Below are 219,939 nucleotides of genomic sequence, written 5' to 3' on the forward strand. Positions count from 1 at the left end.
GCTGGCGCTTGCGCCGTGGCGACTGGCTGGGTCGGGGCCAACGGCTGAACCGGCTCCGGCGCTGGGTTGGGGTTGGCGGGTGGCAGCAAAGCAGCTGGGCGCAACGGTTCGGAAGGGCGCAACGGCGCTGCAGGAGCGGGTGGTTCGGGGCGGGTGGCGCGCTCGGGCAAGGCGCGTGCAGCGGGCGCGGCGGGCGCGCTGGCCCGGGGGGGTGCGGATGTCACGGGGGCGGGTGCTGCAGGGCGCGCGCTGGGCGCCTGGGCGCGCAGTTCAACCACCACCTGCACCTGCGCCGGCGCACCGGAGGCGGGTGTTGCCCAGCCGCTGTGCAGCGCCCACAGCACCCCGGCGTGCGCCAACACCACGGCGGCGGTCACGCTGACGGGGCGTGCAAAGGTTCGCCAAGGCGGGCGGGGCAAGGGCATGGAGGCTGGGAGCAAGCAGGAAGCAAGAAAGTTGCCCGCTGGTGCGCAGGGCAAGCCGAGCAGCATAGCAAACTGTAGCTGGCAATGCTCAATTATAAATGAGAATCATGCGCAACTGGCCGCAGTTGCCAGTCCCGCAGTGCGGCATAAATGAGGCCATCGTTTTACCCGTTTTGTGCCTCCCCGGCCGGACAGTCGGCAAAATGGTGCAACAAAGCGCTGGCGCTGGCGGGGTTGGCCAGCCGCTGCAGCCACCATTGCAGCGCCGGGCCGGGGGCGCTGGCGGCGCTGCTGCGCCAGGCGTAGCCGATGCGGTGCACCCGGGCTGGCAGGGTGGTGCGTTTGCGCAGCAGGGCGCCGCTGTGCAGGTGCCCTTGCACCAGCGGCAGCGGCAGCGCGCCGCAGCCCAAGCCCCGCAACTGCGCCGCCAGCTTGTGCTGCATGGTCGGCACGGTGAACACCTCTTGCCCAGGCAGCAGGCCCACGCTCTGGCCGCGCCCCGCTGGCGCCGTGTCGGCCACCGCCACCACGCGGTGCGGCTGGATGACCGCCGGCGTGAGCGGCTCGGGGGCGCTGGCCAGCGCGTGCTGCTGCGCCACCACAAACACAAACTCCACCTCGCCCAAAAAAACGCTGTGCAAGCCCGGCAGCCCGCTGCCATCGAGCGCCACACCCAAGGCCAGATCGGCCTGCCCGCTCAGCAGCGCCTCCAGCGTGCCCGACAGCGTTTCGGTGCGCAGGCGCAGCCGCGTCGGGGCTTGCAGCGCGTAAAAATCGTGGCACAGATCAAACAGCGGCGCGCTGGCGATGACCGCGTCGGCGGCCAGCGTGAGCTCAGGCTCCCAGCCGGTGGCGATGCGGCGCACGCGCAAGGCCACCGCGTCGAGCTCGCGCAGCAGGTGCTCGCTGGCGCGCAGCAGCTCTTGGCCGGCGCGGGTCAGGGTGGCGCGGCGCGAACGGCGGTCAAACAGCAGCACGTCGAGCGCATCTTCCACCTGGCGCACGCGGTAGGTGAGCGCGCTGGGCACCATGCCCAGCTCGCGCGCCGCCGCCGCCAGGCTGCCGCAGCGCGCCACGGTGCCGATCAGGTGCAGGTTGTCGGGGGATAAGGCGTGGCGCGGATGGGGCATGGTGAGGCCTGTGTGTTCAAAAGTTTTGAATGATGCCAGCAAATCTCTGCGGCCACCAGTCCCGCTGCAGCGCCTACATTCACACCATCGCCCAAGCAGACAGCCAAGCAGCGGCCGGCCCCCTCTAGGCCGGGGTGCCACCGCGCTGCTGCCAAAGCCTACAAACCTTGACCAAGGAGCGCCCCATGCACATCCGCCGCAGCGCCGACCGTGGCCACGCCGATCATGGCTGGTTGCAAAGCCACCACTCGTTTTCTTTTGCCGACTACTACGACCCGGCGCACATGGGCTGGGGCAATCTGCGCGTGATCAACGAAGACTGGATCGCGCCCGGCACCGGCTTTGGCACCCACGGCCACCGCGACATGGAGATCGTCACCTACGTGCTGCAAGGTCGGCTGGCGCACCGCGACAGCATGGGCAACGTCGAAACCATCAGCCCCGGCGAGGTGCAGCGCATGAGCGCTGGCACCGGCGTGCGCCACAGCGAGTTCAACCACGAGCCCGGCGCGCAAACGCATTTGCTGCAAATCTGGATCGAGCCCAGCCTCAAGGGGGTTGAACCCGGTTACGAGCAAAAAACCTTTGACGGCGCCCTCAAGCGCGGCCGCCTGTGTCTGGTGGCCAGCAACGGCGGGGCCGATGGCTCGGTGCACATCAACGCCGACGCCGCGCTGTATGCTGGACTGTTCGACGGCGCCGAGAGCGCCGAGCTCAAGCTCGACCCCAAGCGCAAAGCCTACGTGCACGTAGTGCGCGGCGCCATCAGCGTCAACGGCAGCGCGCTGCAAGGCGGCGACGCGGCCCTGCTGGCGGCTGAGAGCACACTTAAACTCAGCCACGGGCACGATGCCGAGGTGCTGGTGTTCGACCTGGCGGCCTGATTCCATTTTTTCCCAACCCGCGCGCGGCCACAGGTCGGCGCATTTTTTGAAAGCCCTTCCATGAGCAAAATCGTCGTTGTTTACCATTCTGGCTACGGCCACACGCAACGCATGGCGCAAGCCGTGGCCGACGGGGCTGGCGCGCAGCTGCTGGCCATCGACGCCGACGGCAACCTGCCCGCAGGCGGCTGGGAGGCGCTCGACGCCGCCGACGCCATCGTCATGGGCAGCCCAACTTACATGGGCAGCGTGAGCTGGCAGTTCAAAAAGTTTGCCGACGCCTCTAGCAAAGCGTGGTTTGCGCAAACTTGGAAAGACAAGCTCTTTGCCGGCTTCACCAACAGCGCCACCATGAACGGCGACAAGCTCTCGACCCTGCACTACCTCTACACGCTGGCCATGCAGCACGGCGGCCTCTGGGTGGGTACCGGCCTCATGCCCAGCAACAGCAAAGCGGCGCAGCGCAACGACGTGAACTACGTCGGCTCCTCGAGCGGTGCCATGGCGCAAACGCCCTCAGATGCCGGCGCGCACGAAATGCTGCCCGGCGACCTCGAAACCGCGCGCCTGTTCGGCCAGCGCGTGGCCGCCACCGCGCAGCGCTGGGTCAAGGGGGCGTAAGAGCGCACTACTCCACGGGCCCACCGCCCGTTGCAGCATAGGCAAATCAGCCCTGAGCCACCATGGCCAAGGCTTTTTTGATTATTGCGTTTGTCGTTTGTTTCGGTTAGCATCTGCGGTCGGTCCAAGATGGCCGCCACCTAGGAGCGCACGATGACCACGACCCAACTGCCACAAGCGCTGCCCACAGCCGAAGAGGTGGCGCTGGCGCGCGAGAGCGGGCGCGCGCTGTCAGCCTACCTGCAGATGCGCGCACAAACGCAGCAGATCGAGATTTTTGACGACCAAGGCGCGGCGCATCCCGTGCGCGTCCCGATGTCGGCGCTGCGCCTGCTGGTGGATGTGCTGACCGAGATCGGTGAGGGCAACGCGGTCAGCATCATCCCGGTGCATGCCGAGCTGACCACCCAAGAGGCGGCGGATGTGCTCAACGTATCGCGCCCGCACCTAGTCAAACTGCTGGAAAGCCGGGCGATCCCGTTTCACAAAACCGGCACCCATCGGCGCGTGCGCTACCAAGACGTGGTCGCCTACAAAGAGCGCATCGATGCCCAGCGCCGCCAAGCCCTAGACGCGCTGGCCGAGCAAGCGCAGGAACTGGGCCTAGGTTACGAATGAGCTCGCACTTCACGGTCATTTACGACGCGTGCGTGCTCTACCCAGCGCCGCTGCGCGATCTGCTCATGCGGCTGGCGCTCACCGACCGCTTTCGTGCGCGCTGGTCCAATGTCATCCACGACGAGTGGATGCGCAACCTGCACAAGCAACGCCCCGAGCTCGACCCTGCCGCCCTAGAAAAAACACGCGCCCTGATGAACGCGAGCGTGCGCGACAGCCTAGTCGAAGGATTTGAGCACCTGATCCCGGCCATCGACTTGCCCGATCCCGATGACCGGCATGTGGTGGCAGCGGCCATCCACAGCGGCGCTGAAACCATCGTCACCTTCAACCTGAAGGACTTTCCGCTGGGGGTGCTGCAACGCCACAACCTAGACGCCCAGCACCCAGACGACTTCATCGTCGATCTGTTTGACCTTCACCCCGCATCGGTGTTGCAGGCCTTGGCCGAACAGCGCGCCGCCCTCAAAAAACCACCCAAGAGCGCCGACGAGTTGCTCGACATCCTGCTCAAGCAGGGGCTGACGCAAACCGTGTCGATTCTCAAGGGTTGGAAGGGAGCTTTTTGAAGCTTTAAAGCACTAGGCTGGGCTTCAGCGCGCCGGAGCAGCAGCCGGTGCTGCTGCTGCAGCCGGGGCCGCCGGTGCTGCGGCAGGGGCGGCTGCAGCCGGAGCCGGAGCCGGAGCCGGAGCCGGGGTAGCCGGCGCCGTGGCGGTGGGCGGGGTGGCGCAAGCGGCCAGGGTGACAACGGCCACAGCGGCCAAAAGCAGATGACGCATCGGAAAAACCTCCAGTGATTGACACAAACCAGGAACAAGGCAAGCCCCTGCATTCTTGCCCCCAGATGTTGCAGTTTTGTGGCAGTGGGTAGGCAATAGGGACGCAGGGGGGCTCGGGTCGGGCATCCCTACAATCGTGCCCATGTTCGTACACCTGCGCCTGCACACCGAGTTTTCCGTCGTCGATGGCACCACGCGCATCGACGCCGTCACCGCCGCCGCCGCCGCCGACGGCCAGCCCGCGCTGGCCATCACCGACCTCAACAACCTGTTTGGGGCCATCAAGTTCTACCAAGCGGCGCGCAGCGTCGGGGTGCAGCCCATCCTCGGGGCCGAGGTGCTGTTGCAGGGGCTGGGCGCCGCGCCCTCGGGTACCGCCGCGCAGGCTGGGCCTACCACCTGGCCGCGCCTGCTGCTGCTGGCGCAAAACCAGGCCGGCTACCTGAACCTGTGCGAGCTGCTGTCGCTGGCTTGGGGCAGCCCGGTGCAGCGCGACCAAGCCGTGCTGCGCTGGGACTGGTTGCGCCAGCACCACGAGGGCCTGATCGTGCTCAGCGGCGCCGCCGCCGGGCCGGTGGGGCAGGCGCTGCTGGCCGGTGATGAGGCCGCCGCCGCCGCGCTGGCGCAGCAGCTGGCCGGCACCTTTGCGCAGCGCTTCTACCTCGAGGTGCAGCGCGCCGGCCGTGCCGACGACGAACGCCACCTGCGCGCCACCGTGGCGCTGGCCAGCCAGCTGGAGCTGCCGCTGGTGGCCACGCACCCGGTGCAGTTTCTGGCGCCCGACGATTTTCAGGCCCACGAGGCGCGCGTGTGCATCGCCGAAGGCGAGATTCTGGGCAACCCCCGGCGGCCCCGGCGCTTCACGCGCGAGCAGCATTTTAAGACCAGCGCCGAAATGGCGGCCCTGTTTGCCGACCTGCCCACGGCGCTGGCGCAAACAGTCGAAATCGCGCGCCGCTGCCACTTGCAGCTCAGCCTCGGCAAGCCGCAGCTGCCGGCGTTCCCGATCCCGCCCGTGGACGGGCAGCAGCTGGGCACCGAAGACTACTTCCGCCACGCCTCGCAGCAGGGCTTGCAGCAGCGCCTGCAGCAGCTCTACCCCGACGCGGCCGAGCGCCTGCGCCAGCAGCCGCGCTACCAGGAGCGGCTCGAATTCGAGCTCGGCACCATCATCAAAATGGGCTTTCCGGGCTACTTTTTGATCGTCTCCGACTTCATCCAGTGGGCCAAGGCCCACGGCTGCCCGGTCGGGCCGGGGCGCGGTTCTGGGGCCGGTTCGCTGGTGGCCTACGCGCTGCAAATCACCGACCTCGACCCGCTGCGCTACCAGCTGCTGTTCGAGCGCTTCCTCAACCCCGAGCGGGTGTCGATGCCCGACTTCGACATCGACTTCTGCCAAGCCAACCGCGACCGCGTGATCGACTACGTCAAGGGCAAATACGGCCTCGCGGCGGTGAGCCAGATCGCCACCTTTGGCACCCTGGCGGCGCGCGCCGCGATCCGCGACGTCGGGCGCGTGCTCGATTTTCCCTACGGATTTTGCGACGGCATCAGCAAGCTCATCCCCAACAAACCCGGCCAGAGCGTGACGCTGCAGTACCCGCCGCGGCCCAAGCTCGCCAACGACAAAAACCAGTACGCGATCGAGATGGAGCCGCTGCTGGCCGAGCGCATCGAAAAAGAAGATGAGGTGCGGCTGCTGATCGAGCTGGCGCAAAAGCTCGAGGGCCTGACGCGCAACGTCGGCATGCACGCCGGCGGGGTGCTGATCGCGCCCGGCAAGCTCACCGATTTTTGCCCGCTCTACCAGCAGCCCGGCAGCGCGGCCGCCGTGAGCCAGTACGACAAAGACGACGTCGAGGCCATCGGTCTGGTCAAGTTCGACTTTCTGGGGCTGGCCACGCTCACCATCCTCGAGCAGGCCAAAGAGCTGATCGTGCAGCGCCACCCGGACCAAGCTGGCTTCAGCTACGAAACGCTGGCGCTCGACGACGCCGCCACCTACCGCCTGTTCCAAGACGGCAAAACCGAGGCCGTGTTCCAGTTTGAAAGCCGCGGCATGCAAGGCATGTTGCGCGACGCGCGGCCCAGTCGGCTCGAAGACTTGATCGCCCTCAACGCGCTCTACCGCCCCGGCCCCATGGACCTCATTCCCAGCTTCGTTGCGCGCAAGCACGGGCGCGAGGTGGTGCAGTACCCGCACCCGCTGCTCGAGCAGGTGCTGTCCGAGACCTACGGCATCATGGTCTATCAAGAGCAGGTGATGCAGACGGCGCAGATACTGGGCGGTTACAGCCTGGGCGGCGCCGACCTGCTGCGGCGCGCCATGGGCAAGAAAAAGCCCGAAGAAATGGCGCAGCAGCGGCTGGTGTTTCGCGCCGGCGCCGCCGCCCAGGGCCTGAGCCCGCAGCAGGCCGACGAGGTCTTTGACCTGATGGAAAAGTTTGCCGGCTATGGCTTTAACAAGTCGCACGCCGCCGCCTACTCGCTGCTGGCCTACCACACCGCCTGGGTCAAGGTTCACTACACGGCCGAATTCTTCTGCGCCAACCTGACGCTGGAGATGGACGACACCGACAAGCTCAAGCTGCTGGTCGAAGACGCGCAGCGCTTCGGCCTCGAGTTCGAGCCGCCCGACGTCAACCTAGGCGGCTACCGCTTCGAGCCGGTGAGCGATCGCTGCATCCGCTACGGCCTCGGGGCCGTCAAGGGCACCGGGCAGCAGGCCATCGAGGCCATCGTGGCCGCGCGCCAAGGCCAAGGCGCGGGGCCGCGTGCCGGCGTGGTGGGGCCGTTTAGCAGCCTGTTCGATTTTTGCGCCCGCATCGAACGTGGCCGCCTCAACAAGCGCACCGTCGAGGCGCTGGTCAAGGCCGGCGCTTTCGACCGCCTGCACCCCGACCGCGCCGCCGCGCTGGCCTCGGTCGAGCTGGCTTTTGATTTTGCCCAGGCCCAGCAGGCCAACGCCTTGCAGGGCGGCTTGTTCGACCTGCCCGGCCAAGCCGGCGGCCACGGCGCCAGCGACCAAGAGCCGGCGCTGGCCGAGGCGCCGCCGTGGAGCGTGCGCGAGCGCTTAACACACGAAAAAGCCGCGCTCGGCTTTTACTTTTCGGGCCACCTGTTCGACCAAGCCGCCGACGAAGTGCGCCGCATCGCCCGCACCCCCTTGGCCGACGTGGCCGAGAGCCGCGAACCGCAGCTGCTGGCCGGTATCGTGAGCGACTTGCGCGTGATCAACGGCCAGCGCGGCAAGGTGGCGATTTTTAAGCTCGACGACCGCAGCGCCGTGCTCGAAGCCAGCGCCGACGACGCGCTGCTGCAAGCGCACCGCCACCTGCTACAAGACGACGAATTGGTGCTGCTGCAAGTGCTGGCGCAGCCCGACCGCTTTTCGGGCGGGCTGCGCCTCAAGGTGCAGCAGGTGTGGGACTTACCCGCCGCGCGCTGCCGCTTTGGCAAATACCTGCGCGTGGCCGTGGGGCCCACCCAGCGCCCCGAAGTCGCCGCGCTGCTGCAAGCGCACCCGCCCCGGTGCCACCAGACAGAGCTGGGCGAGGTGCTGCGCGGCCTGCCGCTGCGCCTCGAATTGGAATTCGAGGCCGTGCGCGCCACGCTGCAGCTCGACCCCCAGCGCGCCCAGTGCTACCCCTGCGACGCCGCGCTGGCCGCCTGGCGCACCCAAGCGCACCAGCAGCGCGCCGAGGTGGTGTACGACTGATGCTCGAGTGCCATTGTGCCCAGCGGCTGGGGCAGGCTCACCAACAATCCACGCGGTCGGGGTTGGCGGGGGTAGGCGGGAGTGGGGTGCGCGCACCGGTTTGATCTACCGTCAACCTTGCGCAATCTGGGTCGCGGGTGGCTTGGCCGAGAATGGCCACAGCTTCAAGCGTGAAATCGTTTGCATCGGGCGTGCCGACGATCGCAAAGGTGTAGTGCGGCTGCAGATCCTCGCGACACTGGGACATGGGCAGCGCCAAACCGGCATAGCTCATGTTGTTGGTGTAGTAGCGCTCTGCAAACTGCGCCAGCTCCAGCAGGCAGGCGGTGGCTGCGCTGCGCCGTGTTTCGGTTATGTGGCGCTGGTAACTGGGCAGGGCGATCGCCGCCAAAATGGCGATGATAGCCACCACGATCATCAACTCGATCAGGGTAAAGCCTGCTGGCGATCGGCGAAGCGCCAGAGTCTTTGGGCGGACGGGTGCCGAAACCAACGCTGTGGCAATGGGGGTGGATGTGTACATGGCTGCAGCGGACGTTAGGGCGTGGGAGGTTTAGGTTGGGCGTGGGCCGCTAGCGGATGATTTCACGCCAAGAAATTCGGCCGCGTGGGTCATCTTCCGCGTTGACCCCCGGCCCGCCTGGTGGATCCACTGGATCTTCTCGGATCGCTACACCCACATCAGCAACGCGCGCCTCAGAGCCGCCCACCACCAGTCGGCTTCCCACCAGCACGGCCTCGCTCAAAAGCCCGATGCCGGGGTCGAACGAGGCAATGAACTGGGTGCCTAGCAAGTCGTCGCTAAAGCGGTTGTCGCGACTGACGTCAAGCAGGCCGGCGGTGATCGAGCCGCCACTAAAGGGGTTGAGCAGGTTCAAAAATCCGGTGCCTCCGGGCACGCAGGGGTCGTCAGTTACTGGGATGATCGAGCTCACCACCAGCGCCGGAACCGCTGCAGGGATGATGCGCGCCGCACTCACCACGCGCTCGCCTCGCGCCGAGCCCGGCGGTGGTTCGACCCAGTCGAGGAACCAGCCTTGTCGGTTTTCCATGTCACCGGCCGAGGCAACCGAAAAAGTGCGCACCGGGCGCCCAGCAAAAGTGCCCACCTGGTTGATGCTGCGCTGGCGCAAGGCCGTGCGCCCCGTGATTTGCACCCCTTCGTCGATCAGGGCGTAAATCGACTGCACCTGCCGGTCGGCCGGGTCGGTGGCGCGCATGTAGCTGCCGGTGCCAAAAAAGACGAAGCGCTTGCCCACGTGCGGGTCGTTGGGCGCGTTGTTGGTGGCCACCGTGATCGGGGCCGTGATCGGCTGACGCACCCCGGCGGCATTGGTGGCGACGAAGAATGGCGCTGGTGTGTCTGCGCTGCCAAAGGACGATCGCCACTGGTTCGGGTTTTGGTGCGCCAGGTCAAACTTCCAGACGTTGCCCTGAAGGTCGCCGGCATATACGTGCTGCACCACGCCATTGGCATCGAGCGCCAACCCTGGGCTGGCCAAGCCGTTGGGGCTGGTTGCGCTGCCCACCTCGGTGTCGATTTTGCTGATCAGGGCCCCGGTGCGCAGGTTTTTAACGTAGAGCACCGCACGGCCACTGGTGCTGTTGTAGCCGTTGCCAAAAATCACCACATCGATAGGCACGGTTCCGGGGCCTTGAACCTTGGCGATCATGGGTCGCCCGAGCAGGTAGCCCTTGTCGGGGTCGCTGGCGCCGTATGCCTCCCACAGCGCCCGGCTGGCGTTTCCATCGGCACCAAAGTTGGCTGCGTCGGTGACGTCGAGCGCAAACAGACCGCGCCCGCCGCGCCCCAAAAAGCCGATCAGAATATTGCGCCCGCCGGTGTTTGCGCGTTGCGACACCGCCAGCTCACCATCCACAAAGTAGCGGCGCACGTAGTTGGGGTCGCTCAAGCGCGGCATGTGCTCCAGCAGGCTGCTGGGGGCAAAGGCAAAGCGCTCGACGCCGGTGCGGGCATTGAAGGCGTGCAAAAAGCCGCTGTTGGAGCCCACGAACACGGTGTTGTTGTCGCCCACATACACCGGCGACGAATGGATGATGTCGCCCAGCACCGTGGTGGGGCGGTTGCGCAGCGTGCCGTGGGGGTTGCGCACCTCGTTGCTGGGGTCGCCGCGCAGGTGGTTGATGACCCGCTCTTGCGCATCTCTGTCAACTCCAAACAATGCGCGCTGGTCGGCAGAGAGCGCAGACCAAACAAAAGGAACCGTGGCCGGGCTGTTGGCGGCGTTGGTGGTAAACAGGCGCCGGCTGGCAAAACCCGGAAGGCGCTCGCTGGCGCGCCACAGCGGTACCTGACTCACTCCGTCGGCGGCGGTCACGGGGAAAGACTGCAAATCGCCCGACCAGTTGGCGCTGTTGAAGGTGGCTTGGAACACCGCGCTGTCGGTGGTGATGAAGGTGCTGTTGGCCGACACATTGCCGGCTGCTGCGTTGCGCTCGAGGATGGTGGTGAAGGCGCGTGCCAGCTGGTCGCGCAGCAGCGTCGGGTTTTGCACCAGGTGGTAGGTGTCGGGCACACCGTCCCGGTTCACGTCCCACTCGGCCTGCAGGTCGGGGCGCTGGTTGTTGTTCAGGTCGGTAAAGCCGCCCCACTTGGCCGCCAGCCACAGCGGGCTGGGCAGCACGCTGGCTGCTGGGGTTGTGCTGGCGGTGAAAAGGCGTATGGAGCGGTCGTTGCCTGCTCCGCCGCCGAGCCGGGGCAGGGTGCCACAGCCGGCAGGAAACGGCGTGGTTGCGCAAAAACCCGGCGACCGTCCCGGTGGTACGTTGAGGTGGTAGGGGCGATCCAACGCTTCGTCTTGCACCACCAGATACACCCCGTCGGCGGTGCTGCCCGAGAGCACGTAACCAAAGCTATGCTGAATACCGCCGGCTTGGAACTCTGGGATCAGCACGACGCGCAATTGGCCGTCGGCCTGCAGCGAAATTTCGTAGGTCACGATGGCGTCCATGTCGTGATCGGCGCCCTGCTCCACGTCTTCAAAATTGATGCGAAAACGCGCAAGATTTGGTCCGATGGTTTCTACATAAAAATCGACGATTTGGTTGGTGGGTTGGAACGCTCCCCTGGCGTTGCTAATGCCAGAGCCACCCACCGATTTGGCAAAAGGCACGAGCGAGAACGTGTGTCCACCGGGGGTTGTCATCGTAATCGTGGGCAGGGGAGAGCTGAGCGCCACCACGTGCGTGTCCACAGTTTGCTGGCCTTGCAGGGCCGGGCGCAAGTCGGTGGTGCGGCCAAATTTTGCCACCGAGGCCGAGTAAAAGCTGCCCTGCTGAGTCGGGCCCTCGGGCGACAGACCGCGGATGTTGCCCAGCGAGGTTACTTCTTTGGCCGTGGGCGCGCCGTCGAAGGTGGTTCCCACTTGGCCGATGAAGCGACTGCCCTTAATGCCCGGCTCGTGGTCGGCGATGGTCTGGCCGATGTTGGCTACATGCAAGCCGCTCAAATCGCCGCTAAGGCTGCCGAATGCGCTGCCCGGCAGTTGGTCCGAGTCGAATGAGGGGTTGACGCCCGAAATCACGAGCTGGTTTGGCCGCGCGCACCAGCGTGCCCGTGCGGCACCGGCCAGGGGGTTGAAGGGGTCGTCCCAAGTGGCCACCGGCAGCCCCAAGTGGCCATCGACCCCGCCGCTGGTGGCAAAGGCCGATGTGGCGCCACCCCGGCCAGCAAAGTAGCGCAAACCCTCGTACATCATCTCGGCCACCGGGTTGCCCCAATCGACGAACTCGCCTTGGGCCATGGGCCGGGTCGTGACCCAGCCGGTGCGGTAGGCGTTGTCGGTCCGGCCGTCGTTGAAGCCGCGGATGCGCAGCGCGTCGATGGTGTTGACTAGGGTGGCATTGGCCGTAAACGTGCCGTTGCTGGGGTTGACTTCGTTGGCAAACGACGACACCACTTTGCGCAAGACCCCGCCCGATAGGTTGCGGTCGTAGCTGCCCGTGAGCAGGCCAAAGAGCATGGAGCCGTTTTCGCCAAACTCGTGTAACAGACCTACAGGTTTGAGAGCGCCGCTGGGGTAGCGTTTGCAGCCGTCGTTGAAAGCCGCAGTGCAGACCTCGACCCGCACCGTGTGGTCGGTGCGCGCGCCACCAAACTGGTTGTTGCTCTCGTGCAGCACCGGGCGTTCGGTCGTGGCCCACTGCCAGACCCGGGCGTCTCGGGCGTTGGTGACGACGCGCAACAGCGGCGCGCGGTTGCTGCAGTCATTCAGGGTGGCGCAGTTGCGGCCGTGCACATCGGTCAGGTTGCCAAAGAAGTGGCGCCGGATGCCACTGCCACTGGGTTGAGAAAGCGGGGTAAAGGCACTGATGTCGTAGCCATCTACAGTCACGCTGGTGTATTCCTTGGCCCAAGAGTGTGCGTCTTGCGGAATGTAGGCGCGGCGCAATACCGTGCTTGTGGCGGTGTCGGTTTCGCGGTAGCCGCCGTAGAGCACCACACGCAGCGCGTCGATGCGGCTGGTGGTGGCCCAGTTGAGCCAGTTGCCCGACCAGTGGCTGGCGGTGGCACAGCTCAGGTTGGTGTTGGTGCCAGGGGCAGCGACCGCTCGGGCAGCAGGTCTGAAAATACCAGCATTGTCGTTGCGGCGTGCGTCAGCACCGGTCGTGCCGGGGGTGTAGGCATAACACAGGCGCGAATCGAACAAACCCAAGTAGATGATGTTTGGGTCAAAGCGGGTGTCGAGCCGGCCGTCGCCGTTGATGTCGGAGGCGTCGTTGTAGGCTTCGTAGAACAGGGTGTGGTCGCGTGCCATGGTGAGCATCACCAACGGCGGCGCGCCTTGGGCCACGGCCAGTGGCGGAGAGGTTTCGGGGTTGGCGCCCAGCGCTCCGGGGCTGTTTGCGGCGGCCATGGGGCCCAGCAGCAGGCTGGCGCCAGCGGCACCCAAGGCAAGCAGCAAAGCGCAGTAACGCAGCCAGCGCCGGGCCGCAGTGGGCCAATGCAGGGCAGATAAAGATCGGGCAAGGTGTGGCATGGCGCGGCTCCTCCTCATTGGGCGGCGTAGATCGACTGCAGAATTACCACGGCACGGCCCTCGGCCGGCTGGCTGCGCGCGGTGATGCGGTAGCGTTCGCAGTTCAGGTTGGCTGTAGGCTGTTGCGGATCACAAGGAAAAACCGAGCCCAAGTGCTCGACAAAAAACTGCGGTGCGCCCGTGGCAAGCAGCGAAACCTCTGTGGTGGCATTGCGCCAGCCTCCCCCGCCATTTTCGACCGCTGCCAGCGGCGGGACAGGCTGGCCGTTAAAGATGGGGTTGTCTTCCCAGCGCGCACCGTTGCAAGCTGCGGCCGGAGGAGAGCACAGACCGTTCGCACAGGCGCCGTTGTTGAGGTTGTTGCAATCCATGGCCACGGCTGGGAAACCGGCGTTCGGCGTAGGATCTCCTGTCAGAGGGTCAACCATCCGCGCTTGGGCCTCTGCCTGCGCTTCACCTTCGCGCAGCGCGGTTTCGGCGGCCTGAAAGGCCAGGTTGCGGTCAAAGGTGTTGGCTGCCATGCTTTCTTCGACCGTGAGCATGCGCACCGAGGTCACGCCCAGCAGCGTGACCAGCAGCAGCATGACGAGCGCCATCAGCAGCACCATGCCGCTTTGGGTGTGGGGGCGGTAGAGCAATGTGTTCATGGCAAACGGTTGCGCAGACCGACGACAAAGGGCAGGGTGCGGGTGATGGGCACGGCGGCATCTGTACCCACTGCTTCGGCGGTGGTGAACGTGAGCTCTAGGCGCACGGCTCGAACCAAGCTCCAGCCGTTTGCTGCGGGTACTTGAGCCAGCCCCCATTGATTCACGCGAGCGGCCCGGATGTAGCGATCATCGACCGCATCATCCCCGCTAGGGCGAACGAGGTATGACAGTTGCAGGTCGGTGACGTTTTCGATGATTTCTTCGGGTGCCCCTACTTGGGCGTTGCCGGCGTTGTTGACCATGGTCACGCGGTAGAGCGAGGTGCCGCCGCGGCCGTTGAAGCCTATGTACCAGGCGTGGAAAAGCAAGTTGCAGGCTGGCAGGCCACCGGCGGGGTCGTGTTGGCTCAGATTGACTACCACTGCATCGGTGGAAGGAACGCGGTCTAGAGGGGCTTGTCCAAAGCCACGGGCAGGCAGAGGGTCTGCCGGAATATTCGGGTCCTGCTCGTGGTAGCCACGCAGCCCTTGGTTCCATTGGTTCCACCAGGTTTCGGCGGGATCTGAGGCTGCATTGGCTGCTGGCAAATGTTGGCCGCATCTCATGCCGCCGGCTTCGCGCAGGTCGCGCCCGAGCAGCTCAAAGGCCAGGCGGGCGTTCTCGTTGATGCGCGCCATATTTTCCACTTGGCGGAAGGTTTGGTGGTTGGCCAGATACAGGCCGCCCACAGCCCCGATCAGCAGCAGTCCGAGCAGCAGCGCCACCATGACTTCGATCAGCGTCAGGCCGCGCTGGCGCAGCGCGCCAGCAGCGCCATGGCGCGGCCGCTGAACTGGGCGGCCCGGTGGTGCGCCGTACGCTGCCACCGGGGCCAGCAAGGGGCGCCGGGTGCGGGGGGGACGGGCGATGGGGGTGATCATGGTTTGTGGGCAGGCTATAGCTGGCTGACGATTTCGACCATCTGCGACTCCGCGCCCCCGGTGCCGCGGGTATCGTCCCAATAGACGCGCACGGTGCAAGTGGCAGTTATAGGATTCGCTATGCCCGGTGGAGGTGGCAGAGCCTCACAGACCACCAAGCCCTGGGTGAAGTCTGTGTCGCCCAGCGTGGCGCGCATGGCCAGCAGCCAGGTGCGCTGGTCGTGCGTGACCAAGCTGGTGTCGGCTGGAGGGGTGAAAACCGTCACGTCCGGCGTGGCCGGTGGCCCAGGCGTGCCCAGCGCTCCCAGGTTGTAGTCGCCATCAATGGCAGCTTGTCGGTTGGCGCGCATCGCGTCCATCTTAAAGTGCGCCAACATCGAGGCCTGGCTGCGCTGCAGCGCGCTGTGGTTGTTTTGCAGCGCGTTGATCTGCATCGCCGACATGCCCAGCAAGCCAAAAGTGAGCAGCAAAAACGCCACCAACACCTCGATCAGCGAGGCCCCGCGCTGGCGCTTGGCCGGTGCCGCACCGCGCAGCCGCGCCCCAAGCGGCGGGCCGCCGCCCAGCCGGCGTGCTTCGCCCAAGGGGGGGGAGGGGGTGCGGGCGGGGTTCATGGCGTGCAGGTGGTGAAATTGGCGCCGGCATCGTTCTCGGGGATGCGGTCGGCGTTGCTGTCGGTGGCCAAGCGTGGGCGGCTGAGCGTGACGATGATGGCGCGCGCCTGCTCCAGTTGGTTGTTGTTGCAGACGATCAGGTGGCCAGTGTCGCGCGCCTGGCCGCGTGCGTTGAAGCTCACCCGCTGCGCCACATCGGCGCTGCCGCGCAGCGTGAGCCTTGGCCCAAGTGCGCCCCAAGTGCGCAGCACCGCATCGGCTGCCACGGCGGGCGGGCCAGCCTGTGCGGGCGTGACCGATCCGTCGCCGTTGCGGTCGTGGAACACGATCCAGCCGCTTTCCCAGCCTGCGGGGCTGCCGCAGGCGGTGCCGTTGGCGCTGCGACACAGCGTGACCGTGCTGTTGAGCCGGATGGCTTCGGAGCGCGCCAGTTGCAGCCCCATCATCAGCTCGTTGGCGGCGCTGTTGATCTGGTTGCGCTCGATCATGGCGCGAAAGTTGGGCGCTGCCATCATGGCCAAAATGGCCACAATGCCCACCACCACCATGACCTCGATCAGGGTTACGCCACGTACGCGGCGACGAAGGCGGGCCAAAGTACTCATGCTCCTATCATAATGCTGCGCAGGCGCGTGTTCGGGCCACCTGCCGACGAGCGGCGCTTTTGGGCTGCCCAGCGGTGGGCTGCAAGGGCTTGCCTACCCGCAAAAGATGAAAATGCTTGCTGCCTGCACTGCTCTGGGATATACTGTGCAAGTATCTACTTTTGTTTCTACGAAAGGCCATCATGGCGCTGCAGTTTGTCAAAAAATGGGGCAACAGCCCGGCCGTGCGCTTGCCTGCAGCGGTGATGGAGGCGGCGCACCTTAGGCTGGATCAGGCGGTGGAGGTGCGTGCGCAAAACGGCCGCATCGTCATCGAGCCAGCCGCGCCGGCCTACGATCTGGAGGCGCTGCTAGCCGGCATCACGCCGCAAAACCGGCACACCGAGCAAGACTTTGGGCCAGCGCAAGGGCAGGAGCTGCTCTGATGGCGCTGAACGTCCCCGACGAAGGCGACATCGTTTGGCTCAACTTCACGCCCCAAAGCGGACACGAGCAGGCCGGGCGCCGACCGGCAGTCGTCATCAGCCCCAAGGCGTACAACCAGCGCTCGGGGCTGCTGCTGTGTGTGCCCATCACCAGTCAGATCAAAGGCTACCCGTTCGAGGTGCCGCTGTCTGGCGGCGGTGCCAGCGGCGCCGCCTTGGCCGACCAAGTCAAGAGCCTAGACTGGAAGTCGCGCCTAGCCCAGCGCAAGGGCCAAGCCACGAGCGCCGAGTTGGCCGAGATCAGGGCCAAGGTCAGGGCGCTGCTCAAGCTCGCTTGAGTGCATCTATGTTGATGGAGATGAAGAATATGGAAGCCATTCTTGCTGATGTCGCTGTGAGCATGTCCGAGTTCAAGAAAAACCCGGCCGCAGTGCTCAGGCAGGCCAATCACCGTCCGGTGGCGGTGCTCAACCACAACCGCGCCGCCTTCTACATGGTCGAGCCGCGCCTGTTCGAAGCCATGATGGAAGAGCTTGCCGACCAAGAGCTCTACCGCAAAGTGGCAAGCCGCCTTGCCGACAAGGCCCGAGCCATCGAGGTCGGCATCGACGATACCTGAGCAACTGCAGCGGTGCCGCCCAATCGCAATCAGATTGGCGTGCCCCCTACCAAATTTCAATGCCCCCGCCATGCGCGCACCCCTCCCCACAGACGCCCCGCCCACTGCCCAGCCCGAGCTCGACCCCCAAGCCGCCCAGCGCTGGCGTGGCCTTGCGCGCGCGCACAGCCCTTGGTTGCACGAAGAGGTGGGGCAGCGCATGGCACAGCGGCTCGACTGGCTGCTGCAGACACCCGCCACTTGGCTGAGCTGGCACCCCGCGCTGGGTGGCTGGCAGGCGCAGCAGGCGGTGGCGGCGCGCTGGCCGCAAGCGCGCCTGCACCTGCTCGACGAACAAGGCCGGCTGCAGCCGCCAGCCGCCAGCCCAGAGCCCACACCGGCTTCGCCCACGCCCACGGCTGCCCCTGCGCCCCCCACCATCGCCCCAGGCCAAGCCGATCTGCTCTGGGCCAACATGGCGCTGCACCTGTACGCCGAACCACAGCCGCTGCTGGCTTGCTGGCACCGCTGGCTGCGCCCCGATGGGCTGCTCTATTTTTCGAGCCTAGGCCCCGACACCCTGCGCGAGCTGCGCCCAATTTACGCCAAACGCGGCTGGCCGCCGCCGCACCAGCCCTTTGTCGATATGCACGATTGGGGCGACATGCTGGTCGAGAGCGGCTTTGCCGCCCCGGTGCTCGACACCGAGCGCATCGTGCTGTGCTACCCCAGCCCCGAGCGCTTGCTGGCCGACCTGCGCGCCTTTGGCCGCAACCTGCACCCGCTGCGCCCCGCCAGCCTGCGCGGCCGCGGCCACCGCCAGCGCCTGCTGGCCGCCATCGAGCACGAGCTGCCACGCACCCCAGAGGGCCAGTGGAGCCTCACCTTCGAGGTCATCTACGGCCACGCCGTGCGCGCCACCCCCCGCGTGCCCGTGGCCGCCAGCAGCAGCGTGCCGCTCGAGCAGATGCGCCAGTGGCTGCGCCAAGGGCGCGGCTAGGGGCTACCCCAAGCCCAAGCCGCCCCAAGCTTGGCCGCTGCACAGGCAAGCCGCAGCTAGCCACATCCGGCGGGTATCATCACCCGCACCATGCCGCAACCCAACCACGCCCACGACACCGGCTACAAACTGCTGTTCTCGCACCCCGAGATGGTGCGCGACCTGCTCACCGGCTACCTGGGTGGTGAGTGGCTGCAGCAGGCCGACTTCAACACCCTGGAGCGCGTCAACGCCAGCTATGTGAGCGAGACCGAACGCCAGCGCCACGACGACATGGTCTGGCGGCTGCGGGTGGGCCAGCAGTGGGTCTGGGTGTACCTGCTGCTCGAGTTCCAAAGCGAGCCCGACCCCTGGATGGCCTTGCGCATGATGGTCTATGTCGGGCTGCTGTCGCAACACTTGGTCAAAGAAGGCGAGCTGCAAGACGGCCAATTGCCCACCATCGTGCCCATCGTGCTGTACAACGGCGCCGCGCCCTGGAAATCCGCCACCGACGTCGCCGACAGCTACGGCCCCAGCCTGCCCGGGCTGGAACCCTACCGGCCGCGGCTGCTCTACCACCTAGTGGACGAAGTCCGGCTCAAGCTCCATCCCTTGGCAGACGTGCGCAACCTTGCCGAAGCGCTGTTTAAGCTCGAGCGCAGCCGCACGCCGGCCGATATCGCGCAGGTGCTGGGCGCTTTGGGCCAGCTGCTGCAAGGCGAAGCCATGCAACCCCTGCGGCGCACGATCAGCGTCTGGGTGCGCATGCTCTTGCGCCGCAAGGCGCCACGCGCTAACATCGACGAAATCGACACCATCAACGACTTACTAGAGGGTAGCGCCATGCTAGAGCAAACCATTGAACGCTGGTTCGACGAGGCCACCATGAAGGGCCTCAAGCAGGGGCTGCAGCAGGGGCTGCAGCAGGGGTTGGAGCAGGGGTTGGAGCAGGGTGTGCAGCGGGGCGTGCAGCAGGGCGTACACCAAGGTTACGCCAAGGCGTTGGCCTTGCAGTTGCGCCTGCGTTTCGGCGCCGTGCCGCAGTGGGTGGACACCCGCTTGGCGCAAGCCAGCGAAGAGCAGCTGATGGACTGGATGGCCCGCATCTTGTCGGCGTCGTCCCTTTCGGAGCTCTTTGGTGAAGCGGGCCAAGGCGATTTGACCTGAGGCTTTGCGCTGCGCTTTCTCACCCGCCTAGCTTGGCGCGGCGGCTTTCTTTCCGGACTACAAGAACAGCTCGGAGTGAGTCCCGCTGCGAACGAAAATAACCAAGCCATTCTTGCCCGAGTCGTCGAGCGTGTAGATCAGCAGGAAGTCGCCGCCGATGTGGCACTCACGATGGCCTGCCCAATCACCCGTCAGCGAGTGGTCGAGCCACTCGGGCGGCAGTGGCCCGTCGTTGGCTTTGCGAAGCGAGCACTGCGGCTCTTGATGATCTCGTTGGCCTCGGCGATGGCGATGCGGCTGGTGGCGTTGGGCGCCTTGAGCGCGAACGGCAGCTCCTTGTCGGCGACTACACGGGTCAGGAACACCCGGATCGCATCGGAGACGGTCAGGCCCATCGAGGCCAGCGTCTCTGTAGCCTGCGCCTTGACGTTTTCATCCACGCGAACGTGAATCATGGTGGTGGTAGCAGCCATGACGGCCTCCTATTCCGACTATTTGAGATACATTGGGTCGCAAACAGCTGGCGCGAGGGAGGGGGAGTCTTGTCTTGCGAAAACCGTGGTTTGTCCACGATAACCCTAACCCGGGTGTAGTCTGACCCCGATTTTCCCAACTCTCGTTGGAATCACGAGCCTGGCTCTAGGCTCATACCTCGTTGGACAAGACTAACCCTGTCCGCAACCCAGTCCGCAGCCCTAAATTTGGTGTATGATCATCACACGACTCACCCTTTGACCGCTTGGTTTGGCCAAGTGCTCTTGGGGCGACAGGCCGCCCTCGGGCGGCTTTGTCATTTCTGGAGGTGGATTTTTGCGCACTGTTGTCTACGTCGATGGCTACAACCTGTACTACGGGTTGCTCAGAAAAACCACGCTCAAGTGGCTGGATCTGTACGCCCTGTTTCGCGACCACGCACTTGATTCTGAGGTTGATCTGGTTGAAGTCCGCTACTACACGGCGCCGGTGTTGGGCCGGATGTGCGATGACCAGGAGTCGCCCCAACGCCAGCGACGCTATCTGCAGGCGCTGCGCAAGATGTACCCTGCGCAGAATCACCATTGTCGAAGGCAAGATCATCGCCACAACGCCTTTCCAGCGACTGGTCACCCCGATTGCCCAAGCGCCGGATCTGCAGAGGGTGCAGGTTTACGATTTCAACGAAAAGAAAACCGACGTCAACCTCGCGGCGGATTTGATCGCTGGTGCTTGGACTGGCGCCTACGAGCAGGCGGTTGTGTGCAGCAACGACTCTGACTTGGAAGCTGCGCTGGCAACGGTGCGGCGTCATCATGCCGAGCTTCGCTTGGGGCTGGTAGCCCCGATTCCTGGTGATGATCACCGCCGGATCTCGAGCGACCTGTCGCGGCATGTCCATTGGTCAAAACCGCTGAGCCCAGTACACCTGAGAAATGCCCAGTTGCCCGAGCGCATTCCTCATTCGGCGTTGAGCAAGCCGCCGTCTTGGTAACCAAAAACATGCGCCCACCCGCGCCAACGCCCACTTAGAAAAGCTTGCGCTGCGCTGCGCCACAGCCTTTGGGGCACAATTCCACGCATGAGTAGCAGACCGCAGCCGCCGCATTACCCCCGCCTTCGCCCCCACCCCCGCCGCGCCCTGCTGCGCGCGCTGCTGGCCGTGGGCGCGGGGGGGCTGCTGGCGGCTTGCGGGCCGCGCTCGCCCTTTGCCGGCATCGACATCACCGGCGCCAGCTACGCCCAGGGCTTTGACCTGACCGACCACAACGGCGTGCGCCGAACCCTGGCCGACTTTAGGGGGCAGGTGGTGGCCCTATTTTTTGGCTTCGTGCACTGCCCCGATGTGTGCCCCACCAGCATGGGCAACCTGGCCCATGCGCGGCGGCTGTTGGGCGCGCAGGCCGAGCGCCTGCAGGTGCTGTTTGTGAGCCTAGACCCGGCGCGCGACACGCCCGAGATCATGCGCGCCTACATGGCCGCCTTCGACCCCAGCTTTTTGGCCCTCTACGCCCCCGAGGCCGATCTGCCCGCGCTGGCGCGTGCGTTTCGGGTGTACTTCAGGCGCGTCGAGGGCAGCACCCCCGGCAGTTACACCATCGACCACTCGGCCGGCAAATTCTTGTTCGACCCCTCGGGCCGCGTGCGCGTGCACCACGCCTTTGGCAGCAGCGCGCAGGCCATTGCAGCCGACGTCAAGCTGCTGCTGGCCGAGCCCACGCGCAGCTGATGCGGGCAGCGGCTGCGCACAGCTGCTGCACATCAAAATTTAACGTGAAAATTTGATGCGGTTGCGGGCAAGGTGAAGCCCATTTTGCACCCGCCCCGTGTTGTGTAACCGCTTTGCGTCAACGCTTTGCTCCCCTGCAGCCGCCCTGCAGCCGCCCTGCTGCAGCCTACCCAGCCCCAGCGGCACAAAGACTAGCGCCCAGCTTGGCACGGATGCTGCTAGACTGTATGCAACCTCAAGCCCCTTGAGGTCGGTTTTAGGCTCAACTCGTGTTTTTCAACCACTCTTGGAGGGAACTTCCCATGAAACGTGTACAAAAAGGCTTCACCCTGATCGAACTGATGATCGTGGTGGCCATCATCGGCATTTTGGCGGCGATTGCCATTCCGGCGTATCAAAACTTCACGGCGCGCGCTAAGGCCGGGGCTGCCCTTTCTGAAATTACAGCCGGCAAAGTTGGTATTGATGAAATGATGGCAAATTTGCCAGCCCTGCAGGGTACTCAGACGTTCGAGCAATTGGCTGTTGCTAGGTCTGGTGTTAGTCAGACCGATACAGCCAACTGCGGTGCCGGTGCTGGCATTGTCGTTGCTGCCGCTGCTGACGGGACTGCGAGTTTGACTTGTACCATCATTGGTGGCCCTGCACCTGTTGCCGGTGAATTTATTCGCTTGAGTCGGGCTGCCACCGGTGTTTGGTCATGCCAGACCAATATTGGGACTGCTAATGATGCTTCTTTGCGGCCTGCGGGTTGCACTTTCTCAGCAACGTGATCCTTTAGGCTGCGGGTCTGGATTCAGGTTGGCTACCATTGCCAGCCCGTGCCCGCCATCTTAGGGTTGGCAGTTTGCAACCATCAGGGCCCTTCGGGGCCCTTTTTAGTTCCTCGTCCCCCCTACGCCGTGTCCGCAGAGCTCGTCGCGCCCGCCGCTCGCCGCGCCCAGCGCTGCCCCCTTCACCCCCCAGCCTATCCCGCTCCGAGGTAAACGCATCGGCATCAATCCAGCTTGTAGCCCGCAGTTTGAAGTGATTGGGCGACAAAATCTCCCTTCAAGATTGCTATCTTGCGCCCTTATGTGCCCTTGCCCGCGCTCCGGCCAAGCGGGCAGCTCTGCTAAGCCTACAAAACCCTCACGCCAACCAATAAAGCCGCATGGAACCCACATTCGAAGCGCTTGAAGCCCAAGTGTTGCAGCTCTCTGATGCCCAGCGGGCGCGTCTGCTCGACCGGGTGCTGGCCAGCCTAGATGTGGACCCGGCCAGCGTCGCGGTGTGGGACGCCGTTGCCCAAGCGCGCGAGCGCAGCGCCGCACAAGACCCATCGCTCATGCTTCCCCTCGATTCCGTGCTGGAGCGCTTGCGTGCCCAACTGACGTGAGCCGGTCTATACACCGGCTGGCCGCCCTCGATCTGCGGTAGGCAGCCCCGGCCCGTTGCCCCCTCAACCCCCCAACTTATCCCGCTCCGAGGTAAACGCATCGGCATAAAACCCGTGCTCGGGCAGGCCGGCGGTGGCAACGTCGCGCTGTGCGGCTCAGCCCATCAATCCACGTTTTGTGGCCATAGGGCCACATATAGTGGATTTTCCGAAAAAATACCTAAAATATGGAGCCATGGTCACAAAAGAGGCATCGTGAGCGCCGCCGACATCCTTTTTACCCCCAGCGTACAGCGCGTGCTGGCTGCCACCCTCGCGCACCCGGAGCGGGCCTACACCCTGAAAGAGTTACTGGCCGTGGCCGCATCGGGTAGGGGCAATACCCAGCAGCAAATCGAGCGGTTGTTGAGCGCCGGTGTGCTGGTGGAGGCGCCACGCCGCGGGCGCCAACGCAGCATCAAGGCGAATGTGGAGTATCTTCTATATCCTGAACTGTGCAGCATCTTGCGCAAGACGTTTGGGGTGGCTGACCCTCTCAGAAAGACATTGCAGCCGTTTGCAGGGCAGATTGAGGAGGCCTTCGTGTTTGGTTCGGTAGCCAACGGCACCGACACGCAGCGCAGCGATATCGACTTGGTGGTCGTGGGCACGGCAGAGTTGCTGGCGTTGTCGGAGGCACTGTACGCCACTGAACAGGCGCTGGGCCGTACCATACACGTGAGCTTTTATGAGCCCGGGGAGTGGCGCGAGTTGCTGGCCAACGACCCTGTGGTGCGTCAAATTGCCCAAGGCCCCAAACTTGCGTTGCTGCCCGATGGCCGGGGCTTGATTAAAGCCGCCCAGCCAACCGGAACCATTTCCGGCTTCGTTGGCTTGCTCGCCGGCCGGAGCAAGAAAGTTGCCACCCTTGAGGAAATCAACACGGCGGCCGCACAAGGCCAGTCGGCACGCCTTTTGTGAGCCGCTCCATACACCGGCTGGCCGCCCTTCCTTGATCTGTGGGAGGCCGCCTAGGCCCCCCGCTGCCCCCTCAAACCCCCAGCTTATCGCGCTCCGAGGTAAACGCATCGGCATAAAACCCGTGCTCGGGCAAAGCCGGCGGCGGCAAAGTCGCGCCGCGCTGCCTCCACCACCACCGGCGCGCCGCAGGCATAGACTTGGTGGCCGGATAGGTCGGTGCCCATGGCGCTATTGCTTTTGGGCTTGGGCTCTGCGGGACGCAAGCTGATCAAGGGGGGGCTATGCCATCACGACGGTGGTGTGAACCTCAACTTTGAGCGCGCGCTTGATGGCGGCGAAGATCGCCGAGAGGTTGTTCATGGTTGGATTGCCCGAGGCCGACAGCATCCGGTGCAGGCTCTTGGCTGGCTTGTGGATTTCCTCGGCCAGCGACTCGAACCCGACGGTTGCGTTCACCAGGTCACGCAAGATGAGTTTGGCGGTGTCGGGCTCGCCGTCGATGAACAGGGTGATCGCCTCGTCGAGCAAGGCCTGGGCAAAAGCCGGATCGGTCTGCACGCGGGCTACCACGGTTGCTTTGAAATCACGGGTCAGTGCCATGGGTTACGCTCCTTTGTTCGTTCGTGCCTTGCGGCGCTTGTAGTCTTCCCACAAGGCCTCAGGCCGTCTTTGGCTAGGTAGATGCGGTAGCCCTGCCGCCCCGGCACCCGCTGCCCCCCTCAACCCCCCAGCTTATCCCGCTCCGAAGTAAACGCATCGGCATAAAACTCGTGCTCTGGCAGGCCGGCGGCGGCGAAGTCGCGCCGCGCCGCTTCCACCACCACCGGCGCGCCGCAGGCATAGACCTGGTGGCCGGACAGGTCGGGAAAGTCGGCCAGCACGGCCAGGTGCACAAAGCCGCTGCGCCCGCTCCAGCCGTCTGCGGGCAGCGCGTCCGACACCACCGGAACGTAGCGCAGGTTGGGCATGTCGGCGCATTGGCTGGCGATCCAGTCGTTTAGGTACAGATCGGCCGGGCGCCGGCCACCCCAGTAGAGGGTGATGGGGCGCTCGCAGTTGAGCAGGCGCAGGTGCTCGATCAGCGCCTTGATGGGTGCCATGCCGGTGCCCGAGGCCAACAGGATGATGGGTTTGGCGCTGTCGGGGCGCAAATAAAAGCCGCCCAACGGGCCTTCGATGCGCAGAATGTCTTTCTCCTTCAGGCCGCCAAACACCTGGTCGGTGAACTTGCCGCCGGGCAGGTGCCGAATGTGCAGCTCCAGCCCCGGCGCCAGCGCCTGAAAATGCGGCGCGCTGGCCATCGAGTAGCTGCGCCGGCTGCCGTCGCGCAGCAGCACGTCGATGTACTGGCCGGCGTGGTAGTCGAATCGGTCGCTGGCGGGCAGTTGCAGGTGCACGATCATCACGTCGTCGGTGACGCGCTGCAGCGCTTTCACGCGCACGGGCAGCTTTTTCACCGGAAAGGCGTCGGCCGCGCCCACCTGCTTGGATTCGAGCACCACGTCGCTGAGCGGCTGGGCGCGGCAGGTGAGCACAAAGCCGGCCGCCTGCTCGGCTTCGGACAGCGCCTTGGGCTGAAACGCGCCGTGCTCGACCGTGCCACTGAGTTTTTTGCATTTGCACGAGCCGCAAGCCCCGTCTTGGCAGCCATAGGGCAGGGCCACGCCCTGGCGGATGGCGGCAAGCAGCACGGTTTCGCCGCTTTCGGCGCTAAACTGACGGGCACTGGGTTCGATGGTGATGGTGTAGCTCATGCGGGCGCGGTTCCTAGGGTGGGGCCGGTAGCAGCCAAAGCGGCTATTTTCTCAAATTGGATGGCGCTCATGACCCTGCTGGGGGCTTTGCCGGCGCGCTTTAGGCGCGAGCGGGTGTTGATCCGAGCGGGTGGCTTTAGACCATGGGCCTAGACTGGGGCGCCATTTTTGACTAGACTGAGCGACAACTGGCGTGTAAGCCAGCCCAAGGAACCCATGAACAGCGCCCCTTTGCCCCCGCCTTTGATGTCTGCCCTGGCCTTGCTGGGCGGCGAGGCCGTGTTGCACGCCCACCCTAGGGCCTCGATGGACTGGATCCCCTTGGTGCGCCAAGGCTTGCCGTCGGCATCGGTGGATGCGGCGGTGCGCCTGACGCAGATCACGCACGCGCAGTTGGCCCAAGCCCTAGCGATCGCCCCGCGCACTCTGGCGCGGCGCAAGCGCGCCGGGGCTTTGGCGCCCGAGGAATCGGCCAAGCTGCTGCGCTTTGCGCGCATCGTCGAGCGCGCCGAAGCGGTGTTTGAGGGCGCCGAGCCGGCCCTAAGCTGGCTGCAAAGCCCAAACGCGGCGCTGGGCGGCGTGACGCCGCTTTCATTGCTCGACACCGACATGGGCGCCGACAGCGTGCTCGACGCCCTGGGCCGCATCGAGCACGGCGTGTTTGCCTGATGCGCACGGTCTGGCGCATCACCACGGCGCGTTTTGCAGATTCGGCTTTTAGCGGCGAGGGCGCGCGGCGCTACGGCGGGCGCTGGAACCCGAAGGGCTGGGCCGTGGTCTATGCTGCCGCAACCCCCTCTTTGGCCTTGCTCGAACTGCTGGTGCAAGACGACCCTTTGCGCGCGCACTACGTGCTGATACCCGCCCATATCCCGCTCGACATACCCGAAACCTTGATCGAGTCAGCGCAGTTGCCACCCGATTGGCGCAGCATCGCCGCCCGCCCTGTGTTGCAAGAAATCGGCCAAGCGTGGCTGCACAGCGGCAGCACGGCGCTGCTGAGCGTGCCCAGCGCGGTGCTGCCGGCCGAGCGCAACTACCTGATCAACCCGCGCCACCCCGATTTTGGGCGCATCGTTTTGGGGCCGGCGCAGTCGTTGCAGACCGATACGCGCCTGCTGCGCAATCTAGGCGCTCCGACTTGAGCGGGGGCCGTTTGGGCTTGCGGCTTTGGCCTTGCGGCTTGGGCCGCACAATCCGGGTTTTGTTTGAGAGCAATTTTGCATGACCATGCTGCTGGGGGCTTTGCCGGCGCGCTTTAGGCGCGAGCGGGTGTTGATCGTGGGCTGCGGCGACGTGGGCTTGCGCTGCGCGGCGCTGCTGCGGCCGGGGCGGCGCGTGTTGGCGCTCACCTCGTCGCCCGAGCGCGTGGCGCTGCTGCGCGCCCAAGGCGTGGTGCCGCTGCTGGGCAACCTAGACGACCGCGCCAGCCTGCAGCGCTTGGCCGGGCTGGCCACTAGGGTGCTGTATCTGGCGCCGCCACCCAATGCGGGCACCACCACCACCGACCCGCGCAGCCGCGCTCTGGCGCAAGCGCTGGGGCGGCGCAGCCGGCCGCGCAAGCTGGTCTATGGCTCCACCAGCGGCGTCTATGGCGACTGCGCCGGCGCCTGGGTGAGCGAAACCCGCCCGCCGCAGCCCAGCACGGCGCGCGGGCAGCGCCGGCTGGCGGCCGAGCGCACCTGGCGCAATTGGGGCCGCTGGCGCGGGGTGGATGTGTCGCTGCTGCGCATCCCCGGCATTTATGGCGGTGGCCGTGCCGGTGGCGCGCGCGAGCGCCTGCTGCGCGGCACGCCGGTGCTGTGCTCGCCAGACGACGTGTACACCAACCACATCCATGCCGACGACCTGGCCCGCGCCTGCGTGCGCGCGCTCTGGTGGCACGCGCCGCAGCGCAGCGCCCACGTCTGCGACGACAGCACGCTGCGCATGGGCGACTACTTCGACCTGGCCGCCGACCTCTACGGCCTGCCGCGGCCGCCGCGCATCAGCCGCGCCGAAGCCACCGCGCAGCTGGGCCCGATGTTGCTGAGCTTCATGAGCGAATCGCGCCGGCTGCACAACCAGCGCCTCAAGCGCGAGCTGCGCCTGGTTTTGCGCTACCCCACGCCGCAGCAGGGTCTTTTGGCCTAGATTCGGGTTTAAGCGGCGACCTGCGCGCCCACGGTGGTGAGCAGCAGATAAACCGTGTAGCCCACAAAGCTCAACACCAGCAGCCCGCCGCTGACGCGCGATATGCGTCCGGACTGGCCGCCCCGGGTGCGCGCCAGCACAAACAGCGCCAGCGTGAGCGCGGCCATGACCAGCATGTCGCGGTAGAGCACGGCCGGTTCGGCCTGCAGCGGGTGAATGGCCCCGGCCAACCCGACCACGGCCAGCGTGTTGAACAGGTTCGAGCCCAGAATGTTGCCGATGGCCAGATCGTGCTCTTTCTTGCGCGCCGCCGCGATGCACGAGGCCAGTTCGGGCAGCGAGGTGCCCACCGCCACCACGGTCAGGCCAATCACCAGCTCGCTCACCCCCAGCGACTGGGCTAGCAGCACCGCGCCCCAGACCAGCAGCCGCGCGCTGGCGATGAGCAGCACCAGCCCGGCAGCCAGCCAGAACCAGGCCAGCCGGATCGAGCCCATGGTGTGCGCGTCCATTTCGGCGGCGGCGTCGTCGCCCAGCGTGTCTTTGCCGCCGCGCGTTCCCTGCCAGATCGCCCAGCCCATGACGCCAGCAAAAACCAGCAGCAGCACCGCGGCGTCGAGCCGGCTGATGTCCAAATCCCACAGCAGCGCCACCGACAGCAGCGTGACACCCACCAACAGCGGCAGCTCTTTGCGCAAAATGCCCGACTGCACCACGATCGGGCTGATCAGCGCCGTGATGCCCAAAATGAGCGCGATGTTGGCGATGTTGGAGCCGTAGGCGTTGCCCAGCGCGATGCCGGGGCTGCCCGCCAGCGCCGACAGCGCCGACACCGACAGCTCGGGCGCCGAGGTGCCAAAGCCGATGATCACCACGCCGATGAGCAGCGGCGGCAGGCTGTAGTGGCGCGCCACCGTGGCCGAGGCGTCGATGAACTTGTCGGCCGCCCAAACCAGTACGGCCAGACCCACGAAGACCGACAACAAAGGCAAGAGCAAAGACATGATCGGCTGACCCCCAAAGGCGCTGCAGACAAAAGAAAAGGCAACATCGGGTGGGATGCTGCCTCGGGTGGTGCCGGGGGCCGGACTCGAACCGGCACGGTGGGTTACACCGGCAGATTTTGAATCTGCTGCGTCTACCAATTTCGCCACTCCGGCACTGGAGTGAGGCTGGATTATGGCACATTAGAGGCCTTGAGCGGCCTGCGCTGCCCGGCGCACGGTTCGCATTTTGCTGATTGATCGTCTGATTTAGCCACCATGCCACGCGCCCAGCCTACACAGCCCTCCCAGCCTCACACGCCCGTTGCCCCTTCTGCTCAGTCTGCCAAAGCAGCAAAAGCGGCGAAAGGGGTCAAAGGGGCAGCGGCCACGGCCCAGTCACCGATCTACCCGAGCATCGAGTCCACGGTGGGCCAGACGCCGCTGGTGGCGCTGCAGCGCATCGGGGCCGAGGCCAACCGGGCCCGGGGCAATGTGCTGCTGGCCAAGCTCGAGGGCAACAACCCGGCCGGTTCGGTGAAAGACCGGCCGGCGCTGGCCATGATCCGGCGCGCCGAAGAGCGCGGCGAGATCGCCCCCGGCGATACCTTGATCGAGGCCACTTCGGGCAACACCGGCATCGCGCTGGCCATGGCGGCGGCGATTCGGGGTTTTCGCATGGTGTTGATCATGCCCGAAGACCTGTCGATCGAGCGCGCCCAGACCATGAAGGCCTTTGGCGCCGAGCTCATCCTCACGCCCAAGAGCGGCGGCATGGAGTACGCGCGCGATCTGGCCGAAAAAATGCAGCGCGAGGGCAAGGGCCGGGTGCTGGACCAGTTTGCCAACCCCGACAACCCGCGCATCCACTACGAGACCACTGGCCCCGAGCTGTGGCAGCAGACGGCTGGGCGCATCACGCATTTTGTGAGCGCCATGGGCACCACCGGCACCATCACCGGCGTGGGCCGCTACCTGAAGGAGCGCAACCCGGCGGTGCGCATCGTGGGCGCGCAGCCGAGCGAGGGCTCGCGCATACCGGGCATCCGCAAATGGCCGCCTGAGTATCTGCCCAAAATCTACGACCCGGCGCAGGTGGACGAGCTGGTGTATGTGAGCCAGGCCGACGCCGAGCAGATGTGCCGCCGGCTGGCCGCCGAGGAGGGGATTTTTGCTGGCATATCGGCTGCTGGGGCTTGCTGGGTGGCGCAGCAGATCGCGGCCACGGTGGAACACGCGACCATCGCCTTCGTGGTCTGCGACCGCGGCGACCGCTACCTGTCCACGGGGGTGTTTCCGGCTTGAGCCGCTGCCTGTCCCCGCGGCGACCAACGCATGCGCGGCGCTAAAATACCCGGCAAAGGTTACACCACACACCATGAATGCAGACCGAGAACTCGACGCCCGCGGCCTAAACTGCCCGCTGCCCATCCTGAAGGCCAAAAAAGCCTTGGCCGAAATGAGCAGCGGCCAGACGCTCAAGATCATCGCCACCGACTCCGGCTCGGTGCGCGACTTTCAAGCCTTTGCCAAACAGACCGGCAACGAGCTGATCGAGCAAGACACCGCCGGGCCCGAGTACGTGTCGGTGCTGCGGCGGCGCTAGGCCCTGCGATTCCCCTCTAGCCCAAGCGCTGCAGCTGCTGGCGCACTTGGGCCAGGGTGGCATCGAAGTCGGCCAGGCGTTTGCGCTCTTGCTCGAGCACGGCGGGCGGGGCTTTGGCCACGAAGGCCGGGTTGTTGAGCTTGGCTTGGGCCTTGGCGCTTTCGGCCTCGAGCCGCACCGCTTCTTTGCCTAGGCGCGTGCGTTCGGCGCCTACGTCCACCTCGACGTACAGGCACAGGCGCAGATCGCCCTGCATGGCCACAGGGGCGGCGGCGGCGGCGGCGCTCCAAGCGGTTTCGTCGGCAAAGGGGCGCACTTCGCTCAAGCGCGCCAGCGCCTGCAACTGCGGCGCCATGCGCGCCAGCCATTGGGCTTGGGCGCTGCTGTGGGCGTAGGCGTACAGCGGCAGGCGCTGCGCTGGCGACACGCCAAGCTCACCGCGCAGGTTGCGGCAGGCGTCGATCACGGCTTTGAGCTGCGCCACTTCGGCTTCGGCGGCCGGGTCGATGCGCTCGGGCTGCGCCAGTGGAAAGGGGGCGACGCTGATGCTGGCCTGGGGCAGCGGCTGGCCGTTGGCGTCTTGCGGCCAGCGCCCGGCCACGGGGGCCACGGTTTGCCACAGCGCTTCGGTGATGAAGGGGATGATGGGGTGCGCCAGCCGCAGCAGGGTTTCGAGGCTGCGGATGAGGGTGCGGCGGGTGGCGCGCTGCTGCGCCGGGCTGCCCTGTTGCAGCTGCACTTTGGCGAGCTCCAAGTACCAGTCGCAAAACTCGTTCCAGACCAGTTCGTACACGGTTTGCGCCACGAGGTCGAGCCGGTAGTCGGCATAGCCTTGGGCCACTTCGGCTTCGGCGCGTTGCAGGCGCGAGACGATCCAGCGGTCGGCGGCGCTGAAGTCGAGGTAGGCGCCATCGGTATGGGCGCAGCTGCTGGGGGGGTGGGCGTCTAGGCCGCAGTCGTGGCCTTCGCAGTGCATGAGCACGAAGCGGGTGGCGTTCCAGAGTTTGTTGCAGAAGTTGCGGTAGCCTTCGCAGCGTTTGCTGTCGAAGTTGATGCTGCGCCCTAGGCTGGCTAGGGCGGCGAAGGTCAGGCGCAGGGCGTCGGCGCCGTAGGCGGGGATGCCGTCGGGGAATTCGCGTTCGGTGGCTTTGCGCACGGCGGGCGCGGTTTCGGGTTTGCGCAGGCCGCTGCTGCGTTTGTCGAGCAGGGGCGCGAGTTCGATGCCGTCGATGAGGTCAACCGGGTCGAGCACGTTGCCTTCGCTTTTGCTCATTTTGCGGCCTTGGGCGTCGCGCACCAAGCCGTGGATATAGACGTGGCGAAAGGGCACCCGGCCGGTGAAGTGGGTGCTCATCATGATCATGCGCGCGACCCAGAAGAAGATGATGTCGTAGCCGGTGACGAGCACGCTGCTGGGCAGGTACAGGTCGTAGTCGGTGGGGGCGGCGCTGGCTTGGTTGGCGCTCGCGCCGGAGCCGTCGGGCCAGCCGGGGGCACTCTTGCTTAGGCGTCCTTCGGCCGCAATGGCGCTGCGAGCGCCCCCGGCTGGCCCGCCGTCTCCGGCACTTTTCCCCTCAGCCGCCTGCGGCCAGCCTAGGGTGGAAAACGGGATCAGCGCGCTGGAGTACCAGGTGTCGAGCACGTCGGGGTCGCGCACCAAGCCGGCGGCGAGCAGGGCGTCGCGCTGGCTGGGGTTGAGGCTGGCGCAGCGGGCTTCGAATTGGGCCTGGGCGGCGGCGGCGTCACGCGCCACATAGACTTGGCCCTCGAGGTCGTACCAAGCCGGGATCTGGTGCCCCCACCACAACTGGCGGCTGATGCACCAGTCTTGCAGGTTGCCCATCCACTGGTGGTAGGTGTTGACCCAGTTTTCGGGCACGAAGCGCACCGCGCCGCTGTTAACGGCGTCGATGGCTTTTTGCGCGATGCTGCGGCTGTCGGGGGTGGTGTAGTTGTTGGCGCCATCGGCTGCGTGCGCGCGCGGGGCTTGGTTGACGGCCACGAACCATTGGTCGGTGAGCATGGGCTCCACCACTTGGCCGGTGCGGGTGCAGCGCGGCACCATCAGGCGGTGTTTTTTGGTCTCGACCAGCAGCCCGGCGCTTTGCAGGTCGGCCACCACGCGCTGGCGCGCCTCGAAGCGGTCTAGGCCGCGGTAGGGCGCGGGGGCGTGGTCGTTGAGGGTGGCGTCGAGCGCGAGCACGCCGATGATGGGCAACTGGTGCCGCTGCCCGACGGCGTAGTCGTTGGCGTCGTGCGCCGGCGTGACCTTGACCACACCGGTACCGAAGGCGCGATCGACGTAGGCGTCGGCGATGACCGGGATTTCGCGTTCGCACAGGGGCAGGCGCACGTACTGGCCCACGAGGTGCGCGTAGCGTTCGTCTTCGGGGTGCACCATCACGGCCACGTCGCCCAGCAGGGTTTCGGGGCGCGTGGTGGCCACCACCAGCTGCCCAGCGCCGCTGACCAGCGGGTAGGCGATGTGCCAGAGCCAGCCGTCTTCTTCCTCGCTCTCGACTTCGAGGTCGGACACCGCGCTCTTGAGCACCGGGTCCCAGTTGACCAGCCGCTTGCCGCGGTAGATCAGGCCCTGCTCGTACAGGCGCACGAAGGTCTCGGTGACCACCGGCGACAGGCGCTCGTCCATGGTGAAGTACTCGCGGCTCCAGTCCACGCTGTCGCCCATGCGCCGCATCTGTTGCGTGATGGTCTGGCCGGATTGCTGTTTCCACTGCCACACGTGTTCGATGAAGCGCTGGCGCGACGCGGTTTCGGTGGCGCCGAGCTGGTGCCGGTTGCGCCCCTGGGCCTGCAACTGGCGCTCGACCACGATCTGGGTGGCGATGCCGGCGTGGTCGGTGCCCGGAACCCAGAGCGTGTTGTGGCCCAGCATGCGGTGGTAGCGCGTGAGGCTGTCCATCACGGTCTGGTTGAAGGCGTGCCCCATGTGCAAGGTGCCGGTGACGTTGGGCGGCGGCAACTGGATGGCAAAGGCGGGCACGCCGGCCTGCGCTTGGCCGGTGCCGCGCACGCCCGCGCGCCCCAAGCCGCGCCGCTCCCACTCTGGCCCCCAGCGCGCCTCGAGTTCGGCCGGTTGGAACGATTTGGGCAGGCTGTGCAGGCCCGGTTGGGCAGGGGTGTCAGGCATGGTGGGCAAGGTGCGGGCTGGGGAAGGGTTCGCGGGCGGCTGCACTGGGGCAGGGGGGTGGTCGATTTTATCGGGCTGGCGGGGGGTGGCGGGCGGGCTGGATGCGCTCAAGCTTGTGCGTCCTGCGGCCGCAACGGCGCACGGGCTGGAACTTCCTTTTGATATTGACCCTTGTGTGATATAACATAGCAAGGTGTTATACTGAATGCCCAACGCACGGAGGCCGCCATGCACTTCAACATCTATCTCGACGACAGCACCGGGCAGCAGCTCAACGCCATGGCACTGCAGGTGGGGCAGAGCCGCAATGCGCTGATCCGCGCTGCGGTGCGCGAGTGGCTGGCGCAGCAATCCCAGCCGCAATGGCCCCTGGCCGTGGCCAGCTTTCAGGGCCTGGCCGATGTGCCGCCCTTTGAAGCCAGCCGCGAGCGGCTCAAAGCGCCGGTGGATGATCCGCTGGCATGAAGTATCTGCTCGACACCTGCACGGTGTCCGATTTTGTCAAGGGCCAAGCGGGCGTGATGGCCCGCCTGAAGGCGACCTCACCGAAGCTGATCGTGGTCTCGGCGCTCACGCGCATGGAGATCGATTACGGGCTCGCGCTCAACAGCGAGCGCGCCCGCAAGCTGGCGCCGGTGCTCGATGCCTTGTTCTCGGTCGTCGGTACCGTGCCCTTCAACGAGGCCGACGCGCAGGCCACGGCGGCCATTCGCGCAGCGCTCAAGCTGCAGGGCCAGCCCATCGGCGCTTACGATGCGCTGATTGCCGGCACCGGCGTGGCACGCGGCCTGATCGTGGTGACCTCCAACGTGGGCGAGTTCAACCGCGTCAGCGGCTTGCAGGTCGAGAACTGGCGCTAGCGGCGGGCGGGCTGGGTGCGCTCGCAGCGCCATTGCGGCCGAAGGACGCCTAAGCAAGAGTGCACCCAGCCCGCCCGCCGCCTTGCGCTGCCCCGATAATCGCGCATTAAGCCGAGCCCCCGCCGCAGACCAGAGGACCCTCCAGCCATGTTGTTTTTGTTGTCGCCCGCCAAAGCGCTCGATTTCGAGACCCCTGCCCACAGCGCCAGCCACAGCCAGCCGCAGTTTGTGGCGCAGGCGGCCGAACTGGTGGCGCAGTTGCGCGCCCTGGCGCCGCACGAGCTGGCCGAGCTCATGGGCCTGAGCGACAAGCTGGCGGCGCTCAATGCGGCGCGCTTTCAGGCTTGGCAGCCGGTTTTTACGCCCGCCAACGCCAAGCAGGCGCTGTTGGCTTTCGACGGCGATGTGTACGATGGCTTGCAGGCGCGCACTTTGAGCGAAACCGATCTGCAATGGGCGCAACAGCATCTGTGCATCTTGAGCGGCCTGTACGGCGTGCTGCGTCCGCTCGATCTGATGCAGTCCTACCGGCTCGAAATGGGCACCCGGCTGGCCACCGCCCGGGGCAAAAACCTGGTGCAGTACTGGGGCCGCCAGATCAGCGACTACCTGAACCAGCGCGCCAGCACCGACCCGGTGCCGCTGGTCGTCAACTTGGCGAGCGAGGAATACTTCAAGGCGGTGAATGCATCGGCCCTGCAGCCGCGGGTGGTGCAGTGCGTGTTTGAGCAACTGCACGGCGGGCGCTACCGGGTCATGGGTTTTGCCGCCAAGCGCGCGCGCGGCCTGATGATGCGCCACGCCATCGACTGCCGCGCCATCAGCCTCGAGCAGCTCAAAGCTTTCAACGCCGAAGGCTACCGCTTTGTAGCCAGCGAATCGGGGCCGGATCGGCTGGTGTTCCGCTTGCCGGCCTGAACCGCCCACAGCCATGCCCGCCAACGGCCAGCCAGCCCCCGCGCCCGCAGCCCTGCCTCAGCCCGACTGGGGCGCGGCGCAGCGCTGCTTTGATTGCGGCGATCGGTCGGTGGAGCTGCGGCTGCGCTTGCAGCACCCGCCGCTGGCGCTGTTCGATGGGCTGCTCACGCCGGCCGAGTGCGCGCAGCTGATCGAGGCCGCGCGGCCGCGGCTCAAGCGCTCGCTCACCGTGCAGACGCGCAGCGGGGGCAGCGAAATCAACCCCGACCGCACCAGCAGCGGCATGTTTTTTGGGCGCGGCGAAACCGAGCTGGTGCGACGCCTAGAGGCGCGCATTGCCCGCTTGCTGCGCTGGCCGATTGAATACGGCGAGGGTTTGCAGGTGCTGCACTACCCCGAGGGCGGCGAGTACAAGCCGCATTACGACTACTTCGACCCAGGCGAGCCCGGCACCCCCGCCCTGACGCGGCGCGGCGGCCAGCGCTTGGCCACGGTGCTGATTTACCTCAATCAGGTGCCGCGCGGCGGCGCCACGACCTTCCCCGATCTGGGGCTCGAGGTGCTGCCGCAGTGCGGGCAGGCGCTGTATTTTGCTTATGAACGCCCACACCCCAGCACCCGCACCCTGCACGGCAGCGTGCCGGTGTGGGAGGGCGAAAAGTGGATCGCCACCAAGTGGTTGCGCGAGCACACCTTTGTCTGATGCCCCCCTCCAGTCACACGCATAGCCCCATCCAGCCGATGTCGTCCACCTGCCCACCGCCCGATCAGTCCCCGCAGCCCCTGCTGCTCGGCCAGCCCACCGCCTACCCCGAGCGCTACGACCCCACGCTGCTGTGCCCGCTGCCGCGTGCGCCCAAGCGCGCCGAGCTGGGCGTAGGGGCCACCTTGCCCTTTCTGGGGGCCGATCTGTGGACGGCTTACGAGCTCAGCTGGCTCAATGCGCGCGGCAAGCCGCAGCTGGCGATCGTGCATTTCACCGTGCCCTGCGAGACGCCGCAGCTGATCGAGAGCAAATCGTTCAAGCTCTACCTCAACAGCTACAACCAGAGCGTGTTCGACAGCGCCGAAGCGGTGCAGCAGCGCCTGCGCCAGGATTTGACCGAGGCGCTGTGGCGCGGCAGCGAGCGCAGCGGCGGCGTGGGCGTGCGCCTGCTGCGCCCGGCGCAGTTTGGTCAGGAGCGCTTGCAAGCGCTCGAGGGCCTGAGCCTGGACCGACTGGATGAGGAGTGCAGCGACTACGAGCCCGCCCCGCAGCACCTGCAGGCCGACACCAGCCAAGCCGTGGTGCAAGAGGTGCTGACCAGCGACCTGCTCAAAAGCAACTGCCCCGTGACCGGCCAGCCCGACTGGGCCAGCGTGCAGATCGCCTACAGTGGGGCACCGATCGACCAAGCAGGCCTGCTGCGCTACCTTGTGAGCTTCAGGCAGCACACCGGTTTTCACGAGCAATGCGTGGAGCGCATCTACCTCGACATCTGGCAGCGCTGCCGCCCGCTCAAGCTCAGCGTCTATGCGCGCTACACGCGCCGCGGCGGGCTCGACATCAACCCCTGGCGCTGCAGCCACCCGCAGCAGCCGCCCGAGCCGGTGCGCACGGCGCGCCAATAGGGTGGGGTGGCTGGGTCTTGACAAGGACCTGTGCGTTGGATTTAACAACATTTGTTAACAGTTAGGAGAATCTGCGATGCCGACCAGTGTGGCCCTCAGCCCCCATTTTGAAACCTTCATCCGCCAGCAGGTAGAGGCGGGCCGCTTCAACAACGCCAGCGAGGTGGTGCGCGCTGGGCTGCGCCTGCTCGAAGAGCGCGAAGCCGAACAAGCCGCCAAGCTGCAGGCCCTACGCGAGGCGATTGCCGTGGGCTTGGCCAGTGGGCCGTGCCTGTCAGAGGCGGAGGTTTTTGACCGCCTAGAGGCCAAGTTTCTCGCGCTGGCCGAAGCGGCCGAAAGAGTTTGATGCAATTGGTGTTTTTGCCCAAGGCCGAGCAGGATCTGGAGGCCATCGGTGACTACATCGCGCTAAACAACCCACGCCGTGCCGCCAGTTTTGTGCGCGAGTTGCAAGCGCAGTGCCGCAAGCAGGCCAAGTCGCCCAAAGCCTACAGGCCACGGCCAGAGCTCGGCAAAGGTCTGCGCTCATGCGCCCACGGCAACTACCTCATTCTCTACGCAGAGAGCGACCGACTGGTGCAGATCGTGCGCATCCTGCACGGCGCGATGGATATCGAGGCGCAGTTTGCAGAAAACTAAAAAATCAGGATCAGGCCACGAACTCCCGTGCAGCGGCATCGGCCCTAGCCCCGCAGCCCCCGTACAATTCGTGCCCATCAACTACACACAGGAGCGTGCATGAACAAGGTCTATCCCAGTGCGGCGGCGGCGCTGCAGGGCGTGGTGGCCGATGGGCAACTGATCGCGGTGGGCGGCTTTGGCCTGTGCGGCATCCCCGAGGCGCTGATTGACGCGCTGCGCGACAGCGGCGTGCGCGACCTGACGGTGATCTCCAACAACGCTGGGGTCGATGGCTTTGGCTTGGGCAAGCTGCTCGAGACGCGCCAGATTCGCAAGATGATTTCGTCTTATGTGGGCGAAAACAAAGAATTTGAGCGCCAGTATTTGGCCGGCGAGCTCGAGCTCGAGTTCACCCCGCAGGGCACCCTGGCCGAAAAACTGCGCGCTGGTGGCGCCGGCATCCCGGCGTTTTTCACCAAAACCGGCGTCGGCACCCTGGTGGCCGAGGGCAAAGAGCTGCGCGACTTCGACGGCTCCACCTATGTGATGGAGCGCGCCCTGCGGCCCGACGTGGCGCTGGTCAAGGCCGACGTGGCCGACCTGTCGGGCAACCTGCGCTTTCACCTCACGGCGCGCAACTTCAACCCGGCCGCGGCCATGGCCGGCAAGCTGTGCATCGTCGAGGTCGAGCGCATCGTGGCCACCGGCGACATCGCCCCCGACGACGTGCACCTGCCCGGCATCTACGTGCACCGCATCGTGCACAACCCCACGCCCGAAAAGCGCATCGAAAAGCGCACCACCCGCGACCGCAAATTCTGACACTGCAGGAGCCCCTCATGCCTTGGACCCAAGACCAGATGGCCGCCCGCGCGGCGCAAGAATTGCACGACGGCTTTTACGTCAACCTAGGCATCGGCATCCCGACGCTGGTGGCCAACCACGTGCCCGACCACATCGAGGTCTGGCTGCAGAGCGAAAACGGCATGCTCGGCATCGGCCCCTTCCCCTACGAGGACGAAGTGGATGCCGACCTGATCAACGCCGGCAAACAGACCGTGACCACCATCAAGGGCTCGTCGATCTTTGGCAGCCACGACAGCTTTGCCATGATTCGCGGCGGCAAGATCAACCTCTCGATCTTGGGCGCGATGCAAGTCACCGGCAGCGGCGATTTGGCCAACTGGATGATTCCGGGCAAGATGGTCAAGGGCATGGGCGGCGCCATGGACTTGGTGGCCGGCGTGCCGCGCGTGGTGGTGCTGATGGAGCACGTGGCGCGCAAAAAAGACGGCAGCACCGACCTGAAAATCATCCCGCAATGCACCCTGCCGCTCACCGGCAAGGGGGTGGTGAACCGCATCATCACCGACCTGGGGGTGATGGACGTGACCCCTGAAGGCCTCAAGCTGGTGGAGCTGGCCGAGGGCGTGACCCGCGACGAAATCCAGAGCAAAACCGGGGTGCCGCTGCTCTGAACCTTTGGGGGCGGGCTGCTCCACGCCGGGCCCCCATTACGTCTCGGCGGCTTCGATCAAAAAACGCAGACGGCGGCGCCCCTGCCACTCGTCGGCGTCTAGCCGGTAGGCCAGCCGGGCGCGCGCAGGCAGCGTTTCGGTGCGGCCAAACCAGATGCCATCGACCGGCTCGCCGCCGTGGCGCAGCTTGAGCGCGAGGTGTTTTTGCCCCAGCAGGCGTTGCGACAGCACCTCGAGCTCTTCGCAAAACAGCGGCGGGGCAAAGCCCTGGCCCCAAACCTGCTGCTGCAGCGAGTCGCACAAGTCCAGGCGGCGGTACTGGGGCTCGAGCGCGCCGTCGGTCTCGAGGCGCTGCTGCAGGGTGGCGGCGTCGAGCCATTCGCTGCCGATCTGCTCGAAGGCGGCGGCAAAGGTGGGCAGCTGATCGGCGGCAATGGTGCAGCCGGCCGCGGCAGCGTGGCCACCAAAGCGCAGCAGCACGCCGGGGTGGCGCTTGGCGATCAAATCGAGTGCGTCGCGCAAGTGAAAACCCACGATCGAGCGCCCCGAACCCTTGAGCGTGCCCGACTGGTCGGCGGCCTGGCTGGGCGCAAACACGAAGGTGGGGCGGTGCAGCTTGTCTTTGAGCCGCGCCGCCACGATGCCGATCACGCCTTCGTGAAAGGCGCTGTCGTACAGGCACAAAGCCGGCGGGGTGGCGGTGTGGGTGGTGCAGCGTTCTTCGGCCAGTTGCAGCGCCTGCTCGCGCATCTCGCCCTCTAGGCTTTTGCGCTGGCGGTTGATGGCGTCGAGCGTTTGCGCCAGCTCGGCTGCGCGCGCCGGGTCGTCGCAGCTCAGGCATTCGATGCCCAGCCGCATGTCGCTCAAGCGGCCGGCGGCGTTGATGCGCGGCCCGAGGGCGAAGCCAAGGTCGAAGCTGCTGGCCAAGGCGCTGCGCCGGCCGGCGACCTCAAACAGCGCCGCCAGACCGGCGGGCATCTGCCCGTTGCGGATGCGCTTGAGGCCCTGCGCCACCAGGCGCCGGTTGAGGGCGTCGAGCCGCACCACGTCGGCCACCGTGCCCAGCGCCACCAGCGGCAGCAGCGGGTCGAGGCGCGGCTGGTTGCTGGCGCCAAACAAACCGCGCGCACGCAGCTCGGCGCGCAGCGCCAGCAGCACATAAAACATCACCCCCACCCCGGCCAGCGCCTTGCTCTCGAAGCCGCAGTCGGGCTGGTTGGGGTTGACGATGACGCAGTCTTTGGGCAGCGCCACGCTGCCGCCGATCACGGCGGGCAGGTGGTGGTCGGTGATCAGCACTTGCAGGCCCAGGGCGCGCGCGTGCGCCACGCCTTCGACGCTGGCGATGCCGTTGTCCACCGTCACCAGCACGTCGGCCCCACTGGCGTGCACGCGCGTGGCGATGGCGGGCGTCAGGCCATAGCCGTCTTGCACGCGGTCGGGCACCAAGTAGTCGGCGCGGCTCCAGCCCAGCGGTTGGCCCAGCAGGCGCAAGCCGCGCAGGGCCAGCGCGCAAGCGCTGGCGCCGTCGCAGTCGTAATCGGCCACGATGCAGATGCGCTCGCCCGTTTGCAAGGCATGGGCCAGCAGTCGCGCGGCGTCGGTGCAGCCGCGCATCTGCTCGGGTGGCGGCAGCAGGGCCAACTGGTCGTCGAGTTCGTCGGGGGAGCGCACGCCGCGGCCAGCGTATAGGCGCGCCAGCAAGGGGTGGATGCCGGCTTGTTCGAGCGCCCAGATGGCTCGAGGCGGGGCGTCGCGCAGGGTGATTTTCAAGCTTGGGGCCAAATAGAGGAGGGGAGGGCGCCATGCCACGGTTTTGCCATGCAAGCGTCAAATGTCTTTCACACAGCAGCGCTAGCATCGATAAAGCTTCAGCCGCTGGCTGATCGTTGATTGCTGTTTTACATCAAGGCCCAAACCCCATGCAACCCATACGTGCCCGCGCCACCAGCGCCGATCATACCGCCGCCTCTGGCCCGAGCACAGCGCTGCCCCACAGCAGCCATGCCAGCACGGCGGCCGGTCGGGCGTGGGTGTTCTTCAAGCGCTGGCTGGCCAACCCGCTACAAATGGGCTCCATTGTGCCCTCGTCGGACGCGCTTGGCAGCTTGGTGGCCGCAGCGGTGCACCGCGGCCCCGACGGCATGGTGCTCGAGCTGGGCGCCGGCACCGGGGCCCTCACGGCGGCCATGATCCGTGGCGGCGTCGGCCCCGAGCGCTTGATTGTGGTGGAAATCGTGCCCGAAATGGCCGAGGTGCTGCGCCGAACCTACCCCGGGGTCACGGTGATCTGCGGCGACGCCTGGAGCCTGCCGCAGTTGCTCGGCCTGCAAGCGCTGGGGCGCATCGGCAGCGTGGTCTGCGGCATCCCCATGGTGTTGCTGCCACTCGAGCGCCAGCAGGGGCTGATCGACGCCATCGAGGCCGTGGCCCCCGGCCGCGGCTTTCTGCATTACTCGTACTGCGTCACCTCGCCGCTGTCGGCGCACAAGCTGGGCCTGCAGGGCAAGCGCGAAGCCTGGACGCCGGCCAACTTTCCGCCGGCCTCGGTGTGGCGCTACACGCCGCAGGCGGCGCGTTGAGCGGCTGAGCGGGCGAGCTATCCGATCGCCCCTGACAGTTAAAGCGGCCATGCCCTGCTCATGCGGCAGCCCTTTGCGCTAACATAGCCTGCTTTCATCCTCTCCCGCTTCGTTCCCGCCTAGGGCGGCCGGCCCGGACCCGCTCTCGACTTCATGCAGCTTCCCTACGAACTCCGGCTCGGCTGGCGTTACACCCGCGCTGGCCGCTCCAGCCGGCGCAACGGTTTCATCTCCTTCATCAGCGGCGTGTCGATGTTGGGCATTGCGCTGGGCGTGGCGGCCTTGATCATCGTGCTCAGCGTCATGAACGGCTTTCAGACCGAGGTGCGCGACCGCATGCTGGGCGTGCTGGCGCACGTCGAGGTGTTCGCGCCCGGTGAGCAAGCCATCCCGCACCTGGATCTCACTTTGAGCGAGGTGCGCGCGCACCCCGAGGTCATCGGCGCCGCGCCCTTCATCGCCGCGCAGGGCCTGCTGGCTTGGGGCGACACCATGCGGGGCGCGCAGATTCGGGGCATCGACCCGCTGCTCGAGCCCGAGGTGACCGAACTGGCGGCCGAGCAGCAGGCGCTGGCGCAGCTGCAGCCGGGTGCCTTTGGCGTGGTCCTGGGGGCGGCGCTGGCGCGCAACCTGGGCGTGGGGCTGGGCGATGCGGTGACGCTGATCGTGCCCAGCGGCCAGCTCACGCCGGCGGGGGTGATGCCGCGCATGCGCCAGCTCACGGTGTCGGGCCTGTTCGATTCGGGTCACCACGAGTTCGACTCCACCCTGGCGTATCTGCACTACCAAGACGCGGCGCGGCTGTTTCGCCTCGAAGGCCCCACCGGGGTGCGGCTCAAAATCCGCGATCTGCACCAAGCCCCCGAAGTGGCCCTGCAACTGGCGGCCACGCTCAGCGGCGACCTGTTTATCCGCGACTGGACGCGCGTCAACCGCACCTGGTTTGCCGCCGTGCAACTGGAAAAACGCATGATGTTCATCATCCTGACGCTGATCGTCGCGGTGGCGGCGTTCAACCTCGTCTCGACATTGGTGATGACCGTGACCGACAAGCGCGCCGACATCGCCATTTTGCGCACCCTGGGGGCGAGCCCGGGCAGCATCATGGCCACCTTCATGGTGCAAGGGGCGCTGGCCGGCCTGATCGGCACCGCGCTCGGGCTGCTGCTCGGGCTGGGGGTGGCGTTCAACGTCGATACCCTGATGGCGGGGCTCGAGCGCCTGCTCGGCTTTACCCTGCTGCCACCCGAGATTTACCTCATCACCACCTTGCCCAGCGACCCGCGCAGCGCCGACATCGTGCCGATCGTGCTGATCGCGCTGCTGCTGGCTTTTTTGGCCACCATTTACCCGAGCTGGCGCGCCAGCCGCGTCAACCCCGCCGAGGCGCTGCGCTATGAGTGAGCAAGCCCAAACGCCCGTGGTGCTGGCCGCGCAGGGGCTGGTCAAGCGCTTTCGCGAAGGGCCGATCGACCTCACCGTGCTGCAAGGCGTCGATCTGCAAGTCTGCGCCGGCCAGACGCTGGCTATCGTCGGCGCCTCGGGCTGCGGCAAGAGCACGCTGCTGCACCTGCTCGGCGGGCTCGATGCGCCCAGCAGCGGCGCGGTGCAGCTCTGCGGCCAGGCGCTGCACCAGTTGGGGCCGGCGCAGCAAGGGCAGTTGCGCAACCGCCATCTGGGGTTTGTCTATCAATTCCACCACTTGCTGCCCGAGTTTTCGGCGCTCGACAACGTCGCCATGCCGCTGTGGATTCGGCGCGAGCCGCGTGCGCAAGCGGCCGAGCAGGCCGCGCACTGGCTGGCGCGCGTGGGGCTGGCCGAGCGCACCCAGCACCGCCCAGCCGAGCTCTCGGGCGGCGAGCGCCAGCGCGTGGCCTTGGCGCGCGCGTTGGTGACCAAGCCGGCGTGCGTGCTGGCCGACGAACCCACCGGCAACCTAGACCGCACCAGCGCCGGTACGGTGTTCGAGCTCATGCTCGATCTGGCGCGCCAGCAGGGCACGGCCTTTGTGGTCGTGACCCACGACCCGGAGCTGGCGCGGCGCTGCGACCGGGTGTTGCAGATGCAGGGTGGGCGCTTGCTGCCGCTGGGCCCAGCGTAGAGCCTGCGCTACCGTTGCCCAGCTGCACTACCGCTGTCTTGCGCTCAAGCCGCCAGAACCCTGTGGCGTAGCGATGGCAATCCACTGAACTCAGTCGGATATTTTGAATCGAATATAAAATCTAGGTTCTTTATTCAGAAAGATGAAGCCGTGAAAGCGAATCGTCGCACTGCAATCAAGACCGGTGGCGCCTTGGCGTCTTTGGTCGCGCTGGGCATTGTCACCGCCCAGCAAGCCCACGCCGCGGGTCGGCCGGGCTTTGAGGCGCGCACCCTGCAAGACGCCCTGCGGGCCGTGGGCGGCGTGCCAGCCCCGAGCAACCAAATCCGCGTCACCTCGCCCGATATCGCCGAAAACGGCGCTTTGGTGCCGGTGGGTGTTTCCAGCATCTTGCCCGGCGTCACCGAATTGTTCATTTTGGTGGAGGACAACCCGTTTCCGCTGCTGGCTGCGTTCACCCTTGCGCCGGGCACCGAGCCCGAGGTGCAGATCCGCATCCGCATGGGCCAAAGCAGCAACATCGTGGCCGTGGTGCGCTCCAATGGGCAGCTGTTTTCGGCCACCAAGAGCACGCGGGTGACCTTGGGCGGCTGCGGCGCCTGATCGCAAAGCCCGCGCAAAGTCCGCATAAAGCCCACACCCCACCCACCCACCCCGCGCCACAACCTTGCAGTCATAGGAGCCAGCAGCCATGTCCACCCGACCGATGCGCATCCGTGCCACCGAAGAAGCCGGCCTGACCACCGTGCGCGTGCTCATGGAACACCCGATGGAAACCGGCGTGCGCCGTACCGCTGACGGGGCCCCGATCCCCTCGCACTACATCACCCTCGTAGAGGCCACCCACAATGGGCGCGCCGTGCTCAGCGCGCAGTGGGGCACGGCGGTGGCGCAAAACCCCTTGCTTACGTTTCGCTTCCGGGGCGCCGCCAAGGGCGACCGGGTGGCGGTGCGCTGGACCGACAACCGCGGCGGCACCCGCACCGACGAAGCCGCGATCGCCTAAACCGGCTCAAGCCACCGGGTAGGTGCCGGGCAGCAGGATGGAGCGGTCCACGGTGTCGATGTCGGTGTGGCCCGTAAAGGCCATGCTGATCTCCAGCTCTTTCTGGATCAGCTCCAGCACCTTGCTCACGCCGGCTTGGCCTTGGGCCCCCAAGCCATAGAGGAAGGCGCGGCCGATGTAGGTGCCACGAGCGCCCAATGCGCGCGCTTTGAGCACGTCTTGGCCGCTGCGGATGCCGCCGTCCATGTGCACCTCGATCTGCGAGCCCACGGCCGCTACGATCTTGGGCAGGGCGTGGATGCTGCTCTCGGCGCCGTCGAGCTGGCGCCCGCCGTGGTTGCTCACGATCAGCGCGTCGGCCCCCGATTGCACCGCCAGCCGGGCATCGGCTTCGTCTTGTATGCCCTTGAGGATCAGTTTGCCGCCCCAGCGCTGCTTCACCCACTCGACGTCGGCCCAGCTCAGGCCGGGGTCAAACTGCTGCGCCGTCCAGGCGCTGAGCTGCGACATATCGCTCACGCCCTTGACGTGGCCGACGATGTTGCCAAATTGGCGCCGTTTGGTGCCCGCCATGCCCAGACACCAGCGCGGTTTGCTGAGCAGGTCGAGCACGCTGGCCACGGTGGGTTTGGGCGGGGCCGAGAGGCCGTTTTTGAGGTCTTTGTGGCGCTGGCCCAGAATTTGCAAATCCAGCGTGAGCACCAGCGCCGAGCAGCCGGCGGCCTTGGCGCGGTCTATCAGGCGCTCGATGAAGTCGCGGTCGCGCATCACGTAGAGCTGAAACCAGAAACCAGGCCCGGCGTGCTCGGCCACGTCTTCGATCGAGCAGATGCTCATGGTCGAGAGCGTGAACGGCACGCCGAAGGCGCGCGCGGCGCGGGCGGCGAGGATTTCGCCGTCGGCGTGCTGCATGCCGGTCAGGCCGGTGGGGGCGAGCGCGACCGGCATCGCCACCTCCTGGCCGATCAGGGTGCTGCGGGTGCTGCGGCCCTCCATGTTGACCGCCACGCGCTGGCGCAGCTTGATGGGCACGAAGTCGGCCTCGTTGGCGCGGTAGGTGCTTTCGGTCCACGAGCCGCTGTCGGCGTAGTCGTAAAACATGCGTGGCACGCGCTTTTGGGCCAAGCGGCGCAGGTCTTCGACGCAGGTGATGACGGTCATGGGCGGGTCTCCTGTGAGTGATCCCGCATGGTAGCGCCCGGGGGCAGCAAAGGCCGCCCTAGGCGATTGAAAAGCGGCTGCTGGGGCGTGAAATATGGCGCTGCTGTCGCGCTGGAGGGCTTACTTGGGTGGCTTACTGCGCCGTGTGCAGGCACTCGGTCAGCTTGAGCCCGGTGAGCTGGTGGATGGCGCGCCCGATGTAGTAGAGCACGAGCAGCATCATCAGCGTGGCCGGGATGGCGATCATGGGGTAGCTCAGGAGCGTGAGGCGCCCGAGCTCTTCGTTGAAGGCGGTGGTGCCGGCCGGGCTGACCACGATCCAGCGCGCCAGAATGAAGTTCATGGTGGCCGAAAAGAAGAAGGTGGCGCCCAGCATCCAGGTGGCGCGCAGCAGGCGGGCTTCAAATTCGGCTTGGGCACCGCGCAGCTGCAACTGCGCCTGCACGCGCTCGACATCGATCAGCCGCGGGTGGTAGAGCACGGTGCGGATGAGCGGGTAGCGGGTCCAGGTGGAGCCGATGACCACCAAACCGATCAGGCCGGGGATGGCGGCCTCTTTCACGGCCAGCCAGAAGGCGTCGAGCTCGAGCAGCCCGATGCCGCCGGTGAGCCCGATGCTGACCAAGCCCAGCACGGCAAAGGGGTTGATGCGGCTTTGCAGCCACAGGTCGCGCGCGCCCCAACCGAGCGGAAAAGCCAGCGCCAACAGCAGCGCGTTGACGGGCCCGAGGTCTTCGGGGCCGCTGAGCTGCATCAGGATGATCGACGGCACGATGACCGCGATCAGGACCTCGGTCAGGGGGCTGGTGGGTTTGCGCTCGGTCATGGGGCTTAGCTGCAGCTGATGCTGCCGCAACCGCTCATGCTCGCCGGGCGCACCCGGGAGGGGTCGGGCAGGGTTTCGGTTTGGGTGTCGAATTGCAGCGCTTGCAGGTGCTGCGCCAGCCCGGCGTCCATGCTCTGCGCGTGCAGGGGCAGCCACTCGACCAGCGCCTCGGCCATGCGGGTGATGATGCTGCGGTCGCCTTGGTGGAAGTGCGCTTCGACGGCGATGAGGGTGTCGAGCACGCTTTTGTGCTGCAGGCTGTGGCAGTTGTCGGCGGTGAAGCCGCTGGCCAGCATCCAGCGGTCTTCTTGGGCGAAGTGCTCGGTGGTGTGCGCGAGCAGTGCGCGGTAGGGTTCGAGCTGCTGCTCAGGCGGCAGGGCGCGCAGGCGCGCCAGCATCTCCACCATTTCTTGGTGCGTGGCGTCCATGCGCGCATCGCCCGTTTGCAGCGCCTCGGACCACTGCAGATCGGGCACGGGCGGGAACTCGCGTGCGGGCGCCGTGGGGGTTGCTGGGCTGGTGGTGGGCTCTAGGGTGGCGGTGTTCATAGCTTTGCAGGATAGCGCCGGCTGATGGCACAGGCCTTGAATCGCATCAAATGCCTGAGTCCTGCAGCCGGATTAAGTTCAGAAAGCGCCAAGCGTGGGGGTAACCCTCACCCTTCGTGTGGCAGCACCAGTTGGCGCAGGTCGCGGCGGGTTTCGACCAGCACCAGCGGGCCGTCGTCGGGCAGTTGCACCGGTTTGGGCTGGCGCGGCAGCTGCGGCGTCGGCACCAGAGCGGCGCTGGCGGCGCGGGCCTGCTCGATGCGGGCCGGGTCGGACTGCACCCATTGCAGACCGGCTTGGACGGCCAGCGCCTCGAGCTCGGGCAGTGGCAGCACGAAGGGCGCGCTGGCTGCGGCAGGAGCCGGAGCTGGTGCCGGGGCTGGTGCTGCAGGTGCGGTGGCCGCTGTCGGGGTCGGTACTTGGCTTTGGCTCCTTGCTGCATCGGTCTGCTGAGCGGTCGCTGCATCAGCCTTTGCCGTTGCGTTGGAAGCGGCAGTGGGGCTTGAGGTGGGCGCGGCGGGCGCGGGCTGGCTGCTGGCTCGGCTGAAGTACGAGCGTGCCGGGGTGGCATCCTCTTGCTCGCTGGGTTCAGCAGCTGCGTTGCTGGCGGTGGCTGCGGCGGCCGTTGCAAGGGGCGTGGCGTACCCCGTGCCACCTTCGCTGGTCTCGGTGCCGTCGCTGCCCTCGGTGCCTTCGGTGGTGCTGGCGCGTTCGCGCCGGTCGCGGCCGAAGCGGTCGCGGCTGCGGCGGCGCCCGCCCGTGCCTTCGTTCTCGCGTTCGCCCGCTGGCTGGCTGGAGCCGTTTTCTGGGGCTACAGCGCCATCGGCCAAGGCCGGCTGGGCGCTGGTGTCGGCGTCGGTTGGGTCCGCCACGGCTGCGCTGGTGTCGGCCGCGGCGGCGCTGCGCCGGCCCTCGCCGCGTCCGCCCCGGCTGCGCTCGCGCCGCACGTTATCGGCGGGTGCGCTGGCGCTGGCTTGGCCGTCGGCCTCGCCGGTGGCGCTGGGCAGCTGGGCTTCGGTGCTGGTATTTTCAGGGCGTCCCTCGCGCTCGGGCCGCTCGCCGCGTTCGCCGCGCTCCGAGCGGTTGGGGCGGCGGGTTTCGCTGCGCTCGGGCCGCTCACCGGCTTCGGTGCGCGCGCCACCGCGCTCGGCGCGGCCTTCTGTTGTGCCCTCGATGCGGCCTTCGGTACGCCCTTCGTTGCGGCTGGGGCGCTCGGTGCGCTCGCCGCGGCGGCCTTCGCCCGTGCGTGCACCGGCTTCGGCAGCGCCTTCGGCGCGGTTGCTGCGTTCAACACGCTCCCCGCGCTCGCTGCGTTCACCGCGTTCTCCGCCACGACCGCGGCCGCTGCCGCCGCGTGGACCGCGTGGCGACTCGGCCTTGGTGGCAGCAGGGCCGGCCGTTGCGGCGCGCCTGGCAGCCGGTGCTGCTGCAGGCGCAGCCTCGGGTGCCGGTGCCAAGCCCAGCAAGCGCTTGAACCACGCCATGAAGCCGCTCGAGGCGGCGGCCGGCACGCCGTGCGCAGCTGCGCCCGCGCTGGCTGCGGTGGTTGGTGTCGCAGTGGGTGCCTGAGGCACCACCGCAGCCGCACCGGTTGCGCCAGCGCCTGGGCTGGCCTTGGCCGCCACTTGCGGGGCCGGGCCGTCGGGCAGCACGCCCTTGATCAGCGGCTCTTGCTTGTTGGCGCGCTCGTGGCTGCGCCGGGTCACGGTGGCCACGTCGTCGATTTCTTCGGCCAGCCGGTAGCTGGCGTCGAGCTTGTCGAGGCGCGGGTCGTCGTGCTTGAGGCGTTCGAGCTTGTAGTGTGGGGTGTCGAGCGATTTGTTGGGCACCAGCAGCACGTTGATGCGCTGGCGCAGCTCGATCTTGGTGATCTCGGTGCGTTTTTCGTTGAGCAAAAAGCTTGCCACTTCAACCGGCACCTGCACGAACACGGCGGCGGTGCCGTCTTTGAGCGATTCTTCTTGGATCACGCGCAAAATTTGCAGCGCCGAGCTCTCGGTGTCGCGGATGTGGCCCGAGCCGCCGCAGCGCGGGCAGGGGATGGAGGCCCCTTCGGCCAAGGTGGGGCGCAGGCGCTGGCGGCTCATTTCGAGCAGGCCAAATTTGCTGATGGCGCTGAACTGCACCCGGGCGCGGTCTTGGCGCAGCGCATCGCGCAGGCGGTTTTCTACATCGCGCCGGTTGCGCGATTCTTCCATGTCGATGAAGTCGATCACCAGCAGGCCGCCCAAATCGCGCAGCCGGGCTTGGCGCGCCACTTCGTCGGCGGCCTCGAGGTTGGTGCGCAACGCGGTTTCCTCGATGTCGCCGCCCTTGATGGAGCGCGCCGAGTTCACGTCCACCGCCACCAGCGCTTCGGTCTGGTCGATCACGATCGCGCCGCCGCTGGGCAGTTGCACCGTGCGGCTGTAAGCGGTTTCGATCTGGTGCTCGATCTGGAAGCGCGAAAACAGCGGCGCGTCGTCGCGGTAGCGCTTCACCCGATGCCCATGTTCGGGCATCACGTGGCTCATGAACTGGTGCGCTTGCTCGTAGATGTCGTCGGTGTCGATCAGGATTTCACCGATCTGGCTGTTGAAATAGTCGCGGATGGCGCGGATCACCAGGCTCGATTCCTGGTAAATCAGGAACGCGCCCTTGCCGGCTTTGGCGGCGCCGTCGATGGCGTTCCAGAGCTTGAGCAGGTAGTTCAAGTCCCATTGCAATTCACCCGCTTCGCGCCCTATGCCGGCGGTGCGCGCGATGATGCTCATGCCACCCGGGTAGTCGAGCTGGTCCAGCACCGCTTTGAGTTCGGCCCGTTCGTCGCCTTCGATGCGCCGGCTCACGCCACCGCCGCGCGGGTTGTTGGGCATCAGCACCACGTAGCGCCCGGCCAAGCTGACGAAGGTGGTGAGGGCCGCGCCTTTGTTGCCGCGCTCTTCTTTTTCGATTTGAACCAGCAGTTCCTGGCCTTCTTTGATCACGTCCTGGATGCGCGCCTGGGCGGGCGAGGCATTGCCTTGGAAGTATTGGCGCCCGATTTCCTTGAACGGCAAAAAGCCTTGGCGGTCTTCGCCGTAATCCACGAAGCAGGCTTCCAGCGAAGGCTCGACGCGCGTCACCACGGCCTTGTAGATATTGCCTTTGCGCTGCTCGCGCCCTTCGATTTCGATTTCGTAGTCGAGCAGTTTTTGCCCGTCTACGATGGCCAACCGCCGTTCTTCGGACTGGGTGGCGTTGATCAGCATGCGTTTCATAAAAAATTCCTCGGTCTTTTGCACAACATGCCCCAAATGGGGCGCACGGCCAGCGGCCAACGTGCGACGTGCGAACGAGGAGGAATTGCCGGAGATCCCGGGCTTAGGGTGGGCTGTGCGGTCGGCTGGGTGGGCGCGACCGCACAGCCTCAAACCTGCCAAGGCATGGGCGCGTGGAGGGCGGTGATCAAAGGGGGCCAGTGGGGGGCTGTCACAGCGTCTGCCAGAGGGGCTTTGGTTTCACTTTGGTCCGCGTCCAGCCCGGCGCGGCGCGCGTGGGCTGGACGTTTGGGGTATTCCGTATCGGGTTCGCTTCGACGACGTCGACTCGACCTGCGGTTCGTGCGGCCGCTGTGGGCGGCTACGTTGCTGCCAAGGCGGGGCGGCACGAAAGGGCAGGGCTGGCAACTTGTTACCGAATCGGGGGTGGTGGCGCGTGCCCTTAAAATCCTAGCTTGATTTCAAGGCTGCTCAAACACCAACCCATCGACTCTGGTGACAACCATTATAAACAATTCCAGTGCCGGCGTGCGCCAGCTCGTGGTCGATGCCGAATCCGACGGCCAGCGGCTCGACAACTACCTGTTGCGCGAGCTCAAAGGCGCACCCAAAAGCCTGATCTACCGCGTCATCCGCTCTGGTGAGGTGCGGCGCAACAAGGGCCGGGTGCAGGCCGACAGCCGCGTGGTCGCCGGCGATGTGCTGCGCATCCCGCCCTTGCGCTTGGCCGCGTCCGCACAGTCGGCGCCCGATCAAGCGGTGATGGCTGCAGTGCCAGCGCGCGAGTTTCCCGTGCTCTACGAGGACGACGCCCTGTTGGCCATCGACAAGCCCGCCGGGGTGGCCGTGCACGGGGGCAGCGGGGTGTCGTTTGGCGTGATCGAGCAGCTGCGCCGCGCACGCCCGCAAGCGCCGCTGCTGGAGCTGGTGCACCGCCTAGACCGCGATACCAGCGGAATTTTGCTGGTGGCCAAAAAACGCAGCGTGCTGCGCCTGTTGCAAGAGCAGTTGCGCCAGCGCAGCATGGGCAAAAGCTACCTGGCGCTGGTCAAAGGCCCATGGCCAGCCCGGCTCAAAGTGCTCGACTGGCCCTTGCATAAATATTTGCTGCCCGATGGCGAACGCCGGGTGCGCGTCACCGATGCGCACGATCTGCAAGGCATGCGCGCGATCAGTCTGGTGCAGGTGTTGGGGCAGCTCACGCTGGCGGATGCCAGCGGTGCCGCACAAGTGGCCACGCTGCTGGCCGTGACCATTAAAACCGGGCGCACGCACCAGATTCGGGTGCATTTGGCGCACGCCGGGCATCCGATTGCCGGTGACGACAAATACGGCGATTTTGGCTGGAACCGCGACTTGCAAAAACTGGGCGGCAAACGCATGTTTCTGCATGCCTGGCAATTGCGCTTCACGCACCCCGTGTTGGGGCAGGAAGTGCAACTGCAGGCGCCTTTGCCGGTTGATTTGTTGCACTGGGCCGATTGCCAGCGTTTTTTGTGATTACAATCGGGCTCTCTGCTACTTCATCGTTAAAGGAATCTCGATATGGCCACTTACGCCGAACTCAAAGCCCAGGCCGAAGCCCTGCTGCTGCAAGCCGAGCAGGTGCGCAAGCAGGAATTGACCAATGTCATTTTGGGCATCAAGGCCACCATGAAAGAGCACGGCATTACGCTCGAAGACTTGGGTGCCGCAGCGCGCAAAGCCGGTGCCCGCGCCAAAGCCCCGGCCAAATTCAAAGGCCCCAACGGCGAAACCTGGTCTGGCGGTCCGGGGCGCAAACCCGAGTGGGTGCGGGCCCTGCAGGCCGAAGGCAAAAACATCGAAAACTACCGCATTTGAGTGCCCCGCCGCGTAAGCGGCGTCGGTTCAGGCGTTAGCGGCGTAAGTTCAGGCGTCAGTGGCAGGCGTCAGTGGCGTCGGTTCTGCGATAATCCGCTGTCAAGCGCGACGCTTTGTCTTTGGGTGCAGCGTCAGGCCCGCCCAGCAGATCCCACGGGGGCGCTTGAATGCGCCCTTCCTCTTTTTTGTAGTCACCCGTCCCATGCGCCCGCGCCAATTCGACCTGATCGCTTTCGACTGGGACGGCACCCTGTTCAACTCCACCGCCCAGATCGTGCGCGCGATCCAAGCCGCCGTGCGCGACGTCGGCGGCCAAGTGCCCAGCGACGAGCAGGCCGCTTGGGTGATCGGCATGGGCCTGATGCAGGCGCTGGCCCACGTTGCCCCCGACGTGCCCCCCGAGCGCTATCCCCTGCTGGGCCAGCGCTACCAGCAGCATTATTTGGCGCAGCAGCACGAATTGACCCTGTTTGAGGGCGTGTTGCCCTTGCTGGCCGAACTGCGCCAGCGCCAGCACCTGCTGGTGGTGGCCACCGGCAAAAGCCGCCGCGGCCTCGACGAAGCGCTGCATTCGGTGCAGCTGCAAGGGGTGTTCGACGGCTCGCGCACCGCCGACGAAACCGCAGGCAAGCCGCACCCCCTGATGCTGCACGAGCTCATGCAGGCGTTTGACGTGGCGCCCGAGCGCACGCTCATGATCGGCGACACCACGCACGATTTGCAGATGGCGCGCAACGCCGGCTGCGCCAGCGTGGGCGTGAGCTACGGCGCGCACGACCACGCCCATTTCGACCCCCTCGGGCCCTTGCAGGTGGTGCATTCGGTGCCCGAACTGCGCGCCTGGCTGGCCGCACACGCCTAAGCGCACAGGCATCCAAGAGAACACAACATGGCGGTGCAATGGTTTCCCGGGCACATGTACGCGACGCAAAAAGCGATCGCCGAGCGCCTCAAGTCCATCGACGTGGTGATCGAACTGCTCGATGCGCGCCTGCCGGGCTCGAGCGCCAACCCGATGCTGGCGCGCCTGATCGGCCCCAAGCCCACGCTCAAAATCCTCAACAAGCAGGATCTGGCCGACCCGGCCCAAACGCAGGCCTGGCTGGTGCACTACCAAAGCCAGCCCCACACCCGCGCCATCGCGCTCGACGCCAGCGTGGCCGGGCCGGCGCGGGCCCTGATCGGCGCCTGCCACGAGCTGGCCCCTAGGCGCGGCGGGTTGGCCAAGCCCATGCGTGTGCTCATCGGCGGCATCCCCAACGTGGGCAAATCCACCCTCATCAACACCCTGGTGGGCAAGCGCGCCACCCGCGTCGCCGACGAAGCCGGGGTCACGCGGGCGGAGCAGCGCATTTTGCTGGCCGACGATTTTTACCTCTACGACACGCCGGGCGTGCTGTGGCCCAAGATCATCGTGCCCGAAAGCGGCTACCTGCTGGCGGCCAGCGGCGCCGTGGGGCGCAACGCCTACGACGAAGAAAGCGTGGCGCTCGAGCTGCTGCTGCGGCTGCGCCAGCCTTATGCCGCGCTGCTGCAAGCGCGTTACCAGCTGCCGCAAACGCTCGAGCAGATCGCCGCCATGCCCGAAGACGCCTTGCTGCAAGCCATCGGCCAGCGCCGGGGCTGCCTGCTGCCCGGCGGGCGCCTGAACACCCAAAAAGCCGCCGAGGTGCTGTTGAGCGATTTTCGCAGCGCCGCCTTAGGGCCCATCACGCTCGAGACGCCGCAGCAATTTGCCCAGTGGCTGCGCGCCGCCCAGCAAGCCGAGGCCGAGCGCGCCGCCGAGCGCGCTGCCGCGCGCCTACCCAAACCCCAAGTGGATCGCGCATCCCACACCTGACCCTCCCAATGGACGCCTTTCTGATCGCTTTTTTGTTTGGCTTGGGCTACTTCATGCTCAAGGCGCGCAGCGAGCGCGAGCGCATCGCCTTGCTCAGCAGCCACCTGCGCCGCTACCAGATCGAAAAGCTGATGGAGCAGCTCAACCACGGTTACCTACGCGCCCTCGGCGAGCCCGAGCCCGAGCGCCGCAACCCGATGTGGGCCGCACTGAGCGAGGCCGAGGGCCAGCTGGCGCAGCAGCTCAGCGACTTGGCTGCCGACATCGGCCAGCTGCCGGCCGAGCAAACCCGCCTGTGCCGCGTCAGCCTGCCCATGATCGAGCGCTGGCTGCCCCAGTCCACGCTCGATTTGCGTGCCGTGCTGCGCGTACACGCTGAGGCCGTGCGAGCCGCCACCGCCAACCACGAGCAGCGCAGCGCCAAAGCGCGCGCCCACACGCTGCTGGCTGAGCTGATGCTGTTTCAGCACACCTGTCACTGGTTCTGCAAATCGCGCAGCGTGGCCTCGTTTCGCCTGCTGGCGCGCCACCGCACCGCCTACGAGCAGGTGCTCGAAGCCATCGCCGAGCCCACCCGGCGCGCCTACTTGGCGTTGCTGCAAGGCGGCCCGCGCGCCGCCTAAAGGCTAGAATCGTCGGCTTGCGCCCCGATGGTGAAACAGGTAGACACAGCGGACTTAAAATCCGCCGCTTGCTGCATAAGCGGCGTGCCGGTTCGATTCCGGCTCGGGGCACCAGCTAAACGGAGTTTGCATGTCGGCCATCAAGATTGTCACCCTCGGCCAGAGCGGCCTGCAAGTGCCCGCCATCGGCTTGGGCACCATGACCTTTGGCGAGCAAGTGGGCGCGGCCGAGGCCTTTGCGATCATGGACCGGGCGCTCGAGCGTGGGGTCAACTTCTTTGATACCGCCGAGATGTATTCGGTGCCGCCGCGGGCGGAAACCTATGGCGCCACCGAGCGCATCATCGGCCAGTGGCTGGCGGCGCGCCCGGGGGTGCGCCAGCGTCTGGTGCTGGCCACCAAAGTGGCCGGGCCGGCGCGTGGCATGAGCTGGATTCGGGGCGAGCACACCGGCCTGACGGCGCCAGAGATCGTGGCCGCCTGCGAGGGCAGCCTGCGCCGCTTGGGCGCCGAGGTCATCGACCTGTACCAGCTCCACTGGCCGGCGCGCAACGTGCCGATGTTTGGCACGCTGTATTACGACCCGGCCAAGGATCGGCCATGCCCCTCGATTTTGGAGCAGTTGCAGGCGCTGGCGCAGCTGGTGCAGCAGGGCAAGGTGCGTGCCATCGGCCTGTCCAACGAAACCCCCTACGGCGTGCACGAGTTCGTGCGTTTGGCCGAACAGCACGGCTTGCCGCGCGTGGCGAGCGTGCAAAACCCCTACTGCCTGCTCCACCGCGGCGCAGAAAACGGGCTCGACGAAACCCTGCACCGCCTTGGGGTCGGGTTGCTGGCGTATTCGCCGCTCGGCTTTGGCCTGCTCACGGGCAAGTACGATGCCAGCGGCTTTGAGGGCGCCGACCCGGCGCTGGGCCGCATGGCGCGTTTTGCCAGCATGCGCCAGCAGCGCTGGGGCCGCGCCGGCGCGCTGCAGGCGGCGCGCCGCTACAACGCCTTGGCGCGCGAGCACGGCCTGGCGCCCACCCAAATGGCGCTGGCTTTTTGCTACTCCAAGTGGCAGGTGGCGAGCACCTTGATCGGCGTCACGTCGCTGTCGCAGCTCGACGCCTGCCTTGACGCTTGGGGCACGGTGCTGGCGCCCGAGCTGCTGCAAGCCATCGACGCCATTCGGCTCGAGCAGCGCGACCCGGCCTATTGATCAGCTCGCCAGCGCTGATCCAGCGCTGCATTTACAAGGCATGAGCAAGGGATGACGATGATTGTTGAGTGGCTCTGGCTGCCGGTTGTGGTGCTGGCGTATTTGATCGGTTCGCTGTCGTTTGCGGTGCTTATCAGCCGCATCATGGGTTTGAGCGACCCACGCACCTACGGCAGCCAAAACCCCGGCGCCACCAACGTGCTGCGCTCTGGCAACAAAGTGGCGGCGGCGCTCACGCTGCTGCTCGATGCCTTCAAGGGCTGGCTGCCGGTGTGGCTGGTGCTGCAGTTTGGGCCCGCATGGGGGCTGGGCTGGGGCACGGTTGCGCTGGTTGGCTTGGCCGCCTTCATCGGCCATGTGTATCCGGTGTTTATGCGCTTTCAGGGCGGTAAAGGGGTGGCCACCGCCGCCGGGGTGCTGCTGGGTTTCGAGCCCCTGCTGGGCCTGCTGGTGCTGCTGTCGTGGGTGCTTACGCTATTGCTCACGCGCTACTCCTCGCTGGCGGCGATCGTGGCGGCGCTGGTGGCGCCGCTGCTCTATTGGTTCGGTTCGCCCGCCATGTGGCAGATGCAGCCCGCCTTAGGGCTTGCCATCAGCGCCATGAGTGCGCTGCTGCTGTGGCGCCACAGTGGCAACATCCAGCGTCTGCTGGCCGGACAAGAGAGCCAGGTGGGCCGCAAAAAAGGCTAATGCGCCAGCGCCATGCGCGACAGGTGCAGCAGCCGGGCGTGGTTGAGGCGCACGCGCACCGTTTGCGCGACCAAGGCCGCGGCAATGCCGCAGCCGTCGGTGCGGGTGTCGATGAGCGTGGGCTCGGCCAGCGCCGACCCGGCGACGTCGAGCACGCTGGCCACCCAAGGCGCGCCCGGCTGCGTGGTGCGGCGCAGCACCACGGCGATGGTGTCGTCTTCGAGGCGCACAAAGCTGCCCGGCGGGCAAATGCCCACGGTGCGCAGCAGGGCGTGGCCGATGGCGTTGATCGCGCTTGCTCCGCTGCCTGTGCCCGCATCGGTGGCCAGCATGGCATGCCGGCCCGAATCAGTGACGCAACGGCCGGCGCGGGTTTCGCGCGGGCTGATCTGCGCCGCGTAGCGGTCGGCGGCTTGCAGCAGCCGGGTCGGGGTGTCGAGTTCGTCAGAGCGTTCGTGGTGCTGCTCCACCGTGTGCAACCAGTCGGCATCGGTTACGCCGAGCTCGCGCAACCACTGGGCGCCCCGGGCGGCGTGGGTGTCGATGGCGGCGCGTTGCTCGGCACTGGGTTCGATGGTCTGTTCGGCCAAGGTGTTTTGCAGCTGCGTCATGCCAATGTTCATGGTCAAGGCCGCGTGTGCCAGGCTGTCCTGCTTGGCTGCGGGGCAATCGAGGCTGGGCGCCACCAGCCTGCACAAGGCCCAGCACATCAGCGCGTGCGAGCTGCTGTAGCCGATGCTGGAACTGGTGGCCAGTTGCAGCAACCAGTACAGGCTGGCGTCAGGGTCGATTTGCAGCAGCTCTTGGGCTTGCACCTGCAGCGCATGCAAACGGGCGCAAAAGTCTTTGTGCGTGCGGGGCTGCAGCAGCAGGTGCGCCAGATCGCTCTCGAGATCGGACCAGCGCAGCGTCCACTCGCGCATGAGCGCGTAGGCGGGGTCGGGCGCAGCGGCAAAACTCATGGGCGGCAAGCGGGCGGTTTCAATCGCGAAAATTGTTGAAGCTCAGGGGCAGGTCGGGCAGGGCTTGGCGGATCAGGGCCATGGCGGCTTGCAGCTCGTCGCGCTTGGCGCCGCTGACGCGCACCGCCTCGCCCTGGATGGCGGCTTGCAGCTTGAGCTTGCTGCCTTTGATGGCTTGCTGGATTTTTTTGCTGTCTTCGCTGGCGATGCCTTCGCGCACCTTGAGCACTTGGCGCACCTTGTCGCCGCCCATTTTCTCGATTTTACCGGCATCGAGGAAGCGCACATCGACGCTGCGCTTGCTCAGCTTGGCGCGCAGGATGTCGTCGATCTGGGCGAGCTGAAAATCGCTGTCGCCACTGAGCACGATGTCGTTTTCTTTGAGCTCGATGGCGGCGCTGGTGCCTTTGAAGTCGAAGCGGTTGCCGATTTCCTTGGCGGTTTGATCGACGGCGTTTTTGATTTCAACCCGGTCGGGTTCGAGGACGGTATCGAATGAAGGCATGGTGCGGTGCTGGTAATGTAATGCGGGGGTGCGACAATGGCCAGATGTTAGTCGAGAACAACGCGGCCTTGCAGCCGCACAACACATTTGGCATCGCGGCGCAGGCACAGCGCTTGTTGCGGCTGCGCAAGGCCGAGCTGCTGCCCGACTTGGTGCGCCAGCCCGGTTGGTGCGCCGAGCGCCTGCGCGTGCTCGGGGGCGGCAGCAACATCGTGCTCACCGGCGACGTCGAGCCCTTGGTGCTGAAAATCGAAATGCTGGGGCGGCGCCTGTTGCGCGAGACCGAGGCCGGCTATCTGGTGGAGGCCGACGCGGGCGAAAACTGGCACGATTTCGTCGCCTGGACGCTGGATCGGGGCTGGTATGGGCTCGAGAACCTCGCGCTCATCCCCGGCACGGTGGGCGCGGCCCCGGTGCAAAACATCGGCGCCTACGGGCTCGAGCTGCAAGACCGCTTTCATTCGCTCGACGCCGTCGATCTGCACAGCGGCGAGGTGCACAACCTAGACGCGGCGCAGTGCCGCTTCGGCTACCGCGACTCGGTGTTCAAGTGCGAGCGCACCGTCGCACCGGGCCATGGGCGCTGGCTCATCACGCGGGTGCGTTTTTGGCTGCCCAAGCGCTGGCAGCCGGTGCTGGGCTACCTCGAGCTGGAGCGCAAAGTGGCCGAGACCGGCCTAGAGCAGCCCACGGCGCGGCAGATTTTTGACTGGGTGTGCCAAATCCGGCGCGCCAAGTTGCCCGACCCGGCCGTGATCGGCAACGTCGGCAGTTTTTTCCAAAACCCGCTGGTCAGCCGCGAGCAGTGTGCCGAAATCTGCGCCCGCCACCCAGCCGTGGTGCACTACCCGCTGCCCGATGGGCGCGTCAAGCTCGCAGCCGGCTGGCTGATCGAGGCCTGCGGCTGGAAGGGCCAGACGCTGGGCCGCGCCGGCGTTTATGAAAAACAAGCGCTGGTGCTGGTCAACCGCGGCGACGCCTACCAGCCGTGCAGCGGCGCCGATGTCATGGCGCTGGCCACCGCCATCCAAGCCAGCGTGCTCGAGCGCTTTGGCGTGCGGCTCGAAATCGAACCGGAGCTGTGGTGAGCCTCAACCCCTCCACCCCCACGCCCGACGCTGCGGCGAATCTGGGCCCGGTGCTGCAAGACGGCGTGCGCCGGCGCGAGGCCTTCGGCTGGGCGATGTTCGACTTTGCCAATTCGGGCTACACCACGGTGGTCATCACGGCCATCTATGGGGCCTACTTTGTGGCCGGCATCGCCGGCGGCGCCACCTGGGCCACGCTGGCTTGGACGGCGGCTTTGGCTTTTTCCAATCTGCTGGTGCTGCTCAGCGCGCCGGTGCTGGGGGCTTGGGCCGATGTGCACGCCGGCAAAAAACGGCTGGCGGCGCTCACCACCCTCGGCTGCGTGCTCACCACGGCGGCGCTGGGCTGGGTTGGGCCGGGCAGCGTGCTGCTGGCGCTGGCGCTGCTGGTGCTGTCGAATGCGTTTTTCAGCTCCGGCGGCAATCTGGTGGCGGCCTTTTTGCCCGAGCTCGCGCGCCCGCAGCGCCTAGGCACCCTGTCGGGCTGGGGCTGGGGCTTGGGCTACGTCGGCGGTCTGCTGTGCCTGGCGCTGTGTTTGGCCTACATCACGTGGGCGCAGGCGCGCGGCCACACGGCATCGGAGTTCGTGCCGGTCACCTTGCTCATCACGGCGGGCCTGTTTGCCCTCACGGCCCTGCCATTTTTTATTTTGGTGCGTGAGCGCGCGCAGCCGCAAACGCGCTCTGGAATCTCGGCTTGGGCGCAGGTGGCCAAGACCTGGCGGCAGTCGGCCCGATATCAAGACATGCGCCGCTTCATCATCTGCATCGTGTTTTATCAGGCCGGAATCATGACGGTGATCGCGCTGGCGGCCATCTACGCCCAAGAGGTGATGGGTTTTGACACCGCGCAGACGGTGATGATGATTTTTGTCGTCAACATCACCGCCGCCATCGGGGCGCTGGGTTTTGGCTACCTGCAAGACCGCATCGGCCCGGTGCGCGGCATTGCGCTTACGCTGCTGGGCTGGATAGCGATGGTGCTGGTGGCCTGGTCGAGCGAGAGCGCGGCCAGCTTTTGGGTCGCGGCCAACTTGGCCGGGCTGTGCCTAGGGGCAAGCCAGTCGGCCGGGCGGGCGCTGGTCGGCTACCTGGCACCGCCGGCGCAGCGTGCCGAATTTTTTGGGCTCTGGGGGCTGGCGGTGATGCTGGCCTCGATCGTCGGCCCGCTCACCTACGGGCTGGTGACTTGGCTCACCGGCGGCGACCACCGCACCGCCATGCTCGTCACCGGCCTGTACTTCGTGATTGGGCTGCTGCTGCTGCGCGGGGTCGATGCCGAGCGGGGCTACCGGGCGGCTTTGGCGCAGGGCTGATCGAGCCGATCAGTCTGCGTAAGCAGACTGGCCCAGCCGGTAAAGCAGGCGCTCAAGCGCAAAACGCACCAACACTTGGTTGAAATCCACGCCTTGCGCTTGGGCAAGCTTGAGCAGGCGGGCGCGCACCGAAGCTGCCCTGTCGTTCATTCGATGGCCTCCAAATATGGGCGCATCACATTGGCCACGCGGCAGATTTTGGCGCAGCGCCACAGATCGTCCGCCGTTGCCTTGCGCTGGGCGCGGGCATCTTTAAGTGCCTCTAGCGCCACGTCGAGGCCGATTTGGTTGCGGTGCTTAAAACAGTCCACGACCGTTTTGGCCACGCCAAAAACCCGCAGCCTCACGCCGTCGCGCAGGTGCTCTTCAACGCCGGTGGCATAGGCTGCGGTGCTCATCTGCACCATTTTTAGCGGCGGGTAGTCGATCCGGGGTAGGTGGCTGCCGCGCGGCATGGCGATCCAGATTTGGCGCGGCAGTTGGGTCGTCAGCTCGTGAAATTGCAGCGCGCTCAGCAGGCAGAACACGGCTTGCGGCACCTTGGTGGCGATGGCCGCAAGGCTTTCGTGCTCTGAAGCCGGGTGACTGGGCAAGCGGTAGAGGCCGCGCCCAACCCGCTCCAGCAGGCCAGCGGCGCACAGGCGCGAGAGCGTGATGCGGGGCGCACCGATGGCATCCAGATCGCTGGTGCGCAGCAGCCCCTTGAGGCTGGCCAGATCGAGGACGCGCTGGCCGTGGGTGAGAGCGACTGGCATGGCGCGAGTATGTTCCTTTTTTTCGTCGAAAGAAATTTTTTGACGAAAAAACGCAACAATGCTGCCGCGCCCGCAGCCCCCGCCGCCTAGCGCCCCAAGCGCATGAAGTCGGTGCCCTGGCCCAGCGCCAGCAGGCCGCTGTTGGCGTAAATGCCGAGCTTGGCGCGGGTGTCGGCGATGTCGAGGTTGCGCATGGTCAGTTGGCCGATGCGGTCGCTGGGGCCAAAGGCGGCGTCTTCGACCTTTTCCATGCTCAGGCGCTCGGGTGCGTAGCTCAGATTCGGGCTGGCGGTGTCGAGGATCGAGTAGTCGTTGCCGCGGCGCAGCTCCAGCGTCACGCTGCCCGTGATGGCGCGCGCCACCCAGCGCTGCGCCGCTTCGCGCAGCATGATGGCTTGCGGGTCGAACCAGCGCCCTTGGTACAGCAGGCGCCCGAGCTTGCGCCCGTTGTCGCGGTACTGCTCGATCGTGTCTTCGTTGTGGATGCCGCTGAGCAGGCGCTCGTAGGCGATGTGCAGCAGCGCCATGCCGGGGGCCTCGTAAATGCCGCGGCTCTTGGCTTCGATGATGCGGTTTTCGATCTGGTCGCTCATGCCCAGCCCGTGGCGGCCGCCGATGGCGTTGGCCTGTTCGAACAGTGCCACCAGCGACTCGAAGCGCTGGCCGTTGAGGGCCACCGGCACGCCCTCCTCAAAGGCCACCGTCACCTCTTCGGCCTTGATGGCGCAGTCTTCACGCCAGAACGGCACGCCCATGATCGGATTGACGATGCGCACGCCGCTGCTCAAGTGCTCGAGGTCTTTGGCCTCGTGCGTGGCGCCCAACAGGTTGCTGTCGGTGCTGTAGGCTTTTTCTACGCTCATTTTGTAGTCGAAGCCGTGCGCGATCAGGAACTGGCTCATCTCGGTGCGGCCACCGAGCTCGTCGATGAAGCGCTGATCGAGCCAAGGCTTGTAGATTTTGAGCGCCGGGTTGGTGAGCAGGCCGTAGCGGTAAAAGCGCTCGATGTCGTTGCCCTTGAAGGTGCTGCCGTCGCCCCAGATGTGCACCTCGTCGGCGCGCATGGCGGCCACCAGCAGGGTGCCGGTGACGGCGCGGCCCAGCGGCGTGGTGTTGAAATAGGTGTTGCCGGCGGTGCTGATGTGAAAAGCCCCGGCTTGCAGCGCCGCCAGCCCTTCGGCCACCAGCTGCGGCCGGCAGTCGATCAGGCGCGCGGCCAAGGCACCGTAGCCCAGCGCCTTGCGCGGAATGGCGTCGTAGTCGCTCTCGTCGGGCTGGCCCAAGTGGGCGGTGTAGGCGTAGGGCAGGGCGCCGTTGAGCTTCATCCACAGCAGCGCGGCCGAGGTGTCTAGGCCGCCCGAGAAGGCGATGCCGACCTTGAGGCCGACGGGCAGGTTTTGCAAGATGGTGGGCATGGGGTGGCGCGGCTTATTCGAAGTGGCAGATGTAGTGGTAGGGCTGGTCGCTGACGCGAATCTGAAAACTCGAATGGGCGGGCACGGCGAACGACTCGCCCGCAGCGCAATGCCGCCAAGCGCTGCTGCCCGCGAGCAGGTAGTCGCAGGCGCCGGCCACGCACTCCATCACTTCGGCGGCGCCGGTGTTGAAGGTGAGGGTGGCGGGCAAAATCACGCCGACCGATTTTTTGGTGCCGTCGGCCAGCGTCAGGCTGTGGCTGATGCATTTGCCCTCAAAATACACATTGGCTTGGGTTTGGACGGTCACGCCGTCGAATTGGGTGGTGGGCATAAAAGCGTCGAAAATCGTGGGGGGTGTGCGGGCGCGCTGGCGGAACGCTGCGCTTGCAGCCGATTCTAATTCCTGCGCAGCAGCGGCCATGCACGACAATCCCGCCCGTGGATCGGCTTTGTGCGCCCCCCTTAGCCTTGTTTCCCCCAGCCCCCCTGGCCCCTTGCCACCCAATAACGCCATGACCGACCCCCGTCCCCCCGCCCCCGCAGCGCCGCCCCAAAGCCTCGACCAATGGTTGGCCCATTGCGAGCGCCTGCACCCCAAGAGCATCGAAATGGGCCTCGATCGTGTGCGCACGGTGATGCTGCGCATGAACGGCGGCCGCGGCATCGTGCCGCCGTGCCCGCTGATCACGGTGGCGGGCACCAACGGCAAGGGCTCGACCTGCGCCATGCTCGAATCGATCTACCGCCACGCCGGCTACCGCACCGCGCTCTACACCTCGCCGCACCTGGTGCGCTTCGAGGAACGCGCCCAAGTGCGCGGCGAGCCGGTGGAGGCGGAGGCGCTGGCGGCGGCATTTGCCGAAGTCGAGCGCGCGCGCTTGGGCGAGGGCGGGCAGGCCGAGGTTTCTTTGAGCTACTTTGAGTTCAGCACGCTGGCCATCGTGCAGACGCTGGTGGCGGCGCAGCCCGAGGTGCTGGTGCTCGAAATCGGCATGGGCGGACGGCTCGATGCGGTCAACCTGTGGGATGCCGACTGCGCCATCATCACCAGCATCGACCTCGATCACATGGAGTTTCTGGGCCCCGACCGCGAAACCATCGGGCTCGAAAAAGCCGGCGTCATGCGCAGCGGCCGCCCGGTGGTGGTGAGCGACCCGCTGCCGCCCACCAGTGTGCTGGAGCGCGCGCACACGCTGGGGGCCGAGGTGCGCCGCATCGGGGTTGATTTTCAGTTCACCGGCGACCGCCAGCAGTGGAACTGGAGCGGGCGCAGCAAGCGCTACAGCGGCTTGGCCTACCCGGCCTTGCGCGGGGCCAACCAGTTGCAAAACGCGGCCGGGGCGCTGGCGGCGATCGAGGCCCTGCACCCGCGCCTGCCGGTCACGGCGCAGGCGGTGCGCAACGGGCTGGCGCTGGTGCAGTGGCCCGGGCGCTTTCAGATCGTGCCCGGGCAGCCGGTGCTGGTGCTCGACGTGGCGCACAACCCGCACTCGGTGGCGGCGCTGGTGCAAAACCTCGACGCCCAAGGCTACTTCCCACGCACGCACGCGGTATTTGGCGCCATGGCCGACAAAGACCTGGCCCCGATGCTCGAGCGCGCCGGCGCGCTGGTGGAGCATTGGTACTTCACCGATTTGCCCGGCGCGCGCGCCGCCAAGGCGGCCGATCTGCTGGCGCGCTGGCAGGCGCTGGCGCCACGCCCGGGCAGCAGCGCCAGCACCCATGCCGATGCGCTGGCGGCGCTGGCCGCCGCCCGCGCCGCCGCCGACCCGGCTGATAGAATCGTGGTCTTTGGGTCTTTCCTCACGGTGGGGGCGGTGCTGGAGCACGGGGTGCCGCGTTTGGCGGCCCCACACTTGCCCACATAAAGCCCCTGCCACAGCCTAAAGGCTGCCGTGCGCTGGCCCTTGGGGTGCAGGGGTAGGCCCGATTTTTTGCAACCCACGGTGACACAGCGGCTCATGTTCAAACTGCGTTCAGGCGGCAGCGGTGCCAACGCCCCAGCCCCGCCGCCCACCATCGAAACCTTGCGCCGGCGTGCGCGACAGCGCCTGATCGGGGCCGGCATATTGGTGTTGGCAGGGGTGATCGGCTTGCCGCTGCTCTTTGACACCCAGCCGCGCCCTGTGCCGGTTGACATCGCCATCGAAATTCCAGACCGCCAGCCGGTTCAGCCTTTGCCCGTGCTGCCGCCCGCGCCAGCGCCTGCGACCGAGGTAGCCCCGGCAGCGCCCCTTCCTGCACCCGCCGCTCCCGTTACTGCCCCTGTGCCTGCCACGCCAGCCACCGCACCTGCGGCCGCACCCGCACCCGCTCCTGCCGCTCCCACACCCGCCGCCCCGGCCCGCCCGGCAACGCCACCAGCACCCGCCCCGGCTCCGGCCCCCACCGAGGCAAACCGCGCCCAAGCCATCCTCGAAGGGCGCACGCCCGCCGCCGCGCCAACGGCGCCGGCCACCCCCCCCGCCACCCCCCAACGCCTGGTGGTGCAAGTGGGCGCGTTCGAGAGCGCCGAGCGCGTGCGCGAGGTGCGCCAGCGCCTCGAGCGCGCCGGCCTGGTCACCTACACCCATGTCGCGCAAACCCCCGACGGTCCGCGCACCCGCGTGCGCTTGGGGCCTTTTGCCAGCCGCGCCGAAGCCGAGCGCGCCGCCGAGCGCGTGCGCCAGCTCGGCCTGCCCGCCGCCATCCTCACGCTATGAGCCGTGGCTGCCGTCGATGTGTTTTTGCTGCTGCTGCTGCTGGCCTCGTTGCTGATCGGGGCTTGGCGCGGGCTGGTGTACGAGGTCTTGTCGCTCAGCGCCTGGGTGGCGGCGTTTTTTCTGGCGCAGTGGTGGGCCGCCGACGCCGCCGCGTGGCTGCCGCTGGCCGAGCTCGACCCGCCCTTGCCCTTTGCCATCGGCTTTGCGCTGGTGTTCGTGGCCTGCGTGTTTGCCGGCGGATTTCTGGCCTGGCTGTGCAAAAAAGGCATGGATCAAGTGGGCTTGCGCCCGGTCGATCGCAGCTTGGGCGCGGCCTTCGGCGTGCTGCGCGGCGTCGTGGTTTTGCTGGCGCTCACCGTGCTGCTGCACCTCACGCCGCTGCACCAGCACCCGGCTTGGCAGCAGTCGCTCGGGGCCGGCTGGCTCTACAACGGTCTGTCAGCCCTTGAAGGCCTAATGCCGCTTTGGCTGGCGGCCCATTTCCCTTGATAACAACAGGATTCGTCGTATGTGTGGAATCGTAGGCGTGGCCAGCACGGCACCGGTCAATCAGCTGCTCTATGACGCCTTGCTGCTGCTGCAGCACCGCGGCCAAGACGCCGCCGGCATCGTCACCGAACAAGAGCGCAAGTTCTTCATGCACAAGGCCAAAGGCATGGTGCGCGACGTCTTTCGCACGCGCAACATGCGCGCGCTGCCCGGCAACCACGGCTTGGGGCAGGTGCGCTACCCCACCGCCGGCAACGCCTACAGCGAGGAAGAGGCGCAGCCCTTCTACGTCAACGCGCCCTTTGGCATCGTCATGGCGCACAACGGCAACCTCACCAACGCCCAGGCGCTGCGCCGCGACATGGTGCAGCTCGATCACCGCCACATCAACACCGACAGCGACTCCGAGGTGCTGCTCAACGTGCTCGCGCACGAAATCGGCCGCGCCGGCGCCCACGGCGCTTGGAGCACCGAGGCGCTGTTTGCCGCCGTGGCCGCCACGCAGCTGCGCTTAAAAGGCTCGTATGCGGTGGTGGCGCTCATCGCCGGCCACGGCCTGCTGGCGTTCCGCGACCCCTTCGGCATCCGGCCGCTGTGCATCGGGCGTGGCAAAGACGGCACCGTCATGGTGGCCAGCGAATCGGTGGCGCTCGAAGGCACCGGACACGATTTTTTGCGCGACATAGCGCCCGGCGAGGCGGTTTTTGTCGGCGCCGACGGCCAAATCCAGTCGCGCCAGTGCGCTGCCCAGCCGCGCCGCTACCCCTGCGTGTTCGAGTACGTCTATCTGGCTCGGCCCGACTCCACGCTCGACGGCATCTCGGTCTATCAGGCCCGGCTCAACATGGGGCACACGCTGGCCGAGCGCTTGCGCCTGCAGGTGCCGTTGGACGAAATCGACGTCGTCATCCCCATCCCCGAATCCAGCCGCCCGGCCGCCACCCAGCTGGCGCAGTTGCTGGGCAAGCCCTACCGCGAAGGCTTCGTGAAAAACCGCTACGTCGGGCGCACCTTCATCATGCCGGGGCAGGCGGTGCGCAAAAAATCGGTGCGCCAAAAGCTCAACGTCATCGGCAGCGAGTTCAAGGGCCGGCGCGTGCTGCTGGTCGATGATTCCATCGTGCGCGGCACCACCAGCCGCGAGATCGTGCAGATGGCGCGCGAAGCCGGCGCGGTCAAGGTTTATATGGCCAGCGCCGCGCCGCCGGTGATGTACCCCAACGTCTATGGCATCGACATGCCCACGCGCGACGAACTGGTGGCGCACGGGCGCACGCTCGAAGAAGTGCGCCAGATCATCGGCTGCGACGCCCTGATCTACCAAAGCGTAGAAGACATGAAGCGCGCCGTGGGCTCGATCAACCCGGCGCTCGACGGCTTCGAGGCCTCGTGCTTCGACGGTGTGTACGTCACCGGCGACATCAGCACCGACGACGTGAACCGCCTGCACGCTCAGCGCAGCGGCAGCGAAGAAGACGAGGCCGACAGCTCGCGCCTGTCGCTGCCCAATTCCCGCGAGCAGTAAGCCGCCATGTCCAGCCCTTTGCACCGCGACACGCTGGCGCTGCGTGTGGCCGTCGAGCGCAGCCTGCACGGCGAACACTCCGAGGCGCTGTATTTGAGCAGCGGCTTCGTGCAGCCCAACGCCGCCGCCGCCGCGCGCCGTTTTGCCGGCGACGAAGACGGCTACACCTACGGCCGCAGCGGCAACCCGACCGTGAGCAGCTTCGAGCAGCGCTTGGCCGCGCTCGAGGGCAGCGAGGCCGCGCTGGCCACGGCCTCGGGCATGGCCGCCATCACGCTGGTCTGCTTTGGCTTGCTCAAGGCCGGCGACCACGTGCTCTATTCGCAGTCCATGTTTGGCTCCACGCTCAAGCTGGTGGGCACCGAGTTTGCGCGCTTCGGCGTCGAATCCACCTCTGTGCCACAGACCGACCTGGGCGCTTGGGCGCGCGCCGTGCGCCCCAACACCCGGCTGCTGCTGGCCGAAACCCCCACCAACCCACTCACCGAAGTCTGCGACATCGCCGCGCTGGCCGATCTGGCGCACGCCGCCGGTGCCTGGCTGGCTGTGGACAACTGCTTTGCCACCCCGGCGCTGCAGCGCCCGCTCGAGTTCGGTGCCGACATCGTGCTGCACTCGGGCACCAAATTCCTCGACGGCCAAGGCCGCGTCATGGCCGGCGCGGTCTGCGCCAGCGCCGACCTCATCCACCAGCGCCTGCTGCCGGTGCAAAAAAACACCGGCATGGTGCTCTCGCCCTTCAACGCCTGGGTGGTGCTCAAGGGCCTCGAAACCCTGAGCCTGCGCCTGCAGGCGCAAAGCGCACAGGCGCTGGCGCTGGCACAGTGGCTGCAAGCGCACCCGGCCGTGGCGCGGGTGCACTACCCGGGCCTGCCCAGCCACCCGCAGCACGCGCTGGCCATGCGCCAGATGGGCGGCTGCGGCGGCGCCGTGCTGGCCTTTGAGGTGGCGGCCAGCAGCCCCGAGCAAGCGCGCGCGCGTGCCTTCGGCGTGCTCGATGCGCTCCAGGTGCTGTCGCTGTGCACCAACTTGGGCGACACCAAAACCCTGTGCGCACACCCGGCCAGCACCTCGCACGGCAAGCTCAGCGAAGCGCAGCGCCAGGCCGCCGGCATCGTCCAGGGGCTGGTGCGCGTGGCCGTCGGGCTCGAGCATTTGCCCGACATCCAAGCCGACCTTTTGCGCGGCCTCGACCGCATCGACACCTTCCACCCATGAGCACCCCGCGCATCCGCACCCGTTTTGCCCCTTCGCCCACCGGCTTCATCCACCTGGGCAACATCCGCTCGGCGCTCTACCCGTGGGCCTTTGCCCGCGCCCAAGGCGGCGACTTCATCCTGCGCATCGAAGACACCGACCAAGAGCGCTCGAGCCAAGCCGCCGTCGATGTGATTTTGCAGGGCATGGCCTGGCTCGGGCTCGACTTTGACGAAGGCCCCTACTACCAGATGCAGCGCATGGCGCGCTACCAAGAGGTGCTGGCCGACATGCTCGCGCGCGGCTTGGCCTACCCCTGCTACATGAGCGTGGCCGAGCTCGACGCGCTGCGCGAGCGCCAACTGGCGCACAAAGAAAAGCCGCGTTACGACGGCACCTGGCGGCCCGAACCCGGTAAGGTCTTGCCCCCCGTCCCGGCGGGCGTGCTGCCGGTGCTGCGCTTCAAAAACCCGATCGGCGGCGTGGTGGCGTGGGACGACAAGGTCAAGGGCCGCATCGAGATCGCCAACGCCGAGCTCGACGACTTGGTGATCGCCCGCCCGGCCCCGGCTGCTGAACCGGGCAGCGCAGCGGCTGCGGCACCGAGCAGCGCAGAGTCCGCGCGCATCGGCGTGCCGACCTACAACTTCTGCGTCGTCGTCGATGACATCGACATGCGCATCACGCACGTCATCCGCGGCGACGACCACATCAACAACACCCCGCGCCAGATCAACATCCTGCGCGCCCTCGGGCACGAGCCGCCGGTCTATGCCCACCTGCCCACCGTGCTCAACGAGCAGGGCGAGAAGATGAGCAAGCGCAACGGCGCCAAGCCCGTCACCCAGTACCGCGACGAAGGCTACCTGCCCGACGCCATGCTCAACTACCTCGCGCGGCTGGGCTGGAGCCACGGTGACGACGAAATTTTTAGCCGCCAGCAGTTTTTGCAGTGGTTCGACCTCGAACACCTCGGACGCAGCGCGGCCCAGTTCGACGAAGCCAAGCTGCGCTGGGTCAACGCCCAGCACCTCAAGGCCCTGCCCGATTCCGAGCTGGCGCCCTTGGTGGCCGAGCAACTGGCGCGCCGCGGCTTGATCGCCGATGAGCGCCTGCCAGCCATCTGCGCGCTATTCAAAGACCGCTGCGACACCACCGTGGCGCTGGCCGACTGGGCCGCCTGCTTTTACCGCGAGCCCCAAGTGGCGCCCGACGCGCTGGCCGAACACGGCGGGGCGGCGCTGCGCCCGGCGCTGGCGGCGCTGGCCGCCGAGCTGCAAAGCTGCGAGTGGAGCCGCCCCGGCATCGCTGCGGCACTCAAGGCCGTGCTGGCCGCACACGGCCTCAAAATGCCGCAGCTCGCCATCCCGGTGCGCGTGCTTGTGATGGGCACCCCCAACACGCCCGCGCTCGACGCCGTGCTGGCGCTGCAGCCGCGCGAAAAAGTTTTGCGCGCCTTGCAAAAGGCCTAAAAACCTGTCTATAATTCGAGTCTTGCTGATGCACAAAGCGCAGAGCCAAGGCTCTAAACCGAGTGCAAAGGTTGCAGCTCTCCAAAAGGGGGTATAGCTCAGCTGGGAGAGCGCTTGCATGGCATGCAAGAGGTCAGCGGTTCGATCCCGCTTACCTCCACCAAAGCGGGCTGCAACTGGTTTTTTCGGTAACAGTTTTCTAGGTTTGACCCTATCGTCTAGAGGCCTAGGACATCACCCTTTCACGGTGAGTACCGGGGTTCGAATCCCCGTAGGGTCGCCAACCGCACGGAGCGGTAGTTCAGTTGGTTAGAATACCGGCCTGTCACGCCGGGGGTCGCGGGTTCGAGCCCCGTCCGCTCCGCCAAAAATTAAGATAAAGCAATCAAAAGGTTATGTGCTGCGGCCCATAACCTTTTTTGTTTCTGCGGGTCAGGCCACGTGCACGTGCACGTGTTTGCCGAGCGCATTCGCGGCGGCTTCAATTTGCTCAAGCCTTGAGGCATGGCGCAGGTCAAGCAGCCGATCCACTTGCGGCATATGCCACCCCAAGCGGCGGGCGAGTTCTGCCTTTTTCACACCCTGCTCAGTCATGGCCTGATACACCCCGAGCTTCGCGCATTCGAGTGCGCAAGGGCAGACAGTTTTTTGCCCTTGTTCTGGTTTGCTGGCAGCAGGCAGGGGCTTGCGTGCGTCAACGTAGAAGGAGAGGCCGGTTTCCAGCGCGTCAATCGCGTTCAGCAGTGCCTCATCCTCATCCGCACCAAAGGTGATCGCCTCGGGCACGTCCACAAACGTTGCAAGCACAGAGCCGTTGTCGTCCGGTGTGAGGGTGACAGGGTAGTTAAACATTTCACTTCTTCATCTGTTTTGAGTTCACAGGCCGAATCTTAACAGTTCTGTTGTGTTTGTCAAGCTTGAAGGCGGCAACTTCCCCCATGGCTTGTGTGTATACTCAAGCTTGAATGCTGTTACCCCGTGCAGCAGTCCGCTAGGCCGCACTGGGGCCGGCTCTATACACCCCCTAAACGCGCCCGCCGAACGTGACACGGCACGGCGGTAGCGTGGCCAAACGCTTTTCTGGCCCACCCCTCAATGCCCCCCGCCAATCCCAGCGCTACCCTCAGCGCCAACTCCAGCGCCGCCACGCCCAGCCCCACCCCCGAGCCCGGGCTGCTGGCTGCGCTGCCGCAGTTGCGCCGCCTATGGCGCAGCATGTCGGCGCGGCGCAAAGGGCAGAGCGTGGCGCTGCTGGGCCTCACGGTGGTGGCCTCTGCCGCCGAACTGGTGTCCATCGGGGCGCTCATCCCGTTTTTGGCTGCGCTCACCGCCCCCGAAGCCCTGTTTGTGCTGCCCTTCATGCAGCCCTTCATCGCCGCGCTGGGCTTGCAGCAGCCGCACGAGCTGCTGCTGCCGCTCACCGTGCTCTTTGGCTGCGCAGCCGTGCTGGCCGGCTTGGTGCGCATCGGCGTGCAGTGGGCCAGCACCAAGCTGGCTTTGTCTATAGGGCACGATTTGGTGGCCGGCATCTTCCGCCGCACCCTGCACCAGCCCTACACCACACACATCCAGCGCAACAGCAGCGAGGTGGTCGATGGCATCGTGCTCAAGGTCGAGCGCGTCATCAATTTTGTGCTCTTGCCCACGGCCAACGGGGTTGCAGCAGCCTTCATCGTGCTCGTGGTGTGCTTGGTTGTACTGGCTTTTCAGCCTTGGGTGGCCATCAGCATGATCTTGGGCCTAGGCAGCATTTACGGCCTAATCTACGCCCTTACCCAAGCGCGCCTGCTGCGTGACAGTCAGCGTGCAGCACATGCTACATCCCTGCGCGTACAAGCGCTGCAAGAGGGCCTGGGCGGCATACGCGACATCACGCTCGATTGCACCCATGCCACCTTTTGCGCCCGCTTCGAGCAAGCCGACCTCATCATGCGCCGTGCCCAAGTGCGCAGCGTGGTTTATTCCTCTACCCCACGCTTCATGATCGAGGCGCTGGGCATGGTGCTCATCGCCAGTGTGGCCTTGCTCATGGCCCAGGGCCCGGGCGGCTTGGGGCAGGTGGTGCCGGTGCTGGGCGCACTGGCCTTGGCGGCGCAGCGCATGCTGCCGCTGGCACAAAGCATTTACTATTCGTGGAGCAACCTCAGCAGCAACCACGGCTACCTCACCGAAGTGCTCACCCTGGTCGAGCAGCCCATGCCCGCCGAGCCCGATGCGGCCAGCGCACCGCCCGCACTGCCGTTCGAGCACGCCATCGAGCTGCGCAACCTAGGCTTTGCCTACCATGCCAATGGCCCCCAAGTGCTGCGCGGGGTCAACATGCGCATCGCCAAAGGGGCGCGCATCGGCATCGTGGGCACCACCGGCAGCGGCAAAAGCACGCTCATGGACATCCTCATGGGCCTGCTGCCCCCAACCGTTGGGCAACTGTGCATCGACGGCTGCGCTATCACCGCCGCCAACCGCCGCGCCTGGCAAGCCCGGGTGGCACACGTGCCCCAAGCCATGTTTTTGGCCGATGCCAGCGTGGCCGCGAACATCGCCTTTGGCGTACCCGCAGCCCAAATAGACCCAGAGCGCGTGCGCCTAGCCGCCCAGCGCGCGCAGATTGCAGACACCATCGAGGGCTGGCCCCAAGGCTACGATACCTTGGTAGGCGAGCGCGGCGTGCGCCTGTCGGGCGGGCAACGCCAGCGGCTGGCGATCGCCCGCGCCCTGTACAAGCAGGCCGACGTGCTGGTGTTCGACGAAGCCACCAGCGCCCTCGACAGCGCCACCGAAGAAGCCGTGCTCGAAGCCGTCGAGGGCCTAAGCCGCACCCTCACCGTGATCATGATCGCCCACCGCACCTCCACCCTGCGCAGTTGCGAGGCGATTTATCGGGTGGAGGGCGGGGTTTTACTCACTGAAACCAAGCAGATACACACATGAAGCAGCCATTTATACACTCAACTGCAAGTGTAGAAAGTAAAAACATTGGCAGCCAAACTCGAATTTGGCAGTATGTAGTTGTCTTACCTGAAGCAGCAATTGGTTCTGATTGCAATATATGTTCTCATTGCTTTATCGAAAACGATGTAATTATTGGAGATCGGGTTACCATAAAATCCGGCGTGCAAATTTGGGACGGCATCAAGCTAGAGGATGATGTATTTATTGGGCCAAATGTGACATTTACCAATGATAAATTTCCGCGCAGCAAGCAATACCCTAGTGTCTATGCGCAAACCATCGTAAGCAAAGGCGCATCTGTGGGGGGGGGGGCAACGCTGCTGCCGGGCGTAACCATAGGGCGATATGCCATGGTTGGAGCTGGGGCAGTGGTCACCCGTTCGGTTCCAGACTACGCGATCGCAGTAGGCAACCCCGCGCGGTTGGTTGGCGTGGTGGAGTTGCCGCATGAGCAGGCAACCAACCATCCCGACGCTTCGCAAGGCGGCAAAAGTACAAGGAAAAACACTGGTGTTTCGTGATGCTGGAATTAAGGACGCAGAATTTATTTTAAAACTGCGTACCGACATTCAAAAATCACAGTACCTTAGCCCAGTCAGCCCCGACCTGCAAAAGCAACAAGCTTGGCTTAAACAGTATGCATTATCTGGTAACCAAGCCTACTTTATTATCGAGTACCAAGGTGCACCAGTGGGTACGGTTCGGCTCTATGATCCGCAAAGCACAAGTTTTTGCTGGGGTTCCTGGATTTTAGTCAATGAGCGGCCCAGGCAAGCAGCCATGGAATCAGCCCTTATGGTCTACGCATATGCGGTTGATCACCTTGGTTTTCAAGCTGCACATTTTGATGTAAGAAAAGCCAATGAGCGTGTTTGTCAGTTTCATGAGCGGTTTGGAGCGATGCGCGCAGATGAAAACGAAACCGACTATTTTTACAAGATAAATTTAGATGCCATTGCCGCGTCAAGATTGCGGTACAAGCAGTTTCTTGAGGAAGGTGTTGGTGTAATTTTTTGATTTGGAACCAAATCAGTAATAAATCTGCAATATGTTTCGGAAGGTAAATGTTCCCATGAATAAAACCACGACTAAAAACACACGTTCAGAAAGTCAATGGTCGGAATGTTTGATACCAGATTCAGCTTTAATTGAAAAGAATGTTGTATTTGGATCAAGAGTAGTTCTAGCTGATTCTGGTGTCGTTATTCGTTCAGGTGCCAGACTAGACACTGCTTGCGTCATAGCAGAAAATGTCACTATTGGCCAAGGTTCATGGGTGCGTGCCGGAACAGTGGTGCTCCGATCCGTCCCAGCCAATGCAATTGTAGAGGGAAATCCAGCCCGGGTAGTCGGTTATATAAATCAAGTTTCACAAGGCAGCAGACCCGTTCCAAAGCTACTTGATTTTTTGAGCATTGGCGATCTTTCACGTCCAGCTAAAGTAAAGACTGGTGTAGGCGGCAGTACAATTTATTTCATGAGGAACGTAGTTGATGCTCGCGGAGCATTAACGGTAGGAGAGGTTCCATCTGAAGTTCCATTCGCCCCTGTACGTTATTTTGTGGTTTACGATGTTCCTTCGGTTGAATTGCGTGGTGAACATGCTCACAAGCAGTGTGAGCAGTTTCTAATTTGCCTACATGGTTCGTGTCGTGTCCTTTTGGATGATGGTTCTCACCGCTGTGAAGTTTTGCTGGATAGGCCGGACATGGGGGTTTACATGCCAGCAATGATATGGGGTACACAGTATCGCTACAGTTCAGATGCTGTCTTGCTTGTTTTCGCTTCCCGGCACTATGAAGCAGATGATTACTTGCGAACTTATGATGATTTTCTGGCAGAATGCAGCAAACTTAATCAGTTGGAAGTTAAATGAAAGTTCCCTTTCTTGATCTTGGTGCTAGCTACTTTGAGCTTAAATCCGAAATTGATTCAGCCATTCAACGTGTATTGTCAAGTGGTTGGTATATCTTGGGGCCAGAAGTCGAGGCTTTTGAAGCAGAGTGGGCAAACTACTGCGAGGCCAAGTATGCCGTAGGTCTTGCAAACGGCTTGGACGCACTCATTCTTGCATTGCGCGCTCTCGGCGTAGGAAAAGGGGACGAAGTCATCGTTCCATCAAACACCTACATAGCCACATGGCTAGCGGTCTCAGCTGTTGGCGCCACTCCTGTACCTGTTGAGCCCGATCCTGCTACCTTCAACCTTGACAGCTCACGCATCGAAGCAGCCATCACAAAAAATACCAAAGTTCTGCTTCCCGTACACCTTTACGGCCAACCAGCTGACCTAGATCCCATACTTGCACTGGCTCGCAAACACAATCTGTTTGTGGTAGAAGACGCAGCCCAAGCGCACGGTGCCCGTTACAAGGGCAAGCGCATAGGCGCGCACGGTGACGTGGTTTGTTGGAGCTTCTACCCAGGCAAAAACCTCGGAGCGCTAGGCGATGCTGGTGGCATCACCACCAACAGCCCAGAGCTTGCAGACAAAATCCGTGTGTTGCGAAATTATGGCAGCAGGGTTAAATACGTAAATGAAGTACAAGGCATAAACTCTCGCCTAGACCCCATTCAAGCCGCAGTGCTCAGAACTAAGCTTAATTATTTAGACGAATGGACTGAAAGGCGGAAAGCCATTGCTTTAACCTACCTTAGCAATCTCCATGGCACTGAATTAGTCCTGCCCTTTGTCCCTGATTGGGCTGAGCCAGTTTGGCATCTTTTCGTTGTCAGATCTTCAAATCGCAACCAGTTGCAAAGTTACTTAACAGAAGCCGGTATAGGTACGCTAATTCATTATCCGATTCCACCACACTTGCAAGTAGCTTACGCACATGCAAAAATTCATTTTGATGCCCTTCAAATAACTAAATTTCTTTCAGATCAAGTTTTGAGTTTACCAATTAGCCCGGCTCAAAGAAATGACCAAACATATGAAGTTATTAAAATTATGCTTCAATCATCGAAGAATGAAATTATTTCTCTTAACCGGGAAAATTTAGCAAAATAAATAAACTAAAGAATTTAAGGGTTGAAAATGCTTAATTCTAGCAAATAAAAAAATGAAAAAAACATTTGCATTTATGGTGCTGGCTTACAATCATGAAAATTACATAATTGAGCACCTTGAAAGCATAAAGTATCTTGTTATCACATATGGGTCAGAAATTGATGTTGACTTAATAATTAATGATGACTACTCTAAAGATAAAACTTGCGATTTAATCAATAAATGGATAGAATTTAATTCTAAATTATTTAGAGAAATAAAAACAAAATTTAACTCTAAAAATATTGGTACTTGCGCAAGCGTAAATAACATGTTATCGTTAGTTAATGCAGAGAGGTTTAAGTTAACAGCTGGTGATGATGTATACTCATACGAAAATATTTTTATATTAACAGAACATAAGCATGATTTTGCTATTATGACTGGACAAACTTTGCATTTGTATGGGGAAACTCTAAAAGTTGATAGGATGACAACTCTTTTGTCTACAGCTTCGCAGATAGTGTATCAGGATTCATCTTTATTTCATCGATTTAAGCATATTTCAAGTTGCAATGCGCCAAATTCAATATATGCAAGTGAATGTATTTTGCATCCCCATGTTAGAAAGTTTTTAACTTGTTTTGATGTTGTTGAAGACTGGCCAATACAAATCGCAATTGCTAGGTTTTTTCCAAATCGTCAATTAAACTTAATTGACAATGTGCTTGTATATTATCGCAGAACCTCTGGATCTACTTACTTAGTAGAAAATAATAGGTTTGTCAACGATAAAATTAAAATTTACGACAGCCTTATATGCTGTGAAAAAAATATAATTGAAGTTTTTCGATTGAAACTAAGGAGATTATCATTTAAAATTAAGCCCAAGATATTTGGGAGGCTAATTAATTTAGATTTGTATATATTTTTAGCCTTGTGCATTTTAAACTTTTATAAAATTATCAAAAAAGAAAAATCAATTAAATATAAGTTAGAAAAGCATCAGCAGCACTATGATGAAATTAAAGAATATGCCATAATATTTAAAAATACATTGCACGAGACTAACAGGCCGTTGAAAAACTTCCCACACCTGCCCTGAATGTGTTATTTATATGCATCACTGCGGTGTGCATTTATAGAATATTTCGATGAGAGGTGTGCAGAGCTTTCAGTGAGCCATGTTCAGCACCATCTGCCTTGAAGACCGGGTATCGGCCCAACACTGCCTTGCGTAAGATGCGTGCGCTGGTCGAAGAAGCCCTGCTCGCCAGCATGAGCGCCGAATTCGAGGCCGTGTATGCGCGCACGCAAAGGCCACCCTTCGGTGCCGCCCGACGCCCCATGTAGCGTCCAAGGAGCGGCACTCGGCCATCGATGGACGCGCCAAGCGGCATGATGGGGGTTACCAGAGCACAGCCCCATACGTCAGAATAGTTGTCGCCTCGATAGAACCAAAAACCCTGGGGCGGCGAAGAAGGACGAACATGGCCCGATACGGACAAGCATTCAAAGACAAGGCGCTAGCCCGCTTGCTGGCACCCGAGAGCGCAGCGCTGCACGTGGTCGCGCAAGAACTCGGCGTTGGGGTGTCAACCCTAGAGCGCTGGCGCGAGCAGGCGCATAGCAAACCTGCCCGCGTGCCAAGCTGGACTGCGGGCAGTCGGCTCGAAGCCGTCATCACCACGGCGGCCCTCAACGAGTCGGCCAAGAGCGCGTGGTGCCGCGAGCACGGCGTGTACCCGAGCGAGCTCGACCAGTGGCGCAGCAGCTGCACCACGGCCTTGTCCAACCCCGAGGAGGCACGCGCCAGCCCGCAGGCCACGCGGGCCTCGGCCAAGCGCATCAAGGAGCTCGAACGCGACCTGTTGCGCAAAGACCGGGCACTGGCCGAGACCGCCGCGCTGCTGGTGTTATCAAAAAAAGTCGCGGCGATCTTCCACAAGGGAGAGGACGAATGATCGGCCTCGAAGATCGCCAAGCGTTGGCCCATGGCATCGACACCGCACACCAAAACGGCGCGCGCCTGCGCCCAGCCTGCCAGATCGTCGGCATCGACGTTCGCACCTTGCAGCGCTGGAAGGCCCAGCAGGGGCTCGAAACCGGCGATGGCAGGCCGCAGGCGCAGCGGCCCGTGCCCAGCCATGCCCTGAGCCCGGCGGAGCGCGCAGCGCTCTTGGCAGTGGCCAACCAGACCCGCTTTGCCTCGGTGCCGCCGGCGCGCATCGTGCCCATGCTGGCTGATGAGGGGATCTATCTGGGCAGCGAGTCCAGCATGGCGCGTGTGCTCAAGGCGCATGGGCAAAACACCCGCCGTGGCCGCGCCAAGGCTCCCAGAGCGATGCGCCCACCGAGCACCCACATCGCTACCGCGCCCGGCCAAGTCTGGTGCTGGGACATGAGCTACTTGCCCGCCGTGGTGACGGGGCGCTGGTTTCACCTGTACCTGATTCTGGATCTGTACAGCCGCAAGATCGTGGGTGCCGAGGTGCACGAGAGCGATGACGCCAACCACGCCGTGCACCTGGTGCGCCGCACCGCACTGGCCGAGGGCATTGCAGCCCTTACTGATAAACCGGTATTGCACGGTGACAATGGATCGACTCTGAAGGCAACCACGGTGCTGGCCATGCTCAACTGGCTGGGTGTCAAGCCCTCGTACTCGCGGCCGCGGGTGAGCGACGACAACGCCTATGCCGAGGCGCTGTTTCGCACCGCCAAGTACCGGCCCGAGTTCCCGGCCAAGGGCTTTGCCAGCCTCGATGAGGCCAGGGCCTGGGCGGCGCAGTTCGTGCATTGGTACAACCACGATCACCGCCACAGCGGCATCCAGTACGTCAGCCCAGCCCAGCGCCACAACGGTGAAGACCACGCCATTCTGGATGCGCGCCACGAGCTGTACCAGCAAGCCCGGCAGCAGCACCCGGCGCGCTGGTCGGGCCAAACGCGCAACTGGTCGCCGGTCGATGCGGTGACGCTCAACCCGGAACGTGACTCGGTCATCAAAGCGGCTCTGGCTGGCGCACATATTCAAGCGGCGGCGGCATGATTCAGGCGACAACTATCTTGACATGCGCCGACAGTCTGATGGTGCGCAAGCGCATCGAAGAGTCCTTTGGCTGGATCAAGGCCTTGGGTGGACTGGCCAAGACCAAACTCAAGAGCCAGGCTAAGCTGACTGGACAGGCGCTGATGTGCTTTGCGGCCTACAACCCTGGTGCGCATGGACTCCATGGGTGGCTGGTGAGATGCGCACCATGCGTGATTCAAGGCCGAGGTTCGTCCAAAATGGTGGAATTGGAATGAAACAGGCATCCAAAGGGTCTGCAAAAGCCAGAAAATGCGCTCTGCGGCGGCTGAAGAATGATGCGGCTGGGGGCGGCGGCATTGGTAAACACTTTTTCCAACGGCCTGCTAAACAATAGTTATTTTCTTGATAAAGCTAAGAATTTCTTAAAATCGCCGTTAAATAAATCTGCAGTTTCTTCATGCAATAAATAAACAAATAAATAAAATCAGTAATGCGCATAACATAAATAATTATTAGAAATGATAAACATTCAAAACAAACTATTTGCTTGCTTTGCTCTAATAATTATATTGCTGCATGAAACAAGAAATTTGTCTAACTTATATTTCTTGTTCTACGTTTTATCATTTATTTTCTTGGTGAAAATCTTATGGGAAAGTAAAATCAGTTTACATATATATATTTTTTTTCTTAGTGTGTGTTTTTTGATTGCATACGCCGGATTGTTAAGTTTTCTTACTGGTAAAAGTGAGAGTATTCTTACTGGAATGTTGAGAATGTTTTTTATTCTCCCATTTATTATTATTTGTTTTTCTTTGAAAAATAGCTTTTCATTGTATAAGATGTTTCTGGTCATTATTCTTATATTTATTATCATAAGTGGATTATCAATAACGTACCAGCAAGAGTTTGGAGCAATTAGTTGGTTTGATGAAGAAAGTGAGCGCGCAGGCCTTGGAAGGTTTTCGACATTAGCTGGAAGCCTAACTGCTTTTGGTTCGCTCACCGGTGTTGGAATTGTAATCTCATTTCTTCTTTTTAAGAGCGCTACGGTTAGGATTCTTTTTGTGCTGTTATTTTTATATTTTAGTATTATCTCACTTCAAAAAATGGGTCTAGCAAGCTTTTTTTTGGGATTAATGGCAGTTATGGCTATTTATAAAAATAATTTAAATATCAAGAGTATTTTTGTTATTGTTTTTTTTAGTTTGCTTTTTATAAATTCTATCTTTTTTTTAAATCATTTAATTTCTGAGAATTTAACGAGGTCTATTGAGTTTGCTTTCTTGGTGTTTACTGAAGATGCGCACACTGTAGGTGATGTTAATTTCTTCCAAAGTCTTTTAGACAGGGCGATACATCTTCCTGGTATCTTAATTGATTTCTGGGGGAGCTATGTTTACTTGTTAGGCGTTGGTGTTTTTGGTGCTTCGGGTGCATTGGGTTATCCTGATTTCCCAATGGCCCACAACTTAATATTTGAAACTTTAGCAGTTTTTGGGCTTCCAATTGGGGTTTTAATTCTTGGATTTATTTTCTATGCATCAATTGCATCGTTGTACTATATGATTGCTAGTGACTGTGCAAACCTTAAGACATTTAGCTCCATCTTGTTATTAATGGTCTTGACTAGTCTGTTTACAGGTGGTTTGTTTTTTCATCCAGTTAACGGATCAATATTCTGGGTTTCATTGATATTTGTTTTTAGAAACATTCCAAAAAATTACCTTTTTTTAAAACTTTAGAAGTATATTATGTTTTCAAAAAAAAACCTTTTAATTTCTGGCGGCACCGGCTCCTTCGGCAACGCTGTCCTGCGTCGCTTCATAGATTCGGACCTACACGAAATCCGTATCCTGAGCCGCGATGAAAAAAAACAAGACGACTTGCGCAAAAAGTACAACAACCCCAAGCTTAAGTTCTACATTGGGGATGTGCGCGATTATCAGTCGGTGTTAAATGCTGTTCGTGGGGTGGACTACATTTACCACGCAGCAGCGCTCAAGCAGGTTCCATCTTGCGAGTTTCACCCGCTCGAGGCCGTCAAGACCAATGTGCTGGGCACCGAGAATGTGCTAGAGGCCGCCATCAACTGCGGCGTCAAGCGCGTGGTGGTGCTGAGCACCGACAAAGCGGTGTACCCCATCAACGCCATGGGCATCAGCAAGGCGATGATGGAAAAGGTGGCCGTGGCCAAGTCGCGCAGCAGCAACGGCACCGTGATCAATGTCACCCGCTACGGCAATGTGATGTGTTCGCGCGGCTCAGTCATTCCGCTGTTCACCCACCAGATCCGGGCGGGCCAAGCCCTTACCCTCACCGATCCTGCCATGACGCGCTTCATGATGACGCTGGACGACGCGGTGGACTTGGTGCTGTTTGCATTTGAGCATGGGCAGCCAGGCGAGATTTTTGTGCAAAAGGCACCGGCAGCCACCATCGAGGTGTTGGCGCAGGCGCTTACGGGTCTGCTAGGTGTGCCCAACCACCCCATCAACGTGATTGGCACCCGCCACGGTGAAAAGCTGTACGAGGTGTTGCTAAGCCGCGAAGAGATGGTCTCGGCTGAAGATCTAGGGGGTTACTTTCGGGTGCCGCCCGACCTGCGCGACCTGAACTATGGCAAATACGTAGAGCAGGGCGATGTAAAGGTATCTGAAGCGGTGGAGTACAACTCGCACAACACCACGCGCTTGGATGTGGCTGGCATGCAGGCGCTCTTGATGAAGCTGCGTTTTATGCAGGCCGCTGTGCGCGGTGATCTGGTTGAGCCCGAGGAATGATGGCATGAGCACGACAACACGCCGCGTGCTCGTCACCGGCGCACATGGATTTATAGGCAAAAACCTCGTGGTGCGGCTGGGCGAGTTGCCCGGTGTTGCCGCGTGCACCTTTGTACGCGGCGACTCGCCAGCAGCCTTGCCCGCTTTGGTGGCGCAGGCCGATGCGGTGGTGCACCTGGCCGGTGAGAACCGCCCACTGGATGAAGGCGCTTTTGCAGCGGTAAACACCGGGCTGACGGTTGCGCTGTGTGAGGCAATTGCCCACAAGGTGCGCACCAGCGGTGTGCGCGTGCCTTTGCTGCTGGCATCATCCGCTCAGGCAGAGCGCGACAACCCCTATGGCCGCAGCAAACGGGCAGCCGAGCAGGCAGTAGCGGCACTGGCCGATGCCACAGGCAACCCGTGCACGGTGTTTCGCCTGCCCGGGGTGTTCGGCAAGTGGTGCAGACCCAATTACAACTCAGTGGTGGCCACCTTTTGCCACAACTTGGCGCGGGGCCTACCCATTCAGGTTAACGACCCTTCTGCCAGCGTGCGGCTGGTGTATGTGGACGATGTGGTAGCGGCGTTCATGGCTGCACTAGAAGCCCCGGCGGCGGGTTTGTCGCAGGGCGTGGTGCAGCCAGAATACGGGGTCACACTGGGCGATTTGGCGGCGCAAATTCGAGCTTTTAACGACTGCCGCACCAGCTTGCAAACCGAGCGCGTGGGCACGGGCTTTGTGCGGGCGCTGTACGCGACTTACGTGAGCTATTTACCACCCGAGAAGTTTGCCTACGAAGTGCCCCAGCATGCCGACCCCCGCGGTGTTTTTGTGGAAGTACTCAAAACCGCCGACAGCGGCCAATTTAGCTATTTCACAGCCCACCCCGGCATCACTCGTGGCGGGCATTACCACCACACCAAGACCGAGAAGTTTCTGGTCATCAAAGGTGAGGCCTTGTTTAAGTTCCGGCACCTGATCAGCGGCGAGATGGTTGAGCTGCACACCCGGGGCGACAAGCCCCAGGTGGTGGATACGATTCCTGGCTGGGTGCACGACATCACCAACGTGGGCCAAGACGAGATGATTGTGATGCTCTGGGCCAATGAAAACTTTGACCGACTCAAGCCGGACACCGTTGCCAGCAAGGTATAAGCAGTGAAGAAACTTAAAGTCATGTCGGTAGTGGGCACACGGCCCGAGATCATCCGCCTCTCGCGCGTGTTGGCAGCGCTGGATGCGCATTGCGAGCATGTGCTGGTGCACACGGGCCAGAACTACGATTACGAGCTCAACCAAGTATTTTTTGACGACCTAGGCGTTCGCAAGCCCGATTATTTTTTGAGCAGCGCGCGAGGCAGCACGGGCGCAGCCAACACCATTGGCAACTTGATCACGGCTGTGGATGGCGTTCTGGCGCAGGTGCAGCCCGAAGCCATGCTGGTGCTGGGCGACACCAACAGCTGCCTGTCGGTGATTCCGGCCAAACGGCGCAAAGTGCCTATTTTCCACATGGAAGCGGGCAACCGCTGCTTTGACCAGCGCGTGCCCGAGGAAACCAACCGCCGCATTGTGGACCATACGGCCGACATCAACCTCACCTACAGCACCATTGCCCGCGACTACCTGCTGCGCGAGGGCCTGCCACCCGACCAAGTAATCAAGACCGGCAGCCCGATGTACGAGGTGCTGCACCACTATCTGCCGCAGATCAAGGCATCCGATGCCGTGCACCGTTTGGGTTTGCAGCCCGAGCAGTACTTTGTGGTGAGCGCGCACCGCGAAGAGAACATCGAATCGGACCAAGCGTTCACCAAGCTGGTGGCTGTGCTCAACGCGCTGGCGCAAGACCACGGCTTGCCGGTGGTGGTATCGACCCACCCCCGCACGCAGAAGCGGATAGACGCAACCGGTTCACAATTTCACCCGTTGGTGCGCTTGCTCAAGCCCTTGGGGTTTCACGATTATGTGAACCTGCAAATGCAGGCCAAAGCGGTGCTGTCTGACAGCGGCACCATCAACGAAGAATCGTCTATCCTCAACTTTCCGGCCCTAAACCTGCGCGAGGCCCACGAACGCCCCGAAGGCATGGAAGAAGCCGCCGTGATGATGGTGGGCCTAGAGGTAGAGCGCGTGCACCAAGGCTTGGCCATTCTGGCCACACAACCGCGAGGCGCCGACCGCAGCCTGCGCCTGGTGGCCGATTACAGCATGCCCAACGTGAGCGCCAAGGTGGTGCGGATCATCCACAGCTACACCGACTACGTGAACCGCGTGGTGTGGAAAAAGTATTGAGCTAGCTTTGCGGATTCTGGTTGTCAGCCAGTACTTCTGGCCAGAAAATTTTCGCGTCAATGACCTGGTGAAAGAGTGGGTGCAGCGTGGCCATCAGGTGACGGTGCTCACCGGCATTCCCAATTACCCGGCGGGCAAGGTGTTCGATGCCTACCGGGACCAGCCCAGCGATTTCGCCTCATTCGAAGGTGCCGAAGTGGTGCGTGTGCCCATGCTGCCGCGTGATAGCGGTGGTTTGCGCCTGATGTTGAATTACCTGAGCTTTGTGGTGGGCGGTGGCGTTTTTGGAACCTGGCGCTTGCGGGGCAAACCAGCCGATGTGATTTTTGTGTTCGAACCTTCGCCCGTGACAGTAGGGCTGCCGGCGGTGTGGTTGGGCAAGATCAAGAATGCGCCGGTGATGTTCTGGGCGCTGGACTTGTGGCCAGAAACCCTGGCCGCCATAGGCGTGGTGCGTTCGCCCCGGGTGCTGGGTTGGGTGGGGCACTTGGTGCGCTACATCTACAACCGCTGCACCTTGGTGTTGGGGCAGTCGAGAGGCTTTCTGGGCAGCATTGCCCGCTATTGCGATGACAAAGCCAAGATCCGTTACTTCCCCAGTTGGGCGGAGGACGTGTTCATGGACGACAGCGTCAAGCCAGCCCCGGAGGTGCCTGAATGGACTGATGGCTTCACCGTGGTGTTCGCCGGCAACATTGGCGAAGCGCAAGACATGCCGGCGGTGCTGGACGCCGCAGAGCGACTGAAAGACAACGCCAGCATTCGCTGGGTGATTGTGGGTGATGGGCGCAAGTCCGACTGGCTGCAAGCCGAGGTTGCGCGACGTGGATTGGTTAAACAGGTGCTGCTGCCAGGTCGTTTCCCCGTGGAGCGTATGCCGTCGTTTTACGCCCATGCCGATGCACTGCTGGTCTCGTTGAAGCGCGACCCGGTATTCAGCATGACGATACCTGGCAAGGTGCAGTCGTACCTGATGGCCGGGATTCCCTTGTTGGGTATGTTGGATGGGGAGGGTGCGGCTGTGATCCGTGATGCCCAGGCTGGCCTGACCTGCGAGGCAGGCGATGGCGCTGGCTTGGCTCAAGCAGTGTTGGCTTTGGCCGCCATGCCAACGGCCGAGAGAAAGCAGAGGGGGGTGAATGGGCGGAATTACGCCCAGCAAGAGTTTGGTCGTGCCCAATTGATGGACCGCCTAGAGGCGCTGTTGGCTGAGGCCGTGACCATCCGCAAAGCCAAGGCTTGAAAGACAAAAAGATGATTTTGGTAACGGGAGCCATACGGTACATTTCAAGCAACTTGTCGCGTCCTCAAGCAGCCATGGGATGCATAATGCTGTGCGCGTCAGGGCAGCGTTTTGCACCTCAGTTCGTTCAGGGTTGAGGGTGACGGTTTTGATGAGTGACCAGTCGCGCGTGGGGCCAGACCAGCGCAGCGGGTTGTCTTCGCGGTCTTGGGCGTAGAGGGCGTGGGTCCGGCATGGCGCTGCGCCGGCGTGACGCCAGCGTATGCCACTGTGGCGGTGCTCATGGTTGTACCAATGCATGAAATCGCTCGCCCACTGGCGCGCAGCCTGCAAGTCGGCAAACAACCCTGCTTCGGGGTACTGCGGCCTGTACTTGGCGGTGCGAAACAAGCTTTCCACAAAGGCGTTGTCGTCGCTGACGCGGGGGCGCGAGTACGAAGGCTTGACACCCAGCCAGTGCAGCATCGCCAGCACGGTGGTGGCCTTGAGCGTGGCGCCATTGTCGCCGTGCAGCACGGGCTTGTCGGCCGGCGCATGCCAAGATAGTTGCCGCCTGAATCCCGTGCGCCAAGTGTATCTTGACTATTTTGTTCATTGCCTCCAATCTCCTATCCGCTATCACCCAGCCCATGTTTTGGCTGGCGCTGTGGTGGGGTCTGGCCTTGCTGGTGCTGTGGCGCCGCCGTGTGCTGGGCATGTCTATGCTTTGGGCGGGTTTGGTGGTGTTGGGTTTGCTGGGGTTCATGGCGCTGCCCGATGCGTTGCTGCGGCCACTCGAGAACCGCTACGCTGCGCCGCCCGCGCACACCGTGGGGCAGCATGTGGGTGTGATTGTGCTGGGTGGGGCCACCGGGCATCCAAGCAGTTTTGCGGCCCACGGCCAAGTGCCCCTGGGCGATGCAGCCGAGCGCATGACGGCGCCGCTGTATTTGATGCGCCAGCACCCTACACTGGAGCTGGTATTTTCGGGTGGCGAAGGGCGGCTGCTGCCCACCGGCACGACCGAGGCCGAGCTGGCAGGCGTGTTTTTTGCGCAGCAGGGGCTGGACATGCGCCGCGTGCACCTTGAAGGCGGCGCCCGCAACACGCGCGAAAACGCCATCAAGGTGGCGCAACTGCTGGGGCCGCGCTGCCAGCAGCCTTGGCTACTGCTCACATCGGCCTGGCATATGCCCCGCGCCATGGCCGAGTTTCAGGCGCAGGGCTGCCGCGTGACACCCTATCCGGTGGACTTTCGCACGGGCACCAGCACGCCGCTCACCGAGTATTCATTGGCCCGTAGCCTGCTGCGCTGGCAAACGGCTTTGCACGAGTGGCTGGGGCTGCTGGTGTATGGCCTTACGCGCGGTTGATGAGCCGCAGCTTTGAGCACAAACCGGCCGGCGGCCCAATCCTCCACATGACATCAAACCCACCCAACTCCAGCACCCCCAACACCACCAGCACCCGCACAGGCGTTTTGATCACCGGCGTATCCGGCTTTGTGGGCCAAGCGCTCGAGCGCCGTTTGCACGATGCTGGGTTTGCGGTATCGGGCAGCGCGCGGCACGAGCACCGCATGGCGGGCGGCGCACTGGCCGGGGTGGCGCAGCTGCACACCAGCCAAGATTGGTCTGGCTTGTTGCGCGGGTGCAGCGCCGTGGTGCACTTGGCGGCGCGGGTGCACATCATGCACGACACGGCGCCCGATCCGCTGGCCGCCTTTCGCGCAGCCAACACGGCTGGCACCCTGCACCTGGCGCAGCAGGCCGTGGCGGCGGGGGTGCGGCGCTTTGTGTTTGTGAGCACGGCCAAGGTCAACGGCGAGCACACCGCCGCCGGGCGCCCCTTTCGCCACGACGACCTGCCCCAGCCCGAAGACGCTTATGCCGTGTCGAAGCACGAGGCCGAGCAGGGTTTGCGCGCGCTGGCGGCTGCCAGCGGCCTAGAGCTGGTGATCGTGCGCCCGCCCTTGGTCTATGGGCCGGGCGTGAAGGCCAACTTTGCCGCCCTGATGCGCGCGGTGCAGCGCGGCTGGCCCTTGCCCCTGGGGCTGGCGCACAGCAACCGGCGCAGTTTTGTGGGCCTAGACAACCTCGTGGATTTGCTCTGCACCTGCCTAGAGCACCCGGCTGCGGCCAACCAGACCTTTATGGTCAGCGACGGCCACGACCTGTCCACCGCCGAGCTGCTGCAGCGCATGGGCGTGGCCTTGGGCCGCCCGGCGCGCTTGTGGCCCGTGTCCACTGGGAGCCTGATGGCGGCAGCGGCCGTGCTGGGCCAGCGCGAGAAGGCGCGGCGCCTGCTGGGCAATTTGCAGCTAGACATTGCCCACACCTGCACCACCCTGGGCTGGAGCCCGCCGGTTTCGGTGGATGAGGGCTTGAGGCGCGCAGCGGCCGGCATGGGGGCGGCTGCATGAAGCGCGGTTTTGATTTGGTGCTGGCTGTGCTGGCCGCCCTAGTGCTGCTGCTGCCGCTGGCGCTGGTGGCCCTAGCGGTGCGCCTGACTTCGCCCGGGCCGGCCCTGTACTGGAGCGAGCGCGTCGGGCGCAACAACCGCAACTTTTACATGCCCAAGTTTCGCAGCATGCGCACCGACACCCCGGCCGTGGCCACGCACCTGCTCACCGACCCGCAGCGCTGGCTCACACCCATCGGCCCCTTTTTGCGCCGCAGCAGCCTCGACGAACTGCCCCAGATCTGGAGCATCCTCAAGGGCGATATGAGCTTTGTGGGGCCGCGCCCGGCGCTATTCAACCAGCACGACCTGATCGCGTTGCGCACCCAAGCCGGCGTGCACCACCTGCAACCCGGCCTGACCGGCTGGGCCCAAGTAAACGGCCGCGACGAACTGCCCATCCCCATAAAGGTGCGCTACGACGCCGAATACGCCCAGCGCCAATCGCTGGCTTTTGACATCCAAATCCTATGGCTCACGGCACTCAAGGTGCTGCGGCGGGACGGGGTGGCGCATTGAGTGCACATACCATGCAGGCGACGAGGTGCGCGGCTCTACGCGCATGCCAACGGGCAGAATCAAAGCCGATGTAAGATTGCATCAAATTTGATGACTAAAACCGCCATGCGAACCACCATCACCATCGACGATGCCTTGTACCAGCGCGCCTTGGAAGTGGCTGACCCCGGCATGGACAAGTCCGATCTGTTTCGCGAGGCCGTGATGACATTTGTGCGCATTCAGGCGGCGCGACGTCTGGCTGCGCTGGGCGGCTCTGCCCCGAATATGGATGAAGTGCCCAGAAGGCAAGAGGCTGTCCCATGCCCTCTTGATTAAGGAGCGGTTTCAAGATGACTTCATCAAAATCTTCGGTATTGAGCCCGAGGCCCTTACAGCCAACGAAGCCCGCTAACTTGTGGGTTTCCGATCAATTGACGAAATCCGAGATTGCCTTGCTAAGGCAAGGCAAGAGATCGATCGCCGATTACGTTCAAAGGGAATTTCCAGACCGGGAAGCCTTGAGACGGGCCTGCAAGCAGATTCCTAGCTAACTGTCACATCCCGGACGATCATTCGATGTGGAGCACGCGATGGATCGCATCACTTTAGAACCAGGCAAGCGTGGTGGCAGGCCCTGCATCAGAGGCTTGAGGATTTCTGTGAACGACGTCCTTTCTATGCTGTCGAGTGGCATGTCACAACAGGATGTGCTGGACGATTTTCCGGAGCTGACGGAGCAGGACATCATGGCCGTGCTGGCCTATGCGGCAGACCGGGAACACCGGGTCTAGTCCGCCTCTGACAAAGGGGTGTGGATGCGTGCCAAGGAAGATGGTTTTGTGGTGGTGACGAGGGATGCAGATTTCTAGGAGCCGTCCCCAGCTTTACGGCAAATGAGGCCGACGCCGTGCAGCGCGTGCTGTTGAGCATCTCGGCTCCGTGCTGCGTGGCGAGGACGTTGAGGCGCCGGGCGCGAGGCTGAGCGCTTTCGTGCCAAAAAATGGATGGATCGTGCTAAATTCTGTACATGTCTATAGCTTCTGCCATCTTTTCCGACAGCCAGTCCAGAGTGTATCGGTGGCTCTTTGGGCAGCCTGAGCGTCAATATCACTTCAGCGAGCTTCGACGCCTGACGGGCTTGGGGAGCGCGTCGCTGCAGCGCGAGTTGAATCGTCTGGTGGATGCGGGCTTGGTGTGCTCCGAGAGCAAGGGCAACATGCGTTGCTTCAACGCCAACCCCACAAGCCCCGTGTATGCCGAACTGGTGGCGTTGACGCGCAAGACTTTGGGCGTAGTGCCGCAGTTGCAGGAGGCCTTGAGACCCCTTGTGCCGAAGCTACACGCCGCTTGGGTCTATGGCTCGGTCGCACGGCACACGGATACGGCACAGAGTGATGTGGACTTGATGTTGGTGGGCGACGATCTGCTGTTGAGCGAGGTGCTGGAGCTCTTGATCCCGGCAGAGGCCCGTCTGGGCCGTAAGATCAATCCCAATTGCTACACGCTTGATGAATTTAAAAGGCGCCAGCGCGAGCCGGATTCTTTTGTCAGTAGGGTGTTGGCACAGCCTGTGTTGACGCTGCTAGAAGGCCCACCATGAGCTCTCGTGAACTGGAAAATTTGGCGCGGATCGGTCAGTTAAAAGCCGAGCCGCGCAATGAAGCGGAATTTAAACGAATGCTTGAAATGGCGCGTACCCGCTTGGCCGACGCGCAGCTTGATCGAGTTTCGCAAGAAGGGCGATTCACCAGCGCCTATAACGCCGCTCATGCGGCAGCCTTGGCTGCGCTGCGTTGGCATGGCTATCGCAGTGAGAACAGGTTCACGGTTTTTCAATGTCTGACGCACACTGTGGGTTGGTCGGCCCCACGCTGGAGGGTACTGGATGCCGCTCATCAAAAAAGAAATCTGGCTGAGTATGAAGGCTTTTTGGAGGTGGAGGAGTCCACGATCAAGGAGCTGTGCATTTTGGTAAGGGAGCTGCTTGATGCGGTGCAAAGCATGGCGCAGCAAAAGTGATACAAGACGAAAAAGGCAATGCATTGAGCTCACACCTGGTGCGTACAGCGCAAACCGTATTGGCGCTGCCGCGCCCGCTCAAGCGCACGCTGGCGCTGGTGGTGGATGGGGCGTTGTGCGTGCTCACGGTGTGGCTGGCGTTTTATTTGCGGCTCGACCTTTGGTTGCCGTGGCAGGGTACGGCTGACAATTTGTACCGCCCCTATTTGGCGGCGCTGGCGGCGCTGGCCATTGCGCTCCCGTTGTTTGTGGTCAATGGCTTTTACCGCGTCATTTTCCGCTACACCGATTGGGCGGCAGCGCAGACGCTGTTGCGCGTGTTTGCGCTTTATGCCGTGTTGTACGCCGGCGTGGTGACGGTGCTGGGGCTGCCCGGGGTGCCGCGCAGTGTGGGCATCATCCAGCCCTTGCTGCTGGGGGTGGCGGTGGGGGCTACGCGGGTGTTGGCGCGCTATTGGCTGGGCGGCCTGTACCAAGATATGTCGGCGCGCAGCAGTTTGCCCAAGGCGCTGATCTACGGTGCTGGGCAAACCGGGCGCGAACTGGCCCGGGTGCTGGCGCACAGCCAAGAGCTGAAATTGGCCGGCTACATCGACGACGACGAGCGCTTGCATGGCCAGGTGCTAGGCGGCTTGCCGATTGTGTCGCCGGCCGATGTGCCCGCACTGGTCAACAAAGCCGGGGTGCGCACGGTGCTGCTGGCCATGCCCAAGCTGGAGCGCGCGCGCCGCAACCAGATCCTCGAGACCCTGCGCCCGCTGCGGGTGGCGCTGCGCACGCTGCCGCGCTGGAGCGACGCAGCGCACGGCCGCATCAGCAGCGCCGATCTGCACGAACTGGATGTGGACGACCTGCTGGGGCGCGAGCCGGTGGCGCCCAACCACATTTTGCTGGCCAAAAACATCGTCGGCAAGGTGGTGCTGGTGACCGGTGCCGGGGGCTCGATCGGGAGCGAGATCTGCCGCCAGATCGTGCGCCAGCGCCCGGCGGTGCTGCTGCTGCTCGAAAACAACGAGTACGCGCTCTATGCGCTGGAGCGCGAGCTCCATGCCTTGTGCGCCGATGGAGCTGATGACGCCGAAGCAGGCGAGGGCGGCGCAGGCGGCGCCGATGGCTTATCCACAAGCCCAACCAACCCAGACGACTCATTCTGTGGCGGCGTGCGCCGGGTGCCGCTGCTGGCCAATGTGCAAGACGCGGCGCGGCTCGACGAGATCATGCGCACTTGGCGCCCCGACACGGTCTATCACGCCGCGGCCTACAAGCATGTGCCGCTGGTGGAGCACAACCCGGCCGAGGGCATACGCAACAACGTCTGGGGCACGCTGCGCGCGGCGCAGGCGGCGGCGGCCAATGGGGTGAGCGATTTTGTGCTGGTGAGCACCGACAAAGCCGTGCGCCCGACCAACGTCATGGGCGCCAGCAAGCGCTTGGCCGAGCTCGCCTTGCAGGCGCTGGCCGCCGAACCGGCGCTGCGTGGCCGCACCCGCATGTGCATGGTGCGCTTTGGCAATGTGTTGGGTTCGTCGGGTTCGGTGGTGCCGCTGTTTCGGCAGCAGATCCGCGACGGCGGCCCGATCACGCTCACGCACCCCGAGGTGACGCGTTTTTTTATGACCATACCCGAGGCGGCGCAGCTGGTGATCCAAGCCGGCGCCATGGCCAAGGGCGGCGACGTGTTCGTGCTCGACATGGGCCAGCCGGTGCGCATTTACGACCTCGCGCAGCGCATGGTCGAGCTCTCGGGCCTGACGCTGCGCGACGCCGCACACCCGCAGGGCGACATAGGCATCGAGATCAGCGGCTTGCGCCCGGGCGAAAAGCTGTACGAAGAGCTGCTCATCGGCAACGACCCCCAGCCCACGGTGCACCCACGCATCATGAAAGCGCACGAAGCCAGCTGGCCCTGGCCGCAGCTGCAGCCCAAGCTGGCCACGCTCGAACTGGCGCTGCAAGTCAACGACGTGGCGCTGCTGCGCCTGCTGCTGCAAGAGCTGGTCGAAGGCTACACCCCCGACGGCGAGATCGTCGATTGGGTGCACCTAGAGCAGGCGGTGGGGCAGGGCCGACTGTGAGCTGCCCGCAGGGCGCTGCAAGCAAAAAAACGCCAGTGCTTGGACTTCGGCGCTGTCGCCCACGGTCACGTTGTAGACTTGGTTTTTGGCCGCTAACAAAGGAATCCCCATGACCACCGTTCAAGTTGAATTGCCCGATGTGCTGGCACAAAGCGCACAAGCCGCTGGCCTGCTCACACCGCAAGCGCTGGAGGCCATGCTACGCGAGCAGCTCAAGCGCCAGGCAGGCGAATCCTTGCGCGCCCTATGGGCCAGCGCACCGCCCGAGGAATTGACGCCCGAGATCGAGCAGATGATTGATGAACAGGTGCAGGCAGTGCGTGCCCAGCGCAGCAAGCAGGAGGCCCATTGAGCGGTAGCAGCCTCAGAGGCATCCGGCTGCGCCTGGTGCTCGATACCAATGTGGTGGTGTCTGGTTTGTTGTGGGGCGGCCATGCGCGCCGCTTGCTGGAGCTGGCGCTAACTGACACCATTGCGCTGTACAGCAGCCCGGTGCTGGTCGATGAGTTGAGTCAGACCCTGCACTATGCCAAGCTGACCAAGCGCATCACAGCGCTGCAAACCACGGCGCAGGCACTGGTGGCGCACTACAGCGCCATGGTCACGCTGGTGGTGCCCCAGCAGGTGCCAAGAGTGATTGCCAAGGATGCCGATGATGATCAGGTTTTGGCGTGTGCAGTGGAAGCACGCGCCCATTTGATTGCCTCTGGCGATCAGCATTTGCACAGCCTGGGCGGCAACTACCTGGGCGTGCGCATCGTGACACCTGCCGAGGCGGCGGGGTTGCTGGAAACGCCGTAGCTACGGTTTTTCAGGTCTTACGTCAACAACTCTTCAAAGCGCTTTTGCAACAGTGTTTTGCGTTGCCCCGTTGGCAGCGGCGCCAGCCCTTAGCGGGCTGCAAACAGGGTGACAGCGTTGAGCTGCGCGACGCCGCGCTGCTGCGCTTGCTGCTGCAAGAGCTGGTCGAAGGCTACACCCCCGAGGGCGAGATCGTGGATTGGGTGCACCTAGAGCAGGCGGTGGGGCAGGGGGTGGTGCGGTAGAATCAAACAATGAATTCAAACGACGACGAAATCAGCCTGCTTGACTTGTGGGATACCTTGATCGGGGCGTGGAAGACGCTGCTCGCTTTCTTGGCAGTTGGTATTGCCTTGGGCGTGGGCATTGGCATGCTCAGTCCGTCTGTTTATCAGGCCACGGCACTGATTCAGGTTGGGCAGGTTGGGCAGGTTGGGCAGGTAAATGTGACGCGCCAGCCGGTCGAGTCGCCGTTGCTTGCGGTTGAGCGTCTGCGGTCTTTGACTTTTCAGCAGCGTATTGCTGAAGCAACCACAGACCAAGATTGGATCAATGCAATCCGCTCTGGCGCTGATGCCGGTCGAATTCAAGCGCAACTGGTTCGAGCAACCCAAGCCGATGCATCGCCGTTGATCGAGCTCAAAGTGCGCGCTCCGAGCCGCGAGCAGGCAAAAATGCAAACCGAAGCAACTTTGGCCGAACTGGTGCGCATACACAATGAATTTGCCCAACCCAGAATTGACAACCTGCGCAGCGAACTGGCTTCAAACCGGGAGCAGTTGGAGGCGAGTCAAATGCGCCTGAATAAGTTGTCGCAACTGGCCGTTGTCGATCGGGTTCCAGATTCCAGGTTCAATCAGATCATGCTTGCCAACATGATGCTGACGCAAATGCAAGCCGAGGTTTTTGCTGTGCGCAGTACGATTTCTATGTACGAGACCGCATTGCAGAGCCCCTTGACGCAGCCCACGCGCACGATCGAGCCGGTTTTTGCCCCTGCTCACCCGGTCTCACCCGCGCGCTTGATGATGCTCGTGGTGGCGGCCATGGCCGCAGCCATGCTGGGCGTGCTTTGGGTTTTGGTGCGCAGCGCTTGGCTGAACGCGCGCCGGGCCAAACAGCATCCAGAACAGTCGATGGGGTAGGTTGGGGAGCACTGCGACAAGGCGGTGCACCCAAGCAACCTGCAAGAGCAGGTCGAAGGCACCACCCCCGAGGGCGAAAACGCTTTGACTGCAGGGCTGCTATTGGCTGCAATTCTTCCTGTAATGGCTGGATATCCAAGCCTTCAGGTATAAAAATGGTCGATTTCGCGCTTGCACTGCCCGAGGAAGTCTGCTTGGAGCTGGGTCAGCGCGCCCGGGCTCGGCGGCTGGCGCTCAACCTCTCGGTTGACGAGTTGGCGCAGCGCGTCGGCATCTCCAACAAGACGCTCGGAAACTTCGAGCGCACGGGCCGCTGCACGCTCGAGACTTTTGCGCGCATTCTGGAGGCGCTCAACGCCCTCCATGACCTATCCCCCGTGCTGGTCTTGCAATCGAAGTCGATTGAGGACATGCGCCTGAAAGCAGCAGTCGCCACCCGTCAGCGCGCCTACACCAAGGCGCGAAAGCGCTCGATGTGATAGGCTGATTCACTGGCGTATGACCACGCCAAGAACCTGTCGTTCGTGATGGAAGCCGACGGCAGCTGGCAGCTGGCAGCTGGCGCCGCCGTATGACCTGACTTACTGCCCGGGATAGCAAGGCACTGGATTTGGCCGAAGGTCTCGCGCTGCGCAAAACCACCGTGACCCAAGTGCTTCAGGCCATGCAAAGCAATTTTGCACGACTCGCCGGCTAGACAATCACGCCACCGATCCTGCAGCAAGAGCTGGTCGAAAGCACCACACCCCCAAGGGCGAGATCGTCGATTGGGTGCACCTAGAGCAGGGCGCTCAATCGACCTCGATAGCCTGAGTGATGCGATAAAAAAAGCCCAGCGAGTCGTTGTGCAGCACGTGAAAGCGGCCTTCGACGACGACGGCACCCATGCTGTAGCGAATAGGGCGCCGGGCACGCACTTGCACCAGGCTTTCGGGGCCGCCGGGGGTGCAAAAGGGGCAGGTGAGCGGCACCGAGCTGAGCAAAAAATGCACTTGGCGCGTGCCGGGGTCGAGCGGCGTCATGAAGCCCTGCAGGCGCACGGTGCGCTGATCCAGCGCCAATATGGCGGCGGAATACACCTGCACCACGCGCTGGCGTTCGGTGCGGGTGGTGAAATCGGCCAGGGTGGACCACGGCACCACGTCGCTGCGCTGGGGCAGTGGGGCAAAGGCGCTTAGGGGACTGTGGTAGCCCATGCCGGTGCCGCCGGCCAGTGGGTTGGGGTGGCCAGCGGCGCCAGGAATCCCAGCCGCGTCGGGAGCCGCGGGCGCATTGGGGGCGCCAGCAGCGCCAGCCGCCGGCGCATTCTGCCCAAACACGGGTGCGGCGATGGCGGTGGCGCCCAGGGCTGCGATGCGGCGCAACCAAGAGCGCCGCAGCCAAAGCCCTTTGTCAGTGGACATGGCGCATGCCGCAGTAGTTGCCCAAGGCGATGCCGGTGCAGGCGGCGCGCAGGGCCTGGTGGCAGACGCGTTCGCCGCGCCCGGCTTGCAGGCATTCAGCGGCCGCCTGGTGCGCCGCGGCCATCGCCTGGTGGCGTTGGATGTCTTGCTGAATCTGCGCCGGGGTGTGCTGCTGGCCGTGGGTGTGGCCGTGCGGGGCAGCAGGCGTGGTCGGCGTGGTTGGGCTGGCCCAGACGGGCAGGGCCAAGGCGGCGCTGGCGAGCAGGGCCAGCAGGGTGCGGTGGGTGGTTTTCATCGGGTTCATGGGGTTTTAGCTCCGGTTGAGTAGGGTCAAAACGTCGAGCCGGTGCACGCGCCAAGCCGGCAGGGCCGCCGCCAGCAGCGCCAGCAGCAACACCCCCAGCGGCACCCACAACAGCGTCGGGCTCCAGTGTGCGGCCTGCACCAAGGTGGCGGCACCCGTGGGCAACCAGCCGCCCAGGGCCGCCAGCAAGCCTTGGGCCAGCGCCAGCCCCAGCAGCAGCGCCAACAGCGCCAGCGCAAAGGCCTCGGTCAGCAACAAAGCGACCAAGCGCCGCGGCGGCGTGCCCAGCATGCGCAGCATGGCCAGATCGGCCTCGCGCTCGCGCACCGCTTGCCACAGCGCCACGAACACCGACAGCGCGGCCATGAGCAGCAGCGTCAGGCCAAAGCCCTGCAGCACTTGGGTGCCCGCGCCCAGCAGCGTGAGCAACCGCGTGAGCTCGAGCGCCGGGGCGGCGGCCTGCATATTGGTCTGCTCGTTGACGAAGCGCGGGAAGGTGACGGCGGCCAGCGGCGTGGTGTAGCGGATCAGGGCCATGGTGACTTCGCGCTCGGCCTCGACGGCGGCGCGTTCCTCGGGGCTCATCTGCGCCATGCCGTGCAGATCGTCGTGCACCAGCCAGACCGATTCGGTGGCGGTGAGCACCAGCCGGTCGAGCACGCAACCGCAAGGCGCCAAGATGCCGGTGATGGTGTAGGGCCATTGATCGTGCGCCTTGCCGACCGGGTCCAGCCCGTGCACGCCGACGAAACTTTGGCCCAGACCCAAGCCGCTGCTGGCCGCCACTTGGGCACCCAGAACGGCTTGCATCGGCGCGTTCCAGAGCTGGCCTTGGGCCAGTTCGGCGCCATAGAGCGCGACATAGTCCGGGGTGGTGCCGACGATGCGGTAGCCGCCCAGGTTGTCGCCCAAGCTGAGCGGGATGATCGCGGCCACTTGCGGGTGTTGGCGCAGTTGTTCCAGATCGGCCAAGCGGATGTTGCCCGGCGGCACGTCGAGGTGGAATACGCCCGACATGATGAGCTGGATCGGGCTGCCCTTGGCGCCGACCACGGCGTCGATGCCGGCCAGGTCGCGCTCAAAGGTGTTTGTGAGCTGCTCGCGCGCGCTAAGCACGAACACCATGGCCGCTACGCCCAAGCTGAGCATGAGCAGGTTGAGCACCGTGCTCAAGGGGCGCGACCAGAGGTAGCGCCACGACAGGCCAAGGGTGTTCATGCTTGCGCCCCCGCGTGTGGCTGCAAGCGCAGGGTGCGCGCGTGCGGCAGCGCTTGCACGGCACGCTGGTCGTGTGTGGCCACCACCAGCGTGGCGGCATGCTGCTGCGCGTGCTGGCTGATGAGCGCCATGGCTTGGGCGGCGAGGTCGTCGTCGAGGCTGGCGGTGGGCTCATCGGCCAGCAGCACGGCCGGGCGGCGCAACAGCGCCCGCGCCAGCGCCACGCGCAGCGCCTGCCCGGTCGAGAGCTGGTGCGGGCGCCGCTGAAGCAAACCGCCCAGCCCAAGGGCCTCGATCAGGTGCTGGGTGTGCGCGCGATCCAGCGGCTGCTGACCGGCGTAGGCCACCAGTTGCAAGTTGTCGTGCACGCTCAAGGCCTGGCTGAGCAGGCCGCGCTGGGGCAAAAAGCCGATGTGGCGCGCACGCCAAGCGTCGCGTTCGGCTTGCGCCAGCTGCGCCGGGTGCGTGCCGGCGACTTCGAGCACGCCGGCGCTGGGCGTGAGCAGCCCGGCCAGCAGCGCCAGCCAAGTGGACTTGCCACTGCCCGAGGGGCCGCGCAACAGCAACGCGCCGCCGCTGGCCAGCTCCAGGTCGGGAAAGTCGAGCGTAGGGCCGCTGGGCCAAGCGTAGCGAAGGGCGGAGCTGAAAATCATGGGCGCGCGTGGGGTTGGAGGCAGTCGGCGCAGGTGCCGTGCAAGGTGAAATCGAGCCGCTGCGGCTGGTGCCCGAGCGCGGTCATGCGCTCGCTCCAGCTCTGCGCCAGCTGCTGCGCCTCGAGCGCCGCCGCAGGCAGCGGCAGCAGGCAGTGGCAGGCGTCGCACTCAAAGCGCGGTTGCGCCAGCGCGGCGGCGCCGTTGCCGGCCCAGGTGAAGCGCCAGCGGCGCTCGTGCGCGTCGGCGTGGCGCAGCAGCACACCGCAGGCGGCGAGCCGATCGAGCAGCCGGTACAAGGTGACGCGGTTGATGAGCAGGCCGCGCGCCTGCAGCTGCGCCAGCACCTCGAAGTGGCAGCGCGCGGCGCAGGGGTCGGCGGCAAACAGGCCCAGCACGGCGCGCGTGGCCGGCGTGACCCGCAAGCCAGCGCGGTGCAAGCGCTCGAGCAGCTCGGGTGTGAGCGGGCTGGATGAGGGGGCGGCGGTTTGGGGCATGGTCATGGTCATGGACTCGGCTGCTGCAACAAAGTTGCGTTATGATCCCGATATTAACGCAATCGAGTTGCAACAAGGTGCCCATCAAGTCTTTGCTTTCTTGGTTCCAGCCGCTGGCGGCATCGGCTTCGGCTGCTGCAGCGCGGTTGCGCGTGCCTGAACCTGCACCACCTGCAGCCCCTCCTTATGCCGCTGGGGCCGGTGCGGGAGCGGGTGCGTCGGTTGCCGCGCCCGACAGTCAGCCGGCAGCTGGGCTGGGGCTTAGGCTGCACAACCTCACGCTGGGCTACGAGCGCCATCCGGCGGTGCACCATTTGTCTCTGTTTTGCCCGGCGGGTTCCAAACTGGCTATCGTCGGCCCCAACGGCGCCGGCAAATCGACGCTGCTGCGGGCGCTGGCGGGCCAGTTGCGGCCGCTCACCGGGCGCATCGACTGCTTGGCTGGGCAGCGCGTGGCGTATCTGCCGCAGACGCCGCAGATCGACCGCAGCTTTCCGGTCACGGTGCTGGATATGGTGCAGTACGGCCTGTGGCACCAGAGCGGCGCCCTCGGGCGCTGGAGCGCGGCGCAGCGCCAGCGCTGCCTCGAGGCCTTGGCCAGCGTCGGCCTGCAGGGCTTTGAGCGCCGCACCATCGACACCTTGTCGGGCGGGCAGTTTCAGCGCGCCTTGTTTGCGCGTCTGATCTTGCAAGACGCCGACCTGCTGCTGCTCGACGAGCCCTTTGCCGCCGTCGATGAGGGCACCACGCTCGACTTGCTTCAGTTGCTCGAGCGCTGGAGCGCCGCTGGCAAGACCGTGCTGGTGGTGCTGCACGACCTGAGCTTGGTGCGCCGGCACTTTGCGCACACCCTGCTGCTGGCGCGTGAACCCATCGCTTTTGGTGCCACCGCCGCCGTGCTCACGCCCGCCAACCTGCGCCGCGCCATGAATATGCGCGAAGCCTTCGACGAGGGCGCGCCCTGGTGCGAAGCCGAGGCGGAGCCGGCGGTGCATGGGCACCATGTGCACGAACACGCGCACGAACACGCGCACGGTGACAGCCACCGCCACGAAGAGCACGGCTCCGGCCATAGCGCCCAACCGTCCCGGTCCCAGGTTCAGGCAGCGCCCGCACGCGCAGCCGGGGTGCTCTGATGGCCGCGCTGGCCTGGCTTGAACCCTTGTGGGCGTTTAGCTTCATGCAGCGCGCGCTGCTGGGTTGCGTGCTGCTGAGCCTGAGCGCGGCCCCGGTGGGCGTGTTCCTGATGCTGCGCCGCATGAGCCTGACCGGCGACGCCATGGCGCACGCCATTTTGCCGGGCGCGGCGGTGGGCTTTTTGATCTCGGGCCTGTCGCTGGGGGCGATGACGCTGGGCGGCATCGTGGCCGGGCTGGTGGTGGCGGTGGCTTCGGGCCTAGTGGCGCGCAGCACGGTGCTGCGCGAAGACACCTCACTGGCGGCCTTTTACCTGCTCTCGCTGGCGCTGGGGGTGCTGATCATCTCGACCTACGGCAGCCAGGTCGATCTGTTGCACGTGCTGTTTGGCACCGTGCTGGCGCTCGACGACGCCGCGCTGGCGCTGCTGCTGGGCATAGCGCTGATCACGCTGCTGGCCATGCGCCTGCTCTACCGCGCGCTGGTGCTGGAATGCCTAGACCCCGATTTTTTGCGCGCCCACAGCCCGCGCTGGAGCGCGCTGGCGCACTACGGTTTTTTGGTGCTGGTGGTGATCAATCTGGTGGCCGGTTTCCATGCCTTGGGCACGCTGATGGCGGTGGCGATCATGGTCTTGCCCGCAGCGGCGGCGCGGTTCTGGGTGCGCCGCATCGGATCGCTGCTCTGGCTCGCGCCGGCGCTGGCGCTGGTGTGCTGCGTGGCCGGTTTGCTGCTCTCGTACCACGCCGACTGGCCGACCAGCCCGGCCATCGTGATCGCGTTGGGCGCGCTGTGGCTGCTGTCGATGATTTTGGGCCGCTTTGGGGTTTGGCGGCAGCGCTCGGTGTCTGCAGTGCATTTGAAAGGGTAATCGCATGAAACGACGGATTTTTGGCCGCGGTTTGGTGGCCGGTTTGGGCTTGGCGGGGGTGGGTGGCGCGGCTTGGGCGACCGCCACACCCGCCGCGCTGCCAGTGGTGGCGAGTTTTAGCATTTTGGGTGATTTGGTGCAGCAAGTCGGGGGCGAGCGGGTGCAGCTCACGCAGCTCATCGGGCCCGACAGCGACGCCCACGTGTTCCAGCCACGGCCAGCGCAGGCGCGCTTGGTGGGGCAGGCGCGGCTGGTGTTTTCCAACGGGCTGGGCTTCGAGGGCTGGATGCCGCGCTTGCTGCGCAGCGCCAACTTCCGTGGCCAGCACGTGGTGCTCAGCCGCGGCATCGAGCCGTTGCGCAACCCCGGCCACGGCCACCGGCATGGTCACGGGCACGGTCATGGCCACGACCACGGCGAGCACGACCCGCACGCTTGGCAAAACGTGGCCCACGTGCGCGTCTACGTGCGCAACATCGCCGACGCTTTGTGCGCTGCCGACGCCGCCGGCTGCGACTTTTACCGCCAGCGCGCGCAGGCTTACGACGCCGTTTTGGCGCAGCTCGATGACTACATCCGCGCCGCCTGGGCGCCGATCGAGGTGGCGCAGCGGCGCGTGATCGTCGCCCACGACGCCTTTGCCTACTACGGCCAGGCCTACAACGTGCGCTTCATGGCGGCGCGCGGGGTGAGCGCCGACAGCGAACCGACGGCGCGCGGCATCGCCCGGCTGGTGCAGCAGATCCGCGAAGAGCGGATTCGGGCCTTGTTCGTCGAAAACGTGACCGACCCGCGTCTGATCGAGCAGATCGGGCGTGAAACCGGCCTGCGCCCGGCTGGGCGGCTGTACTCCGACGCGCTCTCGGCCCCCGACGGCACGGCCCCGACCTACGTCGATATGTTGCGCCACAACACCTTGGCGCTCACGCGCGCCGTGGCGGCTGCGTAAGCCCAGGGCTGCGCGCCGAGCTGTGCCTTTCAGCCAAACCCGAATGCGCTGCACCGATTAAGCCCCAGCCCGCACCCGGCGCGCGATCATCAAGCACAATCAGGCCATACAGGCGCCCCCTTCGGGCGCGGCTTGGCTTGGAATGCGATTGGATTGTCATTGTCTTTTTGGGGCGCGCTCCGCTGCGTTCGATGTGGGTGTTGGTGGCCGGGCTGGGGCTGTTGAGCCAGCTGCTGATCGTTTGCTCGGTGCGGGCGCGCTGGCCAGTTTGGCGCTATGGGCCCTGAGCGGCTGCACGGCTTTGCCCGCCGCCCCCGAACCCGCAGCTGCGGCCAGCGCGGTGCTCTCGCAGCCGCTGGCGCCTCAGTGGCGTAGCCCTTGGCCCGAGGTCGGCGTTGTTGCGCCCGCGCCCACCCCAGCCACCCCCCCAAGCGCCGACTTGGCGCAGTGGTGGCTGGCCTTTGACGACCCGCACCTGAGCCGCCTGATCGGGCAAGCTTTGCAGGCCCACACCAGCGTGCGCAGCGCGCAGGCGGCGCTGCAGCAGGCGCGCGCGCTCGATGCCGTCGGCGCGGCCGCGCAGGGGCCGCAGGTGCAGGCCACGGCCAGCGGCCAGCGCGCCCAGGTGGGATCGGCGTCGGCGGCCAGCGCCTGGCGCGCCGGGCTCGACGCCACCTGGGAGCTGGACTGGTTTGGCCAGCGCCAGCAGGCCCGTGCGGCCACGGCAGCCGAGGCGCGCGCGGCGGCGGCCCAAGTGGCGCAGGCGCAGGTGAGCGTGGCAGCCGAAGTGGCGCTCACCTTTTTCGAGTGGCGCTTGCAGCAGCAGCGTTGGGTGGTGGCGCAGCGCCGCCTGGCCTTGCAAGAGGAGTTTGTGCAGATCGTGGGCTGGCGTTTGCAAGCCGGCCTGATGTCGAGCCAAGACCTTGAGCAAGCGCGCCTAAACCTAGCACAACTGCGCGCCACCCTGCCCGACATCGAGGCCGCACAGGGGCAGGCAGAGGCCGCGCTGGCGCTGCTCACCGGGCGCAGCCCGCAAAGCGCGCTCGATCTGCCCGCCGCCGGCCCCATCCCCAGCCCCGGGCTGGAGCTGGCGCGCACCATCCCGGCCGACACCCTGCGCCAGCGCCCGGATGTGCAACGGGCCCAAGAGCGCCTGAGTTCAGCAGCGGCGCGCGTGGCCCAGGCCGACGCCGCGCGCCTGCCCACGCTGGCCCTGGGCGGCACGCTCGACTGGCGCAGCCCGCGGGTGAGCGATTTGTTCGACCCGGCCGCGCTCACCCGCACCCTGCTGCTGCGCCTGAGCGCCAGCCTGTTCGATGGCGGCGCGGCGCGGGCGCAGCTGCAAGCCCAACAAGCGGCGCTGGAGCAGTCGCGCCTCGAGCTCGAGGCGGCGGTGCTGACGGCGCTGCGCGAAGTCGAGCACGCCCTGCTGGCGCTGCAAGCCAGCGCCCAGCGCCTGCAGCACGTGCAGCAGGCCGCCGACGCTGCGGCCGCCACCGAAGCGCTGGCCCTGCTGCGCCTGACCAGCGGTCTGATCGACTACCGCATCTGGCTCGAGACGCGGCAAAACCTCTTGAGCGCCCAGTACGAGCTGTCGGCCGCCCGCGCCGCCTGGAGCGCCGACCACGTGCGCCTCTACAAAGCCCTGGGCGGCGGCTGGAGCGCCGACAAACCCCAAGCAGCACTGCCCGAGCCCCATGACCCCGCCTGAACCCACCCGCCCCGTGCCCCCTACGCCTCCCACCCCCAACCCGGCGCCAGCGGCCCAGCAACTGCTGCTCGGCCTGCCCCAAGCGCGGCGCTGGTGGCAGTCGCGCTGGCTCTGGCTGGGCCTGCTGTTGCTGGCCCTGGTGGCGCTGGCGCTGTGGTTTTGGAGCGCCGCGCAGCAGCGCCAGGCGGCACCGGTGTTCGTCACCGAGCCGCTGGCGCGTGGCAACCTGGTGCTCAACGTGACCGCCAATGGCACCTTGCAGCCGCTGCGCGCGGTCAACATCGGCAGCGAACTGTCGGGCACGGTGCGCGCCGTGCACGTCGATATCAACGACACCGTGCGCCGTGGGCAGGTGCTGGTCGAGCTCGACACCGAGCGTTTGCAAGACCAGGTGCGCCACGGCCGCGCTGCCGTGCTCGCTGCCCAAGCCCAGGTGGCCCAAGCCAAAGCCAGCGTGCGCGAGACCGAGGCCAGCGTGCGCGAGACCCAAGCGCAGCTGCAGCGGCTGCAAGAGGTGGCGCGCCTGTCCGGCGGCAAAGTGCCCTCGGCGGCCGAGCTCGACACCGCGCGCGCGGCCTTTGAGCGCACCCAGGCGGTGCTCGAGCGCATGCGCGCCAACGTCAACAGCGCCCAGGCAGCGGTCGAGCAAGCGCAGGCCAACCTATCCAGCCACGAGACCAACCTGAGCAAGGCCGCCATTCGGGCGCCGATCGACGGCGTGGTGCTGGTGCGCTCGGTGGACCCCGGCAACGCGGTGGCGGCGTCGCTGCAGGCCGTGACCCTGCTGCAACTGGCGCAAGATTTGCGCCAGCTCGAGCTGCAAGTGAGCGTCGATGAGGCCGACATCGGCGTCGTGCGCGCCGGCCAGCCGGCCAGCTTCACCGTCAGCAGCCAGCCTGGGCGGCGCTTTGCTGGCAGCGTCAGCCGGGTGGCTTTTGGCGCCACGCGCACCGACAACGTGGTCACCTACAGCACCACCATTCGGGTGGACAACGCCGATTTGAGCCTGCGCCCCGGCATGACGGCCACCGCCAGCATCGTCGCGGTCGAGCGCCAAGGCGTGTTGCGCGTGCCCAACGCCGCGCTGCGCTTCATGCCCACCGCTGCCACCACCGCACCCGCTGGCGGCGGCGTGTTGGCCAGCCTGTTGCCGCGCCTGCCGCAGCAGCCGCCGCGGGTGGCGCGCATGGACCCGCGCCCGGGCTTGCGCCAGCTCTGGGTGCTGCAAGACGGGCAGCCGGTGGCGCTGCAGGTGAGCACCGGCATCAGCGACGGGCGCCACACCGAGGTCTCGGGCGAGGACGTGGTTGAAGGCATGGCCGTGATCGTCGAGCAGCGCCGGGCGGGGCAGGTGCCGTGACTGCGCCCCTGATCCAGTTGCGCGGCGTGACCAAGGTCTATGGCCACGGCGCCACCGCCTTTGCCGCGCTCAAGGGTGTCAATTTGGAGATTGCTGCCGGGCAGTTCGTGGCCATCATGGGGCCCAGCGGCAGCGGCAAATCGACCGCCATGAACCTGCTGGGCTGCCTCGACCGGCCCACCAGCGGCGAGTACCGCTTTCGCGGCGTGCCGCTGCAGGGCCTCGAGCGCGACGCGCTGGCGCTGCTGCGGCGCCAGTATTTTGGCTTCGTGTTCCAAGGCTTTTATTTGCTGGCGCGCACCACGGCGCTGGAAAACGTCGAGCTGCCGCTGATCTACCGCGGCCTGCCAGCGCGCCAGCGCCACGCCGCCGCCCGTGCCGCGCTCGAGGCCGTGGGCCTAGGGCCGTGGGAGCGCCACACCCCGGCCGAGCTCTCGGGTGGGCAGCAGCAACGGGTGGCGATCGCGCGTGCCATCGTCACCGAACCGCAGGTGCTGCTGGCCGACGAGCCCACCGGCAACCTCGACAGCCAGCGCGGGCACGAAATCATGGAGCTGATCCAGGGCCTGAACCGCAGCCGTGGCCTGACCGTGCTCATGGTCACGCACGAGGCCGACATCGCCGCCTACGCCAGCCGCCAGGTGCGCTTCGTCGATGGCTTGCTGGCCAGCGACAGCCTGAGCCCCCCGGCGGGCTTGGCGCCACAAGCAACTGCGCCAGCGCCGGCAGCCAGCGCGGTGCTGCACTCCGCGGAGGCTTGAGCCATGTGGATCAACGCTTTGCTGCTGGCGCTGCGCTCGATCCGGCGCAACCTGCTGCGCTCGTTCCTGACCATGCTCGGCATCGTGATCGGGGTCGCGGCGGTGATCACCATGGTCACCGTCGGCAACGGCGCCACGCTGGCGATCCAGACCCAGATCCAGGGCTTGGGCACCAACTTGCTGCAGGTGCGGCCGGGCCAGCGCATGGGGCCCGGCGGCGGCCCCGGCGCAGCCCCGGCCTTTGTGGCCGCCGACGCGCAAGCCATTTTTGAGCAGGTGCCGGGCGTGCTGGCCACCGCCCCCGAAGCACGCACTGGGTCCACCGTGGTGGCCAGCGGGCGCAACTGGGGCACGACGGTGATCGGCAGCAGCAACGACTGGCTGCTCACCGGCAACTGGCGCCTTGCCGACGGCCGGCCTTTCACCGACGAGGAGCAGGTCGCCGGGGCGGCGGTGTGCCTGATCGGCGAGACCGTGCGGCGCGAGCTCTTTGGCCCCAGCCCAGCCGTGGGCGCGCTGCTGCGCGTGCGCCAGATGCCGTGCACCGTGGTCGGGGTGCTGGCGCCCAAGGGGCAGGGCGCCTTTGGGCAGGACCAAGACGACTTGGTCTATATGCCGCTCAACACCTTTCAGCGCCGCATCGTGGGCCACACCCGCATCGGCATTTTGCAGGTATCGATGCTCGACGGCATGGACGCCGCCGTGGTGCGCGCCGGCATCGTGCAGCTGCTGCGCGAGCGCCGCCACCTAGGCCCTACCGACGAAGACAACTTCAACGTGCTCGACACCCGGCAACTGGCCGAAACGCTCTCGGGCACCACGCGCATCATGACGCTGCTGCTGGGCGCGGTGGCGGCAGTCAGCCTGGTGGTGGGGGGGATCGGCATCATGAACATCATGCTGGTGAGCGTGACCGAGCGCACGCGTGAGATCGGGCTGCGCCTGGCCATCGGCGCGCGCGAGCGCGAGGTGCTGTTGCAGTTTTTGATCGAGGCGGTGGTGCTGGCGGCCATCGGCGGGCTGATCGGCATGGCGCTGGCGCTGGGGGCCAGCGTGGGCTTGGCCGCGCTCATGGGCGTGCCGTTCGTGTTCGACCCCGGCATCAACGCCTTCGCCTTTGCCTTTTCGGCGGCCATCGGGGTGCTGTTTGGCTTCTTTCCGGCGCGGCGCGCAGCCCGGCTGAATCCGATCGAAGCCTTGCGGCATGAGTAGCCGCGCTTAAGCGGCCAGCCGCTTGCCCGGGCACAGGCGCCGTGGGCTGCGGGTTGAGCGCTAGCGTGGCGCGGTCGAGGGCGCGATTGAGGGCGCACCTACAAACGGGCCGCCGCGCAGCCGCATGCCAGCGCCGATGCCGCGTTCGGCAAACCAGCCCCGGTGCATCTCGAGCACGTAGCGCACCGGTTCGGCCGAGCAATGCGAGCGCTGCGACAGCGGCTCCATGTCGGCCAAGTTGACGATGCGGCCGTCGTCGGCCACAAAGGCCGCCGTTAAGGGCAGGAAGGTGTTTTTCATCCAAAAGCACTGGGTGGCGGGGGCGTCGAACACAAACCACATGCCTTCGTTGGCGGGCATGGTGCGGCGCCACATCAGGCCCAGGCTGAGCTGCTCGGGCGTGCGCGCCACCTGCGCCGTGATCAGGTGCAGGCCGGCTTGCAGCTGCATGCGCGGCAGATCGAGTTGCGGCTGCCCGGCCTTGGCCGGGGCGACGGACAGCAGCAGCGCGCTGGCCAGCAGCGCCAGCGCCGCGGCAGCCAGCCGTTGCGGCCCGCCAGCGAGCGCAAGCAGGGCGCCCGGGCGCAGCGCCGCGGGCCGGGCGGCAAAACAAAGATATTTGCGGACATTCATGGGCGTGTCAGGTCGGTGCAGGGTTCGTTGCTACAATTTTGCCAACTATTTCCTTAGAGGGCACGCACCCGGGGCTTAGCAACCCAGTCGTCGCCTGTTTTTTTCCCATCCCGGAGTCATCGCTTCATGTACCAACACATCCAGGTGCCCGCCCAGGGTCAGCCCATCACGGTCAACGCCGACTACTCGCTCAACGTCCCCGACCAGGTCATCATCCCCTACATCGAAGGCGACGGCACCGGTTACGACATCACCCCGGTGATGCTCAAGGTGGTGGACGCCGCCGTGGCCAAAGCCTACGCCGGCAAGCGCCAAATCCACTGGATGGAGGTCTATGCCGGCGAGAAATCGACCCAGGTCTATGGCCCCGACGTCTGGCTGCCCGAAGAAACCCTGGCCGCGCTGCGCGACTACGTGGTCTCGATCAAGGGCCCGCTGACCACGCCCGTGGGCGGCGGCATCCGAAGCCTGAACGTGGCGCTGCGCCAAGAGCTCGACCTCTACGTCTGCCTGCGCCCGGTGCAGTACTTCAAGGGCGTGCCCTCGCCGGTCAAAGAGCCCGAAAAAATCGACATGGTGATCTTTCGCGAAAACTCCGAAGACATCTACGCCGGCATCGAGTACGAAGCGCGTTCGGCCAAGGCGCAAAAACTGATCAAGTTCTTGCAAGACGAGATGGGCGTGACCAAAATCCGCTTCCCCGAGAGCTCCGGCATCGGCATCAAACCGGTGAGCCAAGAGGGCACCGAGCGCCTGATGCGCAAGGCCATCCAGTACGCCATCGACAACGACAAGCCCAGCGTGACCATCGTGCACAAGGGCAACATCATGAAGTACACCGAGGGTGGTTTCCGCGACTGGAGCTACGGCTTGGCGCAGCGCGAGTTTGGCGCGCAACTGATCGACGGCGGCCCGTGGTGCAAGTTCAAAAACCCCAAAACCGGGCGCGACATCGTCATCAAAGACAGCATCGCCGACGCCTTTTTGCAGCAGATTTTGCTGCGCCCGGCCGAGTACTCGGTCATCGCCACGCTCAACCTCAACGGCGACTACATCTCCGACGCGCTCGCGGCCCAAGTGGGCGGCATCGGTATCGCGCCCGGCGCCAACCTGAGCGATTCGGTGGCCTGCTTCGAGGCCACGCACGGCACCGCGCCCAAGTACGCCGGCAAAGACTACGTCAACCCGGGCTCCGAAATCCTCTCGGCCGAGATGATGCTGCGCCACATGGGCTGGACCGAGGCCGCCGACCTGATCATCAGCTCGATGGAAAAAGCCATCCAGTCCAAGCGCGTGACCTACGACTTCGCGCGCCTGATGCAAGGCGCCGAGCAGGTGAGCTGCTCGGGCTTTGGCCAAGTGATGATCGAGCACATGTAATCTGCGGGCCCGCAGGCTGGCAACTCTCCCCCCGACCCGTGAGGGTGCGGGGGTTTTTTATTTGCGCCGCGCGCTCGCTAAAATCGGCCCCATGCCCAAGCAACCCGATCTGAGCCCGCAACTGCCCACCGGCGACCCGGTGGCGGTGTTGGAGCGCCGCCGCCAGCGCGTGCGCCCGCCCAAGCTGCACCAGGTGCTGCTGCTCAACGACGACTTCACGCCGATGGAGTTCGTGGTGCAGGTGTTGCAGGAGTTTTTCAACAAAGACCGCGAGCACGCGACGCAGATCATGCTCAAAATCCACCTCGAAGGGCGGGGGGTGTGCGGCGTGTTCACGCGCGACGTGGCCCAGACCAAGGTCGAACAGGTGCTGCAAGCCGCGGCGCACCACGGCCATCCGCTGCAATGTGTGAGTGAACCCATTGAATAAGGGCGGATTTGCCCCAATTGCTGCGCACAGATGCCGCAAATCGCAGTAAATTACAGGCTAGACTGAAGGAAACGCACCATGATCGCCCAGGAACTCGAAGTCAGCTTGCACATGGCCTTCGTGGAAGCGCGCCAGCAACGCCACGAATTCATCACCGTCGAGCACCTGCTGTTGGCCCTGCTCGACAACCCCAGCGCCGCCGACGTGCTGCGCGCCTGTTCGGCCAAAATTGATGAGTTGCGCAAGTCCTTGTCGCACTTCATCAAAGACAACACGCCCCAAGTGGCCGGGGCCGACGAGGTGGACACCCAGCCCACGTTGGGCTTCCAGCGCGTGATCCAGCGCGCCATCATGCACGTGCAGAGCACCGGCAACGGCAAGAAAGAAGTCACCGGCGCCAACGTGCTGGTGGCCATTTTTGGCGAGAAAGACTCGCACGCCGTTTACTACCTGCACCAGCAGGGCGTGAGCCGGCTCGATGTGGTCAACTACATCGCCCACGGCATCAAAAAGAGCGACCCGCCCGAGCCCGCCAAGCCCTCTGAGGGCGGTGGCGCCGCCGACAACGAGGAAGCCAGCGGCGAGAGCAAAGCCCCCGAAAAGGCCTCGCCGCTCGAGCAGTTCACGCAAAACCTCAACGTGCTGGCGCGCGACGGCAAGATCGACCCGCTCATCGGCCGCGACTACGAGGTCGAGCGCGTGATCCAGATTTTGTGCCGCCGGCGCAAAAACAACCCGCTGCTGGTGGGTGAGGCCGGCGTGGGCAAAACAGCGATCGCCGAGGGCTTGGCTTGGCGCATCGTGCAAAAAGAGGTGCCCGAGGTGCTGGCCGAAGCCACCGTCTATGCGCTCGACATGGGTTCGTTGCTGGCGGGCACCAAGTACCGCGGCGATTTCGAGCAGCGCCTCAAGGGCGTGCTCAAGTCGCTCAAAGACAAGCCCAACGCGATTTTGTTCATCGACGAGATCCACACCCTGATCGGGGCCGGCGCGGCTTCGGGCGGCACGCTCGACGCCTCCAACCTGCTCAAGCCGGCGCTCTCGAGCGGCGTGCTCAAGTGCATCGGCGCCACCACCTTCACCGAGTACCGCGGCATTTTCGAGAAAGACGCCGCGCTCAGCCGCCGCTTCCAGAAAATCGACGTGGTCGAGCCCACGGTGGCGCAGACCATCGACATCCTCAAGGGCCTCAAAAGCCGCTTCGAGGAACACCACAGCGTTAAGTATGCGGCGGCGGCGTTGCAGGCGGCGGCCGAGCTGTCGGCCAAGTACATCAACGACCGCCACCTGCCCGACAAAGCCATCGACGTCATCGACGAGGCCGGCGCGGCGCAGCGCATCCTCACCCCGTCCAAGCGCAAGAAAACCATCGGCAAGGCCGAGGTCGAAGAAATCGTTGCCAAGATCGCGCGCATTCCGCCCGCCAGCGTCAGCAGCGACGACCGCAGCAAGCTGCAAACCCTAGAGCGCGACCTCAAGGCGGTGGTGTTCGGGCAAGATAAGGCGCTCGAACTGCTGGCGGCCAGCGTGAAAATGGCGCGCTCGGGGCTGGGCAAGCCCGACAAGCCGATCGGCGCCTTTTTGTTCAGCGGTCCCACCGGCGTCGGCAAGACCGAGGCCGCCAAGCAACTGGCCTTCATCTTGGGCATCGAGCTGGCGCGCTTTGATATGTCCGAATACATGGAGCGCCACGCGGTGAGCCGCCTGATCGGCGCGCCGCCCGGCTACGTGGGCTTTGACCAAGGCGGCCTGCTCACCGAGGCCATCACCAAGAAACCGCACTGCGTGCTGCTGCTCGACGAGATCGAAAAAGCGCACCCCGACATTTTCAACGTGCTGCTGCAGGTGATGGACCACGGCTCCCTGACCGACAACAACGGGCGCAAGGCGGATTTTCGCAACGTGATCCTGATCATGACCACCAACGCCGGCGCCGAGACCATGAACAAGGCGGCCATCGGTTTCACCAACGTGCGCCAGGCCGGCGACGAAATGGCCGACATCAAGCGACTGTTCACACCCGAGTTTCGCAACCGGCTCGACGCCATCGTGGGCTTCAAGGCGCTCGATGAACTGGTCATCATGCGCGTGGTGGATAAATTCCTGCTGCAACTCGAGCAGCAGCTGGCCGAGAAAAAGGTCGAGGTCAGCTTCAGCGACGCCTTGCGCAAGCACTTGGCCGTCAAAGGCTTTGACCCGCTGATGGGCGCGCGCCCGATGCAGCGCCTGATCCAAGACACCATCCGGCGCTCGCTGGCCGACGAGCTGCTGTTTGGCCGCCTGACCGATGGCGGACGGCTCGAGGTGGACATCGACACCAGCAACCCAGACAAGCCCGAAGTCAAGCTCGACATTCAGCCGCTGAGCAAAAAAGACCGCCAAGCCCGCGCAGAACCGGCGGAACCCGAAGAGGCCACGGCCGACTGAAGAGGCTGCTTGGTCTCAGCCCAGCCGCCAGACCAGCACTTGGCCGCTGGTCACGGCGACCAGCGCTAGTCGCGTTTGCGCATCGAAGCCGATGTCGAGCACGCCCAAGCGCTCGGTGCGGTCGGTGAGCGAGCGCGGCAGTTGCCAACTCTGCCACACCTGCCCGCTGGCCACCGTCCACAGGGTGATCTGGCCGTTGGCGGCGGCGGTGAGCAGCAGCGCGCCGTCGGCCGAAAACCGCGCCTGGCTAAAACCCCCGCGCACCCCGCCCAAGCTCGGGTGCAGCACCGTGCCCTGGGCCAAGTCCCAGATCCGCCCTTGGCCGTGCGCCGGGCCTGCAAACAGCAGCCGCCGGTCGGGCGAGAGCGCTACGGTGGTCACCGGGGCCTCGAACTTCCAGGTGATGAAGGCCGCGCCCCGCTCCAAGTCCCAGGCGCGCAGCAGGCCGTCGTCGGCGCCGGTCGCGCCCAAGGCCGCGTCGGCGCTGATGTCCACCGCGCGCACCGCCTCGGCGTGCGGGATGATCACCGGCAGGCGCACGTTGAGGCCGTCGAGCAGCCAGGCTTCGCGCGAGTTCAGGCCAGCCAGAATGCGCCGGCCTTGGTTGGAGAGCGCCACGCTGCGCACGCTGGCCTGTGCGCTCCAGTGGCCGAGCACGCGGCCGGTGGTCAAATCCCAATGCACCAGGTTGTGGCGCTCGGCCGTTACGCCGCGCGTGCCGTCGGGGGCAAAGGCGCTGGCAAACACCTGCGCCCGCTCTTGCTCGGCGTGGCTCAAGTTAGCCAGGCGCTGCTGGGTGCGCCAGTTCCACAGCCCGGCGCCTTGCTGCACCGACCCAACCAAGGCCTGCTCGCCGTCGGGGCTCAGGCGCATCGACAGCACGCCGCCGTAGCCCAGCGCCACGGCTTCAGCCGGGGGCTCGGCGCAGCCGCTCAGCGCTAGGCCGCCCAAAGCACCCACGCCGGCCAGTGCGCCGCGCAGCACCAGCCTGCGGTTGGGGTGCGCTCGCGGGGGCTGCTCCGGAGCAGCAGGGTGCAATGGGGGTTTCATGTCAGGGCAGAGGGCAGCGGCAAGGGGGCAGGGCGCAGCATAATCCTGCCAGCATAACGCATCGGGCTTGCAGCAAAAGGCCCGCAGTCAGGGGGCGCTGCGTGGGTTCGGGATGAGCTGGCGGTTGCAGTGCCAGCATGGGCAGCGCGCGACTTGGGCTTTAATAGCACCCCATGAAGCCACACACCTTTCTTTGGCACGACTACGAAACCTTTGGCGCCAAGGCCCGGCTGGACCGGCCGGCGCAGTTTGGCGCCGTGCGCACCGACGCCGAGCTCAACCCCATCGGCGCGCCGCTGATGTTTTATTGCCGCCCGGCGCCCGACTATCTGCCCGACCCCGAGAGCTGCCTCATCACCGGCATCACGCCCCAGCAGTGCCTGCAACACGGCCTGCCCGAGCACGAGTTCGCCCAGCGCATCGAGGCCGAGCTGGGGCAGCCCGGCACCGTGGGCGTGGGCTTCAACTCGATTCGCTTCGACGACGAATTCACCCGCTTCATGCTCTGGCGCAACCTGCTCGACCCCTACGCGCGCGAGTGGAAAAACGGCTGCGGCCGTTGGGATCTGCTCGACGTGCTGCGCCTGTGCTACGCCCTGCGCCCCGAGGGCTTGCAGTGGCCGCTCAAGGCCGACGGCCGGCCCAGCTTCAAGCTCGAAGACCTGGCGCGTGCCAACGGCATCGAACACGGGGCGGCGCACGATGCCCTGTCGGACGTGTATGCCACGCTCGGCTTGGCGCGGCTGCTGCGCGAGCGCCAGCCGCGCTTGTTCGACTTTGCCTTGGGTCTGCACAAAAAAGAGCAGGTGGCGCACGAGCTGGGGCTGCCGACCACGCCGCAGCGGGCCCAGCCTTTTTTGCACGTGTCGGGGTTTTTCCCGCCCGAGCGCGGCTGCCTAGGGTTGATGTGGCCGCTGGCCAGCCACCCCAGCAACCGCAACGAGCTGCTGGCCTGGGACTTGGCCCACGACCCCGCCGAGTTGGCCACGCTCAACGCCGCCGAGGTGCGCGCGCGGCTCTTTGTGCGCCAAGAGGAGCTGCCTGCGGGGGTCAAGCGCCTGCCGCTCAAGAGCGTGCACCTGAACAAATCGCCCATGGTGGTGGGAAACCTCAAAACCCTGCGCCCCGAGCTGGCGCAGCGCTGGGGCATCGATCTGGAGCAAGGGCTGCGCCACGCCGAGCGCGCCGCGCTGCTGCCCGATTTGAGCGTGCTCTGGCGCGCGGTCTATGAGCGCGACGGTGCCGCTCAAGCTGCACAGCAGGCCGCGCAAGCCAGGGCCGCCCATCCCGACCCCGAGCAGGATTTGTACGGTGGCTTCGTGGGCGACGCCGACCGCCTGCGCCTGCTGGAGTTGCGCCAGCGATCAGCCAACGACCCGGCGTGGACGCGCACCCAGTTCGAGGACCCGCGCTTGGGCGAACTGGTGTGGCGCTACCGGGCGCGCAATTTCCCCGAGCTGCTCAGTGCCGACGAGCAAGCGCGCTGGCGCGCCCATTGCCAGGCGCGGCTGCTGCATGGCCTAGGCGGGGCGCTGACGCTGGAGCGCCAGATGGCGCGCATCGACGAGCTGGCCGAGCAGGCCGGCGAGCGCGGCGACGAACGCGCCGAAGCCATTTTGGGCGAGCTGCACGACTACGCGCTTGGCCTAGCCGAAGGCGTAGCGTAGTTGGCATGAAAATGGATCAGTGATGCACAGAGCTTGACGCGAGGCGGTGTTCTATATAAACTATAGCAGTTCATTATATGGAACTGGACCATGGCAAGCAACACGGACAACACGGACAACTCGGATTTGGCACGCAACTTGCGCGCAGCCAGGGAGCGCCGGGGCTTGACCTTGACCGGTTTGGCGGAGCGCTCAGGCGTTGCCAAGTCCACTCTTTCTGGCCTTGAGTCAGCAGCAGGCAATCCTACAGTGGCCACGCTGTGGGCTATCGCCAATGCCCTTGAGGTTTCATTTGGGGAGTTGCTTGGAACGGTGGGTGCGACAGGTTTTGCGTCCACAACCGAGTTCGAAGCTGATGGGGTTACTGTTCGATTTATTGAACAAAGTGAGTCGGCCCCAAGGTTGGAGTTGTACTGCGTAGAACTAAAGTTGGGCAGTTTACAAGAGTCGGCACCGCATCCCAAGGGAGTAAGGGAGCGTGTGACGGTGCTTGGCGGTGCCTTGCTGGTGGGCCCCGTGCAAAGCCCGGCCCTTGTTCGGTCCGGTCAAACCCACGAGTTTGCAGCCGACGTGCCGCATGTGTACAGAGCGGTTGAGGCGCAGACCAAAGCCATGGTGTTGATCGAGTACCCCAGCGGGCATGGCATGGGCGATCAAGCCGAAATACACGTCCCATGGCCGACAACAGACAAGGGATGGGATGGATTGCGTTCGCTCGTGGACCGCCTCCTGATCGAAGTGTCAAACGGAGTGGGCGCGCGTGCGATCCGGTTTTTCGCCTGCGGGCAGGCAGCGCAGGCAGCGGTCAGCGAACTTTGCACGCGTTTGCCGGTGCTGCGCGACCCCACTTTTTGTTGGCCGTTATTCTGTTTTGCTGATGCCGATCAGCAAGGCCCGTTTCTGGTGTTGTTGCCGTTGCGCTTCACGGCTGCAGATTGGGCTGCCGAACCAGTGTCTTCTTGCTCGGTGACGGCGACCCTGAGGTCAGCACGTACCCTGTCCTGTCAGGCTCAGTGGCCCGGTTTGAAGTTGACGATGGCTCAGTTGACGGATGCCAGAGCTGCAGCAGCAGGCCGTTCATGGATACTGGGGCCGTTGGCTGCTGAAGTGCTGTTGCAGCGCGGTGCGCTGGTGCTTCCAGGACGGCTCGAGCGGGTGGCGAAAATAGTTGACCAGGTTCATGCTGGCAATGAATCCACATCTTTTTCCGAAAGAATAGACGTGGTTGGCTATGATGCATTCGAATTAATCCATCCGGCTTATGCTAGGCAAGCCGTTGCAGTCGCAGAAGATATTCAACGGTACGCACCAGATGTGGGCTTGAATGAGGTGATCGATGTCGGATCGGGCCCCGGAGCGCCCATTCTGATGCTGCATGAATTGTTGCCCGACCTGCACTTTGTCGCGTTAGAGCCCGATCCCATGGCTTTTATTTGTCTGCAGCGCAATATCTGTGGGCTAGAGGCCGTGCGGGCGCAGCAGACCGGATTCCTCGAGTTTGACAGCAAAGACAACGCAACGCCGTTGATTACGTCAACCGGTGCCTCGCACCATTTTAACACTGCCTTTATGTTGCAACAGGCTGTGCGGCTGCTGCAGCCAGGTGGGCTATTGATCGTGGCCGACGAATTCATCCCTGAGTTTGACTCGGCGCAAGCGCGCAGTCTGGCTTTACTCCAACACCACGCTGCCTACATCCTGTGGGCCATGGCTTGGATCGAAAAATGTCAGGAATTCACAGACCTGGGTCGAACCGGGGGGGCGTATTTTGCCTTGCGCCAGGCACTTGCTTTGGCGCTCGTTGATATCGAGTCGGGTCACGCAGTGGCAGCCATTAACCGCTGCCGGGAGATTTTTGCGCAAATCAAGCATGCTGGATTGGGTCAGTTTGATGGGAGTCAGATAGACGCTTATATCAATTTTTTCTGGTTGGAATTGCAAGCTATGGTGGCTGGTTTTGATTACGAAGTCGAGCGCAAAACACACCCGCGACGCTTCGTCGAATTGGCTGCTCTGGCCGGCCTAGAACTGGTGCGCAAGCGCAGAATATTTGCGACCAGTGGATCGGATGAATGGGGCGGTGGGACCTATGTGTTTACCCTTCGCAAACCGATGTTTCGCTAGCGGGGGGGGTGGCATGCAGCAGATAGTCAAAGGTTTGACGGACAGTCTTTCGATTGGTGCCGCTTATCTCCCGATTGCTTTTTCATTTGGCCTGGCTGCGCTCGAGGCTGGGTTTTCGCCCGCTGCTGCGGTGTTGCTGTCGGCGCTGGTGTTTGCCGGTGCCAGCCAGTTTGTGATGCTTGCTTTGATGGCCACTGGCACCGGTATGATGGCTGTGGTGGTTACCGTGTTGCTGATGAATGTGCGTCATCTTTTCTACGGCCCCGCCCTGTTGGCCAAACTCGGGTCTGGCCGGCCCAGTTGGCCTACACCGTTGCTGGCCTTTGGGCTCACCGATGAAGTGTTTGCCACCGCCTCTGGCAAGCTGGGGCAAATCCCGCTGGCCGATCGCGAAGGCTGGTATGTTGGATTGCAGGTGGGGGCTTACTCGATTTGGGTCTTGGGTACGGCATTGGGCGCCATGTTCGGTCGGCAACTGAGCGCGCAATCAGCTTTTTGGAGCGATGCCATGTCATTTGTATTGCCGGCGCTGTTTTTGGCCTTGTTGCTTGAAATTGCTGCGCAGACCCGGTGGCTGGTGCTTTTGGGGGCGGCCCTCACGACGACGGCGGCACTGCCATTTATGCCGGCTTATCTGGCGCTGCTACTGGGCATGGTCGCGGGCGCTGCGCTGGGTTACCGACGGGGGGTGTCATGACTTTGATCGAAGCGTTCACGGTGCTGGCGGCTGCACTGGTGACTTTTTTATTGCGCTGGCTGCCGATGCTGGTCTGGCGCAACGCAGCGTCGGCGCCGACCACGGGAGTAAAGTCGATACTCAATGGCATCGGTCCGGCAGCCATTTGCGCTATGCTGGTGCTTGCTTTGGGATCGTTGCTGGAGTTGGAATGGCAACTTAACGCGTGGTTGCCAGCGCTGATCGGTGTATTGGCCGTGTTTGCTGCCAAGTGGCGGCTGGGCGGGATCGCTTGGCCGACTCTGTTCGGTGCCTTGGCTTACGGTCTTTCGATGCATCTGTTCTGAGTTGCTCTGCTCAGGCATGGCCATGCTGCCAAGCCTCATGGCGTCGGTGCAGCGCGCCAGCTGGGCCCAGGGAAGTACAATCGAGGGTTTTTCCCTTGCGCCTGCGCGACGTGCGTGGGCACGCGTGGCGAACCGATCAACCAACTGCGAGGCATCTGACACCCATGGCAGGGCATTCCAAATGGGCCAACATCCAGCACCGCAAGGGGCGTCAGGATGAAAAACGCGGCCGGGTCTGGACCCGCGTGATCCGCGAAATCATGGTGGCGGCGCGTCAAGGCGGCGGCGGCGACGCGGCGGCCAACCCGCGCCTGCGGCTGGCGATCGACAAGGCCAAGGCGGCCAATATGCCGGCCGACACCATCAAGCGCAACATAGACAAGGCCACGGGCAACCTCGAAGGCGTGCAGTACGAGGAGATCCGTTACGAGGGCTACGGCATCGCCGGTGCGGCCGTGATCGTCGAAACCATGACCGACAACCGCGTGCGCACGGTGGCCGAAGTGCGCCACGCCTTCAGCAAGCACGGCGGCAACCTGGGCACCGAGGGCTCGGTGGCGTTCCAGTTCAAGCACTGCGGTCAGTTCATCTTCGCCCCCGGCGTGCCCGAAGAGCGGCTGTTCGAGGTGGCGCTGGAAGCCGGGGCCGAAGACGTGCTCGGCAGCGACGACGGCGCCTTCGAGGTGCTCACGGCGGTGGCCGATTTCGAGGCCGTGCAGCAGGCGCTGCAAGGCGCGGGCCTGCGCCCCGAGCTGGCCGAAGTGACGCTGCGCGCCGACAACCCGGTGGCCTTGAGCGGCGACGAGGCGCTGCGCATGCAAAAACTGCTCGACGCCCTAGAAGACCTCGACGACGTGCAAAACGTCTATCACAACGCAGAACTCAACCCATGAACGCAGAACTCAAGGTGCTGGTGGTCGGCGGTGGCGGGCGCGAACACGCGCTGGCCTGGAAGCTCAAGCAGTCGCCGCGCGTGGCGCAGGTTTATGTGGCGCCGGGCAACGGCGGCACCGCGCTCGACCCAGCGCTGCAAAACGTGCCGATCAGCGACCCGACCGAGCTCGCGCGCTGGGCGCAGCAGCAGGGCATCGCCCTGACCGTGGTCGGCCCCGAGGGGCCGCTGGCGGCGGGCATCGTCGATGTCTTTCGCGCCCAGGGCTTGCGCATCTTTGGCCCCACGCAGGCGGCGGCGCAGCTCGAGAGCTCCAAGGCCTTTTCCAAGGCCTTCATGCAGCGCCACAGCATCCCGACGGCGGCCTACCAGGTCTTTGCCGAAGCACCCGCCGCCCACGCCTACGTGGAGCAAATGGGCGCGCCGATCGTGGTCAAGGCCGATGGCTTGGCCGCTGGCAAGGGCGTGGTGGTGGCGCAAACGCTGGCCGAGGCGCACGCCGCCATCGATTTCATGCTGCAAGGTCAAGCGCCGGGGCTGGCCCACAACGCCGGCGGGGCGCGGGTGGTGATCGAAGCCTTTTTGCAGGGCGAAGAAGCCAGCTTCATCGTGTTCTGCGACGGCGTGCAAGCGCTGGCGCTGGCCAGCAGCCAAGACCACAAGCGCCTGCTCGACGCCGACCAAGGCCCCAACACCGGCGGCATGGGGGCCTATTCGCCGGCCCCGGTGGTCACGCCCGAGGTGCACCAGCGCGCGCTCGACGAGGTGATTTTGCCGACGCTGCGCGGCATGGCCGCCGACGGCATTCCCTACACCGGCTTCCTCTACGCCGGGCTGATGATCGGCCCCGACGGCAGCGTGCGCACGCTCGAGTTCAACTGCCGCTTGGGCGACCCCGAAACGCAACCGATCCTGCTGCGCCTGCAAAGCGATCTGGCCGAGGTGTTGCTGGCGGCCACCGAGCAGCGCCTGCACGAGATCGAGCTGCAATGGGATGAGCGCGTGGCGCTGGGCGTGGTGCTGGCCGCGCACGGCTACCCCCAGCAGCCGCGCACGGGCGACGCCATCGCACTCACCGTCCCCGATAGCCCAGATGCCGTGCTGTTCCACGCCGGCACGGCCTTGCAGCAGGGGCGGCTGTGCACCGCCGGCGGGCGCGTGCTCTGCGCCACCGCGCTCGGGGCCGACGTGGCGCAAGCGCAACGCCGCGCCTACCAACTGGTGCAGGGCGTACACTACTCCGGCATGCAATACCGACACGACATCGGCTTTAGGGCCTTGCCCGCATGAGTGGCGCGCCCACGGCCGCCATGCGCGACTACCTGCTGGGCTTGCAGCAGCGCATCACCTCGGCCATCACCGAGATCGACGGCCAGAGCTTTGTCTCCGACGCTTGGGAAAAGGCCCCCGGTGAGCCCTTGCAAGGCAATGGCGTGACGCAGATTCTGGAGGGCGGCGCGGTGTTCGAGCGCGCCGGTTGCGGTTTTTCGCACGTGCAGGGCCCACGCCTGCCGCCTTCGGCCACCCAGCACCGGCCCGAGCTGGCTGGGGCGCCGTTCGAGGCGCTCGGGGTCTCGCTGGTGTTTCATCCGCGCAACCCCTACGTGCCCACGGTGCACATGAACGTGCGCCAGATCACCGCGCTCACCCCGGGTGGCGGCGCGCCGGTGAGCTGGTTTGGCGGCGGCATGGACCTCACGCCTTATTACGGTTTCGAGGAAGACGCGCAGCACTTTCACCGCACCTGCGCCGCCGCCTTGGCCCCCTTTGGCGCCGACAAATACCCGCGCTTCAAAGCCTGGTGCGACGATTATTTTTTCCTCAAGCACCGCAACGAAGCGCGCGGCATCGGCGGCATCTTCTACGACGACCTGTCCGAACTCGGCTTCGAGGGCGGGCTGGCGCTCACCCAAGCGGTGGGCGATGCCTTTTTGCACGCCTACCTGCCGCTGGTGCAGCGGCGCCGCGACACGCCCTACGGCGAGCGCGAGCGCCAGTTTCAGCTCTACCGGCGCGGCCGCTACGTCGAATTCAACCTGGTGTGGGACCGGGGCACCCACTTTGGCTTGCAATCGGGCGGGCGCAGCGAATCCATTTTGCTCTCGATGCCGCCGCTGGTGCGCTGGGCTTACCAGGAACAACCGGCGGAGGGCACGCCCGAGCACCGGCTGACGAGCGAGTTTTTGCCGCGGCGAGACTGGCTGTGAGCGCCACCCCCGCGGCCGCGCAGCGCATCGGCGTGTTTGGCGGCGCCTTCGATCCGCCGCACTGGGCGCACCGGGCGCTGGCCGAGACGGCGCTGGCGCAACTGGCGCTCGACGCGCTGCTGATTTTGCCCACTGGCCACGCCTGGCACAAAAGCCGCGCACTCACGCCCGCGCCGCACCGGCTGGCGATGTGCAGGCTGGCCTTTGATGGGCTAGAGCGCGTGCACATCGACGCGCGCGAAACCCGCCGCCCCGGCCCCAGCTACACCGCCGACACCTTGCAGGAGCTGGCCGCCGAACACCCGGGGGCGCAGCTGTTTCTGGTGCTGGGGGCCGACCAGCTGCTCGCCTTCCAGAGCTGGCAGCGCTGGCAAGAGGTGCTGCGCCACGCCACGCTGGCGGTGGCCAATCGGCCCCTGCACGCCGACGGACCGGTGGCCGAGCCCGACCTGAGCGGCGTCGATCTGCCGTTCGAGCGCCTGCACATGCCGCTGCACCCAATCAGCGCCACGGCGGTGCGCGCGCGCGTGCAGCGCTCGGGGGGCACGGGTGGCTTGAGTGGCGTTGGCGCCTCCCCAAGTGGCCAGGGCGGCCAAGGCGACCAGGGCGATTCCACCAAAACCACAGACCATGCCCACCCCGGCCCTTTGCACCTGCACCACCAGGCGGCACCCGCGCTCGAACTGCTGGTGCCGACCGCCGTGGCGCGGTATATTTCCGATCATCACCTTTACCTACAGCCAGAATGAGCAGCCCAACCCGCAGCGCACCCAGCCCCCAGCCCACTGGCCCCAAAAGCCTCGGCCCCTTGGCGGCTGCCGCCGCTTGTGCCACCCCAGCCGCCTTGGGCGCCCCAGCCGCCAGCCCGCAAAGCGAGACCGCAGCCAAGCGCACCACCCAAAAGCTGCAACGCGCCGCCGTCGATGGCCTAGAGGACGTGAAGGCGCAAGACATCCGGGTTTTCAACACCGAGGCGCTGTCGGCGCTGTTCGAGCGCGTGATCGTGGCCAGCGGCACCTCCAACCGGCAGACCAAGGCGCTGGCGGCCAGTGTCTGCGACGCGGTGCGCGAGGCCGGCTTTGACAAACCGCGGGTGGAGGGCGAAGAAAACGGCGAGTGGATCGTCGTGGACTGCGGCGCGGTGGTGGTGCACGTGATGCAGCCCAGCATCCGCCAGTACTACCGGCTGGAAGAAATCTGGGGCAGCAAGCCAGTGCGCTTGAAGTTTGGCGCGCCGGCGCCGGCGGCCCGACCCGCTGCCATGGCGGATTCCAAGGCCTCAAAGGCCCCGAAGGCCAAGCCCGCCAAGCCCAAAGCCACCGATAAGTCCAAAGCCAAGCCCAGCGCGAGCGATTCGGCTGCCGCCAAGCCTGCCAAAGCGGCCAAGCCGCGCAAGCCCGCCCAGCCCAAGGCATGAAGCTGGTGCTCGTCGCCGTCGGGCAGCGCCTGCCCGATTGGGCGCAAGCCGCCTGCGACGATTTTGCCAAGCGGCTGCCGCCCGAGGCGCGCTTCGAGCTGCGCACGGTCAAGGCCGAGCCCCGCGGCCACAAGGCGGTCGAGCAGCTGCTGGCGGCCGAGCGCGCGCGCATCGAAGCGGCGCTGCCCAAAGGGGCGCGGCTGGTGCTGCTCGACGAGCGCGGCAGCGCCTTCACCACCGTCGCGCTGGCGCGCCAGTGGCAGCAGTGGCAGCAGCAGGGCGCCGACGTGGCGCTGCTCATGGGTGGGCCAGACGGGCTAGACCCGGCCTTGAAGGCCGCCGCGCAGCAGAGCCTGCGCCTGTCCGACTTCACCTTGCCGCACGCGCTGGCGCGGGTGCTGCTGCTCGAGCAACTGTACCGGGCTTGGTCGCTCAACGCCGGGCACCCCTACCACCGCGAGTAAACGCCAATGCCCGACCACGCTGCCGCCCCCTGGCTGTATCTGGCTTCGCAAAGCCCGCGCCGGCGCGAGCTGCTGGCGCAGTGGGGCTGGCGCGCCGAGCTGCTGCTGCCCGATACCGAAGCAGAGCTGCACGCCCTCGAGGCCCTAGAAGCCGTGCAGCCGCACGAGGCGCCAGCGCGCTACGTACAGCGCGTGACCCGGCTCAAGCTGCAAGCGGCGCTGCAGCGGCTGCAGCACCGGGGCTGGCCGCCGGGGCCGGTGTTGTGCGCCGACACCACGGTCGCCCTCGGGCGCGAGATTTTTGGCAAACCCGCCGATGCTGCCGAGGCCGCGCAGATGCTGCAGCGCTTGGCCGGGCAGCGCCACCGGGTGCTCACCGCCGTGGCGCTGGCGCACCAAGGCCAAGTCTGGCAGGGCCTGAGCCGCTCCACGGTCGAGTTCGCACCTTGGAGCGCAGCCGAGATCGGGCGCTACGTCGCCAGCGGCGAACCGCTGGGCAAGGCCGGGGCCTACGCCATCCAAGGCCGCGCCAGCCAGTGGATTCGGCGCATCAGCGGCAGCCACAGCGGCATCGTCGGCCTGCCAGCCTTCGAGACGGCGCAGCTGCTGCGCGCTGCCGGTCTGGCGCTGCCCTAAGCCACCGCCAGCCAATGTGCAGCGGCCCTTAGCCCTTGCCAGCCTCAGCGCCAACCCGCCCAACCCCAATTCATCCAACCCCCTCCCACCATTTCCCCCAAGGCCCCATGACCCAAGACATCCTTATCAACTGGTCGCCGCAAGAGACGCGGGTGGCGGTGGTCGAGCACGGTGCGGTGCAAGAGGTGCACATTGAGCGCACCCTCGAACGCGGCCTGGTGGGCAACGTCTATCTGGGCAAGGTGGCGCGCGTGCTGCCGGGCATGCAGTCGGCCTTCATCGACATCGGGCTCGAGCGCGCCGCTTTTTTGCACGTGGCCGACCTGCTGCCCAACATCAGCGCCCGCCATCTGGGCAAAGAGCGCCCGCCTGCGCCAGCCACACCAGCCACACCAGCCACACCAGCCACACCAGCCACACCCGAGCCCGCCGAGGCCGCCGAGCAAGCCGAAGCGCCCACCGAGGCCAGTGGCGCCCTGCCCATCGAGCGCCAGCTGTTCGAGGGCCAGGCGCTGCTGGTGCAGGTGCTCAAAGACCCGATCGGCTCCAAGGGCGCGCGCCTGACGGCGCAGATCAGCATCGCCGGCCGCCAACTGGTGTTTTTGCCGCAGGATCAGCATCTGGGTGTGTCGCAAAAAATCCCGCCCGCGCAGCGCGAGGCTCTGCGCCAGCGCCTGCAAGCGCTCACGGCGGGCGAGGGCGGCGGCTTCATCTTGCGCACCAATGCCGAAGACGCCAGCGACGAAGAGCTGACCGAAGACGTGGCCTACCTGCGCAAAATCTGGGCCCACATCAAGGCGGCGGCGGCGCGTTTGCCCGCCCCCAGCCTGTTGCAGCAGGATTTGAGCCTGTTGCAGCGCGTGCTGCGCGATCTCGCCAGCGCCGAGACGCAATCGATCCAGGTCGATTCGCTGGAGCAGTTTGCCCAATTGCAGCAGTTTGCACGCGCCTACATGCCCGCCATGCTCGAGCGCATCGGCCACTACCGCGGCGAGCGCCCGATCTTTGATCTGTACCAGATCGACGAAGAAATCGCGCGCGCGCTCGGGCGCCGGGTCGAGCTCAAATCGGGCGGCTACCTGGTGATCGACCAGACCGAGGCGTTGACCACGATCGACGTCAACACCGGCGGCTTTGTCGGGGCGCGCAACTTCGACGACACCATTTTTCGCACCAACCTCGAGGCGACGCAAGCGATTGCGCGCCAGTTGCGGCTGCGCAACCTGGGCGGGATCGTGATCGTCGATTTCATCGACATGCTGCGCGAGGTGCACCGCGAGGCGGTGTTGGCCGAGCTGCGCAAGCAACTGGCGCGCGACCGCGTCAAGACCAGCACCGGCGCGTTTTCGCAGCTCGGGCTGCTCGAGATGACGCGCAAGCGCAACCGCGAGTCGCTGGCGCAGATGCTGAGCGAAAGCTGCCCGACTTGCGGCGGCAGCGGGCGCGTCAAAACCGCACGCAGCGTCTGCTACGACATCCTGCGCGAAATTTTGCGCGAGGCGCGCGCCTTCAGTCCGCGCGAGTTTCGCATCGTCGCGGCGGCGCCGGTGATCGAGCTCTTGCTCGACGAAGAAAGCGCGCACCTAGCGGGCTTGAGCGAGTTCATCGGCAAGCCGATTTCGCTGCAAAGCGAGGCCGCGCTGCGCCCCGACCAGTACGATATCGTGCTGTTGTAGCGCCTTTGGGTGGCGCCCGGCCGGGCTTCATTCCAACCATTTCATTCCGACCATTTGCCCCCCAAGCTGAGCGCGTGGAGCCGCGCATACACGCCGTTGGCGGCCAGCAGCGCCTCGTGGCGGCCCTGCTCGACGATCTGGCCTTGCGCCAGCACCAGCACGCGGTCGGCGTGTTCGATGGTCGAGAGCCGGTGCGCGATCACCAGCGTCGTGCGCCCGCGCATCAGCCGCTGCAGCGCCTCTTGCACCAGGCGCTCGGATTCGTTGTCCAGCGCCGAAGTGGCTTCGTCCAAGATCAGGATCGGTGCGTCTTTGTAGATCGCGCGCGCAATCGCCAGCCGCTGGCGCTGGCCGCCCGAGAGCTCGGTGGCGTTGTGCCCCACCGGGGTGTGCATGCCTAGCGGCAGGGTTTGCAGCAGCTCGCCCAAGTTGGCCGACTCCAGCGCCTGGCGCACCCGTTCCTCGTCGAACTCGGCGCCTAGGGCCACGTTGGCCGCCAGGGTGTCGTTGAACATCACCACGTCTTGGCTGACCATGGCATACTGGCGCCGCAGGCTGGCCAGATCCCAGTCGGGCAGGGCCACGGCATCGAGCCGCAGCGTGCCGGCGCTGACCTCGACAAAACGCGGCAGCAAGTTGGCCAAGGTGGTTTTGCCCGAGCCCGAGGGGCCGACCAGCGCCACCACCTCGCCAGCCGCCACCTCGAGGTTGATGCCGCGCAGCGCCGCGTCGTCTTTGCTGCCGTACTGCACCCAGACCTGCTCCAAGCTCAAGCGCCCGACAGCGCGGTCGGTGCGGTGCGTGCCACCGCGCTGCACCGGGGTGTGCTCGATCAGCTCCAGCGCGCGCTCGAGCGCCGCCAGCCCGCGCGTGATCGGGGTCACGAGGTCGGCCAGTTGGCGGATCGGGCTGATGAGCATGAGCATGGCGGTGACAAAGCCGACGAAGCTGCCCACCGTCACGCCGCTGGTCGCACTTTGCCAGAGCGCAATCATGATCACCGTGGAGAGCGCGGCGGCGGCCAGCATCTGCGTCAGCGGGGCCACGGCGGCCCCGGCCACGGTGGCCTTGAGCGCCAGCCGGCGCAGCACCAGGTTGAGCCGGTCGAAGCGCTGCGTCTGCTGCGCCTGCGCCCCGTGCAGCCGCACCACGCGGTGCGCCAGCGCGTTTTCTTCCACCACGTAAGCCAGCTCGTCGGTGGCCAGTTGGCTGCTGCGCGTCAGGCGGTACAGGCGCTTGGAGAGCACCCGCATCACCCAAGCCAGCGGCGGAAACAGCGCCAGCACGATCAGGGTCAGCTGCCAGTTCAAAAACAGCAGATAGGCCAGCAGCGCGATCACCGTGAGCACATCGCGCACCAGCGTCAGCACGCTGTTGACCAGCATGTGGGCCCCGGTCTGCACCTCATAGACCAGGGTGTTGGAGAGCTTGCTGGCGCTTTGCTCGCCAAACAGCGTCAGTTCGGCGTCGTTGAGGCGCTCGAACATGGCGCGGCGCAGCTGCACCATGGCCCCCGCCGCCACGTAGCTGAGCGCGTACTTGGCGGCAAAGGTGGCCAAGCCGCGCACGGCAAACAGCCCCATCAGCGCCACCGGCACCAGCCAGAGCGGAAAGCTGCCGGCCACAAAGCCTTCGTCGAGCAGGATTTGCAGCAGCGCCGGGATCGCGGGCTCGGTGAGCGCGGCGATGAGCGCGCCCAGAAAAGCCAGCCCCAGCGCACCCTTGTGCGAGCGGAAATAGGGCCAGACCCGCAGCAGGCGTTGGCCTAGGGAGCGGGCATCGGTCGGGGCGGTGTGGGCGGCCTCGTGGGCGGGGGCAGGGCGGTCGTGCAAGATCGGAGCGTGTCAAAACGGCGGGCAGCAAGCGCTGCCGTGGCGTGGCCTGCGGCGCGCCGGCTGTGGGGCGAGCAGGGGGAACTTTAGGGGCTTGCGGCCTCACCCAGCAGGTACGAAGCGCAGCACTTCCGCTATTATCGGTCTGACGCGCCGGTTGCTGGGGCGCTGGCAGCTTGCCAGCCAGGCCCTGCCGCTTTCCACTGTTTTTGTTTCTTGATTCATGCACCAGACACCCTTGCAAATGCCCGTTCCCCCGCTTTCCGGCCTCACCCGGCGCCGTTTTCACGCCTTGGCGGCGCTGGGCGGCTCGGGCTTGGCCTTGGGCGCGTGGGGGCCGGCGCAGGCGCAGTTCCGGGTCGAGGTCACCGGGGTCGGCTTGCAGCAGATCCCCTTTGCCATCGCCCCGTTTCGGCTGGCCACCGGGCTGCCGCAAGATGTGCCGGCGATCGTGCGCGCCAACCTCGAGCGCACCGGCCAGCTGCGCGCCCTGCCCGGGGGCAGCGCCATCCTCGACGAAAGCGCCCGGCCCGACCTCGCCCCTTGGCGCGCCGCCGGTGTCGATGCGCTCATCACCGGCAGCGTCGAGCGCTTGGCAGATGGCCGCTTCGATGTGCGCTTCAGGCTCTGGGACGTGGTGCGGGCGCAAGACCTAGGCGGCTTGAGCTTCCCCGTGCCCGCCAGCGACCTGCGGCTGGCGGCGCACCGTTTGTCCGATTATGTCTATGAGCGCTTGACCGGCGACCCGGGCGTTTTTGCCACCCGCATCGCCTACATCTCGCGCCACGGCGAGCGCCACAACCTGTGGGTGGCCGATGCCGACGGCGAAAACGCCCAAACCGCCCTGGCCAGCGCCGAACCGATCATCTCACCGGCTTGGTCGCCCAATGGGCAACAGCTGGCTTACGTGTCGTTCGAGGCCCGTCGGCCGGTCATTTACACCCACGAAGTGGCCACTGGGCGCCGCCGCTTGCTGGCCGGCTTTCGCGGCTCCAACAGCGCCCCGGCGTGGTCACCCGATGGCCGGCGGCTGCTGGCCACGCTCACCTTTGGTGGCTCGTCGCAGATTTTTGCCATCGACGCCGCCGGTGGCGGGCAGCCGCAGCGCATCACCCAAACCAGCGGCATCGAAACCGAACCGGCCTTCACCCCCGATGGGCGCACGGTGTATTTTGTGAGCGACCGCGGTGGCTCGCCGCAGATCTACCGCATGACGCCGGCGGGTGCCGACGTGGCCCGCGTCACGTTTGAAGGCAACTACAACATCTCGCCGGCCGTCAGCCCGGACGGGCGCTGGTTGGCCTACATCTCGCGCATCGGGGGCGCGTTTCGGGTCTGCGTGATGGAACTGGCCAATGGCCGCATCACCCCCTTGACCGACACCAGCGCTGACGAAAGCCCCAGTTTTGCACCCAACAGCCGCCTGATCATGTACGCGACCCAAGCGCAAGGCCGTGAAGTGTTGATGACCACCTCGCTCGATGGCCGCATCAAAACCCGGCTGGCCAGCGCGCCGGGCGGCATCCGCGAGCCCGATTGGGGGCCGTTTCAGCGCTAAGAAACTCAGCTGAGAGTATCGAATTTATTCATTTTCATGTTCATGACCATCATGCAATCACTCTTTGGTACCCGTTTCGGCACCCTTTTCGGCACCGGAGGCAAGCGCGCCAGCTTGCGCCCCCGGTCGCTCACGCGCCCGCTCCAAGCCGCCGCCGTGCTGTGTGCGGCCCTGCTTTTGGCCGCCTGCGGTTCCAACGTCAATTTGGCCGAAGACGTGCCGGTGCAAGACCGCACCGCCGTGCCGGTGCAGCAAATCGGGGTTGCACCGGCCGCGCCGGCTGGAGCGGCAGCGGTGGATCAGCGCGCCGTGGCCCCGGTGCAGGCTGGCACCACCGCCATTGGGCAGCCGCCGGCACACTTGGCGCGCTTGGTGTTTTTTGATTTCGACCAATACACCGTGCGCGCCGAATTCGTTCCCTTGCTCGAAGGGCACGCGCGCTTTCTGGCGGCCGACCGCCAGCGCCGCGTGGCGCTCGAGGGCCACACCGACGAGCGCGGCGGCCGCGAATACAACCTCGCGCTGGGCCAAAAGCGCGCCGAAGCGGTGCGCCGCTCGCTCGCCCTGATGGGTGTCCAAGACGCGCAGATGGAGGCGGTTAGTTTTGGCGAAGAAAAACCGGCCAGCGCCGGCTCCGACGAAGCCGCGCACAGCCAGAACCGCCGCGTCGAACTGGTGTACCGCTGAAATGCCTACCCGTTTTGTTTTCGCCGCCCCCCGCTTGGCAGCGTATGGGCTGCTGCTGGCGCTGCTGGCTGCGGCCTTGCCGGCGCAGGCGCAGCTGTTTGGCGGCGACGACCAAGCCCGGCGCGCGATCATCGAGCTGCGCGAGCGCGTAGAGGCCAACCGGCTGACGGCCGAGCAAGCCAACCAAGCCCTGCAGCAGCAACAAACCGAACTCACCCAACGCCTCGACGAAGAACTGCTGGGTCTGCGCCGCAACCTGGTTGAAATCGGGACGCAAAACGACGCCCTGCGCCGCGAATTGGCCGAACTGCGGGGCCACAACGAACGTCTGGCGCACTTGGTAGCCGAATTACAGCGCCAGCAGCGCGATCTGCAGCGCGACTGGCAGGCCCAGCTCGACCAGCGCCTGCGCCCGTTGGAGCCGATCACCGTCACGGTCGAGGGGGTGGAGTTTCAGACCCGGCCCGAAGAGGTTCAGGCTTTCGATGCCGCCATGGTGGTGTTGCGCGCCTCCGACTTCGAGCGCGCAGCGCGTCTGTTTGGCGAGGTGGTCGCGCAGTTTCCGCGCAGCGGTTACGTGGTGCCGGCTCTGTACTGGCAGGGCAACGCGCAGTATGCGGCGCGCCAGCACGCCGCCGCCGTCGAAACCTTCAGGCGCATGATCACCGTTTCTCCGCGACACCCGAGGGTGCCCGACGCCTTGCTCGGCATCGCCAATGCCCACATCGCGCAGCGCGACAACCGCGCCGCCCGCGCCGCCTTGCAAGAGCTCATCCAAGCGCACCCCACTACCGAAGCCGCCGCCGTGGCGCGTGAGCGAATCACGCGCCTGCGCTAATCACTCGCCATGGAAATGTCTGATATCCAAGCGCAAGCCAGTCTTGTGCTGTGGGCCGCTTTTGCGGTCGCGTTCGTGTTTGGCGTGGTGGCCCAGCGCACCCATTTTTGCACCATGGGCGCCATCAGCGACGTCGTCAACATGGGCGACTGGACGCGCCTGCGCATGTGGGGCATGGCGGCCGGCGTCGCCATGCTCGGCTTTTACGGCATGGCGGCGCTGGGCTGGATCGACCCCACGCAAACCATCTACAGCGGCAGCCGGGTGCTGTGGCTGTCGGCCCTCGTCGGCGGGGCCTTGTTTGGCTTTGGCATGGTGTTGGCATCGGGTTGCGGCAGCAAAACGCTGGTGCGCATCGGTGCCGGAAACCTCAAATCGCTGGTGGTTTTCTTCGTCATGGGCCTAGCGGCCTACGCCACTTTGAGCGGCGTCACGGCGGTGCTGCGCAACCAAACCATCGATCAAGTGGTGCTGCATCTGGATACCAGCAGCGCCTTGCCCCTTTGGCTGGCCGGGCTGTGGGGCGCGCCGGGTGCGGCGCTGGGGCTGGCGGGGTTGGTTGGCGTGGCCTTGATCGCGTGGGCGCTGGGTAGCCGCGATTTTCGTTCCTCGCTCGACAATCCCTTGGCCGGAATCGGCATCGGGGCCACGGTGGTGGCGCTGTGGTGGGTCACTGGTGTGTTGGCCTTCGTCCCTGAGCACCCCGAGACGCTGGAAGCGGTGTTTCTCACCACCGACACCGGCGTCATGGAGTCGCTCACCTTCACCGCGCCCATGGCCTACGCGCTCGAGTGGCTGATTTTCTTTAGCGACGCCTCCCAGGTGCTTACCCTCGGGGTGGTGACGGTGGTGGGCGTGGTGCTGGGCTCGCTGGCTTATGCGCTGCTCAGCCGCGGCTTTCACTGGGAAGGCTTTCGCGGCTCCCAAGACACCGCCTTGCACCTGGTGGGCGCCGTGTGCATGGGTGTGGGTGGCGTCACGGCCATGGGCTGCACCATTGGGCAGGGCCTCTCGGGCCTCTCGACCCTGAGCTTGGGGAGCCTGATCGCCGTGGCGGGCATCGGCTTGGGGGCGGTGGGCGCGTTGCGCTTCCAAATGTGGCTGATCGAGCGTGGCTGAACCTTTCGAGGGCTTCGAGCGCCGTTTTGGCGCCTTGCGCCGCCTCTACGGTGCCGCTGGGGCGCAGCGCATTTTCGATGCCCATGTGGTGGTGGTGGGCGTAGGCGGTGTGGGTTCGTGGGCGGCCGAGGCGCTGGCGCGCAGCGGCGTTGGGCGCCTCACGCTCATTGACCTCGATCACGTGGCCGAATCCAACGTCAACCGCCAGCTGCACGCCCTGAGCAGCACCTTGGGGCAGTCCAAAGTGCAGGCGATGCAGCAGCGCATCGCCCAGATCAACCCAGCGGCACAGGTGCACGCGCTCGACGATTTCGTCACGCCTGCCAACTGGGGCGCGCTGCTGCAGCAGATCGCCGCCCACAACGGCCAGCCGCAAGCCCTGATCGACGCCTGCGACCAGCGCAGCGCCAAGGAATCACTGGCCGCGTGGGCCTTGCAAACCCCGCTGCACTTCATCACCTGCGGTGCAGCGGGTGGCAAACGGCAGGCGCAGCGCATCGAAGTGGCCGATCTGTCCGCCGTCACCCACGACCCGATGCTGGCCCGCCTGCGCTCCCAGCTGCGCCGCGCACACGCGGCTGCTGCCAAAGGGTCCATGGGGCTGGCCTGCGTGTTCAGCCGCGAACCCGTGGCCCCTCCCGACCCATCCTGCAGCACAGAGGGTGCCGGCGATGGCAGCCTCAACTGCCATGGGTACGGCTCCAGCGTGGCAGTAACCGCAGGCTTTGGCATGGTGGCGGCCTCATGGGTGCTGGAGCGCTTGGCGGTTGAGGTGCGGTCGGCTGGGGCGAAGGGCGCCAGAAGCACTCAGCCCCTACCCCGATAAACGCAGCCCGCGACAACAATCAGGCCGAAAAAGCGTCAGGCCGAAATGCGTCGAAAAACAGGATATAATTTGAGGCTTGGCGATGTCGAATATCGGCGCCGTCAAGCAGAGTGGGTCGTTAGCTCAGTTGGTAGAGCAGCGGACTTTTAATCCGTTGGTCGCAGGTTCGAATCCTGCACGACCTACCAAAATATCTAATAAAATTAGATGGTTACAAAAACGGCAAGTTAAAGCCCTTAAGATTAAGCCAAGCCTCTCAAGGACACGTCCCGCAGGCGCAGCGGCAGTGCGGCACAAAATCGCACCGCATACATGGCGCACAGACGGCCTAACGGGCCTAAATTGACCAGCACCCGGCGCTGCCCCCGGTGCCAGCGAGTGCCAGCAGTTCAAACAGTACCAAATGGCGCAGGCGCAGCGCCGACACCCAGCCCCGCGTGCTACTCCGTCACTGGTGGCCACTGGCGGGCGGTATGCACCAAGGCCAGTACCCAAACCGTGCTGCCGTCGATCTCGTACACCAGCCTATAGCTTTCATGCGCTACCAATTCGCGGGTGCCCGCAACCTTCCCCGCCTTGCCCAGCTTCGGATGCGCGGCCAGCCTAGCAGCCGCAGCGCTGAAAAGCGCATCCATGCGCACGGCTGCGCTTGGGTGGTCGTCCGCGATGCAGTCCCAAATGTCGGCACGGTCTTGCTCTGCCTCTGGCGTCCAGACGACAATCACACTTGGCCTGCCGTTGCTTGGTGGCGTCTGGTAGCGAATGCAGCTTCAACTTCGTCGTTGGAGCGGCCAAGACCGGCACGCATCGAGGTGCGGCCGGCCTCGACCTTGCGCTGAAGGTAGTCATCGTAGGCGCGGGCTTGGCGGCGTTGTTCGATGTAGCCGCGCATCAACTCGCGCACCACTTGGGATGCGGGCCGATCTTCGCCGGCCACCTCGGCCATAAAGTCGGCACGCAGTTGCGGCTCCAGCTTCATCGTAAAGACGGCTTCTTTGGACATGGCGCTCTCCTTGTCAGGGTACTTTCACAGTATAAACGGTATCAGTACTTAGCGCTCGCTGAAATGCAGACGCTGCCGCAGGCATCAACCCTTCAACCCTTCAACCCACAAGCGTATCTGCGCGCCTAGGCATGGGCCGGCGCAAGCGCCGGGAGCTTGGGAGCAGGTCACCGGCACGGCAGCGCTCATACGCCTGAAACGGCGACGGCTGTTCCGGAGCAAGAAGTCAGCAGAGGCCGTGGTAGCTTGAACCAGGGCCGAGTACCACGACGGTCTGATTCCGATTTCATTCACCTGTTCACACCTCCTTTGCTGATGGTGCGTTTGACCAATACTTTCCGATTTTCCCGCATGCGGATTTTCAAGCACCCAGCGCCCATTCCTCAACCGCTAAGCCCGGCACTCGCAAAAACTCTCTGGCGTTGTTGGTGACGAGCACCGAATCCTCGGCCAAGGCATGCGCGGCAATCATCAAATCCATGCCACCTATAGGCTGCCCAGCTCGCTCCAGCATGGCCCGAATGTGAGCGTAATGGTGGGTGGCCTCCAAGGGCCAAGGCCGCACGTCAAAACCCGCCAACCACGCTTCCACCGCCGCCTTGAATTTGGGTGATTCCAACTTGGTCGCCCCAAAGCGCAGTTCGGCCGCCACAATGCCCGACAACCACACTTGGCTGCGCTCAAGCCCGGCAAAGCGCGCCACCATCTCAGCAGGGTGCCGCCGCAGGATGTAGCTGCAAATGTTGGTGTCCAGCGTTCGTCGCATGGCGCGCGATCAACTCCAGTCGCGCTCTTGCGGCGGATGGTCTAGTCTGTCGGCCAAAAAGTGGTCTGGCAGAGGGGCTGCGTGGGCGTAAAACCCTTGCAGCCAAAGGCCCATGTCTTGCTCCGGCGGTGTTTGTGGGTGCAGCCACCAATCGGCCCCGACCTGCTCGATGCGCACCTCTTTGGCCGTCAGGCGCAGGCGTGCAGGCAGACGCAAGGCTTGGCTGCGGCCACTCATGAAGACTTTTGCGACGATGGTCATGACTTGCCCTTTGTCATACAACACCGCCATATTACAACACAAGCACACGAACCGAAACGTGTCATGTGTCAGAAAATCTTGGCCTTACTACGGTAAACCTCCGTGGGCGCTGGGGCGCTGGGGGCAGCCGGTCTCATACCGTTTTGCTGCGCGGCCAAAAATCGGCCAACTGCCCCCAGCGCCCCAGCCTCATGTAAATCGCTGCTTGACCACGATTCCCATGTTTTGAGCTTAACCGAGTGCCATGATGGTCTGACCCCGATATCAGACCCCGATTTCTGGCCGAAAATCAGGTGGCTCTGACCTCTGAGAGCAGATCGGGGTGGCGGTCCAGCAGTTTGAGCAGCTTGACCAAGGACAGCGGCGGCTTGGTCTTGCCGTTCTCGTAGCGCGAAAAGGCGTTGACGCCGCCACCAAAGAGCTCAGCCGCCTGCCGTTGGTCAAGATCGAGCTTCTTTCGCACCTTGGCGATGTAGCTCGGATCGACATAGGCGGCATTGACCTGGCGTTGAAACAGGCCGACCATTTCGCTGTAGCGGTCGCCATGCTCACGGTTCAAGACCACTTCACCGCAAGCAGGGCAAAAATCGCCCGTCACCGCTGGGATGATGGTGTGTTCGCCCTTGTAGGTGTAGGACATATCGCGCGTGTCATGGATCAGTTCCGCCGCGCCGCAGCAGGGGCATTTCATGGTCATAGCTCCTTGAAGGAAACGATCAACACACCATCGATGACGGTCAGCTTCAGATACACCTCATCGCCGCATGGCGTCTTGCCTCGGTACACGTCTTGCCAAACACGATGATCGGCATGGGTGGTCATGCTCTTGTAGAAGTCGGCGCCAGTGAGCGCCAAGACTACAGCGCACATCCCGTCTAGGTCATCAATGCCCAGATCACGCGCCCCACTGAAGGCGCTGGCCGTGGCCCTGACCTGACCCGCCTCTACCAAGGCTTTGACGACTGGAAGCTTGCAGTGCGGGGTGCCTTTTTCCATCGGCTAATTTTAACCAAAAAGGTGAAGTTGTCAAGTTGGTTGATGCCGTGGGTAGGAGTCCTCTAGGCGCATGCCTCGATTGGAAAAGGCTGAAATTGAGGTCTGACCACGGTGAACCTCCTTGATCATTTTAAGCAGATTTGGCGGTGGGCCACTCGGGCGTTTGTCGCCCGCTTCCCACTTTTGTACTGTGGACAGGCTGGTGCTGAGCCCGGCGGCGAACCCGCTTGACTCAGGTTTGAATCTTCTCGCAGTCCCTTGATTTTTCTACCCGATTTCCTCCTCTGACCCCGATTTTCTCGATTTTCTCGATTTCCTCGATTTCCTTCCCTGAATCCTACGCCGCGACATCGATATAGTCCACACGGCTGGTCGGCTGGGGCAAAGGCAGCCCGTCAGCGCGCATACCGTCTAATTGAAACTCAATGGCATCGCGCATGCGCGTTTCGAGTTCTTCAATCGTCGCCGCAGTAGCAACACAGCCAGGCAAATCAGGGGCGTACGCCGAGTAGTTGCTAGGAGTTTGCTCAATAACAATTGCATATTGCATGGTGGAACTCATTGTTTGATGTCTGCCTGCTTCAGGATGCTGTTGAGCGTGCCTGGTGCCAGTGTGTCACTGCGAAAATCGTGGTCTGACCCCGATTTCCCCGATTTCCCCGATTTCCCCGATTTCCCGCGCACAAGACAAGGGATTTAAATTTTAGGCGAAAAATCGAGATCAGACTGCCGTGGGGGTGGGGGCTAGGGCGCTAGGGGCAGCCGGCCTCATGCCGTTTTGCTGCGCGGCCAAAATCGACCAAAGCCCCAAGCGCCCAAGCCCCAGGTAAATCGTTGTTTGACCGCGAGTTCTACGTTTTGCGCTTAACCGTGAAAATTGTGATCTGACCCCGATTTCGCTATTTCGCTATTTCGCTATTTCGCTATTTCGCTATTTCGCTATTTCGCTATTATAATAGAAAAACGTGGGGTTTCTGTGGCTGAAGTGGTGCCACGGGTCTGGAGATTAATTGTGGTCTGACCCCGATTTCGCACCGAAAACCGCCTTGCACGGTTTCGTCTTGTCGGGCGTTGCAGATGGCGGCCTTGCCCACCGTTCGCAGGAATGCTTCCTTTGAGGATGTTGCCTCTTCCAGTAGGCGGCGTTTGTGCAGAGAGATGTACATCGCGACGGAATAGGCTTGGCAGTTGATCGAGCGCTCGGGGTTGAACTCGATATCCGTGAAAGCCGAATACTCCAGAAGCTGCTCGGTCACGCTGGGTTGCTTTTTCAGGGCGTTGATGTAAAGCCAGTCATAGAACGCCGTCAGTGGCTCTAGCTCCCAGTCGGTGCCGAAGAATCGAAAACCCGTGAGACGGCCCGAGGTAAGCAGGCGTTCATCCTTCTTCGCTTCACGGGATGTCTTACCGAAGATATCCACGAAGGGACCGCCCCGCTCAAAGACCTTGCTGCCTTGATACGCGCACTCCACGCTGAACGTGCGGTTGAGCTTGACTGTGGTGAAACTGAGGTTGAAGGCGCTGAGTGCTACGCCAAGGGTTTCACGGGACTTGCTGGATACCTCAAGCACTTTGCTGATGCCGGGCAAATTGCATGCAGCCGCATGGAGCGAATCGACGGACTTTTGCTTCTGCGATACGGCCATGCCGGGGAACCACTGGAACTCGACGTACTTAGTCTTGACGAGGGCCGGTCCTTCGGTGGCTGGGATGAATAGAGGACGTTCTGCCATAGCTTATTCCAGCGAGGCCTAGTTGCCCCATGTCCTCGCGTACGTCCGATTCGCGAACATCCCTTTGTTGTTCGCGTGGATGTAGTGTTTTCGCTCGCCCAAGTGGGGAAGGTAGGTATCGCGGACGGCAGCCACTTCGAAGACCACTTCATCGACGTACTGCGGTTCGATCACATCAAACACCAGTACCTCTGCCTGCACGTCGGTTGGATCGAAGGGCTTCAGTCTTTGATCCTCCCGTGTGGTCAGCCCCTCAATTTCGTCATACATCCCGGCAAATGCTTGGGGAGTCATCAAGTTGGCAAGAGGCTGGGCGCTGATTCGTCCGTCAGCGGCATTGTGGCGACAGAACGCACAGTTTTTGGCCCACAGGATCGAAGGATGTAGAACCAGAATTGCCCAATCGACGTCTGGATTCTCCATCCTGTACTTGTACAGCATCTGGCAATTTGGGAATCCGATTGATACGGATGTGCCGTTTCTGTGCCCGTCCCAGCGGTATAGATCGTTGATGGCGGGAGCCGCGCCTATCTCTTGGACACGCGCAATCGGGTACAGCCCGTGATCCATGATTGAAGGCAGATTTGTCGCGCGCGTGAAGTGTAGCAGGTAAGGGACTTGAACTGCTGTTGCATGTGTTTGGATGGCTTGCCGTGGCATTGTGCTCCCCTATGTATACTCTGAAAAACCCGAAACCAAGCCAGTTTCCCGCCTGATGAGTAAATCGGGGTCATGGATGGGAAATCGGGGTCAGACCATCATGGCACTCGGTTATTTTGGCAGCGCAACTAAACGGCATGAGGCCGACTGCCCCCAGCGCCCCAGCCCTTACCCCTACGGAGGTTCACCGTGGTCGGGGCACGATTTTCTGGCACATGGCACGGCTCGGCCTCGTGCGCAATGCACCCTGATTCCATGCGTTTTTGGCTTAACTGAGTGCCATGAGGGGCAGACCGCGATTTTCTGCCAACAACCCGACGCCACCCGCGCAGCCTCAACCCGCCCAAGCCAAATCCTAACCCATCTCGCGCGCCTTGACAAGAAAAATTTTGCCCACCCAAGCGCAACCCAAACCAACCCCAAGCCCAAGTGGCCACCGAGCAACGTCCCCGCACCCACCCCCAACGCCCCAAGCCCGCCCCCCACCCGATACGCGAAAATCAGCGCATGAACCCACCCACGCCAACTACACCCTCAACCCCACCCACCCCCGAAGCCGACCCTAACGCCACCCCCACCCACCCAAGCACCCCACCCCCCCCCACCGACCCCGACAGCCTCGCCGACTACGCCGAGCGCGCTTACCTCGAGTACGCGTTGAGTGTGGTCAAGGGGCGGGCGTTGCCGGATGTGTGCGATGGGCAAAAGCCGGTGCAGCGGCGCATTTTGTATGCCATGCAGCGCATGGGGCTGGGGCACAGTGGTGCCGGGGGCGCGGGTGCGGCGGCGGGTGCGGCCAAGCCGGTCAAGTGCGCGCGCGTGGTGGGCGATGTGTTGGGGCGCTTTCATCCGCATGGTGACCAAGCCGCTTACGATGCGCTGGTGCGCATGGCGCAAGACTTCGCGCAGCGCTATCCGCTCATCGACGGCCAAGGCAATTTTGGCAGCCGCGACGGCGATGGCGCTGCGGCCATGCGCTACACCGAGGCGCGGCTGGCGCGCATCAGCACGCTGCTGCTCGACGAGATCGACGCCGGCACGGTGGATTTTGTGCCCAACTACGACGGCTCGACGCAGGAGCCGCGCCAGCTGCCGGCCCGGCTGCCCTTTGTGCTGCTCAACGGCGCCAGCGGCATTGCGGTGGGCATGGCGACCGAAATCCCCAGCCACAACCTGCGCGAGGTGGCCAGCGCCTGCGTGGCGCTGATCAAAAACCCGGAGCTGAGCGAAGACGAGCTGCTGGCCCTGTTGCCCGGGCCCGACTTTCCGGGCGGGGCGCAGATCATCAGCCCGGCGGCGGACATCGCCCAAGCCTACCGCACGGGGCGCGGCAGCCTGAAGGTGCGCGCGCGCTGGCGCATCGAAGACCTGGCGCGCAACCAGTGGCAACTGGTGGTGACCGAGCTGCCGCCGGGCGTGAGCACGCAGCGGGTGCTCGAAGAGATCGAGGAGATCACCAACCCCAAGGTCAAGGCCGGCAAAAAGGCGCTCAGCCCCGAGCAAGCGCAGCTCAAGGCCAGCCTGCTGGCGCTGCTGGATACCGTGCGCGACGAATCGAGCAAAGACGCGGCGGTGCGCATCGTGTTCGAGCCCAAAAGCAGCCGCTCAAGCCCAGACGAGCTGATCGCGGCCATGCTGGCGCACACCAGCCTCGAGTGCTCGGTGCCGATCAACCTGACGCTGGTGGGCCAGGACGGCAAGCCGCTGCCCAAGAGCCTGCGCCAGATGCTGAGCGAGTGGCTGTCGTTTCGGCAGCAGACCGTGACGCGGCGCACCCAGCACCGGCTGGAGCGCGTGCTCGAGCGCATCCACATCCTCGAGGGGCGCGCGCTGGTGCTGCTCAACATCGACGAGGTGATCGCCCTGATTCGCAGCAGCGACGAGCCCAAGGCGGCGCTGATGGCGCGTTTTGCCCTGAGCGAGCGCCAAGCCGACGACATTTTGGACATCCGCTTGCGCCAACTGGCGCGGCTGGAGGCGATTCGGATCGAGCAGGAGCTGAGCGAGCTGCGCACCGAGCAGGGCCGGCTCGAAGAGGTGCTGGCGCAACCGGCCAGCCTGCGCCGCTTGCTGGTGCGCGAGATCGAGGCCGACGCCAAGGCCTTTGGCGACGCGCGCCGCACCCTGATCCAGCCCGAGCGCAAGGCCAGCGCCGAAGTCAAGCTGATCGACGAGCCGGTGACGGTGGTGGTGTCGGCCAAGGGCTGGGTGCGCGCCCGCAGCGGCCACGGCCACGAGGCCGGCGGTTTCGCCTTCAAGGCCGGTGACGCGCTCTATGGCGCTTTCGAGTGCCGCACGGTGGATAGCCTGATCGTGCTGGGCAGCAATGGCCGCGCCTACAGCGTGCCGGTGGCCAGCCTGCCCGGCGCCCGCGGCGACGGCCAGCCGATCACGAGCCTGATCGAGCTCGAGAGCGGCACCCAGCCGCAGCATTACCTGGCGGCCGCGGCGGTGGTGCAGTGGCTGCTGTGCGGCTCGGGCGGCTACGGGCTGCTGGCCGCGACCGAAGATTTGCTCTCGCGCCAGCGCGCCGGCAAGGCTTTTTTGGCGCTGGCCGAGGGCGAAAGCCTGTGCCCACCGGCGCCGGTGGCCGGGGCGCAGCAGGTGTGCGCGGTGTCGGCGGCGGGGCGCATTTTGTGCTTCGAACTGGCCCAGCTGCGGCATCAGCCCAAAGGCGGGCGCGGCCTGCAGCTGATCAGCCTCGAGGCCGGCGATCGGCTGGTGGGCGCGCAACCCTACACGCGCAGCGTGCGCATCGAGGGCACGGGCCGGGGCGCCAAGCCGCGCGTAGAGACGCTGGAAGTGCGCAGCCTGAACAACGCCCGCGGGCCCAGGGGCGGCAAGGGCAAGCCGGGCAACTTTGGCTTCAAGCCCGAGCGCATCGTGCGCGTGCTTTAGGGCTTGGGTGCCAGCTCGGCGATCATTTCGATTTCGACGCAGGCGCCAAGCGGCAACTGGGCCACGCCAAAGGCGCTGCGGGCGTGCGCGCCCACGGTCGGACCAAAGACTTCGGCCAGCAGCTGCGAGCAGCCGTTGGTGACCAGGTGCTGCTCGGTGTAGCTGTCGGTCGAGTTCACCAGCCCCATCACTTTGACGATGCGGCGCACGCCGTTGAGGTCGGTGCCGGCGGCCACGCAAGCGGCATGCAGCGTGCCCAGCAGGTCGATGGCCACGGCGCGCGCGGCCGCTTGGCCTTCGGCGGTGTTCAGGTTCAGGCCCAGCTGCCCGACCCACGGCTGGCCGCCGCGTTTGGCGATGTGGCCGCTGAGCATGACCAGGTTGCCGGTTTGCACAAAGGGCAGGTAGGCCGCCGCCGGGGTGCCCACGGGCGGCAGTTCGATGTTCAACGCTTGCAGGGTGTGATAGACGCTCATGGGGGCTAGGATAAAGGTGGATTGGGGGTGGGTGGCGCGTGCTCTGGGTGCGGCGCAGTGCCATTCTAGGGCGATATGATGCGGCGTCCAAAGCACAAAAGGGGGCAGCAGGGATGGACAGACCCGTGGCAATGCACGCCGCGCTGGCGCTGGGCTTGCCGCTGATGCTGGGTGGCATCGGCGGTGCGTGGTTGCAGTTGCAGCAGCCGCTGCTGTGGTCGTTCGAGGTTTACGGCGCGCTGGCGGTGGCGGCGCTGTTGCTGGGCGCGCTGCTCTGGGGCCGCCAGCCGGGCCTTGGGGGTGCTAGGCAAAAGCTGTGGAGCCTGGGCTGGCTGCTGGTCGGGGCGGGGCTGTTGTTTGCCAGCACGGGCGGTCGGGCGCTGTGGTTTCAGGCCGGGGCGCTGGATGCGCACCTCGAAGGGCGCGATCTGTTGCTCGAGGGCTACGTGGCCGGTTTGCCGCGCCAAGGCGAGCTGGGCTGGCAGTTTGAGTTTGTGGTGCTGCAGGCCAGCCTCGACGGCGTGGCCGTGGCGCTGCCGCAGCGGCTGCGGCTGGCGTGGTTTGCGCCGCGTGCGGGGCGCGGGCAAAACGCGGGCGCTGGCCTGCCCGAGCTGCGCGCCGGCCAGCGCTGGCGCCTGACGGCGCGCTTGCAGCGCCCGCACGGCTTGGCCAATCCGGGTGGCTTCGATTTTGAGCTGCGGCTGTGGGAGCAGGGCATCCACGCCACCGGCAGCGTGCGCGCTGGGCCGGCCACGCCAGCGCCGCAGTTGCTCGGCTACGGCTGGCATTTTCCGCTGCAGCAGGCGCGCCAGTGGGTGCGCGACCGCATGCTCGAGCGCGTGCAGCCCGCCGCCACGGCCGGTGTGCTGGCGGCGCTGGTGGTGGGCGATCAGGGCGCCATCCCGCAGACGCACTGGGAGACCTTCCGCGTCACCGGCGTCACGCACCTGATGGTGGTCTCGGGCACCCACATCACGCTCTTTGCCTGGATGGCGATGGCGCTCATCGGCCTGCTCTGGCGCTTGGCCGGGCGGCGCCTGCCGGCGCTGCTGCTGGCCGTGCCCACGCCGGTGGCGGCGGCCTTGGGCGGGCTGGCGCTGGGGTTTTTGTACGCGCTGTTTTCGGGCTGGGGCGTGCCGGCGCAGCGCGCCGTGCTGATGCTGGCCACCCTGGTGCTGCTGCAGCTCAGCGGCCGCCAGTGGCCGTGGCCCTTTATGTGGCTGGCGGTGATGCAGATGGTGGTGCTGCTGGACCCGTGGGCCTTGCTCAGCCCCGGTTTCTGGCTCAGCTTCGTGGCGGTGGCGATTTTGTTTGCCACCGGCCAGCCGCTGCCCACCGACGGGCGCAGCGGGCGCCACTACGTGCTGGGTCTGGTGCGCACGCAGGCGCTCATGACGCTGGCCTTGGCCCCGCTGCTGCTGCTGTGGTTTGGCGAGTTTTCGCTGGTGGGCCTGCTGGCCAATCTGCCCGCCATACCTTGGGTCACGCTGCTGGTCACGCCGCTGGCGCTGGCCGGGGTGCTGGTGTGGCCGCTGTGGCTGCTGGCGGGCTGGATGGTCGATGCGCTGATGCTTTGGCTGCAAGTCTTGCAGCAATGGCCTTGGGCCACCATCAGCCGCCCGACGCTGCCGCTGCTATTGGCCGTGCTGGCCGCCTTGGGCGGGCTGCTGCTGGTGCTGCGCTGGCCGTGGTCGCTGCGCGCCTGGGGGTTGCTGCTGATCTGGCCGGCGCTGGCCTACAGCCCGGCGCGCCCGCCGCCGGGGCATTTTGAATGGCTGGCGGCCGACATCGGGCAGGGCACGGCGGTGATCGTGCGCACCCAGAACCACACCCTGGTTTACGATACCGGGCCGCCCATGGGGCCGCACAGCGACGCCGCCGAGCGCGTGCTGCTGCCGCTGTTGCAGCGCCACGGCGAAGCGCCCACCAAGGTGCTGATCAGCCACATCGATTCCGACCACGCCAGCGGCATTGCCACGCTGGCGCGCGCGCACCCGCAGGCGCAGTGGCTCACCTCGTTCGATACCCAGCCTTGGGGCTTGAGCAGCCAGCGCTGCCTGGCGGGCCAGAGCTGGGTCTGGGACGGGGTGCCGTTTCGCATTTTGCACCCGGGCCCCGACGATTACGCCGCGCGCCGCCCCGACAACGCCATGTCGTGCGTGCTGCAAGTGGGGCAGGGTGCGGCTTCGTTGCTGCTGCCGGGCGATATTTACGTCGAGGAGGAAACCCGCTTGGCGCTGGCGCAGCCCGATCTGCGCGCCGGGGTGCTGCTGGCCGCGCACCACGGCAGCCGCACCTCGAGCGGGCCGGTCTGGCTCAACACGCTGCAGCCGCAGTGGGTGGTGATCCAAGCCGCGCACCGCAGCCGCTACGGCCACCCGCACCCGCAGGTGCTGGCGCGGCTGCAAGAGCGCGGCATCCCGTGGGTGGCGACACCGCTGTGCGGGGCCGCTTGGGGCAGCAGCCAGCGCCCGGACGAGCTGCACTGCCAGCGCCAGCAGCGCCAGCGCTATTGGCAGCACCCGGATGGGCGCGGCGCACTTCCCGCGCCGCCCTAGGGGTGTGTTTTAGAGCGGTGGCAGCACGTCGAGCCGCCGCGCCGGCCAGTCGAGCACGGCGCAGCGCCGGTGCATCAGGGGGGCCAGATCGGGATGCGCCTCGTTGATTACTTGGGTGGCGAAGTGGGCCAGAAAGCGCGAGCGCAACTCGGCCCCGGCGCGCTCGACACCTTGGTTTTCGTAGGGCATGGAGGTGAGCAGCAAAAAACCGTCGGGGGGGATGAGCCCGGCGCGCATGTTGCTGTGGATGATGTCGGCGGCGGTGCGGATGGGTTGCGCCAAGTCTGGGCTGTAGGGCCCGATCATCAGGGCCAGATTGGGGGTGTGCAGAAAGTCAAAACCGCGCCCGAGGCATATCACCCATTCGCGGTGCTCGATCGCCAGCGCCCGCCCGTGCTGCTGGCGCACGCCGGCCACGTGGGCCAGGTTGCCCAGCAGCAGCGGCAACAAGTCGGCGCGTACCGGGCGCGGCAGGCCGGGCAGGGTGCGCACCAGCTGCGCTTCCAGCGCCAGTGCGTCGGGTTCGGTGCCGGCTGGCGGCTGTGTGCGGGCATCGGGCTCGGGTTGGCTGGTCACGGCACCAAAGGCGGCCAGATCGAGCACGGTGCCGTCGGGGCCGTGCAGCAACAGGGCTTCTTCGTCGGTCTCGAAACCGCAGACGATCGGATAGACGCTCTGGTGCGCGGCGCCAAACAGCTGCGAGACTTGGGCGTGGATGGCCCAAGCGTGCGCCATGCTGTCCTCGCGCCGATAGCGAAAACCGGCGCAACCGCGCTTGCGCTCGCCGCGCGACCAGTGGTAGGTGATGAGCAGCAGCACCCGGCGCCCGCTCTGCGTTTGGTTGTTGACAAAATCGATCAGCAGCTGGCTCAGGTAAGGCCAGCCGAGGTTGAACATGCCGCCCAAGTTGCGAAAGGGGGTGATGATGCCTGCGGGCAGTTGGGTGGCCAGCGCGAGGTTGACGCGCCCGTCCATGCACATCAGGGCGGCGATGGCGCTGGGGTGCTGCGCCCGGTAGCGCTGGCGCTCCAGCCAAGCCTCGGGGCCGCGAAACGCTTCGCCATGGCGCTGCGCCAAGTCAAACAGCCAGTCGATGCGCTGGTCGATCGGGCTCTGGTGGATCGATTGCGGTGGGGGCGCGCTTAGGGTGGCCGGGGTAGTGGGTGCGGGCATAGGTTTAACTCCTCCGTCGCGCCCGCACCGCCTGCCCCAGGTCGATCACCGCCATGACGTAGTAGCTGCTGGGGTTGTAGCGCGAGATGGCAAAAAAGTTTTGCGTGCCCAGCCAATGGATGGCGGGTTGGCCGCCGCGCGCTGGGTCGCCTTGCTCGAGCTCGACCAGCGCCAGCAGGCCGTTGTGCTGCGCCGCGGCGCCACCGGGTTGCACGCCCAAGGCCTGCAACTGCTCGAGCGTGAAGCTGGGGCGGATGCTGGGGGCGAGCAGGGAGGGCAAATCAAGCCGTGCCGGGTCGAAGCGGAGCGGGAAGTGGGTGGGCATGCCAGGCTGCCAGCCGTGTTCGCGCAAAAAACGCGCCACCGAACCGATGGCGTCGGGCACGCTGTCGATCAGGTCGATGCGGCCGTCGGCGTCGAAATCGACGCCAAAGCGCGGCCAGTTGCTGGGCATGAACTGTGGCAGCCCAATGGCGCCGGCGAAGCTGCCGCGCCACGCGTCGGGGGGGCGCGGGTGCTTGTGGCTCAATTGCAAAAAGGCGGCCAGCTCGGAGCGGAAAAACTCGCTGCGCTGGGCCGCGCGCGGGTGCTCGGGCGGGAAGTCAAAGCCCAGCGTGGCCAGCGAGTCGAGCACACGGTGCGTGCCCATGTGGCGGCCGTAGAGCGTCTCGACACCGATGATGCCCACGATGAGCCAGTCGGGCACGCCAAACTCGCGCTCGGCGCGCTCCAAGCTGGCCTCGTGCTGCTGCCAAAAGCGCAGCCCGGCCTGGATGCGCACCGGCTCCACGAAGCGCGCCCGGTAGGCCGGCCAGTCGCGCAGGGTGCCGCGCGGCATGGGCGTCATGAGGCGCACGATCTGCGGCCGGTGCCGGGCTTCGTGCCCGATCCAGCGCTCGGCCCAGCCGTCGCTCCAGCCCTGCTCGGCGTCGAGCTGGCGCGCAAAGGCCAGCGCGGCGGGGTGCTGGGCGAAGCCGCCGGGGGTGGCTGGAGCCGAAACGGCGGGCGCTGGCAAGGCGGCCGCAGGCAGGGTGCCAGGGCCGGGGTGGGCCAGAGCACGCGCCGGCAGCAGGGCGCTGGGCAGCACGGCAGCGCCCAGCGCCGCCAGCGTGAAGCGGCGGCGCTGGGTTTGGGTGGGCGCGGGTTCCAAGATGGCAAGGGCTGGCTTGAGGGGCATGTTCAAGGGGGTCGGGGCAGTGGGGGCAACTGGCGCCATTGTCGGTGCAAATCGCGCAGATCGATCTGCTGGGTCGGGTCGTAGCGTTGGGCTTCAAGCCGCAGCAGCCACTGGCTCCAAGCGGCGGCGGTGGCGGCAGGGCAGTCTGTGGGCAGGGCGGCAGCGAGCTGGCGCGGGGTGGCGGGGGCTGGCACCACGCCACCGGCTTGGGCCACGGCCTTGCGGGCGCTTTGCAACAGGCGCAGCCAGGGGTCGGGGCGCGGCCGCAGCCATTGCAGCCAAGCCACGGCGGCGAGGGTAGCTAGGCACAGCAGGCCCACCAGTAGGTACAGCAGCTGCTGCCAGTGCGGGGTGGCAAAGCCGAGCTGGCGCAGCAGCTCGAGCTGGCGGTTCTGGCCGTAGTCGAGCACCCACTGGTTCCAGCGGTTGTTGGTGGCCTCCCAAATGGCGCGCATCTGGGCCAGCATGTCGGGGTCGATCTGGATCAGGGCCGCGGCCAGGGGCCCCGGTGGCGGCAGCAGCCGCTGCAGGTCGGTGGTGCGCGCTGGGGCCACGTGCGCGGTGGGGTCGATGCGCGTCCAGCCTTGGGCATCCAGCCAGACTTCGGCCCAGGCGTGGGCGTCGCTCTGGCGCACGGTCCAAAAGCCGTCGATGGGGTTGAGCTCGCCGCCGTGGTAGCCGGTGACGATGCGCGCCGGGATGCCCAGCTCGCGCATCAGCACCACAAAGGCCGAGGCGATGTGCTCGCAAAAACCCTCGCGGCGGTCAAACCAAAATTCGTCGGCGCTGTGGCGGCCAAACACGCCCGGCTCCAGGGTGTACTGGTAGCCGCCGGTGCGCAGGCGCAGCAGCACGGCATCGATCAACTGCGGCGCGCTGGCGTTGGGCCCCAGCTGCTGGAGCAAATCAGCCGCCAGCTGGCGCGTGCGCGGGTTGAAGCCGGGGGGCAGCAGCAAATTGGCCGCCAGCGTGGCGGCGGGGCGCAGCGGGCGGTGCCGCAGCTCGGGCCAAGCCACGGCCTCGAAGCGGGTGACTTCGGTCAGGGGCCGCGGCAGTATCCATTGCAGATCGGGTGTGAGCTGCGCGCTCTGGGTGCCGATGGGTGGCAGCTCCGGTGTGGTTTGCAGCGTCAGCACCCAGGGCTGGTGGCTGGGCTCCATGGTCAGTCGGTAGCGCAGCGGCGTGCCGGCGCTTTGCAGCTCGGTCTGCAAGGCGGCGCTGGCGTGCTCGGGCAGGCTGTGCTCACCGTACTGGGGCAGCCACTGCTGGCCGTCGAAGCGGCTCAAGACCGGGCCACGAAAATACAGCTGATTTTGCGGTGGGCGGCGGCCGTCGAGGAATTCGACGCGCAGGGCCACGCTGGGGTCGAGCGCCAAGCGCGCGATCTGCCCCACCTGCATCTGCCCCGAAAGGCCGCTGCGGCCCATCTGGGCGTCGGTGGGGATGTGCCACAGCGGGCCAAAGCGTGGAAACAGCACAAACAGCAGCAGCATCAGCGGCGCCCCAAACAGCACTAGGGTGCTGGCTTGGCGCAGCGCTTGGGTGAGCGGCGGGCGCCCCAGCGGCAGATGCGCCAGCACGAGGCCAGTGAGCAAGCCCAGCAGCGCCGGCACGATGCCCAGCGCGGTGAGCAAAGACTGCGAGTGCAGCAGCAGCGTCAGCAGGGTGAAAAAACCCAAGAAAAACACCACCAGCGCGTCGCGGCGGGCGCGCAGCTCCAGCGTTTTGAGCGCCAGCAGCAGCACGATCAGGTTGCTTCCGGCCAGGGCGCCCCAAAACTGGCCGTGGTGTAGCCAGGTGCCGGCCAGCGCCAGCAGCAGCAGTGCCAACATCACTGCGCGGCCGGGCAGGGGCTGGCCGCGCAGCGCCAGCACGGCGCGCCCGAGCAACAGCAGCAGCGCCAGCGCGCTGGCCCACAGCGGCTGGTGCGCGCTTTGCAGCAGCACGATCCAGCCCACCACGCCGAGCAAAAACAGCGTGTCGCGCAGCTCGCGCGGCCAGGTGCGCGGGGCCAGCGCCGCGGGCAGCGCCAGCTTCGTCAGCGCCATGCCAGTGCCTCCAGGCAGCGCTGGCGCTGCGCCGCGCCCTGCTCGGGGGCGATTTCGAAGCCCGGCAGGCGCAAGCCGTAGCGCAGCCCCAAGGCATCGGCTTGCAGCACCCAGGCGCACAGGCGCGAGCGGCGCGCTTCTTCGTCGTGCAGCTGGCAGCGCGCGTGTTCCAACCACAACTCGGCTGCGGCCGGGTGGCTGAAGTCGCGGCTGACCCACTGTGCGCGCTCATCGCCGGCCAGGCGCGCGGCTTTTTTCCAGAGCACCCACTTGAGCGGGTCGCCGCGCCGGTAGGGGCGGGCGCCGTCGGTTTCGCCGCTGCGTTGGGCGGCGTGGGGGCCGCTGGCGGGGCCGTCCTCGTGTGTGGCGGCCAGCGGCAGCGCCGGGGCCGGGGTCTCGGGGGCCGGATAGACCCACAGCTGCGCCGCCGGCCGCCACCAATGCCAGACCTTGAAGGTGCCCAGCGGATACAAGGTCTGCACCCGCAGCGCGGGCAGCGGCAGGCGGCCGCGCTGCTGCGTGGGGTAGGCCAGCTGCACGCTGTGCTGGTCTTGGGGGCCGACATCGGCCCAGACGTCGCTGGCCGCAGGGCCGCTGCCCAGCCACTGCAGCCCCACGGCGTAGCGCGCACGCCGCGAGGGGTTGTGCAAGTGGATTTCGACCGCGGCGCTCTGGCCAGCAAACACCGGCGCGCCCGGGTGCAGGCTCAGCTCCAGCCCGGCCAGGTTGCGGTGCCCCACCCAGACCCCAGCCGCCGCACTGCCGGCGAGCATGAAAGTGAGCAGGTAGCCTAGGTTGAGCTGGTAATTGATGCTGCCCAGCAGCAACAGCAGCAGCGTAAAGCCCAGCATCCAGCCCGCACGGGTGGGCAGCAGGTAGAGGTTGTGGTGGTGCAGCGCGGTTTGGTCTTGCTGTGGCAAGCGGCGCAGCCACCAAGCGCGCAGGCGCGGCACAAAGGTGGTTTGGATCATGGCTGGCATGAGCGATTGCCTCTCAGTGGCGCCCGGCCGCCCGAAGCCACTGAAGCGCCCCCTTGGGGGGCAGCGAGCGCAGCGAGCATGGGGGCAGTTTCACTTCAGTGGCGCCCGGCCGCCCGAAGCCACTGAAGCGCCCCCTTGGGGGGCAGCGAGCGCAGCGAGCGTGGGGGCCAGTTTCACTTCAGCGCAGCGCCGTGGCCTCGATCATGGCCTGCACCTGCTCAAAGGCGCCGCGCCCAGCGCTGCCCAGCGGCTGCAGCCGGTGCGCTGCGGTTTGCGGCAGGATCGCGGCGACGTCGTCGGCGGCGGCGTAGCTGCGCCCCTCCAGCAGCGCATGCACCTGGGCGGCACGCAAAATCGCCAGCCCGGCGCGCGGGCTCAGGCCCTGCGCAAACCAGCGCCCGTTGCGGCTGGCCTCCAGCAGGTCTTGCAGGTAGTCGAGCACCGCATCGCTCAGGGCCACCGCCTGCACCTGGGCTTGCAGCCGGGCCAGTCCGGCGCTGTCGAGCAAGCTGGGCAGGGTGTCGAGCAGCTCGCGCCGGTTTTGGCCGCGCAGCAGCAGACGCTCGGCCGGGCGGCTGGGGTAGCCCAAGCGCAGGCGCATCAAGAAGCGATCGAGCTGCGACTCGGGCAACGCGTGCGTGCCCAGTTGGTCGTGTGGGTTTTGGGTGGCGATGACAAAAAAAGGCTGCGGCAGCGGCCGCGTCGCACCCTCGACCGAGACCTGCTTTTCTTCCATGGCCTCGAGCAGCGCGCTTTGGGTCTTGGGGCTGGCGCGGTTGATCTCGTCGGCCAGCAGCACCTGGGCAAACAGCGGGCCCGGGTGGAACACAAACTCGGCGCGCTCGCGCTCGAATACCGAAACCCCCATCAGATCGCTCGGCATCAAGTCCGAAGTAAACTGAACCCGTGAAAACTGCAAGCCAAAGCTGTGCGCCAACGCATGGGCCAGCGTGGTTTTGCCGACGCCGGGCAAGTCTTCGATCAGCAGGTGCCCGCCGGCGAGCAAGCAGGTGACGGCGTCGCGGATGACGCCGGCTTTGCCCACGATGACCGTTTCGAGTTGGCGCAGCAGTGGCGCGATGAGGGATTGGGGTTCGAGCATGGGTGCTACGATAACGGAAAAAGGAGACAACGATGAAACCGACCGGCTACTACACCCACCCCGCCTGCCGCAAGCACGACATGGGCCCGGGCCACCCCGAATGCCCCGAGCGCTTGGGCGCGATCGAAGACCGGTTGCTCATCACCGGGCTGGCCGACGCGCTCGAGCGCCGCGACCCCAACCCGGCCTCGCAGTCCGAGCTCGAACTGGCGCATTCGCGCATGTACGTGGCCTCGCTGCGCGGCATGACGGATGAACTGCGCGAAGAAGTGCGCGCCGGAGGCCCCGAGCGGCTGCAGCTCGACCCCGACACCTCCATCAACCTGCACACCTACGAAGCGGCGCTGATGTCGGCCGGGGCGGCGCTCAACGCCACCGACGCGGTGCTGGCCGGCGAGCTGCAAAACGCCTTTTGCGCCGTGCGCCCGCCCGGCCACCACGCCTGCCGCGAGCGCGCCATGGGCTTTTGCATCTTCAACCACGTGGCGCTGGCGGCCAAGTACGCGCTCGAGCGCCACGGCCTGCAACGCGTGGCGGTGATCGACTTCGACGTGCACCACGGCAACGGCACCGAAGAGATCGTGGCCGGCGACCCGCGCATCCTCATGTGCAGCTACTACCAGCACCCCTTTTACCCCGAATGGCCGCACGCCGAGGCCGACAACCTCGTCAACCTGCCGGTGCCGGCCTATAGCCGCGGGTCGGATGTGCGCGAGCTCATCGACAGCGTCTGGATGCCGCGCCTCGAGGCGCACCGGCCCGAGATGATCTTCATCAGCGCCGGCTTCGACGCTCACCGCGAAGACGATATGGGCCAGCTTGGGCTGGTGGAGCAAGACTACACCTGGATCACGCAGCGCCTCAAGGCGGTGGCCGACCGGCACGCGCAGGGCCGCATCGTCAGCGTGCTCGAGGGCGGCTACAACCTGAGCGCGCTGGCGCGCAGCGTGGAAGCGCACATCCGCGTGCTCGCCGATTTGTGAGTTCATGATTTGTGAGTTTGGGAGCAGCCATCAAAGCGGGCACCGATCTCAATCCGTCACCCCCAGAATCACACTCGAGGCCTTGAACAAGGCGCTGGCGCGCTGGCCGACGGCAAGCTGCATGTCGATGCAGCTCTGCTGCGTGATGATGGCCGCGAGGCTGGCGCTGCCCGACAGTTGCAGCACCACTTCGGCGTTCACGGCGCCGGGTGTGATGCGCATGATCGTGCCGCTCAGGCAGTTGCGGGCCGAATAGCGCGCCCGGCTGGGTTTGGCGGCGACAGCCTCGTTGTCGGCGGCGTCGTCATCATCGGCGCACAGCAAGATGATGGATGAGGCCTTGACCAGCGCAAAGGCCTCGGTCCCGATCTGCAGCCCTAGGTTTTGCGTGCTCTCGCGCGTGAGCAGCGCCACCAGCGGCTGCGGTGCGCCGATGTCGAGTTCGATCAGGTCATTCACGGCGCCGGGCTCGATGCGCACCACACGCCCCAGAAACTGATTGCGGGCGCTGGTTTTCATGGTCATGCTCCTCAAAAGCAGGTAGTCGTCGGCCATGCCGCTGGCTTGGCGGCTCAGGTGCTCGACAAAGCGCCGGTGCTCGGCCTCGAGGCGGCGGTAGTTGACCACCAGTTGCCGGCCCCGGGGCGTCAAGCGGGTGCCGCCGCCGCCCTTGCCGCCGGTCAGGCGCTGCACCAGTGGCTCACCGGCCAAAGTGTTCATGGTGTCGATGGCGTCCCAGGCCGCTTTGTAGCTCAGCTGGGCCGCCTTGGCCGCGCGCGTGATCGAGCCCCAGGTGCCGATGTATTCGAGCAAAGCAATGCGGCCGGGGCCGCCGAAGTTGCGCTCGCCCGCCGTCATCCACACCAGCCCTTGCAGCTGCAGGGGGGCGGTGGGGGAGGCTTGGGTGGATTGGGGTGCGGGTGGGGATGTGGGTTTTTGGGGGGGTGGTGGCGCGGGCGGAGCTTCGGTGTCAGGCGGCGCCGGTGCAGCGTGCGGGGTGCCTTGGCTGGGCTCGGTGCGCGGGGCGCGTGGTTTGCGCGGGCTCATGGAGCGCGGCCCGACCGGCCCTCGTGCAGGTGCAGCACCTCGTCGCCAAACAAGGCCACGTCTTGCGGGTCGTGGGTGATGAGCACCATCGGCACTTGCAGGCGCCGCTGCAGCGCGTCGAGTTCGGCGCGCATGGTCTGGCGCAGGTCGGCGTCGAGCGCGGCAAAGGGCTCGTCGAGCAACAAGGCGCGCGGCTCGGCCACCAGCGCGCGCGCCAAGGCGGTGCGCTGGCGCTGCCCGCCCGAGAGCTCGTGCGGGTACTGGTGCGCCAGGGCCCCGAGTTCAAAGGCCTCGATCCAATACTCCACCGCCGGGTGGCGCGCACGGCGGCGCGGGTTCAGCCAGCCACGGGCGAGCGCAAAAGCGATGTTTTGGCGCACCGTCAGGTGCGCAAACAAGGCGTAATCCTGAAACACATAAGCCAGCCGGCGCGCCTGCGGCGGCAGAAAAACGCCGCTGGCCGCGTCGTACAGGGTCTGGCCGTCGATGCGCACATGGCCCGACTGCGGGCGCACCAAGCCGGCTATCGCCTTCAGGGTCTGGCTCTTGCCCGAGCCCGAGGGCCCGGCAATCACCACGCGCTGCGCCTGCGACTTGAGCTGCACGTCGAGCGTGAACACGCGCGTGCCCGATTGCAGCCGGTTGCGCAGATGAAAGTCGAGCAGCATGGCGGGCTCTAGTTCTGGTGGTGCGCCACGCGCCCCGGCATCAGGCGCGTGGCCGAGAGCAGCACCGCAATGCAGACGATGGAAGTGATCGCGGCCAGCACGTTGGCCATGTCGTCTTGCCCGGCCTGCACGGCCTCATAGACCGCGATCGACAGCGTCTGGGTCTGGCCCGGAATGTTGCCGGCGATCATCAGCGTGGCGCCAAACTCCCCCAGCGCGCGCGCAAAAGCCAGCAGCAGCCCGGCCATGATACCGCGCCAAGCCAGCGGCAGCGTGACGCGCAAAAACAGCGCCCATTCCGACACACCCAGCACACGCGCGGCCTGCTCGTACTGGCCCTCAACCGCCTCAAACGCGGCCCGGGCCGGCTTGAATACCAGCGGAAAGGTCACGATCGCCGCCGCCAGCACCGCGCCCTGCCAAGTAAAAATCAGGTTGATGCCAAAGTGTTGATACAGCCACGCACCTATCGGGCCGCGGCTGCCCACCAGCACCAGCAGGTAGTAGCCCAGCACCGTCGGTGGCAGCACCATCGGCAGCGTGCACAGGGTGTCGAGCAGCTCGCGCCCGACAAAGCGCTTGCGCGCCAGCAGCCAGCCCAGCGCCACGCCCAGCACCAGCGTGATCGCCGTGGCCCACAGCGCCACCTTGAGCGACAGGCGCAACACGATCCAGACGTCGGCTAGCGCATCCATGAGCTTGGTGTGGGCGCTGCAGAGCGCTCAGGGTTGCAGAAAGCCGTGGCGCTGCAAAATCGCTTGGCCCGAGGGCGCGAGCACAAAGGCGATGAAACGCTGCGCTGCCGCCGCGTTGGCCGAGTTGGCGCTGCGCACCGTGGGCGCAATCGGGTAGGTGATGGGCGTGGTGGTGGGCACCTGGAACGCCACCCGCACCCGATCCGGCATGAGCGCGGCGTCGGTGGCATAGACAAAGGCGGCCTCGACCTCGCCGCGCGACACGTAGTTGAGCGATTGGCGCACATTCAGGGTAAAAATTGCCTTGCCCGACAGCGCCGGCCACAGCCCAGCGGCCTCGAGCGCGCGCTGGGTGTAGCGCCCCACCGGTACGCTGTCCGGGTTGCCGATGGCCACCCGGCGCACGGCGGCTTGGGTCAAGTCGGGCAGGGTGCTCAGGTTCAGGCCGCTGTCGGCCGGCACCGCCAGCACCAGCAGGTTGCGTGTGAAATCGCGCCGCTGCTCGGCCACGATCAGGCCGCGCTGCTGTGCCAGATCCATGGTGAACTCGTCGGCGCTGGCAAACACATCCACCGGCGCGCCGCGGTCGATCTGCTGCAACAGCGCCCCCGAAGCGCCAAAGTTGAACACCACCCGCACATCCGGCTGCTGCGCCATGAAGGCGCGGCCGATGTCGTTGAAAGCGTTGGTCAGGCTGGCAGCCGCCGAGACCGTGATCTGCCCGGCGTGCGCGCCGGCGCTGGCGGCCAAAATGCTCACAATACAAAACAGACGACAGAGGAGGGCGCGCATGGGGACTCGCTTTCGTCGGGGTGGGGCCAGCGGTGGGGATTTCGGGGGAGGGGCTTTTGCAGGTTGGGTCCTGCAAAGCAGGGCGAGAAGGTCGGCCTGCTTTGCTCGCAGCGCAATATACCACGGTACATAACGCTTTTCGCATGCCATCTGCGCTACCGCATCAGCAAGCCGCGTGTAGGCCAGCAGGGCAGACGGGTTAATCGGGTATAAAAGGGTTCAGAACAGCTTGCGGGCTGTGAAGCTGTTTGAATCTCAATTTACTGGGGGCCTGAATCCGTGACTTCCCCCCTAAAACCCCCAAACCCCCTGTTCCCACCAACAACCATGCCCCCAGCAGGTGCAAGCGTCTCAAATGGCTGACCCAGTCGAGTTCGTTGTCAAGAAGCTGCCCTACGACCTGAGCAGCCACGGTGGCTTGGCCTTGGTGGGGCGCTTGTTCAAGCGCATCAACCTGCCGGCCATGGTCGATCCCAAGTATCCATTGCGCTCTGGTATTGCCAACAGCGACATCCTCAAGTGCTACGTCGCCATGCTCACCTTGGGCAAGAACGACTTCGAAGCCGTCGAAGCCTTTCGCAAGCAGCGCTTTGCCCACCAAGCCTTGGGCCTGCGTGCTGTGCCCTCCAGCGCCACCTTGCGCCAGCGCTTTGACGCCATGGGCTGCGAATGGAGCGAACTGGCCGACTCGATCAACCGCGCCATCAAACGGAAGCAATCATGCGAGTTCGGTTGCTGGCCGCAATCATGCCCCAGGCAATGCAGGCGATCCACGCGGGGAAAAAAGCATCAAGGCCAAACCTAGCGTAAAAATCGACAGTATAAAAACCATAATATAAACGGCGGTCATGACGACCCCCCATGTCAGAATACTTGTCGCCTCGATAGAACCCGGCTGTTCCTGACTTCAAAGTCATGAACCTTGGTGGTAGGAGGCTGTGGAGCTTGTGGTCGAAGGTCGGTGCGGTGGGCAACGCGTCAGCGTTGTCCACGGCCAGCCGACCGGTGCGCGCAGCGCATCGTCCACAAATCCACAGCCTGCACTGGCGCCGGGTGGCACAGCACACACTCGGGGGCGAGTGAAGAGAGAACGAAGTGGCTCGATACGGACAAGCATTCAAAAACCGCGTGGTAGCCCGGCTGCTGCCACCAGAGAGCGCCCCACTGGCGGCGCTGGCACAAGAGTTTGGCGTGAGCGCCGACACCCTAGAGCGCTGGCGCAGCGCCGCTTTGGCCCAGCCCGCGCAGCAGCGCAGTTGGACGGCGGCGGCGCGCCTCGAAGCGGTGATCAGCACAGCGGCGCTGGACGAGGCAGCGCGCAGCGCCTGGTGCCGCCAGCACGGCCTGTACCCGCACGATCTGGCGCAGTGGCACAGCAGCGCTGCGCAGGCCCTGGCCAGCCCCGAGGAGGCCCGCGCCAGCCCGCAGCAGACCAAGGAAGACCGGCGGCGCATCAAAGAGCTCGAACGCGAGCTGCGCCGCAAGGACAAGGCCCTGGCCGAGACGGCAGCGCTGCTGGTGCTGTCAAAAAAAGTCGAGGCGATCTTCCACAAGGGCGCGGCCGAATGATCGGCCTCGAAGATCGCCGCAGTTTGGCCCAAGACATCCAAGCGGCTCACGCAGCCGGTGCACGGCTGCACAAGGCCTGCGAGGTTGCCGGCATTGACGTGCGCACCCTGCAGCGCTGGCGCGCCGGTGCGGGCTTGCAACGCGGCGACGGCCGCCCACAGGCCGTGCGGCCTACGCCCGGGCATGCCTTGAGCCCCGTCGAGCGTGAGCAGATCCTGCGTGTGGCCAACCAGCCGCGCTTTGCCGACATGCCCCCGGCGCGCATTGTGCCGGCCTTGGCCGACGAGGGCGTGTATCTGGCCAGCGAATCCAGCTTTCAGCGCGTGCTGCGCGCGCATGGTCAGACGCAGCACCGCGGGCGCGCCAAGGCGCCGCGCGCCAGCCGCGCGCCAACCACCCACGTGGCCACGGCGCCGCGCCAACTGTGGTGCTGGGACATGAGCTACCTGCCGGCGCAGGTCACTGGGCGTTGGTTCTATCTGTACCTGATTCTGGACGTCTACAGCCGCAAGATCGTGGGCTTTGAAGTCCATGAGCGCGACGACTCCGTGCACGCCACGCAGTTGGTCAAGCGCACGGCGCTGGCCGAGGGCATCCACGCCTTGGACAACAAGCCCGTGCTGCACGGCGACAACGGCGCCACGCTCAAGGCCACCACCGTGCTGGCGATGCTGCACTGGCTGGGCGTCAAGCCCTCGTACTCGCGGCCCCGCGTCAGCGACGACAACGCCTTTGTGGAGAGCCTGTTTCGCACGGCCAAGTACAGGCCGCAGTATCCTGAAAAAGGGTTTGCCGACTTGCAGGCTGCGCGCCAGTGGGCGAGCGATTTCGTGCATTGGTACAACCATGAGCACCGCCACAGTGGCATCCGCTACGTCACGCCGGCGCAGCGCCATGCCGGACTGGACCAAGAGATTCTGCAAGCACGCCACGCCCTCTACGCCCAAGCCCGCGAAGACAACCCGCGGCGCTGGTCTGGCCCCACGCGCGACTGGTCACTCATCAAAACCGTCACCCTCAACCCTGAACGAACGGAGGTGCAAAACGCTGCCCTGACGCGCAGCATTACGCAGCCAATGGCTGCTTGAGGACGCGACAAGTTGCTTGACATGTACCGACGATGCCGCCCACTACGGTCGAGTAAAACATGCCCAAAGGCCCGAGAAGCAGCGTCAAAAAGAACGCTGCCAAAAGAGATTTTTCTTGCACGTTGACGATTTTAATGGTCGTGGTGGGCGTGGCGCCGTTATCGTTGACAGTCATGGGGGGTTTCACCAGAAAAGTTAAGTGGATTGATGTGTTGGTTAGACAGACGAGAGTTTCGGGGGGGTTAAGGGGTGACCTACAGGTGGAATAAGCAAATCGCCAATCGCTGCCGCGCCACACCACGGAGAAATTATTGCACAAGTAAGCCGTCAAACAAGCCGTTGAAAAACTCCCCCACACCCGCCCCAGATTTGCTATCATATGCATCACGGCATCTTGCAGATATAAGAGATTTGCAATGAGAGGTGTGCAGAGCTTTCAAGGAGTCATGTTCAGCTACATCAGCCTTGAAGACCGGGTATCGCCCCAGCACCCCTTGCGCAAGCTGCGCGCGCTGGTCGATGCCTTGCTCGCCAGTATGAGCGCCGAGTTCGAAGCCGTGTATGCGCGCAAAGGCCGCCCTTCGGTACCGCCCGAGATGCTCTTGAAAGCCCTGCTGCGACTTCAAAGGCCAAGAGCGTACCAACGACACCCATGCCAGCCGCACCGATGCCGATGCGCGCCTGTACAAGAAAGCCATGGGCGACAAGTCGCGGCTGTGCCACATGGGCCACATCCTGATGGACAACCGCAACGGCTTGGTGGTGGACGTCGAGATCACCCATGCCAACGGCACGGCAGAGCACCAAGCGGCGCTCAAGATGCTGGGGCGCCAAAGGCGCCGTGGGCGCAAGCAAACCGTGGGCGCCGACAAAAACTACGACTGCAAGGCCTTCGTGCAGGGCTGCCGCAAGCTGGGCATTACGCCCCATGTGCGGCCAAGAAGCAGCACTCGGCCATCGATGGGCGCACCAAGCGGCATGCGGGCTACCAAACCAGTCTGAAGGTGCGCAAGCGCATCGAAGAGGCCTTTGGCTGGATCAAGACCGTAGGCGGACTGGCCAAGACCAAGCTCAAGGTTCAGGCCAAGCTGACTGGGCAGGCGCTGATGTGCTTTGCGGCCTACAACTTGGTGCGCATGGGCTCCATGGGTGGCTGGTGGGATGCGCATCATGCGTGATTCTGGGCCGAGGTGCGTCCAAAATGGGCGCATTGGCATGAAACGGGCCGCGAAAGGGGTTGCAAAGGCTGGAAAATGCGCTCTGCGGCGGCTCGAGAGCAACGCGGCAGGGGGCGGGCGGCTTTGGTTTGCACTTTTCAACGGCCTGCTAGACTCTGTAGCCACCCACCCATGGTAAGGCCTCTTGGAAACGTTCATCCGCCAATCTGAAGGCCTGACACTGTGGGCCGAGACCTTTGGTGTTCCCAGCCACCCTGCCGTTTTGCTGGTGATGGGCGCCACGGGTCAAGGGGTTTTCTGGCCCGAGCGTTTTTGCATACAGCTTGCGCAGAGCGGCCACTTCGTCATCCGGTACGACCACCGCGACACCGGTCGGTCTTCCGCGGTCAGCGCGCTGCATCCCTACACCTTGAACGCGCTCACCAGCGATGCGGTGGCGGTGCTGGACGGCTTGAACGTGGCGAAGGCCGCCGTGGTGGGTTTGTCCATGGGTGGGTTCATCGGCCAACTGATGGCGACCCAACATCCGCAGCGTGTCGAACGCCTCGTGCTGATGTCCACCACTGCGGACCACCGCCCCTGCGTCGCCGCTTCCTTGGGGATTCCCACAACAAAGCTGCTGCGCCTGCCACCACCCACCTCGGCGTTTCAGGATTACATCAAGAAGGCTCGGCGACATCGCCCCAAAAGCGCAGACGACTTGTACGCCAGCGCCTACGATGCCTTGGCCGCGACCTACGCCGGGCCCAAGGGTTGCCCGACAGCCGAGGTCAAAGCCGCCATCCGTCTGGCATCTAGCCGAACGGACAACCTCATGGCTGCATTCAAGCACGGTTTGGCGGTGTCTGCTTCAAAGAACCGGCTCAAGCTCGTCAGGGATATACGGGTTCCGACGTTAGTCATTCATGGGCGCTTCGACCCCCTGTTTCCGCTGGAACATGGGCAGTACCTGGCCGAGAACATCCCCGGTGCCCAGATGTTGGTCCTGAACATGGGGCACTCGTTCATGTGGTCTTGGGACGACGAGGTCGGAGCAGCGGTGGAGGGCTTTCTCAGGTTGCCGCACTGAGAACCTTGATGTCCAAGCTGAAAGGCCCTTCCTGCGCATCGCCCAAGCGCAGGCAAGGGTTTCGAACCGAGGCAAAGCCGCCACCGTTCTCCATCGAGACGGTTCCTGCAAAGACCGCATACCCATCCGCATGAAAGCTCAGGCGGCTTTGCGACACACCGCCCATGATGCGGTCGTCAATCGGGGCCCAAGCCTCGACAGCATCGGCTGAGCTGAAATCCACACAGAGGAGGCGCTCGTTTGTTTTTTTATCGCTGCACACGGTCATAGACCCCGATTTTGACAAAGGAAACCCCCGTGAATCGTTGTCACAGGCCCGGGAGTGCATTGTGCGCTGGCGGCAGGACTACAACGAGGTCAGGCCACACAGCAGCCCGGGGCGTATCCCGCCAGCACGATTCGTCCAACAGCACCGCCAGCCGCTGGCGGTGCTGCTGACCAACCTCAAAGACAAAAAATCGATTAATCTTCCACCCCCAGGACTTCTCCGAAACAATGGTACGGTCAATGGGGGCAGGTCAGGTTGGGTAGTAACGTTTAAGAGCCCATACGCTGGCATTGCAGGTTCGATGCCCGACCGCTGGCGGACGGTTATCGCCCGAAAAACCGGCTGTCTGGATTGGGTAGCACGCGTGCTGGTTGCTGCGGGTTAAGCGCCCAGCAGGCGGCGCGCAAGCACGGATGGCATGTCACGGCGGCCGTCGGCAATGAGGTAAACGATGACCTGGCTGCCTGTGACACGGTAGATCACGCGATACGGCTTGAAAAAGGTCTGGCGATACTCTTTGCTGCCCAGATTTACCAGCTCCCTCGGATAGCTGCCGCGTTCGGGGAATCTCGACAGGCTCTCCACGACCTGCATCAGTTCATCCAGCACATGGTTGGCGTTGGCGACGCAGTCGAACTCGGCGATGTAGTCATGGATGGCCTCCAAGTCCTGCTCTGCACCCTCGGTGAGCAGGACTTCGAACTTGGCCGGTGCGCCTGCCATCAGACTGGGGCGCGTTTGGCACGCAGGCGGGCAACGACATCGGCCACCGGCCTGACCTTGCCAGCGGCTACATCCTGATTGCCCAGCGCTAGGATTTTCAGCAAGGCCAGCGTTTCTTGTGTCTCCTCGAACGAGGCCACGTCTTGCAAGACCGCTTTGGCTTCGCCGTTTTGCGTGATGACCAGCGGTTCACGCTGCTGCGCGAGCCGCGTCAGAACCTCGGCGGCGTTGGCTTTAAGGTAGCTGATGGGCTTGACTTGTGATGAGTAGCGCATGGCCGTGCTCCAGACTTAATAAAGACCGAATATAGTCTTTTTATAGTCTCGTGGCAAGAGGATGTGGAAACGGCCTTCGGGATCATTCGCCTTCGTTTTTCGGGCGCATCAGAAGTTCGTCGAGCGCCGCCATGTCGGCCTTGAAGTTGCCGCTGGACGCAAAGATGCGACCTGCCGCCAAGTCTCGGTAACCGGCGAGGATGGCGTCCTGCACAAACTGGCCGTCACGCCGTTCCATGTCGCGGCGGATCAGGTCGCGCACGTATTCGCTGGGTGTTTCGTAAAGACCCGCCTCGCCGACCATTCGATGCACGAATTCAGCCAAGGGTCGCGACAGGCGAGCGTTGATGCGTTCGGACATGGGAGCCTATCGGAGCGATCAGATGGGCGCATTGTCGCGTAGGTGGCGGTTTCTGTCGCAACTATTGCGCACACAGCAGACTTCTTGCTGCGGGTCAAGCGACCAGCAGGCGGCACGCAAGCGCGGATGGCTCAAGATGAGCCCGCCTGTGGCGCTGTTTCATGCGTCAGCCGCCAACCCGGCCTCCGACCAAAAATGGTCGAAATCATCGCCCACGCCCCAACCGACGTTCTGCCCCAGCAGGCGCACCCGATCCAGCCGCGCAAGGAATGCCGTTTGTTGCGCCTTTGGCAAGGCCAGCACGTATTTCAGCGCCTGTTCGAACATTCGCACCAGCGAGTCAAAAAAGCCTGCGTCGTCCATGCCGCAACCGGCCAGAAAATCGAACACTTCCTCGCAGTAGAACACCGAGAGTTCGGCCAAGCCCTCGGGCTGGCCCAGCGCCTTTTTGTAGTCGCTGATCGCCTTCTTGGCCTTGCTGACCGAGATTGGATGGCGATAGTCCGGTGGGTTGATCCAGCAGATGATCGCATCCTTGTAGGGCTCCAGCGGATCAGCGCCCAAACCAAAGCGGGTGTGCAGAAAAGCCTTGTTGTCCTTGCTGGCGGCGTACAGGTCTTGCACCAGCCCCAGCAGGCCGGCACGGTCGAAGTCGGCCAACTTGGTTTTGACGTCGCTCCAGCTGGGAGTGGCTTTGGTGGGTTTTTTCGTCGCCATGGGCTTCAGTCCTCGTCGTGATGGGGTGCACTCTGCTTGAGCAGGCGGTCGAAGTCGCTCTCGAACAACCGGTCCTGCACGCTGCGGTACTTTTCAAATTCGCTTTCAGCGTGGGCCTTGGCGATTTCCGCCGTGATTTTGCCTGCGTCTTGCAACACCTCGCGGTCGGTGGCCTCGATGAAGCGGTTCAGGCGAGTCTCCCAATCCTGCATCGTCATCGGGATCTTGCGTTGCGCCATGTCCTCAGCCACGTCCAGATAGGCGTTGACCAGGCGCGAGAGTTGCGCCAGCTCGTGCTCGGTGAGGTAATTTTTGGCTACCCCCACATCGAAATTCTGGATCTTGCCTTGAGGCGCATCCTTCCAAGTGGTCAGCCCCATGTGGGGCTGGGCAGCATCGGCGCGGTGGTAGATGAGTTCAGCCGCCGTCTGGCCGTGGATGGCCCAGTGCAGTTTGTTTTGCACGGTGGCAAAGAAGCGCTTGGTGGCCTGCGCCGTCAAGTCGTAGTCGATCGCCGTGGCGTAGATGTCGGTGATTTTTTGGTAGAACTTGCGTTCCGAGAGGCGAATTTCGCGGATGCGCTGCAGCTGCTCTTCGAAGTACTCTGATCGGTGAGGACGGAGCCGCCGGCCTTGATGCGCTCATCGTCCATCACGTAGGCCTTGATGGTGAACTGCTCGATGATGCCCGTGGCCCACTTGCGAAACTGCACCGCACGCTCGGAGTTCACCTTGTAGCCCACCGCGATGATGGCGGGTAGCTTGTAATGCTGGGTGTTGTAGGTTTTGCCGTCGGCGGCAGTTATCCGGAATTTCCGGATAACTGCATCTTCCTGCAACTCGCTGTCGGCAAAGATTGTTTTCAGGTGCCCGTTGACCGTGCGCACGTTGACATCGTAGAGCAGGGCCATCATTTTCTGTGTCAGCCAGATGCTTTCATCGGCATGGACAGCCTCTACGCCACCTTGGCCGCTGGTGGCGACGAAGGTCAAGTACTCGGCCGCCGAAGAGCGGACGATGGAGACTTCGCGCTTAGTGGGCACCTGCCGCTGATTTCTGTTGGTCATTTTTCCAAATCTGTTGTTTTGTCATGCATTTTTTATGCATCCCAGATGAGCGTATAGACTCCAAGCGTTATCCCTTGTTTGCCGCAGAGAGCCGGTCGTAAACTTGGCTGCCAAGCCATTTCGAGACCAACTCCTGCATCTCCGGTTTGCCCATGTAATTGGTAAACAGCCCCTCGTTCAACTCCATCCGCTCGATGAACAGCGATTCCAGCACCTGCCGGAACACCAACTGGAACTTGTCGCGGGAGTTGACCCCAGCCGCCCTCTGCAGAGCTTCGCTCTGGCTGGCCGCCTCGGCGATCTGATCAAAGAACAGCTGATCCGCTTCGTTGAGTTCGCCGCCGAAACGTTCGTTGATGAGGTCGATCAGGCGCGACAACGAAACGTGCTCCTCGCGCACCATGCCCGACCCCACTTCGCGCTGGCCGTCTAGCGGCTTGGCATACCCGTCGTTTAGGCTGATCGAGCCTTCACTGATCTTTTGCAACCGGTAGTAGTCGAGCTCGACCTCCTCGTCGAACTGGTAGCCCGGCCCGTGCCGGCGCTTGGGCAGCTTCAACGCGAGGTGGCGCAGGTACGAGTACAGTTTCTCCAAGTCACTGTCCTGATAAGGGATCACTTGGCTCAGAAAGCTGTACAGATTGAGGAAGGCCTGCAGTTTGCCGCGCCACAGCTCGGCATCCTCCTCAGCCGTGTTCTGCAATTGCACGAAACGCGCAACGGCTTGGTCCAGAATCGCGTTCATCGTCTTGTGGTCACTGGGGCTCTGGCGGCGCTTGGGCGCGAAAAACACACGCGCGAAGTCGGCGACCTCGGTCTGCAGGTAGATGCCCGAAGCGTCGATCGCGGCTTTGACCTCGTAGAGCTTATCGGGATCGACCTGCTCGCCCATGACCGAGCCTTCGTAGTACTGGCGGAAGGCCTCTAGGATCTCGGCCGGATCATTGACGAAGTCCAGTACGAAGGTGTCGTCCTTGAGCGGGTGGGTGCGATTCAGGCGCGAGAGCGTCTGCACGGCCTGAATGCCCGCCAGACGCTTGTCCACGTACAGGGTGTGCAGCAGTGGCTGGTCGAAGCCGGTCTGGTATTTCTCGGCCACCAGCAGCACGCGGAATTCTGGTTTGGCCAAGGTGTCGGGCAATTCCTTTTCCTTGATGCCACCATTCATCTCGACCTCGGTGTACGACTTCTCCGGGATCTTGTCGTCTTCCACCGTGCCCGAGAACGCCGCCAGGCTCTTGATCGGGTAGCCCTTGTCTTGGATGAAGCGGTCGAACTCCTGCTTGTAGCGCACAGCCTCCAGCCGCGAGCCGGTGACCACCATCGCCTTGGCGTGACCGCCGATCTTGTGCCGAGTGAAGTGCTGGAAATGCTCGACAATTACCTCGGTCTTCTGGCCGATATTGTGCGGGTGCAGCCGCATGAAACGGGCCAGCGCCTTGGCCGCCTTCTTGCGTTCGACGTTGGGGTCGTCCTCGGCCTTCTTGATCAGCTTGTAGTAGGTCTTGTAAGTGACGTAGCTCTTCAGCACGTCCTCGATAAAGCCTTCCTCGATGGCTTGGCGCATGGTGTAGCGGTGGAAGGGTGCGCCGTTGCGGCCGAAGATCGCCAGCGTCTTGTGCTTGGGCGTTGCGGTGAAAGCGAAGAAGCTCATGTTCGGCTGATGGCCACGCTTGGCCATGGACCGGAACAGACGCTCCAGCTCAATTTCGCCTTCCTCCTCGGCCATCTCCTGTGCTTTGCGACGCAACTGCGCGCCGCCCAGCACTCCCTTGAGCTCGGTCGCCGTCTCGCCCGACTGCGAGCTGTGCGCCTCGTCGATGATCACGGCGTACTTGCGCGCTGGCAGATGACTCTTGCCGCCTTCGCCGCGCTCCTCGCTCAGTTTTGCCAGTTGCCCGGAGACAAACGGAAACTTCTGCAGCGTGGTGATGATGATTGGGACGCCAGCCTCCAACGCCTCGGCGAGCTGGCGCGAATCCTCCTCGATCTTTTGCACCACGCCTTGGCGGTGGTCGAACTGGTAGATGGTGTTTTGCAACTGGCGGTCGAGCACCACGCGGTCGGTGATGACCACCACGCTGTCGAACAACCGCTCGTCGCGTTCGTTGTGCAGGCTGGACAGGCGATGCGCCAACCAAGCGATGGTGTTGCTCTTGCCGCTTCCGGCCGAGTGTTCGACGAGATAGTTATGACCCACGCCCTCGCTGGCCGCAGCCGCCACCATCTGGCGCACTGCCTGCAACTGGTGGTGGCGCGGAAAGATTAGGGTCTCCTTGCGCAGCTTCTTGCCGTCGTCTGCGGTCTTCTCTTGCACATCGAGATGCAGAAAGCGGGCGAGCAGGTCGAGCAGGCTGTCGCGCTCCAGCACCTCTTTCCACACGTAGGCGGTCTTGTAGTTGCGTCCCTCGCGGTCGGGCGGGTTGCCGGCGCCGCCGTCCATGCCGCGGTTGAAGGGCAGGAAATAGGTGGATGAACCGGCCAAGCGCGTGGCCATGTGCGCCTCTTCGGTGTCCACCGCGAAGTGCACCAGCGCCCGCTTGGTAAACACGAAGATCGGTTCACGCGGGTCGCGGTCGTGGCGGTACTGGTGGATGGCGTTGGCGGCGGTCTGGCCGCTGAGCGGGTTCTTGAGTTCCAGCGTCACCACGGGGATGCCATTGACCGACAGCACCACGTCCAGCGATTTTTCCGACCTAGGGCTGTAGTGCAACTGGCGCGTCAGCCCCAGCCGGTTGGCCTGATAGCGGGCTTCCAGTTCAGGGTTCAAGCCGTGGGCGGGACGAAAGAAAGCGATCCGCAGCGTTTTGCCGAAACACTTGAAGCCATGGCGTAGGGTGGCCAGCGCCCCATGGGTGTCCAGCCATTTGCACAGCGATTCCAGCACGCGGGCACCGGTCTGCTCGCCATGCAGCGCCTCCAGCTTTTCCCATACCTTGCCTTGGGTGGCGCGGATGAAGGCCAGTGCCTCGTCGGGGAAGATCGCGCGCTCGCGGTCGAAACCCTTGCCCTCGACCCGCGCGTAGCCCCCGCCCAGCAAGACCGCCTCGATGGCGGTTTCGAACGCGGCTTCGCTGGTGGTCTTCATCGCTCGTTTCCTTTATCAGCGCGGGGTCTTGGTTAAATTTTAAGCCCGAACTTTAACTTGTGAACAGCTTAAGGTAACGCTCGAAGGCATACACCCGGCCTCGCTGCTGGCCGGTAATCTCCACCAGGACGTGCCGCTCGATCAGTGCCTTGATCAGCGTATTGGCCGTGGGAGTGGACACGCCCAGCGCCCGCTCCAAGTCGGCTGCGGCCACGATGGGGCGCCGGTACAGCAGGTTCAGCGCATCCCGGGCCATGGCCGCGCGGCGGCCCATGTCCAGCGCCGCGTGCTCCACTTCGGTGCGCAGCAACAAAATCTGCCTAAAGGTGTCGCGCCCCTTGACCGCGGTCTGCGTCACCCCATTGAGGAAAAACTGCACCCAGTGAATCAGGTCGTTGCTGGTGCGCACCCGCATCAGCGCGTCGTAATAGCTGGCCCGGTTGCGCTCGAAAAAATCCGATAGGTACAGCGACGGCTTGGCTAGCAGCCCGTGGCTGATGAGGTAGAGCGGAATCATCAGGCGCCCGATGCGGCCATTGCCGTCCAGAAAGGGGTGAATGGTCTCGAACTGGTAGTGGCTGATCGCGACGCGCACCAGGTGCGGCACCACCACCGCCTCGTTGTGCCAGAACTTCTCTAGGTCTCCCATCAGTTCGGGCACCGCCTCGTGATGCGGCGGCACGAAGGCCGCGTCGGTCAGCCCGGAGCCGCCGATCCAGTTCTGGCTGGTGCGAAACTCGCCCGGCAGCTTGTGCTCGCCCCGCACCCCGCGCATCAGCGTCGCGTGCGTCTGCTTAAGCAGCCGGTTCGACAGGGGCAGGCGCTGCAATTCGTCGATGGCCAAGTTGACGGCGTCGATGTAGTTGCGCACCTCGCGCCAGTCGTTGCGCTTTTCGGGGCGAATCTGGTCCTCGGGCATCAAGGCCTCGTCGATGGCGGTTTGCGTGCCCTCAATCTTGCTGGAGGTCTGCGCCTCCTTGACCACGTGCATTTCGATAAACAGATCGATGTCGGGAACGATCAGCGAAAACGCGTTCAGCTCCCCCAGCGCCCGGGTGGCCTGCTCCAGCAAGGCGTTGATCGTGGCGTTTTCCCAAGTCCATTCGTGGTTGACCGGCACCGGCTCGAAGCTCTTGTACTGGTAGCGCGGCTGCCAGCGGCCGGCCTTGAAGGTTTCGAACTTCATGCGCGCATCTCCTCCTGCGGGATCTGGCCGGTGACGGCGGCGGTGATGAGGGCGGAGCGGCGTTCAGTCAGCAGATCAAGGGAGCGCTGGATCTCCGCGCGAAGAGGCTTCGAAACAGCGAGCGATTGCCTTATGCGGGTGCAAATATCGATTTGCTCACTACTTGGCGGCACAGGAATCTTCATGTTCGCCAGTTGCTCACAGGTAATGGCCCCCTTGGTGCTGCCCGCCCCATCGCTGTCACTGCGAAGAAATGCGTAGGCATGTCCCAGCGAATAACACAAGTATTCAGTGTCGAGCTTTTGCGAGCGTGGCTTGATGAACGCAACATGCTGGTTGATGGTGGCTTCGATTCCCAACACCGCCGCCATCCCTCGTGTCTTACCTTGGCCAGTGATCCCGACGAGCACAGCGGGCGGTTGAATCTTTGGCAGGTGACATTCGCGCAGCGCTGTCTCTGTCACAAAGCGAGTTGCGTTAGTGACCGGTGACACGTTGACAACCGAGCTGTTCAGCCAAGGGTAGCCCTCGTCGTGCCAATAGTCAGCGTTCTCGACAGAAGGAGTTGAGCCATTGCCGACGACCGCCAAGTACTTGATGGGCTGAATCTCCCAATGCGCCGGAATCTCGCCCAGCCAATGCTGGCCTGAGGGTTTGAGCGGGGCGTTGGGATCGAGGCCACGGGTGACGACGCGGCTGATGAGGGCGGCGCGCTTTTCTTCCAGCAGCGTTAGCATGCGTTTCTTCTCGGCGATCAGCCCGTCGATGCGGGCGGTTTCGCGGTCAAGATAGTTGGCGACGGTTACTTGGTTGGCAAGAGAAGGAAGGCAAATGCGCTCTTCATACACGGACTCCCGGTTTAGCCCAGGAACCGCCGCTTCTTGAGACCCCTCGTCCAAGCCCAGCGTCTGGAGACTCCAAAACAGCCACCGCAGATTTTCAGCGGTGAGACGTTCGTCAACGAAAAAGGTTGTATCTGAAGCGAAGCAACCGTCTGGTGCCCAGTTCACCTTTCCATATGAGCCCTTGCGCCCTAAGACGATGGCGGGAATATCGGTGTTTCTCGCACTCGTGGTCGCGTACTGGCCATTCGAACCAAAGACGGCCACACCACCGGCGAACTCTTCATCTTTTGGCAAAGCATCACCGTACCCGAGCCGGCATATGAATTTCACTCGAACAGAGGTGCAGCTCACTCCGTCACCTCCCGCAGCAGCTCAAGAATCCGCTGCTCCACCTCGGCCAGCTCCGCATCGATCTCGTGCAGCGGTCGCGGCGGCTGGTACTGGAAGAACACGCGGTTGAAGTTGATCTCGTAGCCCACCTTGCCGATGCCGCCGTCCTGCTCGTCCAGTGTCTCGCGGTCGATCCAGGCATCGGGCACGTAGGGGCGCACCTCGCGCAGCACGTAGCTGACGATGTCTGCTTTCAGCGGGATGTTCTCGGCATCCTTGAGCGCTGGGTCTGGCTCGTACTCGACGTGTTTGCCCCTGCCGTCGGCGTTCAGGCCCAGCAGGGCATGAAGCCCTTCCTTAGTGATGTCGGCGGGCAGGGTCTGGGCGGGGAACAGGGCGGCGCGGTCCAACGGCTCGATCTTGTGGTGTTTGGCGATCACCGGCGCGGCCTCGGGGTCCACCACGGTGAAGCAGTCGCGCAAAATCCTCTTCTGTGCGCTGCCCTTGGCGCCCTTGGCCCAGCCCTGGACGCCGTCCGGCAGATGTTGGAACACCTTTTGCACCGTGGTCCATGCCCGGTTCCAGTCCAGCAGCGGCTCGGTGCCGAGTGCGTCCTGCACGGCCTGCAAGGCATCGTACAGATCGGGGCAGGTGTTGAGGAAGCGCTCGCGCGCTTCGTCGGTGATCTGGAAGCGCAGCCGCAACGGGCGCAGTACGGTGACGCGGCGGTAGCCGAAATCGGTGTTGTCGAAGACGCGGCTGGTCTGGCTGTGTTCCAGCGCGCCGTGTTCGCGGGTGACGGCGTCGAGCGCAACCTGGTCGAGGTAGCGGCGCTTGTCGCCTAGGCTGCGTTTCATCGGCGTGTAGCGCTCGCGGGCGTCGATGAGCTGGATCTTGCCCTTGCGGTGTGTGGCCTTGCGGTTGGTGACCACCCAGACGAAGGTGCCAATGCCGGTGTTGTAGAACATCTGCTCGGGCAGGGCGACGATGGCCTCGAGCTGGTCGCGTTCGATGATCCAGCGGCGGATCTCGCTCTCACCGCTGCCGGCGCCGCCGGTGAACAGGGGCGAGCCGTTGAAGACGATGGCGGTGCGCGAGCCGGGCTTGTCGCGGTTGCTAGTCTGGTAGTCTTGGAACTTGCTCACCATGTAGAGCAGGAACAGCAGGGCGCCGTCGTTGATGCGCGGCAGCTTGCCGCTGTAGCCGCGGAAGTTGGGCCAGCGGTCGATGACCTTTTTCTCCGCCTTCCAGTCCACGCCAAAGGGCGGGTTGGCCAGCAGATAGTCGAAGCGCTGGTCCGGAAACGGGTCGTCGATGAGGGTGTTGCCCAGCACCACCTGGCCATCCTTGTGGCCTTTGATCAAAAGGTCAGATGCAGCCACGGCGTAGGAGCGCGGGTTGTAGTCCTGCCCGAAGACCTTGACCGTGGCCTGTTCGTTGTGCGCACGAATCCAGTTTTGCGCCTCGGCCAGCATGCCGCCGGTGCCGCAGGCGGGGTCACAGATGGTGACGATGACGCCGGCCTGCGTGAGCACGCTGGTGTCGGGCTCCAGCAGCAGGTTGACCATGAGCTGGATGACTTCGCGCGGCGTGAAGTGATCGCCCGCCGTTTCGTTGGCGGCTTCGTTGAAGCGCCGGATCAGGTCTTCGAACACCAGACCCATGGTGATGTTGTCAACCTTGTGTGGGTGCAGGTCGATCTCGGCGAACTGCGCCACCACATGGTAGAGGCGGTTGGACTCTTCGAGCTTCTCGATTTCCTTGTCGAACTCGAAGCGCTCGAAGATCTTGCGGATGTTCTCGGAAAAGCCGGCGATGTAGTCGGCCAGATGGCGGCCGATGTGGTCGGGGTCGCCCTTGAGCTTGGCAAAGTCGAGCTGGCTGTGGTTGTGAAAGCCCAGCGGGGTGCCGTCCTCATCCTTGGCTAGGTTGTTGAGGATGGCGTCGATGTTCGGGATGTTCTTGGCCTTGAGCTCGTCGTAGCGCCTGAGCACAGCTTCTTTGCTCGGCGCCAACACGGCATCGAAGCGGCGCAGCACCGTGAGCGGCAGCATCACGCGCTCGTACTGCGGCTGGCGATACGGCCCGCGCAGCAAATCGGCGACGGACCAGATGAAGTTGGCAAGTTGTTGGAAGTTGGCGCTCACGTGTGCGTCCTGTAAGTCGAGCGGTCTGCTTGCGCTGCTATCGCCCACGGCGCGCCGCTGGTGGTCGATAGAACCTTTTGATTCATTGGGCCGGTGCCGGCGGATCGCCCACCCTCTATCGTCCGGCTATCGCCGGTACGGCGCAGGTTGTCCGATAGCGTCTTCATGGCATCGGCCCTGTTTGTTCCCATTTGGCCGCTCGGCCTTTGCCGGTTGGCGTGATCAGCCCTTCGGCTTTCATGGCACGCAAGACGACGCGCACCATGTCGCGGCTGATGCCCGGGCAGGCCTCTTCGGTTTCGGAGATCGAGAACGGCAGGTTTCTCTTGAGGATTTCGGCGCGCACCCGGTCGCCCTTGGCGCCGCACCCACGCTCGATGGCGCCGACACGTTCTTCGAATTCCTTGTAAGCCCTAGTAATCATACCCACAATTGAGGGTAAAGGGGTGCGTCATTGCCCCGATAAATCTGTTTGGCAGCGCTTGACTTCCAACTCGTTCAGGGCCATCAAGACCCTCCTCGCATCCTTGAGCAGCAGCAAGAGTTGCTGCTCGCGCAGCGGGGAGGCGATGAAGCCGAACCGGGTGTAGAAACGCGCCGCTTCTTCATCGATGGGGTGGGTCAGCATGGCCCGAATGCCAGCGTGCTCGGCAATCAGCAGCGTGCGGCGAATCGCATCCTGTAGCAGACTAAAGCCGATGCCTCGCCCCTGATCCGCTACCGAGACAGCGAGCCGCGCCAAGATTACCACTGGCAACGGATACTGTCCCATTCCCTTGCGGATGCGCTCCGGCGCCTCCAGCGTGTCGACTTGCCCCACGGTCAGGCTGAAGTAGCCTGCGACGCGGCCATCGTCCTCAGTCACGACGAAGGTCTTGGCCGAGCCGCTGCCTTGCGCTTGGCGGGCGTGACGCAACAGCCAGTCGTTCAACGCGGGTTTGCCGCAATCAAAACCTTCCAGCCAATGCGGCGCGGCCAGTGGCTCCGGTGCACGCAACCTCACTTCGCATCCCAAGGCGCCTTGCGGGCAAACAACTCGCGCAGCCCCTCGTTGTCCTGTTCGGGGCGCTCCAGCAGATCCAGCAAGGCCTGATACTGGCTGCCCGAAACCATGAACAAGCGCTGATCAAGCAGCGTCTGTTCTGCGGCCAAACAGGCGCTGTCGAGGATGAAGTCGGTCAACGACTTGTGGGCCACCTCGGCGGCACGGCGCAGCACCACCTCTTGTTCTGGGGTGGCGCGCAGCCCAAGTCGGGCAGAGCGGGCGGAAGGAGGCGATGCAAGGGCAATCATGGTGGCACCGATTTCGTGGTTTCGATTGCTGTGATGTTAGTACAAGTGACGCACATCGTCAAGTTGAGGTGTTGACTGGTGGCCTTGGTTGACAACGAACCGGCACGCGTAAGTTGTTGATTTATAAATGCCTCCATCTGCTCCTACCCGCAGGCCAAACGGAGAATAGAGACAGACTGGGAGCCTAAAACGCTTAAAACAGGGCGTTGCGGCCGGTCGCCACCCGCAGCACTTTGGCCCACTTCCTTGGGGGAACAGGCAAAAGACAAGAGCCCGGAGATTGTCCGGGCCCTGGTGTGTGGTGGCGGAAGGTTGACGCCCGGAAAACCGGCTACCTGGATTAGATAGCACTCCTGCGGGGTGCTGCGGGCTTGCGGGTGTTTCTCCATAAATCACCCCGCACTATTACCTTGATGCGTCCACAGCCAGTATCACCCGAGGGGTATCCGCCGGTGGTGCTGTTTGCCGCCGCAGGTTTACAACTACAAACCAGAATTAACTAGGTCACGCAGCAGCGCCGACCCAATCACGATGCGATCCTCTGTATCCACGCCGTTCGCTTGGGGAATTGCGCAGACACCGTTGGAAACCAAATGCTTGCTAGCCACATGGTCAAAAGCCTGACGTTGATCCGACTGGGTGGGTAAGTTGCTCAGGCCCCATCCGCCTTCCATGCAACGAATCTGTAACCCGCTACGGCGCAGCTTCAAGTGACGTTCTTCAGTTTGATCGCCAGGGAAACAGCGCGGCCAGCCTTCGTTGTTGATATGCCCTGGTGCAATGCCTGCTTCTTGCATCAGCGCCAATAGGTATGCATCGTGGTGGAAGCTGCGGCCGTCACAAGAATCACTCTTTGGAATGCAAATAGCATAGCCTGCGCCATCAGCAATCACATAGTTGCCAGCAAATTCTAGCTGCGTACTGCGCATGGCTGCGTACTTGGCTAGGTAGTATCGCCAGTCTTTAGGGGTGCTGGGGCTGTTGGTGAATTGTTCGACCACGGTTTTCACTGAATTCCCGCTGGCCATGTCGTCTAGCAAGGCCATCAGTGCAACGGAGCTTGGGTGGGGGTGCTCGTTGTTTCGAGCGCGCAAATGGTCTTCCCACAGGCCGGTTTGACGTGGCTTGGTAGCCCCAAGATAGGTGAATCGATAACCGTTGCGCTTCCTGTAGATGCGTCCTTCATGACCCTTGGCCAACAACGCAGCGCCAACTTCCTGGGTGGGACCGTCAAACAGGGTGAAAAATTGCGCCGCACGCTGAATAAAGATGGCGGAGTCTTGCGTGGGCGTGAGGTCGAAGACTGTCAGGCCGCCGCGCAGCAGCTCATGGTCCTCCAAGTGATTCAGCACATCCAGCAGGGACGGGTGCTGGGCCACCAAAGCGCGCTTGGCCTGCTCATTTCGTACCTGCACCTTGTTGAAGGTCTTGACATCTGCCAGAGGCCCGTCGGCCATAAGGGTATCCACCTCGCTCAGCAGGGCGGGCATATTGTTGCGAGTGTCGTCGGCTCGGATTTCGTCTTCAGAAGCTTCAATCAAATTGCGTAGCAGGCGCAGGCGCGAGTGCAGGTTGGGCAAAGACAGGTCAGTCATCAAGCCTTGCAGCACCCCGTAGAACAACACCGTGTGCGGTAGCTTCCAAGAGCGGGTGCCGTACAGCGCACAGCAGGCGTGGAACAAGTCCACGCCAACAGGTGTCTCGCCAAAATCGCGAAAGTTGAAAATCCTCAGTGGCGTAGTGGCGCTCCTGGCCTCGCGGGTAAAAAGTTCTGAAAACAATGCAGCAACGACCTTGGGTTTGCGGTTGCCTGACGCATCAGCTTCCAGCCAGATATCTAGTGCCTGCACGATCCACGCAAAGTCCTCCTGAGCATGAGCTGCCGTGCTATCCAACAACAGGGTTGACAGGCTCATCAGGGCCTGCAGGTTGCCTTGCTTGGACTGCACCCTGTGGCCACGTCGCCAAGCACGCACCTCCATCAGAAAACGCAGATAGCGCATGAACTCTTCATCGATCAGACGATCGTCGCCCCGATAACCCCAAAAAAGATCAGACCAGTCAGTGTCGATTTTTTCGGAGAAGACTTTTGCGTCTGCGGGATCGATGGCAGGGTTTCTGTGCAGCAGGGCTTCGAGCTCGGCTTTGAAGTTTTCAAACTCAGTCAGGGGCCGACCGCGTGAATTCATCTTCACGTACAAGGTGTTGTCGAGCTTTTGTGCGGCCACCGGTAATAACAGAAAGCGGATGGCCTGTTCCTTAGTCAATCGTATCCATGCAGCGTCAAGGCAGGCTTGGCCCCGCCCTCGGTAATGCTCGTGAAAGGCATCGAGCACCACCAACATACCCTGAATAGTGGGGTCGTGCTTCCAAGTAGGCAGGTAGCGGGCTTGATCACGCAGCCAGGCAGACAAGTTTTCTGTCGCCATGTCAGGGCGACATTGGGTCAAAAATTCACAAAACTTGCGTGCGCCGGGGCGCGTAGCGTAGTGAAAGGCGTGCCACGGCTGTGGCGATTGATCTTGTTGGTGCCAGGCTAAGTAGCAATGCAGCAAAAACAGCGTGGTCAAGCGCTGCTGGCCGTCGAGCGGATAAAGCGTGCCCTCGACCACATCGCCAAAAACAAAATCAAGATGCAAGACTTGATCACCGTCGAGTGCTGCGCAAAGGTCGGCAATAAAGCGGGTGCGCACCAATCGGGCCTGCTGACTGTGACGCCCCTGAGCGTAGTCGCGCTGGAACAACGGAATTTTGATGGCTTGCACCTGCATGCCGTTAATCGTTTGGCCGAACAGTTGCGCCAAACTGGTCAGGGTGCTGTGGCCCGGGTCTCTGCTGTCAGGGGGCTGGGCGATGTTGGCTGCGGTCATTGCAGGTAAGAGGTCAAAGTAGTTTTGATGTGGGCGAGATAGGCGATCTTGTCCTCATCGCCCCAAAAATGGGGCTGCAGCCCCTCCGCTGGGGTGTAGTACTTGAGGAAAACATTACGTGTGGCGGCGGGGACGTAGTCCCCACTCTTGTCCATGTCAAGTACCCGCTGTCGTTTGACCTCGAACACTGCGTTACTCAGCGCAGCATTGGCACCGTGCTGCAGCAGGGCGAGGTTGGAGAGGCTGTGGTCGGCCTCTTCGACTACGCCGTCGTTGAGCGCCATCAAGATGTCAGAGGCAAGTGCGTTGAATTGCTCTTGGTCAAACTGTCGGGTGTGCACCGTTGGCAATGCTGCGTCAATACTTGATAGCAGTGGCTTAATGACCGCTGTGTTGTGCTCGGTCTGAATGGTTAGCAGCGCCTGTCGATGGGCTTGCAGCCAGGAGTCCCACTGTTCGACGCGGTTTAATTTCTGGGCGCTTTGCGCGTGAATATGTTCCAGCGTCCATGAATGCCCCACATGGTGCTCAAATGGGAACCTACCCCGGCATGTGGCGATATTGAATAGCAAAAGGATGCGCTGTAGCTTTTCATAATCGGCTCTGCTTTCGTAGTGCAAGACATCTAAGTTGTCGTTGATGTCGACCTGAACAGCGGCACGGATACGATGGTTCAAGAGGGTTTCAAAAGCGCTTTTGGCTGGGGCCGCTTGGCCATCTGCGCCTTGTGCCCAGCCCAGGATGCTGCCAATTGGCGTACCGCAAGTCACCAGAAAGCCAATTTTGTTGTACAGACGCGGTTCTTCAAACCAGCCTAGGATTTGTGCGTGCAAAGCCACCACCTCATCCCAAAAGGCCAGCCCCTGGGTTTTGGCCTTTTCATGCAAGGCGTCAAAGGTGTGATAGCGCCGGGCACCACTGGATGGTTTGTTTGCAAGGGTGTCAAGCAACAGGTCGACGCGCGTGCCCTGCTGTCCAGCAAGGTGGCGGCTGGGACCGGCTGCAAAGGCCCAAATTTCATCACGCTGCAAATCGCGTTCGATGCCGTCCCACTGCGCTGCGACCTCTGTTTCGCGCCCCGGTATTGCTTGCTCTACATGGGATAGCAAGACGGCTTTGATCAGTTCTGCATCGGTCAATGGAATGCGGCCCTGGTTCAGCCGGGTGAACAGCGGAATGGGCTGCTCGTCCTCAGGGATCTCGTACCAAATGACTCGCACTGAGGTAGAGAGAAACCGGAACATCTCGTCGACAAGAAATTGCTGGTAGGCCTCCCCCATTTTTTGGGTGAACCACTGGGTGATGGTGACATGAGCCTGGTGAATGTGAAAGTAGTCGATGTTCTGCTCTGCCTGTGCAGGGTCGAGCAGTTGCAAATACGCCTGACTTCCGGGCCGCGTTGCATATTCCAGCGTGTAGCGTACGTCACCCTTTTGCATGAAGCGTAGCAGCAGCCACAGCGTAGTAAGGCGTTGCTGGCCGTCGATCAAGGCCCAATCGCTACCGCCATCCTTTTTTTGCTGAACAACGATGGGCTGCAAGCTATAGGGTTGACCCGCACTCTCCCAAATATCGTCCAGTAGTTTGGTCACTTCATCTGAAGTCCAGCGGTAACCGCGTTGATAAGACGGAATAAAGAACACGCCTTCAATGCCCTGGGTGGGCTGGCGCGTCCTAGGGTCAATACCAAAGCCGATGGTTTTATGTTCAAGTTTGTAGTTCATGGAGTGACATCCCAGGATTACTTGGATACCGCCGCGAACAGATCATCAAGCTGCGGGTTGCTGGTGATCAGCAGCAGCTTCTTGATCGTGGCGGCCTGGTTGATTTCCAGGCGCGCAAAATGCTCGCCACCAGCCGAAGACTGCTTGCGGATCAGTTGGATGCGCCCGAATAACCCGCCGTGCTTTTCCGCAAACTTTGCCAGCCCGACGGCCTTCTCAAAGTTGTCGCTAAGACTCGGGTCGTGGGGCTCAAGAATGTCGATGGTGAATTCGTTGCCGACTTTGCGCACCACGACTAAATCCGGGAACATTGGTCGGACATCACCGCCCTTCTCGTACGGAATCTCCAGCGACCATGGCTTGCGATCCAGATTGCGCAACCAGCCGACCACCCCAGGTTTGGCCAGTTCTTCCTTCAGCACCCCGGCTTCCCAGGTGCCCAATTCGGCACGGAACTGGCCGTTGCCTTCCACATACAGGTGGCGCTCCCAGAGGGGATCGGTAGGCAATCGCTTGAAGTCGATGGATGCTGGCAAATGCCATGGCACTTCGTTGGGCTTGGCCGTCGCCAGCCGCAGCTTCTCGTAATTGAGGCGCCGCTGCTCCTTGAGTTTGTAGATGGCCTTCTTGTGCTGGTCATAAAGACCATCGAAGGCTGCCTCTGCCTTTGATTCCAGCACTGCCATTTCTGCCGCGTTGCGTGCCAGGACGATGGCCTCAACCTTGACTTCCAGCGCATCACGATCCGCGTGGGCGCGCCAATACTCCATCTGCAAACCGTGACTGAAGGCGCGCCCAGCCTCTTCAAACAGCCGATCAATGTCCACGTCCGATGCATCGATGTGATAGTCCGCAGTCGGCTCTGCCACACCAGTGCCGTTATTGACAGCCAGAGTCCGCAGGCCAACCTGCGTGATCGCTTTGGCTGCAGCATCGAACTGGTCTGCCGCCTTGATCGCGGCGACCCGCTGTCCCATCCACTCAACAATCTGCTGCTTGGCTTGGCCCCAGGCATCGTCATCAATCTCATCGATGGTCAGGCTGCGTGAGATGGCCATATACCGGCGCAGCGGACTTTGTGCCCGAGCGGCATTCACGCGGTAGGTGATCAATTCGTCGAGTGCCGCAAAGATGAACTCGCAGCCTTCGCGCCGCTTGAGCACCACCAGATTGCGGCTAGAGCCTGTCTCGGCGGGCGGCACATCTTCCGCGTTGTGCAGCGAGGCCATCACGCTTTCCACAGCACCCGTATCGAAGTACGGCAAAAACAGATGCACGTCGTTGAGCGCGGCATCCTTTTCGATGCGGCGCGCCAGTGGCGTGCGCACCATCCGGCCCAGCAATTGGGCAATGTAGGTGTGATCCTCCGCACGGCGGAACGACATCATCACCTCGGCGCGCGGGCAATCCCAGCCGGTGGACAGGCTGGTCTTGAAGAACACCACACCGATGTTTTTGTCCGCGTCAATCCGCGAGGCTTCGACCTTGCGCACCCGGCGGCCGCCCACATCCAGGTCGCCCGTGTCGTGCATCGCGTGGGCGACCTCACCTTCGTTCAGGCGGCGGCCAATGGCGCTCTCGATCACGGTCAACGCTGCACCGAGGTCGGTCTTGGTTAGTTGCCGGTCGGTACCGTTTTCGACCTGAACCACCAGCACGGGCCAGATAGTTTGCTCTTTTTCGTCATGGCAATACCCGCTCCATGCCGAAGTCATCTGCCCCCAACGCCGAGCCGCTTCTTCCAAAAGCGCCATCTCAGCCGTGGTGGTGGCTTCAGGGTGATGAATCAGGATGCGGTCTTTCAGCAGGCCAGACTTGCGCACCTCCTCAGCCGGCACGGCCACCTTGTGCGTGGTCACGGTGTGTTCGGCATTCGCAATCAAATCGAGGAATCGTTTCGGCGTGGCCGACACCCCAATCACCATCGGCATCTTGACCAGGCCAACCTCGGGGTAGCCCAGCAAGAAGCGCTGCATCAAGGTCTGCGCAGCCTGCGCGCCTTTGCCAGAAGTCATGCCGCGGTGCGCTTCATCAATCACCACATAGAAGCGGTCAGGAATAGCCCGCGCAGTGTTGGTCAGCGTTTCCCAAATCAGATGCTGCCGTCCATCGCCGCGGTTGGTCAGCGGTTGATTGACCGCCAGCTTTTGGGTGTTGATGAAATAGATACGCCCGCCGTCCAGCCGGGGCGCGTCGAAATGTGCATCGATGGTGATGAGCTGGTTGACCCGATACACCTTGTCCGATTTGCCCTCAATCTTGAGCTTGGTCTGCTCGTTGAGCTCAGGCATGTCCGACACCCACAGGATCACGGCATCCGGTTGGGGTGCCCAATCCAGCGGCCAAGCCAGTTGATCATCCGGCTCATCCAGGATGGCCTCGAACAGCGCCGTCATCATGATTGTCTTGCCGCTGCCGGTGGCCGCCGACAAGGCGACGACTTGCTGGTTGTCTGGCGAGACACTCTTACGGGCGCTCACCAAGGCATCGCGCAGCTTACCCAACGCGTCTTTCTGAAAATCGAACAGCGTGACCTTCATGCCCGCACTCCCTGTGTGTCGGTGTGACCGGCAGCGCGGTCCTGGTTCTTGTTGATCATGAAATTGAGCAGGTAATCGCGGTACAACTGCACTACAGCCAAGCTAGGGTTGGCCTTGCCCGCCACCTCGCGCACGTCCTGCGCCATGGTTTTGAAAGATTCATCCGCGTCGGTGACGATGAACACCTGCGACAAGCCGGTGCGACCTTCCAGCGACTTCAGCAAACGGCCCATGCGGGTTTCATCCAGCAACACCACGAAGTTGCCGCATTCCGGCGCAAACAGCACAGGTTCCGGCTCGCCGCGCTTCAATTCAGGCCGCGGCCCCACGGCGCCCGCCTTCAGCCACAGCAGCGGCAGGATTTCGTGGAAGGCGCGGCGCAGCGACACGCGTTCGCGCTCCAGAAAATCCAGCTTGAAGTACGCGAGGTTAGAGGCAAAGCCCGCGCTCATCGGGCGCTTTTCTTCCTCCGGCACCAGTATCGACCCGAGCAACTCCACCACCTGCGCCTTCAACTGGTCGAACACACGCTTGACGGGCGTGACGATATAGAAGTCGGTGATGTGCTCTTGTCCGTCCAGCGCCTCCAGCCAATCTTCTGCGGCTGCCGGGTCAAACAGCACTGTGGCCTTGTGGTCCTCAGACACGATGAAGGGGCACGGATCTTTCACCAGCGTCTGCGGCAGGCCATCGATCAGTGCCACCACCTGCTTCTTCTTGGGCAGTGTGTCGAGCTGCGCCGGATCGACAAAGCCGATCTGCGTGAAGCCGCGCGCTTTCTCACGCTCCACCGTTTTGCCGGTCAGGTATTCGCCGGTCAACACAGAGCCATCGTCCCGCTTGCCTAGGATGGTGTACTTGCTGCGCGGCCAGGTCACCGAACGGCAGATGCCTTGGGCTTCCCATCCTGCGTCGCCGGGATGCAAGCCACGGGCGGTCAGCGCGGCAGCCTCCTCAGCCGAGACTTCGTTGTTGGTGACCAGGATGCAGCGGCGTGACCCGCCATCGGTGGCGTTGAGCAGGTTGACGGCATTCAGCGTGGTGCCGCTACCAGCAAAAAAATCGACGATCAGGGCGTTGGGACGATCCCGCACAACGGCTGCTACTGCATCGCGAGTGGCGTAGAGCGATTTGGGAAACGAGAATTTTCGTCCTTCGCCAAAGATCGATTTGAGTATGTCAGCGCCGTAGGCCCCGGCATCGTGTGCACTGCGATGCCAGACGGTTTTGATCTGTCGCTCGCGCTCCTCAGCGTACTCAACGCTTACAACATTGCGTAGTTTGTCAAACTCGACGACCCGAATCGCACCACTTTCAATTTGCAGTTGAAGTTTGCGACTAAGGTACGAGATACCCCAAGTTCGTCTGCTCTCGTCAAAACCGCCTAGGCTTACGTAGCCTTTCTTAATCAATCCACGCAACGATTCAGGACCAACGCCCCAGTTCCCGAAACTTCCATCCATGCGAATCGGCCAAGCAGCGGCAAAACCGTCAACTTTTGCGTCCAAGTCTGGAGTTTGATCCAAAGGAAGGTAATCACCGGCCCCAACAATGGCATTCCGCTCAGTATCAATAAGCACGGGGAAGAACATCTTGTGTCGATCCTGGCGGCGCGCATTTGTACCTGACCGAAGAAGCCCCTTCCATCGCGGAGTCGTATTTGTGCCAGGTTTAGCTGGCGAGAGCAGGTCATCACCCAAGCTGTTTACGAATGCTTGGTTTCTAAAACAAAAAAGTGCGTACTCCTCAACCCTAGAGAAACGCCCCTGAGTTACACCTTTTGGGTTAATAACGATGGTTACCAACTGCCGGTACGCCTCCGGAAATTCCCGTTCCAGCAGCATCCCGAGATGATGCACCTCGTGCTCGTCAATCGTGACGATCAGTACACCGGTATCCGGCTTGAGCAGCCGCTTCGCCAGCTTGAGCCGCTTTTCCATGAAAGCCAGCCACTTGCTGTGCCGCCAGCCATCATTGCCGTCCACGTAGTCGTTGTTGTATTTCCAGTCGCGCGCGCCGGTGTTGTAGGGCGGGTCGATGTAGATGCAATCCACCTTGCCGGCATAGAGGTAATCCAGCAACTGCAGCGCGTGGTAGTTGTCAGCCTCGATCAGCGTGTGCCAGGGGGCATCTGCCGGGCCGTTGGCCACGGCATCCACCGGCACCAGCGCGGGGAAGATCGGCTCGCCAAATTCCCGAACCACCAGCAGTTCATCCACCGGGAACTGCACTGGCTCTGCCGCTGCACGGGTAGACTCGCTCGGGTGTGACTCGTTGCTGGGCTTGACGCAGGTGGCCATGCCCGAGTGGATGGACTTGATTTGCCACACATCTTTCAGCGCCCCCTGACGGCGACACACCAGATCGCCCTTGCGTGGCTTGGCACCGTGCAGTGGCAACAACTCAGGCAGGTGATCTTCGAACACCAAACCAAATTTCTTTTCCTTGGCGGCATTGGCCCACTCGGCGGACAGGCGCTCGCGCAGGCGGTGATCGCTGATTTGTGCGATCAGATCATGGATGGCAGACAAACGATCCTCCTTGAGGTCTGCCAACCCGCTCGGGCAACAGACTCGTGTTCATCCAGCAATTCGATGGGGCCAGTCATCACAAGCCCTTTCCTTCCGGAGCCGCATGCTCATCCGCACCACCGGCGCGCACCCAGTCATCCACCTCGGAAACCTGGAACTTCCACAACCGACCCACGCGGTGCGCTGGCAGCCCCTTGCGGTCGATCCAGCGGTAGATCGAGTCGCGCGTGACACCCAGATGCTCAGCGATCTGGTCCACGGACACCCAAGGTTCAGCAGTCATCGCAGCGCTCCGGCAGCAGGGGTTCGGATGGCATAAAGTCGGTCTGAATCGTAAAGATCGCAATTTATCAGGTAAGAGGGCAGCAGACGAGCGCTCTGTGCCGTGTGCAGTATCTTTTTCTTGACTTCCTGCTCCTTCAGCGCGTGAATGGTGGCGTCATCCACCAACCCGCAGCCCAGCCATGACCACCCAGCCCACCGCCCTCGACACCTACCTGCAGCGCCTGCCGCTGATCCTCGACAAGATCGAGGCCCTGCGGCAACTGGCCAACGACCACTTCGGCCACGACCCAGAGGCCATCCACTGGGGCCACGTCGGTGACCTTGGGCGAGTGGAGCAGGCTCTGGATGAGCTGCTGTCGATCCTCAACGGGCAGCCCAAGTGAGGCAGACGACGATGGACACCCTGCCCAAACTCTCCCCGGCTCAAAGCCTGCTGCTGCGCACAGCCGCCCGCCATCCCGATGGGCGAGTGATCCCGCCTGAAACCCTGCGCGGCGGCGCACTGGCCAAGGTGTTGACCGCACTGCTGCAGCGTGGCTTGATCGAGCTAGCAGGCGACGGCCACGTGCTGACCGACGCAGGCTATGCAGCCATCGGCCAGCAGCGACCCGTGCCGCCGGATGACTTCCAGATGATGGACACCACCGGCGACCTCCAACGTCTGGAGGGCATCCCGGTGCGCCCCGGCACCAAACTCGCCGCGCTGGTGTTGGCGCTGCGCCGTCCGCAGGGTGCAAACCACTTGCAACTGCTGCTGACCACCGGCTGGCAGCCGCACACGGTGCGCGGCGCCATCTCCGGGATGCTGCGCAAGAAGCTCGGCCTGAACGTGGTGCTGGCGCACAACGACAGCGGCGAGCGCGTGTATCGCGTGGTGTGATTGGTAGCTCCAAGGGAGTCCAGTTGCTGGATGTCCTTACCGACACCTAGGCGCGTCTGACGCAGCCGACGCTTTTGCACGTAACGCTCTAAACGCGTGTGCGCGTGCGCGCCTTATGGAAAGTTACGGCAATCCGTGTCAGCTGCGTCAGACCTTGTCCAAACTGGCTTTTCGACGATCGCTGAATTGGCCGCGGTCGTCGGCAGATGGCCGCGAACTGGGCGGCGAAGCGGCCGCAACTCTTCGCCAGCATTGTGTTTTCTACCTTGGCCGATTTCGCATGGCCGAGGTGCCAAACTGCAAACCTGGTGCGCACCTCGGTACGCACCTTCTGCGTTGCCGCCTTCCCGCACGCACCCGCGCTAACGCGACGAGGAGCCCACTGGCCCACACCACAGGTGCGAACCGCAAACCCTGCAAACCTTGTTTTCTGGTCTGACGGTGGCGCAATGCCGCGCTCGCGCCACCTGCATTGGAATATCGCCAGGAAGGACCCATCTTATTTCGGCGGGCACGTGCGCCCCTGCCCGGCCAGCACCAATACCCGAGTGAGGTGAGCATTCCCAATGCTCACCCTCTCTTTAGAGAGGAACCCCGGGAACTTGGAAACATGTTGATTTGACTGGTATTTATTCCTTTCCGGCATAGCTGGGAACGAATAGCCCCGGGAACGATTTAACCCCTTGTTTTTGCTGGTGCCAAACCGTTCCCATCCCCTGACCGTTCCCGGTGGGAAGGCGGGAGGCTGGGAACGATTGTTTGGGGCGGGAGCCATCACTCAGCGATCGGCCGGCCTGCACTGGAGCGGGTCAGGTGGCCGGTGATGAACACCGCTTGACCGAGAGCGACCGGGCCATCGGGCACATCGAGCCACTTGACCAGCTTTGAACCATCGGCCATGGCCGTGACCAGTGCGCCTTGCGCCAGCAAGGCATCCACCCAGCCGGTGAGCCGATGCTTGCCGACGGCGTGAAAGGCCTTGGGCAGTTCGTGGCGGCGCTCGTACAGCCCATTGCCACCGGTCTTGGTGTAGGGCTGGCCATCCCGAGCCGCGCGGGCGATGGCGGATGTCAGCGCGGGCAGCAGGTCATCGGGCTCCGGCCGGGCCTGGCGCAGACGGTCGCTGCAATCGACCAGCAAGCCGCTGGCGCTGCGCAAGAAGGTGGTCACGCTCAAGTTGGCGCGGCCATTGGCCTTGACCACGCCGCCCATCACCACGCGCCCACGCTCAAAGGACTCGCCCAACGCTTCAGAGAGCTTCTTGGCCTGATCCTCTCTGGGGTGCCAAAGGGCATAGACCGCGCGCACGCCATCGACCAAGCCGCCAGTACCCCGGATCGCCTCGCGGGCCTGCTCGGGGGTGGATGCCTCGCGTTTGGCAAAGTGGTGCGAGACGATGACGGCTGCGCCCGTGCTGGCTGCCAGAGCCGCCAAACGGGAGCAGACGAACTGGGCGTTCTCGGGCACGTTCAGGTCCAGCGCACACAGCGGCTGCAGCGGGTCGAGCACCACCAGACACAGGCCGGGCATGGCCTTGAGCTGGCGTTCCAGTTCCATCCATGCGTTCGTGATCGCGGGGCCTCGGCTGGCGGGATCGGGCGCAAACAGCGGCACCGCACCTCCGGCATCGGGCAGTGGCAACACGTACAGCCGGATGGGAATGGGGCCTAGCGCGTGGAGCCGGTTGTGAACCTCGATGGCATCGTCCTCGGCGGTGATGTAGATCGCCACGCCATGGCCAGCCAGCGCGCCGCCAAACAGCGTGGGGGCATTGGTGCACAGGCCATTGAAGGCCGCGACTTCACGCGTGAGCGCCAGCAACAGGAACGACTTGCCTACACCGCCGGCAGCGGCAATCAATGCGGCTTGCGCCTGCGGGAAGACGCCTTCGACCAGCCAACGGCGTTGCTGGGGCTGCCCGGTAAAGCGGTCGGCCGCGTGCCAGCGGGAGAGGTCCAGCGCCGGGGCGGCTGCGGTTGAGAGGCCGGTGACCCGCTGGGAGGCGCGCAGCAGCGCCGTGATGTCGAAACCTTCGACCATGGCATCGGCGGCATCCCATTTCGCGGGCTTGTCCGGTGGCACGCTGACACGGCGCACCACGGCTCCGATGTGCATCAGCTGCTTGATGACCGCATCGGCATAGCGCGCGCCAGCGTCGTCGTGATCGGGCCACACGGCGACCGTCTTGCCGGTCAGTGGCGTCCAGTCGGTCTTGTCTAGAGCCGAGGCGGCACCGCCCATTGCGGTGGTGGCGGTGATGCCAAGCTGCATCAACGCATCGGCACATTTCTCACCTTCAACCAGAACCACGGCCTCGGACTGCGCGATGGCGGGCAGGTTGTAGAGCGGTCGCGGTTCTGGCATGCGCATTGCCCGCGCCCGTGCATCCCAGGGGCGGTACTGCTTGCCCCTTGGGGTGTCGTAGCGATACACGCAGGCCAGCAGGCTGCCATCCGCTGCCAAGTAATCCCACTTGCCGCTGTGCGGACCAAGGTCATCGTAGGCCACGGGGGCGCGCGTTGCGGGCGCAGATGCAATGCGCGGCACCATCAGCCACGTGCCTGCGTCTTCCAGCAGGTCGCTGAAATCGCTCGGCAGCGTGTAACCCCGGGCAGCGGCCCACAGAGCCAGCACATCGCCCGATTCGCCGGTGGCGAAGTCGATCCATACGCCACGCTTGGGGCCCTGGAGTTCGACCACCAGACTGTCCCCCGGATCGCCTTGCAGGTTGCCAATGCAGAACTGGCTGCCGCGCCGCTTACCTTGCGGAAACAGATAAGCCAGCACCGATTCAATCTGCTCCAGCAAGCGGGTGCGGATTTCATCCCTGTCGTGGCGCGGCAGGACGAACCCATCCAGCTGGTTGAAGTCGAAGAAGGGGTGGCCGAGAGCCGTGGGGGTTTGGAGGGGGGTCGCCATCAGTGCGTGTGCTCCGCATCCAGCCGGGCCTTGAACCAGTCGCCCTTGGCACGCACGCAGCAGTAGGCGCGGCCGGGGCCGGTGTCCTTCGTGTCGGGCACGATCCACAGCTGTTCGTGGGCGCCGTAGATCCAGTTACCCGGGCCATACAACTGGTCGAGTAGGGTCTCGATGCCGTGTTTGGCAATGTGGGTGTGCAATTGCCGGGTGATGCGTGCACGCTGGCGGCGTTGGGCCCGGTTCATCGCCAGATCCCTTCGCTGATGGATTGCCCTGCGGTGCAACGGCGTGTGCGCTGCGCCTCGTGCGCCGACACATCGGCCATGCGGTACAGCACACGGCTGCCCAGCTTGAGAAACGCGGGGCCGTTGCCGTTCATGCGCCAGCGTTCGAGGGTTTTTTGAGAAAGGCCCCAGCGGGCCGCCAGCGTGCGCGGGGTAATCAGTTCGTGTAGCGTGTTTTGCATTGGCAACTCCAGTCGGTGGGGGCGCCGTCCCGTCGTGAGGGCGATGCGCCTGCAATGAGGGGATTATTCGCCTTCGGATGGCTGAAGGCAAATGGCCAAAATGCGCTCTATTACGAAACGGTGGCCAATGGCCCCATCTATTACCCGCAATTGCTATCTGCTTCGGGGCTTTTTTACAACACCTAGGCGGACATTGATCTTTGCCACGCGTGCGCGGTACCCGCAAACCCTCAGCCACCCGCTGCGCCCCGATCGACCTGAACTGTCTCTGCGCGGATCATTGCTGCGGTCTGAAGCAGCCCAATTGAGCGCGGTTTGACTTGACTTGTGCCCGCCACAGCGCGTTCATGGAGGTCCGCAAACCCCCTCTTGGAGAAAGCAATGAGCACCCACCAAACCCTGCGCGTGCAGGTCACCGACAGCAACCAGCGCACGCGCGGCGTGATGGCCGTCGAGGCCGATTTTGATCACCTCGGGCCCTACCGCGTCCAGCACGATGGCCGCACCTACTGGTTCACCGGCAAATCCAGCACCCACCGCGCCAGTGGCGTGACCACCCGCGAAATGGCCAGCGCTGACGCTGCCCGGCTCTGGATCACGCTGGGCGGCGTCGCGATCTGGGAGGCCTGAGGATGGGCGCAGATCAACCCAACACCATCGTTGCACAACTGGCCAAGTTGCCCTCGATGCCAATGGTCGAGCTCTGGGTGCTGTGGGATCAACACTTCCCACGGCGGCCTAGCCATCGCAACCGCAACTACGTGGAGTCGCGCTTGGCCTACCGCATCCAAGAGCTGGCCTACGGCGCGCTGCCCAGCAACATCCGCAGGATGCTGGTCGAAGCCGGCGCCAAGCACTCCAAGATGAAGTCGCCCGCCGGTCGCAGCGCGCAAACCTTGCTCATGCCCGGTACCACCCTGATCCGGGAGTGGGATGAACGCGAGCACCGCGTGACCGTCACGCCCGATGGTCTGTATGCCCTGGATGGTCAGGTGTTCAAAAGCCTGTCGGCGGCGGCGCGCCACATCACCGGCACGCGCTGGAACGGGCCCAAGTTCTTTGGTCTGCGCGACGACAAGGTGAGCGCTCAATGAAAGCGCCCCTGCTCGCAGCACCCAAACGCTGTGCGGTGTACTGCCGTGTTTCCAGCGACGAGCGCCTAGACCAGTCTTTCAACTCCATCGACGCGCAAAAGGAAGCCGGGCACGCTTTCATCAAGAGCCAGAGCCACGAGGGCTGGATTGCGGTGGCCGATGACTACGACGACGGCGGCTACTCTGGCGGCAGCATGGATCGGCCCGCGCTGCGCCGCCTGATGGCCGATATCCAGATGGGCAAGGTGGACCTTGTGGTGGTCTACAAGATCGACCGGCTGTCGCGCTCGCTGGCCGACTTCGCGCGCATGGTCGATGTGTTCGACCGCCACCGCGTCAGCTTCAGCGCCGTCACACAGCAGATCAATTCGGCCACGTCGATGGGCCGCTTGATGTTGAACGTGCTGCTGTCGTTTGCCCAGTTCGAGCGTGAAGTGACCGGCGAGCGCATCCGCGACAAGATCGCCGCCAGCAAAGCCAAGGGGATGTGGATGGGCGGGCCGCTGCCGCTGGGCTACGACGTTGATAACCGGTTGCTGGTCGTCAATGAAACGCAAGCCAAGCTGGTGCGCCGCATCTTCGACGACTTCGTGACCCTGCGCTCGTCTACGCTGATGGCCAAAGCCTACGGTGCAGCAGGGGTGCTCACCAAGGGCGGCAAACCCTTCACCAAGCAGGCGATCTACAAGGTGCTGCACAACCGGATGTACTTGGGCGAGATCGTGCACAAGGGGCAGGGCTTTCCGGGCCAGCATCAGGCCATCATCACTCAGGCGCAGTGGGACGCGGTGCACGCGCTGATCGCGACCGATGGCATCGAGCGGCGGCGCGAGACCAATGACCGCCAACGTGAACCGGTGTTGTTGCGCGGCCTGCTGTACACGCTCGATGGCGAACGGCTGGTGCCCAGCTACACGGTCAAGAAGGGCAAGACCTACCGCTACTACACCCCGATCAAGCACCGGTGCTTTGGGGCATGGGCCAGCCAGCACGGCGCGCTGCCGGCGCTGCCCATCGAGGAATTGGTGAGCCAGCAGATCGTGGCGGCGCTGTCGGCCCCGCACATCGTCCAGTCGGTGTGGGGCAGGGCGCAGCAAATCCGTCCAGACCTGAGCGAGCCGCAAATCGTGCTGCCGATGCGCAACCTCGCCAGCCTGTGGCGGGAGCTGTTTCCGACCGAGCAATGCCGGCTGGCGCAGTTGCTGATCGAGCGCGTGGTGATGGCCGAGGGTGGACTGGAGATCATCTGGCGCGATCAGGGCTGGCAGCAACTGGCCGGTGAGCTGGTGCCCGGCACCATCGGCGCAGAGTTGCAAGAGTGGGAGGAAGCGGCATGAGGCCCAAAGTGCAGGCCGTGGGCGGACCCGTTGTGCGCGAGCATCGGGATGCGGGCCAAGTGAAGCTCTCGACCTTCATCCCACTGAAGATCCGCAAGCGCGGTGGCCGCAAGGTGGTGCTGCGGCCCGATGGTCAGGTCGAGGCTGCGGCCAAGGTGGCCACGCAGATCGACCAGCCCTTGCTGGTGGCGCTGACGCGGGCGTTCTACTGGCAGCGGTTGCTCGACGACGGCGTGGTCGGCAGCGGCAGCGAGATTGCCCAGCGCGAGGGCCTGCACCACTCGACGGTCAATGAGCTGCTGCGCCTGACGCTGCTGGAGCCGGCCATCATTCAGGCCGTTCTGGCCGGGCGGCAGCCCCGGTGCATGAGCCTGCTGTGGTTCCAGCGCAATCCGCTGCCGACAGACTGGGTGGCGCAGCGGGCGGTGGTGAGTGGGTTTGATGTGTGAGATGCTCAGGCCAACACGATCTGGGTGTGAACCTCGACCTTCAGAGCGCGCTTGATGGCCGCAAAGACCGCCGAGATGTTGCTCATGGTCGGGTTGCCCGATTGCGACAGCATCCGATGCAGGCTCTTGGCGGGCTTGTGAACTTCCTCGGCCAGTGCCTCGAAGCCCATGGTGGCGTTGACGAGGTCGCGCAGGATCAGCTTGGCCGATTCGGGTTCTCCATTGACGAACAAGGTGATGGCCTCGTCCAGAAGCGCTTGCGCAAAGGCCGGGTCGTTTTGCACGCGCGCGGCCACGGTTGTTTTGAAATCGCGGGTCAGTGCCATGTTCACTTTCCTTGTCTGGTTAAAGACTTGCGGCGCTTGTAGTCTTCCCACAGCCCCACCGCTTGGTCAATGTCCTGCTGTTGACGCTTCTTGGTGCCACCACCGATCAGGATGATGATCTTCTGACCATCTTTGGCCAGATAGATGCGCAAGCCCGGCCCCCAGTCGATCTTGTACTCTCCAATGCCGCGAAACCACTCGACGTTGGACAGGTTGCCCTGCTCCATGCGGCTCACAGCGATGCGCACCTTGGCAGCGGCAACCGCATCTAGCGCCCCGAACCATTGCGCAAAGGGGCAGTCGCCATCGGCCAAGAGCAGCTCTTTGATCTGGTAGCTCATGGGTTGGATGGTAACGTATAAGAACCCATTTGCTGACGTGGCGGGTTCGATGCCCGACCGCTGGCCTTGGTTGACAACGAACCGGCACGCGTAAGTTGTTGATTTATAAATGCCTCCATCTGCTCCTACCCGCAGGCCAAACGGAGAATAGAGACAGACTGGGAGCCTAAAACGCTTAAAACAGGGCGTTGCGGCCGGTCGCCACCCGCAGCACTTTGGCCCACTTCCTTGGGGGAACAGGCAAAAGACAAGAGCCCGGAGATTGTCCGGGCCCTGGTGTGTGGTGGTGGAACACGGAACCGAACCCGCGTCCGGTACCCGAGTTAGATAGTAACGCCTCGGCCTTGAGGGCGTGATTTATAAAGCCTTGGCCATCTGAGGGAACAATCTCGCAATGCCCATCCAAAATGCCACTTCGATCTAGTGGCCCTACCGAGTGACTGGTTCATCATCTCCCGAGAAATTCCTTCGGAGATTCCTCTGCCGGGCAAACAAACGCACGAAATATTCGCCGCCCGTCATACGATGAGGCCCCTAGGATGAGTAACAGCGGTTCCTTGCAGTCGTACTCTCTGCCCCTACTGATCTCGATCATCTGCCCAAAGTCCTCGCTGCTAGGCTCCACATGGTTGACAGGATGGAAATGCCATTCGCCGATGTAGAAGGTCCGCTCTTTGGCCCGCCACCGAGCCTGAAGCATCTCTCGTAGGCCACTCACGCCGCGTACGAACCAAAAGCGACTTTGCTTCGAATCTGTTGGCGGCGGTGTTGCCTCACTTACTATCGCAAGCGTAAGGTCGTCCGAATAGCACCCGATCAGAATGCCACCAGTTTCCACAGATCCAGCATCGCGACAGTAGCGATCGAGCACGCCGAGAACGGACGCCTGTAGCTCAACCGCGAACGTGCTGTCAGCAGTCCTGCCTTTCCAGGTCTTCATAACGCTGACCTCTCCATGGCGGGCGGCGTACTCTCGGGCGCGAAACCCTGGAAGCCGTCATCGGTTGACGTCTGCGCGAACACGCGGAAGCGCGGCTCCGACGGCATCTTCGCCATCAACATCTCCAACTCCTTCACACAAACCGCCGCAGCGAGAACGACGTCATCGTAGCGAGCCGGAAACAGCGGCGACCAGCAGCCAGCCCCTTCAAACACCTCGTCGTTGTCGGCCCACACCTTCGACTCGTGTTCTAGCCAGGGACGGACGCTCCTGATGAATTCATCATGCGGAAACCGGTTGCCACTCACGCCGAACGAGAAGAGGCGCCTCCCGCCGAAGCCCATGGAGAACGACGCGAACGTGCGAGGGATAGACCACCAAGCGCGTTCGAGCGTCGACAAGGCCACGTCCGATGACGTGCAGTCGATGATGATGTTGTACTCGTCTAGCTGCGCCTCAATGGCCGTGGTATCGCTGGGGAGCCTTTCGCTGAACTCTACGACTCGAACGGTCGGCGAAATCTGCCGAAGCCGCTCTGCCACAACGGACACTTTGGACGAGCCGACGTCTGCGAGAGTTGCCGCGTGTCGGTTGATATTGCCTGACTCCAGTACATCCTCATCGACCAGTGCGATATTCTTTGCCCCAGCGCGGACGAGCAGCTCGCTGACAACCGACCCGAGCGCGCCGACACCGAGGACCGTGATGTTGCAGTCTCGAACCGAGCGCGGCAGCCGTCCTCGAGCTTGGAGGCGATCTTCGCTCCAGTTGTCGGTAAACAAGTACTTGAGCGCGACGGTGTCTGCGAAGTTTCCACAGCGGTCGCGATGCCACCAGCCGTGCGCGTTTGGACGGAAACCACGCGGTTGCCCCGCCGCTTCATCGAGAATAGGAAGTAGCAATGAATCCCAGTGGACCTCGCTGGCATCCTCTCCCAAGCGCCTAGGCATGGGATACCCGAGCAAGAGGATGGCGCTGAACTTCGAACCTTGAAGCTGCGGAAACAGCCATCGGAACATCGAATCGACGTCGATATTCATCGTCTTCGCGATTCGCCGGATGTCGCGCCACGTTTCTGGTGCCTGCCAAGGCCGAACAACAACTGGCTGCGGCCACAGCCACCAGAAGCCGTTCACGCGCTGTTCCATCGCTAGGTCACCGAGCTCCCGGCCTGACCACCCCCGTACGACATCGCCGCGCTGATCCTCAAAGCTCTGGGTTGCTAAGACGCCTTTGATTTCCTTCAGCGTACCCAACCGAACAATTCCGAAGCTCCCCACTCGCCCATTCCATGCAGTAAACGATGCTGAACTCTCGTCGTGAATGACGCGCGCGTGGCGCCAGCTACGCACGGGACGGTCAGGCAGTTCGAAGGGATCACCCGCTGCGACGAGCTGGTCATTGGCCGCACGGTCCAGCCACTCGAGTGCTCGCTCGGTATGCCATCGAAGACGCTGGTCAGCGTCACCAACGGGATCGCGCACGACGACCACGCGCCGTTCGCCGCCAAGAGGCATATCGAGGCAAAGGCGTCCCTCTCGCCACTCACGTCGATCCTTGCCCGGCGCGTTCCGCGACTGGTGTGGGAAAGTCGCGGTGATCCCACCTTCGGAAGACGGGTAGAACGAAATACGCCCGAAGGGATAAGTGTTATCGAGTAGAACGCACCATCGTGTCGCAGCACCAACGAACTCGGTGCCCATATCCCGTCGAAGCGTGATCCGAACGACCCAACGCTTCGCCTGTTGGTTGAACTTCGGACTATCCTCTACGGAGCAAGCGACGACCGAACGAAGACCACGAAGGCCACGCTCGATCGCGGACGGTAGGAGGACGGTAGTCGTGGTCACGCGAAGCGGCCGCTCCCCGGTGTAGCGGGCCCCGTGGGTGGGGTGTAGCCACGCCCTGATCCGCTTGATCCACCCCCATTCTCTGGCGGCTTCGGGAACTTGCTGCCGAATAATTCACGCCAGAGGTTTCCGCTCTCGGTACGGTCTTGCGAGTCGTAGGCGCGGCGAGCGAGGGCAGCGCCGTCCTTGACCTGGTCGTAGAACTTTTTGAAGTCGTCTACCGCAATCCGCTTGAACACGTCGTGAGTCGGCACGCCATAGTCCGGCAGTGTCGGCTTACCGCCGACCAGTACCGTCAGCTTGTACTCGGAGACGATCTTCTCCAGTGTTTTCACGACACCCTCAGCGACGCTCTCGATGTCGTCGGGGCAGCACTCACCGATGAGCCGCTCAAGCGGAAACCCTTTCGGATGCTTCGGCTCCTCGTGCTTTTCGACGCGCCACCACTTGATGGCTTTCACGACGTTAACGAAGTGCTTGCCTGTGCGGTTGTTCTTGTCGCGCGTCCATGTGATTTGCGCGAGCGGGTGGGTCGACTCCCACTTATTTGCGTCGCGATCCGGGATGCGAAGGGGCTGAGATTTCCACTCGGGCTCGTTCTTTGCCTCGGCGATGAGCGTTCGCGCATCGCTCCTGTAGCGGGAGCTGAGCCCGAGCCACGAGCGATGTAGTCGCCACTCGGGATCGTCTTCGAGGCTATCGTCAGCCGAAAGTGCCTCGGATCGGAGGATGCCCATTTCGGCCTCGGACGGTGCAGAGGTAAGGACGAGATCCAACTCGACATAAGACAGTTCGATACCAAACGACCGCCCCTGCTGTCGCCACTTGCCCTTGTAGTGCTTGTCTAGGAACGGCGTGAAGATGTCCATCGCCTTCGCAGGCGTGTACTCCTGCTCGGAGAGCTTCGTGACGACGATGATGTCGACATCGGATCGTCGGTCCCCCTTCGGACGAATCGCGGTCGAGCGTTTGTAGCTGCCCTGAAGGAAATCCGAGACTAGACACTTCTTCAGCCCCTCGTCAGCGTTGAGCCGGTCACGCAGCGTCTGATGCCCGGTCTTCAGGTCGTCGCGCATTGCCTTGGTGGGGCGGATGTCTTGTAGGAAACTAGCAAAATCAGCCTCAAGGATCATGGCGTGGCCTCTTGGTGTGCCGCGACGGCCTTCGCCGAGGGCGGTAGCGAGAAGGAAAGCTGGTAGGAGCCGTCACGCTCGATGCCGAAGTCGAACTCGTAGAGCGCGATTCGACCGAGGGCCTCGCGCTGTTGGCCGATGAAGAACATCAGCGCGTTGGGGCATGCGAAGAAGACGTGAACCCTGGCGGCTCGATTCGGACGGGCGCTCATCAGAAGCGCAGGCAGTGCGGCCGCAAGCTGGTAGGCGTGATCGGCGTCCTTAATACTCTGGGGCGATGGCCCGCCCTCCGGGCTCAGCACCACGAGACGTCGCACCGGCGGCGCTCCCGCCGACAAGAGGTAATTCTCTACGTCGACGCGAACGTCGTGGGTGACGGACAAGCAGAACGCCACGTCGTCCGCATCCGCGTTCTTCTCGATCATCTGCGGTGCCGCCCACGAGCCCCCCGTCGACGCGTCCTTGACCGGTCGCCACACATCGAGGTTCGGCTTCTGTATCGGCGCTGCCCTCACGCCGGAGTTGCGGCTCAACTCCCAGCCCGCAAGCAGCGCAAACGAGCCGTGGCACTCGAGGGCGATTACCGACTCTTCACCACGGAGACGTGCCTGATTGCTAAGGAATGAGCGTACCTGCACCGTGCTAGCCTCCCACGAACCTTCATCTGTCAGGTGGCGGCCGTCGAAGTTGGACGAGACGCAGACGAGCTCGTCCACCTCGGACTCGAGCCGCTCGGCGAAGCGCATGAAGCTCCGCACGCCGATAGCAAAGGGGCGTTCGGACCTCACGCTGCCCCCGAGTAGGAGCCCCTCCTTCTGGCACAACGTGCGGAATTCGGCCTCGTCGAACGAGTGCTGGCCGCTCATCAGGAACTGCTGCGCCAGGCTCTCGTAGGGGCACGCCGCGCGGTCAGCACTTGGAGTGCGGAGGCCAGCGGCCTGAAGAGTCGCGTAGACGTACGCCTTAAAATCGCGTCGACCGAAGTGTTCGAGCTGGAACCGCAACGTGCGCGCGAACGCCGTGAACGGCTCGACTTCGAGGCTCAGATGGGCGCGCCATTTCTCGCGGACCTTCCCGAGGTCGCCCTTCGCGCCATCCGTGAAGAACTTGGGTGGCAGCTCACCGTCGAACTCGCGCAAGAGACCAGCGAGCTTGTCGTCGTCCTTCCACCGCCAGTTGGACGCGAGGTGGAGCCGAAACGGGACGCGCCCCTGCGCCGAGAGACGGGCATAGGCCTTATAAAAGCGTTGAAGCAGCGAGACCTTCGCGCTGATGAACGAGGGATCGATCAGCGCGTCGGCGCTGTACGCATCGCGGTTGTCGACGTGGTACTTAAGCTGGAAATAGTCGGCACTCGCCTGCCAGCCGCCCGCGTTGACCCCAGGCGCTCGGTAGAAGACGGCGACATCGTCAACGCCAGCTGCGGCGTCGTGCTCGAGGATGACCCGTTCGACCAGAGAGGTTGGACGCAACAGGTCAGCTGCCTGCCGCCAGAAGAACAGCCCCTGGTAAACATCCCCTTCGGTTCTTGCGCCAACTTGGCCAAGTGCCACGATCTTCCTCCCTGCCTGAAATTTTGCCTTGGCTTCAGCCGCCCCTTGATGTAATGTAACATGTATCACATTACATTGTCACGTCACTAACCATGAGCATAGGTGTCGCATCCCCGATAATTGTATAGACTCGAAGCGTTATCCGCTGTTCATCGCTCGCGAGGCGATGAGGGCGCTGGTATACGATCTGACGCAAGCTCAAGGAGAGTCTACATGATGATAGCCCTGCACAAGAACGCGCGCACCACGCCCGCCATCCGCGCAGAAATCGCTGCCAGCAGCGCCAGTGCCGCCAGCCTAGCCCAGCGCTTTGGCATCACCCTAGCCACGGTCTACAAGTGGAAAAATCGCAGCAGCGTGCAGGACGGTTCGCACACCGCACACCGTCTTCAGACCACCCTCACGCCCGCCCAAGAGCATGTGGTCGTGCAACTGCGGCGCACCCTGTTACTGCCTCTGGACGACCTGCTTGCCGTCACGCGCGAATTTCTCTGCCCCAAAGCCAGCCGCTCTGGCATTGACCGCTGCCTGCGCCGCCACGGCGTGGGCAACCTCAATGCCCTCAAGCCCGCCACGCCCCGTGAGCCCCACAAGCGCTTCAAGAGCTACGAGCCGGGCTACCTGCACGTCGACGTGAAGTACCTGCCGCAAATGGCCGATGAGACAAAGTGGCGCTACCTGTTCGTGGCCATCGACCGCGCCACGCGCTGGGTGTACGTGGCGATCAAGAGCAACAAGACCGCAGCCAGTGCCAAGGCTTTCCTTGGCGCCTTGCACAAAGCCTGTCCGCTCAAGATTCATAAGTTGTTGACTGACAACGGCAAAGAGTTCACGGACAGGCTCTTTGCCTCCCGTGCTAGGCAGCCCACGGGTCAGCATGAGTTTGATCAGTTGTGCCAAGCCTTGGGCATTGAACACCGCTTGACCAAACCCAGAACGCCCAGAACCAATGGCATGGTCGAGCGCTTCAACGGCCGCATTGCCGATGTGCTCAAGACGCATCACTTCCACAGTGGGCAGGATCTGGAGCAGACCTTGATGCGCTACGTGACTTTGTACAACCACCAACTGCCACAGTCAGCGTTGAAGAGCAAAACGCCGATGCAAGCCATGAAAGAATGGTACGCTTCTCGCCCCGATCTATTCCACAAACGTCCGTATGATCGTCCGGGATGTGACAGGCTTGCAGCGCACGCAAAATGTCCAGCGCTTGCCGGGACAATGGCACCAAATGGGGGTCGCCGTTTTCCTTGCCGAACTTGTTGCGCTTCATTCGCTGGGCAGGAATTGTCCAAAGCGCCGCCTCGAAATCAATCTCGGCCCATGCCGCCGCCCGAAGCTCGCCGGGTCGCTGAAACAGCATCGGTGCCAGTTGCAGCGCCGCACGAACCGCTGGGCCGCCACGGTAGGCCTTGATCGCCCTCAGCAGCGTGCCCAACTGCTCGGGCTCTGTAATCGCTGCAAAGTGCCGCCCCCGGTAGGGCTGTAACGCTTTCTTCAAGCCTGCCGTTATGTCGTGCTTGACCCTGCCCTCGGCCATAGCGAAATGCCACACTTGCCGCGCCAGCATCAGGCCACGGTCGGCGGTCTCAATGGCGCCTCGGGCCTCGATCTTGCGCAGCACTGCCAACAGCTCAGGCGCTTCAATGTCGGTCATGCGACGCTTGCCAAGGTAGGGGAACAGATCACGCTCTAGCTGGCGCTTGGAGCGCACCGCGTGGGCCTCGCTCCATTGGGGCTCTTGCTTTTCGTACCACTCCAAGGCAACCAGCTCGAAGGTGTCGCCGTCGATGCTGCGCGCTTTGAGCTTGGTTTGCTGGCGCTGCTGCACTGGGTCTAGGCCTTCGCCTAGCTGCCGCTTGGCCTCATCGCGCCCGCGCCGTGCAGCCGTCAGGCCTACCTCGGGGTATGAACCCAGCGCCAGCCGCTTTTCCTTGGTGTCCAGCCGGAACTTGTAGAACCAGCGCTTGGAACCTGCCGGGGAAACTTCGAGGTACAGGCCGCCGCTGTCGGCTAGCCGTGCGCGTGGTTTATCCGCCGGGCAGCTTGCGTTTTTGCACTGTGTGTCGGTCAGCATGGGGGTACGCTTTCTCGTGATTGGTGGGTGCCGTTCCCCCTATGGAATGGATGCCGTTCCCCTCTGTGGGGGTAGCTATTCCCCCACGGGGGTAAAAAGGCCGTTCTGTGCCCCCCGATATTCCCCCGCTTTGGTCTGGCTGTCAATGCCCTTCGGTGTTCAATTCTGCTCTGTAAGGCTGTGATTTACCAATGAAAAAGGCCTCCAAGTGTTTGTTCTTGGAGGCCTTTGTTTGGTGTCGTGGTGGTGGAACACGGAACCGAACCCGCGTCCGTCATCTGAATAGGAGTCCGTCCGCAGGTCTCCAGTCCCGAATTTGGATCATTTGGCCGTTTCCGTGGACATCCGTCCGAACTGGAACAACCCCGGAGAGTGGGTTTTGAAGCGCTGTACTGGCTACCAATCGGCACTCGACTTTGCGGTTGGTCAGCCTTGATCAACAGGTAATGCACTCGCATTGACATGGCAAGGCGAGTGCATTACCATGCATGGCATTACCCTCTTTGATTGGAGAACGCCATGCCTGCCACCCTCGAAGTCGAATCCACGCTGACCGACCGCTACCAGACCACGGTGCCGGAGACGGTGCGTCGCGCCCTTCGACTCGGTAAGCGCGACAAGATCCACTACACGATCCGCCCCGGCGGCGAGGTCGTGCTGACGCGCGTCGAGGCCCCCGAAGTTGACGATCCGGTGCTCGGTCAGTTCTTGGGCTTCCTGGCGCGCGACATCACCAGCCATCCGGAGCGCCTGCAGGCCATCGACTCCACCTTCGTGCAGCGCATCCAGTCGTTGACCGGCGGCATCGAAATCGACATCGACGCCACCCTGTCGGCGGACGATGAATGAGCAGCAACAAGCCCGCGCCCCTGCTCATCCACGACTGGACTGTTTTCGCGCACCCGCTGTTTCTCGCGCAAATTGAGGTCATCGTCCAGCAGGTCGAGGTACTGAAGGAGAGAGACCCTGTCGGATATGTAAAGAAGAACGCCACCAAGAGGCTGGCGGCAATCGCCAAACTGGCATTCGATGTCATCCCGCAAGACCCGACGAGACCGGAGTACCGACAAGGCAATACGCTCGGCGACGACTACAGGCACTGGTTCCGGGCCAAGTTTTTCCAGCAGTACCGCTTGTTCTTTCGCTACCACGCACCGAGCAAGGTCATCGTGCTGGCGTGGGTAAACGATGAGGATACGAAACGCGCCTATGAAAGCGGGGACGATGCATACCGGGTGTTTCGGAAAATGCTTGCCAGCGGTCACCCGCCCGACGATTGGGATCAGCTACTGAAAGAGGCCAAACCTGCTGCCGACCGACTGCAGTCCAGCATGGGTTCACTGAAGGGGTTGGAGTGATGAACAACAGCCAGCAGACCAAAGAACCACAGGATCAAGTTCTATTCTCCGTCGACGCCGAAACTTTCCGGCAGTTTTGCGAGCTGCTGGATGCCCCGTCCAAGGACAACCCGGGACTGGCGCGACTCATGAAGTTGACGCCACCCTGGTCAAAAGCGGCTGACATCAAAGGTGCAGGCGAGACCATGTGAGCTTGGCTTCTTCGTCGAACAGCGTTGTCATGGGGTCATCTGTTCAGGAGAAAAAGATGCACTACCCCGTGATGACCGAAAAGCATTTGGCTGACCGTTGGCAGGTCAGCCTCAAGACGCTGCGACGCTGGCGGCTCGATGGCGAAGGGCCTGTGTGGCACAAGCTGTTCCGACAAGTGCGCTACCACGAAGCCGATATCCTCGAATTCGAGCGCCGCAGTGCACAGCACCTGATGGCGCTGCTCGGGATCAACCGGGAATTCAAACCCGCCGAGCCGGATGCGACCCTGGGCCAAGGTCTCGACGCCGAGGCTGAAAGTCACTACCTCACGGCCAAGGAAATTGCCGAGGCGGCATCACTGCCGATCCATCTGTTCCGCGATCAGGTTGAACGCAATCGCAAGTGTGTGCCACACCTGATGCTGGTCGGAAACCTGCGCTTTTCGCTGCAAGCGATTCTGGAATGGGAGATGGCCAACAGTGTGCCTGGCAACGCCGCTGCAGCAGCCGTCGAGGAAGTCGAAAGTCCGGTAGAACCTTCAGCACCAGCCAAGCGCTGGTACGAAATCGTCAGGGAACAGGAAGGAGAACGGTTCGATTCCGCACCGTAGCCTGAACAGATGTCCCTGCTTTTGGCCAAAAGTCCACCGTTTCGGCCATTTGTCCCCGAGGGGGAACACGGAACCGAAACCGCGTCCGCTTTCAGAACCAGATAGTAACGTATGGGCCTTGATGGCGTGGATTCGACGATTTGGCCATTTCGACAGGCGTCGTCTTCCAGCCTCAACGCTGCTTATTGGCCTGGGACAGTACCGAGGCCGCCAGTTCTTTCGTCTCTTTGGCGGATCGGTCGCTGGCCAAAACGCGTGCGGCCTTGTCTTCCATCTTGGCACCGGTCTGTTTGTCGCCGCTGCGCTGAGACAGTGCCGAAGCGGCCAGACTCTTGGCCACTTGCGACGAACTGCTGCTTTTCAGCGTTTCCGACGCCAGCCGACCAATTCGTGAGGACGTCTGCTTTGTGTTCTTGGACATCGCTGCTCCTTTTACATCAGGATTTGGAGACGGGCCGGAACGGCACCACCTTATTGCCTTGGGCTGGTTGGTCATCAACCTGCTTCTGGGTTGCTTTCAGTCGCGCAAACTCCACGACATTGGTTTTGCCCTGGAAGTAACCTTCGGGCAATCCGGCGAGTGCTTCCACGTCGCCCGCAGCCAGTCCGATGTGCCTCGGGATGGCGTCCAAAGGCATGACCTTCTCTTCGACCAATAGATCGATGGTGCGACGAAGCAGACGTGGCTGCTCTGGTCGACGGTCCTCGTCTCCGGGTTCCGATTTCGCACCCCACCGAGCAGAGCGGCGCTTGAAAAGCATCAGAGCGCCATCTTCATCCAGCATCTCAAGAGCCTTCAGCCGCATGATGATCGCTGCCGCCGATACGCCCCAACGGCGCTTCAGCAGCAACATGTCATCCAGGGTCGGAGGCACGCGAACTTCGCTGGCGAACGTTTCGGCGGGCAGCAAAAATGCGCCTGCGAAACGGTGTGCCTGCGCTTCCATCATTTTGTGGCGCGCGTTGTCTGTCGTGCGCTGAATGTGACGATGCAGGATCAGATGCCCGACCTCGTGGGCAAGATCGAAGCGACTGCGGTACCCATTGTTTTTGTCGGCGGACAAAAGAATGAGCGGTCGCCCCAATGCTTTACTCCAAGCCGATAGCCCTTCGATCTGAGCGATGCCGGTTTCTTCCCGGACGACGATCACTCCAGCGCCTTCCACTGCCAGCGCCAAGTCTTGAATCGCCGAACGGCCCAAACGCCACAGGTCCCGGCATTCGCTGGCAGCCTTCTCGATGTCCTCGTTAGTGATCTCTTCTGGATCGGTGTAATCCCGAGAGGGCAAATTGACATCGGGGTAGTCAACGTACTCCATCAGGGCAGCCGCCACGTCCTGGGCCCACTCAATGCGGGCCTCAAGCATGGCTCGTGCAGCGACGTGTGCTGACGCGTTGCTGCGAAAAAGCGGCAACGACAACTTCGCCCCGGGCACACGCGTAAACCATTCCGGCGTGACGTTGACCACGCCAGCAAGGCGTTCAAGCGCGTCACGCTCGGGCGCTTGCGTTCCTGCGCGCCACTTACTGATGGTCGCCGGAGACACATCGACCATCGAGGCCAGCTGGACTTGAGTCAGACGACGGGCCGCAAGAATTTGGCTAAGTCGATCTTTCTGAAATCCTTGTACACCGCCCCTGCTCATGATCCTGTTCCGTCTTTGTCTTGTTGTTTGCCAATGTTCTTCTTCAGCTTCGGCACAGCCAAATCGTCCTGGCCTGCTGTCGACTGCTGGTCGTAGCGCTTGATGAATGCGTCAATGGGTTCCCGGAAAAGCCAGCCTTGCATGTGGCGATCTGGGACCGCGATTTCGATGGAGACGGGTGTGTCCGGCTGGCTGTGCAGCGATCCTGCAAAGCAGGCCACGACGAATACAACCGCTTGGGATGGCTCCACGTAGCCTGAAAAGAGCCCGGGTTGAACCAGTGGCTCGATGGCCGCGTTTACCAGCGACATCTGTCTTCGGGTTTCGCTACGCCGCCCGCTGCTCCAGACCCCATACTTGGTGTTGAACCGTGCCAAGGTGAAGATCCCAGACCGGCCCGTGGCGATCTGATTGCCTCGCAGCGGTGAAGGAGATGCGTCCGCAACGGCGAGTGCGCGATGGAACGACTCATTCATATGGAAGTGACGCAACTGACCGACCACGCTGGGCAAGTGCCCGTCATCCATCCCGCGCGCTGCGGCAAAAGCACGTTGAGCGCCAACGAGCTTGGCTTCTTCGAGGCCCATGACAAGCTCACGCGGGATATTCCTCACGAGCAGGTCATTGATCGTTTCTTGGTTCGGCAGGGCCATTGGCAACTCCGTCATCGGATTTCGTTCAAGCGGATTCTATCATCAAATAGTTTCGCTTAAAAGAGAATTTTCAATAAAATGATGCGATTGAGGCTGTAGTCACCGAGACTTGTAGAGGCCAGATCCGCACCAGATCGAGGCACAAATGGTGACCAAAAATCTACGACGCGGCTGATAAAGCGACGGACTTGGCACTTTGCGAGAGCAGCGCACGCATCTTGGCCACTGCGTCGGTGGGGTTGTGGGGCAAAGTGGCAAAGCTGATCTTCTTCCTGTCATCAAGGCTCCACGGGCTGTTCTGCTCGGCATTGGGCGTATCAGGTTTTGATAGGTCGAAGGGATACGCCAAGAGGCCCCAGGTCTCTATTTCGACGGGTGCTTGAAAGCGTCCCAGGTAGGCGGCCATCTGGTACAGGTCGTCGCGTTGCGGCCCATTTGGTGAGCTGGCAGATGGATGGAGGGACTTGTACTTGGCATCAACTACCCCCTTGATGGCAGAGCCTGAGAGCAGGATGGCATCGGGTATCAATGTGCCCAGACCTTGGCCCGAGACATCGCTGTGGAGCAGTTTCTTAGTGGCTGCCTTCTCCCGGGTACCGTGAGTCACGGTTAGCGGTGCGGCAGCCTTGCGCAACACGCTGAGTACGTACATCTCCCACAGCTCCGCAACGTCAAGCAGGACGCCCTTTGCCTCACCACTGGCATCGACATCGGCGGCAAGACCTCTGCGGTTCGCAATCTGGCGGGAGAGTTCTGCGACGGGCGCAAAGCCCGCCGTGATCGGCGTGTAGCGAATCCGGTCGAGCTCGGCCTTCGTCGGCGCGCGTGGTCGCGCACCGGTGACAGCCATCAGATGGGGAAGGAGTTCCTTGGCACGCGTAGGCAGCCATTTTTCGTCTGGCACCCCGAGCCACCGTCGCAGAACCTCATAGGCGGCGACGATGGCATCGGACGCTGCGTGATCCAGCGATCGCTCTGAGCGTATGGACACGACCTGGCCTCCGCCTGCAGCGATCAACCGGAGCGACGCCGGGACGTCGAGCCGTCCTCGAATCGTCGGGCTCCTAGTGGCGACGTCACGGCGCAGTGCGGGCAGCCCGTGCCGAGCTGCCTCGACAAACCCGTGAGCCCATACGGATGCCAGGAGTTGAGCTATGAAGGACTCGTCCTCCCGCAGCTTTCCTGGTGCGTCGGTCAACACGACTGACGTCGCCTCGAAGAGCCAGTTCCGCAGCGTGGCCAGGCCGAAGCGCGGCTCGATGGTCAGACTGTTCCCCTCGAAGGAAAGCGAGCCGACGTATCTGCCGGCCCACCAGGTGCCGTCCCAGGCGCAGTAGACGACCGGCTCATCCTCGTCACGTTCGCCGGAGACCGGAACGACCAAATCCGTCGCGCGTACATTGGTCGCCAGCCGGCGAAGCCAAGCCGCCTCTGCAGCCGTCGGCTGCGAAGCGAGCGGCGAACAGTCCCGCGCGACGAGTTTCACTCGGCCACCGTGGGCTTGAGCAGAACCTTGGATAGCCGGTCAAGCTCCACGTTGCGCGCAGTCGCATCCAGCCCGGCGAGGTACTGCTCCAGCAGCGGGCAAAGTGACAGGCTCCACACCTGCACAACGGGCTCCAGGGCTTCACCCTTCTTGTTCCAGAGGTAGTTCTGCTTGCGCGTCGGCCGAGGGCCGAGGAAATTGCGCAAGAACACGACCACGTCGAGCAGGTAGGTGTGCCCGATCTCGTACTGCGCGCCGAGCAGCGGGCTGTCGTGAATCTCCCTGTTCAACGCCGCTGCCGCTGCGGCCAACTTGCGGAAGTCCGGTTCGATGCGATCCCAGTCCAGGCCCGACTTCAGGTCACTCCACTTGGCTTCGGCGGCACCGAGCAGAGCCTCGGCGTCAAATGGGCACAGCAACCACAGAAAGCGGCGGCGCAGCGCGAAGTCGATCTGCTCGATGGACTGGTCGATCAGATTCATGGTGCCGATCACGAAGAGATCGTCCGGGATGCGCAGCTTCATCGCAGCCCCATCACCGTCGCGGGCTGGAAGTTCAATGGTTTCGTTGCGGTCTTCAAGCAACGAGAAGCATTCGCCAAGCATCCGGCTCAAGTCGGTCCGGTTCATCTCGTCGAGGATCAGGACATGTGGCAGTCGCTCCGAGCGAGGCTTCTGCTCGACGTCCTCAATCAGCCGAGGCAGGTAGCCCGCCCGGTACTCAGTGCCCCCGCCGCTTGAAATGTGAAGGGCCCGGATGAAGTCCTCGTAGCTGTACGCCGGGTGCAACTGCAATCGGTGGACGTTGTCCTGGATTGCCGCAGCAACGACGGGCTGCGACTGGAAGTACCGAGCCGGCCCCATCTGGCTCAACGCGGCGGATCGGATGACCCGCTCCGCGAGCTTCTTTGCACGGAACGTCTTGCCCGTGCCCGGAGGCCCAAAAAGGACGATCTGCTTCTTGTGCTGGATGATCTCCAGGGGCGCTTCCTCAGACGCGCCTTCGCCGTCGTCGTACCACGCCTCAACGAGCGGTGACCAGTAGAAGTCAAGCTGCTGGTTCGGCAACAGCTTCTCGAGCTCGCGTCGGATGGCCAGGATCGCGCGGTCTTCGTCCTCCGGCTCAGAGTCGACCAATCCGGAGAACGCCTTGATTACCCTCCGCTTGTGATTGCCGCTCGCGATGCGCTCGAAGTGGTCCGGGAACAGGAGGTAGAGCAGCATGTGCCGCAGCTGCTTGGACTCCGCATCCTCGATGCTGTCGACGATCTCCTGAAAGAGCCAGGGGTCAGCCGCAACCAACGCCTGTCGATCTGCAGGCAACTTCTTCCATGCGATGACGAGATCGATCAGGAACGCGATCTCGAACGGTCGACGGGTGTTGTAGCCCTGACCGCCGCTGCCGATCCCGTTCGAGAAGGCACCGAAGACCAAGTGGGATTCTCGCAGGCTGTCGCCCGCCCAGCCGAGAACCTCGTTCACGACCTGCCGCTTGCGCGCACCGCCCACGCTGGATGGAAACAGGAAGTAGACGCACAGGATCTCCGCGGCCAAGCGAATAACTTCCGGTCCAGCCTGACCGATCTGGTCCTTGAACTTGACGATGAAGGACCGGTCGCCCTCGTCAGGGGTGGCGACGAATGCCTTGTGAATGCGTTCCAGGACATCCGGGCGCCAAACCGACGCATCGTCGAACAGCAGAGATCCGTCGCGCAGGAGACAGTTGGCGCGGAACGCCTCCGCCACCCGATAGATCTTGCTGGTGTCGTGTTCTGTGTGGCGGGCCATAGCTTGCGTATTCCTCACTGTGTCTATTAAAAGCAGGCCTGTCCGCTGGGACCCGCAGATTGTTCGGGTTGATCATTGAAATACCAGTCACCTCGAGCCAGCCCGCACAGATGAGATTTCGAACAGTTGCGTAACAGAGGCTTGAATGACCTGCGCAGCAAGATCAAGAACTGTCTTTTCACTCTGGCGACCCGGTCCGCGCAGCGCACACTCCCAGATCACGAGTACACGCCAGCCGCTGGCCTGCAGGGCTTCTATCGCCTTTCGGTCCCGGGCGACATTGCCTTCCAACTTCTGCGTCCAGAAGACGTGACGCGTCGCTGGCAGCTTCGACAGCGCGCAGCCATGCGCGTGCCAGAAGCAGCCGTGGATAAATACGGCGGTGTGGTACTTCGGAAAGACAAGGTCAGGGCGGCCGGGCAGCTTCCGGTAATGCAGCCGGTAGCGCAGGCCGCGCGCGTGCAGGCCGCGCCGGATCAGCATCTCGGGCTTCGTGTCCTTGCCCCGGATGCGGCTCATGTTGAACTGACGCTGTTCGGCGGTGAGCACGTCGGCCATTCACGCCCCCGCCCCTGCGTCCGCGACGATGGTGCGCAGACACGTCCGCAGATCGTCGCCGCTCATTCCCGGCCGTAGCGTCACCGCGCCGAAGCGGAATTTCTCTCGGTACTGCGGATGGAACAGCCGGCCTGGCACCGGGGTGTCCTTGAAGTCATCCTTCAGGGACGGCACATGCGGGGTGAGCAGGTAGGCCGCCGTGACGATGCCTTCGGTCTGGCCGCTTTCGGCCTCCTGCACGAGCGCGTCGCGATAGGTATGGATCGAATTCAGCGCATCGTTCAGGCCGTCATTGATGCGGTACTTGGCATCGAGCACGATCACGCGGCGCTCAGTAGCACCGGGCAACGGCCCGGCGAAGACGACATCGGGCACCATGTCGCGGCTGAAGCTGCCCACGCCGTCAGGCTCGACCCAGTATTCGCGGTATTTGCGCTGAAAGCACAGGACCCGGTCACCGCCGATCGGCACGATGACCGCGCCGGCGGCAATCGTCACGCCGCCTGCGGCATCGCTGAGGAACAGCCTGCTCAGGTCCACGCCTTCGGGACCGTATTCCTCGACGGCGGCGCGCAGCAGGCGCAGGAAGCACCACAGCTCGTACAGCTCATAGGTCCGGGCTAGCGGCATATTCAGGAAGTCGCCGAACAGCGCCGCAAGGCCCAGATTCATGTCCTGCCACAGGCGATAGAAGCGCTGATAGACCGGATCGTTTCGGAACAGCGAGGACATTCGCAGCTGTGCGGGCCCATCACCGACTTCCGCCATGAAACCCGCCCCGGCGGCATCGTTCAGGCGGCGCGCGATATGGCGGGCGCGGATGGCCCAGCTGCCGGCCGTGGTGACGATCTCGGGATCATCTTGGGCGCCGGTCCTGGCCAGCATGTCGGCCACGCCGGCCAGCCATGCCGCCCATGATCTGAGGCAGGCCTTGATCTGCCGGTGTTCTGGAATGTCGACGCTGTTCCGGCGCTGCCGAAGCGCGATCTGCGCCGGCAGGCGACCCTGCAGCGCCGCTGGCAGCCGCGAAGGTTTGACCGTTTCGGTAAGGATGACTCCGGACCGGAACGACTTGATGATCTCGGGGCCTGTGGCTCGGGATGCGCGGTGCGACGGCACTGTGACCTCTTCAGCGCGCAGGAAGTGACGCGGGGCGCGGGCAATGGCCGCAACCGTGCCCACAATCGCGTCGGCGCGGGAGCGAAGAAATTCAAGCCGGGCCAGCGGCGGGGCCCGGTTGCCTGGTTGGCGCGCGATGCCCTTGCGGAAGGCGCTGAGGGAGAACAGCGCGAAGGTGTCTTCCAGCACCTCGCGCACCATGGCGTCGAAATCGTCGCGGGTCAGCTTGCGCAGGTCCGGATCGGTCGTGATCTCAAAGCGCCGCGTCCCGGTGCCCGGGACCCGCAGCACTGCCTCGACCATGCCGGCATGAAATCCAGGTTGCCAGCGCCAGCGCGCCATGCGCGGCTGACGCGAGCGCAACGCTTCGGCCGGAACATCATCGATCAGCAGGTCGGCGGCGAGCGCGTCATCGCTGTCGCGCAGTTCAAAAAGGTAGGAGGCGCCTTCCCGAACCGTCCCCACCGGCACCGCATCCGGCATCGGCCAGACCTGCCATGCAGGTCCGCCGACTTCAGCCTGGATGAAGAGTGCCGCCATGGTTCACCGCATCGCCTGGAAGGAGCCGAAATCGTCCAGATCGCCGAGCAGCTTACGGACATAGCCCTGCGCCCTCGGCAGGCCCGCGCACGCTTTGTCCAGGCTGGTCAGCAGCGGGCGCTGCCGTTCAGCGCCGCGCAGCTTCACCAGCACCTTCTGCACCAGCAACTGGTCGGTCACTTCGTCGGGCGGATTCTTCAGATGCTGCGCGTCGAAGGCGTGATAGCGCACGAACTCTTCGATCAGCCGGTAGCCGAAGCCCAGGTTGTGCTGCTGCATCAGGCCGTTGATCTCGGTGAGCTTCGCCTCACTGGCGGCACGCGCCGCCTTGAGGTTCGGGAAGCGGCTTTCCAGCGATGCGAGGAAGCCCGGCACATCCACGGCCGACATATCGATCACGGATGCGCGGTCGAGCACCTTGTCGCTGACAGGGTTCGTCGTCTCATCGACGTTTATGGTTCCAATGATGAACAGGTTCGCGGGCAGCGGCAGTTCGGCGCGGATGCTGGCGCCGGTCGTCCCTTCCAGCGGGACACCGTTCGAATGCAACTGCAGGGCACCTTCCGTCTCCATGCAGGAGAGCACGTCGGACAGGTAGTATTCGACGCGGGCCAGGTTCATTTCGTCGAGGAGGACGAAGACCGGCGATGTGCCGTGGGCCGTAGCGACCAGGACAGCCTCCAGGAAGGTCGGCACGACGTAGCGGTTGGTCAGCACGTCGAAATAGCCGGTCAAGCCCGTGGGATCGGTCCATTCCGGCCGCACCGGGCACTCGAAGATCAGCGGGTCGGGCGCAGTGTTCGAGGTCAGGCCATGGACCGCGCGCGCGTATTTCAGCGCCAGCTGCGTCTTGCCGGTACCGGACAGGCCCGACAGGATCACAAAGTGCTTGTGCGTGAGGAAATTCAGCGCGGCATGGAATCGTCGCACCTCACCGTTTGGGTAGTAGCCGCCCAGAGAGGTGACCGCAGCTTCGATGTCGGCCACCGGGATGGAAGCCGGCATCCGCTGCATCGCAGGCGCGAGTGTCGCGGCATCCTTCCAGACCTGTAGCTCGTGAATCTTCTCGCGACCGACCAGACTGCCCAGCCATCCGATGAACTCACGGGCCAGCAAACTGCGACGTGCGGAAGCGGTTGGTGGATAGAGCGCGACAACGATCTCATCTGGTTCAGTCGCCGGACCGAAGGGCGTCATGTCGAAGGCGAGGCTGTCCCAGAACTTCGCGTTGCGCAGCCACAACTTACCGTCGCGGGCGATATAGATCGGCACCACGTTGTTGCGCGCGCTGTACTTGATCGTCGCGCCAGGGTCTTCCGCTGCTTCCTCGTCGGCACCCTCGGTCAGCAGATCGGCGGGATCAGCGCCACCGGCTTTGGTGGAGGCACCGAGCTTCTTCATCTCGGCGAGGCGGTTCAGGAAGCTGGCCTTGTCCTTGCGCACCAGAACGGCGAAGTACACTTCGTCTTCGGGCGGGAATCGCATAACACACCCGAAGATGAATGCATCGGCGTCTTCCTTGACGTTGTCGAGATTGACGACACCGAGCTGAATCCCGCCTTCGACGATCTTGGCGCTGTTCGAGACCCCGAACAGTTCGCGCGGACGAACGGCCTTCGTGGTCCCGAAATGCTTCTGTGCAGCGTCAAGAAACTGCTGCTGCCGTTCGACGAGGCTCATCCGCCGTCTCCCTGTTTGTCTGTTTGAGTGTTTTCATCATGTGCGTCGCGACAGCCTTCGCCAGCAGCGGCGGCACGGCGTTGCCGATCTGGCGGAAGGCCGGATTCATCGTTCCGCAGAAAACGAAACCGTCGGGAAACGAGTGGAGGCGTGCGGCTTCGCGGACCGAGATCGTCCGCGCCTGACGGCTGTCGTAATGGATATGGCTGTAGCTGTCCTTGCCGAGATGCGCCATGAGCGTGCGCGCCGGCTGGTCTCGCCACATCTTCCGCCACTTGTTCGGGAACTTACCCACGTCGTAGGGCGGCACGATCGTGGCCTTGATATCCTCGTACTTCTTTGAGCCGGGTTTGACCTTCACGCCCTGTTTGGCCAGCTCGGCGAGGTGCTGTTCGAACATTTCCATTGCGTGCTTGTAGGCCTGGGGATACTGATCGCCGGGGTTCATGCGGGCGAACAACGGATAGTCGCGCGGCAGATAGCGGATCACATGATCGGTCAGGGCCGCCGGGGCCTCGAACCCAGGCCATGTACGCATTTGCTTGGCATAGGGCGTATGCGGTTCCTTCCCATAGGGCATGGGTACGTCAAAGCGCCGGGCGCCGCGACGCAGCTCACCGCTCTTCAGCAGTTTCCGTGCATCTATTGCCGGCAGGTCGCCGAGCGCATCCTCGGCCGTGACAGCAGGAGGAAGTGACCGTGATGCCCGTGGCGCCTGCACATAGTGATGCGCATCGTCGGAGATCTCGCCGTCGAGAAACTTCAGTGCCACCGAGCGCGTGCCTTCGTAGCCAGGCGGCAGATCGATGAAATGCGACGGTTCGGGGAACGTGATGCTGTCGGCGATCTCTCGTCGGTAGGCGATGAGGATCATCCGTTCGCGCATCTGTGGCACCCCGTAGAAGGCGGCGTTCAGCAGCGTGTAGCGACAGACATAGCCCTTGCTCTCCAGAACCTCGGCGATTTCCTCCGCAATGTTCTGGCCGCCGTGATTCAGAACATCGGGGACATTCTCGACCAGTACGGCGAGCGGGGCAAAGGCCTCGACATAGCGCAGATAGTCGATATAGAGCTGGGCGCGCGGGTCATGTTTGAAGGCCTCGACATGGTTGTCCACTTCGCGCAGCTTGGGTCGGCCGACACGGGCAAAGGCTTGGCAGGGCGGGCCGCCGACCAGCACGTCGAAGGCATCGGCGGTCTTGCCGAGCCTCAGTTCGCAGACCAGATCGTCGGGACTGGTCTTCGTGATGTCTCGGGCCTGGGCGTGCGCAGAGTCACCCGCGTGGAAGTTGCGGCCGTGGGAGGCTGCGGCTTCGGGGTCGAATTCCACGGCGGCAGACACGGCGAAGCCCGCTGCGGAGAATCCGAGCGAAATACCTCCGCAGCCGGAGAAGAGATCAAGCACCCGGGGCTTGCCGCCGCCTTGCAGGCGGGCAATCTTCTGGCGGATCGCGCGATTGGCAAAGGTGCTAGTCACAGCGTCACACGCTCTCGTGAGTGTTGGTTGTTCATCGTCTTGGCCTTTTCTGCGTTCTTAATGTTTCAGCTGCGGCGCTATGGCTGGCGCCGAAACAGCGGGTACTGCGCCTCGACGTACTTCTCGACGGCGTCCCGCACGACCCAGGCGACGGACACCTTCTTTTCCTCAGCGATGCGCTCAAGTTCGGCGTAGAGATCGCCCGGAAAGGTCACAGAGGCACGTGTGGCTTCCTTGACGGGTGCTTGCTGTTTCGAGGTGACTGCCATATGGCTTTGCCTACCGTTTTTCAGAGGTATACATCATATTACACCACATCGGTGCAAACTAGGCGAGTGACGCAGGGCAACTATGGGTGGAAGCTGACTCCCGTGGTTCGGTCACGACTTCGCCTCGGCCCGCAGGGGCGGAATGCGGCGTTGTGCGCGGGAGCGGTAGTGAGGATCACCAGCCGCTAAGTCGATCAATGCAAGCGAGTCGCGAGGCAAGAGCGCCACTTCAGCGCTGCGTCGGGCTACGAGACCTGGAAGCACCTTGCCTCCGCCGATAACCCAGCGCTGCAGCTCGCCTGCGGCACCGGGCCAGTCCCGCTGGTTGATCCGTCGCCGTAGCGTCGACGTCTGCAAACGCCCAGCCCCGAGGTTGAACGTGAAGTCCACGATGGCCGCAAGCCGCCCCTCGGGTTCGGTGGCTAATACCGGGCAGTAGCGCAGCGTGGCGGCGAGCGCGGACATCAGGTCACGGGCCAGATAGACCTCGGCTTCCGCCTCGGTGATCGGCGGTTGCGTCGGATCACACAGATGGCCGTAGCCAATCGTCCAGTAGCCCGCTGGGCAGATGTACGGGTGGGCACGGCCGGGATCGGCCCTCGGCACCCGGTGGAAACCCTCGAAGCGCTTGGCCAGCTCGATGGCATGCTGCGGGATCGTGGTCATGGCAGGCACCTCCACGTTTCACGACGTTTGATCTGGTAGAGCGTGGTTTGGCCGATGCCGTATTGCGCGCGAATGAGGCGGGGCGCACGCGTGTCGTCACGAATGGCGACGACATCTGCCGTCGACAATTTGGCCCACCGGTGAAGCTCACCACTCGGCCATTGGCGGCGACCTTTACGCACCATGTCCAGGACGTTCTCGCGCTGCGTGGCGACGAACAGGTGCTGCGGATTGACACAGGCCCTGTTGTCGCAAACATGGCAGACCACCAGCACTTCAGGAATCGGTGCCACGCAAAGCTCGTAGGCCACCCTGTGGGCGCGCCGAAGCGGCTTATCGCCATCCGCTCCAATGTTGCCGTAGCCCCGTGTGTCAATGGAACCGATCCAGGGCCAGCATTCGTCTGGGCTGCGTTTCTCGACCTTCTTCCAAAACCGCTCGGACAGCGGGCGCGGCTGACGCCCTTTATGCCTGCCCACCGCGACGCTCCCAAACTCTTGAAATGAACCAGAAGTTCAAAATCCCAGATAGCAGGGCTTGGTCTGCATCAGTCCACGAAGCCAGGAGCGCCTCTCCAAATTCCATGCCGGTCTGAACAGAGCCAACGAAGGTTGAGAGCTTGACCCCCACATACATCAGCATGAAGAGATAAGTCACCACAGGCCTGACCGTCGTTGACAAGGCATCGGCCCACTTCATGCCTGAAGGTCTGCCTTGGGCGGCAACAGCTTCGCGCAACGCATCGATGGCCCCGACGTTCCACGCCGCATCGGCACCCGCGCCGATCTCTGACATTCGCTGCGCGCCGCGAATTTTCTCGAACTCCAGCGCCTTGTCCTGCATCGCCAGTTCGTGGCCACGCTCGCCCTTGCGGTCGAGCCACTTGAGCAATTCGGGCGCGAGACGGAAGGCCCCGCCCATCAGGCCACCGAGCAAGGTCTCGATCATTGGCCACCCCCGAACACCTTGAATTTGATGATGGCACCCGCGACCAGGGCGAGCAGGAAGCCGGTCGTGATCATCTTGATAACGGTCTGCCAGGCGGTGTGCTTGGCGGTGTTGAAGGCGTCCAACAGGCCGCGCAGCTCACGGATGTCGTTGGCAGCGTCCTCGCCGTCCAAGCCAACATCGGCCAGTGCACGCCTGGCGCCGCGCTCGGCAACACGTTCCAGCAGCTCTTCGAATTCATCCTTGGGCATGGTGACCATGCCATCCGTCACAGTGGGTGCATTCATTTGCGTTCTCCAGAAAAGCGAAACCCGCATCAAAGGCGGGTTTCTGGTGGGTAGGAAAATGGGAAATCAGATGGCGAGGCCAGCGCTCCAGCCGGTGGGCTTGAATGCCGACAGCCTGTCCTCGTCCTCGATGTAGCAAAGCCAACCCACCCTTGGGGTGTGGAATTCCCATGCGCCAGCGATGTGCACGGCGACCTGGCTGGCTCTGCCCGCCCACGCGCCGGTGGCTGCGGCAGGCACGATGTAGCGGTCGCCATTGGCCGGGCTGGTCGGTGGCGTGGTCAGGTCGCGGTCTTTCACGGACAGGCCGACCAGCGCGCCGAGGCGCTTGAGATTGGCATCCATGCCGGCGTCCCAGCCGCTTTCGCCGAGCGTCCAGCCGTAATCGAGTCCAAGGTTCGGGTCGGTTGATGACATGTTTTATCTCCAGAGATTCGATGCTTGGCCTAGGGTGTGTCGGGTACGCCGGACGGCGTCCGGATCGCCGCCGGTGCGATGGCTTTGCTGCGGGTACTGTCGCCAATGACGCCCGACGATGGGCAGGTACAGGACGCCGCCGCGCATGGCCACGAGCAGCGTCAGCAGCCAGTCGGCAAAGTTGTTGATGTCGGTGGTTTCCTTGAGCACGGCCTGTACGGCAGATCGACGCATCACGATCAGGCCGTGAACGTGGCTGGCGCTGTTGGCGTGCTGCCAGCGGCTGTAGGCCAGACGCCGCACGGCAATGTCGCGGCCAGCCTCGTCCGTCAACGCCTCATCGGTGTAGGCCATCACGGCTTGCGGGCAGGCATCCAGTGCATCGGCCAGGTGCGTGAAGGCGCTGGCTTCGTACAGATCATCGGGATCGACGAAGGACAGCAGCGGCAGCGTGCCCTGCGCATAGCCTGCCGCGCGTGCCTCACCGATGCGGCCCGGGATGCCCGGCAGCACGTGCAACTGGATCGGTGCGCCGTCGAGGCTGGCGATGCATGCTTCGCGCCACTCGACAGGTTCGTTCAGGGTGAGTAGATGAACATCGATGCGCGGCTCCATCACACCCCTCCCCAATACTGTCCCCAGCGCAGGCCGTAACCCGTCCTATCCATGACGCGCACCTGCGGCTGCCAACTGCTCAGGCCACCGCGCTCGGCGCTGATCTTCACCGTGATGCGGTCGCCCAGCGCACCGGCCTCTGCGGCAGCGGTGGGCACATCCCAAACGAAACTGGTGCCAGGCAGCGCGGCTTGCGTGCGCACCAGCGCGCCGTTGCGGTTGCGGATGCGCACGGTATAGGTGGTGCCAGGTTCCGGCCCGATGTTGCCCTCGTTTTGCTGCACGAAGTAGGCGGTCTGCTGGATGCGGTCGCGGTGTGCCCAGGCAACGGTGATGTCGCCGGCCACCACTGCAGGCTCGGTCTGTCCATTGATGCGGATGCGACCGGGTGGATACGGCAAAGCCTGCCGACCGATCAGCACCAGCGGCTGGGCGTTGCTGGCCAGTGTCGCGCCAGATTGACCCCTCGAGGTGTATGGGATGGCTCCCACGAACACCGACTCGCCCGGGGCGCGCTCCACTTCTTCTGACGCCAGCCATTCGCCGACACCGATCAGCCGCGCGCCCAGGGCATGCGCTTGGGGTGTGGTGTCGAGCACCCCGCGTGCAAGGCCGATGGTCGAGCCGACAGCGTCGAAGGCCAACACGAGGACGACTTCTCGAATCTGCCCGCTGGCATCGACCAGATAGGCGTAATCACCCACGGCCAGTCTTTCGGGTTGGCTGATGGCCGTCACCGGCACGCCGATGGCATCGACCTCGCTGGCAGGCAAATCCGCATCGAGCCTTAGCAGCGGCGCGTAGTCCTCACGCACGGCGGCGATGAGATTGCCACTCGACGCGCCGGTGGCCAGTTGCCAGTTCAGTTGCCCGGCACCACCGGCAGCTGCCAGCGCGCCAAGGTAGGTATCGGTATCTGTCAAAAAAGCCAGGTCGGCACGCGACAAACGCCGGGCCAGTTCCCAATATGGCATCTCGACGGCCAGTGCCAAGGCGGGCGGCAAAGGCTCGATGACCGACTCATCGACGCGCGGTGGCGGCGGGGGTGACAACACGGTGTTGCCCATCCCGAACACATCCTCCAGCGCGTCGATGTGCCATTCGGCGCCGCCCAGGGTGCCGGTGTCGATGCCGATGACGCGCACCACCATCTGACTGATACCCAAGCGCGGCCAGTTCAGCCGCAACACATCGCCGGGCAGCGGTGGACGCTGCAGCGTGTTGCGTGCCACGGTCAGGCTGAGGCGGGCCAGGGGCGAGCCCAGGGCACGCAGGTCACGCAGGGCAAGTCGCGCGGCCAGCGGTCCGTGGTTGACGCCAGGATAGTCGCGGCGCTGGTTGATCACGCCGCCCTGCAAATGGATGGCAGCCAGGTTTTCGACCGCGACAGTCGCTTCACCGCCGGTTTGCCAGTCGGTGTAGACGACGGTAATTTCGTTGGGCAACTCGCCCCACTGGGCGCGCTCAAAGCGATCAAGACGCACGATCTCGTCGGGCCCCAACTGCGGCAGGTTGTCGATCCAGTAATCGTCGCGCAAGAGCTTGAGCTCGAAGGTGCCCAGCGAAGGATCGGTGTAGAGGATGCCGCCGATGTGGTCGATCACCTGGCCGATGAAGCTTTCGATGGGCTGCTGGCGCGTCCAGATCAGATTGAGGCCGAAGCCTTCGTTCGACAATTGATGCGCCGCGTTCCAGAAACTCCAACCGATGGTGCTCTGCGGATAACCCATGCCCCAATGCGGGTCGGTGAGGCATTGCACCAGGATGTGCGCCGGGTTCATGCCGACGCTGATTCCCTGGATAACTTCGGCGTTCCACTCATGCCATGGCTGACCATGCCAGCCCGCAGTAAAGCGGCGCACGCGCACGGCCCACGGTTTGATGTAGGGGTTGTTGGCCGCGAACAGGATCTTGCGCGCCACCAAGGACAGCACGCCTCGGAACGCCGGAATGGCTGGCCCAAGGCGACTCATCAGGTAGTCGTTACGTCCCTGACCAGCATGGCCTGACAGCACATCGATGGTGCCCACCACGCCGCCTTCACGCTCGTCACCGCCAAACAGGGTGGGCTTGTTGATGGAGAGGCTGGTCAGCCCATGCCCGCTGCCCAACGGCGCGCGGCTGGCGTCGCCCCACGCGGTGCGGTCGCCCATCTGGATCTCCTGCACGGTATCGACCGGCCCCTGGCACAGGGCCAGATGCAGCCCCATGCGGTAGCGGTAGCCAACGGTTTGCTGACTGCTTCTTCTGCGACCCATCAGCCTTGCTCCTGTTGATCGATGTGCGTGCGAGCGTGCTCGACCACGCGCTGGGCCATCGCATCGCCGGTGGCCAGCAAGGTGTCGGCGTCAATGCCCTCGATCAGGAAGGCGCGAAAGTCCAGGTTGTGGCGTGCGAACCAGGCGCGTGCGCCGTGCACGCACATGCCTGCGGCGCGCGCGTGGTCGACGGTGATGATCAATTCATTGCTCATTTCTTGCCGCCTCCACGCCTCTTGATCGGCTCGGCTTCCAGATCGCCGAACCAGACGACGTTGGAGCCACGGATCAGCACGGAGCCGAACACGACCGGTATCGGTCGGCCCTCTTCCGCTGTGGGTGCATCGATGTCGGACAAGGATGCCGGTTTGGGCTGGGGCGGCCTCGGAGCGAGTGCGACCGAAACCAGCGCCGCTACCACGATGACGACGAGGTACCACATGGCTGTTTCTCCAGGGATTCAGAACACGCCCGTCGAAAACGGGTTTTTGATCGGGATGAATGGAAAACCGCCGAAGTTGTCGAGGTTGCCGAAACGTCCGCTGCAGGTTGCCGTGCTGTGGTCGCAGCCGACCGTCAGCACCACTTGCGTGCCGGCTTCAATGGCCACCGGATACAGCAGCTCCACACCGCTGCCGTAGTCGGCCAGGATCATGTGGCGCAGCCCTTGCGGCGTTTGCAGCCAGCCACCAGCCAGACCGCCACTCAAGCCCGCTGGAACGCCGCCGTCGAGATCGACGTTGCGCCCAGATGTGTTGCTCACGAAGGCGCTGGAGAAAATCGGTGGCGCACCGCAGGCAGCCGAATACAGCACATGGGAACAATTGCGGCTGTAGAGCCGCCGCAGCCCGATGCGTTTGAGACTGACCTGCGCAGACTCGCAACGAATGCGCGCCACGTCATCCGCGACCTCGACGCCCAGCACCCGGCCCATCCAGCGCGTGCCTGAGATCCACCAGAAGTCGCCCCAGGTGTCGCGCCGTCCGATGCGCAATGTGATCGAGGTGATTTCCCCGGTCAGTGAGGCGGCGAGCAGGTGGCGCACCAGATCGCCGTCGGGCGGCAGTTTGAGCTCCAGCGCCGACTTGGCCGCTTCGGCACCCAGTGCCAGTTCGTTGCGCTCGAGGGCCAAGCTCTTGTAGAGGTTGCCATCCAGATCAACGTCGAATTCGTGCGGCGTCAGATAGAAATTCGCACTGCTGCTGGCAAACGTGTACAACTCGACTTCCATCAGTGCTTGATTGCTCATACGGCGTACTCCCCATAGGTTTCTCGGTCGTTGCCGCGAGGCTCGGGCACCTGGCGCGCGGTCAGCGTGATCTCCACCAGCGCCGCGCTGTGCCAGTGCAAGTCGACGGCGTCGTGGTCGAGGCGGCAGCGCACGAGGCGAATGACCCGGCTGCCCACGGGCACCCATTGATCGATGCCGGAGCGCAAGACCAGCACGCCGCCTTGATCGAAATGGCAAATCGATGTCAGCGCGTGTTGCCGAGAACCGTCTGGATGGGCGATCACGCAGGCAGCGGGTCGATGCCAGAAGGCCGACACGTCCTCACCGCTGACACGCAGATAGCCATCGTCTGGCGAAGCTTCGCTGGTGACCCGCAACACCGGAGCCAAACCATCGGGCAGCCAGAAGGCTTGCAAACGGCCTTGGGTTCGCCACAGCCGCGCACGCCAGATTTCAATGGCATTTGCTGATCCAGCCAGATAGCGCCGCTGGAAGGTGGCGGTCGACCAGGGGTCGTCCCGGCGCACCCACGGGTCTGCGGGCGAAAAATCCTGGCGGGTGATCGTCGCTTGCGCGCCGGTCGTCGGGTCGTCGCGCCAGTTGCCATCGGGCCAGACCGGGATCTCGTCCAGCCACGGGTCGCTCAGGACGCCCGGGTTGGGCAAGGGCGCGGGCTGGATCTGCGCAGGCACGTTGCCGCCGACCATGCCCGGCACCCATTGCGTGAACCCTGCCGGGTCTGTGGCACTGCCCCACACCAGCGGCATGACGGTGCTGCCAGTGGCTGCGGCGCGCGCCAAGGGCTCCGTCAGCCACAGCCGATTGCTTTGCACGTCGCTGAGTTGGGCCACTTGCCAGCCATCGGCGGCGATGATGAGCACCCAGCGGCCATTGCCAAGCCCCTCCTGCCAGCCCTGCACCCCGCCGGGGGTCAGGCGCAGATTGGCCGAGAGCGGCCCGAAATGCTGCCAGTCGGCATTCGTCACATTGAGCGCCAGTGCGCCACGTGCGGCGGCGCTGCTCATGTGCACCGCGTACTGCGGCATCGGCCACAGCGCGGCCTGGCCAAGATGGTCGGCCAGCCAGTCGGCCACCAGGGCGTCGGTCTGGCGGGCGTTGCCCACTCGGTAGGTGAGCCAGCGCCGGGGAACGCGGCGGCGTGCCTGCCGGGATTCGTTGCCGCTGGCCAGCCGCGTGACGCTGGTCTGCCACTCCAGCCGCTCGACGAGCGGCGCGGCCCAGTCGTGGCGCAAGGCAAACACGCCGCGCTGCGCATCCGGCCACGGTTGATCGCCGAAGGCGTCCATGCCGGTGGCGACGATGGCGCTGGATGCCGTGTCCCGGCGCAGCACCTCGACCAGGAATGCGGGTGCATCGATGGGTGGCTGGGGATACGCCAGAGACTCGGCAAGCAGGTTATCGACCAGACTGGACGGCCAAGGTGTGGCGACCGTTTCCGACGCGATTGCGGCTGCGCTGGCACCAGGAGACGCACGCGAGAGCACTTCGCCGCGCAGCGCGGCTGCGCTGGCACCGGGCGTGGGTCGGCTGGAAACTTCTGTGACCTTGCGGTCAACAACCCGGTCCGTCACACCGACTCCACGCCGAATTCAGCGGCATTGAAAGCAGCCTGCGTCCACTGCACGGCTCCGTTGGGATTGCGCTCGAACAGCGCGCTCTGCCAGGCCAGCTGCTCCTGCAAGATGATGTCGGGGCTGACGGCGCTCTGCGCGCCACTCACCGCCAGGCCGCGCATCCTGCCCATACCGGCATCGGTCTTGCGGGCCAGCAGCGTGAGCTGCACGCCGTGAATGGCGGGACTGGCCATCACCGGCAGCGGCTCGACATCGAAAGACTGGCGCAGCCCCGCGCTGGGCGCACTGATCGCTGTGGCTTCGTCCTCGTCGCTGACCACAGCCCACGCGGCCATGTTGCCCAAGTTCGCGACCGGTATCACCGTCCACTGGTTCAAGCCGCCATTGGCCTGCGCCCGCAAGGCATCGACTCGCACGTCGCCCAGAAAGCTGTTGTTGATCGTGCCCGTGGTGTCGGCGATGTAGCAATCATCAACATCCAGCGTCACCGGGCACGGCTGGCCGGGAAACGCTCCGATGAATGCCGTGAGCAGTTGCCCACCACCTTGCGTGGTGTTCTGCGCAGTCATGTGGATCGCCAGGATGCCGTTGAGGCGCACCGACAGCACGCCGTTGCTGACGCCTTGCGTGACCTGCAGCTCGATGTAGTGCCAGCCGCGCGCCGGGGCGCTGGCCACCGAGGTCGAGATCAACTGATCCCAGCCGTGCTGCCAGCGGTAGAGCTTGAGCCGCCCGTCCTCACCGATCTTCACCAGGTGGGCGACCTGCGAATTGACATCGCGCACGCCGATCAGCAGCGGCTCTGCGCCGGTGTTCTGGTGTGGCGCCACACGCACGGCCGCGCCCACGATCAGGCTGGTCCTGGGGGTGTCCAGATTCCTGACGTAGCCTCCGCCCGGACCTTCTGGCAGGCGCAGGCCGAAGGAAGACGGACGGCGGCCATTGATGCGGGTGGCCTGCGGCGAGAGATACGCCGCCTTGCCGCGCGCCAGCCAAGGAGCGCCAAAGGAGTCCAGTTGTTGCGGGTCGTAGTGATCGAATCCGTCGATGAACAGCAGTGCCATGAAATTACCCCTGAATCGCGGCGCGGATGGCCCGCGCGTTGCGCCCGATGATGTTGACGATGACCCGCTCCCCGGCGGGCGACTGCAGGTGGTCGTGGGTGACGCCCGGGTCGACCGCGTTGACGATGCGTACCGCCTGATTCATCTGCGGCTGTGCCGGTGGCACTTTCACTTCCGGCACCAGACCACCTGCCGCGAAGGCCAATTCGCCGCCCTTGAAGCGTGGGCCTGCCGACAAGCCATTGAGGGAGTCGAGGAAGGCCACACCGACCTGGCGCACAGCGGCCGCACGCACGACGTACTCGCCTGCGGACAGGCGTGCCGGGATCGAGTCCGACGTGGCGCTACCAGGGCCAGAAACCAGACCGCCACCCGCGAACTTCTTGATGCCGCCCAAGAGCGCCATCACGGCGGCGACCATGGCCACCATGGCGGCAATCGCCAGCCCCGGGCCAATGACGGGGACCGAGGCCTGCGAAGCGGCAGCGCCCGCGCCCGCCTTGGCTGCCTCCATCGATACCACGGCGGTTGTTTCCGTGGCCTTCTGCCCAACTTTCATGGCGCTGGCAGCCGCATCGACGACCTGCTCCTTCTGCACGAATCCGAGCTTGATCGCCAGCATCCGCGCCTGCATCGCGATCCACTGCTGGAACGGCTGGATCACGATCTGCTGCAGGAAGGCGTCGGCCACCTGCTGGAAGATGCTCGCCAAGGCACTGCGCCAGGTCTGCGCGCCAGTGATCATTCCGTTGAGCGCGCCGCCGAAACTCTCGCCGATGCGATTCCACAGGGGAGCCATTTCATCGACGACGAGCCGGGTGCGATCCAGCTCGTTGCGCCACGCCTGCACGCGGATCACCGCATCCGCTCCGATGGCCTGCGCGGCCTGCTGCATCGTCGGCAGCAAGCGCTCCATTTCGGTGGCCGATTGCTGTTGCAAGGTCACGATCTGCTGGCGCGCCTGCGCTTCGGTCAGAAGGCCCGCCTGCTGCTGGGTCTGGATAGCTTCCTGCGCGTTGCGCATCCGCTGCGTGACCAGTCGCCATTGCGCCTCCAGTGCGGCCAGATTGGCCTGCGCCGCCTTGACGTTGATCAGCCGATCAACGAGCGACACGCCATCGGCATCGCCTTCGGCTGCCAGACGCGCCAGCAGATCGCGGTAGCTGCTGGCGATGGCGGCCTGGCGGTCGGCGTCGGTGGCTGCGCCGGTGATCTGCGCCAGCTCATCGCGCACCCGTCCCATGGCGTCGGCCAGCTCGCGCTCGGCCTGCGCGGCCCTGCGGGCATTGGCCTGCTCGATGTCCGTGCGCCGGTTGCTGAGCGTGATGAGGTCGGCTTGCGCCTTGGCGACCTCGGCCTTGGCACGCAAGCGGTCGTTTTCTGTTCTGCCGGTGTCGGCGACTTGCTGGCTGCGCGCCAGATCCTGCTGCCTGCGCGCAATCTCGGCGTCGATCTCTTGCTGCTCGATGGCCGTTTTTTGCGCATGGAAGTCGCGCACAGAGACCAGGCGGTCCTCCAGCGCGGCATCCAGCGCGGTTTGCTGGCGCGTGAGGCCGTCTTTGAGCAGCGCGAGTTCGGCATCCAGTTGCGCCCTCGTCAGCGCGGCCAGCGCGCCGGTGGTGTCTTGCTCTGGCCTGGCAGCCCTGGCCGCCCTGGCCGCCCTGGGCGTGGTCAGTCGCTGCAGCAGCGCGGGGTCGGCCTGGATCTTGGGAGCCTTGACCTCGATGGGCTTGGGGTCGAACAAGCTGTCGCGAAATGCCGCCAGGTCGCCGAGCCGTTTGCCCCGCTGGCCCTCGAGGTCGGCCATGATGGCTCTGGCTCCAGCGACGTTGCCTCTCAAAGCCTGCGC

General features: G+C 64.1%; 219 protein-coding genes, 6 tRNA genes and 13 pseudogenes (2 of these 238 only partly in view). 128 read left to right on the forward strand and 110 right to left on the reverse strand.

Annotation, left to right across the window (positions count from 1 at the left end):
* Positions 1 to 425 carry the 5' portion of an energy transducer TonB gene (locus SMCB_RS02265; protein ID WP_082027407.1) on the reverse strand. 451 nt of this gene lie to the left of the window's left edge, so 425 of the gene's 876 nt are visible here — the first part of the coding sequence; it begins with the start codon at positions 423 to 425; its stop codon lies off the left edge, out of view.
* A 164-nt stretch (positions 426 to 589) separates the two neighbouring features.
* Positions 590 to 1,555: a LysR substrate-binding domain-containing protein gene (locus SMCB_RS02270; RefSeq protein WP_045534751.1), complete on the reverse strand. Its 966-nt coding sequence runs from the start codon at positions 1,553 to 1,555 to the stop codon at positions 590 to 592.
* Between the two features lie 185 nt (positions 1,556 to 1,740).
* Between SMCB_RS02270 and SMCB_RS02275 the strand changes: the two genes are divergently transcribed.
* The 4 genes from SMCB_RS02275 to SMCB_RS02290 all read left to right on the forward strand — a co-directional run bounded on the left by SMCB_RS02275 (position 1,741) and on the right by SMCB_RS02290 (position 4,247).
* Positions 1,741 to 2,439, forward strand: a complete 699-nt coding sequence (locus SMCB_RS02275; RefSeq protein ID WP_045534753.1) for a pirin family protein — start codon at positions 1,741 to 1,743, stop codon at positions 2,437 to 2,439.
* A gap of 60 nt (positions 2,440 to 2,499) precedes the next feature.
* Positions 2,500 to 3,060 (forward strand): flavodoxin family protein, encoded by a 561-nt coding sequence (locus SMCB_RS02280; protein ID WP_045534755.1) that lies wholly within the window; start codon positions 2,500 to 2,502, stop codon positions 3,058 to 3,060.
* Between the two features lie 153 nt (positions 3,061 to 3,213).
* Entirely contained in the window at positions 3,214 to 3,678 is a 465-nt protein-coding gene (locus tag SMCB_RS02285) for a helix-turn-helix domain-containing protein (protein ID WP_045534757.1), read from the forward strand.
* Positions 3,675 to 4,247: a PIN domain-containing protein gene (locus SMCB_RS02290; RefSeq protein WP_045534759.1), complete on the forward strand. Its 573-nt coding sequence runs from the start codon at positions 3,675 to 3,677 to the stop codon at positions 4,245 to 4,247. Before SMCB_RS02285 ends, SMCB_RS02290 begins: the two co-directional genes overlap by 4 nt.
* Before the next feature lie 24 nt (positions 4,248 to 4,271).
* Here the strand turns inward: SMCB_RS02290 and SMCB_RS12835 are convergent, their stop codons facing one another.
* Complete coding sequence (locus SMCB_RS12835; protein WP_045537439.1) at positions 4,272 to 4,457, reverse strand: hypothetical protein; 186 nt, start codon at positions 4,455 to 4,457, stop codon at positions 4,272 to 4,274.
* A 142-nt stretch (positions 4,458 to 4,599) separates the two neighbouring features.
* Between SMCB_RS12835 and dnaE the strand changes: the two genes are divergently transcribed.
* Positions 4,600 to 8,175 carry a DNA polymerase III subunit alpha gene (dnaE, locus tag SMCB_RS02300; protein WP_045534761.1) on the forward strand — a complete coding sequence of 1,192 codons (3,576 nt, stop codon included), beginning with the start codon at positions 4,600 to 4,602 and terminating at the stop codon, positions 8,173 to 8,175.
* Between the two features lie 37 nt (positions 8,176 to 8,212).
* On the opposite strand, the gene SMCB_RS02305 is transcribed toward dnaE, so the two are convergent.
* Genes SMCB_RS02305 through SMCB_RS02330 form a run of 6 tightly spaced genes read right to left on the reverse strand, consistent with a single transcriptional unit; the run spans position 8,213 to position 15,964 of the window.
* A complete protein-coding gene (locus SMCB_RS02305; protein ID WP_082027177.1) occupies positions 8,213 to 8,698 on the reverse strand; it encodes a type IV pilin protein in 486 nt (161 codons plus the stop codon).
* A gap of 49 nt (positions 8,699 to 8,747) precedes the next feature.
* On the reverse strand, positions 8,748 to 13,175 hold the full coding sequence (locus tag SMCB_RS02310; protein WP_144400232.1) for a pilus assembly protein: 4,428 nt from the start codon (positions 13,173 to 13,175) through the stop codon (positions 8,748 to 8,750).
* Positions 13,176 to 13,189: 14 nt separating this feature from the next.
* Positions 13,190 to 13,783 (reverse strand): pilus assembly PilX family protein, encoded by a 594-nt coding sequence (locus SMCB_RS02315; protein WP_144400234.1) that lies wholly within the window; start codon positions 13,781 to 13,783, stop codon positions 13,190 to 13,192.
* Positions 13,784 to 13,818: 35 nt separating this feature from the next.
* Positions 13,819 to 14,745 (reverse strand): PilW family protein, encoded by a 927-nt coding sequence (locus tag SMCB_RS02320; protein ID WP_045534766.1) that lies wholly within the window; start codon positions 14,743 to 14,745, stop codon positions 13,819 to 13,821.
* A 14-nt stretch (positions 14,746 to 14,759) separates the two neighbouring features.
* Positions 14,760 to 15,359: a type IV pilus modification protein PilV gene (pilV, locus tag SMCB_RS02325; protein ID WP_052468379.1), complete on the reverse strand. Its 600-nt coding sequence runs from the start codon at positions 15,357 to 15,359 to the stop codon at positions 14,760 to 14,762.
* Positions 15,356 to 15,964: a GspH/FimT family pseudopilin gene (locus SMCB_RS02330; RefSeq protein ID WP_082027179.1), complete on the reverse strand. Its 609-nt coding sequence runs from the start codon at positions 15,962 to 15,964 to the stop codon at positions 15,356 to 15,358. Before SMCB_RS02330 ends, pilV begins: the two co-directional genes overlap by 4 nt.
* 182 nt (positions 15,965 to 16,146) lie before the next feature.
* On the opposite strand from SMCB_RS02330, the gene SMCB_RS02335 reads away from it, so the two are divergent.
* From SMCB_RS02335 to SMCB_RS02355, 5 genes are all read left to right on the forward strand, one after another.
* Positions 16,147 to 16,389 (forward strand): AbrB/MazE/SpoVT family DNA-binding domain-containing protein, encoded by a 243-nt coding sequence (locus SMCB_RS02335; RefSeq protein WP_034114635.1) that lies wholly within the window; start codon positions 16,147 to 16,149, stop codon positions 16,387 to 16,389.
* Positions 16,389 to 16,727 (forward strand): endoribonuclease MazF, encoded by a 339-nt coding sequence (gene mazF, locus SMCB_RS02340; protein WP_045534775.1) that lies wholly within the window; start codon positions 16,389 to 16,391, stop codon positions 16,725 to 16,727. The genes SMCB_RS02335 and mazF overlap by 1 nt, the downstream gene beginning before the upstream one ends.
* 8 nt (positions 16,728 to 16,735) lie before the next feature.
* Positions 16,736 to 17,008, forward strand: coding sequence for a type II toxin-antitoxin system Phd/YefM family antitoxin (locus SMCB_RS02345; protein ID WP_231851224.1), 273 nt, complete (start codon positions 16,736 to 16,738; stop codon positions 17,006 to 17,008).
* Positions 17,009 to 17,078: 70 nt separating this feature from the next.
* A complete protein-coding gene (locus SMCB_RS02350; protein ID WP_045534779.1) occupies positions 17,079 to 17,987 on the forward strand; it encodes a methyltransferase domain-containing protein in 909 nt (302 codons plus the stop codon).
* Between the two features lie 90 nt (positions 17,988 to 18,077).
* Entirely contained in the window at positions 18,078 to 19,136 is a 1,059-nt protein-coding gene (locus SMCB_RS02355; protein ID WP_045534781.1) for an Rpn family recombination-promoting nuclease/putative transposase, read from the forward strand.
* A gap of 57 nt (positions 19,137 to 19,193) precedes the next feature.
* Here SMCB_RS02355 and SMCB_RS12335 read toward each other — a convergent pair whose 3' ends face one another.
* Positions 19,194 to 19,358, reverse strand: a complete 165-nt coding sequence (locus tag SMCB_RS12335; protein WP_082027408.1) for a type II toxin-antitoxin system YafQ family toxin — start codon at positions 19,356 to 19,358, stop codon at positions 19,194 to 19,196.
* Entirely contained in the window at positions 19,328 to 19,609 is a 282-nt protein-coding gene (locus SMCB_RS02360; RefSeq protein ID WP_045534784.1) for a type II toxin-antitoxin system RelB/DinJ family antitoxin, read from the reverse strand. Before SMCB_RS02360 ends, SMCB_RS12335 begins: the two co-directional genes overlap by 31 nt.
* 509 nt (positions 19,610 to 20,118) lie before the next feature.
* On the opposite strand from SMCB_RS02360, the gene SMCB_RS02365 reads away from it, so the two are divergent.
* The 5 genes from SMCB_RS02365 (at position 20,119) to SMCB_RS13275 (ending at position 23,677) form a co-directional block, all read left to right on the forward strand.
* Positions 20,119 to 20,604 carry an NYN domain-containing protein gene (locus SMCB_RS02365; protein ID WP_052468381.1) on the forward strand — a complete coding sequence of 162 codons (486 nt, stop codon included), beginning with the start codon at positions 20,119 to 20,121 and terminating at the stop codon, positions 20,602 to 20,604.
* Positions 20,605 to 20,691: 87 nt separating this feature from the next.
* Positions 20,692 to 21,339 (forward strand): SCO family protein, encoded by a 648-nt coding sequence (locus SMCB_RS02370; protein ID WP_171820271.1) that lies wholly within the window; start codon positions 20,692 to 20,694, stop codon positions 21,337 to 21,339.
* A 302-nt stretch (positions 21,340 to 21,641) separates the two neighbouring features.
* Positions 21,642 to 22,112 carry a pilin gene (locus SMCB_RS12340; protein WP_045534785.1) on the forward strand — a complete coding sequence of 157 codons (471 nt, stop codon included), beginning with the start codon at positions 21,642 to 21,644 and terminating at the stop codon, positions 22,110 to 22,112.
* Positions 22,113 to 22,492: 380 nt separating this feature from the next.
* The gene (locus SMCB_RS02380; protein ID WP_045534786.1) at positions 22,493 to 22,717 is read left to right on the forward strand and encodes an addiction module protein; all 225 of its coding nucleotides are present in this window, start codon (positions 22,493 to 22,495) and stop codon (positions 22,715 to 22,717) included.
* Between the two features lie 255 nt (positions 22,718 to 22,972).
* Positions 22,973 to 23,677 (forward strand): nucleotidyltransferase domain-containing protein, encoded by a 705-nt coding sequence (locus SMCB_RS13275; protein WP_082027181.1) that lies wholly within the window; start codon positions 22,973 to 22,975, stop codon positions 23,675 to 23,677.
* 70 nt (positions 23,678 to 23,747) lie between these two features.
* Here the strand turns inward: SMCB_RS13275 and SMCB_RS13050 are convergent.
* The 3 genes and pseudogenes from SMCB_RS13050 to SMCB_RS02395 all read right to left on the reverse strand — a co-directional run.
* Positions 23,748 to 23,892: pseudogene (locus SMCB_RS13050) on the reverse strand (CDP-6-deoxy-delta-3,4-glucoseen reductase); the annotation flags it as partial.
* A 64-nt stretch (positions 23,893 to 23,956) separates the two neighbouring features.
* Entirely contained in the window at positions 23,957 to 24,277 is a 321-nt protein-coding gene (locus SMCB_RS02390) for a helix-turn-helix domain-containing transcriptional regulator (protein ID WP_045534788.1), read from the reverse strand.
* A 119-nt stretch (positions 24,278 to 24,396) separates the two neighbouring features.
* On the reverse strand, positions 24,397 to 25,431 hold the full coding sequence (locus tag SMCB_RS02395) for a CDP-6-deoxy-delta-3,4-glucoseen reductase (protein WP_045534790.1): 1,035 nt from the start codon (positions 25,429 to 25,431) through the stop codon (positions 24,397 to 24,399).
* 246 nt (positions 25,432 to 25,677) lie between these two features.
* On the opposite strand from SMCB_RS02395, the gene parS reads away from it, so the two are divergent.
* The 3 genes from parS to SMCB_RS02410 all read left to right on the forward strand — a co-directional run bounded on the left by parS (position 25,678) and on the right by SMCB_RS02410 (position 27,564).
* Positions 25,678 to 26,100, forward strand: coding sequence for a type II RES/Xre toxin-antitoxin system antitoxin (gene parS / locus SMCB_RS02400; RefSeq protein WP_231851225.1), 423 nt, complete (start codon positions 25,678 to 25,680; stop codon positions 26,098 to 26,100).
* Positions 26,100 to 26,576 (forward strand): RES family NAD+ phosphorylase, encoded by a 477-nt coding sequence (locus tag SMCB_RS02405; RefSeq protein ID WP_045534794.1) that lies wholly within the window; start codon positions 26,100 to 26,102, stop codon positions 26,574 to 26,576. The genes parS and SMCB_RS02405 overlap by 1 nt, the downstream gene beginning before the upstream one ends.
* A 79-nt stretch (positions 26,577 to 26,655) precedes the next feature.
* Complete coding sequence (locus SMCB_RS02410; RefSeq protein ID WP_045534796.1) at positions 26,656 to 27,564, forward strand: SDR family oxidoreductase; 909 nt, start codon at positions 26,656 to 26,658, stop codon at positions 27,562 to 27,564.
* Between the two features lie 8 nt (positions 27,565 to 27,572).
* Here SMCB_RS02410 and SMCB_RS02415 read toward each other — a convergent pair whose 3' ends face one another.
* Complete coding sequence (locus tag SMCB_RS02415; protein WP_231851226.1) at positions 27,573 to 28,568, reverse strand: calcium/sodium antiporter; 996 nt, start codon at positions 28,566 to 28,568, stop codon at positions 27,573 to 27,575.
* Positions 28,569 to 28,636: 68 nt separating this feature from the next.
* Positions 28,637 to 28,724: transfer RNA gene (locus SMCB_RS02420), tRNA-Leu, on the reverse strand.
* Between the two features lie 228 nt (positions 28,725 to 28,952).
* Between SMCB_RS02420 and cysM the strand changes: the two genes are divergently transcribed.
* On the forward strand, positions 28,953 to 29,852 hold the full coding sequence (cysM, locus tag SMCB_RS02425; RefSeq protein ID WP_045537451.1) for a cysteine synthase CysM: 900 nt from the start codon (positions 28,953 to 28,955) through the stop codon (positions 29,850 to 29,852).
* Positions 29,853 to 29,925: 73 nt separating this feature from the next.
* Positions 29,926 to 30,153 carry a sulfurtransferase TusA family protein gene (locus SMCB_RS02430; protein WP_034112787.1) on the forward strand — a complete coding sequence of 76 codons (228 nt, stop codon included), beginning with the start codon at positions 29,926 to 29,928 and terminating at the stop codon, positions 30,151 to 30,153.
* 16 nt (positions 30,154 to 30,169) lie between these two features.
* Here the strand turns inward: SMCB_RS02430 and SMCB_RS02435 are convergent, their stop codons facing one another.
* On the reverse strand, positions 30,170 to 33,304 hold the full coding sequence (locus SMCB_RS02435; protein ID WP_045534798.1) for a valine--tRNA ligase: 3,135 nt from the start codon (positions 33,302 to 33,304) through the stop codon (positions 30,170 to 30,172).
* Between the two features lie 228 nt (positions 33,305 to 33,532).
* Here SMCB_RS02435 and SMCB_RS02440 point away from each other — a divergent pair, with 228 nt between their 5' ends.
* From SMCB_RS02440 to SMCB_RS02480, 9 genes and pseudogenes are all read left to right on the forward strand, one after another.
* Complete coding sequence (locus tag SMCB_RS02440) at positions 33,533 to 33,769, forward strand: ribbon-helix-helix domain-containing protein (RefSeq protein ID WP_034114278.1); 237 nt, start codon at positions 33,533 to 33,535, stop codon at positions 33,767 to 33,769.
* A complete protein-coding gene (locus SMCB_RS02445) occupies positions 33,766 to 34,164 on the forward strand; it encodes a type II toxin-antitoxin system VapC family toxin (RefSeq protein WP_034114276.1) in 399 nt (132 codons plus the stop codon). Before SMCB_RS02440 ends, SMCB_RS02445 begins: the two co-directional genes overlap by 4 nt.
* A 147-nt stretch (positions 34,165 to 34,311) precedes the next feature.
* The gene (yaaA, locus tag SMCB_RS02450; RefSeq protein ID WP_045534802.1) at positions 34,312 to 35,082 is read left to right on the forward strand and encodes a peroxide stress protein YaaA; all 771 of its coding nucleotides are present in this window, start codon (positions 34,312 to 34,314) and stop codon (positions 35,080 to 35,082) included.
* 25 nt (positions 35,083 to 35,107) lie between these two features.
* Positions 35,108 to 35,785: pseudogene (locus SMCB_RS02455) on the forward strand (2OG-Fe(II) oxygenase); the annotation flags it as partial.
* Positions 35,786 to 35,823: 38 nt separating this feature from the next.
* Entirely contained in the window at positions 35,824 to 36,693 is an 870-nt protein-coding gene (gene queF / locus SMCB_RS02460) for an NADPH-dependent 7-cyano-7-deazaguanine reductase QueF (protein ID WP_045534804.1), read from the forward strand.
* A gap of 76 nt (positions 36,694 to 36,769) precedes the next feature.
* Positions 36,770 to 37,039: a type II toxin-antitoxin system ParD family antitoxin gene (locus SMCB_RS02465; protein ID WP_045534807.1), complete on the forward strand. Its 270-nt coding sequence runs from the start codon at positions 36,770 to 36,772 to the stop codon at positions 37,037 to 37,039.
* On the forward strand, positions 37,039 to 37,332 hold the full coding sequence (locus SMCB_RS02470) for a type II toxin-antitoxin system RelE/ParE family toxin (protein ID WP_045534808.1): 294 nt from the start codon (positions 37,039 to 37,041) through the stop codon (positions 37,330 to 37,332). Before SMCB_RS02465 ends, SMCB_RS02470 begins: the two co-directional genes overlap by 1 nt.
* 99 nt (positions 37,333 to 37,431) lie before the next feature.
* Positions 37,432 to 38,136, forward strand: coding sequence for a CoA transferase subunit A (locus SMCB_RS02475; RefSeq protein WP_045534809.1), 705 nt, complete (start codon positions 37,432 to 37,434; stop codon positions 38,134 to 38,136).
* 17 nt (positions 38,137 to 38,153) lie between these two features.
* The gene (locus tag SMCB_RS02480; RefSeq protein WP_045534811.1) at positions 38,154 to 38,792 is read left to right on the forward strand and encodes a 3-oxoacid CoA-transferase subunit B; all 639 of its coding nucleotides are present in this window, start codon (positions 38,154 to 38,156) and stop codon (positions 38,790 to 38,792) included.
* A gap of 36 nt (positions 38,793 to 38,828) precedes the next feature.
* On the opposite strand, the gene recJ is transcribed toward SMCB_RS02480, so the two are convergent.
* On the reverse strand, positions 38,829 to 40,565 hold the full coding sequence (gene recJ / locus SMCB_RS02485; RefSeq protein ID WP_045534812.1) for a single-stranded-DNA-specific exonuclease RecJ: 1,737 nt from the start codon (positions 40,563 to 40,565) through the stop codon (positions 38,829 to 38,831).
* A gap of 149 nt (positions 40,566 to 40,714) precedes the next feature.
* Between recJ and SMCB_RS02490 the strand changes: the two genes are divergently transcribed.
* The 5 genes from SMCB_RS02490 (at position 40,715) to soxZ (ending at position 44,481) form a co-directional block, all read left to right on the forward strand.
* Positions 40,715 to 41,374: a class I SAM-dependent methyltransferase gene (locus tag SMCB_RS02490; RefSeq protein WP_144400238.1), complete on the forward strand. Its 660-nt coding sequence runs from the start codon at positions 40,715 to 40,717 to the stop codon at positions 41,372 to 41,374.
* A gap of 153 nt (positions 41,375 to 41,527) precedes the next feature.
* Positions 41,528 to 42,778: a lipoprotein-releasing ABC transporter permease subunit gene (locus SMCB_RS02495; RefSeq protein ID WP_045534814.1), complete on the forward strand. Its 1,251-nt coding sequence runs from the start codon at positions 41,528 to 41,530 to the stop codon at positions 42,776 to 42,778.
* Positions 42,771 to 43,475 carry a lipoprotein-releasing ABC transporter ATP-binding protein LolD gene (lolD, locus tag SMCB_RS02500; RefSeq protein WP_045534816.1) on the forward strand — a complete coding sequence of 235 codons (705 nt, stop codon included), beginning with the start codon at positions 42,771 to 42,773 and terminating at the stop codon, positions 43,473 to 43,475. The genes SMCB_RS02495 and lolD overlap by 8 nt, the downstream gene beginning before the upstream one ends.
* Before the next feature lie 150 nt (positions 43,476 to 43,625).
* Positions 43,626 to 44,078, forward strand: coding sequence for a thiosulfate oxidation carrier protein SoxY (gene soxY / locus SMCB_RS02505; protein WP_045534818.1), 453 nt, complete (start codon positions 43,626 to 43,628; stop codon positions 44,076 to 44,078).
* An 88-nt stretch (positions 44,079 to 44,166) separates the two neighbouring features.
* Positions 44,167 to 44,481: a thiosulfate oxidation carrier complex protein SoxZ gene (soxZ, locus tag SMCB_RS02510; protein WP_082027183.1), complete on the forward strand. Its 315-nt coding sequence runs from the start codon at positions 44,167 to 44,169 to the stop codon at positions 44,479 to 44,481.
* Between the two features lie 6 nt (positions 44,482 to 44,487).
* Here the strand turns inward: soxZ and SMCB_RS02515 are convergent, their stop codons facing one another.
* The 4 genes from SMCB_RS02515 to SMCB_RS02530 all read right to left on the reverse strand — a co-directional run bounded on the left by SMCB_RS02515 (position 44,488) and on the right by SMCB_RS02530 (position 50,255).
* A complete protein-coding gene (locus SMCB_RS02515; protein WP_045534821.1) occupies positions 44,488 to 45,642 on the reverse strand; it encodes an alpha-hydroxy acid oxidase in 1,155 nt (384 codons plus the stop codon).
* Between the two features lie 133 nt (positions 45,643 to 45,775).
* A complete protein-coding gene (locus SMCB_RS02520; RefSeq protein WP_045534823.1) occupies positions 45,776 to 46,468 on the reverse strand; it encodes a VC0807 family protein in 693 nt (230 codons plus the stop codon).
* Positions 46,469 to 46,473: 5 nt separating this feature from the next.
* Positions 46,474 to 47,016 (reverse strand): bacteriohemerythrin, encoded by a 543-nt coding sequence (locus SMCB_RS02525; protein WP_082027184.1) that lies wholly within the window; start codon positions 47,014 to 47,016, stop codon positions 46,474 to 46,476.
* A gap of 107 nt (positions 47,017 to 47,123) precedes the next feature.
* Positions 47,124 to 50,255, reverse strand: coding sequence for an Rne/Rng family ribonuclease (locus tag SMCB_RS02530; RefSeq protein ID WP_045534825.1), 3,132 nt, complete (start codon positions 50,253 to 50,255; stop codon positions 47,124 to 47,126).
* Between the two features lie 495 nt (positions 50,256 to 50,750).
* Between SMCB_RS02530 and SMCB_RS02535 the strand changes: the two genes are divergently transcribed.
* From SMCB_RS02535 to plsY, 8 genes are all read left to right on the forward strand, one after another.
* Complete coding sequence (locus SMCB_RS02535; protein ID WP_231851228.1) at positions 50,751 to 51,755, forward strand: RluA family pseudouridine synthase; 1,005 nt, start codon at positions 50,751 to 50,753, stop codon at positions 51,753 to 51,755.
* A 45-nt stretch (positions 51,756 to 51,800) separates the two neighbouring features.
* Complete coding sequence (locus tag SMCB_RS02540; protein ID WP_045534828.1) at positions 51,801 to 52,097, forward strand: H-NS histone family protein; 297 nt, start codon at positions 51,801 to 51,803, stop codon at positions 52,095 to 52,097.
* A 202-nt stretch (positions 52,098 to 52,299) separates the two neighbouring features.
* Complete coding sequence (locus tag SMCB_RS02545) at positions 52,300 to 52,959, forward strand: HAD family hydrolase (RefSeq protein WP_045534830.1); 660 nt, start codon at positions 52,300 to 52,302, stop codon at positions 52,957 to 52,959.
* A 27-nt stretch (positions 52,960 to 52,986) separates the two neighbouring features.
* Positions 52,987 to 53,937 carry a ribosome biogenesis GTPase YlqF gene (gene ylqF, locus SMCB_RS02550; RefSeq protein WP_045534832.1) on the forward strand — a complete coding sequence of 317 codons (951 nt, stop codon included), beginning with the start codon at positions 52,987 to 52,989 and terminating at the stop codon, positions 53,935 to 53,937.
* A gap of 8 nt (positions 53,938 to 53,945) precedes the next feature.
* Positions 53,946 to 54,560 (forward strand): hypothetical protein, encoded by a 615-nt coding sequence (locus SMCB_RS02555; protein ID WP_045534834.1) that lies wholly within the window; start codon positions 53,946 to 53,948, stop codon positions 54,558 to 54,560.
* Between the two features lie 21 nt (positions 54,561 to 54,581).
* Positions 54,582 to 54,674, forward strand: a tRNA-Leu gene (locus SMCB_RS02560).
* A gap of 16 nt (positions 54,675 to 54,690) precedes the next feature.
* Positions 54,691 to 55,761: an aldo/keto reductase gene (locus tag SMCB_RS02565; protein ID WP_045534836.1), complete on the forward strand. Its 1,071-nt coding sequence runs from the start codon at positions 54,691 to 54,693 to the stop codon at positions 55,759 to 55,761.
* A 57-nt stretch (positions 55,762 to 55,818) separates the two neighbouring features.
* Positions 55,819 to 56,451 carry a glycerol-3-phosphate 1-O-acyltransferase PlsY gene (plsY, locus tag SMCB_RS02570; RefSeq protein WP_045537458.1) on the forward strand — a complete coding sequence of 211 codons (633 nt, stop codon included), beginning with the start codon at positions 55,819 to 55,821 and terminating at the stop codon, positions 56,449 to 56,451.
* On the opposite strand, the gene SMCB_RS02575 is transcribed toward plsY, so the two are convergent.
* A complete protein-coding gene (locus tag SMCB_RS02575) occupies positions 56,448 to 57,413 on the reverse strand; it encodes an HD-GYP domain-containing protein (protein WP_045534838.1) in 966 nt (321 codons plus the stop codon). The two genes, plsY and SMCB_RS02575, sit on opposite strands and share 4 nt — an antisense overlap.
* Positions 57,414 to 57,432: 19 nt before the next feature.
* On the reverse strand, positions 57,433 to 57,918 hold the full coding sequence (locus SMCB_RS02580; protein ID WP_045534840.1) for a YajQ family cyclic di-GMP-binding protein: 486 nt from the start codon (positions 57,916 to 57,918) through the stop codon (positions 57,433 to 57,435).
* 44 nt (positions 57,919 to 57,962) lie between these two features.
* Between SMCB_RS02580 and murB the strand changes: the two genes are divergently transcribed.
* Complete coding sequence (murB, locus tag SMCB_RS02585) at positions 57,963 to 59,006, forward strand: UDP-N-acetylmuramate dehydrogenase (protein WP_045534847.1); 1,044 nt, start codon at positions 57,963 to 57,965, stop codon at positions 59,004 to 59,006.
* Positions 59,003 to 60,322 carry an MFS transporter gene (locus SMCB_RS02590; protein WP_231851229.1) on the forward strand — a complete coding sequence of 440 codons (1,320 nt, stop codon included), beginning with the start codon at positions 59,003 to 59,005 and terminating at the stop codon, positions 60,320 to 60,322. Before murB ends, SMCB_RS02590 begins: the two co-directional genes overlap by 4 nt.
* A 9-nt stretch (positions 60,323 to 60,331) precedes the next feature.
* Here the strand turns inward: SMCB_RS02590 and SMCB_RS12630 are convergent, their stop codons facing one another.
* From SMCB_RS12630 to ppnP, 4 genes are all read right to left on the reverse strand, one after another.
* Positions 60,332 to 60,472: a hypothetical protein gene (locus tag SMCB_RS12630; RefSeq protein ID WP_432715190.1), complete on the reverse strand. Its 141-nt coding sequence runs from the start codon at positions 60,470 to 60,472 to the stop codon at positions 60,332 to 60,334.
* On the reverse strand, positions 60,469 to 61,077 hold the full coding sequence (locus SMCB_RS02595; RefSeq protein ID WP_045534854.1) for a type IV toxin-antitoxin system AbiEi family antitoxin domain-containing protein: 609 nt from the start codon (positions 61,075 to 61,077) through the stop codon (positions 60,469 to 60,471). The genes SMCB_RS12630 and SMCB_RS02595 overlap by 4 nt, the downstream gene beginning before the upstream one ends.
* Before the next feature lie 86 nt (positions 61,078 to 61,163).
* Positions 61,164 to 62,492: an argininosuccinate synthase gene (argG, locus tag SMCB_RS02600; protein WP_045534856.1), complete on the reverse strand. Its 1,329-nt coding sequence runs from the start codon at positions 62,490 to 62,492 to the stop codon at positions 61,164 to 61,166.
* Between the two features lie 13 nt (positions 62,493 to 62,505).
* Positions 62,506 to 62,826: a pyrimidine/purine nucleoside phosphorylase gene (ppnP, locus tag SMCB_RS02605; protein ID WP_045534861.1), complete on the reverse strand. Its 321-nt coding sequence runs from the start codon at positions 62,824 to 62,826 to the stop codon at positions 62,506 to 62,508.
* Positions 62,827 to 63,007: 181 nt separating this feature from the next.
* On the opposite strand from ppnP, the gene folC reads away from it, so the two are divergent.
* From folC to SMCB_RS02650, 9 genes are all read left to right on the forward strand, one after another.
* Positions 63,008 to 64,363 carry a bifunctional tetrahydrofolate synthase/dihydrofolate synthase gene (gene folC, locus SMCB_RS02610; protein ID WP_045534862.1) on the forward strand — a complete coding sequence of 452 codons (1,356 nt, stop codon included), beginning with the start codon at positions 63,008 to 63,010 and terminating at the stop codon, positions 64,361 to 64,363.
* Between the two features lie 93 nt (positions 64,364 to 64,456).
* Complete coding sequence (locus SMCB_RS02615) at positions 64,457 to 65,197, forward strand: SPOR domain-containing protein (protein ID WP_045534863.1); 741 nt, start codon at positions 64,457 to 64,459, stop codon at positions 65,195 to 65,197.
* 3 nt (positions 65,198 to 65,200) lie between these two features.
* Positions 65,201 to 65,686, forward strand: a complete 486-nt coding sequence (locus SMCB_RS02620) for a CvpA family protein (protein WP_045534865.1) — start codon at positions 65,201 to 65,203, stop codon at positions 65,684 to 65,686.
* 19 nt (positions 65,687 to 65,705) lie between these two features.
* Positions 65,706 to 67,211 carry an amidophosphoribosyltransferase gene (purF, locus tag SMCB_RS02625; protein WP_045534867.1) on the forward strand — a complete coding sequence of 502 codons (1,506 nt, stop codon included), beginning with the start codon at positions 65,706 to 65,708 and terminating at the stop codon, positions 67,209 to 67,211.
* Between the two features lie 6 nt (positions 67,212 to 67,217).
* Positions 67,218 to 68,429 carry an O-succinylhomoserine sulfhydrylase gene (locus tag SMCB_RS02630; RefSeq protein ID WP_045534869.1) on the forward strand — a complete coding sequence of 404 codons (1,212 nt, stop codon included), beginning with the start codon at positions 67,218 to 67,220 and terminating at the stop codon, positions 68,427 to 68,429.
* A complete protein-coding gene (gene gltX / locus SMCB_RS02635; protein ID WP_045534871.1) occupies positions 68,426 to 69,880 on the forward strand; it encodes a glutamate--tRNA ligase in 1,455 nt (484 codons plus the stop codon). Before SMCB_RS02630 ends, gltX begins: the two co-directional genes overlap by 4 nt.
* A gap of 87 nt (positions 69,881 to 69,967) precedes the next feature.
* Positions 69,968 to 70,043: transfer RNA gene (locus SMCB_RS02640), tRNA-Ala, on the forward strand.
* A 44-nt stretch (positions 70,044 to 70,087) separates the two neighbouring features.
* Positions 70,088 to 70,163: transfer RNA gene (locus SMCB_RS02645), tRNA-Glu, on the forward strand.
* A 7-nt stretch (positions 70,164 to 70,170) separates the two neighbouring features.
* A tRNA-Asp gene (locus SMCB_RS02650) sits at positions 70,171 to 70,247 on the forward strand.
* A 65-nt stretch (positions 70,248 to 70,312) separates the two neighbouring features.
* Here the strand turns inward: SMCB_RS02650 and SMCB_RS02655 are convergent.
* Positions 70,313 to 70,732, reverse strand: coding sequence for a type II toxin-antitoxin system HicB family antitoxin (locus SMCB_RS02655; RefSeq protein WP_045534873.1), 420 nt, complete (start codon positions 70,730 to 70,732; stop codon positions 70,313 to 70,315).
* Between the two features lie 243 nt (positions 70,733 to 70,975).
* Between SMCB_RS02655 and SMCB_RS02660 the strand changes: the two genes are divergently transcribed.
* From SMCB_RS02660 to SMCB_RS02695, 14 genes and pseudogenes are all read left to right on the forward strand, one after another.
* Entirely contained in the window at positions 70,976 to 72,811 is a 1,836-nt protein-coding gene (locus SMCB_RS02660) for an ABC transporter ATP-binding protein (RefSeq protein WP_144400240.1), read from the forward strand.
* Positions 72,808 to 73,353 carry an acyltransferase gene (locus tag SMCB_RS13215; protein ID WP_082027185.1) on the forward strand — a complete coding sequence of 182 codons (546 nt, stop codon included), beginning with the start codon at positions 72,808 to 72,810 and terminating at the stop codon, positions 73,351 to 73,353. Before SMCB_RS02660 ends, SMCB_RS13215 begins: the two co-directional genes overlap by 4 nt.
* Positions 73,280 to 73,849 carry a GNAT family N-acetyltransferase gene (locus tag SMCB_RS12350; RefSeq protein WP_082027186.1) on the forward strand — a complete coding sequence of 190 codons (570 nt, stop codon included), beginning with the start codon at positions 73,280 to 73,282 and terminating at the stop codon, positions 73,847 to 73,849. The genes SMCB_RS13215 and SMCB_RS12350 overlap by 74 nt, the downstream gene beginning before the upstream one ends.
* Before the next feature lie 55 nt (positions 73,850 to 73,904).
* Positions 73,905 to 74,708 carry a WxcM-like domain-containing protein gene (locus SMCB_RS12355; protein ID WP_171820272.1) on the forward strand — a complete coding sequence of 268 codons (804 nt, stop codon included), beginning with the start codon at positions 73,905 to 73,907 and terminating at the stop codon, positions 74,706 to 74,708.
* Positions 74,705 to 75,844, forward strand: a complete 1,140-nt coding sequence (locus SMCB_RS12360) for a DegT/DnrJ/EryC1/StrS family aminotransferase (protein WP_082027188.1) — start codon at positions 74,705 to 74,707, stop codon at positions 75,842 to 75,844. The genes SMCB_RS12355 and SMCB_RS12360 overlap by 4 nt, the downstream gene beginning before the upstream one ends.
* A gap of 52 nt (positions 75,845 to 75,896) precedes the next feature.
* Entirely contained in the window at positions 75,897 to 76,928 is a 1,032-nt protein-coding gene (locus SMCB_RS12635; RefSeq protein ID WP_144400242.1) for a glycosyltransferase family A protein, read from the forward strand.
* Positions 76,929 to 77,007: 79 nt separating this feature from the next.
* Positions 77,008 to 77,165: pseudogene (locus SMCB_RS12640) on the forward strand (transposase); the annotation flags it as partial.
* A 148-nt stretch (positions 77,166 to 77,313) separates the two neighbouring features.
* Positions 77,314 to 78,875 (forward strand): IS3 family transposase gene (locus SMCB_RS02670; protein WP_144400244.1). Its coding sequence is split into 2 segments (ribosomal slippage): positions 77,314 to 77,752 and positions 77,752 to 78,875, totalling 1,563 coding nucleotides; the frame shifts between segments, so codons are not numbered across the junction.
* A 32-nt stretch (positions 78,876 to 78,907) separates the two neighbouring features.
* Positions 78,908 to 79,073, forward strand: a pseudogene (locus SMCB_RS12645) (transposase); the annotation flags it as partial.
* 626 nt (positions 79,074 to 79,699) lie between these two features.
* A complete protein-coding gene (locus tag SMCB_RS12650) occupies positions 79,700 to 80,602 on the forward strand; it encodes a hypothetical protein (protein WP_171820273.1) in 903 nt (300 codons plus the stop codon).
* A 9-nt stretch (positions 80,603 to 80,611) separates the two neighbouring features.
* On the forward strand, positions 80,612 to 81,640 hold the full coding sequence (locus SMCB_RS02680) for a polysaccharide biosynthesis protein (RefSeq protein ID WP_045534879.1): 1,029 nt from the start codon (positions 80,612 to 80,614) through the stop codon (positions 81,638 to 81,640).
* 4 nt (positions 81,641 to 81,644) lie between these two features.
* Positions 81,645 to 82,778 (forward strand): UDP-2-acetamido-2,6-beta-L-arabino-hexul-4-ose reductase, encoded by a 1,134-nt coding sequence (gene wbjC / locus SMCB_RS02685; RefSeq protein ID WP_045534881.1) that lies wholly within the window; start codon positions 81,645 to 81,647, stop codon positions 82,776 to 82,778.
* 3 nt (positions 82,779 to 82,781) lie between these two features.
* Positions 82,782 to 83,918, forward strand: a complete 1,137-nt coding sequence (gene wecB, locus SMCB_RS02690) for a non-hydrolyzing UDP-N-acetylglucosamine 2-epimerase (RefSeq protein ID WP_045534883.1) — start codon at positions 82,782 to 82,784, stop codon at positions 83,916 to 83,918.
* A gap of 7 nt (positions 83,919 to 83,925) precedes the next feature.
* Positions 83,926 to 85,161 carry a glycosyltransferase family 4 protein gene (locus SMCB_RS02695; protein ID WP_045534885.1) on the forward strand — a complete coding sequence of 412 codons (1,236 nt, stop codon included), beginning with the start codon at positions 83,926 to 83,928 and terminating at the stop codon, positions 85,159 to 85,161.
* Positions 85,162 to 85,275: 114 nt separating this feature from the next.
* Here SMCB_RS02695 and SMCB_RS12365 read toward each other — a convergent pair.
* Positions 85,276 to 85,698 (reverse strand): annotated as a pseudogene (locus tag SMCB_RS12365) (integrase core domain-containing protein); the annotation flags it as partial.
* Between the two features lie 92 nt (positions 85,699 to 85,790).
* On the opposite strand from SMCB_RS12365, the gene SMCB_RS02700 reads away from it, so the two are divergent.
* The 14 genes and pseudogenes from SMCB_RS02700 (at position 85,791) to SMCB_RS02755 (ending at position 94,620) form a co-directional block, all read left to right on the forward strand.
* On the forward strand, positions 85,791 to 86,513 hold the full coding sequence (locus SMCB_RS02700) for a YdcF family protein (RefSeq protein ID WP_045534887.1): 723 nt from the start codon (positions 85,791 to 85,793) through the stop codon (positions 86,511 to 86,513).
* Positions 86,513 to 87,562 carry a UDP-glucose 4-epimerase family protein gene (locus SMCB_RS02705; RefSeq protein WP_231851230.1) on the forward strand — a complete coding sequence of 350 codons (1,050 nt, stop codon included), beginning with the start codon at positions 86,513 to 86,515 and terminating at the stop codon, positions 87,560 to 87,562. Before SMCB_RS02700 ends, SMCB_RS02705 begins: the two co-directional genes overlap by 1 nt.
* The gene (locus SMCB_RS02710) at positions 87,559 to 88,119 is read left to right on the forward strand and encodes a sugar transferase (protein WP_045534890.1); all 561 of its coding nucleotides are present in this window, start codon (positions 87,559 to 87,561) and stop codon (positions 88,117 to 88,119) included. The genes SMCB_RS02705 and SMCB_RS02710 overlap by 4 nt, the downstream gene beginning before the upstream one ends.
* A 105-nt stretch (positions 88,120 to 88,224) precedes the next feature.
* Positions 88,225 to 88,437, forward strand: coding sequence for a type II toxin-antitoxin system VapB family antitoxin (locus SMCB_RS02715; RefSeq protein ID WP_045534892.1), 213 nt, complete (start codon positions 88,225 to 88,227; stop codon positions 88,435 to 88,437).
* A 254-nt stretch (positions 88,438 to 88,691) separates the two neighbouring features.
* Complete coding sequence (locus SMCB_RS02720; RefSeq protein WP_045537472.1) at positions 88,692 to 88,892, forward strand: DUF433 domain-containing protein; 201 nt, start codon at positions 88,692 to 88,694, stop codon at positions 88,890 to 88,892.
* 12 nt (positions 88,893 to 88,904) lie between these two features.
* Positions 88,905 to 88,970 (forward strand): annotated as a pseudogene (locus SMCB_RS12840) (DUF5615 family PIN-like protein); the annotation flags it as partial.
* A gap of 158 nt (positions 88,971 to 89,128) precedes the next feature.
* Positions 89,129 to 89,701, forward strand: coding sequence for a nucleotidyltransferase domain-containing protein (locus SMCB_RS02725; protein ID WP_045534894.1), 573 nt, complete (start codon positions 89,129 to 89,131; stop codon positions 89,699 to 89,701).
* On the forward strand, positions 89,698 to 90,120 hold the full coding sequence (locus SMCB_RS12370; protein WP_082027190.1) for a hypothetical protein: 423 nt from the start codon (positions 89,698 to 89,700) through the stop codon (positions 90,118 to 90,120). The genes SMCB_RS02725 and SMCB_RS12370 overlap by 4 nt, the downstream gene beginning before the upstream one ends.
* Positions 90,121 to 90,143: 23 nt before the next feature.
* Complete coding sequence (locus SMCB_RS02730; RefSeq protein WP_275451289.1) at positions 90,144 to 92,195, forward strand: polysaccharide biosynthesis protein; 2,052 nt, start codon at positions 90,144 to 90,146, stop codon at positions 92,193 to 92,195.
* Positions 92,196 to 92,304: 109 nt separating this feature from the next.
* On the forward strand, positions 92,305 to 92,547 hold the full coding sequence (locus SMCB_RS02735) for a hypothetical protein (protein WP_045534896.1): 243 nt from the start codon (positions 92,305 to 92,307) through the stop codon (positions 92,545 to 92,547).
* Positions 92,544 to 92,996, forward strand: coding sequence for a putative toxin-antitoxin system toxin component, PIN family (locus SMCB_RS02740; protein WP_082027191.1), 453 nt, complete (start codon positions 92,544 to 92,546; stop codon positions 92,994 to 92,996). Before SMCB_RS02735 ends, SMCB_RS02740 begins: the two co-directional genes overlap by 4 nt.
* Before the next feature lie 62 nt (positions 92,997 to 93,058).
* Entirely contained in the window at positions 93,059 to 93,241 is a 183-nt protein-coding gene (locus SMCB_RS02745) for a hypothetical protein (protein WP_144400248.1), read from the forward strand.
* A gap of 9 nt (positions 93,242 to 93,250) precedes the next feature.
* Positions 93,251 to 94,141, forward strand: a complete 891-nt coding sequence (locus SMCB_RS12375; protein ID WP_082027192.1) for a Wzz/FepE/Etk N-terminal domain-containing protein — start codon at positions 93,251 to 93,253, stop codon at positions 94,139 to 94,141.
* A 155-nt stretch (positions 94,142 to 94,296) separates the two neighbouring features.
* Complete coding sequence (locus SMCB_RS02755; protein WP_045534907.1) at positions 94,297 to 94,620, forward strand: helix-turn-helix domain-containing protein; 324 nt, start codon at positions 94,297 to 94,299, stop codon at positions 94,618 to 94,620.
* Between the two features lie 312 nt (positions 94,621 to 94,932).
* Here the strand turns inward: SMCB_RS02755 and SMCB_RS02760 are convergent, their stop codons facing one another.
* Genes SMCB_RS02760 through SMCB_RS12090 form a run of 5 tightly spaced genes read right to left on the reverse strand, consistent with a single transcriptional unit; the run spans position 94,933 to position 98,225 of the window.
* On the reverse strand, positions 94,933 to 95,544 hold the full coding sequence (locus SMCB_RS02760) for a DUF3299 domain-containing protein (RefSeq protein ID WP_052468383.1): 612 nt from the start codon (positions 95,542 to 95,544) through the stop codon (positions 94,933 to 94,935).
* A complete protein-coding gene (locus tag SMCB_RS02765; protein WP_231851232.1) occupies positions 95,534 to 95,839 on the reverse strand; it encodes a hypothetical protein in 306 nt (101 codons plus the stop codon). The genes SMCB_RS02760 and SMCB_RS02765 overlap by 11 nt, the downstream gene beginning before the upstream one ends.
* A gap of 15 nt (positions 95,840 to 95,854) precedes the next feature.
* The gene (locus tag SMCB_RS02770; RefSeq protein ID WP_045534909.1) at positions 95,855 to 97,066 is read right to left on the reverse strand and encodes an ABC transporter permease; all 1,212 of its coding nucleotides are present in this window, start codon (positions 97,064 to 97,066) and stop codon (positions 95,855 to 95,857) included.
* Positions 97,063 to 97,719, reverse strand: coding sequence for an ABC transporter ATP-binding protein (locus SMCB_RS02775; protein ID WP_045534910.1), 657 nt, complete (start codon positions 97,717 to 97,719; stop codon positions 97,063 to 97,065). Before SMCB_RS02775 ends, SMCB_RS02770 begins: the two co-directional genes overlap by 4 nt.
* Positions 97,716 to 98,225, reverse strand: a complete 510-nt coding sequence (locus SMCB_RS12090; RefSeq protein WP_052468384.1) for a hypothetical protein — start codon at positions 98,223 to 98,225, stop codon at positions 97,716 to 97,718. Before SMCB_RS12090 ends, SMCB_RS02775 begins: the two co-directional genes overlap by 4 nt.
* A gap of 65 nt (positions 98,226 to 98,290) precedes the next feature.
* Here SMCB_RS12090 and SMCB_RS02785 point away from each other — a divergent pair, with 65 nt between their 5' ends.
* The 7 genes from SMCB_RS02785 to SMCB_RS02815 all read left to right on the forward strand — a co-directional run bounded on the left by SMCB_RS02785 (position 98,291) and on the right by SMCB_RS02815 (position 106,214).
* Complete coding sequence (locus SMCB_RS02785) at positions 98,291 to 99,349, forward strand: metal ABC transporter ATP-binding protein (protein ID WP_231851233.1); 1,059 nt, start codon at positions 98,291 to 98,293, stop codon at positions 99,347 to 99,349.
* On the forward strand, positions 99,349 to 100,221 hold the full coding sequence (locus SMCB_RS02790) for a metal ABC transporter permease (RefSeq protein ID WP_045534911.1): 873 nt from the start codon (positions 99,349 to 99,351) through the stop codon (positions 100,219 to 100,221). Before SMCB_RS02785 ends, SMCB_RS02790 begins: the two co-directional genes overlap by 1 nt.
* Positions 100,222 to 100,225: 4 nt before the next feature.
* Positions 100,226 to 101,170, forward strand: a complete 945-nt coding sequence (locus tag SMCB_RS02795) for a metal ABC transporter solute-binding protein, Zn/Mn family (RefSeq protein WP_082027194.1) — start codon at positions 100,226 to 100,228, stop codon at positions 101,168 to 101,170.
* Positions 101,171 to 101,438: 268 nt separating this feature from the next.
* Entirely contained in the window at positions 101,439 to 102,881 is a 1,443-nt protein-coding gene (locus tag SMCB_RS02800; RefSeq protein WP_420834904.1) for an efflux transporter outer membrane subunit, read from the forward strand.
* Entirely contained in the window at positions 102,868 to 104,241 is a 1,374-nt protein-coding gene (locus tag SMCB_RS02805) for an efflux RND transporter periplasmic adaptor subunit (RefSeq protein ID WP_045534914.1), read from the forward strand. The genes SMCB_RS02800 and SMCB_RS02805 overlap by 14 nt, the downstream gene beginning before the upstream one ends.
* Positions 104,238 to 105,002, forward strand: a complete 765-nt coding sequence (locus SMCB_RS02810) for an ABC transporter ATP-binding protein (protein ID WP_045534916.1) — start codon at positions 104,238 to 104,240, stop codon at positions 105,000 to 105,002. Before SMCB_RS02805 ends, SMCB_RS02810 begins: the two co-directional genes overlap by 4 nt.
* Before the next feature lie 3 nt (positions 105,003 to 105,005).
* Positions 105,006 to 106,214 carry an ABC transporter permease gene (locus SMCB_RS02815; RefSeq protein WP_045534918.1) on the forward strand — a complete coding sequence of 403 codons (1,209 nt, stop codon included), beginning with the start codon at positions 105,006 to 105,008 and terminating at the stop codon, positions 106,212 to 106,214.
* A 60-nt stretch (positions 106,215 to 106,274) separates the two neighbouring features.
* Here SMCB_RS02815 and SMCB_RS02820 read toward each other — a convergent pair whose 3' ends face one another.
* Positions 106,275 to 106,847 carry a DUF192 domain-containing protein gene (locus tag SMCB_RS02820; protein WP_082027196.1) on the reverse strand — a complete coding sequence of 191 codons (573 nt, stop codon included), beginning with the start codon at positions 106,845 to 106,847 and terminating at the stop codon, positions 106,275 to 106,277.
* Between the two features lie 126 nt (positions 106,848 to 106,973).
* On the opposite strand from SMCB_RS02820, the gene icd reads away from it, so the two are divergent.
* From icd to clpA, 3 genes are all read left to right on the forward strand, one after another.
* Positions 106,974 to 108,227: an NADP-dependent isocitrate dehydrogenase gene (gene icd / locus SMCB_RS02825; RefSeq protein ID WP_045534920.1), complete on the forward strand. Its 1,254-nt coding sequence runs from the start codon at positions 106,974 to 106,976 to the stop codon at positions 108,225 to 108,227.
* A 91-nt stretch (positions 108,228 to 108,318) separates the two neighbouring features.
* Positions 108,319 to 108,657: an ATP-dependent Clp protease adapter ClpS gene (gene clpS, locus SMCB_RS02830; RefSeq protein WP_045534922.1), complete on the forward strand. Its 339-nt coding sequence runs from the start codon at positions 108,319 to 108,321 to the stop codon at positions 108,655 to 108,657.
* A 78-nt stretch (positions 108,658 to 108,735) separates the two neighbouring features.
* The gene (gene clpA / locus SMCB_RS02835; RefSeq protein WP_045534924.1) at positions 108,736 to 111,084 is read left to right on the forward strand and encodes an ATP-dependent Clp protease ATP-binding subunit ClpA; all 2,349 of its coding nucleotides are present in this window, start codon (positions 108,736 to 108,738) and stop codon (positions 111,082 to 111,084) included.
* A gap of 15 nt (positions 111,085 to 111,099) precedes the next feature.
* On the opposite strand, the gene SMCB_RS02840 is transcribed toward clpA, so the two are convergent.
* Positions 111,100 to 112,134 carry a WD40 repeat domain-containing protein gene (locus SMCB_RS02840; RefSeq protein ID WP_144400250.1) on the reverse strand — a complete coding sequence of 345 codons (1,035 nt, stop codon included), beginning with the start codon at positions 112,132 to 112,134 and terminating at the stop codon, positions 111,100 to 111,102.
* Positions 112,135 to 112,307: 173 nt separating this feature from the next.
* Between SMCB_RS02840 and sbcB the strand changes: the two genes are divergently transcribed.
* The 12 genes from sbcB to SMCB_RS02900 all read left to right on the forward strand — a co-directional run bounded on the left by sbcB (position 112,308) and on the right by SMCB_RS02900 (position 124,240).
* Positions 112,308 to 113,801, forward strand: coding sequence for an exodeoxyribonuclease I (gene sbcB / locus SMCB_RS02845; protein ID WP_045534932.1), 1,494 nt, complete (start codon positions 112,308 to 112,310; stop codon positions 113,799 to 113,801).
* Positions 113,802 to 113,891: 90 nt separating this feature from the next.
* Complete coding sequence (locus tag SMCB_RS12380) at positions 113,892 to 115,925, forward strand: helix-turn-helix domain-containing protein (protein WP_082027197.1); 2,034 nt, start codon at positions 113,892 to 113,894, stop codon at positions 115,923 to 115,925.
* A gap of 13 nt (positions 115,926 to 115,938) precedes the next feature.
* Positions 115,939 to 116,622: an AzlC family ABC transporter permease gene (locus tag SMCB_RS02855; protein ID WP_045531114.1), complete on the forward strand. Its 684-nt coding sequence runs from the start codon at positions 115,939 to 115,941 to the stop codon at positions 116,620 to 116,622.
* Positions 116,619 to 116,948 (forward strand): AzlD domain-containing protein, encoded by a 330-nt coding sequence (locus SMCB_RS02860; protein ID WP_045531115.1) that lies wholly within the window; start codon positions 116,619 to 116,621, stop codon positions 116,946 to 116,948. The genes SMCB_RS02855 and SMCB_RS02860 overlap by 4 nt, the downstream gene beginning before the upstream one ends.
* 164 nt (positions 116,949 to 117,112) lie before the next feature.
* On the forward strand, positions 117,113 to 117,841 hold the full coding sequence (locus tag SMCB_RS02865; protein WP_045534935.1) for a YebC/PmpR family DNA-binding transcriptional regulator: 729 nt from the start codon (positions 117,113 to 117,115) through the stop codon (positions 117,839 to 117,841).
* Positions 117,838 to 119,130 carry a phosphoribosylamine--glycine ligase gene (gene purD / locus SMCB_RS02870; RefSeq protein ID WP_045534936.1) on the forward strand — a complete coding sequence of 431 codons (1,293 nt, stop codon included), beginning with the start codon at positions 117,838 to 117,840 and terminating at the stop codon, positions 119,128 to 119,130. The genes SMCB_RS02865 and purD overlap by 4 nt, the downstream gene beginning before the upstream one ends.
* On the forward strand, positions 119,127 to 120,047 hold the full coding sequence (gene hemF / locus SMCB_RS02875) for an oxygen-dependent coproporphyrinogen oxidase (RefSeq protein WP_034109718.1): 921 nt from the start codon (positions 119,127 to 119,129) through the stop codon (positions 120,045 to 120,047). Before purD ends, hemF begins: the two co-directional genes overlap by 4 nt.
* Positions 120,044 to 120,796 carry a nicotinate (nicotinamide) nucleotide adenylyltransferase gene (gene nadD, locus SMCB_RS02880; RefSeq protein WP_144400253.1) on the forward strand — a complete coding sequence of 251 codons (753 nt, stop codon included), beginning with the start codon at positions 120,044 to 120,046 and terminating at the stop codon, positions 120,794 to 120,796. The genes hemF and nadD overlap by 4 nt, the downstream gene beginning before the upstream one ends.
* Positions 120,793 to 121,464, forward strand: a complete 672-nt coding sequence (rsfS, locus tag SMCB_RS02885; protein WP_052468387.1) for a ribosome silencing factor — start codon at positions 120,793 to 120,795, stop codon at positions 121,462 to 121,464. The genes nadD and rsfS overlap by 4 nt, the downstream gene beginning before the upstream one ends.
* Positions 121,461 to 121,928: a 23S rRNA (pseudouridine(1915)-N(3))-methyltransferase RlmH gene (rlmH, locus tag SMCB_RS02890; protein ID WP_045534938.1), complete on the forward strand. Its 468-nt coding sequence runs from the start codon at positions 121,461 to 121,463 to the stop codon at positions 121,926 to 121,928. The genes rsfS and rlmH overlap by 4 nt, the downstream gene beginning before the upstream one ends.
* Before the next feature lie 6 nt (positions 121,929 to 121,934).
* Complete coding sequence (locus SMCB_RS02895; protein ID WP_045534941.1) at positions 121,935 to 122,564, forward strand: Maf family protein; 630 nt, start codon at positions 121,935 to 121,937, stop codon at positions 122,562 to 122,564.
* A 107-nt stretch (positions 122,565 to 122,671) separates the two neighbouring features.
* Complete coding sequence (locus SMCB_RS02900) at positions 122,672 to 124,240, forward strand: Rne/Rng family ribonuclease (RefSeq protein WP_045534942.1); 1,569 nt, start codon at positions 122,672 to 122,674, stop codon at positions 124,238 to 124,240.
* 41 nt (positions 124,241 to 124,281) lie between these two features.
* Here SMCB_RS02900 and msbA read toward each other — a convergent pair whose 3' ends face one another.
* A complete protein-coding gene (msbA, locus tag SMCB_RS02905) occupies positions 124,282 to 126,072 on the reverse strand; it encodes a lipid A export permease/ATP-binding protein MsbA (RefSeq protein ID WP_045534943.1) in 1,791 nt (596 codons plus the stop codon).
* Between the two features lie 244 nt (positions 126,073 to 126,316).
* On the opposite strand from msbA, the gene tolB reads away from it, so the two are divergent.
* The 6 genes from tolB (at position 126,317) to SMCB_RS02935 (ending at position 131,288) form a co-directional block, all read left to right on the forward strand.
* Positions 126,317 to 127,630, forward strand: a complete 1,314-nt coding sequence (gene tolB, locus SMCB_RS02910; RefSeq protein WP_045537495.1) for a Tol-Pal system beta propeller repeat protein TolB — start codon at positions 126,317 to 126,319, stop codon at positions 127,628 to 127,630.
* A gap of 36 nt (positions 127,631 to 127,666) precedes the next feature.
* On the forward strand, positions 127,667 to 128,317 hold the full coding sequence (pal, locus tag SMCB_RS02915; RefSeq protein WP_231851235.1) for a peptidoglycan-associated lipoprotein Pal: 651 nt from the start codon (positions 127,667 to 127,669) through the stop codon (positions 128,315 to 128,317).
* Between the two features lies 1 nt (position 128,318).
* Positions 128,319 to 129,155: a tol-pal system protein YbgF gene (gene ybgF, locus SMCB_RS02920; RefSeq protein ID WP_082027198.1), complete on the forward strand. Its 837-nt coding sequence runs from the start codon at positions 128,319 to 128,321 to the stop codon at positions 129,153 to 129,155.
* Between the two features lie 9 nt (positions 129,156 to 129,164).
* A complete protein-coding gene (locus SMCB_RS02925; protein WP_045534946.1) occupies positions 129,165 to 130,274 on the forward strand; it encodes a YeeE/YedE family protein in 1,110 nt (369 codons plus the stop codon).
* Complete coding sequence (locus tag SMCB_RS02930) at positions 130,267 to 131,100, forward strand: tRNA threonylcarbamoyladenosine dehydratase (RefSeq protein ID WP_045534948.1); 834 nt, start codon at positions 130,267 to 130,269, stop codon at positions 131,098 to 131,100. Before SMCB_RS02925 ends, SMCB_RS02930 begins: the two co-directional genes overlap by 8 nt.
* A 112-nt stretch (positions 131,101 to 131,212) precedes the next feature.
* A tRNA-Lys gene (locus SMCB_RS02935) sits at positions 131,213 to 131,288 on the forward strand.
* Positions 131,289 to 131,540: 252 nt separating this feature from the next.
* On the opposite strand, the gene SMCB_RS02940 is transcribed toward SMCB_RS02935, so the two are convergent.
* The 9 genes from SMCB_RS02940 to SMCB_RS02980 form a co-directional block, all read right to left on the reverse strand.
* Positions 131,541 to 131,825 (reverse strand): type II toxin-antitoxin system RelE/ParE family toxin, encoded by a 285-nt coding sequence (locus SMCB_RS02940; RefSeq protein WP_045534950.1) that lies wholly within the window; start codon positions 131,823 to 131,825, stop codon positions 131,541 to 131,543.
* Positions 131,822 to 132,103 carry a hypothetical protein gene (locus SMCB_RS02945; protein WP_045534952.1) on the reverse strand — a complete coding sequence of 94 codons (282 nt, stop codon included), beginning with the start codon at positions 132,101 to 132,103 and terminating at the stop codon, positions 131,822 to 131,824. The genes SMCB_RS02940 and SMCB_RS02945 overlap by 4 nt, the downstream gene beginning before the upstream one ends.
* A 361-nt stretch (positions 132,104 to 132,464) precedes the next feature.
* Entirely contained in the window at positions 132,465 to 132,869 is a 405-nt protein-coding gene (locus tag SMCB_RS02950; protein ID WP_045534954.1) for a type II toxin-antitoxin system VapC family toxin, read from the reverse strand.
* Positions 132,870 to 132,878: 9 nt separating this feature from the next.
* Positions 132,879 to 133,130, reverse strand: a complete 252-nt coding sequence (locus SMCB_RS02955; protein ID WP_045537499.1) for an antitoxin — start codon at positions 133,128 to 133,130, stop codon at positions 132,879 to 132,881.
* A 289-nt stretch (positions 133,131 to 133,419) separates the two neighbouring features.
* Positions 133,420 to 133,821: a type II toxin-antitoxin system MqsA family antitoxin gene (locus SMCB_RS02960; protein ID WP_045534955.1), complete on the reverse strand. Its 402-nt coding sequence runs from the start codon at positions 133,819 to 133,821 to the stop codon at positions 133,420 to 133,422.
* Between the two features lie 2 nt (positions 133,822 to 133,823).
* The gene (locus SMCB_RS02965) at positions 133,824 to 134,126 is read right to left on the reverse strand and encodes a type II toxin-antitoxin system MqsR family toxin (protein WP_045534957.1); all 303 of its coding nucleotides are present in this window, start codon (positions 134,124 to 134,126) and stop codon (positions 133,824 to 133,826) included.
* A 337-nt stretch (positions 134,127 to 134,463) separates the two neighbouring features.
* Entirely contained in the window at positions 134,464 to 134,676 is a 213-nt protein-coding gene (locus SMCB_RS02970) for a type II toxin-antitoxin system HicB family antitoxin (protein ID WP_045537501.1), read from the reverse strand.
* Positions 134,677 to 135,076: 400 nt separating this feature from the next.
* Positions 135,077 to 135,859 carry a DarT1-associated NADAR antitoxin family protein gene (locus SMCB_RS02975; protein WP_197539310.1) on the reverse strand — a complete coding sequence of 261 codons (783 nt, stop codon included), beginning with the start codon at positions 135,857 to 135,859 and terminating at the stop codon, positions 135,077 to 135,079.
* 18 nt (positions 135,860 to 135,877) lie between these two features.
* On the reverse strand, positions 135,878 to 136,429 hold the full coding sequence (locus SMCB_RS02980; RefSeq protein WP_197539311.1) for a DarT ssDNA thymidine ADP-ribosyltransferase family protein: 552 nt from the start codon (positions 136,427 to 136,429) through the stop codon (positions 135,878 to 135,880).
* Between the two features lie 597 nt (positions 136,430 to 137,026).
* Here SMCB_RS02980 and parC point away from each other — a divergent pair.
* Positions 137,027 to 139,417: a DNA topoisomerase IV subunit A gene (parC, locus tag SMCB_RS02985; RefSeq protein WP_045534961.1), complete on the forward strand. Its 2,391-nt coding sequence runs from the start codon at positions 137,027 to 137,029 to the stop codon at positions 139,415 to 139,417.
* Here parC and SMCB_RS02990 read toward each other — a convergent pair.
* Positions 139,414 to 139,893: a RidA family protein gene (locus tag SMCB_RS02990; RefSeq protein ID WP_045534963.1), complete on the reverse strand. Its 480-nt coding sequence runs from the start codon at positions 139,891 to 139,893 to the stop codon at positions 139,414 to 139,416. The genes parC and SMCB_RS02990 overlap by 4 nt on opposite strands.
* A 131-nt stretch (positions 139,894 to 140,024) precedes the next feature.
* Between SMCB_RS02990 and SMCB_RS02995 the strand changes: the two genes are divergently transcribed.
* The gene (locus SMCB_RS02995; protein ID WP_231851276.1) at positions 140,025 to 142,451 is read left to right on the forward strand and encodes a DNA internalization-related competence protein ComEC/Rec2; all 2,427 of its coding nucleotides are present in this window, start codon (positions 140,025 to 140,027) and stop codon (positions 142,449 to 142,451) included.
* 9 nt (positions 142,452 to 142,460) lie between these two features.
* On the opposite strand, the gene SMCB_RS03000 is transcribed toward SMCB_RS02995, so the two are convergent.
* The 5 genes from SMCB_RS03000 to SMCB_RS03020 all read right to left on the reverse strand — a co-directional run bounded on the left by SMCB_RS03000 (position 142,461) and on the right by SMCB_RS03020 (position 148,931).
* Positions 142,461 to 143,624 (reverse strand): carboxysome shell carbonic anhydrase domain-containg protein, encoded by a 1,164-nt coding sequence (locus tag SMCB_RS03000; protein WP_045534967.1) that lies wholly within the window; start codon positions 143,622 to 143,624, stop codon positions 142,461 to 142,463.
* Positions 143,625 to 143,628: 4 nt separating this feature from the next.
* Positions 143,629 to 144,801, reverse strand: coding sequence for a lytic murein transglycosylase B (gene mltB / locus SMCB_RS03005; RefSeq protein ID WP_082027199.1), 1,173 nt, complete (start codon positions 144,799 to 144,801; stop codon positions 143,629 to 143,631).
* 2 nt (positions 144,802 to 144,803) lie between these two features.
* Positions 144,804 to 146,849 carry a transglutaminase TgpA family protein gene (locus tag SMCB_RS03010; RefSeq protein ID WP_045534969.1) on the reverse strand — a complete coding sequence of 682 codons (2,046 nt, stop codon included), beginning with the start codon at positions 146,847 to 146,849 and terminating at the stop codon, positions 144,804 to 144,806.
* Entirely contained in the window at positions 146,840 to 147,820 is a 981-nt protein-coding gene (locus SMCB_RS03015; RefSeq protein ID WP_052468388.1) for a DUF58 domain-containing protein, read from the reverse strand. The genes SMCB_RS03010 and SMCB_RS03015 overlap by 10 nt, the downstream gene beginning before the upstream one ends.
* Positions 147,821 to 148,007: 187 nt before the next feature.
* Positions 148,008 to 148,931 (reverse strand): AAA family ATPase, encoded by a 924-nt coding sequence (locus SMCB_RS03020; protein ID WP_045534972.1) that lies wholly within the window; start codon positions 148,929 to 148,931, stop codon positions 148,008 to 148,010.
* A gap of 32 nt (positions 148,932 to 148,963) precedes the next feature.
* Here SMCB_RS03020 and SMCB_RS03025 point away from each other — a divergent pair, with 32 nt between their 5' ends.
* A complete protein-coding gene (locus SMCB_RS03025; RefSeq protein ID WP_045534974.1) occupies positions 148,964 to 149,914 on the forward strand; it encodes a histone deacetylase family protein in 951 nt (316 codons plus the stop codon).
* A gap of 48 nt (positions 149,915 to 149,962) precedes the next feature.
* On the opposite strand, the gene SMCB_RS03030 is transcribed toward SMCB_RS03025, so the two are convergent.
* From SMCB_RS03030 to modA, 4 genes are all read right to left on the reverse strand, one after another.
* The gene (locus SMCB_RS03030) at positions 149,963 to 150,772 is read right to left on the reverse strand and encodes a TOBE domain-containing protein (protein WP_045537508.1); all 810 of its coding nucleotides are present in this window, start codon (positions 150,770 to 150,772) and stop codon (positions 149,963 to 149,965) included.
* Positions 150,773 to 150,957: 185 nt separating this feature from the next.
* Positions 150,958 to 151,629, reverse strand: a complete 672-nt coding sequence (locus tag SMCB_RS03035; RefSeq protein ID WP_045534976.1) for an ABC transporter ATP-binding protein — start codon at positions 151,627 to 151,629, stop codon at positions 150,958 to 150,960.
* 8 nt (positions 151,630 to 151,637) lie between these two features.
* A complete protein-coding gene (modB, locus tag SMCB_RS03040) occupies positions 151,638 to 152,324 on the reverse strand; it encodes a molybdate ABC transporter permease subunit (RefSeq protein WP_042921661.1) in 687 nt (228 codons plus the stop codon).
* A 27-nt stretch (positions 152,325 to 152,351) separates the two neighbouring features.
* On the reverse strand, positions 152,352 to 153,116 hold the full coding sequence (modA, locus tag SMCB_RS03045; protein ID WP_045534981.1) for a molybdate ABC transporter substrate-binding protein: 765 nt from the start codon (positions 153,114 to 153,116) through the stop codon (positions 152,352 to 152,354).
* A 355-nt stretch (positions 153,117 to 153,471) separates the two neighbouring features.
* Between modA and SMCB_RS03050 the strand changes: the two genes are divergently transcribed.
* Both SMCB_RS03050 and SMCB_RS03060 read left to right on the forward strand, forming a co-directional pair.
* Positions 153,472 to 153,921, forward strand: a complete 450-nt coding sequence (locus SMCB_RS03050) for a hypothetical protein (RefSeq protein WP_052468389.1) — start codon at positions 153,472 to 153,474, stop codon at positions 153,919 to 153,921.
* 290 nt (positions 153,922 to 154,211) lie between these two features.
* Positions 154,212 to 155,773, forward strand: a protein-coding gene (locus SMCB_RS03060) for an IS3 family transposase (RefSeq protein WP_144400224.1) whose coding sequence is annotated in 2 segments (ribosomal slippage) — positions 154,212 to 154,650 and positions 154,650 to 155,773 — 1,563 coding nt in all. Because the reading frame shifts where the segments join, the coding sequence is not laid out codon by codon here.
* On the opposite strand, the gene SMCB_RS12660 is transcribed toward SMCB_RS03060, so the two are convergent.
* The gene (locus tag SMCB_RS12660) at positions 155,751 to 155,948 is read right to left on the reverse strand and encodes a hypothetical protein (RefSeq protein ID WP_144400255.1); all 198 of its coding nucleotides are present in this window, start codon (positions 155,946 to 155,948) and stop codon (positions 155,751 to 155,753) included. The genes SMCB_RS03060 and SMCB_RS12660 overlap by 23 nt on opposite strands.
* Before the next feature lie 241 nt (positions 155,949 to 156,189).
* On the opposite strand from SMCB_RS12660, the pseudogene SMCB_RS03065 reads away from it, so the two are divergent.
* Together SMCB_RS03065 and SMCB_RS03070 are read left to right on the forward strand one after the other, a co-directional pair.
* Positions 156,190 to 156,951, forward strand: a pseudogene (locus SMCB_RS03065) (IS5 family transposase).
* A 184-nt stretch (positions 156,952 to 157,135) separates the two neighbouring features.
* Positions 157,136 to 158,020: an alpha/beta fold hydrolase gene (locus SMCB_RS03070; protein WP_052468390.1), complete on the forward strand. Its 885-nt coding sequence runs from the start codon at positions 157,136 to 157,138 to the stop codon at positions 158,018 to 158,020.
* Here SMCB_RS03070 and SMCB_RS03075 read toward each other — a convergent pair.
* Complete coding sequence (locus SMCB_RS03075; protein WP_052468391.1) at positions 158,004 to 158,288, reverse strand: CIA30 family protein; 285 nt, start codon at positions 158,286 to 158,288, stop codon at positions 158,004 to 158,006. The two genes, SMCB_RS03070 and SMCB_RS03075, sit on opposite strands and share 17 nt — an antisense overlap.
* 34 nt (positions 158,289 to 158,322) lie before the next feature.
* Here SMCB_RS03075 and SMCB_RS12385 point away from each other — a divergent pair.
* Positions 158,323 to 158,436: pseudogene (locus SMCB_RS12385) on the forward strand (integrase core domain-containing protein); the annotation flags it as partial.
* 233 nt (positions 158,437 to 158,669) lie between these two features.
* On the opposite strand, the gene SMCB_RS03080 reads toward SMCB_RS12385, so the two are convergent.
* The 18 genes and pseudogenes from SMCB_RS03080 to SMCB_RS03160 form a co-directional block, all read right to left on the reverse strand.
* The gene (locus tag SMCB_RS03080) at positions 158,670 to 159,011 is read right to left on the reverse strand and encodes a type II toxin-antitoxin system RelE/ParE family toxin (RefSeq protein ID WP_042920601.1); all 342 of its coding nucleotides are present in this window, start codon (positions 159,009 to 159,011) and stop codon (positions 158,670 to 158,672) included.
* The gene (locus tag SMCB_RS03085; RefSeq protein ID WP_042920599.1) at positions 159,011 to 159,286 is read right to left on the reverse strand and encodes a type II toxin-antitoxin system Phd/YefM family antitoxin; all 276 of its coding nucleotides are present in this window, start codon (positions 159,284 to 159,286) and stop codon (positions 159,011 to 159,013) included. Before SMCB_RS03085 ends, SMCB_RS03080 begins: the two co-directional genes overlap by 1 nt.
* Before the next feature lie 82 nt (positions 159,287 to 159,368).
* Positions 159,369 to 159,647 carry a ribbon-helix-helix domain-containing protein gene (locus tag SMCB_RS03090; RefSeq protein WP_045534983.1) on the reverse strand — a complete coding sequence of 93 codons (279 nt, stop codon included), beginning with the start codon at positions 159,645 to 159,647 and terminating at the stop codon, positions 159,369 to 159,371.
* Between the two features lie 159 nt (positions 159,648 to 159,806).
* Positions 159,807 to 160,364, reverse strand: a complete 558-nt coding sequence (locus tag SMCB_RS03095; protein ID WP_171820275.1) for a hypothetical protein — start codon at positions 160,362 to 160,364, stop codon at positions 159,807 to 159,809.
* A gap of 5 nt (positions 160,365 to 160,369) precedes the next feature.
* Positions 160,370 to 160,951, reverse strand: a complete 582-nt coding sequence (gene rhuM / locus SMCB_RS13375; protein WP_197539322.1) for a RhuM family protein — start codon at positions 160,949 to 160,951, stop codon at positions 160,370 to 160,372.
* The gene (locus SMCB_RS13380) at positions 160,861 to 161,430 is read right to left on the reverse strand and encodes a virulence RhuM family protein (protein ID WP_197539312.1); all 570 of its coding nucleotides are present in this window, start codon (positions 161,428 to 161,430) and stop codon (positions 160,861 to 160,863) included. Before SMCB_RS13380 ends, rhuM begins: the two co-directional genes overlap by 91 nt.
* 67 nt (positions 161,431 to 161,497) lie before the next feature.
* Positions 161,498 to 164,518 (reverse strand): type I restriction endonuclease subunit R, encoded by a 3,021-nt coding sequence (locus SMCB_RS03105; RefSeq protein ID WP_045534985.1) that lies wholly within the window; start codon positions 164,516 to 164,518, stop codon positions 161,498 to 161,500.
* A 52-nt stretch (positions 164,519 to 164,570) separates the two neighbouring features.
* Complete coding sequence (locus tag SMCB_RS03110) at positions 164,571 to 165,704, reverse strand: Fic family protein (RefSeq protein ID WP_045534986.1); 1,134 nt, start codon at positions 165,702 to 165,704, stop codon at positions 164,571 to 164,573.
* A complete protein-coding gene (locus SMCB_RS03115; protein ID WP_045534988.1) occupies positions 165,701 to 166,900 on the reverse strand; it encodes a restriction endonuclease subunit S in 1,200 nt (399 codons plus the stop codon). The genes SMCB_RS03110 and SMCB_RS03115 overlap by 4 nt, the downstream gene beginning before the upstream one ends.
* Positions 166,897 to 169,026, reverse strand: coding sequence for a type I restriction-modification system subunit M (locus SMCB_RS03120; protein ID WP_045534990.1), 2,130 nt, complete (start codon positions 169,024 to 169,026; stop codon positions 166,897 to 166,899). The genes SMCB_RS03115 and SMCB_RS03120 overlap by 4 nt, the downstream gene beginning before the upstream one ends.
* Before the next feature lie 163 nt (positions 169,027 to 169,189).
* Positions 169,190 to 169,453: pseudogene (locus SMCB_RS03125) on the reverse strand (Fic family protein); the annotation flags it as partial.
* A gap of 24 nt (positions 169,454 to 169,477) precedes the next feature.
* On the reverse strand, positions 169,478 to 170,041 hold the full coding sequence (locus SMCB_RS03130) for a GNAT family N-acetyltransferase (RefSeq protein WP_231851236.1): 564 nt from the start codon (positions 170,039 to 170,041) through the stop codon (positions 169,478 to 169,480).
* Entirely contained in the window at positions 170,026 to 170,319 is a 294-nt protein-coding gene (locus tag SMCB_RS03135) for a type II toxin-antitoxin system TacA family antitoxin (protein ID WP_171820276.1), read from the reverse strand. The genes SMCB_RS03130 and SMCB_RS03135 overlap by 16 nt, the downstream gene beginning before the upstream one ends.
* Positions 170,320 to 172,514: 2,195 nt before the next feature.
* Positions 172,515 to 173,189, reverse strand: a pseudogene (locus SMCB_RS13285) (GmrSD restriction endonuclease domain-containing protein); the annotation flags it as partial.
* The gene (locus tag SMCB_RS03145) at positions 173,186 to 174,913 is read right to left on the reverse strand and encodes a DUF262 domain-containing protein (protein ID WP_052468393.1); all 1,728 of its coding nucleotides are present in this window, start codon (positions 174,911 to 174,913) and stop codon (positions 173,186 to 173,188) included. The gene SMCB_RS03145 and the pseudogene SMCB_RS13285, both read right to left, overlap by 4 nt.
* A gap of 17 nt (positions 174,914 to 174,930) precedes the next feature.
* Positions 174,931 to 177,453, reverse strand: coding sequence for a DEAD/DEAH box helicase (locus SMCB_RS03150; RefSeq protein WP_045534996.1), 2,523 nt, complete (start codon positions 177,451 to 177,453; stop codon positions 174,931 to 174,933).
* The gene (locus SMCB_RS03155) at positions 177,450 to 179,984 is read right to left on the reverse strand and encodes a site-specific DNA-methyltransferase (protein WP_045537520.1); all 2,535 of its coding nucleotides are present in this window, start codon (positions 179,982 to 179,984) and stop codon (positions 177,450 to 177,452) included. Before SMCB_RS03155 ends, SMCB_RS03150 begins: the two co-directional genes overlap by 4 nt.
* A 76-nt stretch (positions 179,985 to 180,060) precedes the next feature.
* Positions 180,061 to 180,267: a helix-turn-helix domain-containing protein gene (locus SMCB_RS03160; protein ID WP_045534997.1), complete on the reverse strand. Its 207-nt coding sequence runs from the start codon at positions 180,265 to 180,267 to the stop codon at positions 180,061 to 180,063.
* A gap of 181 nt (positions 180,268 to 180,448) precedes the next feature.
* Between SMCB_RS03160 and SMCB_RS03165 the strand changes: the two genes are divergently transcribed.
* Together SMCB_RS03165 and SMCB_RS03170 are read left to right on the forward strand one after the other, a co-directional pair.
* The gene (locus SMCB_RS03165) at positions 180,449 to 180,652 is read left to right on the forward strand and encodes a hypothetical protein (protein ID WP_045534998.1); all 204 of its coding nucleotides are present in this window, start codon (positions 180,449 to 180,451) and stop codon (positions 180,650 to 180,652) included.
* 11 nt (positions 180,653 to 180,663) lie between these two features.
* Positions 180,664 to 181,149 (forward strand): DUF3489 domain-containing protein, encoded by a 486-nt coding sequence (locus tag SMCB_RS03170; RefSeq protein ID WP_045534999.1) that lies wholly within the window; start codon positions 180,664 to 180,666, stop codon positions 181,147 to 181,149.
* Positions 181,150 to 181,923: 774 nt separating this feature from the next.
* Here the strand turns inward: SMCB_RS03170 and SMCB_RS03175 are convergent.
* The 3 genes from SMCB_RS03175 to SMCB_RS03185 are packed head-to-tail and all read right to left on the reverse strand — an operon-like array spanning position 181,924 to position 184,534.
* Positions 181,924 to 184,068, reverse strand: coding sequence for an AAA family ATPase (locus SMCB_RS03175; RefSeq protein ID WP_045535001.1), 2,145 nt, complete (start codon positions 184,066 to 184,068; stop codon positions 181,924 to 181,926).
* Complete coding sequence (locus tag SMCB_RS03180) at positions 184,068 to 184,313, reverse strand: hypothetical protein (RefSeq protein ID WP_045535003.1); 246 nt, start codon at positions 184,311 to 184,313, stop codon at positions 184,068 to 184,070. The genes SMCB_RS03175 and SMCB_RS03180 overlap by 1 nt, the downstream gene beginning before the upstream one ends.
* Positions 184,310 to 184,534 (reverse strand): helix-turn-helix transcriptional regulator, encoded by a 225-nt coding sequence (locus SMCB_RS03185; RefSeq protein ID WP_045535005.1) that lies wholly within the window; start codon positions 184,532 to 184,534, stop codon positions 184,310 to 184,312. The genes SMCB_RS03180 and SMCB_RS03185 overlap by 4 nt, the downstream gene beginning before the upstream one ends.
* A gap of 381 nt (positions 184,535 to 184,915) precedes the next feature.
* Between SMCB_RS03185 and SMCB_RS03190 the strand changes: the two genes are divergently transcribed.
* Genes SMCB_RS03190 through SMCB_RS03205 form a run of 4 tightly spaced genes read left to right on the forward strand, consistent with a single transcriptional unit; the run spans position 184,916 to position 187,414 of the window.
* On the forward strand, positions 184,916 to 185,164 hold the full coding sequence (locus tag SMCB_RS03190; protein WP_045535007.1) for a hypothetical protein: 249 nt from the start codon (positions 184,916 to 184,918) through the stop codon (positions 185,162 to 185,164).
* A 2-nt stretch (positions 185,165 to 185,166) separates the two neighbouring features.
* Complete coding sequence (locus tag SMCB_RS03195) at positions 185,167 to 185,628, forward strand: DUF2924 domain-containing protein (RefSeq protein WP_045535009.1); 462 nt, start codon at positions 185,167 to 185,169, stop codon at positions 185,626 to 185,628.
* The gene (locus SMCB_RS03200) at positions 185,625 to 186,965 is read left to right on the forward strand and encodes a recombinase family protein (protein ID WP_045535011.1); all 1,341 of its coding nucleotides are present in this window, start codon (positions 185,625 to 185,627) and stop codon (positions 186,963 to 186,965) included. Before SMCB_RS03195 ends, SMCB_RS03200 begins: the two co-directional genes overlap by 4 nt.
* On the forward strand, positions 186,962 to 187,414 hold the full coding sequence (locus SMCB_RS03205) for a hypothetical protein (protein ID WP_082027200.1): 453 nt from the start codon (positions 186,962 to 186,964) through the stop codon (positions 187,412 to 187,414). The genes SMCB_RS03200 and SMCB_RS03205 overlap by 4 nt, the downstream gene beginning before the upstream one ends.
* A 5-nt stretch (positions 187,415 to 187,419) precedes the next feature.
* Here the strand turns inward: SMCB_RS03205 and SMCB_RS03210 are convergent, their stop codons facing one another.
* From SMCB_RS03210 to SMCB_RS03235, 6 genes are all read right to left on the reverse strand, one after another.
* On the reverse strand, positions 187,420 to 187,740 hold the full coding sequence (locus tag SMCB_RS03210; protein WP_045535012.1) for a helix-turn-helix domain-containing transcriptional regulator: 321 nt from the start codon (positions 187,738 to 187,740) through the stop codon (positions 187,420 to 187,422).
* A 2-nt stretch (positions 187,741 to 187,742) separates the two neighbouring features.
* Complete coding sequence (locus SMCB_RS03215) at positions 187,743 to 188,081, reverse strand: type II toxin-antitoxin system RelE/ParE family toxin (protein WP_045535014.1); 339 nt, start codon at positions 188,079 to 188,081, stop codon at positions 187,743 to 187,745.
* A 448-nt stretch (positions 188,082 to 188,529) separates the two neighbouring features.
* Entirely contained in the window at positions 188,530 to 189,021 is a 492-nt protein-coding gene (locus tag SMCB_RS13290) for a Mov34/MPN/PAD-1 family protein (protein WP_082027201.1), read from the reverse strand.
* Complete coding sequence (locus tag SMCB_RS03225; protein ID WP_197539313.1) at positions 189,018 to 190,724, reverse strand: HesA/MoeB/ThiF family protein; 1,707 nt, start codon at positions 190,722 to 190,724, stop codon at positions 189,018 to 189,020. Before SMCB_RS03225 ends, SMCB_RS13290 begins: the two co-directional genes overlap by 4 nt.
* A gap of 143 nt (positions 190,725 to 190,867) precedes the next feature.
* Complete coding sequence (locus tag SMCB_RS03230; protein WP_045535018.1) at positions 190,868 to 192,004, reverse strand: SMODS domain-containing nucleotidyltransferase; 1,137 nt, start codon at positions 192,002 to 192,004, stop codon at positions 190,868 to 190,870.
* Positions 192,001 to 193,557: an SAVED domain-containing protein gene (locus tag SMCB_RS03235; protein WP_045535020.1), complete on the reverse strand. Its 1,557-nt coding sequence runs from the start codon at positions 193,555 to 193,557 to the stop codon at positions 192,001 to 192,003. Before SMCB_RS03235 ends, SMCB_RS03230 begins: the two co-directional genes overlap by 4 nt.
* Positions 193,558 to 193,770: 213 nt before the next feature.
* Here SMCB_RS03235 and SMCB_RS12395 point away from each other — a divergent pair.
* Positions 193,771 to 194,736, forward strand: a pseudogene (locus SMCB_RS12395) (IS481 family transposase); the annotation flags it as partial.
* A gap of 370 nt (positions 194,737 to 195,106) precedes the next feature.
* Here SMCB_RS12395 and SMCB_RS13070 read toward each other — a convergent pair.
* Positions 195,107 to 195,634: pseudogene (locus SMCB_RS13070) on the reverse strand (tyrosine-type recombinase/integrase); the annotation flags it as partial.
* 519 nt (positions 195,635 to 196,153) lie between these two features.
* On the opposite strand from SMCB_RS13070, the gene SMCB_RS03250 reads away from it, so the two are divergent.
* Genes SMCB_RS03250 through SMCB_RS12665 form a run of 4 tightly spaced genes read left to right on the forward strand, consistent with a single transcriptional unit; the run spans position 196,154 to position 197,794 of the window.
* Positions 196,154 to 196,483 (forward strand): type II toxin-antitoxin system PrlF family antitoxin, encoded by a 330-nt coding sequence (locus tag SMCB_RS03250; RefSeq protein WP_045535023.1) that lies wholly within the window; start codon positions 196,154 to 196,156, stop codon positions 196,481 to 196,483.
* Positions 196,480 to 196,992, forward strand: a complete 513-nt coding sequence (locus SMCB_RS03255; RefSeq protein WP_045535025.1) for a type II toxin-antitoxin system YhaV family toxin — start codon at positions 196,480 to 196,482, stop codon at positions 196,990 to 196,992. Before SMCB_RS03250 ends, SMCB_RS03255 begins: the two co-directional genes overlap by 4 nt.
* Positions 196,992 to 197,183, forward strand: a complete 192-nt coding sequence (locus SMCB_RS03260) for a type II toxin-antitoxin system TacA family antitoxin (protein ID WP_045535027.1) — start codon at positions 196,992 to 196,994, stop codon at positions 197,181 to 197,183. The genes SMCB_RS03255 and SMCB_RS03260 overlap by 1 nt, the downstream gene beginning before the upstream one ends.
* Before the next feature lie 56 nt (positions 197,184 to 197,239).
* Positions 197,240 to 197,794, forward strand: coding sequence for a helix-turn-helix domain-containing protein (locus tag SMCB_RS12665; RefSeq protein ID WP_052468396.1), 555 nt, complete (start codon positions 197,240 to 197,242; stop codon positions 197,792 to 197,794).
* 172 nt (positions 197,795 to 197,966) lie between these two features.
* Here SMCB_RS12665 and SMCB_RS03270 read toward each other — a convergent pair whose 3' ends face one another.
* The 23 genes and pseudogenes from SMCB_RS03270 to SMCB_RS03380 form a co-directional block, all read right to left on the reverse strand.
* Positions 197,967 to 198,215 carry a hypothetical protein gene (locus tag SMCB_RS03270; RefSeq protein ID WP_045535029.1) on the reverse strand — a complete coding sequence of 83 codons (249 nt, stop codon included), beginning with the start codon at positions 198,213 to 198,215 and terminating at the stop codon, positions 197,967 to 197,969.
* A 16-nt stretch (positions 198,216 to 198,231) separates the two neighbouring features.
* Positions 198,232 to 199,440, reverse strand: coding sequence for an XRE family transcriptional regulator (locus SMCB_RS03275; protein ID WP_045535031.1), 1,209 nt, complete (start codon positions 199,438 to 199,440; stop codon positions 198,232 to 198,234).
* Complete coding sequence (locus SMCB_RS03280) at positions 199,437 to 200,093, reverse strand: hypothetical protein (RefSeq protein ID WP_045537530.1); 657 nt, start codon at positions 200,091 to 200,093, stop codon at positions 199,437 to 199,439. Before SMCB_RS03280 ends, SMCB_RS03275 begins: the two co-directional genes overlap by 4 nt.
* A 160-nt stretch (positions 200,094 to 200,253) precedes the next feature.
* Positions 200,254 to 201,579: a 5-methylcytosine restriction system specificity protein McrC gene (locus SMCB_RS03285; RefSeq protein WP_045535033.1), complete on the reverse strand. Its 1,326-nt coding sequence runs from the start codon at positions 201,577 to 201,579 to the stop codon at positions 200,254 to 200,256.
* A complete protein-coding gene (locus SMCB_RS03290) occupies positions 201,576 to 203,366 on the reverse strand; it encodes an AAA family ATPase (RefSeq protein ID WP_052468397.1) in 1,791 nt (596 codons plus the stop codon). Before SMCB_RS03290 ends, SMCB_RS03285 begins: the two co-directional genes overlap by 4 nt.
* An 87-nt stretch (positions 203,367 to 203,453) precedes the next feature.
* Positions 203,454 to 203,924, reverse strand: coding sequence for a very short patch repair endonuclease (locus tag SMCB_RS03295; RefSeq protein WP_045535035.1), 471 nt, complete (start codon positions 203,922 to 203,924; stop codon positions 203,454 to 203,456).
* A complete protein-coding gene (locus tag SMCB_RS03300) occupies positions 203,925 to 205,583 on the reverse strand; it encodes a DUF2357 domain-containing protein (RefSeq protein ID WP_045535037.1) in 1,659 nt (552 codons plus the stop codon). It lies immediately after the preceding gene.
* 3 nt (positions 205,584 to 205,586) lie between these two features.
* Positions 205,587 to 207,263 (reverse strand): McrB family protein, encoded by a 1,677-nt coding sequence (locus tag SMCB_RS03305; protein ID WP_045535039.1) that lies wholly within the window; start codon positions 207,261 to 207,263, stop codon positions 205,587 to 205,589.
* Entirely contained in the window at positions 207,229 to 208,740 is a 1,512-nt protein-coding gene (locus tag SMCB_RS03310) for a DNA cytosine methyltransferase (RefSeq protein ID WP_231851237.1), read from the reverse strand. Before SMCB_RS03310 ends, SMCB_RS03305 begins: the two co-directional genes overlap by 35 nt.
* Before the next feature lie 77 nt (positions 208,741 to 208,817).
* On the reverse strand, positions 208,818 to 209,009 hold the full coding sequence (locus SMCB_RS03315; protein ID WP_045535041.1) for a ribbon-helix-helix domain-containing protein: 192 nt from the start codon (positions 209,007 to 209,009) through the stop codon (positions 208,818 to 208,820).
* A gap of 216 nt (positions 209,010 to 209,225) precedes the next feature.
* Positions 209,226 to 209,675, reverse strand: a pseudogene (locus tag SMCB_RS03320) (lysozyme); the annotation flags it as partial.
* The gene (locus SMCB_RS03325) at positions 209,672 to 210,154 is read right to left on the reverse strand and encodes an HNH endonuclease signature motif containing protein (RefSeq protein ID WP_045535043.1); all 483 of its coding nucleotides are present in this window, start codon (positions 210,152 to 210,154) and stop codon (positions 209,672 to 209,674) included. The pseudogene SMCB_RS03320 and the gene SMCB_RS03325, both read right to left, overlap by 4 nt.
* Positions 210,141 to 210,623, reverse strand: coding sequence for a hypothetical protein (locus SMCB_RS03330; RefSeq protein WP_045535045.1), 483 nt, complete (start codon positions 210,621 to 210,623; stop codon positions 210,141 to 210,143). Before SMCB_RS03330 ends, SMCB_RS03325 begins: the two co-directional genes overlap by 14 nt.
* Positions 210,620 to 210,910, reverse strand: a complete 291-nt coding sequence (locus tag SMCB_RS03335) for a DUF6127 family protein (RefSeq protein WP_045535047.1) — start codon at positions 210,908 to 210,910, stop codon at positions 210,620 to 210,622. The genes SMCB_RS03330 and SMCB_RS03335 overlap by 4 nt, the downstream gene beginning before the upstream one ends.
* 66 nt (positions 210,911 to 210,976) lie before the next feature.
* Positions 210,977 to 211,327, reverse strand: a complete 351-nt coding sequence (locus SMCB_RS03340; protein ID WP_045535049.1) for a DUF2793 domain-containing protein — start codon at positions 211,325 to 211,327, stop codon at positions 210,977 to 210,979.
* 3 nt (positions 211,328 to 211,330) lie between these two features.
* Positions 211,331 to 211,942 (reverse strand): glycosyltransferase family protein, encoded by a 612-nt coding sequence (locus tag SMCB_RS03345; RefSeq protein WP_045535051.1) that lies wholly within the window; start codon positions 211,940 to 211,942, stop codon positions 211,331 to 211,333.
* On the reverse strand, positions 211,942 to 214,200 hold the full coding sequence (locus SMCB_RS03350) for a phage tail protein (RefSeq protein ID WP_045535053.1): 2,259 nt from the start codon (positions 214,198 to 214,200) through the stop codon (positions 211,942 to 211,944). Before SMCB_RS03350 ends, SMCB_RS03345 begins: the two co-directional genes overlap by 1 nt.
* Entirely contained in the window at positions 214,200 to 214,415 is a 216-nt protein-coding gene (locus tag SMCB_RS03355; RefSeq protein ID WP_045535055.1) for a hypothetical protein, read from the reverse strand. The genes SMCB_RS03350 and SMCB_RS03355 overlap by 1 nt, the downstream gene beginning before the upstream one ends.
* Positions 214,412 to 214,642 (reverse strand): hypothetical protein, encoded by a 231-nt coding sequence (locus SMCB_RS03360; RefSeq protein WP_045535057.1) that lies wholly within the window; start codon positions 214,640 to 214,642, stop codon positions 214,412 to 214,414. The genes SMCB_RS03355 and SMCB_RS03360 overlap by 4 nt, the downstream gene beginning before the upstream one ends.
* Positions 214,643 to 214,660: 18 nt before the next feature.
* Positions 214,661 to 215,449 (reverse strand): phage BR0599 family protein, encoded by a 789-nt coding sequence (locus SMCB_RS03365; protein WP_045535059.1) that lies wholly within the window; start codon positions 215,447 to 215,449, stop codon positions 214,661 to 214,663.
* Complete coding sequence (locus SMCB_RS03370; protein WP_045535061.1) at positions 215,446 to 217,023, reverse strand: hypothetical protein; 1,578 nt, start codon at positions 217,021 to 217,023, stop codon at positions 215,446 to 215,448. The genes SMCB_RS03365 and SMCB_RS03370 overlap by 4 nt, the downstream gene beginning before the upstream one ends.
* Complete coding sequence (locus SMCB_RS03375) at positions 217,020 to 218,090, reverse strand: hypothetical protein (RefSeq protein ID WP_045535063.1); 1,071 nt, start codon at positions 218,088 to 218,090, stop codon at positions 217,020 to 217,022. Before SMCB_RS03375 ends, SMCB_RS03370 begins: the two co-directional genes overlap by 4 nt.
* A gap of 4 nt (positions 218,091 to 218,094) precedes the next feature.
* Positions 218,095 to 219,939, reverse strand: partial view of a coiled-coil domain-containing protein gene (locus tag SMCB_RS03380; protein ID WP_045535066.1) — the 3' portion only. 879 nt of this gene lie beyond the right edge of the window; the window shows 1,845 of its 2,724 coding nt (coding positions 880-2,724); its start codon lies off the right edge, out of view; its stop codon occupies positions 218,095 to 218,097.

This window comes from Serpentinimonas maccroryi, assembly GCF_000828915.1.
Classification (GTDB): Bacteria; Pseudomonadota; Gammaproteobacteria; order Burkholderiales; family Burkholderiaceae_C; genus Serpentinimonas; species Serpentinimonas maccroryi.

What these genes read in the sequence shown, in the direction of transcription:
- SMCB_RS02270 (WP_045534751.1), bottom strand. Translation starts at nt 1,555, where the DNA reads ATGCCCCATCCGCGCCACGCCTTATCCCCCGACAACCTGCACCTGATC.
- SMCB_RS02275 (WP_045534753.1), top strand. Translation starts at nt 1,741, where the DNA reads ATGCACATCCGCCGCAGCGCCGACCGTGGCCACGCCGATCATGGCTGG.
- SMCB_RS02280 (WP_045534755.1), top strand. Translation starts at nt 2,500, where the DNA reads ATGAGCAAAATCGTCGTTGTTTACCATTCTGGCTACGGCCACACGCAA.
- SMCB_RS02285 (WP_045534757.1), top strand. Translation starts at nt 3,214, where the DNA reads ATGACCACGACCCAACTGCCACAAGCGCTGCCCACAGCCGAAGAGGTG.
- SMCB_RS02290 (WP_045534759.1), top strand. Translation starts at nt 3,675, where the DNA reads ATGAGCTCGCACTTCACGGTCATTTACGACGCGTGCGTGCTCTACCCA.
- SMCB_RS12835 (WP_045537439.1), bottom strand. Translation starts at nt 4,457, where the DNA reads ATGCGTCATCTGCTTTTGGCCGCTGTGGCCGTTGTCACCCTGGCCGCT.
- dnaE (WP_045534761.1), top strand. Translation starts at nt 4,600, where the DNA reads ATGTTCGTACACCTGCGCCTGCACACCGAGTTTTCCGTCGTCGATGGC.
- SMCB_RS02305 (WP_082027177.1), bottom strand. Translation starts at nt 8,698, where the DNA reads ATGTACACATCCACCCCCATTGCCACAGCGTTGGTTTCGGCACCCGTC.
- SMCB_RS02310 (WP_144400232.1), bottom strand. Translation starts at nt 13,175, where the DNA reads ATGCCACACCTTGCCCGATCTTTATCTGCCCTGCATTGGCCCACTGCG.
- SMCB_RS02315 (WP_144400234.1), bottom strand. Translation starts at nt 13,783, where the DNA reads ATGGTGCTGCTGATGGCGCTCGTCATGCTGCTGCTGGTCACGCTGCTG.
- SMCB_RS02320 (WP_045534766.1), bottom strand. Translation starts at nt 14,745, where the DNA reads ATGATCACCCCCATCGCCCGTCCCCCCCGCACCCGGCGCCCCTTGCTG.
- pilV (WP_052468379.1), bottom strand. Translation starts at nt 15,359, where the DNA reads ATGAACCCCGCCCGCACCCCCTCCCCCCCCTTGGGCGAAGCACGCCGG.
- SMCB_RS02330 (WP_082027179.1), bottom strand. Translation starts at nt 15,964, where the DNA reads ATGAGTACTTTGGCCCGCCTTCGTCGCCGCGTACGTGGCGTAACCCTG.
- SMCB_RS02335 (WP_034114635.1), top strand. Translation starts at nt 16,147, where the DNA reads ATGGCGCTGCAGTTTGTCAAAAAATGGGGCAACAGCCCGGCCGTGCGC.
- mazF (WP_045534775.1), top strand. Translation starts at nt 16,389, where the DNA reads ATGGCGCTGAACGTCCCCGACGAAGGCGACATCGTTTGGCTCAACTTC.
- SMCB_RS02345 (WP_231851224.1), top strand. Translation starts at nt 16,736, where the DNA reads ATGTTGATGGAGATGAAGAATATGGAAGCCATTCTTGCTGATGTCGCT.
- SMCB_RS02350 (WP_045534779.1), top strand. Translation starts at nt 17,079, where the DNA reads ATGCGCGCACCCCTCCCCACAGACGCCCCGCCCACTGCCCAGCCCGAG.
- SMCB_RS02355 (WP_045534781.1), top strand. Translation starts at nt 18,078, where the DNA reads ATGCCGCAACCCAACCACGCCCACGACACCGGCTACAAACTGCTGTTC.
- SMCB_RS02360 (WP_045534784.1), bottom strand. Translation starts at nt 19,609, where the DNA reads ATGGCTGCTACCACCACCATGATTCACGTTCGCGTGGATGAAAACGTC.
- SMCB_RS02365 (WP_052468381.1), top strand. Translation starts at nt 20,119, where the DNA reads ATGACCAGGAGTCGCCCCAACGCCAGCGACGCTATCTGCAGGCGCTGC.
- SMCB_RS02370 (WP_171820271.1), top strand. Translation starts at nt 20,692, where the DNA reads ATGAGTAGCAGACCGCAGCCGCCGCATTACCCCCGCCTTCGCCCCCAC.
- SMCB_RS12340 (WP_045534785.1), top strand. Translation starts at nt 21,642, where the DNA reads ATGAAACGTGTACAAAAAGGCTTCACCCTGATCGAACTGATGATCGTG.
- SMCB_RS02380 (WP_045534786.1), top strand. Translation starts at nt 22,493, where the DNA reads ATGGAACCCACATTCGAAGCGCTTGAAGCCCAAGTGTTGCAGCTCTCT.
- SMCB_RS02390 (WP_045534788.1), bottom strand. Translation starts at nt 24,277, where the DNA reads ATGGCACTGACCCGTGATTTCAAAGCAACCGTGGTAGCCCGCGTGCAG.
- SMCB_RS02395 (WP_045534790.1), bottom strand. Translation starts at nt 25,431, where the DNA reads ATGAGCTACACCATCACCATCGAACCCAGTGCCCGTCAGTTTAGCGCC.
- parS (WP_231851225.1), top strand. Translation starts at nt 25,678, where the DNA reads ATGTCTGCCCTGGCCTTGCTGGGCGGCGAGGCCGTGTTGCACGCCCAC.
- SMCB_RS02405 (WP_045534794.1), top strand. Translation starts at nt 26,100, where the DNA reads ATGCGCACGGTCTGGCGCATCACCACGGCGCGTTTTGCAGATTCGGCT.
- SMCB_RS02410 (WP_045534796.1), top strand. Translation starts at nt 26,656, where the DNA reads ATGACCATGCTGCTGGGGGCTTTGCCGGCGCGCTTTAGGCGCGAGCGG.
- SMCB_RS02415 (WP_231851226.1), bottom strand. Translation starts at nt 28,568, where the DNA reads ATGTCTTTGCTCTTGCCTTTGTTGTCGGTCTTCGTGGGTCTGGCCGTA.
- SMCB_RS02430 (WP_034112787.1), top strand. Translation starts at nt 29,926, where the DNA reads ATGAATGCAGACCGAGAACTCGACGCCCGCGGCCTAAACTGCCCGCTG.
- SMCB_RS02435 (WP_045534798.1), bottom strand. Translation starts at nt 33,304, where the DNA reads ATGCCTGACACCCCTGCCCAACCGGGCCTGCACAGCCTGCCCAAATCG.
- SMCB_RS02440 (WP_034114278.1), top strand. Translation starts at nt 33,533, where the DNA reads ATGCACTTCAACATCTATCTCGACGACAGCACCGGGCAGCAGCTCAAC.
- SMCB_RS02445 (WP_034114276.1), top strand. Translation starts at nt 33,766, where the DNA reads ATGAAGTATCTGCTCGACACCTGCACGGTGTCCGATTTTGTCAAGGGC.
- yaaA (WP_045534802.1), top strand. Translation starts at nt 34,312, where the DNA reads ATGTTGTTTTTGTTGTCGCCCGCCAAAGCGCTCGATTTCGAGACCCCT.
- queF (WP_045534804.1), top strand. Translation starts at nt 35,824, where the DNA reads ATGTCGTCCACCTGCCCACCGCCCGATCAGTCCCCGCAGCCCCTGCTG.
- SMCB_RS02465 (WP_045534807.1), top strand. Translation starts at nt 36,770, where the DNA reads ATGCCGACCAGTGTGGCCCTCAGCCCCCATTTTGAAACCTTCATCCGC.
- SMCB_RS02470 (WP_045534808.1), top strand. Translation starts at nt 37,039, where the DNA reads ATGCAATTGGTGTTTTTGCCCAAGGCCGAGCAGGATCTGGAGGCCATC.
- SMCB_RS02475 (WP_045534809.1), top strand. Translation starts at nt 37,432, where the DNA reads ATGAACAAGGTCTATCCCAGTGCGGCGGCGGCGCTGCAGGGCGTGGTG.
- SMCB_RS02480 (WP_045534811.1), top strand. Translation starts at nt 38,154, where the DNA reads ATGCCTTGGACCCAAGACCAGATGGCCGCCCGCGCGGCGCAAGAATTG.
- SMCB_RS02490 (WP_144400238.1), top strand. Translation starts at nt 40,715, where the DNA reads ATGCAACCCATACGTGCCCGCGCCACCAGCGCCGATCATACCGCCGCC.
- SMCB_RS02495 (WP_045534814.1), top strand. Translation starts at nt 41,528, where the DNA reads ATGCAGCTTCCCTACGAACTCCGGCTCGGCTGGCGTTACACCCGCGCT.
- lolD (WP_045534816.1), top strand. Translation starts at nt 42,771, where the DNA reads ATGAGTGAGCAAGCCCAAACGCCCGTGGTGCTGGCCGCGCAGGGGCTG.
- soxZ (WP_082027183.1), top strand. Translation starts at nt 44,167, where the DNA reads ATGTCCACCCGACCGATGCGCATCCGTGCCACCGAAGAAGCCGGCCTG.
- SMCB_RS02515 (WP_045534821.1), bottom strand. Translation starts at nt 45,642, where the DNA reads ATGACCGTCATCACCTGCGTCGAAGACCTGCGCCGCTTGGCCCAAAAG.
- SMCB_RS02520 (WP_045534823.1), bottom strand. Translation starts at nt 46,468, where the DNA reads ATGACCGAGCGCAAACCCACCAGCCCCCTGACCGAGGTCCTGATCGCG.
- SMCB_RS02525 (WP_082027184.1), bottom strand. Translation starts at nt 47,016, where the DNA reads ATGAACACCGCCACCCTAGAGCCCACCACCAGCCCAGCAACCCCCACG.
- SMCB_RS02530 (WP_045534825.1), bottom strand. Translation starts at nt 50,255, where the DNA reads ATGAAACGCATGCTGATCAACGCCACCCAGTCCGAAGAACGGCGGTTG.
- SMCB_RS02540 (WP_045534828.1), top strand. Translation starts at nt 51,801, where the DNA reads ATGGCCACTTACGCCGAACTCAAAGCCCAGGCCGAAGCCCTGCTGCTG.
- SMCB_RS02545 (WP_045534830.1), top strand. Translation starts at nt 52,300, where the DNA reads ATGCGCCCGCGCCAATTCGACCTGATCGCTTTCGACTGGGACGGCACC.
- ylqF (WP_045534832.1), top strand. Translation starts at nt 52,987, where the DNA reads ATGGCGGTGCAATGGTTTCCCGGGCACATGTACGCGACGCAAAAAGCG.
- SMCB_RS02555 (WP_045534834.1), top strand. Translation starts at nt 53,946, where the DNA reads ATGGACGCCTTTCTGATCGCTTTTTTGTTTGGCTTGGGCTACTTCATG.
- SMCB_RS02565 (WP_045534836.1), top strand. Translation starts at nt 54,691, where the DNA reads ATGTCGGCCATCAAGATTGTCACCCTCGGCCAGAGCGGCCTGCAAGTG.
- plsY (WP_045537458.1), top strand. Translation starts at nt 55,819, where the DNA reads ATGATTGTTGAGTGGCTCTGGCTGCCGGTTGTGGTGCTGGCGTATTTG.
- SMCB_RS02575 (WP_045534838.1), bottom strand. Translation starts at nt 57,413, where the DNA reads ATGAGTTTTGCCGCTGCGCCCGACCCCGCCTACGCGCTCATGCGCGAG.
- SMCB_RS02580 (WP_045534840.1), bottom strand. Translation starts at nt 57,918, where the DNA reads ATGCCTTCATTCGATACCGTCCTCGAACCCGACCGGGTTGAAATCAAA.
- murB (WP_045534847.1), top strand. Translation starts at nt 57,963, where the DNA reads ATGTTAGTCGAGAACAACGCGGCCTTGCAGCCGCACAACACATTTGGC.
- SMCB_RS12630 (WP_432715190.1), bottom strand. Translation starts at nt 60,472, where the DNA reads ATGAACGACAGGGCAGCTTCGGTGCGCGCCCGCCTGCTCAAGCTTGCC.
- SMCB_RS02595 (WP_045534854.1), bottom strand. Translation starts at nt 61,077, where the DNA reads ATGCCAGTCGCTCTCACCCACGGCCAGCGCGTCCTCGATCTGGCCAGC.
- argG (WP_045534856.1), bottom strand. Translation starts at nt 62,492, where the DNA reads ATGCCCACCATCTTGCAAAACCTGCCCGTCGGCCTCAAGGTCGGCATC.
- ppnP (WP_045534861.1), bottom strand. Translation starts at nt 62,826, where the DNA reads ATGCCCACCACCCAATTCGACGGCGTGACCGTCCAAACCCAAGCCAAT.
- folC (WP_045534862.1), top strand. Translation starts at nt 63,008, where the DNA reads ATGACCGACCCCCGTCCCCCCGCCCCCGCAGCGCCGCCCCAAAGCCTC.
- SMCB_RS02615 (WP_045534863.1), top strand. Translation starts at nt 64,457, where the DNA reads ATGTTCAAACTGCGTTCAGGCGGCAGCGGTGCCAACGCCCCAGCCCCG.
- purF (WP_045534867.1), top strand. Translation starts at nt 65,706, where the DNA reads ATGTGTGGAATCGTAGGCGTGGCCAGCACGGCACCGGTCAATCAGCTG.
- SMCB_RS02630 (WP_045534869.1), top strand. Translation starts at nt 67,218, where the DNA reads ATGTCCAGCCCTTTGCACCGCGACACGCTGGCGCTGCGTGTGGCCGTC.
- gltX (WP_045534871.1), top strand. Translation starts at nt 68,426, where the DNA reads ATGAGCACCCCGCGCATCCGCACCCGTTTTGCCCCTTCGCCCACCGGC.
- SMCB_RS02655 (WP_045534873.1), bottom strand. Translation starts at nt 70,732, where the DNA reads ATGTTTAACTACCCTGTCACCCTCACACCGGACGACAACGGCTCTGTG.
- SMCB_RS02660 (WP_144400240.1), top strand. Translation starts at nt 70,976, where the DNA reads ATGCCCCCCGCCAATCCCAGCGCTACCCTCAGCGCCAACTCCAGCGCC.
- SMCB_RS13215 (WP_082027185.1), top strand. Translation starts at nt 72,808, where the DNA reads ATGAAGCAGCCATTTATACACTCAACTGCAAGTGTAGAAAGTAAAAAC.
- SMCB_RS12350 (WP_082027186.1), top strand. Translation starts at nt 73,280, where the DNA reads ATGAGCAGGCAACCAACCATCCCGACGCTTCGCAAGGCGGCAAAAGTA.
- SMCB_RS12355 (WP_171820272.1), top strand. Translation starts at nt 73,905, where the DNA reads ATGAATAAAACCACGACTAAAAACACACGTTCAGAAAGTCAATGGTCG.
- SMCB_RS12360 (WP_082027188.1), top strand. Translation starts at nt 74,705, where the DNA reads ATGAAAGTTCCCTTTCTTGATCTTGGTGCTAGCTACTTTGAGCTTAAA.
- SMCB_RS12635 (WP_144400242.1), top strand. Translation starts at nt 75,897, where the DNA reads ATGAAAAAAACATTTGCATTTATGGTGCTGGCTTACAATCATGAAAAT.
- SMCB_RS12650 (WP_171820273.1), top strand. Translation starts at nt 79,700, where the DNA reads ATGTTTCTGGTCATTATTCTTATATTTATTATCATAAGTGGATTATCA.
- SMCB_RS02680 (WP_045534879.1), top strand. Translation starts at nt 80,612, where the DNA reads ATGTTTTCAAAAAAAAACCTTTTAATTTCTGGCGGCACCGGCTCCTTC.
- wbjC (WP_045534881.1), top strand. Translation starts at nt 81,645, where the DNA reads ATGAGCACGACAACACGCCGCGTGCTCGTCACCGGCGCACATGGATTT.
- SMCB_RS02700 (WP_045534887.1), top strand. Translation starts at nt 85,791, where the DNA reads ATGTTTTGGCTGGCGCTGTGGTGGGGTCTGGCCTTGCTGGTGCTGTGG.
- SMCB_RS02705 (WP_231851230.1), top strand. Translation starts at nt 86,513, where the DNA reads ATGAGCCGCAGCTTTGAGCACAAACCGGCCGGCGGCCCAATCCTCCAC.
- SMCB_RS02710 (WP_045534890.1), top strand. Translation starts at nt 87,559, where the DNA reads ATGAAGCGCGGTTTTGATTTGGTGCTGGCTGTGCTGGCCGCCCTAGTG.
- SMCB_RS02715 (WP_045534892.1), top strand. Translation starts at nt 88,225, where the DNA reads ATGCGAACCACCATCACCATCGACGATGCCTTGTACCAGCGCGCCTTG.
- SMCB_RS02720 (WP_045537472.1), top strand. Translation starts at nt 88,692, where the DNA reads ATGGATCGCATCACTTTAGAACCAGGCAAGCGTGGTGGCAGGCCCTGC.
- SMCB_RS02725 (WP_045534894.1), top strand. Translation starts at nt 89,129, where the DNA reads ATGTCTATAGCTTCTGCCATCTTTTCCGACAGCCAGTCCAGAGTGTAT.
- SMCB_RS12370 (WP_082027190.1), top strand. Translation starts at nt 89,698, where the DNA reads ATGAGCTCTCGTGAACTGGAAAATTTGGCGCGGATCGGTCAGTTAAAA.
- SMCB_RS02735 (WP_045534896.1), top strand. Translation starts at nt 92,305, where the DNA reads ATGACCACCGTTCAAGTTGAATTGCCCGATGTGCTGGCACAAAGCGCA.
- SMCB_RS12375 (WP_082027192.1), top strand. Translation starts at nt 93,251, where the DNA reads ATGAATTCAAACGACGACGAAATCAGCCTGCTTGACTTGTGGGATACC.
- SMCB_RS02755 (WP_045534907.1), top strand. Translation starts at nt 94,297, where the DNA reads ATGGTCGATTTCGCGCTTGCACTGCCCGAGGAAGTCTGCTTGGAGCTG.
- SMCB_RS02760 (WP_052468383.1), bottom strand. Translation starts at nt 95,544, where the DNA reads ATGTCCACTGACAAAGGGCTTTGGCTGCGGCGCTCTTGGTTGCGCCGC.
- SMCB_RS02765 (WP_231851232.1), bottom strand. Translation starts at nt 95,839, where the DNA reads ATGAAAACCACCCACCGCACCCTGCTGGCCCTGCTCGCCAGCGCCGCC.
- SMCB_RS02770 (WP_045534909.1), bottom strand. Translation starts at nt 97,066, where the DNA reads ATGAACACCCTTGGCCTGTCGTGGCGCTACCTCTGGTCGCGCCCCTTG.
- SMCB_RS02775 (WP_045534910.1), bottom strand. Translation starts at nt 97,719, where the DNA reads ATGATTTTCAGCTCCGCCCTTCGCTACGCTTGGCCCAGCGGCCCTACG.
- SMCB_RS12090 (WP_052468384.1), bottom strand. Translation starts at nt 98,225, where the DNA reads ATGACCATGACCATGCCCCAAACCGCCGCCCCCTCATCCAGCCCGCTC.
- SMCB_RS02790 (WP_045534911.1), top strand. Translation starts at nt 99,349, where the DNA reads ATGGCCGCGCTGGCCTGGCTTGAACCCTTGTGGGCGTTTAGCTTCATG.
- SMCB_RS02795 (WP_082027194.1), top strand. Translation starts at nt 100,226, where the DNA reads ATGAAACGACGGATTTTTGGCCGCGGTTTGGTGGCCGGTTTGGGCTTG.
- SMCB_RS02805 (WP_045534914.1), top strand. Translation starts at nt 102,868, where the DNA reads ATGACCCCGCCTGAACCCACCCGCCCCGTGCCCCCTACGCCTCCCACC.
- SMCB_RS02815 (WP_045534918.1), top strand. Translation starts at nt 105,006, where the DNA reads ATGTGGATCAACGCTTTGCTGCTGGCGCTGCGCTCGATCCGGCGCAAC.
- SMCB_RS02820 (WP_082027196.1), bottom strand. Translation starts at nt 106,847, where the DNA reads ATGAATGTCCGCAAATATCTTTGTTTTGCCGCCCGGCCCGCGGCGCTG.
- icd (WP_045534920.1), top strand. Translation starts at nt 106,974, where the DNA reads ATGTACCAACACATCCAGGTGCCCGCCCAGGGTCAGCCCATCACGGTC.
- clpS (WP_045534922.1), top strand. Translation starts at nt 108,319, where the DNA reads ATGCCCAAGCAACCCGATCTGAGCCCGCAACTGCCCACCGGCGACCCG.
- clpA (WP_045534924.1), top strand. Translation starts at nt 108,736, where the DNA reads ATGATCGCCCAGGAACTCGAAGTCAGCTTGCACATGGCCTTCGTGGAA.
- SMCB_RS02840 (WP_144400250.1), bottom strand. Translation starts at nt 112,134, where the DNA reads ATGAAACCCCCATTGCACCCTGCTGCTCCGGAGCAGCCCCCGCGAGCG.
- sbcB (WP_045534932.1), top strand. Translation starts at nt 112,308, where the DNA reads ATGAAGCCACACACCTTTCTTTGGCACGACTACGAAACCTTTGGCGCC.
- SMCB_RS12380 (WP_082027197.1), top strand. Translation starts at nt 113,892, where the DNA reads ATGGCAAGCAACACGGACAACACGGACAACTCGGATTTGGCACGCAAC.
- SMCB_RS02855 (WP_045531114.1), top strand. Translation starts at nt 115,939, where the DNA reads ATGCAGCAGATAGTCAAAGGTTTGACGGACAGTCTTTCGATTGGTGCC.
- SMCB_RS02860 (WP_045531115.1), top strand. Translation starts at nt 116,619, where the DNA reads ATGACTTTGATCGAAGCGTTCACGGTGCTGGCGGCTGCACTGGTGACT.
- SMCB_RS02865 (WP_045534935.1), top strand. Translation starts at nt 117,113, where the DNA reads ATGGCAGGGCATTCCAAATGGGCCAACATCCAGCACCGCAAGGGGCGT.
- purD (WP_045534936.1), top strand. Translation starts at nt 117,838, where the DNA reads ATGAACGCAGAACTCAAGGTGCTGGTGGTCGGCGGTGGCGGGCGCGAA.
- hemF (WP_034109718.1), top strand. Translation starts at nt 119,127, where the DNA reads ATGAGTGGCGCGCCCACGGCCGCCATGCGCGACTACCTGCTGGGCTTG.
- rsfS (WP_052468387.1), top strand. Translation starts at nt 120,793, where the DNA reads ATGAGCAGCCCAACCCGCAGCGCACCCAGCCCCCAGCCCACTGGCCCC.
- rlmH (WP_045534938.1), top strand. Translation starts at nt 121,461, where the DNA reads ATGAAGCTGGTGCTCGTCGCCGTCGGGCAGCGCCTGCCCGATTGGGCG.
- SMCB_RS02895 (WP_045534941.1), top strand. Translation starts at nt 121,935, where the DNA reads ATGCCCGACCACGCTGCCGCCCCCTGGCTGTATCTGGCTTCGCAAAGC.
- SMCB_RS02900 (WP_045534942.1), top strand. Translation starts at nt 122,672, where the DNA reads ATGACCCAAGACATCCTTATCAACTGGTCGCCGCAAGAGACGCGGGTG.
- tolB (WP_045537495.1), top strand. Translation starts at nt 126,317, where the DNA reads ATGCCCGTTCCCCCGCTTTCCGGCCTCACCCGGCGCCGTTTTCACGCC.
- pal (WP_231851235.1), top strand. Translation starts at nt 127,667, where the DNA reads ATGTTCATGACCATCATGCAATCACTCTTTGGTACCCGTTTCGGCACC.
- ybgF (WP_082027198.1), top strand. Translation starts at nt 128,319, where the DNA reads ATGCCTACCCGTTTTGTTTTCGCCGCCCCCCGCTTGGCAGCGTATGGG.
- SMCB_RS02925 (WP_045534946.1), top strand. Translation starts at nt 129,165, where the DNA reads ATGGAAATGTCTGATATCCAAGCGCAAGCCAGTCTTGTGCTGTGGGCC.
- SMCB_RS02945 (WP_045534952.1), bottom strand. Translation starts at nt 132,103, where the DNA reads ATGTCCAAAGAAGCCGTCTTTACGATGAAGCTGGAGCCGCAACTGCGT.
- SMCB_RS02950 (WP_045534954.1), bottom strand. Translation starts at nt 132,869, where the DNA reads ATGCGACGAACGCTGGACACCAACATTTGCAGCTACATCCTGCGGCGG.
- SMCB_RS02955 (WP_045537499.1), bottom strand. Translation starts at nt 133,130, where the DNA reads ATGACCATCGTCGCAAAAGTCTTCATGAGTGGCCGCAGCCAAGCCTTG.
- SMCB_RS02960 (WP_045534955.1), bottom strand. Translation starts at nt 133,821, where the DNA reads ATGAAATGCCCCTGCTGCGGCGCGGCGGAACTGATCCATGACACGCGC.
- SMCB_RS02965 (WP_045534957.1), bottom strand. Translation starts at nt 134,126, where the DNA reads ATGGAAAAAGGCACCCCGCACTGCAAGCTTCCAGTCGTCAAAGCCTTG.
- SMCB_RS02970 (WP_045537501.1), bottom strand. Translation starts at nt 134,676, where the DNA reads ATGCAATATGCAATTGTTATTGAGCAAACTCCTAGCAACTACTCGGCG.
- SMCB_RS02975 (WP_197539310.1), bottom strand. Translation starts at nt 135,859, where the DNA reads ATGGCAGAACGTCCTCTATTCATCCCAGCCACCGAAGGACCGGCCCTC.
- SMCB_RS02980 (WP_197539311.1), bottom strand. Translation starts at nt 136,429, where the DNA reads ATGGATCACGGGCTGTACCCGATTGCGCGTGTCCAAGAGATAGGCGCG.
- parC (WP_045534961.1), top strand. Translation starts at nt 137,027, where the DNA reads ATGAACCCACCCACGCCAACTACACCCTCAACCCCACCCACCCCCGAA.
- SMCB_RS02990 (WP_045534963.1), bottom strand. Translation starts at nt 139,893, where the DNA reads ATGAGCGTCTATCACACCCTGCAAGCGTTGAACATCGAACTGCCGCCC.
- SMCB_RS02995 (WP_231851276.1), top strand. Translation starts at nt 140,025, where the DNA reads ATGCACGCCGCGCTGGCGCTGGGCTTGCCGCTGATGCTGGGTGGCATC.
- SMCB_RS03000 (WP_045534967.1), bottom strand. Translation starts at nt 143,624, where the DNA reads ATGCCCGCACCCACTACCCCGGCCACCCTAAGCGCGCCCCCACCGCAA.
- mltB (WP_082027199.1), bottom strand. Translation starts at nt 144,801, where the DNA reads ATGCCCCTCAAGCCAGCCCTTGCCATCTTGGAACCCGCGCCCACCCAA.
- SMCB_RS03010 (WP_045534969.1), bottom strand. Translation starts at nt 146,849, where the DNA reads ATGGCGCTGACGAAGCTGGCGCTGCCCGCGGCGCTGGCCCCGCGCACC.
- SMCB_RS03015 (WP_052468388.1), bottom strand. Translation starts at nt 147,820, where the DNA reads ATGATCCAAACCACCTTTGTGCCGCGCCTGCGCGCTTGGTGGCTGCGC.
- SMCB_RS03020 (WP_045534972.1), bottom strand. Translation starts at nt 148,931, where the DNA reads ATGCTCGAACCCCAATCCCTCATCGCGCCACTGCTGCGCCAACTCGAA.
- SMCB_RS03025 (WP_045534974.1), top strand. Translation starts at nt 148,964, where the DNA reads ATGAAACCGACCGGCTACTACACCCACCCCGCCTGCCGCAAGCACGAC.
- SMCB_RS03030 (WP_045537508.1), bottom strand. Translation starts at nt 150,772, where the DNA reads ATGACGGCGGGCGAGCGCAACTTCGGCGGCCCCGGCCGCATTGCTTTG.
- SMCB_RS03035 (WP_045534976.1), bottom strand. Translation starts at nt 151,629, where the DNA reads ATGCTGCTCGACTTTCATCTGCGCAACCGGCTGCAATCGGGCACGCGC.
- modB (WP_042921661.1), bottom strand. Translation starts at nt 152,324, where the DNA reads ATGGATGCGCTAGCCGACGTCTGGATCGTGTTGCGCCTGTCGCTCAAG.
- modA (WP_045534981.1), bottom strand. Translation starts at nt 153,116, where the DNA reads ATGCGCGCCCTCCTCTGTCGTCTGTTTTGTATTGTGAGCATTTTGGCC.
- SMCB_RS03050 (WP_052468389.1), top strand. Translation starts at nt 153,472, where the DNA reads ATGGCTGACCCAGTCGAGTTCGTTGTCAAGAAGCTGCCCTACGACCTG.
- SMCB_RS12660 (WP_144400255.1), bottom strand. Translation starts at nt 155,948, where the DNA reads ATGACTGTCAACGATAACGGCGCCACGCCCACCACGACCATTAAAATC.
- SMCB_RS03075 (WP_052468391.1), bottom strand. Translation starts at nt 158,288, where the DNA reads ATGACCGTGTGCAGCGATAAAAAAACAAACGAGCGCCTCCTCTGTGTG.
- SMCB_RS03080 (WP_042920601.1), bottom strand. Translation starts at nt 159,011, where the DNA reads ATGGCAGGCGCACCGGCCAAGTTCGAAGTCCTGCTCACCGAGGGTGCA.
- SMCB_RS03085 (WP_042920599.1), bottom strand. Translation starts at nt 159,286, where the DNA reads ATGCGCTACTCATCACAAGTCAAGCCCATCAGCTACCTTAAAGCCAAC.
- SMCB_RS03090 (WP_045534983.1), bottom strand. Translation starts at nt 159,647, where the DNA reads ATGTCCGAACGCATCAACGCTCGCCTGTCGCGACCCTTGGCTGAATTC.
- SMCB_RS03095 (WP_171820275.1), bottom strand. Translation starts at nt 160,364, where the DNA reads ATGGCGACGAAAAAACCCACCAAAGCCACTCCCAGCTGGAGCGACGTC.
- SMCB_RS13380 (WP_197539312.1), bottom strand. Translation starts at nt 161,430, where the DNA reads ATGACCAACAGAAATCAGCGGCAGGTGCCCACTAAGCGCGAAGTCTCC.
- SMCB_RS03105 (WP_045534985.1), bottom strand. Translation starts at nt 164,518, where the DNA reads ATGAAGACCACCAGCGAAGCCGCGTTCGAAACCGCCATCGAGGCGGTC.
- SMCB_RS03110 (WP_045534986.1), bottom strand. Translation starts at nt 165,704, where the DNA reads ATGAAGTTCGAAACCTTCAAGGCCGGCCGCTGGCAGCCGCGCTACCAG.
- SMCB_RS03135 (WP_171820276.1), bottom strand. Translation starts at nt 170,319, where the DNA reads ATGATTGCCCTTGCATCGCCTCCTTCCGCCCGCTCTGCCCGACTTGGG.
- SMCB_RS03145 (WP_052468393.1), bottom strand. Translation starts at nt 174,913, where the DNA reads ATGAACTACAAACTTGAACATAAAACCATCGGCTTTGGTATTGACCCT.
- SMCB_RS03150 (WP_045534996.1), bottom strand. Translation starts at nt 177,453, where the DNA reads ATGAAGGTCACGCTGTTCGATTTTCAGAAAGACGCGTTGGGTAAGCTG.
- SMCB_RS03160 (WP_045534997.1), bottom strand. Translation starts at nt 180,267, where the DNA reads ATGACTGCTGAACCTTGGGTGTCCGTGGACCAGATCGCTGAGCATCTG.
- SMCB_RS03165 (WP_045534998.1), top strand. Translation starts at nt 180,449, where the DNA reads ATGACCACCCAGCCCACCGCCCTCGACACCTACCTGCAGCGCCTGCCG.
- SMCB_RS03170 (WP_045534999.1), top strand. Translation starts at nt 180,664, where the DNA reads ATGGACACCCTGCCCAAACTCTCCCCGGCTCAAAGCCTGCTGCTGCGC.
- SMCB_RS03175 (WP_045535001.1), bottom strand. Translation starts at nt 184,068, where the DNA reads ATGGCGACCCCCCTCCAAACCCCCACGGCTCTCGGCCACCCCTTCTTC.
- SMCB_RS03180 (WP_045535003.1), bottom strand. Translation starts at nt 184,313, where the DNA reads ATGAACCGGGCCCAACGCCGCCAGCGTGCACGCATCACCCGGCAATTG.
- SMCB_RS03185 (WP_045535005.1), bottom strand. Translation starts at nt 184,534, where the DNA reads ATGCAAAACACGCTACACGAACTGATTACCCCGCGCACGCTGGCGGCC.
- SMCB_RS03190 (WP_045535007.1), top strand. Translation starts at nt 184,916, where the DNA reads ATGAGCACCCACCAAACCCTGCGCGTGCAGGTCACCGACAGCAACCAG.
- SMCB_RS03195 (WP_045535009.1), top strand. Translation starts at nt 185,167, where the DNA reads ATGGGCGCAGATCAACCCAACACCATCGTTGCACAACTGGCCAAGTTG.
- SMCB_RS03200 (WP_045535011.1), top strand. Translation starts at nt 185,625, where the DNA reads ATGAAAGCGCCCCTGCTCGCAGCACCCAAACGCTGTGCGGTGTACTGC.
- SMCB_RS03205 (WP_082027200.1), top strand. Translation starts at nt 186,962, where the DNA reads ATGAGGCCCAAAGTGCAGGCCGTGGGCGGACCCGTTGTGCGCGAGCAT.
- SMCB_RS03210 (WP_045535012.1), bottom strand. Translation starts at nt 187,740, where the DNA reads ATGGCACTGACCCGCGATTTCAAAACAACCGTGGCCGCGCGCGTGCAA.
- SMCB_RS03215 (WP_045535014.1), bottom strand. Translation starts at nt 188,081, where the DNA reads ATGAGCTACCAGATCAAAGAGCTGCTCTTGGCCGATGGCGACTGCCCC.
- SMCB_RS13290 (WP_082027201.1), bottom strand. Translation starts at nt 189,021, where the DNA reads ATGAAGACCTGGAAAGGCAGGACTGCTGACAGCACGTTCGCGGTTGAG.
- SMCB_RS03225 (WP_197539313.1), bottom strand. Translation starts at nt 190,724, where the DNA reads ATGGGCACCGAGTTCGTTGGTGCTGCGACACGATGGTGCGTTCTACTC.
- SMCB_RS03230 (WP_045535018.1), bottom strand. Translation starts at nt 192,004, where the DNA reads ATGATCCTTGAGGCTGATTTTGCTAGTTTCCTACAAGACATCCGCCCC.
- SMCB_RS03250 (WP_045535023.1), top strand. Translation starts at nt 196,154, where the DNA reads ATGCCTGCCACCCTCGAAGTCGAATCCACGCTGACCGACCGCTACCAG.
- SMCB_RS03255 (WP_045535025.1), top strand. Translation starts at nt 196,480, where the DNA reads ATGAGCAGCAACAAGCCCGCGCCCCTGCTCATCCACGACTGGACTGTT.
- SMCB_RS03260 (WP_045535027.1), top strand. Translation starts at nt 196,992, where the DNA reads ATGAACAACAGCCAGCAGACCAAAGAACCACAGGATCAAGTTCTATTC.
- SMCB_RS12665 (WP_052468396.1), top strand. Translation starts at nt 197,240, where the DNA reads ATGCACTACCCCGTGATGACCGAAAAGCATTTGGCTGACCGTTGGCAG.
- SMCB_RS03270 (WP_045535029.1), bottom strand. Translation starts at nt 198,215, where the DNA reads ATGTCCAAGAACACAAAGCAGACGTCCTCACGAATTGGTCGGCTGGCG.
- SMCB_RS03275 (WP_045535031.1), bottom strand. Translation starts at nt 199,440, where the DNA reads ATGAGCAGGGGCGGTGTACAAGGATTTCAGAAAGATCGACTTAGCCAA.
- SMCB_RS03280 (WP_045537530.1), bottom strand. Translation starts at nt 200,093, where the DNA reads ATGGCCCTGCCGAACCAAGAAACGATCAATGACCTGCTCGTGAGGAAT.
- SMCB_RS03290 (WP_052468397.1), bottom strand. Translation starts at nt 203,366, where the DNA reads ATGGCCCGCCACACAGAACACGACACCAGCAAGATCTATCGGGTGGCG.
- SMCB_RS03295 (WP_045535035.1), bottom strand. Translation starts at nt 203,924, where the DNA reads ATGGCCGACGTGCTCACCGCCGAACAGCGTCAGTTCAACATGAGCCGC.
- SMCB_RS03300 (WP_045535037.1), bottom strand. Translation starts at nt 205,583, where the DNA reads ATGGCGGCACTCTTCATCCAGGCTGAAGTCGGCGGACCTGCATGGCAG.
- SMCB_RS03305 (WP_045535039.1), bottom strand. Translation starts at nt 207,263, where the DNA reads ATGAGCCTCGTCGAACGGCAGCAGCAGTTTCTTGACGCTGCACAGAAG.
- SMCB_RS03315 (WP_045535041.1), bottom strand. Translation starts at nt 209,009, where the DNA reads ATGGCAGTCACCTCGAAACAGCAAGCACCCGTCAAGGAAGCCACACGT.
- SMCB_RS03330 (WP_045535045.1), bottom strand. Translation starts at nt 210,623, where the DNA reads ATGATCGAGACCTTGCTCGGTGGCCTGATGGGCGGGGCCTTCCGTCTC.
- SMCB_RS03335 (WP_045535047.1), bottom strand. Translation starts at nt 210,910, where the DNA reads ATGAATGCACCCACTGTGACGGATGGCATGGTCACCATGCCCAAGGAT.
- SMCB_RS03340 (WP_045535049.1), bottom strand. Translation starts at nt 211,327, where the DNA reads ATGTCATCAACCGACCCGAACCTTGGACTCGATTACGGCTGGACGCTC.
- SMCB_RS03345 (WP_045535051.1), bottom strand. Translation starts at nt 211,942, where the DNA reads ATGGAGCCGCGCATCGATGTTCATCTACTCACCCTGAACGAACCTGTC.
- SMCB_RS03350 (WP_045535053.1), bottom strand. Translation starts at nt 214,200, where the DNA reads ATGGGTCGCAGAAGAAGCAGTCAGCAAACCGTTGGCTACCGCTACCGC.
- SMCB_RS03355 (WP_045535055.1), bottom strand. Translation starts at nt 214,415, where the DNA reads ATGAGCAATGAATTGATCATCACCGTCGACCACGCGCGCGCCGCAGGC.
- SMCB_RS03360 (WP_045535057.1), bottom strand. Translation starts at nt 214,642, where the DNA reads ATGTGGTACCTCGTCGTCATCGTGGTAGCGGCGCTGGTTTCGGTCGCA.
- SMCB_RS03365 (WP_045535059.1), bottom strand. Translation starts at nt 215,449, where the DNA reads ATGAGCAATCAAGCACTGATGGAAGTCGAGTTGTACACGTTTGCCAGC.
- SMCB_RS03375 (WP_045535063.1), bottom strand. Translation starts at nt 218,090, where the DNA reads ATGGCACTGCTGTTCATCGACGGATTCGATCACTACGACCCGCAACAA.